Consider the following 228,950-nt stretch of genomic DNA (forward strand, 5'->3'; position numbering starts at 1 on the left):
AGCGCCACGGTGGCGAAGACCGTGGCCAGGAACGGGCCGGGCAGCAGGGCCGCGCCGGTCTCCTCCATGACCACCGCCAGCTCGGCGTAGCCCGCGCCGGCTCCGCCGTACTCCTCGGGGACGATCAGGCCGGACAGGCCGAGCTCGCCGTTGAGGCGGGCGTAGACCTCCGGCGAGTAGCCCTCGCGCGGGCGGGAGTGGGCGGCGAGGAAGCCGCGCACGGCCGCCCTGAGCTGCTGTTGTTCCTCGTTGAGCAGCAGGTTCACGTCTGGGTCCCCACCTTCAGCTCCTTGAACGGCACGGTCTTGTCCACGCGGGGCTCGGGCGGCAGGCCGAGCACGCGGTCGCCGACGATGCCGCGCATGATCTCGTTGGTGCCGCCGCCCAGCGCCATCGCGGGCGCCCAGGAGAAGGTGAAGGCCAGCGGCGTGTCGCCGAGCGCCGCCTCGGGGCCGACCAGCGAGGTGGCCAGGTCGGCCTGGAACATGGTGAGCTCGGCGAGCAGGAGCTTGGCGGCGCTGCCGCGGGCGCCGGGGAAGATCCCGGCCTTGGTCTCCTGCGCCAGGCGCTGGTTGAACAGGTGCAGCGCCTGGGTGCGCAGGTGCAGCTCGACCAGGCGGTCGCGGACGTAGGGGTCGGTGGTGTCGAGCCGCTCGCGCAGCGCCTCGACGGTGGTCGGGTTGCCCTTGGAGCCGCCCATGCCCACGCCGGCGGAGATGGACAGCCGCTCGTGCAGCAGGGTGGTGACCGCGACGCTCCAGCCGTCGTCGACCGCGCCGATGCGATCGGTGTCCGGGATGGGCACGTCGTCGAAGAAGATCTCGTTGAAGTGCGCGCGGCCGGTCATGTCGCGCAGCGGCCGGACGGTGACGCCGGGGTGGCGCATGTTGACCGCGAACATGGTCAGGCCCTTGTGCTTGGGCGCGTCCACGTTGGTGCGGGCCAGCAGCAGGCCCCAGTCGGCGTACTGCGCGTTGGTCGTCCAGACCTTCTGCCCGTTGACCACCCAGTCCTCGCCGTCGCGTACGGCCCGCGTCTGCAGGCTGGCCACGTCGCTGCCGGCGCCCGGCTCGGAGAAGAGCTGGCACCAGATCTCCTCGCCGCGCAGCAGCGGCCGGATCCAGCGCCGGCGCTGCTCGTCGTCGCCCCGGTCGACCACGGTGGGCCCGCACATGCCCAGCCCGATGGAGAAGCGTTGCAGCGGGAGCGTGTAGTCGCGGGCCACCTCGGCGAAGGCGGCCTCCTCCGCCTGGGTCAGTCCCTGGCCGCCCCACGCGGCCGGCCAGGTGATCCCGGAGTAGCCCGCGTCGTACAGCTTGGCCATGAACTCGTGCGGATCCTCGATCGCGACGTTCGCGTCCAGCCACTCGCGGGCGGCACGGCGATATTCGGCAAGGTCCAACTCTGCCTCCTCCGAAACAAGTGCTCACTTACTCTAATCAGGGAAAACGTCGGAGTATAGAGCGCTATTCGGTTGGGTTTTTTGTCAGGTTTTACTACCGAATCTCCCTTAATTAGGCCGAACTCCACCTAGTGTGATCACCTGATTACCAGGGGGAGAGGCGTGATCACACGGTTCGCGGGGTCCGTGCGCACAAAACTGACACTGATCGCCAGCGTCGTCATGGCGCTGATCTGCCTTGTCCTCAACAGCCTGGTCCTGTACGGCGTGCACGCCGCCGCCGACGACTACCGCACCAACGAGGTGCTGAGCGCGGCGCTGCGCGTGGTGCACCTGGCCAAGCGCGGGACACTGCCCGCCGAGCTGACCACGGACGTCGACGCGGTACAGGTGATCAACGCCGCGGGCCGGGTCGTCGCCGCCTCCCCCAACCTGGTGGGCAAGCCGCCCATCACCGACCTGCAGCCCGACGCGGACAATTCCAATCGCACGGACATCCTTTGCGGAATGCCGGCTTTCGGCGGCGCGTGCATGGTGGTCTCCACTTTCCGCATCTATCAGGACGACGGGGACTGGATCGTCTACGCCGCCTCGGCCTCGGTCCCCTGGTACGTGCACCCCGGCGTGCTCGCCTTCCTGATCGGCGTCTCCGTCGGCCTGGTCGCGCTGACCTGGTGGGGCACCTCCCGCACGATCGCCAGGACGCTCGCGCCGGTGGACGCCATCCGGGTCAAGCTGGCCGACATCACCGCCAGCGACCTGGGCCAGCGGGTCCCCGTCCCCGCCACCGACGACGAGATCCACGCCCTGGCCGAGACCGCCAACGCCACCCTCGACCGCCTCGAACAGGCCGTCGAGCAGCAGCGCCGCTTCGCCTCCGACGCCTCGCACGACCTGCGCAGCCCGATCACCGCGATGCGCACCCAGGTGGAGGAGGCGCTGATGCACCCCACCGACACCGACTGGCCCCGCACCGGCGCGAGCGTGCTGGAGAGCATCGACCGGCTCCAGGCCATCGTCACCGATCTGCTCATCCTGGCCAAGCTGGACGCCGGGGCGCCCGGCCAGGACGAGCGACTCGACCTCGGCGACCTGGTCTGCGCCGAACTCGACCGGCGGGTGGCCGGAAAGGAGATCGAGCGGGACATGGCCTCGGGAGTGATCGTCAAGGGCGACCGGCTGCGGCTGCTGCGGCTGCTGACCAACATCCTGGACAACGCCGAGCGGCACGCCGACACCCGGGTGGCGGTCTCGGTCAAGGGCTCGGACGGCTGGGCCGTACTCAAGGTCGTCGACGACGGCGCCGGCATCGCGCCCGAGCAGCGGGAGGTGGTCTTCCGGCGCTTCGCGCGGCTCGACGCCTCCCGCGCCCGCGACGCCGGCGGCACCGGGCTGGGCCTGCCCATCGCCCGCGAGATCGCCCACGCCCACGGCGGGACGCTGGGCATCGAGGACTCCGACCGCGGCGCCTGCTTCGTGCTGCGACTGCCGCTGGACAGGGGGTGAGGCCGATGCTGCGCGACTGGTCCGTGCGAGGGCGGCTGACCGCGTCTTCCGCGTGCACGGCGCTGATCATCAATCTGGTGGTCGCGCTGCTGATCACGCCGCTGGTGCACCTGCTGCTCACCGACTACCTGACCGAGCAGGTGGCCAAGGCGGCGCGCCGGGTGACCTACAACGTCGAGCGGTACGCCGCCGCCGGCGAGCTCAAGACCCTGACCCCGACCGAGGGCATCGACCTGATCCAGGTGGTCGACCAGCGCGGCGTCATCCGGCAGGCCAGCGCGACCCTGGCCGGGCAGCCGCCGCTGACCCGCGTGCTGCCCGACGACGAGGACGGCCGGGTCGACGCCGAGACCTGCACCGACCGGCTGCCGGACCGGCCGTGCCTGATCACGGTGGGCTTCCGCGTCCTGGTCGCCGGCCAGGACTGGATGATCTACGCCTACACGCATCCGGTCCCGTGGTACATCGGGCCGGCCTACCTGCTCTTCATGGGCCTGGCCATCCTGGTGCTGGCCCTGCTGACCGCGGCGGTCGCCTCCTTCAGCGTGCGCAAGGCACTGCGGCCGGTGAACGTGATCAAGAACGAGCTGGCCGAGATCACCGCGACCGATCTGGGCCGCCGGGTGCCGCGCACCGAGCGGCAGGACGAGTTCGACGACCTGGCCCGGACCATCAACGAGACCCTCGACCGGCTGGAGACCGCCGTGGTGCAGCAGCGCCGCTTCGCCTCCGACGCCTCGCACGACCTGCGCAGCCCGGTCACCGCGATGCGCGCCCAGGTGGAGGAGGCGATGCTGCACCCGGAGGAGACCGACTGGGCGCACACCAGCCGGGCGCTGCTGGAGAGCATCGACCGGCTGCAGGCGATCGTCACCGACCTGCTGACGCTGGCCAAGCTCGACTCCGGCGCGCCGGGCAAGGAGGAACCGGTGGACCTGGCGGCGCTGGTGGAGTCCGAGCTCGACCGGCGGCCCGAGCGCAAGCGCATCGACCGGCACCTGCAGCCGGGCGTCATGGTCGCGGGCGACCGGCTGCGGCTGGCGCGGCTGCTGACCAACCTCCTGGACAACGCCGAGCGGCACGCCGAGGAGGAGATCACCGTCGAGGTCTCGCGGTCGGGCGGCTGCGCGGTCCTGGAGGTGCTGGACGACGGCGCCGGCATCGACCCGGCCCAGCGGGAGGTGGTCTTCCGGCGATTCACCCGGCTGGACGCCTCGCGCAACCGGGACGCCGGCGGCACCGGCCTGGGGCTCCCGATCGCCCGGGAGATCGCGCGCTCGCACGGCGGCGAGCTGGTCATCGCCGACTCCTGGCGCGGCGCGCGGTTCGTGTTGCGGCTCCCACTTCTTCCCTGAACCCGCTTCTCGGGCTATTGGATGCTTCGTACAGTAGGGGCGACGAGAGGAGCCCCCTGTGCCGGCGTCCGCCCCCCGCTCCTACGAGGCCGTCATCGAGCGCCTGTCGCAGGCCTCGGTCGACAAGCACTGCGAGCCCTACCGCGACATCCCGTGGGACGATCCCGCCTTCGAGATCAGGCAGGACGACCCGCGCTGGGAACTGCCGCCGGTCGAGCAGCTCGGCGCGCACCCATGGTACCTGTCGCGGCCGCCGGAGCTGCGGGCCAGGATCGGGCTGTGGCGGGTGGCGACCGCGATGAAGATCGGGCTGCAGTTCGAGAACCTGCTCAAGCGCGGCCTGCTCAACTACGCCTACCGGCTGCCGAACGGCGCTCCTGAGTTCCGGTACGTCTACCACGAGACCATCGAGGAGGGGCAGCACGGGCTGATGTTCCAGGAGTTCGTCAACCGCACCAAGCTGCCCGTGCGCGGGCTGCCCGGCCCGCTGTCGGCCCTCGTCCAGGCGGTGCCGTGGATCCCGCTGATCTCGACCGAGCTCTTCTTCGTCTTCGTGCTCGGCGGCGAGGACCCAATCGACCACGTGCAGCGCAAGATGCTCAAGGACGGGCGCGAGCACCATCCGCTGGAAGAGCTGATCATCCGCATCCACGTCGCCGAAGAGGCCCGGCACATGTCCTTCGCGCGGCTCTACCTGCGTGAGCGGGTGCCGCGGCTGCCGCGGGGGCGGCGGTTCGCGCTCAGCCTGCTCGCGCCGCTCGTGCTCGGCGTCATGGCGCGCATCATGCTGGCGCCGCCCGGCGCGATGGTGGCCCACTTCCGCATCCCGCGCAGCGTGGTCGACCAGTGCTGGAAGCACAACACCGCGGCCCGGCGGCAGCTCAGCGACTCGGTCGGCCGCACCCGCGAGCTGTGCACCGAGCTCGGGCTGATGAACCCGGCCAGCCGGCGGCTCTGGGCGCTGATGGGCCTGGCCGTTTGAGAAACGGTCATACCGGACATTAAGCCTGTATGAGTTCTAAATCCCGACAGAGTAGAGAGCAGCACGAACAGCGGGCCGCCTCGGGCGAGACGGAGCGGGTCACGCCGAAACCCTCGGGGAAGGTCAAGGGGGCCGCGCCGCCCCGGACCGAGCTCACCACCGAGAAGCGCTCGCGCTCGCACCGCATCGCCAAGGACTCGCTCCCGCTGCGCCGGGGCCAGCGCGGCGGACGGCAGTCGTAGACCTTCCTGGCGACGGCCCCCGGCTCAGGCGAAATAACCCTGCTGCGGCAGGATCCGCGAGGCCGGTCCCGTGCCCCGTCTCGCCGCGGCACGGGACCGGTACACCGGTGTTCAGGGCCTCTTACGGCACACCCCGGATCTTCCACACCAGGCTCGCGCCCAGCAGCGCCAGCAGCGCCGAGGTCAGGAAGAGCACCGGGTAGCCGCCCAGCCCGGCCACGATCGGCCCGGCGATGACCGGCGCGACCACCTGCGGCCCCGAACTCGCGATGTTGATCACGCCCAGGTCCTTGGCCCGCCCGTCCGCGGCCGGCAGCACCTGCGTCACCAGGGCGTTGTCCACCGACATGTAGACGCCGAAGCCGACCCCCAGCACGCCCGCGCCGATCATGACGACCGTCCACTCCGGCCAGAACGCCAACGCCAGCGCCGGGAGCGCGCTGATGACGCCCGAGACGGTCACCAGGGTCTTGCGCCGCCCCAGCCGGTCGGAGACGATCCCCGCGGTCACCGTGGTCAGCACGGCGAACGCGGTGTAGATCAGGATCAGCAGCAACAGCCCGTCGGCCACCTGCTCGCCCGGGAACAGCCGCTCGTAGCCGACCGCGTCCTGCAGGAAGTAGAGCAGGTAGAGCAGCACGACCGAGTTGCCGAGGTTCATCAGGAAGCGCGTGATCCAGGCCCAGAAGAAGTCCGGGTGCTCGCGCGGGCTGATCCAGAAGCTGGCCAAGGTGAACTTCGGCTTGTACGGCAGGCGCGGGTCGGGCGCGGTCAGCACGAACGGCAGCACGAGCAGCGGGATGATCGCGGCGATGAGCAGGTAGCCCGAGGTCGTGGTCGTGACGACCACCGTGACCAGCACCACGCCCAGCACGACGCCGAGCGTCTGCGGGATGCCGATCCAGCCCGACACCTCGCCGCGCTGCCGTACCGGCACGTGGTCGGGGACGGCCGCGGTGGCGGCGGCCTGGAGCGAGTTGAGCGCGGCCTGGGCCAGGCACCAGCCGGCCGCGATCCACACCACCGAGGTCTGGAAGGCCAGGAAGGCCAGCGCCGCCCCGCCCAGCAGGCCGCCGGCCAGCATCCACGGGCGGCGCCTGCCGTACCTGGAGGTGGTGCGGTCGGAGAGCGCGCCGGCGATCGGGTTGCCGACCATGGCGACCAGGGCGCCGATGCCGGCGACCCAGGCGAGCGCCTCCTCCTTGCTCTGCGGGGCGACCTCGGCCACCTGTTGCGGGAGCAGCACCTGGAGCGGGGCCAGGTAGCCCATGAAGAGGCCGAGGTTCGCCAGGGCGAGCGCGGCGATCCACCACGGGCGCACTCTGGTGACGGGCTCGGCCAGCGCGGGAGGGACGTCCAGGCTCATATGAACCCGCCTCATGATCGGGGTTGAGCGGATGTTACTCCTCGGTCGGGCGCTCGGCCACCAGCACCTCGGTGCGGGGATGCTCGACCCAGACGCCCGCCGGGTTCTCGGCGAGCAGCTCGGCCTCCAGCTCCGCGACGAAGGCGGGCAGCCGGTCGCCGAGCCGGGCGGGCGTGGACACCGACAACGACAACTGCAGGCCGACGACGTGCGCCAGATCGAAGCGGACCGTGCGGGGGAAGACCCGGGTGCTCACCCGGGAGAAGGGCGAGCGGGCCAGGACCGCGGGGTGGTGCAGGCCGGAGTCCTGGAACGAGCCCCGCATGTGCGGCCAGGCCAGGCCGAAGCGGTCGCAGACCCGGGCGGCGGCGGCGTTCCAGGCCGGTTCGGGCTCGTCCGGCGGATGCGCCAGCAGGGCGACCGACCCGCCGGGCGGCAGCAACTCGTCCAGCTCGGCCAGGACGGCGTCGCGGTCCATCCAGTGGAAGGAGCGGCCCATCGTCACGTGGTCGAACGGCGCGAACTCCCGCAGGCCGCTCGAATCGCCCTGCACCCATCGGATGGTGGGCACGTCCTTCGCGCGCTCGCGGCCCTCGGCCAGCATGCCCGCGTCCGGATCCACCGCGACCACCTCACGGACGTGCTCCGCCAGCGGGATCGCGATCGTCCCCGGGCCGCAGCCCAGGTCCAGCACGCGGGCGTCCGGGCCGAAGCGGCCGGCGAGCAGTTCGATCGCCTCAGGGCCGTGGTCCAGGCGGAATCGGGCGTAGTAGGAGGCGGCGCCGCCGAAAAGGTCTGTCACGGGTGGGACCATAGACGAGTTCTGGTTCGTTCTACGGAAGGTCAAAGAACTGTGAGGCGGTTGCTCACGGTCCTGCTGGTCGCCTTCGCCGCCGGGTGGCTCCTGCCCGGGACGGCTTGGGCGCACGACGTGCTCGTCGGCAGCGATCCCACCGACGGCGCGCGGCTCTCCCAGGGGCCCCGGGCGGTCACGCTCGTGTTCAACACGACGGTGCGGCAGGGGTACGCGCACGTCATCGTCACCGGTCCCGGCGGCACCGCCTGGGCCGAGGGCGCGCCCACCGTGCGGGCCGAACGCGTGAGCGTCAAGCTCCGGGAGTTGGGGGCGGCTGGGGAGTACGTGGTGGGGTACCGGATCCTTTCGTCGGACGGGCACCCGGTTTCGGGGAAGATCTCCTTCACCCTCACCGAGCCCGGACCCGCCGCCACCACCCCGGCCCCGGCCTCCACCTCGGCTTCGGCGGCCACCCCCTCCCCCACCGCTGACCCGGCTGCCTCCGGTACGGCGGTGCCCGGCTCCTCCGGTGGGTCCTCGGACGGTTCGCCCGGTTCTTCTGGTGCGCCCGTGGCGGGCGGCTCGGGGCCGGGGACGGTGGATCTGGGCGCCCAGGCCGCCGAGGCCGCGGCCAACGGCGGCGCGGGCATGGCCGTCATCTGGATCGGCGCCGCCCTCGTCATCCTCGCCGCCGGCACCGTGGTGGCCCTCCGCCGCTCCGGCCGCCCCTCCGACCCGGCCAGTCCGACCGGCCCGACCGGCCCGACCGGCCCGGTCGCCGGGGAGTCCACTCCATGACCGCTCCCCCCGACACCCACTCGGCCTCCGCCACCGACGACCGGGCACCCGCAGCGGGCGGCCGGGTGCCCAAGAGCCTGGTGCTTCCGGGCGTGTTCCTCCTGACGTCGCTGGTCGCGGTGGTGGCCGCCAGCTCGTTCACCGCCGAGGAGGTGGTGCCCGGCCTGCCCATGCCGGGCCCGGTGGTGGCCTACGGCCTCCCCGTCGTCCGCGTCCTGCTCGACGTGGCGGCCGTCGCGGTGGTCGGCCTGAGCGTGCTGCCCAAGCTGCTGGGTTTCGACGACCCCGACGCCACCGAGCCGGTGATGCGCAGGGTCCGCCCCCTGGCGGTCACCGCCGCCTGGGCGTGGGCGATCTGCGCCCTGCTGACGATCGTGTTCGCCACCGCCGAGCTCAACCCCGGCGGCGTCCCCACCCTGGACATGATCGTCGCGTACGTGGACACCGTGGGCGCGGGCCAGGGCATGCTGTTCAGCGCCGCCTGCGCCCTGGCCGCCGCGGGCATCGGCCTGATGGCGGTGCGGTTCGGCGAGAAGGTCCCGGCCGAGCTGCGCGTCATCGTCGCGCTGTTCGGCCTGCTGCCGATCCCGGTGACCGGCCACGCGGTCGACTCGGTCTGGCACGACCCGCTGATGATCTCGATGGAGCTGCACGTCATGGGCGCGGCCCTGTGGACCGGCGGGCTGATCGCGGTGATCGTCTTCGCCCGGCCCCTGCTGGACCGGGTGCTGCCGAAGTTCTCCCGGCTGGCCACCGTCTGCCTGCTGCTGGTGTCGGCCTCCGGCCTGGTCAGCGGGCTGGGCACCCTGGCCCTCACCCCCGGCGGCGAACTGCCCGGCTCGCTGCTGGGCACCGACTACGGCGTGCTGTTCCTGGCCAAGGTGGCGCTGACCGCCCTGCTGCTGCCGCTGGCCGCGGTGATCCGGTTCCGGCTGATGCGCCGCGACCCCACCCCCGTCGCCCGGTGGGCCGTGGGTGAGGTCGCGATCATGGGTCTGGCCTACGGGGTCGCGGTGGCGATCACCCGGGCGTCGATCGGCTGAGGCTGGTCGTCGGCCCGCAGGTCGAACCGCCCCGCCAGCCACTCGCAGGCCAGCCAGACCACCAGGAGCCCGGCCCCGGCGTAGAGCGCCGAGCCGGGCACCAGGGGCGGGGCGCCCTGCAGCCCGTTCTGGCCCATCAGCGTGCCGTACAGGCTGCCGAAGAGGCTGTGCTGGAGCGAGAGTGCCAGGTAGACGGCGCCGGTGACCAGCGCGGATCCGAGGACGGCCCGCAGGGCCGGGTGCCGCAGCAGGAACGCCACGTCCACCGCGAGACCGCCGACGACCAGGAAGAACGGCACGGCGGACGGCGGGAAGTCGCTCACCGTGAGCAGCGGCCACGCCAGCGCGCGGAAGGCGACGTAGGAGCCCGCGACCAGGGTGGCCGCGCCGAACCGGCCGATCATCAGCCGCGCCACCGCCAGCACCGCGATCGTGACGATCACCGCATAGCTCGGGTAGAGCCATTCCGGCACCGGCAGCGAGAAGTTGACCAGCGTCTCCCGGTCGACCGGCCGGCCCATCTGCTCGGCGGCGAACTGCAGCAGGATCGGCTCGGCGTAGGTCGCGCCGTTGTCCCACGCGCCGACCGACAGGATGCCGTACTCCTGGTGCTGCTCGGGGAAGTGCACGTTCTCCAGGAAGAAGGCGAAGAAGGCGCCCAGCACGAGCTTGCCGCCGCCGCCCATGAACCAGCCGCGGATCACTCCGGCGATCATGAAGAACGTGCCGATGTACAGCAGCATGTGCGACGGGCTCCACGAGGTGATGTCGAGCCCGTTGATCTGGTGGTTGATCAGGTCGAGCGGCACCGCCACGAGGAAGGTGCCGGTCCCCCACTGGATCAGCCGCAGCGCCGTGCGGTCGACGCCGTAGCCGGTGTAGCCGTGGATCACGGTCAGCACCACGACCAGCGCCGTCCCGGCCGAGTTGAGCAGATGCGGGGGCGCGAGGTCGTCGCGCAGCCACTTGAAGTGCCACGAGACGTCCCACGCCGAGCCGAGCACCTTCAGGCTCAGCGCGACCAGCCAGGCCGCGTAAAGGGCCATGAAGACCTCGCGCGGCGTCTCACGGCCCGCCGGACCCCGGGTCCAGTACGGCAGGGCACGCCTGATCAGTGCTTTCACGAGGAGGTACTTTACCGTCGTATGACTTCCACAGTTCGTCCTGGCGTCCCGGCCGACGCCGAAGCCGTCGAGACCGTGCGCATCACGTCCTGGAAGACCGCCTACCGCGGGATCCTGGCCTCAGATCTCCTCGACGGGCTGACCGTGACCGAGGAGCGGGTGCGGTGGTGGACCGAGGCGATCGGCACGGGCGAGGTCAGTGTCCGGGTCGCGGAGACCTCGGGTGAGGTGCACGGTTTCTGCTCCTACGGGGCCTCCCGGGACGCGGACATCCCGGGAGCCGAGATCTACGCGATCTACCTGCTTCCGGCGCGGTTCTCGACCGGGATGGGCGGCAGGCTGATGGCCGAGGCCCTCGACGATCTGAGGGACCGGGGTGAGCGCGAAGTGGGGCTCTGGGTGCTGGAGGACAACGCGCGGGCCCGGCGGTTCTACGAGCGCTGCGGCTTCGAGCCGACCGGGCGGCGGAACCTGTGGCGCGACGAGGTGCCCGAGGTGCACTACCGGCTGGCGTTGACCAAGGTCTCGCCCGCCGGGGCGCGGTAGTAGAGGACCGAGCGGCCGGCCCGGCGGCGTTCCACCAGGCCGGCGTCGCGCAGGACCTTGAGGTGGCCGCCGACGGAGCCGAGGCTCTGGCCGGTGAGGGCGACGAGCTGGGTGGTGCTCTTGGGCGAGTCCAGGAGCATCAGGACCGCGGCGCGGGCCGTACCGACCAGCCGGGCCAGGGCGCGCGGGACCGGGGTGGCGGCCGGGGCGGCGAGCAGTCCCGAACACGGGTAGATCACCGCGAAGCGGCGCTGGGCGGCGTCCCAGGAGACCCAGGCCTGCCTGGGGGTGACCGGCACGAAGAGGAGCTGCGCGCCCTTCACGTCGCGTGGCGGGTAGTCGTGGGTGTTGATCTGCAGGCGGCTGCCGCCCAGCCAGCGCATGCCCGGCCGCAGGTCGTCGAGGGCGGCGGCCCAGCCGCCCTGGGTGAGGTGCCCGGTGCGCGCCACCACGTCCGCTTCGAGCACCCGGCGGCGCTTCGGCCAGTACGGCAGGGCGGACTCGGCCCACACCCAGGCCAGCAGGTCGGCGAGCCGGTCGCCCAGGTCGCTCCGGCGGAGCCCGGCCGGGATCGGTCCCCGGGCGGCCACCTCCAGATCGGCCCAGGCGGTCTCCGGCGGCGTCGCCCGGATGCGGTCGAGCTCCTCGTCGAGGTGGGCGTCGAGCGGCGGGGTGGGGGTGACGAAGTCGGCGATCCAGGCCCGGCCCAGCGCGGTCCGCACCAGCAGGGCGGTCACCGGGTCGGCGGCCAGCCGGGCGCGGTAGGCGGGCAGGTGGGCGTCCAGCCACTCGCGGTCGCCGGGGCGGGCGGCCGAGGGGCGGTGCAGGGCGAACAGGCAGGCGGTGGCTTCGGCGGCCTCGGAGATCACGAAGCGGCTGGACGCGAGCGTGTCGGCGTCCACCTGCCACCACCCCACCGCCCGCCCTCCTTCCTGCCACCCCAAAACCCCAGAACCCCAGTGAACCGGGGAACCGGGGAACCCGCGGGGAGCCCGGAATCCCCCGGGTCTCCTCGTTCTGACCTTTCGCCGTGACACGAAACTGTACCGATGCCGATCCACCCGCTCGGAGACTGACCGTCATGCGCACCTACCGGGAACTGCTGGCCGTCAAGGAGTTCGCCCCCCTCTTCGCCGTCTCGTCCGCCCAGGTGGCGGGCTCGACGGTGAGCGGGCTGGCGCTGGGCGTGCTGGTGTACTCGGCCACCGGCTCCCCGCTGCTGTCCGCCCTGAGCATGTTCGGCCCGTCGCTGGCCCAGTTGGTGGGCGCGACCACCCTGATGTCCGCCGCCGACCGCCTGGCGCCACGCGCCGCCCTCACCGGGGTGGCGGTGTGGTTCGCCCTGGGCACGCTGGTGCTGGCGGTGCCCGGCCTGCCGGTGTGGGCGCTGTTCGCGGTGGTCCTGGGCCAGGGCCTCGCGGCCTCGCTGGGCGGCGGCGTCCGGCTGGGCCTGCTGAACGAGATCCTCCCCGAGGACGGCTACCTCCTGGGACGCTCGGTGCTGAACATGTCGACAGGCGTGCTCCAGATCTGCGGGTACGCCGTGGGCGGGCTCCTGGTCAGCCTGCTGTCGCCACGCGGCGCCCTGCTGGCCGGAGCGGTGTTGTACCTGGTCGCGGCCCTCACCTCCCGGTTCGGCCTGTCGGCCAGGCCGCCACGGGCCAAGGGCCGCCCGTCGGTGGCCGAGACCTGGCGCGCCAACCGGGCGCTGTGGTCGGCTCCGCCGCGCCGCGTGCTCCTGGTGGCGTTGTGGGTGCCGAACGGCCTGATCGTGGGGGCGGAGTCGCTGTTCGTCGCCTACGACCCGGTCCGGGCGGGCGCGTTGTTCGCCTTCGCGGCGCTCGGCATGCTGGCCGGCGACCTGCTCGCCGGGCGCTTCATCCCCCGCTCCTGGCGTGGACGGCTCGGCGCTCCGCTGCGGTTGCTGCTGGCCGTGCCGTACCTCGGCTTCTTCCTGCACCCGCCGCTGCCGGTCGCGGTGGCGCTGGTGACGCTGGCCTCGGCCGGGTTCGCGGCCGGGCTGCTGCTGCAGGAGCAGTTGCTCGCGCTGACGCCGGCCCAGCTCAGCGGGCAGGCGCTGGGGCTGCAGTCGTCCGGGACGATGGCCATGCAGGGGGTGGGGGCGGCGCTGGCCGGCGGGGTGGCCCAGCTCTCCTCGCCGGCGCTGGCGATGGGCACGATGGCCGTGCTCTCGGCCGCGGTCACCCTGGCCCTGGCGCCCCGGTTGCGACGCTCCGCCGTACTCGCCGGGGTGTGAGCCGGACCGGGAGGTGCTTGAGGCCGTTCTGGAAGTTGGAGGTCAGCCGGACCGGCGGCCCGTCGAGCTCGACCCGCCAGCGCAGCAGCTCGCGGAAGACCGCGCGCATCTGCACCCGCGCCAGGTGTGCGCCCAGGCAGACGTGCGGGCCGTCGCCGAAGCTCAGGTGCTCGTTGGGAGCGCGCCCGACGTCGAAGACGTCCGGGCGGTCGAACACCGCCGGGTCGCGGTTGGCCGAGGCGTGGTAGACCACCACCTTCTCCCCCGCCCGGATGCGCTGCCCGCCGAGCTCCAGGTCGCGGGTGGCCGTGCGGCGGAAGTGCAGGACGGGCGGCCAGTACCGCAGCATCTCCTCGACCGCGCCGCCCAGCAGGTCAGGATCGTCCCGGAGCCGGGCGAACTGCCCGGGATGCTCCAGCAGGGTGAGCAGCCCGCCGGGGATGCCGTTGCCCAGGGTCTCGTTCCCGGCGACGGCGAAGAGGAAGAACATGTTCTCGAACTCCGCCTCGGTCAGCCCGCCGCGCAACATCGCGGCCAGCACCGACTCGCCCTCCCCGCCGCGCACCTGCCCGGCCAGCGCGTGGGCGTAGGCGAACATGTCCCGCAGCGCCGCCCGCGAGCGCGGGTTGGCGCCGGGTTCCAGCACGGGCCTGAGCCGCGCGGCCTGCCGTCCGATCTCGGTCAGGCCGGTCGCCGTCGCCGTCCCGGCGTACTCCTCGTCCTGGTAGCCGATCACCCGCGACGCCCAGTCGTACAGCAGCGCGCGGTCCTGCTCGGGCACGCCCATCACGTGCGCGAGCGTCCAGACCGGCAGGTCCGCCGCGACCGTCACGAAGTCGATCCGCCCGGCGCGGAACAGCCCGGCGGCCCGCGCGGCGACGGTCTCCTCCAGCGCCCGTACGGCACGCGGCGTGAACGCCCCCGAGACGATGCGCCGCAGCCTGGAGTGCTCGGGCGGGTCGGTGTTGAGCATCATCGCCTGGACGAAGGCCAGGTCGCCCGGGGTGTCAGGGTCGCGGATCTGGGTCGCGCCGGTGTGCGAGGAGAAGTCGGCGGGCGTGCGCAGCACGTGCCGGACGTCGCGATGCCGGAACACCGCCCAGTACCCCGGCCCGGCCCGCCACGGCCCCACCGCCGGTTCGGGCACCCGGCAGACCGGGCTCCGCTCCCGCAACCGGGCGAACAGCTCGTACGGCACGCCCCGGGCATAGGTGGCGGGCAGGAAGACCTCAGCGAGGTTATCCACAGGACGGCTCCGCGTCTCCTCGGCCATGTGCTCCAGCGTGCATGATGGGCGCGTGACACCTGAAGAGGGAGACAAGATTCTCCGCGACTGCTTCGCCCCCTGGATCCAGGAGCTCGGGCTCAGCGTGGTCGAGACCGGCGAGCGCCACGCCGTCCTCCGGCTCCCCTGGTCCGACCGGCTGGCCCGCGAGGGCGGCGGGTTGTGCGGCCAGGCCATGATGGCCGCGGCCGACACCGCCACCGTCATCGCCCTGTCGTCGGCGCGCGGCGGTTTCGTGCCGATGACCACCGTCCAGCAGTCCACCACCTTCCAGCGCCCGGTCACCGGCCGTGACCTGCTGGTGAACGTGCGGATCACCAAGCTGGGCCGCAGTCTGGCCTTCTGCGAGGCGACCCTCACCGCCGAGGGCGCCGAGGAGCCGTCGGCCCAGGCCAGCACGGTCTACGCCATCCTCGGCTGAGCGGCGTCGGTCCCGTGCCGCGTCTCAGCGTTTTCTCAGGAGCCGCCCCTAGGCTCTGGCCCATGAGACGTGTGGCCACGCTGGTCGTGGTGCTTGCCGTGCTCGGGTTGGCGGCGTGGCTGGTGTGGCCGTCCGGGCCCGGGGTCCGGGCGCAGGAGCAGGTGATCCCCGTCATGGACGGGCCCGACGACGACCAGCGGGTGGAGCTCGACACCACCTTCTTCCCCCCGGCCGGCGGCGGCAAGGCGCCCGCGGTGCTGCTCGCGCACGGGTTCGGCGCGGCCAAGGAGAGCGTGCGCGACCAGGCCGAGCGCCTGGCCGAGGAGGGCTACGCGGTGCTGACCTGGTCGGCGCGCGGCTTCGGGCGCTCCACCGGCCAGATCGCGCTCAACTCCCCCGACTACGAGGTCAAGGACGTCAAGCAGCTCATCGACTGGCTCGCCAAGCGGCCCGAGGTGCTGCTCGACGCGGGCGGCGACCCCCGGGTGGGCATCGTCGGGGCCTCCTACGGCGGGGCCATCGCGCTGATGACCGCCGCGCACGACCGGCGCGTCGACACCATCGTCCCGCAGGTGACCTGGCACGACCTGGCCGACGCGCTGTTCCCCAACGCGGGCGGCGACGGCGAGGGCGTCTTCAAGCGCGCCTGGGCGGGCTACTTCTTCGGCCGCGGCGGGGTGACGCAGCAGGGTTTGCGCGCGCTCGTCGAGCCGCAGCGCCCGCTGTCGGCGGAGGAGGCGCGCTGCGGCCGCTTCCTGCCGGAGATCTGCGAGGTCTACCAGGCCATCGCGGCCACCGGCCGGCCGACCACCGACGCGGTCGAACTGCTGCGCCGGTCGAGCCCGGTCTCCGTGCAGGGCAAAATCACCGCACCGACCCTGCTGATCCAGGGGCAGCGCGACTCGCTGTTCACCCTGGCGCAGGCCGACGCCAACGCGCGGGCGGTGGCCGGACCGGTGAAGGTGGTCTGGTTCGACGGCGGCCACGACGGCGGCAACGGCGAGGCCGACTACCTCACCGACCTGACGCTCGGCTGGCTGGCCGACTGGCTGAAGGACAAGCCGCAGGTGGCCGGAGGCCGCCACGACGAGGGCTTCACGATCACCCGCGACGGCGGCCGTGACCCCGGCACCCGCCAGCGCATCCGGCTCCACCCCGAGACCGCCGCCTACCCCGGCCTGGCCGGCACCACGCTGACCCAGGTGCCGCTCACCGGCGGCGTGCAGAACGTGGTCAACCCGCCCGGCGGCTCCCCGGCCTCGATCTCCACTCTGCCCGGCACCGGCGGCCTGCTGGGCGGCGCGGGCGGGCAGAGCGCGCTCGGCGGCCTCTCGCTGGACATGCCCGGCCAGAGCGCGAGCTTCGAGTCGGCGCCGCTGGCCAAGCCGCTGCAGCTCACCGGCTCGCCGAGCGTCTCGGTGCGGGTGACCGGCCAGCCCGGCGAGGTGACGCTCTTCGCCAAGCTCTACGACGTCTCCGACTCCATCCAGCCGCCCACGCTGCCGGCCAGCCTGGTCTCGCCGGTGAAACTGATCATCCCGGACGACCAGCCGGCCGCCCAGGCCACGATCACGCTCCCGGCCGTCGACCACCTCTTCCCGGCCGGGCACCGGCTGCGGCTGACGCTGACCACGACCGACATGGGTTTCGCCACCCCCGCCGACCCGGCCTCCTACCAGGTCGAACTCGCCGGGGCGACGGTGAGCGTGCCGTCGGTGGCCGGTCTCGCCGAGCCGCCGCCGGGCCTGCCCTGGTGGGTCTGGGCGATGCCGCTGGCCGCCGTGGCCCTGGCCGGCGCGCTCCTGGCCACGGGCCGGGTACGGCGCGGCCGCGTCGAGGAGATCGACCCCGACGCGCCCCCGCTGCAGATCAGCGGCCTGACCAAGGCCTACCGCAACGGCGAGAAGGCCGTGGACGGCCTGTCCTTCCGCGTCGAGCGGGGCCAGGTGCTGGGCCTGCTCGGCCCCAACGGCGCCGGCAAGACCACGACCATGCGGATGATGATGGGCCTGATCCATCCCGACGACGGCGAGATCCGCATCTACGGCCAGCGCGTGACGCCGGGCGCACCGGTGCTGTCGCGGCTGGGCAGCTTCGTCGAGGGCCCCGGCTTCCTGCCGCACCTGTCCGGGCGCGACAACCTGGAGCTCTACTGGGCCGCCACCGGCCGCCCGCCGGAGGAGGCGCACTTCGCCGAGGCGCTGGAGATCGCCGGGCTCGGCAAGGCGGTCGAGCGCGCCACCCGCACCTACTCCCAGGGCATGCGCCAGCGCCTGGCCATCGCCCAGGCGATGCTGGGCCTGCCCGACCTGCTGGTGCTGGACGAGCCGACCAACGGTCTCGACCCGCCCCAGATCCGGGAGATGCGCGAGGTGCTCAAGCGCTACGCCGCCGACGGCCGCACGGTGATCGTCTCCAGCCACCTGCTGGCGGAGGTCGAGCAGACGTGCAGCCACGTGGTCGTGATGCACCGCGGCCGGCTCGTGTCGGAGGGCCCGGTGGCCAAGCTGCTGGCCCACTCCACCGCGAGCACCAACGGGCACGGCCCGCGCCTGGAGGACGTGTTCCTGGACCTGATCGGGGAGAAATGAGCACCACGTACAGCCCCGGCCGGACGCTTCCGCTCCGGGTGGAGATCGTGCGGCAGTTCAAGCGCCGCCGCACCCTGGTGATGTTCGGCCTGCTGCTGGCCCTGCCGTGGATCCTCGTGATCGCGTTCAAGGTGGGGCCGCAGCCGAGCGGGCAGGGCGGCGGCCTGCGGATGTCCGACCTGGCCACCGCGGGCGGCCTCAACTTCGCCGCCTTCGCCCTGTCGGTGTCGGTCTTCCTGCTGGTGGTGGCGGTCGCGTTGTTCTGCGGCGACACGGTGGCCAGCGAGGCGAGCTGGTCGTCGCTGCGCTACCTGCTGGCCGCCCCGGTGCCACGCGACCGGCTGCTGCGGCAGAAGCTGATCGTGGCGGTGGGCTTCGCCGCGGCGGCGGTGGTCTGCATGCCGCTGATGGCGATGCTGGCCGGCACACTGGCCTTCGGCTGGAACGACATCCAGGTGCCCGGCACCGGCGAGACCATCCCGGCGTTCGACGTGCTGCCGCGCTTCGGGCTGGTGGTCGGTTACGCGCTGGTCAGCCAGCTCGTCACCGCGGCGCTGGCGTTCCTGCTGTCCACGCTGACCGACTCGCCGCTGGGCGCGGTCGGCGGCGCGGTCGGGCTGTGGATCGTCTGCACGATCCTGCAGGCGGTCGAGGGGCTCGGCGTGGTGCGGGAGTTCCTTCCCACCTTCTGGAACAACGCCTGGCTCGACGCCATCGCGCCGGAACCCGACCTGAGCGGGATGGCCAAGGGCGCGGCGATCTCGGTGACCTACGCCGCGCTCCTCATCGCCCTAGCCTTCCGGCGTTTCCGCAGGAAGGACGTGGTGTCCTAGCCCCAGTGCGGGGGGCGGTTCTCCAGGTAGAAGGCGTCGGCGTCGTGCTCACGCCACTCGCCCCAGCCGAGGTCGGTGTCGTCGGCGGTCTGTTCGGGGAGGAATTCACTCACCCCGACATGCTATCCGGTGGAACAAAACACCACCCGTGCCGCACGCAACCTCAAGGGACAGCGAAAGCGCACAGGGGTACGATGCATGGGTCAGGTGTCCTCTACCCCCGTGAGGCTGCCCATGATGGCCACCGCGTCCGGCTGGCGGCGAGAGGGCAATCTGCCCGCGGAGCTGACCAGCTTCGTGGGTCGAACGCGCCTGCTCGCCAACCTGAAACGCCACCTGGCCACGTCCAGGCTGGTCACCGTGACCGGGATCGGCGGTGTGGGCAAGTCCCGCACCGTGCTGCGGCTGGCGCACCAGGTGCGCGGGCAGTACGCCGACGGCGTCTGGTTCGCCGACCTGGCGCGCCTGCAGGACGCCGGGATGGTCAGGCAGACCATCGCCTCGGCGCTCGGCATCGCCGACCAGTCCTCCCGCACCGCCTCCGAGTCGCTGTCGGAGTGGGTGGGCGAGCGGCACATGCTGCTCATCCTCGACACCTGCGAGCACCTCATCCAGGGCTGCGCCGAGCTGGTCGAGGAGCTGCTGGAGGCCAACCAGAAGCTCACCATCCTGGCCACCAGCCGCCAGTCGCTGCACCTGGCCTACGAGCAGGTCGTGCCGGTGCCGCCGCTCCAGGTGCCCGGCGACGACCCGGCCGAGAGCCTGTTCACCAACGAGTCGGTGCAGCTGTTCGCCGCCCGGGCCGGTGGCGTGGTGCCCGACTTCGTGCTCGACGAGTCCAACATCGGCTCGGTGGCCGAGCTGTGCCGTCGGCTCGACGGCATCCCGCTGGCCATCGAACTGGCCGCGGTACGGCTGCGCGCGCTCTCGGTGGACCAGATCCTCGGGCTGCTCGCCGACCGGTTCAGCCTGCTGGCCGGTGCCAGCCGTACGGCCCTGCCGCGGCACCAGACGTTGCGCGCGGCGATCGGCTGGAGCCACGAGCTGTGCGCGCCCGAGGAGCGGCTGCTCTGGGCCCGCCTGTCGGTCTTCGCCGGTGACTTCGAGCTCGACGCGGCACGGGCGGTCTGCGCCGACTCGCGGCTGCGCGAGGAGGACATCACCGACCTGGTGATCGGGCTGGTGGAGAAGTCCATCCTGCTCATCCGCAGCAACCACGCCGGCGTGCGGTACAAACTGATCGACACCCTGGCCGAGTACGGCGAGGAGTGGCTGGCCAAGCTCGGCGAGACCGAGGAGATGCGCCACAAGCACCTGATGTACTACCTCAGCCTGGCCGAACGCAGCGAGGATGCCTGGTCCGGGCCGAGGCAGATCTACTGGTTCGTCCGCATGCGCCAGGAGCACGACAACGTCCGCATCGCGCTGGAGCACGCCCTGCGCACGCCCGGCGAGACGGTGCTGGCGCTCAAGCTGCTCGGCTCGTTGTGGTTCATGTGGATCTGCTGCGGCTTCGTCCGCGAGGGCCGTACCTACCTGGAGCGGGCCCTCCAGGCCAACCCGACGCCCAGCAAGGAGCGCTGCAAGGCGTTGTGGGTGCTGTCCTACGTGCGCAGTGCCCAGGGCGACAGCGTCGGCGCCCAGCAGGCCGCCGAACAGTGCTCCACCGAGGCCGTGCGTGTCGGCGACTCCAAGGCCGTCATCCTGGCGTCCAAGATGCAGGGCACCTCCGCGCTGCTCCAGGGCGACCTGCAGAAGGCCAGCGCGCTGCTGGGTGTGGCGATCGAGTTCAACACCGACAACAAGGAACTCAACCCCGGCCTGCTGCCTGCGATCGTCGAACTGTCCATCGTGCTCACCAGCCAGGGCGAGCTGTACGAGGCCGAGTCCCTGCTGATCGACTGCCTCCAGGTCTGCCGCGAACGCGGCGAACTGTGGCTCAGCTCCTACGCCCACTGGGCCCTCTCCCTGCCCCGCCTCGCCATGGGCCGCGCCGCCGAAGCCCTGACCACGGCCCAGGAGGGCCTGCGCATCAAGCGCCACTTCCACGACACCACCGGTTCCCTGATGGTGCTGGAGACCGTGGCCAAGATCTTCTCCTCGCTCGGTCAGGCGGACCGCTCGGCGCGGTTGCTGGGCGCGCTGAACCAGAACTGGCGGGCCTCCGGCATGCCGATGCTGGGCGCGCCGTTCTTGACTGCCGACCACGAGAAGTGCGTCAAGGAATGTAAGAAGGCGCTGGGCGAGGACGTCTACAAGGAGGCCTTCGAGGCTGGTGCCAGGCTCGATCTGGACGAGGCGGCCACGCTCGCGCTCGGCGAGCTGGATGGGGAGTCAAGCCTCTAGAAATTCGCCCAGACCGCAACGTCTCGCACGTATTCGCCGGAAGTTCGCAAAAGATTGAATTAGTGAACCCACGGGTAAGCCGGAGAGATCGGAAAATCGTCCCGAACGTTGGGACAAACGCTCAAGGTTTCTCGTGGAGAGGCTGCGCACTCATGCACGAAATTCCGGCCGGGGTCTCCATCCCGATCCCCACCCCTCACATTCCCTTCCCTTCCAGGCTCAACCCCTTCGAAACGGTCGCGGCTGAACACACCATCGGCTGGGCCAGGAGGCTCCGTCTCATCGAAGGGGAGAGCGCTACCTCTCGGTTCGCGGGCGAGTCCTACTCGCGGCTGGTCGCGCGGCTCTATCCGGAGGCCTCCGTTCCCGTCCTGGCCCTCGCGGCCGACCTCAACAGCTGGTTCCACGTCTACGACGACCAGTTCGAGCTGGCCGAGGTGGGCTCCGACCCCCACCTGGCCCGCCGGATGGCCGACAAGTTCCGTGCCGTGCTGCAGGGCGAGCCCCTGGAGCGGAGCGCGGGGCCGATCCTGCACGGCCTGGCCGACATCCGCGACCGGATGCGGCTGCACGCCTCGCCCACCTGGTGGGAGCGCTTCGCCACGCACCTGCAGGACTGCTTCGAGACCGCCCAGTGGGAGGTGGACAACCGCACCCGGGGCCGCATCCCCGATCCGGACAGCTATATCGAGCACAAGCTCAACATCGCCTACGTGCCGCCCTCCTTCGACCTGGTCGAACTGGCCGAGCAGTTCGAGGTGCCGGACGAGGTGCGGTCCTGCGAGCCGTACCGGCAACTGGTGCACGAGGCCGGGCACGTGGTCGTCTGCACCAACGATCTCATCGGGCTGCGGCGCGAGCTGGCGCAGGGCGAGTTCCACAATCTCGTCATCGTCTTCTGGAACGCTCTAGGGTGCTCGCTGCCCGAGGCGGTGGAACTGGTCAACGAGAAGATCTCCGAGCGGCTCGGCGTCTTCATGGCGGCCAAGCAGGACCTGCAGACCGCCTTCGACGAGCTCGGCGTCGACGAGCACCGGCGGGAGGGCACCATGCGCTGCGTGGGCGGCCTGGAGAACTGGATGCGCGGATACCTCGACTGGGCGCTGGAGACCCGGCGCTTCGCCGACCCCATCCTCCGGGGCGAGGTCACCAGCTTCCACCGCGAGCTCGTCGACTGATCCGGAGCGCCAGGATGCGGGCAGGCGAGCGCTCGCATCCTGGTGTGCGGAATGATGCGCCTTCATCGTAGGTTCGTGTTGAGTAACGATGAAAGGCTGACATGGATCTCTACACCCTCGCCGAGGACGCGCCCGAGCACGACGGTCACGGGGAAGACGGGCCCGTGCTGCTCTATCACTTCGAGGGTTTCGTGGATGCCGGTGGGGCCGGCCGGCTGGCTGTGGGGCATCTGCTGGCGGAGCTGGAGCACCGCACGGTGGCGACCTTCGACGTGGACCGGCTGCTGGACTACCGTTCGCGGCGGCCGGTCATGACGTTCGACACCGATCGCTGGGTGTCGGTGGATACGCCGGAGCTGGCGGTGTACGCCGCGGAGGATGCGACGGGCACGCCGTTCCTGGTGCTGAGCGGGCCTGAGCCGGACCGGGAGTGGGAGCGGTTCACCGAGGCGGTGGGCGAGCTGGCCGACCGGTTCGGGGTGAGCAGGATGATCACCGTGCACGGGATCCCGATGGCGGTGCCGCACACGCGGCCGCTGGGGGTGACGGCGCACGCGAGCCGTCCGGAGCTGATCAATTCGCAGGTGAGCGCGTTCGGCCGGGTGCAGGTGCCGGGGAGCGTGGCGGCGCTGATCGAGTTCCGGCTGGGCGCCAAGGGTCACGACGCGCTCGGGTACGCGGTGCACGTGCCGCACTACCTGTCGCAGGCCGAGTACCCGCAGGCGGCGGTGGCCGCGCTGGAGGCGGTGACGAAGAGCACCGGGCTGGTCTTCCCGATGGAGTCGCTGCGCACCGCGGCGGAGCGCACGAACGAGGAGATCGAGGAGCAGATCCAGGCCTCCACCGAGCTGTCCACCGCGATCAGCGGGCTGGAGCAGCAGTACGACGCGTTCGCCGAGGGCGCGGAGCGGGAAAGCCTGCTGGCGGAGAGTACGCCGATGCCGACGGGCGACGAGCTGGCCGCCCAGTTCGAGCGCTTCCTGGCCGAGAGGGACGATCGTGAGTGATGAGCTGCGGGTGGGTCTGGCGGGTTACGGGCCGGCGGGGGCGTTCTTCCACGCACCGCTGATCGCCGCCACGCCCGGTCTGCGGCTGGCCGCGGTGGTGACCCGCTCCGAGGAGCGGGCCGCCGAGGTCGGGGAGCGGTACGGCGCGGCCGTCGTTCCCGAGGCGGAGGCGCTGTTCGATCGGTGCGACCTGATCGTGGTGGCCACGCCGAACGACACCCACGTGCCGCTGGCGAAGGCGGCTCTGGAGGCGGGGCTGCCGGTGGTGGTGGACAAGCCGCTGGCCATGACCGCCGCCGAGGCCGAGGAGCTGGTACGGCTGGCCGAGGCGCGAGGGGTGGCGCTGACGCCGTTCCAGAACCGCCGCTGGGACGGGGACTTCCGCACGGTGGCCAAGGTGCTGCCCTCGCTCGGCACGGTGACGCGGTTCGAGAGCCGGTTCGAGCGCTGGCGTCCGGTGCCCAAGGGCGGCTGGCGCGAGTCCTCGCCGACCGGCGGGCTGCTGTACGACCTGGGGCCGCATCTGGTGGACCAGGCGTTGCGGCTCTTCGGGCCGGTGAGTGACGTCTACGCGGAGAGTGACGTGCGGCGGGCGGGGGTGGCCTCCGACGACGACACCTTCATCGCGCTCGCCCATGCCGGCGGGACGCGGTCGCATCTGTGGGTGAGTTCGGTCGCCGCTGATCTGGGGCCGCGTTTCCGGGTACTGGGGTCCGCGGGGGCCTACGTGAAGTTCGGGCTGGACGTGCAGGAGGAGCGGCTGCGGGCGGGGTGGTCGCCGGACGCGCCGGGGTTCGGGGACGAGCCCGAGGAGCGCTGGGGCACGCTCACCGCCGAGGACGGCAAGACCGAGCCGCTGGCCGCCGAGACCGGGGACTACCTGGCGTTCTACCAGGCCGTCGCCCGGGGGGAGCAGCCGGTGGACCCCAGGGACGCGGTCGAGATGTTGCGGGTGCTGGAGGCGGCCAAACGGTCAGCGACCGAGCGGCGCGTCGTCCGGCTCACCACCAACTGACCGGCGCGTCGTCCGGCTCACCACCAACTGACCGGAGCGGAGGGTCGTCCGGCTCCCAGCATGAGACTCAGTACTGGCTGACGCTGTAGTCGTAGCGGCACGGTAGCCGCACGCCCGAGCGGTCGCGGGGTTCGCCGTCCGGGTTGTGGTAGTCCCACCAGAGCTCGTCCAGGGAGTCCTCGCCCTCGCGCAGGTCGTCCACGACCAGGCCGGTGTCCAGGATGTGCCGCGCCCGAACCCGGTCGCCGGCGTCGAGCGCCGCCCGGCACTCCAGCAGCCGCACCCGGCCGTGCCAGCGGTCGGCCGCGCCCAGCCGGTCGATCAGCGCGAGCGCCTCCACCGGCCGCCCGGCCGTCACCAGGGCCTTCACCGTCTCGATGGTCAGCGGCCGCAGCCGCGGGGCCAGGGCGTGCGCCCGCAGGTAGAGCTCGGCGGCCCGGCCCGGCTCGGGTTCGAGGACGGCCAGGCTGCGCAGCGCCCAGGCGTTCTCGGCCAGTTCCAGCGACTCCTCCCACGCCTTGCGCGCCCCGTCGTGGTCGCCCACGTAGTAGCGGTTGATGCCGAGGTGGAAGAGGGTGAACCAGGTCGGCCCGTGCTGTTGGACGCAGGCTTCGAGGGCGCGGGTCCAGGCCGGGCCGACGGCGTAGGACGAGGGCGGCAGCGCGGGCGCGGGCGTGGGCATGGTGCCCTTGCGGACCAGCGCCAGCCACGACTGCTGGTCGCGGCCGATGGTCGAGTCGGGGAAGGGGGTGGCGGGCAGGGTCAGCGCGCGGATCCGGCCCAGCGCCTTGCGTTCGAGCGCGCCCCAGCCGCTGCCGGCGTGCAGGCTCTCCTCCGGCGGCAGGACGGCCGTCGCGACGGCCAGTTCGTGTTCGGCGGCCAGCCGGTCGGCGGGGATGAGCCGCTCGACGGCCCGGCTCGCGTGGCCGGTCGCCGCCGCCCACTCCTCGTGCGCGCCCTCGACCTCGACCAGGCCGTAGGCCTCGGTCCAGGAGAACGACGAGCGCGGCGCCAGCCGTACGTGCTCGAGCTGGGTGCGAGCCAGCCCCGCCTGGATCTCCAGGTACTCGCGGCCCGGACCGGACAGCCAGTCCTGCCAGTTGCGGCCCGCGGTGTTGGTGCCCCAGCGGAAGGTCTTGCGGCCGCGCAGCAGGTCGGTGGTGACCTGTGCCAGGCCCGCGCCGGCCTCGTCGACCACGGCGCTCCAGCGGCGCTCGCCGTCCGGCAGCTCGTAGAAGAAGTCGGCGGCCTGCCCGTTGCGTCCCGGATAGGACTGGTCGGTGTCCTGCCAGTGCGGCACCGGCACGCGGCGCAGCCGGCCGTCGTAGGAGAAGTGGTAGGCGCTGGTGGCCGGGGCCAGCACGCGGGTACCGGGCGTCTGGGGCACCGCGGCGTTGGACCACCAGTAGACCGGCGCGTCCTCGCCGAACGGGTTGAGGATCTTGACGTGCACGAGCAGCACCGGCGAGCCGGGCGGCAGGCAGGCGTCGATCTGGTAGACCAGCCGCCGCATCCGCTCCCATTCGTACATCCGCAGCACGGCCACCCCGTCCGGCCGCCGCACCCGGGCGGCGTGCAACGGCGCGCAGGCCAGCGCGGTGTGCCCGAAGGTGCCGAGGTTCCACTCCACTCCCCCGGCGAACCACGCGTTGCGCAGGCCGAGGTTGGCCAGTTGCAGGTGCGGCGGCTTGTGCAGCAGCTCGCGGCCGGTCGGCAGGTGCACCAGCGAGCGCAGCCGCCCGCCGTACTCCAGCAGGAACTCCGCGCGCAGCACCCCGTTGTCCAGCACCGCCGTCTTCAGCTCGCGCTCGCTGCGCTCGCGCCCGTAGCCGTCCTGGAAGGTGTACGGCAGCAGCGATCCGGCGTGCCCGTAGGCGAGCTGGGCGGCCATCTCGGCGTCGGCGGCCTCGGTGTCGAGCCCTCCGCGCGGATCGGGCAGGGTCCGCAGGGGCGGCAGCGGGTTCTCCGGTCCGAGCGGGGAGACCGGGAGGCTGATGGAGGAGATGCTCAGCATTTGTGACACATTTTTGCACAGTGCACGCAATGACTGCATGATTGGGCCCGTGAACCGGTACGAACGCTGGAACGTGCTCCTGGAGCTGCTCGCCGAGAGCGGCCAGCTCGACGTGGTCGAGACGGCCGAGCGCCTGGGGGTCTCGACGGCGACGATCCGGCGCGACTTCGACGAGCTGGCCACCCGGCAGATGCTCACCCGCACCCGTGGCGGGGTGGTGGCGCACAGCGTCTCCTACGACCTGCCGCTGCTGTACAAAGTCGCCCAGCACGCGCCGGAGAAGCAGCGCATCGGGGCCGCGGCCGCCGCGCTGGTGCCGGAGGGCTCGACCGTGGGGCTGAACGGCGGCACGACGACGACCGAGGTGGCACGGGCGCTGGCCACCCGCGACGTGCGGCCCGACCAGCGCGGCCCCGCGCTCACCGTGGTCACCAACGCGCTCAACATCGCCCACGAGCTGGTCGTCCGTCCCCATCTGCACGTGGTGACGACCGGCGGCTCGGCCCGCACGCAGTCCTACGAGCTGGTGGGGCCGGTCGCGATGCGGATGCTGGAGGAGGTCGCGCTGGACGTGGCGGTGCTCGGCGTCGACGCGCTGGACGTGGAGCACGGAGCCAGCGCGCACAACGAGGCCGAGGCGGCGATCAACCAGCTCATGGCGCTGAAGGCCCGGCAGGTGATCGTCGTGACGGACGGTTCCAAGCTGGGCCGGCGGGCCTTCGCCCGGATCTGCCCGCTGGGCCGGATCGACGTCCTGGTGACCGACTCCACGGCGCCGGACGACCTGCTGCGCAGGCTGGCCGACGCCGGGGTGAAGGTGGTCACGGTCTGAGGATGGCGCGGAAGCTCGCTCCCCCGTCCGTCGACTCGTGGACGGAGCCGTCCATCGCGGCGGCCAGCAGGTGGGTGGCGCTGACCGCGGTGAAGGCGACCGCCTGCTGGTCGAGCCGTCCGCCCGCGCGCCAGGTCCTGCCGTCATCGGTGCTGGCGTGGATGCGCCCGTCGGGGGCGATCGCGGTGAGCGCGTCCCTGCCGGTCACATCCACGAACGACAGCAGCGGCGCGCCGGCCAGCGGCTCGAAGCGCTCGCCGCCGTCCGTGCTGACCTTGACCCCGTCGGGGGTGGTGGCCAGCAGCCGGTCGGGGTCGTCGGCGCCCGCGGCCAGGTCGAGCAGGTCGAGGCGACCGGCCGCGACCAGCTTGCCGCCCTCGCCGCGCCACACCTTGCCGGTCTGGCTGTCGTAGCCGTAGACCCGCTCCCCCGCCACCTGGAGCGCGTGGAAGTCGGCCGTGCCGGCCAGCGCGACCTGCGTCCAGCTCCGTCCGGCGTCGGTGGAGCGGATCAGGCCGAGGTGCGGGGCGCTCCCGGCGGCGATCCGGTCGGCGGGCGGGTGCCCGCTGGCGTAGAAGGTGCCCGGGCCGGCGACGGTGAAGCCCATGTGGTCGGCGGTGCCGTCGCCCACCCGCTGCGGCCGGCCGCCCTCCAGGGTGAACAGGCCGAAGTGCCCGGCGACGTAGATCTTGCCGGTGGCCGGGTCGGCGCCGAGGCCGTGGATGTGCCCGGGATCGGCCGCCGCGGGCGCGGTGGCCGGTGGGGTCTCGGCGGCGCAGCCGGCCAGCAGGGTCAAGGCCAGGGCCAGGGCCAGGGAAAGGGTCGCGCGGCGGCTCATCGGCGGTATCCGATCAGGCTCATCATCCCCGCCTCGGCGTGGTAGAGGTTGTGGCAGTGGATCATCCAGATCCCCGGGTTGTCGGTGTCGAAGTCCACGTCGAGCCGCTTGCCGGGCAGCACGATCGCGGTGTCCTTGCGGGCGCCGCCGGGCAGGGCGAAGGTGTGGCCGTGCAGGTGCATCGGGTGCCACATCAGGCTGTCGTTGACGAACGACAACCGCACCCGCTCGCCCGCCGAGATCGGCTCGACGACCTCGGGGTCGTACGTTCTGCCGTTGATCGCCCAGTCGTAGCGGGCCATGGTGCCGGTCAGCCGCAGGGTCAGCGTGCGGTCAGGCTTCCGCGGCGCCAGCCGTACGGCAGGCAGCGGTTCGAGCTGGTCGTAGGTGAGCAGGCGGGCGGCGCTCTCGCCGGGCCGGGCCTCCGGGTCGGGCGGCGCGGCCGACGGCGAGCTGCGCAGGATCGCCCGGGCCAGGCCGCGCTTGCCCTCGGCCTCGGCGACCAGGGGGAAGGCCCCGTCCCTGACGGTGACCAGGACGTCGTAGCGCTCGCCCATGCCCAATAGCAGCGCGTCGGTCTCGACCGGCGTGACCGGGAAGCCGTCGGCGTGCGTGACGGTCAGCGGGTGGTCGCCCAGGGCCAGCCGGAAGGCGGTGTCGGCCCCGGCGTTGACGACGCGCAGCCGCACGCGGGCGCCCGGCGTGACGGTGAGGGTCTCCGGCGCGGCCGGGACGCGGCCGTTGAGCAGGAAGTGCGGGTAGCGCACGTCACCGGCGTCGCCGCCGAGCAGGTCGCTCTCGGCGTTCATCATCATGTGCGGCCATTTCGGGCTCGCCGAAGGGCCTGGCGCGGGCATGCTGTGGCCGCCGTGCCCGCCCTCGCCGCCGGACATCGCGCTCAGCTCGGCGAGCACCTCGTCAGGGGTGCCGGTGACGCCGTCCATCCAGTCGTCGAGGACGATCGTCCACTCGTGGTCGTAGCCGAGCGGCTCGGCCGGGTCGGCCACGATCAGCGGCGCGTACAGGCCGCGGTCGAGCTGCGTGCCGTGGTGGGGATGGAACCAGTAGGTGCCGGGGTGCGGGGCGGTGAACTCGTACAGGTGCTCGGCGCCCGCGGCCACCGGCGGCTGGGTGACGCCGGGGACGCCGTCGGCGTCGTTGCGCAGGGCCAGGCCGTGCCAGTGGACGGTGGTCTCGGCGGGCAGCTCGTTGCGCAGCCGGGCCCGCACCCGCTCGCCGGCGGTGACCTGGACCGGCGTGCCGGGCAGGCGCTCGCCGTACAGCCAGGTGTCCACCACCGGGCCGCCGAGGTCGACGCGGCCCTGCCGGGCGGTGATCACGAACTCGCGGGCCCGGCCGGGGCGGCGGGCCTGCTCGGCGGCCCGCACCTCGGGGCCGGCCGGTTGGACGAGGGTGGTGCCGGGGGCGCACGCGCCCAGCAGGGCTCCTCCCACGGCGGCCAGGGCGCCGCGCAGGAGGAACCGTCGATCGATTCTGGTCATGGATCGCTCACGGTTCGTCGAAAGTCTGGAAGATCGTCGTTGGCGGCGAGCTTCTAGATCCGCAGAACCGTGGTGCGCCGGAGGGTCAGGGCGAAGGCGGGCGAACCCCGCGACGGCGGCAGCCGTACCGGCCGGTCGGGCGTTGAGGCCCTGGTCGGAGCCATGGCCGGGCCCAGGAGCAGCAGCACGGCCGCGGCGGCCAGCGCTCCGAGCGCGGCCAGGCAGACCACGACGAGCTCGTCGCCGCCGGGTGAGGTTCCTGACGCGATCGAGGGTGCTTGTTGGGCCGGATGTGGGCCGATCTTGCCTTCCGCGGCGTTTACCGCGCTTCCGGAAGGTACGGCATGCGCGCAGGCCACAGCCTCGGCGGCGGCCGGAGCGGCGCAGAAATGCGCGGTCGCCTGGCTCAAACCCAGGCCCAGCAGGACCGCGGCGAGCAGCAGCCACCTCGGCAGCACGTGCCCGCCGCTCCGGAGGTGGTCCCGATCCCGCACGCAGCCACCATACTCCCCGGCGGTACCTGGGATTACCTGGGACTACCGTCACCACCCTTAACGCATAGTTACCACGGGAGCGGGCAGTCCAGGTGAATACCCCGTTCGATTACGATTGAGGAGGATTCTCAGCCATGAATCCCGATGATTGGCGGAGGGGCCTAACCGACGCGTGGTCGTCGATCGCCACCTTCGTCCCGAAGTTCATCGCCTTCCTGGTGATCCTGCTGGTGGGCTGGCTGATCGCGAAGCTGCTGGCCAAAGGCGTGAACGCGCTCCTGGGCCGGGTCGGGTTCGACCGCTGGGTCGAGCGCGGCGGCATCGGGCGGATGCTCTCGCGCAGCAAGTACGACGCATCAGGCCTGGTCGCCAAGCTCGTCTACTATGCCGTCCTCCTGATCACGCTGCAGATCTCGTTCTCGGTGTTCGGGCCGAATCCGATCAGCACGCTGCTGGGCAACGTCGTGGCCTGGCTGCCGAAGCTGGCCGTGGCCCTGGTCATCGTCGTCGTGGCGGCGGCCATCGCCAAGGCGGTGAAGGACCTGGTCGGCTCCGCGCTCGGCGGGCTGTCCTACGGCAACACGCTGGCCACGCTGGCCTCGGTGTTCATCCTCGCCCTCGGCGTGATCGCCGCGCTGAACCAGATCGAGGTGGCCACCACGGTGACCACGCCGATCCTGATCGCCTTCCTGGCCGCGGTGGCCGGAATCCTGATCGTCGGCGTCGGCGGCGGCCTGGTCAAGCCCATGCAGCAGCGCTGGGAGGGCTGGCTGAACCGCGCCGAGGAGGAGACCAGCGCGCTGAAGACCCAGGCGGCGACCTACGACCGTGGACGCCGTGACGCGATGGCCGAGACCGAGCCGGCCGCGCCGCGTCCCGCCCCGGCCTCGGCGCCCGCGGGTCCCGGCTCGGGGGCGAGCCCGTCCTCGACCGCCGGCCCGGCCCCGGGCGACACGCAGGAAGTGCCGCGCTACCCGTCGGAGCGGCGGCCCGGCGAGTTGTGACCGGCACACGGGGATGCCCGGCCGATCACGGCCGGGCATCTCTCATGTCACCCGTCAGTGCGTGGGCGCGGGTTCGAGCATCAGGCAGACCGCGCTCATCCGCAACGTCGCGAAGTCCAGCGGCTCGCCCTGGTCGGGGACCCGCCAGCCCTTCTCGTGGGCGCCGTCCCAGAACCCGATCAGGTAGCCGATCAGCGCGGGCGGGCTGAGCTGCTCCCCCAGCGAGGTGATCGCCTGCCGGACCGCGGCCATGTGCTGGTCGAGGAGGGCGGTGACGCCCGGATGATCCGCCTGCAGATCCAGCACCCACTGGGCGAACTCCGCCCGGACTCGCCCCACCCACAGAAGATCCGACACCACGCGCCTCGAAACACTCGCACCCGACCGATACGACCGCCACGATAAGCGACTCGTAAGCATACGGAGGCCGGTCCGGGAAAGAGGGGTACGGACCACGATCCACTTCGAGGAAGGCTTGATCATGGCAGCGCGCTACGTGCTGAAGAAGACCTCCGCCGGGTTCCGGTTCAATCTCGTCGCCGGGAACGGGGAGATTATCGCCACGAGCGAGTCCTACAAGACCAAGGCAGGGGCGTTGAAGGGTATCGATTCGGTCCGCTCGAACGCCTCCGCTCCGCTCGACGACCAGACCGACGGGTGACCTATCTCACTCTCGCACCCGTGATTCGCCGGCCCCCGGCGAGCTCCACGATCGTGATCACGTGGGGGTCGCCGGGCGCCGGCACTTCTTCCGGACCGTGAGGGGCTGGGGGCCTGAGGGGCTAGAAGCCTGAGCAGTTGAGGGTCTGGGGCCTGGGGGCGGTCAGCCGCGTCCGGAGTTGCCGCGGCCCCGGTTGCCCTTGCCCTTCTTGTCCTTGCCGGGCTTGTCGTTGCCGCCCGGGCCCGACCAGCCTGGGTCGCGGCCGGAGTCGCTGGTCATGGTCACCGTGGTGCCGCCCGAGTCGGGCGCCACGAAGCCGTTCCCGTGCCGCCGCGGCCGGGTGGTGTCCCTGGAACCGCCCTTGCCCGGGGTGGGCCGTTCCTCCACCCGTTCGGTCCGCTTGATCGGAACGGCCAGCCGGGGTTCCTCCTCCGGCTCGGCCCCGTGCTCCTGCACGGGCTGCTCCACGGGCTGCTCAACGGACGGCACGGCCGCCTTGGCGATCTCGGTCTGCCGTGGCACGGCCGGCCGCTCCAGGGCCAAAGCCGCCGCCGCCCCCACCGCCAGCACCGCGCCCGCCACCACCGCCTGCCTGGTCCGGAGCCGCAGCCCGTCGAGCCAGCGCGGCACCGGCGCCACCCCGACCGCGCCCGCCAGCGCCCCGGTCGACACCCGGGCCAGCGAATCCTCGTCCACGACCGCCGCAACCCCGGTCGCCACCGAGACCCCCGCCAGGGCCGGCGCGGCACCGGTCGCCACCGAGACCCCCGCCAGGGCCGGCGCGGCACCGGTGGGCGCCGAAGCCCCGGCCAGGGCCGGCCCGCCGCTCCCGGCTTCGGCCGCGGTGGCCCCGCTGTCGCCGGTACGGGCCAGGGCCAGCACCGCGCCCAGCAGGACCCGGGCCTGGCCGATGCCCAGCCGGGCCCCGGGGTCCTTGCGCAGCAGCCCGCTGATCACCGGCGCCAGGACGCCGGCCCGCTGGAACGGCTCCGGCTCCTCGGTCACCACCGCCAGCAGGGTCGCCATCCCGTTCCGCTTGGCGAACGGCGGCCGCCCCTCGACCGCCGTGTACAGGGTCGCCCCGAGCGACCACAGGTCGGACGCCGGATCGGCCCCCTCCCCCGTCGCCCGCTCGGGGGCGATGAACGCCGGGGTGCCGAACACCGCGCCGGTGCGGGTGAGCGCCCAGTCGTCGTCACCGGACGCCGCGATGCCGAAGTCGGTCAGGACGGCTCCGCCGTACTCGGGGATGAGGATGTTGTCCGGTTTCACGTCCCGGTGCACGATCCCCGCCGCGTGCGCCGCCTCCAGCGCGGCCAGGATGTCCAGCGCCACCCGGGCGGCGACCGCGTGCGGCAGCGGGCCGTCCTCGGCGATCACCTGGCCCAGGGAGCGGGACGGCACCAGCCGCATGATGATCCAGGGCCGGGCGTCCTCCTCGATCACGTCGTAGACGTCGGCGATGTTCGGATGGCTCAGCCTGGCGGCGATGCGCGCCTCGCGCAGGCTGCGCCGGACCATCAGCTCGTCGTCGGTGGCGTTCTGCCCCCGGTTGATCTCCTTGATCGCGACTTCCCGGTCGAGCAGCTCGTCACGTCCGCGCCAGACCGTGCCCATGCCGCCGTGTCCCAGCTTGGTGAGGAGCCGGTAGCGGCCGGCGAGGAGCTTGGACATGAAAGCCTGGCTACCCGCGATCTCCTTCTTCACGCACCGATGTGGCGAAATACCCGAACGCGGGTTCCCCGGGCGCGGCGGGATTCTGTCGGAGGCGTAGCGCATCATGGCCCCATGACCACCGCAGGACGTCTCGAACTCGTCGCCTTCGACGCCGCCGACATCGAGCGGGTCGCCGCCTTCTACCGCGAGCTCACCGGCTGGCAGGTGGTCCGCCGGATCACCGACTGGATCACCCTCCAGGCCCCCGACGGCCAGGAGATCGCCTTCCAGCTCGTGCCCGAGCACCGGCCGCCGAGCTGGCCCGGTCAGGAGCGGCCCCAGCAGGTCCACCTCGACCTCCTCGTCGACGACCACCAGGCCGCCGCCGCCCGGGCCCTCGCCCTCGGCGCCACCCACCTGGCCGACGGTCCCACCTGGATCACCCTCGCCGACCCCGCCGGGCACCCCATCGACCTCTGCCAGAAGGACGGCCACGGCCCCGGCGTCTCCCTCTTCGCCGTCACCTTCGACACGCCGTCGGCCGCCGGCTCCGCCCGGTTCTACTCGGCGCTGCTGGGCATGGAGGTCACCTACGACGGGCCCGAGGGCCTGCTCATCTCCGGGTACGGCAAGCGCCTCATGTTCCAGGAGGTCGCCGGCTACACCGCGCCCCGCTGGCCCGATCCCGCCCACCCGCAGCAGGCGCACCTCGACATCCTCGTGGACGACCTCGAGGCCGGGCACGCGCTGGCCCTCGAGCTGGGCGCCACCCTGCTCGACGGCGACTCCGACCAGTTCCGCACCTTCGCCGACCCGGTGGGCCACCCCTTCGACCTCACCCTCTGAGCCTGGCCGGCAAACCGGTTGCCGTCGGACCCGGACGCTGTGATCATTCCCGCATGATCACCCCTGGACCCGTGGTGCCCGGTGGCGGCGGGTACGTCCACTCGTACGAGATCACCTCCCCTGCCCGCGTGGTGCACCTCAGCGGGCAGATCCCCGTGGCTCCCGACGGCAGCGTGCCCGAGGGCTTCGCGGCCCAGTGCCGTCAGGTCTGGGCCAACGTGGCCGACGTCCTGGCGCAGCACGACATGACGCTGGCCGACCTGGTCAAGGTCACCACGTTCCTCGGCGACCGGGCGTACCGGGCGGAGAACTCGGCCCTGCGCCGGGAGATCCTCGGCGACCACGCCCCCGCCCTCACGGTCGTCATCACCGGGATCTACGAGGAGGCTTGGCTCCTGGAGATCGAGGCCATCGCCGCCCGCTAGCCCCCGTCCGTGGCCTGGGGGCGCCGCGCGGCGACCCCGGTGCCGCGCGGGTGGGCGGCACCTGGGTTAGGACAGGAGGCGGGCGCGGAGGGCGGTGGCGTCGTCCGGGGTCCAGCCGTGGGCGTCGAGCCAGCCCAGCGGCCCCCCGAAGCGGGTGTCGAGGATGTCGAGGAAGTGCTCCATGTAGGACGGCCGGGGCAGGTGGTCGTCGGCGGGGCGGGAGTCGAGGTCGCGGCGGTAGGTGTCACTGGCGCGCAGCCGCACCAGGATCCGCTCCAGCCGGTCCCCGGTGGCCACGTAGTCGGCCAGGATCGCCTCACGGGTGGCGCCGGCGACGGTGAGGGCCAGGGCGCACAGCACGCCGGTGCGGTCCTTGCCGGCGGCGCAGTGCACGATGACCGCGCCGTCGTCGTGCGCCATGACGCGCAGGGCACGCACGACGGAGTCGGGCCGGTCGCGCAGGTAGCCGTAGTAGAACCCGGTGACCCGCAGTTCGTCGTCGGCGGCGCGGTCCTGCCAGGGCAGGACGCGGTCGGCCTCGACGTCGGTGTAGCGGCCGCCCTCGGCGAAGAGGGTGTGGTGGTGGATGGTGACCTCTGGCACCGTGGTGAGCGGGCCGGGCCCTTCGAGGGTGACCTCGGCGGTTGAGCGGAGATCGACGACGTGCCGTACCTTGTGGGTCTCGACCAGAGTGGCGATGTCGGCGGGGGTGAGGCCTTGGAGGTTGTCCGATCGGAGGATGCGGCCGTGGACGGTGGCGGAGCCGTCGGTGGTCTCCAGGCCGCCCAGGTCGCGGACGTTGACGGCGCCTTCGAGCTCGATCCATCTCTGCAAGTTCTTCATCGCTCTCCACCCTAACCAGACGATTCATAACGCAGTATGAAGAAACAGAGGCGAAGGGAGGTCAGGTGGATCCGCGTAGGTTGCCGCCGCGGCTGGTGGTTGATCCGTCCCTGGAGCCGCAGGTGTCCGTCCTTCTTCGCGAGAGTCCGCACTTCCTGTACCAGGCCCGGCAGGGCCGGGACGCCGGTTCGGAGAAGAGCCTGGCGCTGCTGTTCATCCTGCCGGGGTTCCTGCTGCTGATCTGGATGATGACGGATCTGGGCGGCGCGATGGTGGCGGGGGTGGGCATGTCGCTGATCCTGCTGCTGCGGTGGATGGCGACCGACCTGAACGGGCGCAGCGCGCGGCGCAGGCTGAAGCTGGCCTACGAGAACGCCGACCGGTTCGTGTTGCCGTCGGACCTCGACTATCCGTGCCAGCAGTTGCTCAAGCGCGCGCAGGACGCCGCGGACGCCGTACTCGCCTCCGATGTCAACCGGGCGGGGTACATCGACACGATCGACAACCGGGTGACGTTGCCCGAGGAGGTGTGGCAGATCGCCACGCGGCTGGCCCGGCTGAGCGCGATGCACCACGAGCACGGCAAGCTGGTGCCCAAGGAGTTGCCGCCGGGCATGGACGAGGCGTTCAAGCCGTACTCCAGCGCGCTGGACGCGGCGTGGACGTCGCTGTCCAAGCGGGTGAAGAACCTGGAACGGTACGCGGTGCAGGTGCGCAAGGCCGACGAGGTCTTCCGGGTGCACCGGCGGCTGGAGGCGCTGGCCGCGCGCACGCCCGACTACCAGGCGCTGGTGGCCGACACGGTGCAGGACGACATGGCCCGGGCGCACATCAGGGAGCTAGCCGAGCAGGCGGCCAGCGCGCGGCGGATGTTCGAGGAGAGCATCGACCAGGCCAAGCTCGCCGCCGGCCACCTGATGCGCCAGCCGCTGGACAAGTGACCGCCGGGCACGACCCCGGCCGGACGGTTCAGCCGGCGGTCTGGGTCTCGGCGCGGCGCAGGAGTTCGAGGGTGCGGCGCATGCCCGCCTCGTTCCCCAGCGTCCGGTAGAGCTCCCGGGCCTCCTCCAGGTCCGGTACGGCAAGCGCCCCGCCCCCCGAGTCGAGTCGTGCCTCACCCAGGTAGGTGAGGCTCCGCGCCTTCCACCACCGGTCGTCGAGCGCCTCGAAGGCCTCGACCGCCCGCCGCAGCGCGGTGAAGGCCTCCTCCCATCGCTGGAGCCGGGCCAGCGCGCGGCCGGTGGACAGGGTGGTCCTGGCGACTCCCCAGGAGTCGCCGAGCGCGGTGAGCATCGCCTCGGCCTCCTGGACGAAGGCGAGCTCCTGGAGCCGGTTGTCCGGGTTGCCCACGCCGCCGGCGGCGCGCAGGCAGCGGGCCTCCTCCCAGTCCTCGCCCCGGCGGCGGAACATCTCGGCGGCCCGGTCGAGGTTGAACCCGGCCAGGGCGAACAGCTCGCGCGCGGCGTGCCCGGCGCCTTCCCGGTTGAGGGCGCGGGCCTGGGCGCCGAGCACCTCGCCGTAGGCGCGCAGGGTCTGCGCCTCGGAGTAGCGGTTGCCCTCGCTCTCGAACACCCGCAGCGCGTCCTCCAGCAGTTCGCGCGCCTCGTCGTAGCGCCGCTGCGCCAGCCGCAGTTCGGCGAGGTTGCGCCGGGTGCGGGCGGTCCACCAGGGGTCCTCGGCGGTCTGGAAGGAGGCGATGGCGTCCAGCAGGTGGACCTGGGCCCGGTCGAGGTGCCCGTCGTTGAACAGCGCCATCCCGACGGTCCGCATCGCGCGGGCGGCCCACCAGCGTTCGCCGAGCTCCTCGAAGATCTCCAGGGCCTCCTCGGCGCAGGCGCGGGCCCGGTCGTGCGCGCCGAAGCCGCCGAGCGCGGCGGACTGGTCGAGCAGGGAGATGGCCAGGGCGCGCCGGTCGCCGGTCTTCTCGGCGGCCTCGCAGGCGATCTCGGCGACCTCGCGCCAGTCGACCCAGTAGGCCCGCATCGAGTGGCACAGCGAGTTGAAGGCGCGGGCCAGCCCCCAGGCGTGGTCCCAGAGCTTGAGGTCGCGGGCCAGGGTGACCATCGCGACCACGCTGAGCCGTTCGGCGTTGAGCCAGGCGGCGGCGCGGGCCTGGCCGAGGCCGTCGGAGCGGCGGCCGGTGCGGCCCCAGTCCTGCGGCCAGCGGTCCTGGGCGGCCTCCTCGGCGCGGCGGCGGTAGCCGTACACGACCCGTTCGACGGCGGGGCGCAGCCGGTCGTCGTCGGTGGCGAGCTCCTGGGCGAAGACGCGGACGAGGTCGTGCAGCCGGTAGCGGAGCGCGCCGGTCTGGTCGGTGCCGGAGGACTCGGCGAGCTGGGTGTCGATGAGGGCTTCGAGCTGGTCGGCGCCGTCGAGCTCGGAGACGTCGAGGAGCTCGCCGGCGACCCAGCCGGGCACGTCGGGGGCGGTGAGCCCGGACAGCAGGCGCAGCAGGCGGCGCTGGATGCCGGTGCAGTCGTCGTAGCTGAGCTGGACCGAGGCGCGCACGCTCTTGTCGATGGAGCCGGGCAGTTCGAGCTGGTCGAGGCGGCGGCGGGCGTCGCGCAGCCGGTCGGCGAGCTGGCGCAGGCTCCAGGCGGGCCGGGTGGCCAGGCGGGCGCCGCAGATGCCGATGGCCAGCGGCAGGTGGTCGCAGAGCTGGACGATCTCCTTGGCCGCGGGCAGGTCGTCGGCGACGCGGGCGCCGCCGGCCAGCCGGGCCAGGAGCTCGACGCCCTGGGCCTCGCTGAAGACCGAGAGCTGGGTGTCGAAGGCGTTCATCAGGAAGAGCGGCTGGCGCGAGGTGACGATGACCGCGCAGCCAGCCTCGGCGGGGATGAGCGTGCGGACCTGGTCGCCGTCGCGGGCGTTGTCGAGGCCGATGAGGATGCGCTTGCCCTTGGTCCAGGTGCGCCAGAGCTTGCGCAGGTCCTCCGTGCCGCCGGGGTCGGTGGTGAGGCGGACGCCGAGGGCGCGCAGGAAGCCGGTCAGCACCTCCTCGGGCCGGATCGGCGAGTCGGCGGCGCCGCGCAGGTCGGCGTAGAGGCGGCCGTCGGGGAACCAGTCGGCGATCTCCTGGCCGAAGCGCGCCATCAGCGCGGACTTGCCGACGCCGCCCCTGCCGTACACCGAGACGACCAGCGGGGTGACCCGGCGGCCGTGCTCGTCGAAGACGCGGTGCAGCTCGGCGAGGGCCTCGCGGCGGCCGGTGAAGTGTTCGGGGCCGGGCGGCCACTGCTCGGGGGCGGGCAGCGCGGCGGGCTCCCCGGCGTCGCTCTCGACGGCCCGCTGGCCGGTGGTCGCCCAGGTGGTGAGGCCGACCAGGAGGGCGGCGGCGAGGGTCACGCCGATCTTGGCGCCGACCGGGATGTCCCATTCGAGGGAGGCGGCCAGGATGCTCGCCGCGCCGGCGGCCGCCCCCGCGGCCAGTGGTGCGGCCAGCCGTACGCGCCGGCGGGCCGGCTTCCGTTTCCCCGTGGCGGCCGGTAAGGGTCCCGTCATCGCTCCTTTTCCCGGCGGCTCCCCCGCGGGACCGCCTGAGTGAGTCCGACTCCATTCTGCCCCGAGGGCCCGGAGAAGAGGGCCCGGAGAACGCCCGCGTTACTTGGCCTCCACGGCGTAGCGGACGGCCTGCTCGATGGAGAGCGCGAAGCCGTCCATGTAGGCGGTGGCGAAGGCGCTGCCGCCCATGACCGCGCGGACTTCGCGTTCGGTCCGCTTGCGCATGACTTCGAGCTGCGCCACCGAGGTGCGCAGGCCGTAGGTGTGCTCGGCGAGCGCCACGATGCCCAGCAGCCGGGCCGCCCGTTCGGCCTGGCCGAGCTGGGCGGCGCAGCCGGCGAGGGTGCCGAGGGTGAAGGTCATCCCGAGGGTGTCGAACAGGTGGTGCTTGACCCACAGGGTGCCTCGCGCGCACTCGTCGGCCCCGGCCGGGTTGCCCCGGTCGAGTTCGATGAGGGCGCGGATCCAGTCGCCGTAGGAGTCGAGCCAGATCTCGCCGTGCTCGGCGCTGATCCGCCGCTGCCGGGCCAGGACGGCCAGGGCCTCCTCGGGCCGGCCCAGCTCGTGGTGGAGGTAGGCCTGGCCGATCAGCGCGTAGGCCAGGCCCGCGCCGCGGTCGCCGCCGTCGGTGTGCAGGGCCTCGGCCCGCTCGTAGAGGGCGAAGGCCTCTTGGATGCGGCCGAGGTAGATGGCGGTGATCGCGCAGCAGGCGGTGGACCAGCCGGCCGCGGCGCGGTCGCCGGAGGCCAGCGCGCGGGTGAGGCACTCGGTGGCCAGGTCGTCGGCCTCGTCGAGGTCGCCCTGGAAGTTGGCCAGCCAGGCGCCGGCCCACAGCGCGCGGTGCAGCGAGGGCGCGGGCCCGCCGTGGCCGGCGGCGCTCAGGGCGCGGGCCAGGTGGTGGCGGCCCTCGGCGGCGTAGCCGCAGGCCTGCCAGAGGTAGCCGAGCCGGGCCACCAGGTCGAGGCCGAGGTCCTGCTCGGCGGTCTGGGTCAGGCACAGGTCGATGGCGCTGCGCAGGTTGGGCAGGTCGCGGCGCATGCGCCGGCACCAGGCGAGCTGGTTGGGCCCGAACCACTCGTCGTCGAACTGCCGGGCCAGGCCGAGGTAGAAGTCGCGGTGGTTGAGCCGCATCAGCCCGTCCTCGCCCAGCCGGCGCGACCACTCGGCGCCGTAGTCGCGCAGGGTGTCGAGCATGCCGAAGCGGCCTTCGGGCAGCCGGGTCAGGATCGACTTGTCGGCCAGGCTGTTGAGCAGCCCGGCGATGCCCGCGGCGGGCAGGCTGGCGTCGCCGCAGACGGTCTGGGCGGCCTCCACGTCGAACTCGCCGGCGAAGACCGACAGCCGGGCCCACAGCAGCCGTTCGAGCGGCTCGCACAGCTCGTGGCTCCAGCCGATCGCGGTGAGCAGGGTCTGGTGCCTGGCGGGCTCGCCGGCGCCGCCGAGCAGCACGTGGAAGCGGTCGTCGAGGCGCTCGACGATCTCGGTGGGCGACAGGGTGCGCAGCCGTACCGCGGCCAGTTCGATGGCCAGCGGGATGCCTTCGAGGCGGGTCACCAGCAGGGCGGCGTCGGCGGAGTCGCCGTGGCCGGGTGCGCGGGCGTCCAGCAGGGCCAGGGCGTCGGCGGCGGGCAGCGGGTCGACCGGGTAGCGGCGCTCGCCGGGCACGCCGAGCGGGACGCGGCTGGTGGCCAGGACCGACAGGCCGGGAGCGGCCCGCAGCAGCTCGGCGATCAGGTCGGCGCACGCCTGGGCGAGGTGCTCGCAGGTGTCGAGGACGAGCAGGAGGGTGCGCTCGCGCAGGTGCTCGGCCAGGAGCTCGCGCTGGTCGCGGACGCGCGGCTCGCTGACCCTGAGCGCGGCGACGACGGTGTGCGCGATCAGGTGCGGGTCGGTGAGCGCGGACAGCTCGACCAGCCAGGCCCCGTCGGGGAAGCGCGCGTGCATGAGCCGGGCGACGCGTAAGGCCAGCCGGGTCTTGCCCACGCCGCCGACGCCGGTCAGCGTGACCAGCCGCGACTCGCGCAGCAGGCGGACGAGCTGGAGGCTCTCCCGATGCCTGCCGACGAAGCTCGTCGGTTCGGCAGGGAGCGTGCCGGGGTGCCTGCCGGGGATGGTCACACCTCATGCTAGGGGGTGGAAATGGGGTACGGCTGGCGCCAGCCGTACCCCATCTTGTACTGGTTACAGACCTATTGCGGTACAGGTCGCGGTCATCGTCTTGGTCGGGTCGCTCTCCGAGGTGGCGGTCAGCGTGACCTTGGCCAGCCGGCTGCCGCCGTCGGCGCGGACGGCGTTGACGGTGACCAGTTCGTGGGCCCGGTTGTCCACGGCGGCCAGGGCGTTGGGGAGCTGGACCGTCCAGCCGCGCCCGTCGACCTTGGCCGAGAGCCGGTAGACGTCGCCGCCCAGGTAGGCGGTCACGTCCTCGGGGTGGGCCGCCTGGGTGGCGGCGCTCCGGCCGGTGTTGAACAGCGGGAAGGTGCAGCGCGAGACGCCCTTGCCGGCGGGGATGCCGGCGGCCGGGAGCAGCCGCAGGCCGCGCCGGTGCGGCCCCGCGCCGTCCAGGGAGCGGACGGCGACGGTGTAGCTGAGCACGCCCTGGCGGTCGCGGTGCACGTCGGTGATGTAGAAGTGCAGGCGGTTGGCCTCGTCCACGTACTCGTACTCGCTGCCCGAGTCGGTGCCGGCGTGGAAGAGCGCGTCGGAGAGCTGCCGGTAGTCGCCGATGGTGATCGGCACGGCGGTGCCGTCCGGCAGGACGTAGTCGGTCATCTGGATGTCCTGCGGGTTGGCGTCGATCACCCACTCGAACGGCGCGGAGTCGCGGTTCTTGGTCTTGGCCAGGAGCACGCCGGCGTCGGGGGTGAAGGAGTCGGTGCCCATCCGGTCGACGACCTCGACGGTGTAGTTCTCGTAGCCGCCGCCGTCGCACATCGGGTCCTCCTGCCAGCGGCAGGACGGCGACTTGTCGAGGCCGTCGAAGGCGACGTTGATGCCGGCCAGCCCGTTCTCCCCCGGCTGTACGGCTCGCGCCGTCACCCGGGCGGTGACCAGGCCGGACTCGTCCAGGGCCTCACGGGAGAGCCGCAACACGTGCTTCTCGTCCACCAGGCCGAGCTTGATCTTGTTGCGGAGCATGTGCTGGGCGCCCATGGAGCCGCCGCCGGTGGGCGGGATGAGCCACCGGCTGTGCGGGCCGCCGGGCCCGTTGAAGCTGCCGCGGCTGAGCATCTCCCAGATGCCGGTGTAGGCCCGCCGCACCGGGTTGGCGTAGGGATTGTTGTAGTTGTCGAGCACGCCGAGGATGTGGCTGAGCTCGTGCGCGTAGACGCCCATGCCGGAGGACTCGGCCTGGACGGAGTCGACGCCGATCTGGGCGTTGGGCCAGAAGGTGGAGCCGGCCTGCCAGGAGGTCCAGGGCACGTACCGGGTGCGGACCCAGTTCGGCAGCGCCGGGTCGGGCGGTCCCCACTCGTCCGGGACGTCGTCCTGGGTCGGGAACTTCATCATCCCGAACTCCTGCCAGGTGGACGACTCGTCCTGGCCGGCGCTGAGGTAGAAGATGAAGTCGTACTTGGCCGCCTCCTCGGCGCCGATCGCGCCGACCCACAGCGCGTTGCCCTCGGTGCGGAGGTTCTTGGTGCAGGTGTCGCCGGCCGGGCAGCCGGTGCCGCCCTGCATCTCCATGGCGTACTCGTGGTCCTTGCCGGACATCTGGTAGGGGCCGAACCCGGTCAGCTCGACGCCGATGCGCCCGCCGGAGTCCTCCATCCAGTACTCGTGGATGGTGTGCCCGCGGTTGAGCGCGCTGGGGGTGTTGAGGAAGTCCTGGTAGAACTTCGCCACCTGCTCACGCGGGACGTCGTGCGCTTCGGCGCTCGGGTTGCGGAAGATCGTCGAGCCCTTGGGCTGGGTCACGACGAACGGCTGGTTGGGGTAGTCGAGAAGGACGAGCGCGCCCTTGAAGGTGCGCACCGAGCCCTTCACGGCGGGGTCGGCCCAGTTCGTGCCCGGGATCTTCTTGTAGTCCGCCCACGTCATGTGGTCGGGGTTCTCCCAGTTCTGCGGGTCGATGGGCTCGAGGTCGGCAGTGGGACGCCCGCGTTTGGCGGTGTCGCCGTCCTGCTGCCAGGGCTGGGTCTGGGGCCAGTGGTTCTGGCGCCACGGATGCTCCGGGTCCGGATCTGCGGAAGCGGGGGTGGCTGTCAGGCATAACGGGATCGCGACCAATCCCGCCAGGAGCGCCGTCAGCGGCTTCTTCGGCCTTGTCACGACTTCTGACGCTATAGAGCGGATTGTCGGAGATCAACGGGCGAAATCCGCCCGTTCTTTCTCGCCTGTCACCGGTCTTCCCCGGTTTAATGCCCAGAAGGGAAGAAGCACGGGAGATCGAATGCCGACCGGACAGGCCCTGAGCACGCGCTTACCCGTCGTGCTGCACTCCGCCCCCCTGGTCGCGCCGATGGAGTCGGAGCCCGTGCGCGGCGGCGCGGTGGCGGTGCGCGGCGACCGGGTGCTGCGGGTCGGCCCGCGCCGGGAGCTGCTGAGCCGCTACGAGGTCGCCGAGGAGATCCACTGGCGGGGCCTGATCGTGCCGGGCCTGGTCGACGCCTTCGCGACGGCCCCGGTCACCGGGGTCACCACCCGGGCCGGCCTCTCCGGGCCGGACCTGCGTTACCTGGACGTACGGTGCCCGTCCGAGCAGGCGTGGGAGGAGCACGAGCGCGACGCCCTGATCACCGCGATCCGCGAGGCCGAGCAGCCGGTCGGCGTGGCCGCCCACTCCCCCGACCCGGCCGTGCAGGAGGACCTGGCGATCCTGGCCCGCACCTTCGGCCTGCGGCTGCTGGCCGACCTGGAGCGCCACCCGCTGGAGACGCTCGACGACGCCGGCATCCTCGGCCCGCACTGCCACGTGGCCTGCTCCGGGCGACTCGGGCCGGGCGAGCGCAAGCTCCTGCGGCTGCGCCGCGTGGTGCCCGCCTTCCACGGCGGCGGCGACCCGCTCCCGTTGTTCGACGACGGCGAGCCCGTCGCCCTGTCCCTGCCGCTGGCCGGCACGCTGCGCCGGGCCCGGCCGACCCAGACCGGGCGCCTGGTCGAGGCGCTCACCCTGGTGCCGGCGCGGGCGCTCGGGCTCGGCCACGGGCCGGGCCGCGTCGGCTCACTCGGCCCCGGCAGCCGGGCGGATCTGGCCGTCTTCGACGCCCGCGGCCGCCACCCGTACTCCGCGCTGCTCGACCAAGCGCCCTGTCTGGGCACCGTGCGCGGCGGACTGGCCGGAGCCGGAACGTTGCCTGGGGACCTGGTACCGGGGAAGCGGCGCCGCGGACCCCGGGACGTGCGCGGGCCCGACGGGATGCACCGCGAAGCGGAAGCGGGCGGGGCGGATCCGCGCCGGTAGCGGGTCGCCCAGGTGCTGGTCGAGCAGTTCCCAGCCGCGCCGGCGCAACAGCTCCGCCAGCGCCACCTCGCCGAGTTCGAGCAGCTCGTCGTCGTAGAAGGCCGGTGCGCCGGGCAGGCTCAGCCCCTCCAGCAGGCATTGCCGGACGAACGGGGTCTCTCCGCCGGCCGCGATCTCGCGGGCGGCGCGCACGCTGTCATGCGGCCGGCAGGCCAGCAGAGCCAGCGCCCGCACCACGGCTCCGCCCAGCTCCGAGCCGAGGGCACCGGCGAACTGCCGCGCGGTGATCAGTCCCTCGGACGGGAAGGCACGCAGCGTCTCGCGCACCTGCTCAGGTCGTGGTCTAACCGTCACGTCTCCCATATACGTCATATCCACATCTCCCCCATCCGTCCGGCCCCCTACCCACACCACGGGAGCCACACGCTTGGGGTAAGAGCAGTCTGCCCCTAGGCTCAGCTTCGTGCTCAACACCCGGTATGCCCGCTACGGCATGGTTTGCAGCGTGGACCACCTCGCCTCCGCGGCGGGCGTGCGCGCGCTGGACCTCGGTGGCAGCGCCGCCGACGCCGCCATCGCCACCAACGCCGTGCTCTCCGTCACCGCGCCGCACATGTGCGGGATGGGCGGCGACCTGTTCGCCCTCGTCCACCCGGGCGCTCCAGGCGGCACGGTCACCGCGCTCAACGCCTCCGGCCGCGCCGGCTCCGGCGCCGACCCCGAACGGCTGCGCGCCGAGGGCCACGAGCGGATGCCGCACCTGCGCGACATCCGCTCGGTCCCGGTGCCCGGATGCGTGGACGGCTGGCTGGCCCTGCACGCCCGCTACGGCCGCGTGCCCTTCGCCGACCTGATCGAGCCCGCCGTACGGCTGGCCGCCGAGGGCTTTCCCGCCTCGCCCCTGCTGGCCCCCTCCGGCCAGCTCGTCGGCGGCGACTTCGCCCAGATGAAGGCGGCCGGCGACCTGGTCCGGCGGCCCGGCGTGGCCCGCACCCTGGAGGCGATCGCCCGCGAGGGCCGCGACGGCTTCTACGGCGGCGAGTTCGGCGAGGGCCTGCTGGAGCTCGGCGCCGGCGAGTACGCCCCGGAGGACCTGGGCAAGCCGCTGGCCGACTGGGTGGAGCCGTGGTCGGTGCGGGCCTTCGGGCACGACGTCTGGTCGATGCCGCCCAACTCCCAGGGCTACCTGCTGCTGCTCGCGCTCGGCGTGGTCGACGGCCTGGAACTGCCCGGCTCGCCGGACGACACGCTCTTCGCCCACCTGCTGGCCGAGGCCTCCCGCGTCGCCGGGTACGACCGGCCCGCGCTGCTGCACGAGCACGCCACGAACCTGGTCACCGAGGCCGAGATCGCCCGCCGCCGCGCCCTGGTCGACCCGGCCGCCCGCGGCGCGCTGCCCGGCCTGACCGCGGCGGGCGACACCACCTACCTGTGCGCGGTGGACGGCGACGGCATGGGCGTCTCGCTCATCCAGTCCAACGCCTCCGGCTTCGGCAGCCACCTGTGGGAGCCGCGCACCGGGATCAACCTGCACAACCGCGGCATCGGCTTCTCCCTGCTGCCCGGCCACGCGGCCGAGTACGCGCCGGGCCGCCGCCCGCCGCACACGCTCACCCCGGCGCTGATCACCCGGCCGGACGGCTCGATGCGCTCGGTCGTGGGCACCATGGGCGGCGACGCGCAGCCGCAGATCCTGCTGCAGATCATCACCAGGCTGCTGAAGTACGGCCAGGACCCGGGCACGGCCGTGGCCGCGCCGCGCTGGCGGCTGGGCTCGACGACCGGCTTCGACACCTGGAACTCCCCCGAGTCGACCGTGGTCGAACTGGAGGCGGGCGCGCCGTGGGCGGACGGGCTGAGCTCGCTCGGCCATCCCGTCTCGGCTCTGCCGTACGGGTCCTCCTTCGGGCACGCGCATCTCATCGACGTGCTGGGGAGCGGCGCCCAGGCGGGTGCGGCCGACCCTCGTTCGCTGGTGGGAGCGGCTCTGGGACGGTAGGCCCACGCTTGGAGGCGGACCTCGTGGGTAGCGCTGCCCCCATGGCAACCGACGTCATCACCCTGATCACCAGTGACCACCGCAAAGTCGAGGCGCTCTTCGAGCGGCTCAAGACCAACAAGGGCGACCGCGCGGCCGACGTGGCCGAACTGGCCGCGCTGTTGACCGCGCACGCCCGCGCCGAGGAGGACCGGGTCTACGACTCGGTCTCCGACAAGAAGGCCCACCACGGCGTGGAGGAGCACAAGGAGGCCGAGGTCCTGCTCGACACGCTCAAGAAGACCGACCCGGCGAGCCCCGAGTTCGACGGACGGCTGGCCGAGCTGATCGAGGCCGTGACGCACCACGTCGAGGAGGAGGAGAGCGAGATCCTCCCCGCGCTGGCCAAGAGCATGAGCAAGGAAGGTCTGGAGCGGCTCGGCAAGGCGTTCAAGGAGCGCGAGGAGGAGGAACTGCTCGCGCTGCGCGGGCACGCGGCGGCGCCGACCAAGGAGGAGCTCTACGAGCAGGCCAAGGAGCAGGACCTGCCCGGCCGCTCGCAGATGACCAAGGAAGAGTTGGCCAAGGCTCTCGGCGAGTCCAAGTAGCGGGAGACCAGCCGATCTCTGGGTACGGAGCGCGTATGACCAAGAATCCGGACGACCCGTTCGACACCGACGACGATCAGGAGCTGGAGTACGCCGAGTGGAACACCGACCTCGGCCGCGACCACACGATCGAGCAGGTGGACGACGGGCAGCGTGACTCGCTCGCCGAGCGGCTCGACCAGGAGCTGCCCGACGGACCCTCCAGGGTGCCGCGCGAGGGGCACCGGCTCACCGACCCCGACGAGGGGCTCGGGCCCGACGTGGAGCCGGAGCTGGTGGGCGAGGACTGGGGGGCCGAGGCCGGGGATGACCTGTCCGCCGAGGAACGGGCCATCCACATCGAGAAGGAACGCTGAGGGCGGGGCCTCGACCGAGCGCGAGCCCTCCACTGAGCGCGAGCCCTCGACCGAGCGCGAGCTCTCAGCCGAGCGCGCCCCGTCAGCCGAGCTCGCGAGCCAGGCCCGGGAGGCCGGCCAGTCCGTCCAGGACCAGGTCGGCCTCGGCCGCCTCCGGCCGCTCGGCGTGCAGGAAGCCCCACGGCCCGCGCCGCAGGAGCGCCGTGCGCATCCCGGCCGCGCGCGCGGGCCGTACGTCGTTGTCGAGCCGGTCGCCCACGTAGAGGATCTCGCCGGGCGTCACCCCCGCGACCGCCGCCACCTTGGCGAAGAACTCCGGCGCCGGCTTGGCCACGCCCCAGCCGTCGGAGGTGTGCACCGAGTCCACCGGCAGCTCCATGAGCCGCAGCGCCTCGAACGCCTCCACCGGCTGGTTGCCGGCGATGATCACCTGGAAGCCGGCCGCGCGCAGGGCGGCCAGGCCCTCCCGCACGTCCGGGTAGAGGTCGTCGGCGTCGAAGTTGTTGCGCAGCCCCTCCGGGTCGTCGGCCTTCCACGCCTCGATCTCGGCCTCGACGTCGAGCCCCGGCCGCACCACCTCGAAGGCGTCGCGGTGCGAGCGCCCCAGGGCCGCCATGCCGCCGAGCACGCCCTGGAAGGTGAGCCTGGTGACGCCGAGCCGGTCGGCCCAGCGGGACCAGATGCGCGTCTCGTCGATCAGGGTCTCGCCGACGTCGAACACCACAGCTTTGATCATTCTGGCCGTCCTCGGATCCTCAGGGCTTGAGCTTCTCCATCGCCTTGGCGATGCGCTTCTCGGAGATGGGCGTTGGGGTGCCGAGGGTCTGGGCGAAGAAGCTGACCCGCAGTTCCTCGATCATCCAGCGGATCTCCCGCACGTCGGGGTCGCCGCGGCGGGCGGGCGGCAGCGAGTCGAGCAGGTCCTGGTAGTCGTCCTCGACCTTGTGCACCCGGTCCATCCACTCCAGGTCGCGCCGGGGCTCGTCGGGCAGCTTGACCAGGCGGCGTTCGATCGCGCGGATGTAGCGGGAGACGTCCGGCAGCCGCCGGGCGCCGGTGGCGGTGACGAAGCCGGGGTAGATGAGCGTGGAGAGCTGGTGGCGCACGTCGGCCGCGGCCTCGGTGGCGCGGGCGCCGTCGAGCAGGCCGCCGACGGTGTGCCAGACCGACAGGATCTGCTCGACCTTGGCCAGCACCTCGCGCGCGGTGTCGTAGAGCTCGGCGCGCACGTGCTGGTAGAGCCGGTCGAAGCCGACCGGGTCCCAGGCGGGGCCGCCGAGGTCGTGCACGAGGGTGTCGACCGCGGCGTTGACGATGTCGTCGAACAACGCCACCGCGCCGCCGTGCGGTGAGCGCGACAGGGCGAGCTTGGCCTGGTTGGACAGGGTGCCGAGGAGCTGGCGGGCCGGGTTGACCACGTTGAGCAGGAGCAGCCGCCGGGTGCCGGTCCACATGGCGCGGCGCTGCTCGGCCTCGGTGTCGAAGATCTTGATCGACACCGAGTCGCCCGCGTCCACCAGGGCGGGGAAGCCCTTCATCCGGCCCTGCTCGAAGACCTTGGGCAGGGTGCCGAAGGTCCAGGCGGTCAGGCCGGTGCGCTCCAGGTCGTCGGCGGCGGCCGACAGGCGCTGGCGCAGCTTGGGCGCGAGGCGCTTCTTGAGCGTGTCGAGGTCCTTGTCCTCGGCGAGCTTGCGCTTGCGCTCGTCCACGACCCGGTAGGTGACGCGCAGGTGGTCGGGGATCTGGTCGAGCTGCCAGGCGTCGCGCGGCACCTGGACGCCGGTCAGCCGGCGCAGCTCGCGCTCCAGCGCCTCCAGCAGCGGCTCCTGGCCGGGCTTGGCGGCGGCCAGCACCTGCTTGGCGTAGTTGGGCGCGGGCACGAAGTTGCGCCGCAGGTGCTTGGGCAGCGAGCGGATGAGCGCGGTGACCAGCTCCTCGCGCAGGCCCGGGATCTGCCAGTCGAAGCCGTCGGAGTCGAACTGGTTGAGCATCTGCAGCGGCACGTGCACGGTGACGCCGTCGGCGTCGGCGCCCGGCTCGAACTGGTAGGTCAGCTTCATCCGCTGGTTGAGATGCCGCCAGGTGTCCGGGTAGTCCTGGACGCTGACGTCGGCGTTCTCGTTGACCAGCATCTCCGGCGTGTAGGTCAGGGACGTCTTGTCCTCGACCTTCTTCCACCAGGCGTCGAAGTGCCGCGCCGAGACCACGTCGGCCGGGACCCGGCGGTCGTAGAAGTCGAACAGCGCCTCGTCGTCGACCATGATGTCGCGGCGGCGGGCGCGGTTCTCCAGCTCCTCGACCTCCTCCAGGAGGCGGCGGTTCTCCTTGAGGAAGGCGTGGTGGCTGTCCCACTCGCCCTGCACCAGCGCGTGCCGGATGAACAGCTCGCGGGAGGTCTCCGGATCGATGCGGCCGTAGTTGACCTTGCGGCCGACCACGAGCGGCATGCCGTACAGGGTGACCTTCTCCAGGGCGATCACCGCGCCCTGGTCCTTCTCCCAGTGCGGCTCGGAGTAGGTGCGCTTGAGCAGGTGCTGGGCCAGCGGCTCGACCCAGTCGGGCTCGATCTTGGCGTTGACCCGCGCCCAGAGCCGGGAGGTCTCGACGAGCTCGGCCGACATCACCCAGGCGGGCTGCTTCTTGGCCAGCGCGGAGCCGGGCCAGATGGCGAAGCGGGCGTTGCGCGCGCCGATGTACTCGGTCAGCGGCCGGCGCCCGCGCTCGGCGGGCTGCTGCTTGTCCACGACGTCCTTGACGCCCAGGTGCGACAGCAGCCCGGCCAGCAGCGAGGCGTGGATGGTGTACGGCTCGGCGTCGGTGGTGTTGGGCTGCGCGCCGAGGGAGTGGCGGAGCTGGCTGAAGATGTCCTGCCACTCGCGCACGCGCAGGTAGTTGAGGAACTCGGCCTTGCACATCCGGCGGAAGGCGCTGGAGGACAGCTCCTTCTGCTTGTCCTTCAGGTAGGTCCAGAGGTTGAGGTAGCTGAGGAAGTCCGACTCGGGGTCGGCGAAGCGGCGGTGCTTCTCGTCGGCCTGCTGCTGCTTGTCGGCCGGGCGCTCGCGCGGGTCCTGGATGGACAGCGCCGAGACGATGACCATGACCTCGCGCAGGCAGCCGTTCTTCTCCGCCTCCAGCACCATGCGGGCCAGCCGCGGGTCCACCGGGAGCTGGGCGAGCTTGCGGCCGATCGGGGTGATCTGCCCCTTGTCGTCGAAGGCGTTGAGCTCGTGCAGCAGGTTGACGCCGTCCTTGACCTGGCGCTTGTCCGGCGGCTCGACGAAGGGGAAGGCCTCGATGTCGCCCAGGCCGATGGAGGTCATCTGCAGGATGACGCTGGCCAGGTTGGTGCGCAGGATCTCGGGGTCGGTGAACTCCGGCCGGGCGAGGAAGTCCTCCTCCTCGTACAGCCGGATGCAGACGCCGTCGCTGGTGCGGCCGCAGCGGCCCTTGCGCTGGTTGGCGCTGGCCTGGGAGATCGCCTCGATGGGCAGGCGCTGCACCTTGGTGCGGTGGCTGTAGCGGCTGATCCGGGCGAAGCCGGGGTCGACCACGTACTTGATGCCGGGCACGGTCAGCGAGGTCTCGGCGACGTTGGTGGCCAGCACGATGCGCCGGCCGGTGTGCCGCTGGAAGACCTTGTGCTGCTCGGCCGCCGACAGCCGGGCGTAGAGCGGCAGGATCTCGGTGTTGCGGAAGTCGGCCTTGGTCAGCGCGTCGGCGGTGTCGCGGATCTCGCGCTCGCCGGACAGGAAGACCAGGATGTCGCCGGGACCCTCCGAGGTCAGCTCGCGGCAGGCCTCGACGATGCCCTGCGCCTGGTCGTCGTCCTCGTCGAGCGGCCGGTAGCGCACCTCGACCGGGTAGGTCCGGCCGGAGACCTCGATGATCGGGGCGTCGCCGAAGTGACGGGAGAAGCGGTCGGGGTCGATCGTCGCCGAGGTGATGATGACCTTGAGGTCGGGGCGCTTGGGCAGGAGCTGCTTGAGGTAGCCGAGGATGAAGTCGATGTTGAGGCTGCGTTCGTGCGCCTCGTCCACGATGATCGTGTCGTACTGCTCCAGCATCCGGTCGTGCTGCAGCTCGGCCAGCAGGATGCCGTCGGTCATCAGCTTGACCAGGGTGCGGTCGCTGCCCTGGTCGGTGAAGCGGACCTTGTAGCCGACCACCTCGCCGAGGTCGGTGCCGAGCTCCTCGGCCACGCGCTCGGCGACCGTGCGGGCGGCGATGCGGCGCGGCTGGGTGTGCCCGATCAGGCCGCGGACGCCGCGGCCGAGCTCCAGGCAGATCTTGGGGATCTGGGTGGTCTTGCCGGAGCCGGTCTCCCCCGCGATGATCACGACCTGGTGGTCGCGGATCGCCGCGAGGATGTCGTCCTTGCGCTGCGATACCGGCAGGTTCTCCGGGTAGCTGACCGCCGGGACGGCCTCGCGGCGGCGGGCGACGCGCTGCTCGGCCCGTTCGACGTCGGCGGTGATCTCAGCGGTGATCTTCTCTCGCGCCTCGCGGCCGCGAACCCGGCGGATGCCGTCCAACCTGCGCGAAATCCGCCGCTGGTCGCGCGGCATCAGCTCGGACAGGCGTGAGTGAAGGTCGGATGTTCCCATGTTGCTTTCAAGGATATTCGTGGCGGCAGGACCAACCGCTCATGGTGCACCGGCGGCGGGGGTGACCGCATCCCAATATCGCGGCCGAGTCCCGACGCCTACCTCAACGCGCGCCGGGCGCCGCCGCTTCCCGCCACCACGACCAGCGCCGCCACGGCCACCTGGAAGACGAGCCCCCAGACCAGCCGGCTCCACACCCCGCCGCACCCGTTGACCGCGTCGTAGGCCGCCAGCGCGAGCACGGCCAGCGGGTAGGCCCCGATCAGCGCCGCTCCCGCCCAGGCCGCCCCGCGCGCCGCCCGCACCCGTCCGCGCCGGCGCAGCAGCCACCACGCGGCCAGCGCGGCGAGCACCACCAGCGGCGCCGGGAGCGCCGTCAGCGGCCGGAGCACCTCGGTCGAGCGCAGGTAGGCCCCGAACCCGCGGCACTCGCCGTAGGCGAACCAGCCGAAGCTCTCCTCCTGCCCCGGCAGCAGGTACGGCAGGCAGGACGACACCAGGGCCGCAGCCCACCATGGCCAGCGCATGAGACGACATCCGAAGGGAGGGGATAAGTGCACGTCAGGTGTATCACACGCCCCGTCACCCGGCCGAACGCCACAGTGGAGCCCCGGCCGAACGCCACAGTGGAGCCCCGGCCGGACGCGACAGTGAAGCCGGCCCGGCCCCTGGCGAGCGGTCCGCGTCGCCGGTCCCGCGTGTTTAGCTGAGCGGAGGAGGTGGAGCCCGATGGCGCGCATCCGGCTGCTCGGCCCCCCGGCGATCGAGCGGGACGGCGCCCCGGCCAGGCCGCCGCGGGGCCGCAAGTCCTGGGCGCTGCTCGCCTACCTGGTGCTGACCGACCGCCCGCCGGGCCGCAGGCACCTGGCGGAGCTGCTGTTCGGCGACGCCGACGACCCGCTGGCGGCGTTGCGCTGGACGCTGGCCGAGCTGCGCCGGGCTCTCGGGCCGGCGGCGTCGCTGGGCGGGGATCCGCTGGTGGCCTCCTTCCCGGCGGACATCGAGGTGGACGTGCTCCTGCTGGGCCGCGACCCGGCCGACCCGGCCGCGCTGCTGGAGCTGGGCGGCGAGCTGCTGGAGGGGGTGCAGCTCGCCTCCAGCCCGGCGTTCGACTCCTGGCTGCTGGTGGAGCGCCATCGCGTGTCGGCGGTCGTCGAGGCGCGGCTGCGCCAGGCGGCCTACGCGTTGCTCGCGGCGGGCCGGGCGCGGGAGGCCGTGCCGTACGCCTCGCGCGCGGTGGCCCGCAACCCGCTGGAGGAGGGCAACCACGAGCTGCTGGTGCGCAGCCTGGCCCTGGCCGGGGACCGGGCGGCGGCGGCCCGGCAGGTCGCGGTCTGCGAGGACCTCCTGCGCAACGAGCTGGGCCTGACCGTCTCGCCCGCGCTGCGGGAGGCGGCCTCGGCCGGTCCGGGGCGCGCGACCGTGCTGCCGCTGGGCGGGCGGGCCGCAGCGGCGGGACAACTGGAGGCGGGCCGGGCGGCCCTTCTCGCCGGGGCGGTGGACGCCGGCCTGGAGTGCCTGCGCCAGGCGGTCGCCGAGGCGGCCCGCTGCCAGGACGAGAGGCTACGCGCCACCGCGCTGCTGGAGCTGGGCAAGGCGCTGGTGCACTCGGCCCGGGGCCGCGACGAGGAGGGCGTCGTGGTCCTGCACGAGGCGATCCAGCTCGCCGGGCAGGAGGGCGAGCGGGCCACCGCGGTGACCGCCTACCGGGTGCTGGGCTTCGCCGAGGTGCAGGCCGGGCGGCGCGGCACCGCGGAGAGCTGGCTGGGCCGGGCGCAGGCGCTGGCCGAGACCGACGACGAGCTCGCCCCGATCCTCGGCGTGCGCGGCATGAACGCCTCCGACCGCGGCGACTACCCGGCCGCCTTCGAGTTGCTCGGCGAGTCCGCCGAACGGGCCCACCGGTGCGGCGACCAGCGCCAGCAGGCCTGGTCGCTGTCGATCGCCGCCCGGGCCCACCTGCTGCGCGCCGAGCGCAGCCAGGCGTCGGTGGCGTTGTCGCGCTCGCTGGAATTGGTGCGGCAGCAGCGCTGGATGGCCTTCCTGCCCTGGCCGCAGACCCTGCGCGCCGAGGCGGACCTGCTCGGCGGCGACCTGGAGGGCGCCGGTGAGCGGCTGGAGCACGCCTGGGTGCTGGCCTGCCGGCTCGACGACCCCTGCTGGGAGGGCATGGCCGCGCGCGGGCTCGGGCTGCTGCACGCCGCCAAGGGCGAGCACCGGGCGGCGGCGCGCTGGCTGGACGAGGCGCTGGCCCGCTCCACCCGGGTGCCCGACCGCTACCAGTGGATCCACGCCCACGTGCTGGACACGGCGATCACCGCCGCGCTCGGCCGGGACGAGCACGAGCGGGCCCGCCCGCTGGCGAGGGCCCTGGCGGCGCTGGCCGCCCGGTGCGACATGCGCGAGCTCGTGGTCCGGGCCCACCTGCACCACTGGCGGCTGGGCGAGGGCCGGGCGCTGGCCTCGGCGCGGCTGTTCGCCGCCGGGGTGGACAATCCGGCGCTCCTGAAGGACGTGCCGGCCTGACCCGCCGTACCAGCCGGTCGGGGTTCAACCGTGGTAGGCGGCCTCCAGCTCCTTGATGTCCAGCTTGGACATCCTCATCATGGCCTGCATGACGCGGGTGGCCTTCTCCTTGTCCGGGTCGGTGCCCATGCGGGTGAGCGCGTTCGGCACGATCTGCCAGGACAGGCCGTAGCGGTCCTTGAGCCAGCCGCACGGGCCGGGCTCGCCGCCGCCTTCGAGCAGCCGGTCCCAGTAGGTGTCGACCTCCTCCTGCGTCTCGCAGTGCACGTACAGCGAGATGGCCTCGTTGAACTTGAACTCCGGCCCGGCGTTGAGCCCGTAGTAGAGCTGGCCCTCGAGCTCGAAGACGACGACCGAGATCTCGCCGCCGTCCGGCGTGCCGCCCGGGAAGCGCTGCACCTCGACGATCCGCGAGTTCGGGAAGATCGAGGTGTAGAACTCCGCGGCCTCGACGGCCTGGGTGTCGAACCAGAGATGCGTGGCGATCTTCTGCATGGTGGTCTCCTCGGTGAGCGTCGGTTCCTGCCTGTACAGACCGGCGCCCGGCGCCGGACTCATCGCGGCGGCGGCAGCTTTTTCGCCGCGGCCATCGCCGCCCCGACGATCCCCGCCTGGTTCTGCAGGCCGGCGGGGACGATCGGGACGTCCAGCCGGATGTGCGGCAGGAACTTCTCGGCCTTCTTGGAGACCCCGCCGCCGATGATGATCAGCGACGGCGAGAAGAGCATGGCCACGTGGCGCAGGTACTCCTCGACCCGGCCGGCCCACTTCTCCCAGCTCAGGTCCTCCTCCTCGCGGACGCGGTCGGAGGCGCGGTGCTCGGCGTCCTTTCCGTGCAGCTCCAGGTGGCCGAGCTCGGTGTTGGGCACCAGGAGGCCGTCCACGAACAACGCGCTGCCGATGCCGGTGCCGAAGGTCAGCATCAGCACGGTGCCGGTCCGGCCCCGGCCCTCGCCGAAGGTCAGCTCCGCGACGCCGGCCGCGTCCGCGTCGTTGAGCACCACCGCCCCGCCGAACAGGGTCCCGGCGTCCACGCCGATCCAGCTGTGGTGCACGTTGGCGGCGCTCTTCACCACGTTGTCGATCACGATGCCGGGGAAGGTGACGCCGACCGGCCCGGTGTAGCCGAAGTGCGCCACGATCTGGCCGACTACCTCCGCGACCGCGTCGGGCTTGGCCGGGTGGGGGGTGGGGATGCGGAGCCGGTCGGCGGCCAGTTCGCCGGTGGCGAGGTCGACCGGCGCCCCCTTGATGCCGGATCCGCCGATGTCGATGCCCAGAACGTTCATGAGGCCCCTATACCCCGAAATGAACCCACCGTCAGCCCCTGGCGTATCTCGCGGCACAAGCGCACATCGAGGAGGCACGGATGCAGCACCGCATCATGACACTCTGCGCCGGGACACTCGTCCTGTTCACCGCCGCCGCTCCCGTCGAGGCCGCGCAGACCCGGCCCAGGTTCGAGGTGGTCGGCCTCGTCTCCGACGTCAAGGGCCGCGCCGCGGTCCACGATCCACGCGTGGTCAACCCCTGGGGGCTGGCCCTGGGCAAGACGCTCTGGGTGGCCAACACCGGCACCGGCTCGGCCACCGTCTACTCCGGCGTCCCGGGCGCGATCAGGAAGGAGGCCACCGAGGTGGCCGTCCCGGGCGGCGCCCCGACCGGGCAGGTGCTCAATCCCGGCGACGGCTTCACCGTCAAGGGCAAGCCGGCGACCTTCCTGTTCGCCAGCCCGAGCGGCGCGATCACCGGCTGGAACGCCGAGGCCGACCCGGCCGGCGCGGTCATCGGCGCCTTCACCCGCGGCGCCGACTACAAGGGCCTGGCCATGGTCGGCGACTCGCTCCTGCTGGCCGCCGACTTCGCCGGCGGCCGGGTGCACGCCTTCGACGCCGACTTCCGGCGGCTGCGGCTGGGCCGCTGGCAGTTCAGGGACCCGTTCGTGCCGCGCGGCTACGCGCCGTTCAACGTCTCGGCCGTGGCGGGCGCGGTCTGGGTCTCCTACGCGCTGCGGGACTCGGCCACCGGCAAGGCGGTCGCCACCCGGGGCAAGGGCTTCGTCTCCCGCTTCAGCCCGGACGGCCGGCTGACCGGGCGGTTGTCGCGCGGGGCGCTCAACGCGCCCTGGGCGGTCACCGTCGCGCCGCGCGGCTTCGGCGCCTACGCGGGCGCGCTGCTGGTCGGCAACTTCGGCGACGGCACCGTGCAGGTCTTCAAGCGCGGGCGGCACCTCGGCCCGCTGCGGGACTCGGCCGGCCGGCCGATCGTGCTGCCCGGCCTGTGGGACCTCGAACCGGGCACCGCGGCGACCGGCGGGGAGAACGCGCTGTGGTTCTCCGCCGGGATCGACGGCGCCCGGCACGGCCTGGTCGGGCTGATCCGGCCCGCGGGCGCGCGCGCCCCGGCGACCGGCCAACCGGCTACGCCGACCTCACCGGCCGCCCCGGCCGCGCCGGTCACCTCGCCGCCGGTTTCCGGCGGCTACTGACCGTCCGGTACGGCAAGCGCCGCCGCCAGCGCCGAGGGACCGGTGTAGTGCAGGCCGATCATGCCCAGCCGTACCGCGGCCTCGACGTTCTCGGCCCGGTCGTCCACGAACAGGCAGCGGCCGGCGGGCACCCCGGCCCGCTCGGCGGCGATCTCGTAGATGCGCGGGTCGGGCTTGGCCACGCCGACCCGCGCGCTGCTGACCACCTCGTCGGCGAAGTAGGCGAGCCCGAGCCCGGCGAGCGCCTCCTCCAGCGCGGTCGTCGCGTTGGTCACCAGCACGACCGGGACGTGCGCCTGGATCCCGGCCAGCAGCGCCCGCACCTCCTCGTCCACCGAGGTGGGCACGGCGGCGAACTCGGCGACGATGGCACGGGCCCGCTCGTCGCCGCCGAGGGCCTCGGCGACCGACTCCAGCCACTGCTCGTCGCTCACCCGGCCGAGCAGCGCCGGGCCGATCGTCTCCGGGGCGAGGGCGAGTTTCAGCAGCTCACCGGGGGCCAGGCCGTACCGCTCGTCGAGGGCCGCCTGGGCGGCCGGGTCGTGGTGCCGGAGCACGCCGTCGAGGTCGCAGAGCACAGCGTCAAAGGCAAGCACGAGTCGATTCCGTCCCTGGGTGCGGCAAAGTCGAGGCCACTACGATAAGCCCCGAGATGACGGATCATCAGCTTCCCCAGGAGCTGCGCCGGCTGTTCGCCGACGGCGGCAGGGGTCGCACGCTCTCCGTCGGGCTGCCTTCCGGCGAGCTCCTGTGCGCGGAGGACGGCCGTCCCGCGTTCTGGATGAGTCTCGACCCGGCGACCGCCACGCAGTGGTCGGCGTTACGGGCCGAGCATCCGCGCTCGGGGCTGTGGCCGATGTTGCTGGAGGAGACCGCGCAGCCGTGGGCCGCCGCCCGCGTCGAACCGGACAACCCCGTGCTGATCGGGCACTTCACCGCCGAAGGCTTCATGGCCGAGGTGTGGCAGGAGTGGGTGATGCAGGCGCCGCCCGAGGCGCTGGCGGAGATCGAGCCGTTCGGCGTGCTCTGCCCCGGCCTGGCCGACCCCGGCGTGCCCGCGGGCGACCCCGACGAGGTGGCCGAGTGGTTCGCCAAGCAACTGGAGGAGCGCGGCATGTGCCTCGGCCTCGCACCCGCGGCCCGGGGCGCCGACGCGCTGGTGGCGATGGGCTGGCAGGGCGCCATCCACCACAACGAGTGGGCGGTGCCGATGGCGGCGGTCGTGCGGAGCTGGGAGGAGCGGTTCGGGGCTCGGGTGGTGTGCGTGGGCTTCAACACCCTCGACCTGAGCATCGCCGCGCCGCCGACCGACCTGGAGCACGCGCTGCACGTGGCCGCCGAGCACTGGGCGTTCTGCCCGGACAACATCGTGCAGGGCGCCGGTGACCTGCGCGGCTACGCCGAGGAGCTCGTCTCGGCGTATTCGTGGTCTTTCTGGTGGGACTGATCGTTCTCCATTAACGTGTCCTTGGCATGATTCGGGGCGATCTCACACCAGAGTTACTGAACACCCCTGTCTGGGGGGACGGGCTGCCGGAGCGGGCGGGCATCCCGGTGTTCGACGTGCCGCTCGTCTCCGTCGGCGGCGGCATCGGCTCGTTCACGCTGCTCGACGTCCTGCGCATCCGCGGCGTCCCGGCCGAGTGGATGCGCGTGCTGTCGGTCAACGACACCCCCTGGCAGACCTGGGACTACCTGTGCCGGGCCTCCCAGCTCCCGGCCACCGAGCGCATCCGTTCCGACGCCGGGGCCAGGCCGGACAACATCTGGGGCTTCCCGTCCTACGCCGTCGCCGAGTCGTGGCGCGAGGTCAGCCTCAAGCCGCTGCTGCAGGTGCTGGTCGAGCCGGTGCTCAGCGACTTCTACAGCCCGCCGGCCGGCCTGGTGAGCGCCTCGATCGCCAAGGAGGCGCACCGCATCGGCTACTGGAGCATGCTGGCCAAGGGCCAGGTCCGCATGGTCAGGAAGCGGCACGGCGGCGGCTACTTCACCGTCCTGACCCCGCCGCCGGGGGCCGCGCCGACCAAGCGGGTGATCCTGCGCTCCAGCCACGTGCACCTGGCGGTCGGCTACCCCGGGCTGAAGTTCCTCGACGACCTGCAGCGCTTCCGCGAGGAGCACGGCGGCGGCCACCAGGTCGTCAACGCCTACGAGCCGCACGAGCACGTCTACGACACCCTGCGCCGCCGGCCTGGAACGGTCATCGTGCGCGGCGCGGGCATCGTCGCCTCGCGGGTGCTGCAGCGCCTCATGGACGACGTGGAACGGTACGGCCTGCAGACCCAGATCGTGCACCTGTTCCGCACCTACGTCACCGGCTCGCACGGCCCCAACGCCCGGATGCGCCGCAAGGGCGGCGACGGCTGGGCCTACCAGGCCTTCACCATGCCCAAGTCGGCCTTCGGCGGCCAGCTCAAGGCCGACTTCGCCGCGGCCACGCCCGAGCGCCGGGCCGAGCTCGCCAAGCTGGTGGCCGGGACCACCACCCCCAAGCTGCGCCGCTGGCAGGACCAGATGGCGCGGGCCCGCTCCGGCGGCTGGTACCACCCGGTCCAGGCCACCGTCGACAAGATCGAGCGCGCCCCGGACGGCCGCCTGGTCACCCACTACGGCCACCTCACCTACCTGTCGGACTTCATCATCGACTGCACCGGCCTGGAGGCGGACATGTCCGAGCACCGGGTCCTGGACGACCTGCTGCGCTTCGGCGGAGCCACCCGCAACCGCGCCGGCCGCCTGGCGGTGAGCCCCAGCTTCGAGGTGCTCGGCGCCGGAAGCGGCGACGGGGCGCTGTACGCCTCCGGCGCGGCGGTCGCGGGCAACCACTTCCTGGCCGTCGACAGCTTCCTCGGCCTGCAGACCGCGGCGCACGAGATCGCCGACGACCTCGCGCGGCGCGGCTTCGGCCGGCGCCTCGGGCCGCTGCGGTCGGTGGCGCAGTGGCTGCGCTGGGCCGGCGGGCGGCCGGTGTGATCCCCACCCTCGGCGGGCGGCTGCAGACCCGCCTGTTCCTCGCCTTCGCGGTCGGCGCACCACTGACCGCGCTGCTGGCGCTCGTCCTGCCCATGGGCCTGGCCGACGCCTTCGTGATCCTCCTGGCCGCCACCGTGCTCGGCGCCGGCTGGGAGCTGCTGTACCACCTGTTGATGCAGTTCCGCTGGGACAAGGACTGGCCGACGCTGTTCGGCCTGCTCACCGGCCTCCCCGAGGGACTGCTGCTGTGGGGCCTGCTCCAGGCGGAGCTGGTCCCGCTCGTCACCGGCCCGGTTCGCGGGGGCGCCTTCACGATCATGTTCTTGGTCGTCTGGCTGGGCCAGTGGTTGTTCGCGAACGGCCCCATGAGGGTGCTGTCCGTCCGCTGGCGCTTGCGAGGCGGGCGCCTGATCTGATCGAAAGGGCAAGACGCGCATGCGTAGAGCCGGGGGAATCCACTTCGCCCACCCGCTGGCCTTCTGGGCGGGTGTGGTGTTATGCGTCGCGGGGGTGGCACTCCACCTGCCGATGTACCTGCACGCCTCGCACATGGGCTACCGGATGGCCGGGATGCCGATGGACCTGCCGATGACGATCGGCATGGTGCTGATCGTCGCGGGCATCGCGGCGACGGCCTACGGGCTCGTGCCGCGCGGCTGGCTCACCGCCAAGCCGGCCGCGGACGTCAAGATCAAGGCGCTCGACGGCGCGAAGCTGCGGCCGGCGCACATCGGCCTCATCGTGGTCATGTCCACGGCGGTGATCATCGACGCGATGAAGCCGATCACGCTGGGCTTCGTGGCGCCGGAGATGGCCAAGGAGTACGCGTTGCGGCCTGCCGTACCGACCGGGGAGCTGCCGGTGGCGCTGCTGCCGCTGTTCGGGCTCACCGGGACCGTGCTCGGCTCGCTGATCTGGGGCTGGATGGGCGACCGGATCGGGCGCAAGCCGTCCATCCTGTTCGCCGGAGTGATCTTCGTGGCCACCGCGATCTGCGGCGCGATGCCGTCGTTCGAGTGGAACCTGATCATGTGCCTGGTCATGGGCCTGGGCGCGGGCGGCATGCTGCCCATCGCCTTCTCCCTGCTGGCCGAGACCATCCCGGCGCGGCACAAGGGCTGGGTCATGGTGCTGATCGGCGGCAACCTGGCCATCGCCTACCTCGCCGCGAGCTGGCTGTCGGCCTCGCTCGCGCCCACCTACTCCTGGCGGGTGCTGTGGCTGGTCGGGCTGCCCACCGGGGTCTTCCTCATCCTGCTCAACCGCTGGATCCCCGAGTCGCCGCGCTTCCTGCTGGCCCACGGGCGGCACGAGGAGGCCTCGGAGATCCTCCAGCGGTACGGCGCCGCCGCGGTACGCGGCGAGGAGGTGGAGACGGTCGCCGACCCCACCTCCGGCGGTTACTCCCGGCTGTTCCGCGCGCCGTACACCGGGCTCACCTCCGCGGTGGTCATCCTGGGGCTGGCGATCGGCCTGGTCACCTTCGGCTTCCAGCTCTGGATCCCGTCCAACCTGCGCACCCTCGGGCTCGACCAGGTCACCGCCGACCGGGCGCTGCGCGACTCGACGCTGCTGGGGCTGCCGCTCATCTTCGTCTCGGCGGCGATGTACGGGCTGTGGAGCGCGAAGAAGACCATCGTGGTGCTGTCCACGCTGGTCGGGGTCGCCCTGGTGGCGCTGTCGTTCGCCGGTGAGACGCTGGCGCAGGACAGCACCTGGCTGTACCTGCTGCTGGCCGGGCCCATCGTGGGCACCGCGGCCATCTCCGCCGTGCTGGCCGCCTACGCCTCGGAGATCTACCCGACCCGGATCCGCTCGCGCGGCTCGGGGCTGTCGGCCGGGATGGGCAAGTTCGGCGGCGTCGCGGTCACCGCGGTGCTGGTGGCCGGGGCCGCCGTGCCGTCCATCGGGACGACCGCGCTGCTCGGGGCGGTGCCGTTGCTGCTGGCGGTGGTGATCGTGCTGGTGTTCGGGGTGGAGACCACCGCGACGGCCGACTCCCCGGAACCGGCCACCGCCACCTGACCCGCGTTGTTGCGGGGCCCGCGGATCAGGCGTAGCCGCCCAGTCCGCGGGCCTCCTCGGCCCAGCCCGCCAGGAACATCAGCGCCGCCCCGCGCTCGCGATATCGCCGCGCCACATCCACCGGCCGGCCGCCGCCGTAGTCGAGCTGCACCGCCTCACCCGCCCGCCGGAGCAGCGCCGGCACGAGCCAGTCGTACTTCACCGCCGACGCGCACACCGCCAGCCGTACCTGCCGGGGATCCCCGCGCCACCCCGCCTCCCGCAGCCCGTCGAGGTAGGCCCCGAACAGCCGCCCGTCCAGCTCCGGCAGCCGCGCCGCCGGAAGGAACAGGTCGAAGACGCTGTCGGGCAGGTGGTTGCCCAGATCCTCGCCGAGCGCGCCCTCCCCGGTGAACGCCCAGTCGAGCAGGACCGACCCGCTCCCGTCGGCGATCACGTTGTTGGGCCACAGGTCCAGGTGGCACCACACCCGGGGCAGGCCCTCCAGCGTGGCCAGGAACCACTCCCGGTCACGATGCAGCCGGACCGTCTCGGCCCGCAGGCCGGGCGGGAAGTGCTCCCTGACCATCGGCTGCGCCCACGCCTCGTCGTCGTCCAGCAGCGACCAGTCGACGCTCTTCGCTCCCGTGTAGCCGCGCAGGAAGCCCCGGCTCAGCCACGGCCGCTCCACCGGCCCGGTGCCGCCCTGCGCCCGGCCCAGTTGCCCGGCCAGCCGTACGTGCCGCTCGGCGGACCAGGCCGCGCCGGGCTGCCCCGCCACGTCCTCGGTCCACAGCGCCAGCTCCCCGCCGTGGCGCTCCACCACCTCCAGCAGCCGTGGCGCCCGGACCCCGGCCTTCTCCCACAGGTACGGCAGGCCGTCCGCGTACACCTCGGCCTCACGGCGCCAGTAGTTCCAGTGCCTCGGGTCTCTGGACGCCTGCCAGTCCGGGTGCCCGCCCGGCTCCGGCGACAACACCTTGACCACCGCCGACCGACTACCCCTCACGACCCGCCAGATCCCGGCGGTGACCGCGTTCAGCGGGTTGTGCGTCAGGGGGTGCAGGGACCAGGGGGCGGTGCCGGGCAGGAGCCGCTCGACCTCATCGGCCAACTCATCCATCCGAGCGATGCTAGGCCGTGCCGCCGCACGTCCCAGTCCGCTGAAGCGGCGGACGCGGGGCCGTGAGGCTGTGGCGTGGTGGCTGCCGTGGGGTGGTGGCTGCCGTGGGGTGGTGGCTGCTGTGGGTCTGGGGCTGGTGTCGGTTAGGACCGGTGTGCGGCGAACTGGAAGCAGCCGAACTCCACCGCCCGTACGTGCACCACAGCCACCTCCGGCTCAGCGAACAGCTCCTCCAGCCCCGCCTCCGGATCCGCCCCGGCGGGAAGGAGCCGCCCCGAGTGAATAGTCCCCTTAGCGGTGTACGCCCGCAGCACCCGCTGCGCGGTGTGAGCCACCGGCCACCCGTCCCCCTCCTGCCCCGGGCACTCCCCGGCGTGCACGAACACCGGCCCCACCTCGTCGTACGCCCCCGGCTCCACCCCGTTCTCCACCGCCCACCGCCGCAGCGGCGCGTACGACACCAGGGCGATCTCCGCCCCCGCCTCAGCCTTGGTCAGACAGCACCGCAACGGGCTGCCACCCTCGTCATCGATCAGCAGCCGCGGCGGGTTACCCGCATCGTCCCGCCGAAGCAGCTCCGTCACGATCTCCCGGGGAATCGCAGCAATCGTAAATGTCATACCCCCAGCGTGACGCCCCAGCTCACCCCCCGCTGGCGCCCTTCGGACATCGCACGCCCTCCCCGGTCGGCGGCGCACCACCCTCCAAGGTCCTGGCGCCCCCACCCTTCCGCCTCGGCGGCGCGCCCACCCTCCCCCTGCCCAACGGCCAGGCTCACCCATCCGGCCGTCGAACCCCGCCGCCTCCGCCTCCTGCCCCAACCGGCGCGAACGTTCCGGCGGCACGTCGAAGCCGTGGCAGGCCCCAGCCCGCCACCCACACCCGGCCCCGTCCAACCCGCGCCTACGCGTGCGCGCGCAGCTCCTGGATCGCCGCCATGATCCCCTTCCTGTCGTACGCGCCGGTGGGCATGGTCGCGCCATGCACATGCCGGACGACGCCTTGGGCGTCGACCAGCACATCGCCCGACTGCTGCATCGACCCGAAGATCTTCCTGCTCAGCCCGACCATCTCGTGCGGCGTCCCCCGGCGTCCGGTCAGGACCGGGAACGGCACCTGCCGCCTGGCCTTCCAAGCCGCCGCCTCCGCCCGCTCCTCGGGCACCGCGACGAACACCTGGACGTTCGCCGCCGCGAACTCGCCCCGGCTGCGGACGAGGTCCTGCACGTGGCGGTTGCAGATCGGGCAGGACGTCGACCGCATGAAGTACACGAGTACGGCCTGCCGTCCCCGATGGTCGGACAGGCGTACGGCCTGCCCGTCGGTGTCCTCCAGGACGAGGTCGGGCGCGGTCGATCCGATGGTGAGCATGGTGGAACTCCTCTTCGCGAAAACGGGTGATGGAAGGCGACCGGCCCGGGCTCAGCGGCCGGCGGATCCGGTCAGGCTCAGCCGGAGCCGGGCACGGGCCCGGTGCAGGTGGGACTTCATCGCGGCGTTGCTCAGCCCGAGCGACTCCGCGACCCGCCGGCCGGGATGGCCCAGGACGTCACGCATGATCAGCACGCGCCGCTGGACGTCCGGCAGTTCCCTGATCGCCTGGGCGACCAGTTCGGCCTCCATCCGCCGGATGACCTCGTCCTCGGCCGAGGTCGCCGCCCCCGCACCGAAGTCGGCGTCCCGCTCGAACAGCAGCCGCGCCCGGCGCAGGCACTCGTTGCGCACGATGCGGAACATCCACGACGCCAGCGCCCCGGTCGCCCGGAGCGTGCCGATCTTCCGGTACAGCGTGATCAGCGCTTCCTGCGCCGCGTCCTCGGCGTCCTGCGGGGTGGCGCACAGGTGCTCGGCGAAGCGCCGCACGTGGGAGTGGGCGCCGTGGATCACCGCGGTGATCGACTCCCGGTCGCCCGCCTGCGCGGCCTCGATGAGCTGCTCGCTCGCCCAGGCGCGGTCACTCACGCCCGTCCTCCAGCCGCTCGGCCCAGGCCCGTGCCGTGGCTTCTGCCATGCCTGTGTCCCCTTCCGTGTGACTATCACCCCATAAGAGGGCACCGCCGTACAAAAGGATTCACCTTCGCGGCAACCAATTTCGCCGGGCCCCCGTCATACGGGTTTCGGACCCGTGCAACCCGCTCCCGGGCTGGACGCATCCCCTGAGTGTGAAGCCATCCATCTGGGAGATCCATGAACGCTGACGAGGAGTACACCGCCTACGTGCGGGGCCGGTTGTCCTGGTTGCGGCGGATCGCCTACCCGTTGTGCCACGACTGGCACCGCGCCGACGACCTGGTCCAGACGACGATCACCCGGCTGTACGTCAAGTGGCGTCAGGCCCGGGCCGCCGACGACCTCGACGCCTATGTGCGCGTGATGCTGATCCGCGTCTTCCTCGCCGAGCAGCGCGGGGGCTGGTTCTCCCGGGTACGGCTGGCATCCGGCACCCCTCCCGACCCGGCGCTCCCTCGCTCGCCCGGCGCTTCCGGGGTGTCCGACTCCGGCGACCGGGACCTGGCCATGGACCTCACCCGAGCCCTCGCCGCCGTCCCACCCCGCCAGCGCGCCACCCTCGTCCTCCGCTTCCACTGCGACCTGAGCGTCGAGCAGACCGCCGCGGCGCTCGGCTGCTCCGCCGGAACCGTCAAGAGCCAGACCGCCCGCGGTCTCGCCACCCTGCGCTCGATGCTCGACGCCCCGCAGTCCCCTCTCGCCTGGACGGAGAAGCCGTGACGGATGTCAAGGAGCTGTTCGACTCGCTGGCCACCCGCGAGCAGCCGCCCACCTCGATCGACGTCGACCGCGCCATGGCGGAGGGACGTGCCGTGCGCCGCCGCCGTCGCGCCGCCCTGGCCGCCACCACCGCCGTCACCGCAGCCGCCGCTGTCCTCGCGACCCTCACCATCACTCCCGACCGCCCCACCCCTCGACCCGACGTCGCCGTCGCCGTCCCCTCCCCCTCCGCCACCCCCACCTACCGGGGCTTCGCGGAACTGAAGAAGAAGTACCCGCCCAAGGGCCGGATCGCCTCCGTGCCGCCCCTGCTCATGTGGGTGAGCCACAGCCCCCGCCCCGACCACCTCTTCCTCTGCAGCAGCGGCCCCACCGGAAGCTCCTGCTCCTCCTTCCCGCCCTTCACTGCCGAGGAGTACGCCAGGCGGCAGGGCAAGCTCCGTGTCGTGAACCTCTGGTTCGGCATCGCCAAGTCCGCCGTCCACGGCGTCACCGCCCACGCCAAGGACGGCCGCAAGTTCCCCGGCTCCCTCACCCGCGAGGTCAGCCCTGGCCTGGGATTGTGGGCGGTCGAGTATCCCCGGGACGTCGCCATGCGCAGCCTGGTCTTCACCGACGCCAAGGGCAAGGTCCTGCAGCGGATCCCGCTCTGACATTGGCCGCCAGTTGAGGAACTTGGACAATCACCTCCCGTGATGGGAATTCCCGGCTTCGAGCCGACGTTCCTGGTCGGCCTGGAAGCCGTCCGCGCCGACCATGGACCCGCTCCGGCGGCGCTCCTTGGCAGGCGTCTGACCGGCTTCGCCCTGGTCCGTTTCGTCGAGGACGGGGTCCGGCCGCTTCCGCATCGTCAACGCCTTGGACGAGAACGACATCGAGCTCGGCGACGCCGATCCCGAGTTCGCGCGGTACCCACTGGGCACGACCTGACCGGTCGGCCTCTCGGCTCAGAGACAGGCCCGCGCCTACCGATGGGGTCAGCAAGCGCCCCCGCCGCTGCCCAACGGTCCAGCCGCCTTCTATGGCAGAGCCCGGCGAACGCACAAATCGACTCGACCTCCGGCGACCGCCCCAGACTCGGGGAGCGCGAGGGGCCGGGAGGACCCTCGTAGAGGGGGGTGTGGGGGGACGCCGGAGGCGGCCCCCCACCAAGCGCTGCCCGAGCCCGAAGGGCGAGGACCTCGCTAGTAGAACTCGGACTGCGGTTCGGGGAGGGTGAGTTCGGCCGGGCCGGTCCAGGTGGAGCGGGCGGCGGCCGGAAGGTCGTTCTCGGTGGGCGGCGCGGTCAGGACCAGCGGGACGACGATCTTGCTACGAGCAAGGTCAACCGTGACAAGCGTCCCGGTGGGGTTCTCGGCCCGGGTGTAGGTGTTGTCGGTCCCCGCAAGGACCAGCCCGATCCGGTTGCCCTTCCGGAAGACGTACTCCTGCGGCAACGTCTCCCACCGCACCCGCACGGAGGTGCCGGGCGTCACCGGTGTGGAGACGGACAGGGAGTCCCGGTTGGAGGTGTCGATCCAGCCCCGCGCCACGATCTCCAGCGGCCGGGTGGCGACAGCCGTACCGAAGGTCTTGTAGCACCCGTCGTCGAGGGCCGAGGCGTCGCCGTGGCAGGACTCGGTGGCCTGCTGGACGATGCCCTGACCGGTGCGCCAGTCCACGCGCGGGGTCTCGCCGAAGTCGACGAGCAGGGCGGTCAGGTTGGCGGCGGGCTTGTCGAGGGTGACCCGCAGGTCGACCACGGGGGTGCCGGACAGGCGCAGGTCGAGGGGAAGCGGCCCGGTCGTGTAGGCGAGGCGGCCGGGCGCCGGGGTGCCGACGTCGGCGACCATGGCGGTCTCGCTGAGTCGCAGGTCGGTGAAGCTGCCGGTGGCGCCGGGGCGGGCGGGCAGCAGGCCGAGGGAGCCGTCGGCGGAGGGCCGCAGGGCGACGGGCAGGGCGTTGGGCGCGGGCCAGTCGCGCTGGGTGATCCAGCGGCCGGGGGCGAGCTGGACGTCGGCGCGCGGCTCGCGCAGGATGCCGTTGCGCACCCCGTGCAGCCAATAGTCGAACCAGCGGTGCAGCGTGTCCACCCAGATGTCGCGGCGGCCTTCGAAGTCGAACGGGTCGACGTGCTCGTACTGGCCGACCCAGACCTTGCGCGGGATGCCGCGCTGGGCGAGCGCGTCCCACCATTCCGACCAGGTGTCGGGCTTGACGTTGAGGTCGTTGACGGTGTGCACGGCGAAGACCGAGGCCCGCATCTTCGACAGGTCCGCGCGGTGGTCGCGAAGGGCCCAGAAGGGCGTGTAGTTGCCCGTCTCGTCGGCGTCCTCGGCGTTCATCCGGTCCCGCACGGCGGCGCATTTCACCGCCCCGTCGGTGTCCACCGCATTGGCCAGCCATCCGGCGTAGTTCAGGCTGTTGTAGAGCATGCCGTTGGAGCGCTGGTACTCGTACCACGAGCTGATCGCCGAGATGGGCACGATGGTCTCCAGCCCGCGCACGCCGGTGGCGGCGACCGCGTTGGCGAGGGTGCCGTCGTACGACTTGCCGATCATGGCGGCCTTGCCGGTGGTCCAGTCGGCGGCGACCGGGGTGCCGTCGGCGCGGAAGCCGGGGGCGCGGCCGTTGAGCCAGTCGATGACGGCCTTGCCGCCCAGCACGTCGGCCCGGCCGCCGGTGTCGGGGCAGCCGTCGGACTTGGTGGTGCCGAGCATGTCCACGTTGAGCACGGCGTAGCCGCGCGGCACGAAGTAGTTGTCGTAGAACAGCGGGAACTTCACCGGGTTCCCGGCCGCGTCGTACTCCTTGCGCTCCCGCTCGGGGCCGCGTCCGGAGTTGTCGTAGTAGGGGCTCTCGTCGATGATCACCGGGACCTTGAGCCCGGGCCCGGACTCCTTGGGCCGGATGATGTCGACGCGCACGCGGTCGAGGGCGCCGTCGGCGTCGCTGTCGATCGGCGCCTGCACGTAGACGTGCTCGCGGACGGCGTCGGCGTAGGAGAAGACGGGCTGGGTGCGGCCGTCGGCGACGGTGACGGCCGGGGTGGTGGCGGACGCCTGGGCGGGGGTGGTGATCGTCAGGGTGAGGACGACCGCGGCGAGGGCCGGGCGTAACTGTGGCACGCGTGACCTCCGGAAAGGGAGTGAAATACCACTCGCAATGTCTCAGAGATCACCCTTTGACGGAACCCCGCAGCACGCCGGAGATGACCCAGCGCTGGGCGAAGAGGTAGACGAGCAGGACCGGGGCCAGCGCCATCAGGTAGGAGGCGAAGGCGAGGGTGTGGTCGGTGTTGAACTGCGCCTGGAAGACGTACTGGACCAGCGGCAACGTCTGGGCGTCCGGGCTGGAGAGCACGACCAGCGGCAGCAGGAAGTCGTTCCAGGCCCACAGGAAGGTGAGGATGCCGACGGTGGCGTTCATCGGCGCGAGCAGCGGGAAGATCACGCGCCAGAACACCGTCCAGGTTCCGGCGCCGTCGACGCGGGCGGCCTCCTCCAGCGAGACCGGGATGGACCGGATGTAGCCGACGTAGAGGAAGATGTTGAAGGCCAGGCCGTACACCACGTAGAGCAGGATCAGTCCCGCCTGGTTGTCCATCCCGAGCAGCGAGGTCTGCTTGATCACCGGCAGCATGATGATCGGGAAGGGCACGAACAGCGCGGAGACGAAGTAGTAGTACAGCCCCTTGAACAGCCGACGCCGGAAGTTGCGCGCGATGGCGTAGGCGACCATCGAGTTGGTGAGCAGGGTGAGCGCCACCGCGCCGACGGTGATCAGCGCGCTGTTGAGCGCGGCCTTGGGGTAGTTCGTGAGTTCCCAGGCCTGCGCGAAGTTGCCCCAGGCGGGGCTGTCCGGCAGGTCGAATCCGGCGCCGGCGAGCTCGGCGGGGGTCTTGAGCGCGGTGACCACGGTGAAGTAGAGCGGCACGAGCACGGTCAGCGAGCCCGCGGCCATCAGGGCGGTCAGCCACCAGCGCGGCTTCACAGCGTCGCCTCCCTGCGTTGCAGGATCCTGAGCTGGACCAGCGAGACCAGCACGATCACCACGAAGTAGACGATCGCGTTGGCCGTCTGGTAGGCGTACTCCCCGCCCTGGAAGCCGCCGGTGTAGATGAGCAGCGACACCGAGGTGGTCGAGGTGCCGGGCCCGCCGTTGGTGAGGGCGACGATGTGGTCGAAGACCTGCAGGAAGTTCTTGAGCGAGAGCACCATGTTGATGGTGAAGAACGGCGCGATCAGGGGGAAGACCACCGACAGGAAGCGCCGCCAGGTGCCCGCGCCGTCGATCATCGCGGCTTCGTGCAGGTCGGCCGGGATGGTCTGCAGGCCCGCCAGGTAGATCACGATGTTGAAGGCGACCGCCTGCCACACCGCGACCAGGACGATGCCGATCCACGCCAGCGCGGGGTCGGCCAGGATGTTCGTGCCGCCGAAGACGGCCGGGACCGAGTTGGCGAACAGGTAGTTGAAGATGTAGCCGACGATCAGGATGGCCAGGACGTTCGGGATGAAGTAGATCCCGCGCAGCGCCGTCCTGAACCGGATGCGCGCGTTCAGCCCGACCGCCACCGCCAGCGCGAGCACGTTGGTCAGCACGGTCGCGACCAGCGCGAACTTGAAGGTGAACAGGTAGGCGTCGAGGATGCGGTCGTCCTTGACCAGGTTGAGGTAGTTGCGCAGGCCGACGAAGGCGTGCTCGCCGTACCCCGGGTAGTCGGTGAAGGAGTAGTAGAGCCCCTGCAGCACCGGCACGGTGTGGAAGAGCAGGAAGAGCACGAGCGCGGGTAAGACCATCCAGTAGTACGTCCTCATGAGCGGCGCTCCATGACCTTGTCGTACTCGCTGTCCAGTTCGGCCAGGAAGGCGCGCCGGTCGCCGTCGATCAGGAACTGCTGGATGATCCGCTCCAGCCCGACCGCCAGCGGGATCTGGTGGTCGGGGTAGCCGGTCAGCCGGCCCTCGGCGAAGAAGGGCATCACGCCCTGCAGGGCCGGGTCGTCGGGCGTGGCCTCGCGCAGCGGCGGCACGGCGACCTGTTCGCGGGCGTAGGCGCGCAGCACCTCGGGGCGCATCAGGTAGTCCACGAAGAGCGCGGCCTCCTTCGGCCGGCGCGGCTCGCGCGGCATGGTGATCGCCACGTCCACGCCCGCGACCAGCTTGTCGTGGGGGTTGAAGGTGCCGATCTCGAAGCGCGGCCCGGCCTTCCTGATCGCCGGGATGGCGTAGCTGCCCTGCAGGTACATGGCCGACCGGCCCTGGGCGAACTCGCGGTTGCCCTCGTCGTAGCCGCGCGAGAAGCGGTCGGGCTGGCCGTACCGGTAGAGCTCGGCCAGGCGCGCGGTCACCTCGCCGTAGGCCGCGCCGAAGCTGGTACGGCCGGCCGCCCGCCGCGCGAAGAAGTCGCCGGGCGCGAGGTTGGCGGCCAGCGCGTTGAAGGTGGGCAGCGCCGTCCAGGCGTCCTTGAGCGTGAGGTAGAACGGCGTGACCCCGGCGGCCTCGAACCGGCGGGCCGCCGCGAGCAGATCCGGCCACGAGGTGGGCGGGCGCACGCCGTGCGCGTCGAACAGGGACTTGTTGTAGATGATCCCGTTGGCGTTGCTGGCGAAGGGCAGCCCGTTGACCTCGCCGGGCCGGTGGGTGCCGAGGTCGTCGAGGATGCGCTGCACCGCCGGGTTGATCGCCTCGCGGGCCGGGTGGCGGGAGAAGTCGTGGAAGACCCCGGCCCGTGCCAGTTCCCCGAACACGCTCGACCCGTTGAGCGCCAGGACATCCGGCACATCCCCGCGCACCAGCCGGGCCCGCACCGCCGTCTCGGCGTTCGGCACGTGGTTCTGCACGACCCGGATGCCCGGGTGCTCCCGCTCGAACCCGGCGATGATCCGGTCGAAGACCTCGGTCCCCTCGGGCTTGAACTGGAAGAAGTCCAGGGTCACCCGGCCGTCCGCACCGCAGCCGGTCAGCAGGAGGGAGAGGGCGACCAGGGCTGCGGTACGGCGGGGCATGCCACCCCGCTGCCCAGCGATTCGCCGGCTATGACGAGGGCTCAGCTGACCTCGCGAAACGAGGCCGGGAACAGCTCCGCACCCGGCCGCCGGAGGTGGTCACGCTCGGAGTAGGCGGCCTTCATCCGGTCGAAGTAGTCCTGGGCCCGCTCCCGCATCGCGCTTTCGTCCACGCCCGGGATCACCCGGTCGCGCATGACGACGCGCCCGTCGATGACCACGGTGGTGACGTCGGCGCCGCCGCAGTTCATCAGCAGGGTGCGGATCGGGTCGTCCACCGGCCCGACGCGGGGCCCGGACAGGTCCACCACCGTCAGGTCCGCCTTGGCGCCCGGCGCCAGCCGGCCGAGGTCGTCGCGGCCCAGCGCCCGCGCGCCGCCCAGGGTGGCCGCCCGGTAGTAGTCGGCCGCCGAGCCGGCGTCGAGCCGCCCGGTGACCAGCTTGGCCAGGTTGTTGCCGTAGTCCATGTTGCGGATCATGTCCGGCGGGAAGGAGTCGGTGCCCAGCGCCACGTTGACCCCCGCCGCGCGGTAGGCGTCGAAGTCGTGCAGCGCGTCGCCGTAGCGCACCGAGGTCAGCGGGCAGTGCGCGATCCCGGCCAGCGCGGCGAGCCGGCCGACCTGGCCGGGGTCGAGGTAGCGGGCGTGCGGGACGATCAGCCTCGGGCCGAGCAGTCCGGCCTCCTCCAGCACCTCCAGCGGGTGCTTGCCGTACCAGCGGGACAGCAGGGCCAGCTCGGTCTCGCCCTGCATGCAGTGCAGGCGCACCAGGCAGTCGAGCTCGGCGGCGGCCTCGGCGGTGGCGCGCAGCAGGCCGGGGGTGAGCGTCTCGATGCGGCAGGGCAGCAGGACGCCGCGCAGCCGCCCGTCGTGGGCGCCGTCGAAGTCGCGGGCGAAGCGGATCGCGTCGGCCAGGCCGCGCTCGCCGAGCTCGGGTTCCCAGAGCACGTCGCGGCTGCCGTCCGCGCGCAGCACGGGCACGCCGGAGCGGTAGGAGGGGCCGAGGTACATGCGCAGGCCGAGCCGCCCGGCGATCTCGGCGACGCCGGCGAACTCCTCGTAGGACTCGGCCCAGGCGCTGTGCGTCTCGGCGGCGATGGGCATCGCGGTGGTGATGCCGTTGCGGATGAGCTGGGTGAGCGCGTACTCGCGCATGAAGAGCGTGTCGTGCGGCGGGAAGACCGCGTGCCGCCGCGCGAAGTAGTCCTCCGACCAGGCCAGGCCGCCGGCGGTGCCGGGGCCGTGCCAGGTGTCGAGGATGGCGTGGTCGATGTCGGCCAGCGCGTCGAGGTCGATGAAGCCCGGCCCCACCAGGGCCAGGCCGGCGTCGATCACCTCGTCGACTGGCCCGTCGTACGGCCCGCCGGCGTGGACGACGGTGTCGCCGGAGTAGACGACGCAGCCGTCGCGGTGGATGACGTGGTCGGTGCCGTCGAAGCCGACGACATGGGAGGCTTTGATGAGGGTGCTCACGGTATACCACTATCGCAGGTCGGCCACCCGGTAGGTTCCGGCGTGCTCGCCGTACACGATGAGGTTGTCCTCGTAGGAGTGCCTGGCGTGGTCGTACCGGCCGCCGCAGGTCACCAGCCGGATGGCGGGCGCGGCCGAGCCGGCGAAGACCTTGTGCACCGGGAAGGCGGCCTTGCCGATCTGCTCGGTGCCGGTGGCGCGGAAGACCGCGACCCGGTCGTCGGAGCGCAGGACGGCCAGGGTGTCGCCGGGTTTGACCTGGCGCAGCCTGGCGAAGACGGCCGGTCCTGTCTTGGTGTCCAGGTGGCCGACCAGCACGCTCGCGCCCGGCTGGCCGGGCACCGGGCTCTGCCGGTCCCAGCCGGCCAGATTGGCCTCGCCCAGCGGCGGGGCCTGGAGCCGGCCCTTGTCGCCGCTGTTCACGGCGAGCACCGGGGCGTCCACCTTGACCGCGGGCACCAGCACCCGCAGCGGCCGGACCAGCCGCGACCCGCCCGGAGCCGGCGACGGCCAGCCACGCGCCTGCACCGTGGCCGGCAGCGTCAGCGCCGGTGCCCGCCCGGCCGGCTTGCACCCACCCAGCCCGAGCACCAGCACCGCGACACCCGCCGTCGCCAGCACCACCCGCTCAGCCAGAATCCCCGGGACCGTTCGCTCAGCCACGTCCGCGGGCGCGGCGGCGGACCACGATCACCGACCCGGCGGCGGCTCCGGCCAGCAGGAGCAGGGCCCCGCCGCCGGCCAGCAGCGCGCCGGGCACGCCGGCGGGCTCGGCGCTGGTCGCGGCATTGGTCGCGGTGGCGGTGTCCCGCGCGGTGAGCGCCAGGCCGCCGCCTCCGGTGTCCGGCCCCCAGCCGCCGACCACGATCAGCGTCCCGGAGTCGACGTAGGAGCCGCCGTCGCAGGAGACCTCCACGTCGTACCGGCCGGGCTCGGCGTCCCAGTCGATGTCGGCGCGCCCGACCGCCACGTCACCGCGGTCCCGCAGCACCACGCCCTCCTCCTCGAACGCCTCGGACTCGGCGATCAGCTCGGCGACGCCGCACTCGTCGTCGCCGCATCCGCTGTCGCCGCACTCGTCATCGCCGCACTCGGAGTCGCCGCAGTCGGGGCCGAAGTCGTAGTCGACGGTGATGCGCACGCTGTCGCCCGGTTCGACCTTGTAAGGAGAGATGTCCACGTCCGCCGCCGCCGGTCCCGCCACGCCGGCGACCAGGACCGCCGCGGTGACCACCGCACGGTAGAGAAAGCCCATGCCGGGCTTCTACCCGGCCCCACCGGTCACTCCCGTCCCGCCAACGGCAAATCTTCACCGAGAGTGATCAAGCATTCACCCCTCGTCCAGCGCATCGGCTCGCACCAGTCCGCCGGCCAGGTGGTCGAGCTCCCCCGCCGCCAGCCGGACCACCGCGGTGGCCGCCGCCTCCGGGCCGGCCCGCCGCGCGGTCACCGAGGCGACCAGGCCGGGCAGCCAGAGCTTGGCCTCCTCCGACTCGGCGAAGCGGCGCCCGAGCCGGGTGTCGACCGTGCCGGGGAACAGCTCGAAGACCCGCACGCCGCTCTTGCCGACCTCCTCGTCGACGCTGCGCGCCAGGAAGCTCAGCCCCTGCTTGGCCACGCCGTAGGCGGTGAGGTACGGCCCGCCGCCGCCGGCCAGGTAGACCACCCGGCCCTGCCCGCGCTCGGTCATGTACGGCAGCGCCTCGCGGGTGAACTGCATGGCCGAGCGCAGGTTGACCTCCACGTCGCGCCACCACTGCGCCGGGTCGGTGAGGCTCAGCGGCCCGACCGCGCCCAGCCGCCCGGCGGCGCAGACCAGCAGGTCGAGCCGCCCGTGCAGCCGGATGGCGCGTCCCACCGCGGCGCGGGCGTGCCCGGGGTCGGCCGCGTCGCCGACCAGGGCGACGCCGCGGGCGAACTCGGCGGTCTCCTCCACCTCGTCCCGGGTGCGGGCGGTGACCAGCACCTTGGCTCCGGCCCCGGCCAGCGCCAGGGCCATCGCGCGGCCGATCCCCCGGCCCGCGCCGACGACGAGGGCGACCTGTTCCGCGAGCCGACGATCCGTCACCGACCTACCTCCATGAGGGCAAGATAGCGCCAGATATCACCATCAGGGCTGAAAACGGTGGTTCAGGCGGCATCGTGGCGGAAGCCGGGGAGCCCCTGCTCGGCGAGGGTTCTGGTGAGGACGCGCAGGGCCCGGTGCAACGCCATGTCGTCCAGGTGCCCGTAGCCGAGCACGAGCCCGTTGCGCGGCCGGGCGTCGCAGTAGCGGTCCAGCGTCGCGACCTGGACGTTGCGCTCGCGCAGCAGCCCGGCGAAGCGCTCGGCCGGGAGGTCCTCGGGCAGCAGGAGGGTCACGGAGGAGCCGCCGTCGGCCCCGGCCAGCCGTACGCCGGGCCGGCCGGCCAGCGCGTGCCGTACCAGCGTGCGCTTGGCCGCGTACAGCGCCGACAGCCGGTCGATGCGCCGGGCGACGCAGCCGGTGGCCAGCAGGTCGGCCAGCGCGCGCTGGGCGAGGAAGGCGGGCTGTTCGCCGGCCGCCGCGATCTGCGCACGGATGAGCGGGGCCAGCCGGCGCGGGACGAGCAGGTAGGCCATCGGCAGGGCGTTGGTGAGCAGGGCGCCGAAGGTCCCGATCATCGCGGTGCGGCCGGGGTCGCCGAGGCTGAGGATGCTCGGCTCGGGGCCGAGCGAGGCGTCGGCGTGCCCGTCGAAGCCGGGTTCGAGGACCAGGCAGCCGTGCTCGGCCAGCGCCCGGCGGCGCTCGCGCGACATCCGCACGCCCAGCGGATCGTTGCGCTCGGGCATGACGACGGCCACGTCGCAGTCCTCCGGGATCAGGCCGACCTGGGCGCCGTCGCGGTCCACCGGCAGCGGCAGCACGCGGGCGTGCCGGCGGGCGGCGGCCCGGACCGGCGGCGGGGCCGGGTCCTCGACCGCGACCAGGCGGGCGCCGGCCGCGCTGAGCAGGAGCTGGAGCGCGTGGCCGTAGCCGAGGGTGATGATCACCTCGTGCCCGTCCGTGACCAGGCCGCGCGAGTCGCGCAGGTGGCCGGCCACGGCGGCGCGCAGCTCGGGCAGGCCTGCGGCGGGCAGGTCCTCGACCGGCGGCGCGTGGTGGCTGGCCCGTCGCCAGGCCGCGCGCCAGGCGGCCAGCGGGAAGCCCTCCGGGCTCGGCCGGTCGGGTTCGAGGCTGATGAGCGGCAGTTCGTCCGGCTCGTGGACCGCGCCCGGACCGGTGCTCGCCGCGCGCCGGGCGACGTAGGTCCCCGAGCCCGTTCTGCCGGTCACGTACCCGGCGGCGTGGAGCCGCTCGTAAGCCGTCACCACGACGCCGCGCGAGACCCGCAGGATCCCGGCCAGCGTCCGCGTGGACGGCATGCGGGTCCCCTGTCCCAGCCGTCCGGCGTCGATGGCCTCGCGAAGCTGTGCGGCGAGCTGGTCCTGCAGCGGCCGATCCCCCTCGCGGTCCAGATGGATCGGTACCAGAAGCCTCCTTGGGCTGCGCATGTCGTCTTCCCCCCGTCGCCGGCCGAGCTTTCCACCAAGGGGCGTGACATCCCGTTCCATCGCCCGGCACGCGAGGACAACCTGGCCGGTGAACGCACCAGGGCCACCGGCCGGGCGGCGTGCCCGGGCGAGTGGCCCATGAGTGGTGGGGTTACGAGCGGACGAGCCGCGCGATGGCGTCGCTGGCTTCCTTGACCTTGGCGTCGGCCTCGGGGCCGCCCTTGGCCGCCGCCTCGGCGACGCAGTGCGCCAGGTGCTCCTCCAGGAGGGAGAGGGCGAAGGACTGGAGCGCGCTGCTGGCCGCGGAGACCTGGGTCAGGATGTCGATACAGTACTTGTCGTCCTCGACCATGCGCTGCAGGCCGCGGACCTGGCCTTCGATCCGGCGCAGCCGCCGGTTGTGGTCCTGCTTGTTGGTGGTGTATCCCGCCATCGCCCCGTCCTCTCCCCGGTTGTGCAGCATAACACCGTACCCCCCTACCGTATTCCGGAGGCGGACTGCCGCGCCCGCCTCCGGAACGGTCTCACACACGCGCGGGCTCCGCCTCCGCCCCCACCGGTCGCGGCCGGCGCATGAACACCATCGAGAGCACCGCGCCGGCCAGCGCGGTCACGGCCGCCCCGGTGAAGGCGCCGGAGAAGCCGGCCGAGGAGGTGGCGATCGCGGTCATGACCGCCAGGCCGAGCGCCGAACCCACGTTGTAGGTGGTGTTCACGATGCCCGAGGCCAGACCGGCCTCCTCCGGCTTCGCGCCGGACATCGCCGACATCATCGCCGGGATGTAGGCCAGCGACATGCCGATCGCCGCCACCAGGCTGGCCGGGAGCACGTCCACCACGAACGAGCCGCCGGGCCGGGCGAAGGACAGCCACGCCACACCGGCCGCGAGCACCAGCAGGCCGAGCACGATGAGCGGCTTGGCGCCGAAGCGGGCCAGCAGGCGGGAGGTGATGCCGATCATGAAGATCATGATGGCCACGGTCATCGGCAGCAGCGCCGCGCCGCTCGGGAAGGCGCCGAAGCCGAGCCCCTGCTGCAGGTAGAGGTTGAGGAAGTACCACATCGGGATCCACGCCGCGCCCAGCAGCGTCATCGCCAGGTTGGCCGGGGCCAGGCCCGGGGCGCGCCAGATCGACAGCGGCATCAGCGGGGTGCGGATGCTGCGCTGCAGCAGCAGGAACAGGGCCAGCAGCACCACGCCGCCGCCGACGGCCGCCCAGTTCTCGCCCACGATGCCGAAGACCAGCAGCGCGATGCCGGCCGTCGCGGCCAGGCCGCCGAGCAGGTCGACCGAGCCGCGCCCGCCCTTGGTCGCCGGGAGCAGCGCCGGGACCGCGGCCAGGGTGGCCAGGCCGATCGGCACGTAGATGATGAAGACCCAGGGCCAGCTCAGGTACTCGGTGATCACGCCGCCCAGGAAGACGCCGGCCGTGCCGCCCGCGGGGGCCGCCGCGCCGTACAGGGCCATGGCCCGGCCCAGCTCGCGGGGCTGGCCGCCGAAGAGCATCATGAGCAGGGTCATCGAGGCGGGCGCGATGAGCGCGCCGCCGACGCCCTGGATGCCGCGGCCGAGGATCTCCACCCACGCCGTCCCGGCCGCCGCGGCGACCACCGAGCCGGCGACGAGCACGAGCCAGCCGATGGAGAAGATCTTGCGGGCGCCGAACAGGTCGGACAGGCGCCCGCCCAGCAGGAGCAGCCCGCCGAAGGCCACTACGTAGGCGTTGAACACCCACTGCAGGCCGCTGTCGGTGAACCCGAGGTCACGCTGCATGTCCGGCAGCGCGACGCCGATGATCGACGTGTCCATGATGACCATGAACTGCGCGGCGGCGAGCACCAGCAGGGCCCACCAGCGACGCGGATCGGGTGACATGGCCGTCTCCTTTCCTCATACCCCACGGGGGTACCTCGATTCGATGACGGGGAACGTAACATACCCCCCTAGGGTTTGCAACGCCGGACCGCTCCGCCGCGCTTCTCCCGGCCGAGTGGTCCTGGTACGGCAGGCGTCCCGGCGGCTTTGCTGGAGCCATGAGCGTGAGACTCGCGGAGGCGCCGGTCCTGCACCGGCACGGCGACGGAGCCTTGGAACGCGCCCGGCACGCGGTCGGCGCGGCACGGACCGCGTCACGGCTGCACCTGGCCTCCGCCTTGCTGGTCGAGGGCCTGCTGACGACCGAGACGCCGCGCCCCGACCACGCCCTGCCCCGGCTGGAGGAGGCCCTCGGGCTGCTGGCCGGCGAGTGCGGCCCGGAGGCGACGCGGCTGTGGGCGCAGGTGCGGATCGCCCTCGGCCGCGTCCACCGGCGCTCAGGCCGGCACCGCGAGGCCGAGCGCGAGCTGCGCCAGGCGCTGGACGCGGTCGAGCCCGAGTCGCTCGACGCGGTGCTGGTCCTGAACGAGCTGGGCGCGACCCGGCGCGGCGCGGGCGAGCACGATCAGGCCGAGGCGTGGTACCGGCGGGCGCTCGCGCTGGCGGAGTCGGCGTCGGGGCTCGGCAGCCCGCAGGCGGTGGCGATCCTGATCGAGGTGGAGGCCCCGCCCGCGGCGTAGCGTGAATGCGCACCGACTAAAGGTGAGCCATTCCCATGTATGTCTTTTTCGCCATTCAAATCGCCGCTTTCATGACATCATCGTCCTTTCCCCTCCGATCATGGGAGACGTTGATGGCCGATGATCAGCAACTGCTCGATGAATGGTTCCGCGGCAATCCCGGCGATTGGCATGAATCGCGGTCAAAAGTAACTTTTCCTGCACGTGCTCAGGTTCTCGAACTCGCCGTCCAGCTCTCGCGCTCGGTCCCGGGGCACATCGCCGAATTCGGCGTCTGGAAGGGCTATTCGACGCGGGTGATCCGCGATGAGCTGTGGCGCGCCCGGTTATGGGACCTGCGTCAGCGCCGCAAGCGCATCTACGCCTTCGACTCCTTCCAGGGCCTGCCCGAGGGCTACGAGCACCTTCCCGCCGGCACCTTCGCCACCCCGATCCCCCGGCTGAAGGGGGTGCGCGTGGTCGACGGCTTCTTCGAGGACACCCTGACGCCGGCCCTGGCCGCCGAGATCGGCACCGTCAGCCTCGCCCACCTCGACGCCGACCTGGAGTCGGCCACCACCTGCGTGCTCGACTGGCTGACCCCGATGCTCACCGGCGGCAGCCTGCTGCTGTTCGACGAGTTCCTGGGCGAGGACCCGGCCGAGTTCCGCGCCTTCCGCGACTGGCAGGAGCGCACCGGCACCAGAACCGCGCTGCTGGCGCTGTTCGGCCGCGAGCCGAGCGGCAAGGGCGCGATGACCGACCGCCGCGCCCTGTTCCAGGTGATCGGCAGCCGGACGCTCAAGAAGTCGCCGCCCCTGCTCCCGACCCGGTGGCGCCGCCGGCTGGCGTCGAAGTGGTGAGCCAGCCCGCGTAACGCGTGGCGAACAGCCCCGGCAGCCCGCCGGTGTGCAGGAAGACCACCCGGTCGCCGCGCGCGATGCGCCCCTCGCGGGCCGCCGCGACCAGCCCGGCCATCGCCTTGGCCGTGTAGACCGGGTCGAGCAGCAGCCCGTCGGTGCGGGCCGCCAGCAGCAGGGCCTCCAGTGCCGGGCCGGTGGGCTCGCCGTAACCCGCGCCGATCCGGCCGGTGTCCAGGGCGCACCGGCCGGTCGGCTCGGGCCGGCCGGTGCGCGCGGCCACCTGCGCCGCCAGCTCCTCGACCGCCCGCGCCAGATCGGGGCGAGCGCCGACGTCCACCCCGAGCACGCGGGCGTGCTCACCCAGTCCCGCCACGAGCCCGGCGTGCGTGCCGCCCGAGCCGCTGGCCACGACCACCAGGTCCGGGCGCAGCGCCTCGTCCAGCTCGCGGGCCACCTCGGCGTAGCAGGCGACGCCCTCGGGGCTGGAGCCGCCGATCGGCAGCGCGTACGGCTTGCGCCCCTGCTCCGCCAGCTCCCGGGCCCGCGCCCGGATCGCCTCCTCCAGCTCCTCGTACGGCAGAGCCGCCCCCACCAGCCACCGCACCCGAGCCCCGAGCACCTCGTCGAGCAGCACGTTCCCGCTCGCGACCGGCTCCGCGGCCAGCCGGGTCAGGACCAGGTCGCAGCCCAGCCCGGCGACGTTGGCCGCGGCCGCGGTCATCCGGGCGTGGTTGCTCTGCGCCCCGCCCCCGGTGACCAGGTGGTCGCACCCCTGCCGCCGGGCCTCGGCCACCAGCGCGGCCAGCTTGCGCGCCTTGTTGCCGCCGCCGGCCAGCCCGGTCAGGTCCTCGCGTTTGACCCACAGGTCGCTCAGGCCGAGCTCACCGGCCAGGCCGGGCAGCCGGTGGAGCGGCGTGCCGGCGATGGGGAGCAGGGCGTCGTCGCTGTCTCGCATGCCGCCACTCTGCCAGCCCGGCGGCCTCAGCGGAGGAAGGCGGCGGCCACGCCCGCGTCCACCGGGATGTGCAGCCCGGTGGTGTGGGAGAGCTGGGTGAGCAGGAAGACCGCCTGGGCGATGTGCTCGGGCAGCACCTCCCGCTTGAGCAGCGTCCGCTGCGCGTAGAAGGCGCCCAGCTCGGCCTCCGGCACGCCGTAGACGGCCGCGCGGTTGGCGCCCCAGCCGGAGGCGAAGATGCCCGAGCCGCGCACCACCCCGTCGGGGTTGACGCCGTTGACCCGGATGCCGTGCTCGCCCAGCTCGGCGGCGAGCAGCCGGACCTGGTGGGCCTGGTCGGCCTTGGCCGCGCCGTAGGCCAGGTTGCTGGGCCCGGCGAAGACGGCGTTCTTGGAGGAGATGTAGACGAGGTCGCCGCCCAGCCCCTGGGCGATCATCACACGGGCGCTCTCGCGGGAGACGAGGAAGGAGCCGCGGGCCATCACGTCGTGCTGGAGGTCCCAGTCGGCGACGGTCGTCTCCAGCAGCGGGCGCGACAGCGACAGGCCGGCGTTGTTGACGACCAGGTCGAGGCCGCCGAAGGCGAGGACCGCCTGCCGTACGCCCTCGACGACCTCGGACTCGGCGGTGACGTCCATGCGGACGGCCAGCGCGTCGCCGAGCTCGGCGGCGACCTTCTCGGCGGCGGCCGGGTCGCGGTCGGCGACCACCACGCAGGCCCCCTCGGCGGCCAGCCGCCGGCAGGTAGCCGCGCCGATGCCCGAGCCGCCGCCGGTGACCAGGGCGACCCGCCCGGCCAGCGGCTTCGGCGGCGGCATGCGGCGCAGCTTGGCCTCCTCCAGCTCCCAGTATTCGATGCGGAACTTCTCCGCCTCCTCGATCGGCCGGTAGCGGGAGACCGACTCCGCGCCGCGCATCACGTTGATCGCGTTGACGTAGAACTCACCGGCCACCCGGGCGGTCTGCGCGTCCTTGCCGAAGGAGAACATGCCGACGCCGGGCACCAGCACGATCGCCGGGTCCGCGCCGCGCATGGGCGGCGAGCCGGGCACGGCGTGGCGCTCGTAGTAGGCGGTGTAGGCCGCGCGGTAGGCCTCGAACTGGGGCTCGATCGCGGCTTCCGGGTCGAGGACGAGCGGCGCGACCTTGGTGCGCAGGAAGTGGTCGGGGCAGGAGGTGCCCAGCGCGGCCAGCCGCTCCAGCTCGGCGCGGGAGACGAAGTCGAGCACCTCGGCGCTGTCGGTGAACCGCCCGACGACCGGGTGGGCGCTCGAAGCCAGGCCGCGCAGCACCGGGAAGAGCTCGGCGGCGCGGACCCGGCGCTCGGCCTCGGGCAGCGTCTGGCGCACCACCGGGCCGAACGGGTCGGGCCGGCCGTGCTCGGCGAGGTAGGACTCGGCGGTGCGGATGATCTCCAGGGAGTGCGCCTCGCACTCGGCGGAGCTCTCGCCCCACGCGGTGATGCCGTGGCCGCCCAGGACGCAGCCGATGGCCGCCGGGTTGGCCGCCTTGATCGCGGCGATGTCGACGCCGAGCTGGAAGCCGGGCCGCCGCCACGGGACCCACGCCACCCGCTCGCCGAAGATCCGCCGGGTCAGCTCCTCGCCGTCGGCGGCGCAGGCCAGCGCGATACCGGAGTCGGGGTGCAGGTGGTCGACGTGCGGGGCGTCCACCAGGCCGTGCATCGCGGTGTCGATGGAGGGCGCGGCGCCGCCCCGGCCGTGCAGGCAGAAGTCGAAGGCGGCGACCATCTCGTCCTCGTGCTCGACGCCGGGATAGCGGCCGGCCAGCGCCCGCAGCCGGTCGAGCCGCAGCACGGCCAGACCGGCCTCGGTCAGCGTGCCGAGGTCGCCGCCGGAGCCCTTGACCCACATCAGCGGGATCGGCTCGCCGCTGACCGGATCGGGCGCCTCGCCCTTGGCCGAGGCGTTGCCGCCGGCGTAGTTGGTGTTGCGCGGGTCGGCGCCCAGCCGGTGCGCCCGCTCCAGCAGCTCGTCCTGCGGTCGCGTCATGCTCCCCACCCTGCCTGCGCGCCGCCCACCCGCTCGGCGCAGATCTTCGCGAAATATCCGGACCTGGCGTAGGCGGCCATCGGGTCCGGGTCGAGGCCTTTGGCCGCACGGAACTCGGCCAGTGCGGGCCGTACGTCGGTGTTGAAGGCGTCCATGAGAACGGCGTTGGCCGCCAGCACGTCGCCCTCACGCTGCGCGGCCGACAGGGCAGCGCGGTCGATGCGCAGCACCTTGGCCGCCGCCTCCTGCACGTTGAGCACCGAGCGGATCTGACCGGGGATCTTGGGCTCGATGTTGTGGCACTGGTCGAGCATGAAGGCGATGCCGCCGGACGGCTCGCGCAGCACCTCGGCCAGGATTCGGAAGAGCTGGAAGGGGTCGGCCGCGCCGACCATCAGGTCGTCGTCGGCGTAGAAGCGCGAGTTGAAGTCGAACCCGCCCAGCCGGCCCTCGCGCAGCAGGAAGGCCACGATGAACTCGATGTTCACCCCCGGCGCGTGGTGGCCGGTGTCCACCACGACCTGCGCCTTCGGCCCGAGCTTGAGGCAGTGCGCGTAGGCGGTGCCCCAGTCCGGCACGTCGGTGGTGTAGAAGCTGGGCTCGAACAGCTTGTACTCCAGCAACAGGCGCTGGCCCTCGCCGAGCCTTGCGTAGACCTCGGCCAGCGCCTCGGCCAGGCGGTCCTGGCGGGCGCGGATGTCGTCCTGGCCGGGGTAGTTGGTGCCGTCGGCGAACCAGAGCTTGAGCTCAGGCGAGCCGGTGGCGTCCATGATGTCCACGCACTCCAGCAGGTGGTCGACGGCCTGGCGGCGGATCGCCGGGTCCGGGTGGCAGACGCTGCCCAGGCGGTAGCCGTCGTCCTGGAAGGTGTTGGAGTTGATCGCGCCGATGCGCAGGCCGAGCTCCCCGGCGTACCGCGCCAGGTGGGCGTAGTCGTCGACCCGGTCCCACGGGATGTGCAGGGCGACGCTGGGGGCGGCGCCGGTGTAGGCGTGCACCTGGGCGGCGTCGGCCAGCTTCTCGTACGGATCCCTCGGCACGCCCGGCTGGGCGAAGACCTTGAAGCGGGTGCCGGAGTTGCCGAACGCCCACGAACAGGTCTCGACGGCGAGCTCGTCCAGGCTCATCGCATCACCTCGTGTAAAACGTTTTAACAGATGTGCCGAGGCTAGAGCGGCTGACTGGCGGGTGTCAATCGGGGCCGCTATCCTGCCTCCCACTGCTCGATTCCTTAACACGTTTCAAGAGGCCCGATGAAGGACGTCTCCATCAAGGACGTGGCCGCCCGCGCGGGCGTCTCCGCCGGCACGGTCTCCAACGTGCTCAACCGGCCCGGCAAGGTCGCCGAGGAGACCCGGCTGCGCGTGGAACGCGCCGTGCAGGAGCTCGGCTTCGTCCGGCACGGCTCGGCCTCCTCGCTGCGCGCCGGGCGCAGCCGCTCGCTCGGGCTGGCCGTGATCGACATCGCCAACCCGTTCTTCACCGAGGTCGCCGCCGGGGCGGAGGACGTCGCCAGCGCCGAGGGGTACGCGGTGCTGCTGGCCAACTCGGCCGCCGACCCGGCCAAGCAGGAACGCGTGCTGCGCGTGCTGGCCGAACAGCGGGTGGGCGGCGTGCTCATCACCCCGGTCGGCGACGAGCTGCACCAGCTCGACCTGCTGCGCGAACGCGGCATCAACGTCGTGCTCGTCGACCATCCCGCGCACCGGCCCGACCAGTGCGCGGTCGCGGTCAACGACGTCGCCGGCGGCACCCTGGCCGCCACCCACCTGCTCGCCTCCGGCGCCCGCGCGCTCACCTACGTCAGCGGCCCGCTCGGCATCCGGCAGTGCCGCGACCGCCTCGACGGCGCGCGCCGGGCCGGAGCACCGGTGACCGAGCTGATCGTCCCCGCCATGAACGCGCGCGGCGGCGAGCGGGCGGCGGCCGACCTGCTCGCCGCGGGACCGCTGCCCGAGGCGGTCTTCTGCGCCAACGACCTGCTCGCCCTGGGCCTGCTGCGCGGCCTGCTCCAAGCCGGCGTCCGCGTCCCCGAGCAGGTCCGGGTGGTCGGCTACGACGACATCGACCTGGCCGGGGCCTCCGTCGTCGCGCTCACCTCCGTCCGCCAGCCCATCCGCCGCCTCGGGCAGGTCGCCGCCGAGCTCCTGCTCGACGAGTGCGACCACCCCGAGACGCACGCGCACCGGCAGATCATGTTCCAGCCCGAACTCGTCGTCAGGGAGTCGGCCCCATGACCACCTTCGCCGCCGTCGACCTGGGCGCCTCCAGCGGGCGCGTGATCGTCGCCGACGAACGGCTGCGGCCGGTCGAGATGCGCCGCTTCCCCAACGGCCCGCTGCGGCGGGGCGGAGCGCTCCGCTGGGACCTGCCCCGGCTGCTGGCCGAGATCGAGGCCGGGCTGGCCGCCGCGGGGCCGCTGACCTCGCTGGGCATCGACTCCTGGGCGGTCGACTACGGGCTGCTCGACGCCGCCGGCAGGCTGCTGGCCGACCCGGTGTCCTACCGCGACAGCCGTACCGACGGGGTGCGGGAGCAGGTGGCCGCCGAACTCGGCGACGCCGAGCTCTACGCCCGCTCCGGCCTGCAGTTCCTGCCCTTCAACACGCTCTACCAGCTCCGGGCCGACCCTCTGGTACGGCAGGCCGCGACGATGCTGCTCGTCCCCGACCTGATCGCGCACCACCTGACCGGCGAGAGCGGCGCGGAGGTGACCAACGCCTCCACCACCGGCCTGCTCGACGCCCGCACCCGCCGGTGGTCGGCCGAGCTGATCGGCCGGCTCGGCCTCGACGCCGGGCTCTTCCCTGCGCTCCGGCACCCGGGCGACACCATCGGCACGACCGCCTCGGGCACGCCGGTGGTCGCGGTCGCCTCGCACGACACCGCCTCCGCGGTCGTCGCCGTCCCCGCCGAGGGGCCGCGTTTCGCCTACCTGTCGTGCGGCACGTGGTCGCTGGCCGGGGTCGAGCTGGCGGCGCCGGTGCTGACCGAGGAGAGCCGGCTGGCCGACTTCACCAACGAGGCCGGTCTCGACGGCACCGTCCGCTACCTGCGCAACGTCATGGGCCTGTGGATCCTGCAAGAGTGCCTGCGCGAGTGGGGCGATCCCGAGCTGGGCCCCCTGCTGGCCGCCGCGGCCGAGCTGCCCACCCGGGCAGTCGTCGATCCGGGGCTCTTCCTGGCCCCCGGCGACATGCCCGCGCGCATCGCCGCCGAATGCCGCCGCACCGGGCGGCCCGAGCCGCGCACCCCCGCGGAGACCGTGCGCTGCGTCCTGGCCAGCCTCGCCCTGGCCCACCGCGACGCGCTGCGCGACGCCCAGCGGCTGTCCGGTCAGGAAGTGGACGTGATCCACCTGGTCGGTGGCGGGGCGCGCAACGCGCTGCTGTGCCAGCTCACCGCGGACGCCTGCGGCCTGCCGGTCCTGGCCGGCCCCGCCGAGGCCACCGCGCTGGGCAACCTGCTGGTGCAACTGCGGGCCACCGGAAAGGTCGGCGGGCTGGCCGAGATGCGCGCGCTGGTCCGCGAGACGCAGGAGATCGTCGCCTACGAACCCCGGAGTTTTTTCCCGACGGTGTAGAAAAGCGGTCCGGCCCCTTCGTCATGCTGGTGAAACGACACCTCGAAGGAGTCAGCATGAAGTTCATGATGTTCGTCTGCACCGACCTCGCGCCCGACACCGACCAGAGCGCCTACCCCGACATCGAGCAGTGGGTGGGCGAGAACGACAAGCTCGGCCGCCGCCTCGACGGCGACGTCCTGGCCGCCCCCGCCGAGGCCAGGACGGTCCGGGTGCGCGAGGGCAGTCTGCTCGTCTCCGACGGGCCGTTCACCGAGACCCGTGAGGTCATCGTGGGCTACGACATCCTCGAATGCGCCTCGATCGACGAAGCCGTCGAGGTCGCCGCCGCCCACCCGATGGCACGCGGCGGCCGAATCGAGGTACGAGCTTTCGGAACGCTGTAATCCGCGGGCCCCTCCAGGGACTTATGGGTGTGGACCAACCCCAACAACGCTTCACCGAGCTCTACGACCGGCACTACCGCGGCGTCCTCGGCTACGCGCTGCTGCGCGCCGAACGGCAGGCCGCCGAGGACGTGGCGGGCGAGACCTTCCTGATCGCCTGGCGACGGCTGCGCGAGGTCCCCGACCCCGCGCTGCCGTGGCTGCTCGGCGTGGCCCGGAACCTGCTGCGCAAGCAGCGCGACTCCGGGCTGCGCGGGCAGGCCCTCGCCACCCGGCTGGCCGACCTGGCCCCTCCGCCCGAGGACGACGTCGCAGAACGCGTCGCCCAGCGCGAGGCCGCCCTGGCCGCCCTCGCCGAACTCGGCGACCAGGACGTCGAAGCCCTGGTCCTGGCGAGCTGGTACGGGCTGACCCCGGCCGAGGCGGCCCGCGTGGCGGGCTGCTCGGCCAAGGCCTTCGCCGTCCGCCTGCACCGTGCCCGCCGCCGCCTGTCGCACGCGCTCGACCGAGCCGCACTCACCCTGGAGGAACGACGATGACCCCCGACGACCTGATGCTCAGCCTGCGCCCCGACGCCCTCACCGAGGACAGCCACCGGCTGCGCCGCGAGCGCGACCTGTCGGCCGCCTTCGCCGCCGCCCGGCGGCCCCGGTCCCCGCTGCCCGCGCGGCTGCTCAAGGCCGGGCTCGGCCTGGCCGCCGCCGCGGCGGTCGGCGTGCCGTACGTGGTCAGCAGCTCCCCCGCGACCGCTCCCCCATCGGTGGCGAGCCCTGGCGGATCGGCCGGCGTGGCGGCCGTCCCGGCTCCGGCCGAGACCGTCGACGCCCGCTCCTTCCTGCTGGCCGGCGCCGAGACCCTCGCCAAGACGCCCGCGGCCTCGGCTCGTTACTGGTTCTCCAGCACCCGCACCTACGACCCGGTCAAGGGCGGCGGGGTGCTCGCCGTCACCGACGAGGTCTGGAGCAGCCCGCGTGGCGGCCGCCTGGTCACCGGCAAGGACGCCGAGTACCTGCCCGCCCGGCCCGGCGCCGCCCTGCCCGAGGAGAAGAGCCTCGACCATGGGCCCATGCTGCTGAAGACCGCGATCGGCGGCGCGCTCGTCAGCGACGCCGACGTCGCCGCCCTGCCCAGCGGCCAGGCGGCCCTCGACCGCTGGCTCCGCGACGCCTACCAGGGCCGGGGCAAGGACCTCCCCTCCGAGGCCGCCGCCGAGGCGCGCGCGGAGACCTACCCCGCCTTCGTCCTGGGCGCCGCGCGCTTCCTGCTCGACTCCCCCGCCACCCCGGCCACGCGTGCCGCCGTTCTGCGCCTGCTCGCCGCCCAGCCCGGCCTCACCATGCAGCAGGGCGTCACCGACCCGGCCGGCCGCTCCGGCGTCCAGATCGGCCTGGCCGGCAGCCCGGTCCAGCTCACCGTCGACCCCACCGGCGCCAAGCTGCTCGCCTTCACCTACACCGGCCCGGACGTCCCCGAGAAGCGCGCCGGCACCTCGGTGCGCGCGGCCCAGGTCAGCGGCCGCAAGGTCGCCATCCTCTCCTCCGGCTGGGTGGACACCCTGGGCGCCCGTCCCTGATCCCTCGGGCTGATCGAGGTCACTCCTGCTCGTGAGCCAGGCGCCAGCGTTCGTGGTGGGCGTGGCGCAGGGTCGCGGCTTGCCGTACGGACTCGGGGGGCAGGGGTTCGGCCAGCCAGGGGTGGATGCGGCGGGCGATGCCCCGGGCGAACTGTTCGCCGGCCGGGGTGAGGCCGGGGCCCTCGGCCAGGGCCTCGGCGGTGGCGTGGGTGGCCTCGCGCCAGCGGGCGTACTCGGTCTCGGCCTCCTGCCGGCGGCCGGGCGGGGGGCCGGTGCGCACGATCCGGCGCCAGAACGCGGTGACGGCCAGGAAGGCATAGCAGCCCTGGAGCACGCCGGCGACGGGGCGGGGGTCGGCGCGCCACGGCACGTACCGGCGGGAGGTGTCGGCCGGGCTGGTGAGCGGGGCCAGGTCGTCCACCGCGCCGAGCACGAGGTGCTGGAACTCGTGCAGGAGGGCTTCGGCCAGCCGTACCGGGTCGGGTGGGATGTAGAGGGCGACGGTGCCCCAGGCCCAGCCGGAGCTCGCACCCGCTCCCGGTTCGCGCAGGGGCACGAGGGTGCGGACGCCGGCGGCCAGGGCGGCGGCGGCCCTGCGGTCGAGGCGGACGAGGAGGTGCCAGGCTTCGGCGAGTCTCGCCCGGAGGGTCTCCAGCTCCGCGGGGCCGGGCGTGAGGCGGTCGCCGAAGACGGCGAAGCGGGGGTCGAGGGCGTCGACGGCGAGGCGGAGTTCGAGGCCGTCGCCGGCCAGGGTCAGGCGGGGCACGGGGGTCCAGCGGCCGTCGGCCCACCGGCCCAGGCCGGGCAGGAGCAGGGGGTCTCCGGGGAGGTCGCAGGGGCGGTGCGCGCGGATCGCGGCCACCGCGGCGAGCGCGTTCAGGTAGCCGGGGTCGGGGGTCTCGCCCCGGCGTAATCGGGCCAGGCCGTCAACCGCCCACAGGCCCAGTTGCGGGAGGTCCAGCAGCTTGGCCACCAGGCGGGGTTCGGTGTGTTCCACCTCGGCCAGGAGGGTGAAGGCGGGCTCGGCCGCCGGGCAGCCCCGGCGGACGGCCTCCAGCAGCAGGCGTTGTTTGCTGCGCTGGGCTTGGGTGAGCTTGCGTACGGTCGCCACGGAGGGGCGGCCGGTGGCGAGCTCGGTCACCTCGGTCTCGTCGAGCCGGTGGATCACCGGCCGCCGGGCGGGGCGAAGTCGGCTTCCTGGGGGCGGTCGCCGGGCGGGGTGGGGTCGGCTTGCCAGAGGCGGTCGCCGGTGTCGCAGCGGCCGACCAGCCGGTCCACCGCTCGGGCCACGACGTCGTCGTCCAGCTCGGCGAGCTCGGACAGGGACATCCGGGTGAGATCGACCAGCCCCTCGCCGGGATCAAGACTCGCAGCCGCCATCCAGGCCCTCCTAGAACCCCGTTAACCGGGATGATACGCCGCCCACTCGCCCCGAAGATACGCCCGCCCGGTGATCCGGTACGGCTACCGCCCCCAGAGCTCCCGCACCCCGCCGAGCGCATCGGGACGGACCTGAGGCTCGACGTCCCAGATCATGGTGGCCCGCTCCTCCACGGTGTAGCGCGGCCACGAACGCCCCGGGTCGAGGTCGCGGATGAACGACACCCAGGCCCCGTGCATGGCATCGGCCAGCGCCTGCGGCGGATTGCCCCCCGCGACCGCGGCCACACCGGGCGCGCCGAGCAGGTCGAAGGCGAACGGCAGGTCCAGGCAGTGCAACGCCAGGTCCCCCGGCAGGAACCCGCCCGCCTCCCCCGAGCTCCAGTCGAACTCGTACAGCCAGGTCGGCAACCCCTGCTCGGCCCGCCCGTCGGCGAGGTCCACGCCGAAGGACCGGAACAGCCCGTCGGTCAGCGCCTGCCCCAGCAGCCGCCCCGGCCCGTAGTGCGCGGCGAAGGCCTCGGCCCGCTCGCCGACCAGCCCGAACCCGGCCAGGACGGGCAGCGCGTGCTCGTCCGGCATCGGGATCATGCTGAACTCGTCCCTGGTGAAGCCGAGCACCAGCGGGACCCGCCCGGCCGCCCCGGATCGCAGGGCGTCACGGACCGGGACCGGCACGACCTGCCCGTCGGCGAACGGCGCGACGGTCAGCGGGAGGACGTTGTCGGGTCCGGGCGCGGTCAGCTTGTCCTGCAGCGTGAGCAGTTCGTCGTCGGTCAGGCCGCGCAGTGCCTCGACGGTGGCGGGCACGCCGGTGCGTCTGGTGAACAGCTCGGCCACCCGCAGCCCGGCGGCGCGGTCCTGCTCGTGCATGACCGCGCCGGAGACCGAGATCGCCGCCCGGAACAACCCCTGCGCGGCGGGCGTGGCCAGCAGGGTGAGCACCGCACCGCCCCCGGCGGACTGCCCGGCGATGGTGACCTGCGCCGGGTCGCCGCCGAAGGCGGCGATGTTGTCGCGCACCCACTCCAGGGCCGCGACCCAGTCGAGCACGCCCCGGTTGTCCGGCGCGCCCTCCAGGTGCAGGAAGCCCTCGACGCCCAGCCGGTAGCCCACCGAGACCAGCACGACGCCGTCCCGGTTGAACGACGCGCCGTCGTACCACGGGCTCGCGGCCGAGCCGCCGATGAAGCCGCCGCCGTGGATCCACACCAGGACCGGGCGCTTGCCGGTGACGTCCGGGGTGAAGACGTTGAGGTTGAGGATGCCTTCGCCCGGGATGCTGGGCTCGGGGATGATCGTCATCTCCGACAGCGGCTTGCGCTGGGCGGTCGGACCGTAGTCGTACGCCTCCAGCGGCTCCTGCCAGGGCTCCGGCGGCTGGGGAGCCGCGAAGCGGAGCTCGCCCACCGGGGGCTTCGCGTAGGGGATGCCGAGGAAGCGCGCGCCCTGGGCGGTCTTCTTCCCTTTGACCAGGCCGGAGGCGGTGGGGACCACGACTGCGTCATCGTTGCTCATACGTATAACCATAGCGCTTTAGAGCATAATTCTGCTCGCTCTGGAGGGTCATCTCGGCGGCAACGCACAGGCCGGCGTCCCGCCCGGCAGCCGATGCCGGTTCCGCGCCACCAGCCGGTACACGGCGTGCGCCACCCACCGCAGCGGCGGCACCCGCAGCGCCCAGCCCGCCAGGCTCCACGGCAGCCCGGCGTCGATCAGCAGCTTCGCCACCGCCTGGGCTCCGCCGTACACCCTTGGGCCGTCGATCCACAGCAGCTCGTAGGTGGCCCGCTCGGCGGTGACGCCCAACTCACCCAGGTCGGCGAACTGCCAGGCGGTGATCCGCGCCGAGGTCCGCAACCGCCGCTCGACGAAGCGGACACAGGTGGCACAGAAGCCGCAATCACCGTCGAACACCAGCACAGGGGCCATGTACCGGAGTCTACGCAGACTCCTCCCAGGGCCGCCCGGCAGGTTCGTCAGGCTCGGTCCTTGAGACGGAGTGCTTCCTTGCGGGCCTCGGCCTGGATGGTCCGCTCGCGCTCCAGCCACTCCGGGTTCTCCGCCTTGAGCGCGTCGATCTCGGCGGTGGTGAGCGGCTCGGTGATGCCCGCCCGGGCCAGGCCGGAGATGGAGACCCCGAGCTTGGCGGCCACGACCTGCCGGGGGTGGGGGCCGTTGCGGCGCAGGTCGGTGAGCCAGGCGGGCGGGGTGGCCTGCATGGCGTTGAGCTCGTCCCGGGAGACCACGCCCTCCTGGAACTCGGCCGGCGTGGCCGACAGGAGGACACCCAGCTTCTTGGCCGCGGTCGCGGGCTTCATCGTCTGGGTCGTCTTGGGCTTGAGCGAGGTCATGGGTCAAGGGTAATCAGTCGGAGGCGGTCCCCTTGACATCGATACCCTGGTGAGGTGACTGATGGGGAGAGCGGCAGGACGTTCCGGCTGGCGTACGTGCCCGGCGTGACGCCGGCCAAATGGGTGAACATCTGGACGGAGCGGCTGCCCGACGTGCCGCTCACGCTGGTCGCGGCCACCGTCGGCGAGGTGGCCGACCTGCTGCGGAACGGCGGGGCCGACGCGGGATTCGTCCGGTTGCCGGTGGACCGGGAGGGGCTCAGCGTGATCCCCCTGTACGTCGAGACCACGGTGGTCGTCGTGCCCAAGGACCACGCGGTGGCCGCGGCCGACGAGGTGGAGGTCGCCGACCTGGCCGACGACGACGTCTTCCACCCGCTGGACGACACCATCGAGTGGCCGTCCCGTCCGGGCCAGCCCGCCTTCACCCGGCCCGAGACCACGGCCGAGGCGGTCGAGCTGGTGGCGTCCGGGGCTGGGCTGCTGCTGGTGCCGCAGTCGCTGGCCCGGCTGTACCACCGGCGCGACCTCACCTACCGGCCGGTCCTGGACTGCCCGCAGTCGCAGGTCGCGCTCGCCTGGCCGGCCGAGGCGACGACCGACCTGGTGGAGGACTTCATCGGGATCGTCCGCGGCCGTACGGCCAACAGCTCGCGCGGCCGTACCCCGCCGGCCGCCGCCGGGAAGAAGCCGGCTCAGCGCAAGCCCGCGCCCAACCGCCGGTCCGTGCCGCCCGGCCGACAGAGCAACCAGGGCAAGAAGAAGGGCCCCCGACCCCGCTAACCCAGCGATCGCGCCCTACTCGCCGGAGCCGCCGCCCGTTGCGCTTCGCCGTACCTCTGTCTCCTGCCCGTACGGCGGAGCCAGCGCGGCGATCTCCGCAGCGAGCACGTCGGGCGCGTCGAGCTGGACGAAGGTCCGCGCACCGGGCACCTCGACCAGCGTGGCGTCGCGGAAAGCCGCCCGCAGCCGCCGGCCGAGCGCGGGCTTGAACGCCGGGTCGGCCATCCCCCAGACGATCTTCACCGGCCCGGCGAACTCCTTGAGCCGGGTGGACACGTCGAGCAGTTCCTTCGGATCGATGGCCCGCAGGAAGCGGGTGGCGTCGCGCCGGATCTCCCGGTTGCTCAGGCTCGGCTCCATCCAGCTCCTGCTCTGGACCGGGTCCAGCTTGTTGGCGAGCAGCCCCAGGCCGAGCGGCGAGTGCCGGAAGGCGCGCCAGCGCATGGGCTGCAGGTTGAACCACATCCGGCCTTCCCCGCCGAGCAGCCGGAAGATCACGTTGAACGGGAAGGGCGGGAAGGTGTCGAACGCGTCGCAGTTGGTGAGCACGACCCGCCCGATCCGCCGGGCGTCGAGGTCGAGCACGTACTGGCAGAGCGCTCCCCCGGTGTCGTTGCCGACGAGGGTGACGTCGTGCAGGTCGAGCGCCTCCAGAAAGGCGAGGATCTGGCCCGCCACGCCGCGCGGCGACTGGTCGGCGTCGTTCTTGAGCGGGGTGCGGTGGGCCCCGAGGGGCCAGTCGGGGGCGTAGGAGCGGATCCCCTGCTCGGCCAGCCGTTCGGCGACGGCGGACCAGACCGAGCCGTCCACTAAGAACGCGTGCACGAACACCACCGGCGGCGCGGCCACCTCACCCTTTTCCGGCCCGGCGATTCGGTAACTGACAGGTCCTTGCGGAAGCTCGATGATCGGCATGCGAGAATCCTCAGAAAGATACAACCTGCATGTAACTTACGGACAGACTGTATGCAAATATCCCGCCGCACGCAAGCGGACCGCACCGCCGCCACCCGTACCGCCCTCATCGCCGCAGGCAGGAGGCTCTTCGCCGAGCACGGATTCGCCGGCGTCGGCACCGAGGCCATCGTCCGCGACGCCGCCGTCAGCCGTGGCGCGCTCTACCACCACTTCGGCGACAAGACCGAACTCTTCGCCGCCGTCCTCGCGGACGTGGAAGGCGAGGTCACCACCCAGCTCGCCGCCGCCGTCGACGCCGAGGCCGAGGCCGACTTCGTCACGCTGATGATGGCCAGCCTCCAGGCCTGGCTCGACGCCTGCCAGCGTGCCGAGGTACGCCGCATCGTCCTGATCGACGGCCCCTCCGTACTGGGCTGGGCCCGCTGGCGCGACATCTGCCAGCCGCACATCCTCGGCCTCATCGAACACGTCCTCGCCCAGGGCATGCGCGACGGAACCCTCTCCCCGCTCCCCGCCCGGCCCCTGGCCCACCTCCTCCTCGCCGTCGCCGACGAGGCCGCCCTCTACATCAGCGCCGCCCCCGACCCGACCGCCGCCCGCCAGGACATGGAAACCACCATCCGCCCCCTCGTCGAGGCCCTGATCCACCACTGACACGCCAAAGGCGACCTCCCACCCAGGGAGATCGCCTTTCCACCGGTTCGCAGGTCAGCCCTGAGCCGACTCCCACAACCCCATGATGTTGCCCTCCGAGTCGGTGAAGTAGCCGGCGAAGCCCATGTCCCCGACCGCCATCTTGGGCGAGATGACCTGGCCGCCGAGGGACTCGACCTTCTCCAGCGCCTCATCGACGCTTGTCACGTCGATCACGATCACCGGCGTCTTGAACTTGCCCCCCTCGCCGCTCCGATCGAACATCCCGCCGTTGATCCCCCCGGCCTCGGTCGGCATGCCCTGCTCGTCGATGGGCGTGGTCATGACCATGGTGTAGTCCATCTCGGGCACCGGCTGAAGCTGCCACCCGAAGGCCTCCCGATAGAACGCACTGGCCCGGTCGACGTTGTCAGCAGGAATCTCAAAGTGCACGACTCTTCCGCTCATGCGGTGATGGTATCGCTACGTTCCGTGATTTTCCGGGAGCTCCACGCCCTCGTCTGCACCACAGAAGAGCTTCCGCAGGTGGCGAGCAGCACCACGCCCGCCTGGAACCGTAATCGACCAGCGCTCGGACTCTCGGCCGGGAACTCCTCACTTACCGCTTGAGGTCTCTCTATGGCTGCAGAAGAGCGGTGACCTTGTCGTGACCACTGGTCACCCCACCAACGGCGAACCCTGTCGTCCCAGATCCTCCAGCCCGGAAACGCCCCTCGCGACGTAGCGCCTTCAGCCCACGGTCCTTGCACTAACCGCCATCCAAGGTCAATCCGATTCCCGGCTGGATAACCCATCATCCCTGAAGCTCGTGCACGAACCTGTTGCTCTTCCATCTGTACGGCAAGCGACTCAAGCCACACGGACCACCCTTGGAGCTTGCAGGAGCCCGACAGGGTGACCGTTCCACCCCTGTTCACCGGCTTCAGAAACCGACCGCTTGGCCCCTACCTGGCCTTCGGAAGCTTCCAAATGAGAACGGCCCACTTGGCCTTGTCCGGCACCTCCACCGTGACCTCACGAAGAGCAACCGTGTCAGGGGATGCGCTGATCCGTATACCGCGGGGTCCCTTTGAAGAGCACCGATGAGGAACCTGAGACCCTCCAATGCGGACGATCATCGTTCCAGTCACCCCGACGCAATCAAGTTGGACCCAAAACGATGTCCCCATCCTGAGTCTTTTCGTCCAGCCCTGGCTTATGCCTTGATCGTCGATGTGATGAAGCAGCACCTTGCCCTTGACCCCCTGCGTGAGATCCGCAAGAGCCCGTGTGCTCGGAGGTAAATCGAAAACACTCTGACGCCGCTCCACGACCCCACCCAATGGCACACAACCCGCCAGAGGCAAGACGATGGCGATGGCTGCAGCGACTTTACGCACCTGGCACCTTCCGAAGATCAAGACCAGCAGCCTATGAGTGTGGGGACTCCCGCACCACCCCCGCAGGCACGTTCCGACAAGGGCCTCGGTGCACCGGAGACCGTCAAGTCGCATTGATTCTGAGAGCTGCCCCGGTCCCATGACGACAGCCGACGTCCAGTTCATCCCCGTGCCGGATCTGGAACGCCAACGAAGAGCCCTCGACGGAACTCCCGGGACACCCTGTAGCAGCTCGCCGCGCCGCCATAAAGCGCTATTGCCGGATACCGCCCGATACCAGGGACTAGGGCGGCGGGGGTCGGCACGGTCTTGTCCCTTGCCGGCGATTCCGAAAGGATCACACGCACCATGAGCGATGAGATCACCCGCAGCTTGACCGATACCTACGGCGCTGCCTACCTTTTGGCCTTCGCAGCGATTGGCTGGGTCGTGCTGGCTGCGCTGATCCAGCATGCGAGCAAGAACACGAAGGAGTCCAAACCGGTCAGCACCCTTGGCGCGATGGCCGTTGCCGGTGTCGCCGTCGGCGTTGTCCTGCTCTTCATGGCCGCCAACGCCACGAGCTGAGCTGCGTGGGAAGCCGGCCAGAAACCCACCAGCCCCGTGCGAGCCGATGACGCGAAAGCCCAGTAGCAGTCAAGCTACTGGGCTTCGATGCGCTGGTGGACGGTACTGGGTTCGAACCAGTGACCCTCCGCTTGTAAGGCGGATGCTCTACCGCTGAGCTAACCGTCCCCTGATCGGCACTACACCTTACGACACGACAGGCCCCGATCGCACATCCAAACTCCAGCCCTCGCCGATGGCGGGGTGGCCGGCGGCGCGCCAGCCGAGGAGGGCGGCGCCGAGCATGCCGGCGTCGACGCCTAGGGCGGCCGGGACGAGGGGCGGGGCGTCACGGAAGGCGAGGCGCTTGACGAGGCGGGTACGGACCGGGTCGAAGAGGGCCGGGCCGGCCTCGGCCAGGCCACCGCCGAGGACGATGACCGAGGGGTCGAGGAGGAGGGTGTAGGTGGCCAGGGCGAGGGAGAGGGCCTCGACGGCCTCGTCCCAGACCTCGATGGCCAGGGGGTCGTCCGAGGCGACGACCTGCTCGGCGCGGACGTCGGGGAGGCCGGAGCGCTGGGAGTAGCGGCGGCCGACGGCAGAGGCGGAGGCGTACTGCTCCAGGCAGCCGAACTGGCCGCAGGCGCACTGCTCGCCGTCGGGGAAGACGGGGATGTGGCCGATCTCGCCGCCCCAGCCGGAGGCTCCGCCGTACGGTGCCCCGCGAAGGATCATGGCGCCGGCGATGCCGGTGCCGATGGGGAGGAAGAGGAAGTCGGAGACGCCGCGTCCGGCGCCCAGGACGCTCTCGGCGAGGCCGCCGGTCTGGACGTCGTGGCCGAGGATGACCGGCAGGTCGAGCGCGGTGAAGGCGGTGGCGGGGACGTCACGCCAGCCGATGTTGGCCGAGTAGTGGGCGGTGCCGGGCGAGACGAGTCCGGGTACGGCGACGCCGACGCCGGAGGGGGTGCCGTCGCCGGAGGCGGCGAGGTCGCTCACGAAGGTGCGGATCGCTTCGACGGCCGCGTGGCCGCCCTCGCCCCGGGGGGTGGGCCGGCGCTCGGTCAGCAACACGACGCCGGTCTCGTCGACCAGGCCGCCCTTCATGGACGTACCACCGACATCGAGGGCGACAACGAACGAACTCACGTGCTCTCCTTCAGGCGCGCGAGGGACCCAGGCAGGAGTCCGCTCACGACACCAGAAGATAGCGCATGTCACGAAATGGGGCTGAGCACCCGTTTCACCAGGGTCTTACACAGGAGCCCAGCCCGCGAAGCCGAAGGCGGGAGACGGGAGACGGGAAGCCCGGCACACGAAGGCCGCGGCACGCAGGAAGCCGGGAAATCGAAGTCGGCACACGAAGGCCGCGGCACACGAGTAGCGTCAGCGGCGGCCGAGGACGCGCTCGAGGGCCGCCTCGACCTCGGCCGACAACCCAGGCACCGTGGTGACCAGTTCGCGCCGCTCCCCCGCGCCCCCCGACGCCTGCCGTACCGCACCGCACCCCCGGCACTCCACCTCGCCGAGCCGGCAGATGAGCGCCGTGGAGGCACAGGTGGAGCAGGTGTCGAGGGCAAGGTCGTGCAGCCGTTGGCAGTCGGGGCAGATCAGCACCTGCACCTCGTTGCTCACCCCCCGCCGCCAGGGCGAGGCGCCGCGCACGGGGTCCGTCTGCCGGGCCCCGCAGCGATAGCAGGGCATGGGAACCTCCTACGACAAGGCCTTGAGATATGCGCCGACGTCACGTGGCTCGGTGATCGGGGTGACGATCGACCAGAGAATCACGCCGTCGCCGTCGATGACGAAGGTCCCCCGCCGGGCGACCCCCTTGTCATCGTCGAACACACCGTACGCCCGCGCGACCTGTCCGTGTGGCCAGAAATCGGAGAGAAGCGGGAAGGGAAAGCCCTTCTGGTCCGCCCAGGCACGCAAGGTGAACAGCGAGTCGACCGAGACGGCCAGGATCTCGACGTCGGCCGGGAACTCGTCGCGTCGTTCGGCGAGTTCGGTGAGCTCGCCCTGGCACACCCCGGTGAAGGCCAGAGGGAAGAAGACCAGCACGACACGGCGGCCGCGCAGCCCGGAGAGCCGGACGGGCGCGCCGTGCTGGTCCTTCAGCTCGAAGTCGGGCGCGACGGTCAGCGTCGCCCCTTGGGCGTGGCCAGCCTCGTGCCGGACCAGTCGGGCGCAGCGGAGATGCTGCTGGTCTGCGAGAGACCCGCGGTGGCGGCGTCCTCGCCGATGTCGCTCGGCTCCACGTGGCCGTCCCGTCCGGCCTTCGGAGTCAGCAGCCAGATCTGGCCGCCTTCGGCGAGACCTCGCATGGCGTCGCTCAACACGTCGAACAGGTCGCCGTCACCGTCACGCCACCACAGCAGCACGACGTCCACGACGTCGTCGGTGTCCTCGTCGAGCAGTTCGTTGCCGGTCAGGTTCTCGATGGACTCGCGAAGCTCGTCGTCGACGTCCTCGTCCCAACCGATCTCCTGCACCACCTGACCCGGCTTGAGTCCGAGTCGTTCGGCCAGGCCGCGCTCGCCCTGCGCCTGACCCGCGGTCGCGCTCACTTGTATCCCTCCTGGTATGCGGTTATCGCTTCGGGACAGTCCACACGCTGTGACCCTCAGTCGTCAACGGTCAACCGCCGATGAACGACAACCTGACCTCACGCTCAGGGTTGTCCACGTTCAGATCGACGACGGCGATGGACTGCCAGGTGCCAAGCGCGAGCCGTCCGCCGAGAACGGGAACGGTCGCGTATGGGGGGATAAAGGCGGGCATCACGTGAGATCGGCCGTGCCCGGGCGACCCGTGGCTGTGCTGCCACCGGGAGTCGGCCGGCAGCAGGTCGCGCAGCGCGGAGAGCAGGTCGTCGTCGCTGCCCGCGCCGAGTTCGATCAGGGCCACGCCCGCGGTGGCGTGCGGCACGAAGACGTGCAGCAGCCCGTCGCCGGCACCGCGCACGAACTCGGCGCACCGGCCGGTGATGTCGTGCACCGTCTCGTGCGACCCCGTGGTCAGCCTGACGACCTCTGATCTCACGAAGACGATTCTACCTGGGCTGCAGCACGGCATCCGGTCCGGGATAGATCAGCCCGGTATGCCCGTCGTCGAAGCGCACCAGGTACGGGGGGCCGCCGTCCGGCCCGCGGATCTCCACGATCTCCCCGGCTCGGTCCTTCCGCCCGACGACGTTGCCGTGCATCAGGAGCCGGTCTCCTACCGTCGCGTTCATCTCTTCAATCTGGTACGGCAGGCGGCCGAAGGAAAGGCCCTAAATGCGACAGCTACCATGATCCGCCGAACCATACGGAACGTTGAGAATTTTCGTAGGTTTTGCGGTCTTGTTAAACGGGTGGCTACGTGTAACCTTTGCGGGGATTCGTCCTACCATCGGTGGTCTAGGCCACCTTACTGGTCCTGCCAGCAGGGACGTTCTGGTTACCGGTGAGTAGAGTCGCACTTTCCGCAGCCAGAGACCAGGATGGAAGACGACCCACGACAAGCAGACATCCGTCCACCTCGGAAGGCGAGACCCAGTGGCTTCCGGACGCCAGCGTTTCTCGATCATCAGCGACGGCCTACCCAGCCAGCTACCTGATGTCGACCCCAGCGAGACCAACGAGTGGCTCGAGTCGCTCGACAACGTCGTCAAGACGGAGGGCCGAACCCGGGCCCGCTACCTGATGCTCCGCCTCCTGGAGAGGGCGCGTGAGCACCAGGTCGGCGTGCCCGGCCTGCGCAGCACCGACTACATCAACACGATCCCGCCGGAGCGCGAGCCCTGGTTCCCCGGCGACGAGCACGTGGAGCGGCGCATCCGCGCCTATGTCCGGTGGAACGCCGCCGTCATGGTCTCCCGCGCGAACGCCCGCACGAACGTCGGCGGGCACATCGCCACGTACGCGAGCGCCGCCTCGCTCTACGAGGTCGGCTTCAACCACTTCTTCCGCGGCAAGGACCACGGCGAGTCGGGCGACCAGGTCTTCTTCCAGGGCCACGCCGCGCCGGGCATCTACGCCCGCGCCTTCCTGGAGGGCCGCCTCAACGAGGCGCAGCTCGACGCCTTCCGGCAGGAGCTGTCGCACGGCTTCCACGGCCTGCCCAGCTACCCGCACCCGCGGCTCATGCCCGACTTCTGGGAGTTCCCGACCGTCTCCATGGGCCTCGGCCCGATCGGCGCGATCTACCAGGCGCGGTTCAACCGCTACCTGCTGAACCGCAAGATCAAGGACACCAGCCGCAGCCACGTCTGGGCCTTCCTGGGCGACGGCGAGATGGACGAGCCCGAGTCGCTCGGCCCCATCGGCATCGCCGCGCGTGAGGAGCTCGACAACCTCACCTTCGTCATCAACTGCAACCTGCAGCGGCTCGACGGCCCGGTGCGCGGCAACGGCAAGATCATCCAGGAGCTCGAGTCGTTCTTCCGCGGCGCGGGCTGGAACGTCATCAAGGTCGTCTGGGGCCGCGACTGGGACCCGCTCCTGGCCGCCGACGTCGACGGCGTGCTGGTCAACCAGATGAACACCACGCCCGACGGCCAGTTCCAGACCTACTCCGTCGAGTCCGGCGAGTACATCCGCGAGAACTTCTTCAGCGGCGACCCGCGCCTGCGCAAGATGGTCGAGCACCTCACCGACGACGACATCCGCAAGCTGTCGCGCGGCGGCCACGACTACCGCAAGGTCTACGCGGCCTTCAAGGCGGCCCGCGAGCACGTCGGCCAGCCGACCGTCATCCTCGCCCAGACCATCAAGGGCTGGACGCTGGGCAAGGACTTCGAGGCGCGCAACGCCACCCACCAGATGAAGAAGCTCAGCAAGACCGAGCTCAAGGAGTTCCGCGACCGGCTCTACCTGCCGATCCCCGACTCCGCGCTGGAAGGCGACCTGCCGCCCTACTTCCACCCGGGCGAGAACGACGAAGAGATCGCCTACATGAAGGAGCGCCGCGCGGCGCTCGGCGGCGTGCTGCCCAAGCGCGTCGTGCGGGCCAAGGCGCTCAAGCTCCCCGGCGACGAGGTCTACAAGCAGTTCGCCAAGGGCTCGGGCAAGCAGTCGGTCGCCACCACGATGGCCTTCGCGCGCCTGCTCAAGGACCTCATGCGGGACAAGGAGATCGGCCACCGCATCGTGCCGATCATCCCCGACGAGGCCCGCACCTTCGGCCTCGACGCGATGTTCCCGACCGCGAAGATCTACAACCCGCACGGCCAGACCTACGAGGCCGTCGACCGGGAGCTGCTGCTCAGCTACAAGGAGTCCGAGCAGGGCCAGATCCTGCACGAGGGCATCAACGAGGCCGGCTCGATGGCCAGCTTCACCGCCGTCGGCTCCAGCTACGCCACGCACGGCGAGCACATGATCCCGTTCTACATCTTCTACTCGATGTTCGGCTGGCAGCGGACCGGCGACCAGATGTGGCAGGCCGCCGACCAGATGACGCGCGGCTTCCTGCTGGGCGCCACCGCCGGCCGTACGACGCTGAACGGCGAGGGCCTGCAGCACGAGGACGGGCACACGCCGCTGATCGCCTCGACCAACCCGGCCGCGCTCTCCTACGACCCGAGCTGGGCCTTCGAGACGTCCTACATCATCAAGGACGGCCTGCGGCGGATGTACGGCGAGCAGCCGGAGAACGTGTTCTACTACCTCACCGTCTACAACGAGCCGTACGTGCAGCCCGCCGAGCCGGCCAACCTGGACGTGGAGGGCCTGCTCAAGGGCCTCTACCTCTACGCGCCCAGCGACAAGGAGGGCCTGAAGGCCAACATCCTGGCCTCCGGCGTCGCCGGACCGTGGGCGGTCGAGGCGCAGCGCATGCTGGCCGAGGACTGGAACGTCTCCGCGGACGTCTGGTCGGCGACCTCCTGGTCGGAGCTGCGCCGGGACGCGCTGGCCGCCGAGGAGCACAACCTGCTCAACCCCGAGTCCGAGCCGCGCGTGCCGTACGTCACGCAGAAGCTCAGCGGGGCGAGCGGGCCGTTCGTCGGCGTCAGCGACTACATGCGCGCCGTGCAGGACCAGATCGCGCAGTGGGTTCCGGGCGACTGGAGCTCGCTGGGCACCGACGGGTTCGGCCTGTCCGACACCCGCTCGGCGCTGCGCCGCCACTTCCACGTGGACGCCGCCTCGATCACGCTCGCGGTCCTCACGCAGCTCGTCAAGCGTGGCGAGCTGCAGGCCGAGGTGCTGCGCGAGGCGATCGCGAAGTACCACCTGAAGAACGGTGTCACCGAGGCCGGTGGCGCCGAGAGCAACGACGCCGAGTCGATGGGCGTCTGACCTGCGCTGACCTGGACGGCCCTTGGATCCAAGGGCCGTCCAAGCCTCTCACAAGCGAGCGCCAAGTCGTCTTCGCGAGGGTTGGAGGCTGTGAACCGTTATGTCAGCATTCTCCTGGCGGCTTCCCTGACCGTCGGACTCTCCGCCGGACCCGCGATGGCCGACGATCCGCCCCCGGTCCCGACCGGCACCAGGATCGCCGCGCAGACGCACCCCGCCATCATGCTCACCAGCCTCACCTACACGGCCAAGGTGAGCGTCCCCACGCCGCAGTTCAACCAGGCGGCCCTCGAGGAGATCGGCACCCAGGCCGGGCAGCAGGCCCTCGCCGGGAAGATCCCCTCCGACGAGCAGAGCATCATGCGCTGGGCCTTCCAGCAGATCGCCAAGAATCCGGACCAGTACCTCACCGCCATCGAGCCGTACCGCACCGTGGACGGCGAGGTGGGCGGCATGTGCACCGGCTGGTGGGTCACCCCGGACGGGTACATGGTCACCGGCGCCCACTGCGTGCAGCTCAGCGAGCGCGCCCTGGCCACCCAGTTCTCCACCCAGGCGCTGAAGAAGTTCAACGACGAGGACGCCAAGGCGCTCGTCGCCGACCTCGGCAAGAGCGCCGACCCCGAGCTGCTCAACCTCGCCGCGCAGATCTTCGCCACCTTCAACGCCACCAACCTGCAGATCACCGGCCTGCAGCAGAGCCTGGACGTGGTCCAGACGCTCCCCGGCGGCGGCGTGGACAAGAGCGCCAAGTTCGTGCCCGCCGAGCTGGTCTCGGTCGGTGAGGACTACCCGGGCAAGGACTTCGCCCTGCTGAAGATCAACGGGCAGAAGAACCTGCCGACGGTCTCCCTCGGCGAGGACTCCGACGTGCGCACCGGCGACACGCTCTACATCAGCGGCTTCCCCGGCCTGGTCACCAACACCGACTTCTTCAGCCTGGAGTCGCGCCTGGAGCCCGCGCTCACGGAGGGCCCGTTCAACGCCATGCGGGCCACCAAGTCCGGCGTGCCGTACATCCAGACTCAGGCCCCCTCCTACCACGGCAACTCCGGCGGACCGGTCTTCGCGGCCAACGGCAAGGTGATCGGCATGCTGATCGCCGGCACCGTGGACGCCAACGGCACCAGCTCGGAGTCGGAGAGCTTCGTGCTGCCGGTCAGCGTGGTCAAGGAGAAGCTGAACGAGAAGAACATCCAGCCCTCGGTCTCGGCGACGACCACGAAGTACAACGAGGCGCTGGACGACTTCTTCCGCCACCACTACGAGGCGGCGCTGCCGAAGTTCCGTGAGGTCCAGGCGCTGCAGCCGAACCACTCCTACGTGGCCAAGTACATCACCGACACCCAGCTCGCGATCACCTCGGGCAAGGACCAGACGCCGCAGCCGATGTGGTTCTGGATCGTGCTCGGCGGCGGCATCCTGCTGCTGGTCGTGCTCGGGCTGCTCTTCCTGATGATCCTCAAGCGCCGCGGCCGGCGTTCGGCGGCCCGGCCGCCGGTCGTGCAGGGACCGCCGCCCGGCTGGCAGCCCGGCACGTGGTCGCCGCCGCAGGTGCCGGGCGGGCCGGGCCAGCACGCGCCGCTGCAGCAGCAGCCCGCGCGGCAGCTTCCGCCGGCGCCCTACCAGCAGCAGCCGCACTCCCAGCCGCAGCCGCCGCAGTACCCGCAGCAGTACCCGCCGCAGCCGGGCCACCCGCAGTCCGGGCAGCAGCCGGTGCAGACCCAGTACGTGCGGCGCCAGCCGTCCCCCTATGATCCGAGTCAGCAGGAGATCGCCGAGCTTGAGCGTAAGCTTGCCGATCTGCGCCGCCAGCAAAATTCCGGTGGCTGAATCGCGTCATAGACAACCGGGGGCTCCGTCTTTGAGGAATGAGGCGGCGAGTTCTGGAGGGGTGCTCGCCGCCTCACTCGTATTGTGGGTAGAACTTCCCCCCTGAGAGAGGGGAAGACCATGCGCAGACTCCTGACCGCCACCGCGGTGCTCGTCACCGTGGCCGCCTGCGGCAGCAGCGCCGGAACCAGCGGCACACCCACGCCGTCGGCGGCCGGGACCCAACCGCCCGCCACGTCCGCCCAGGGCGGCCAGATCGAGTGGGGCGCGTGCACCGACCTCACGCGCCCCGACGGCGGCACCCCCGCCAAGCCCGACCCCAGCCTGCAGTGCGGCAAGCTGGCGGTGCCGCTCGACTACGCCAAGCCGGACGGCGAGCAGCTCGACCTGGCCCTCATCCGCGTCGCGGCCACCGACAAGAGCAAGCGCATCGGCTCGCTCGTCTTCAACTTCGGCGGCCCGGGCGGCTCCGGCGTCGACACCCTCGCCCAGGCCGCCAAGGCCTTCGGCCCGCTCAACGCCCGCTACGACCTGGTCAGCTTCGACCCGCGGGGCGTCGAGCGCAGCGACGGGGTGCGGTGCGGCGACGGCAAGCAGATGGATTCCTTCATGGCGCTCAACACGCTGCCCGCCAACGCCGAGACCCGCACCCGCAACGAGGCCGCCAACAAGACCTTTGCCGGGCTCTGCCAGCAGGACTCCGGCAAGGTCCTGCCCTACGTCGGCACGGTGAACGCCGCCAAGGACATGGACCGCCTGCGCGCCGCCCTCGGCGACGCCAAGCTCAACTACTTCGGCATGTCGTACGGCACGCAGCTCGGCGGCGTCTACGCGACGCTCTTCCCGGCCCAGGTCGGGCGGACCGTGCTCGACGCGCCGCTCGACCCGACGGTCAGCTTCGAGGAGCGCACCCTCGCCCAGACCAAGGGCTTCCAGCAGGCCTACGAGAGCTTCCTCAAGGCGTGCGTGGCCGAGGGCTGCCAGCTCGGCAAGACCGTGGACGCCGCCGACGACAAGATCGCGGCGTTGATGACCAAGCTGGTCGGCCAGCCGCTGGCCGTGCGCGGGCGGCAGCTCACCCAGGGTCTGGCCTCCACCGGAATCGCCGCGGCGCTGTACTCCGAGTACAGCTGGCCGTTGCTGGAGGAGGCGCTCGCGCAGGCCACACAGGGCGACGGAGGTGGCCTGATGTACCTGGCCGACTCCTACACCGGGCGGACCGCCGACGGGCAGTACAACACCCAGATGAGCGCCTTCCCGGCGATCACCTGCGTGGACAGCGCCGAGCGGCCGGACCGGGAGACGCTGCTCCGGACCGAGGAGGCGGCGCTCAAGATCTCGCCGCTGTTCGGCAGTGCGGGGGCGGGCTCGCTGTGCAGTGTCTGGCCGGTGCCGGGGAGCGACGAGGCCAAGCGGGTGGACGCCACCGGGTCGGGGCCCATCCTCGTCGTCGGCGGCAAGGGGGACCCGGCGACGCCGTACGAGTGGGCGCCCAAGCTCACCGAGCAGCTCAAGACCGCTGTGCTGGTCACCTTCGAGGGTGAGGGGCACGGGGCCTACCTGAGCGGGAACCCGTGCGTGATGAAGACGGTCAACTCCTATCTGCTGGAGGGCAAGGTCCCCGCCGCCGACACCACCTGCGCCGCCTGACGGCTTCCCCAGGCCGCTCGCCCGGGAGCCGGGGGATGAGGTGAGCCCGGGTGATGGGGTGGACCCCGGGCTGGGCAGGCGTGGTCCCGGGGCCGGGCACGTGTGGTTCCAGGGCTGGGGCCTGGGACCACGGCCTGGGGCTGAGGCTGGGGCACGGCCTGGGGTGAACCGGGGGACCCGGGTACGGCGGTGCACCGGGCGCTGGGGTGCACCGGAGACCTGGGTACGGCGGTGCACCGGGCGCTGGCGTGGATCGGGGCGAGGGGGTTAACCCGGGCGCGCCGCCGCTCGGCGGGGGGCGGCGAGCCCGGGTCAGGACGCGACGAACGGGTCCGGGGGAAGGCCGGGCGGGGGAACGCCGGCCGGCGGACATCCACGTCGCGGGTCAGAAAGCTCCGATAGCGGAGGGAACCAGGGGGCCTGAGGGGTCAGGAGCGCTGGTGGAAGATGCCGAAGAGGTTGCCCGAGGTGTCGCTGACGTAGGCGAAGTCGGTGCCCGGCCCCTCGCCCCCGATCTCCTGGAACACGACCTTCCCGCCGAGTGACTCCGAGCGGGCGCAGGCGGCGGCGACGTCGGGGACCTGCACGTGGAAGAGGGCGTGGTTGGGGAAGCGGCCCTCGGTGTTGTAAAGGCCTCCGGCCGGCTGCCCACCGCCGGGGTAGCTGATCGTCCGGTAGTCGATCGGCCCGTCGGCGGGCGCGAACGTCCAGCCGAACAGGTCGCCGTAGAACCGCTCGACCCCGGCCGGGTCATCGGTGGCGACCTCGAACCACGTGACGGTGTTGTCCATGACCGTCCCTCCCTCTTGAACGAACGACTTTCCTCGAACAAGAGAACGATATGGCGGCCAAGCGACAGCACTATGTCGGTGTTTTCGATTGACTTATCGAGAATCTAGTCGAGCACCGCGCCCTGGACGAGCATCTCCGGGACGTCCGAGACGTAGCCCTCCAACGGCCGGTCCGGCGCCCGCTCGGGGGTGACCAGCGCGGACATGATCCGGTCGAGCCGGAAGACCCGCACGTCGTCCCGGAGCCGGCACCACGCCACGAGGTACCAGAACCCGCCCCGGCCGCCCAGGAACACGCCGGGCTCGACGTCGCGGACGGTCAGCATGCCCTTGCGGTCGGCGTATTCGAGTTTGAGGACGCGCCGGTGGAGTAAAGCGTCCTCGATCGAGCGGGACACCCCGGCCGGCCCCAGGGGGCGGACCTCCTCGACCGGCTCGGCGGGCGCCATCACCTGCACGCGGCGGGCCAGTTCCCTGGCCAGCTCGCCCTCCCGTCCCGGCATCGCCGCCACGACCTTGCGCAACGCCGAGCGGGCCTGCTGCCCGAAGGGCTGGTCGCCGGCCCGCGACAGGGCGAGGGCGATGGCCACGGCCTCGGCCGGGGTGAAGTTGAGCGGCGGCAGCGACATCGCCTTGTCCAGCGCGTAGCCGCCCCGCCGGCCCGCCTCGGCGTAGATGGGGACGCCGGATCCCTGCAGGGCGATGATGTCGCGCTCGATGGTCCGCACGCTCACGCCGTAACGTTCGGCCAGCTCTCGTGCCGAGCGTGGCCTGGGGGAGATCGCGCGCAGGTCCTCGACGAGCGCGTAGAGCCGGTCGGTACGGTTCACATGCGCGACGCTACGCCGCGCCACCGACAGTTGCCCGGTTCAGGAGCCGTGGCCAGGCACTTCTCCCCCACCGGATACCCCGCCGCGCGGCCCCACCGTACAAACCCGCCGAACCCCGGACACCCCGCCGGGCCGCCCCGCCGTACAAACCCGCCGGGCCGCCCCGCCGTACAAACCTGCCGGGCGTACAGCCCGCCAGAGCTCCGGCGAGAGGTTCAGGAGGTGGTCCAGGCCAGCAGGTCGGCCACCGCCCAGGTGTTCACCACCCGGTCGGCCCCCACCCCGCACAGCGCCGCCCGCTCGCACCCGAACCGCTGCCAGGCGAGCTGCCCGGGCGCGTGCGCGTCGGAGTCGATCGAGAACAGGCACCCCCACTCGTACGCCTGCCGCAGCAGCCGCTTGGGCGGGTCCAGCCGGTCCGGCCGCGAGTTGATCTCGACCGCCACCCCGAACCGCCGGCAGGCCTCGAAGACCAGCTCGGGGTCGAAGTCGGACTCCGGCCGCAGCCCGCCCCGCCGGCTCCCGGCCTTGACGATCCGCCCGGTGCAGTGGCCGAGCACGTCCACGTGCGGGTTGGCGATGGCGGTGACCATGCGCCGGGTCATCGACTCGCGGTCCATCCGGAGCTGGGAGTGCACGCTGGCCACCACCACGTCGAGCCGCGCCAGCAGCTCCGGCTCCTGGTCGAGCCGCCCGTCGGCGAGGATGTCCACCTCGATCCCGGTCAGGATGCGGAACGGCGCCAGCCGCTCGTTCAGCTCGGCCACCACGCGGAGCTGCTCGCGCAGCCGCTCGGGCGACAGGCCGTTGGCGACGGTCAGCCGGGGCGAGTGGTCGGTGAGCGCGAGGTAGGCGTGCCCCTGGTCCTGCGCGGCGGCGGCCATCTCGGCGATCGGCGAGCCGCCGTCCGACCACTCGGAGTGACTGTGCAGGTCGCCCTTGAGCGCCGCGCGCAGTTCGCCCGCGGCGGAGCCCAGGTCGACCTCGGCCGTGGCGCGCAGGCGGCGCAGGTAGGTGGGAACCTGGCCGTCGAGTGCCTCGTTTATAGCCAATGAGGTGACTTTGCCGATGCCCGCCAGCCCCGTCAGTTCGCCGCTGTGCGCCAGCCGTACCAGCTCGTCGTCGGGCAGGTCGGCGATGGCGGCGGCCGCGCGCCGGAAGGCGCGGACCCGGTGAGCCGCCTCACCTGCTTCTTCCAGCAGGAGGGCGATCTCCTCAAGGGCCGCAAGTGGTCTCATAGCACCATGCAAGCAGGAGCCGTACCTTCATTGAAGCAGGCGTAGGCTTGAGGCACAGAGTGTCGGGAGCACGATGACAAATCAGACCGTTCAGCAGCCGCCGCCGCCCAAGTCCGGCAAGTCCTCCAAGGTCGTGAAGCTGACCATCGTGGGGGCCGTGGGCGTGCTGCTCATCGGCTTCTGCGCCGCGCAGATGGACGACGACGAAGAGGTCACGGCCGACTGCGTGGACACCAGCACCATGCAGCCCGACGGGTCCTACGCCGTGGTCGACGACGACTTCTGCGACACCACCCACTACCGCGGCGGGGCCGGCAGCGCCTTCCTGTGGTACTACGCCGGCACGCGCATCGGCGCGCGGGTGGCCAGGGGCACGACCATCCGCCCGTCCGGCGTGACGATCAACACCCGGCAGGGCACCACGATCCAGCGCGGCGGCTTCGGCGGACGCGGGGGCAGCGGCAGTTGAGAAGAGCCCGCTCGGCCCCCCGCGAGGGCTGGGAGCAGATCGTCGAGAGCCAGGGCCTGGCCTTCCACCGCGTCGCCCACCCCACCGGGTCGCCCCGGCCGTACTGGGACGAGTCGGTCCACTACGTCTTCAGCCTGGCCGAGGTCGAGGCGCTGGAGGAGCAGGTCGAGGAGCTCCACCGGATGTGCCTGGCCGCGGTCGAGCACGTCATCGAGCGTGACCGGTTCAAGGACTTCGCCATCCCGGCGTGGGCGGCCCCGGAGATCGCCCAGTCGTGGCAGCGGCGCGACCCGCACGTCTACGGCCGCTTCGACCTGCGTTACGACGGCGACGGCCCGGCCAAGCTGCTGGAGTACAACGCCGACACCCCGACCTCGCTGCTGGAGGCCTCGGTCGTCCAGTGGTTCTGGAAGCAGGACGTCTTCCCCGACGACGACCAGTGGAACTCCATCCACGAGCGGCTGATCGAGCGCTGGGGCGAGCTGGTGCTGCCCACCGGCCCCACCCACTTCGCCTGGACCAACCGCGACGAGACCGGCGAGGAGGCCATGACCGTGGCCTACCTCCAGGACACCGCCACGCAGGCGGGCCTGTACGCGCTGGAGATCGCGATGGAGGACGTGGGCTGGGACCCCGCCAACCGCCGCTTCGTCGATCTGGAGGGCCGGGTGATCCGCTCGGCGTTCAAGCTCTACCCGTGGGAGTGGATGCTGGGCGACGGGTTCGGCCAGCATGCCGTACGGCACGCGGCCTCGACCACGTGGATCGAGCCGCTGTGGAAGACGCTGCTGTCGAACAAGGCGCTGCTGGCGATCCTGTGGGAGCTGTACCCCGGCCACCCCAACCTGCTGCCCGCCTACCTCGACGGCCCGCGCGAGCTGTCGTCGTACATCGCCAAGCCGCTGCTCGGCCGCGAGGGCGCGTCGATGCGCGTGGTCACCCCGCGGGGCACGATCGAGACGCCGGGCTCCTACGGCGTCGAGGGCTACGTCCACCAGGCCTTCGAGCCGCTGCCCGACTTCGAGGGCCAGCACCCGGTGCTGGGCGCCTGGATGGTCGCCGACGAGTCCGCAGGCTTGGGAATCCGTGAGACCAGTGGTTTGATCACCGATGACACCTCGTCGTTCGTACCCCATCGAATAGAGCAACCATGACCATCTTCGAGACCCTCGCCCGGGGTGCGGGCGCGATCGCCGCGTACGCCGCCGTCGGCCTGATCCTGCTCATCATCGGCTTCTACGTCATCGACTGGGCGATCCCCGGCAAGCTCAGCCAGATCATCAAGGTCGAGCGCAACCCCAACGCCACCCTGCTCACCTCCAGCGGCCTGGCCGCGGTCGGGCTGATCGTGGCCGCCTCGATCTTCGCCTCCGGCGGCCGGCTGGCCGAGGGCCTGGCCGCGACGGCGGTCTTCGGCCTGGTGGGCATCGCCGTCCAGACCATCTCCATGGTGGTCTTCGACAAGCTGATCGGCATCTCGATCCGCGAGCTGGCCGCGGAGGCCGAGCTGCAGCCGGGCGCGAAGCTGCTGGCCACCACCCACCTGGCGATCGGCCTGATCACCGCGGTCGCGGTCATCTGAGCCGCCCCGGCGGCGTGACCGTAACCGCTGTTCCGGTCATCGCGAACAGGCTGGCACTCTTAGTAGCGTGAAGGACCAAGAACAGACCCGCCTGGACACCACCCGGCGCCTGGAGCGCAACATGGGCGCCCTGGGCACCGCGGCCATGGGCCGCATGGAGGAGCGCCTGGCCTGGTTCCGCGCCCTGAGCGCGGAGGACAGGTCCTGGGTGGGCCTGGTGGCCCAGGCGGGCATCGCGGCCTTCGTGGAGTGGTTCCAGCACGCCGGGGAGGGCCGCCCGACGCCGAGCATCGCCTTCTTCGGCACGGCCCCGCGCGAGCTGAAGCGCTCGATCTCGCTCCAGCAGACCGTCGACATCATCCGCATGATCGTCGAGGTGGTCGAGGCGCAGGTGGACGACCTGGCCGCGCCCGACGGCCGCGACCAGCTCGAGCAGGCCATGCTCCGCTACACCCGCGACGTCGCCTTCGCCGCGGCCCAGGTCTACGCCCGCGAGGCCGAGGTGCGCGGCGCGTGGGACGCCCGGCTGGAGGCGCTGATCGTGGACGCGCTGGTGCGCGGCGAGGTCGACGACGGCCTGCACTCGTGGGCGGCGGCGCTCGGCTGGACCTCCTCCCCCGTGGTGGTGATCGCCGGAGAGGCGCCCGACGACGACCCGCGCGCCGTGATCGACGGGCTGCGCGAGCGCGGCCGGCGCATCGGGCTCGACCTGCTGGCCGGCGTCCAGGCCGACCGGCTGATCGTGATCGTGGGCGGCGCGGGCAGCGTGGACGAGGCGGCCAAGCACGTGGTGCGGCAGTTCGGGCCGGGACCCATCGTCATCGGCCCGGAGGTGCCCGACCTGCACGCCGCCACCCGCAGCGCGCGGGCGGCCATCGCGGGGCTGCGCGCCTCCAGCGGCTGGCCGGACGCGCCGCGCCCGGTGCACGCCGAGGACCTGCTGGCCGAGCGTGCGCTGGACGGCGACCTCGACGCCCGCGAGCAGCTCGTGGAGAACGTCTACCTGCCGCTGGCCGGCACCCCGCTGCTCGACACGCTGGCCACCTACCTGGAGCAGGGCACCTCGCTGGAGGCCACCGCCCGGCTGCTGTTCGTGCATCCGAACACCGTCAGGTACCGGCTCAAGAAGATCACCGAACTGACCGGCTACCAGCCGACCGAGGGCCGCTCGGCCTTCACCCTCCAGGTGGGTCTCATTCTCGGGCGACTCGCCGAGAACGCCCCGACCGAGGCGCAACGGAGCATGGGCGCCAAACCCATAACATGGCGGTCACTAACCTAGCCCCCGAGCAAGCCCCACTGTAGGTTCCCTACAAAATCGACGGGACAAAGTTCGTACGGATCGTGATCCTCGTGTCGGACTTCCACAGTGCATGGTGGATTTTGTGCTCGTCATCGTCGCGCCTGGCCAAGGCGCCCAAACTCCAGGCTTCCTGACCCCGTGGCTCGACCTGCCGGGGGTCGCCGACCGGCTGTCCGCCTGGTCGGAGATCGTCCGGCTGGACCTGATCGCCTACGGCACCACCGCCGACGCCGACGAGATCCGTGACACCGCCGTCGCCCAGCCGCTGCTGGTCGCCGCCGCGCTGGCCGCCGCCGAGACGCTCGGGCTGAGCCTGTCGGCCGACGGCAAGGGCGCGACCCCTGACCTGCTGGCCGGGCACAGCGTCGGCGAGCTGGCCGCGGGCGCGCTGGCCGGCGTCCTGACCCCGGAGGAGGCCCTCGGCCTCGTCCGCGAGCGCGGCCAGGCCATGGCCCGCGCCGCCGCCGTCACCCGGACCGGCATGACCGCCGTCCTGGGCGGCACCGACGTGCTCGAGTCGATCGACAAGCACGGCCTGACCCCCGCCAACATCAACGGCGCCGGCCAGATCGTCGCCGGCGGCACGCTGGAGCAGCTCGCCGCCTTCAAGGAGGAGCCGCCCGCCCGGGCCCGGCTCATCCCGCTCCAGGTGGCGGGAGCGTTCCACACCAGCCACATGGCCCCCGCCGTGGACGACCTCCGCGCCGCCGCGGCCGAGCTCACCCCGCGCGACCCGCGGATCAAGGTCCTGTCCAACCGCGACGGCACGGTCGTGGAGAGCGGCGCCGACTTCGTCGCCCGCCTCATCGACCAGGTCAGCAACCCGGTCCGCTGGGACCTCTGCATGGAGACCATGGCCTCGCTCGGCGTCACCAGGATGATCGAGCTGCTGCCCGGCGGTACGTTGACCGGTCTGGCCAAGCGCGGGCTGCGCGGGGTCGAGACCGTGGCACTGAAGACACCCGACGATCTCGAAGCGGCTAAGGAGCTGGTCAAGTGAGGATTCCCGACGTCGCGGCAGGGGCACGGATCCTGGCGTTCGGCGGCTACCAGCCGGCCGGCATCGTCACCAACGACGACCTCGCCAAGACCATGGAGACCAACGACGAGTGGATCCAGTCCCGCGTCGGGATCAAGGAACGCCGCGTCGCCGGTCCCGAGGAGTCCCTCGCCGACATGGCCACCCAGGCCGCCGCCAAGGCGCTGGCCGCCAGCGGCCTGTCGGCGGCCGACATCGACCTGGTCATCGTCGCCACCTGCACGGGCGAGACCCAGATCCCCAACGTCTCGGCCACGGTCGCCCACCGCCTCGGCATCGACTCCCCCGGCGCCTTCGACGTCAACGCCGCCTGCGCCGGCTTCTGCTACGCGCTGGCCACCGCCTCGGCGGCGGTGCGCGGCGGCGCCGCCCGGCACGTGCTGGTCATCGGCGCGGAGAAGCTGTCGCAGTGGGTCGACTGGACCGACCGCGCCACCGCGGTGATCTTCGCCGACGGCGCCGGCGCCGCGGTCGTCGGCCCTTCCGACACTCCGCGCATCGGCCCGGTCGTCTGGGGCAGCTCAGGCGACAAGGCCGAGGTCATCAGCGTCGCGGACCGCAACTCCTTCCTCTACCAGGAAGGGCAGACGGTCTTCCGGTGGGCGACCACCTCGCTCCACCCGGTGGCCAAGGAGGCGTGCGAGCGAGCCGGGGTCGACCCGTCGGAGCTGGCCGCCTTCGTCCCTCACCAGGCCAACCTGCGCATCATCGAGGCGATCGCCCGCAAGATCGGCGCCGATGACGCGGTGATCGCCCGAGACATCGTGCTCGCGGGCAACACCTCGGCCGCCTCCATCCCGCTGGCCATCTCCAGGATGATCGAGCGGGGTGAGGTCCAGTCCGGAGGTCTGGCATTGTTGCTCGGGTTCGGCGCGGGTCTGACCTACGCCGGGCAAGTGATCGAGATTCCCTAGGCTTCGTACGGCGACGCATGCCGTACGGACCGAATATTCAACCAAAGGAGAACCACCGACATGGCAGTCAGCGAGCAGGAGATCCTCGAGGGCCTCGGCAAGATCGTCAACGAGATCACCGGGATCCCGGCGTCCGAGGTCACCCCGGAGAAGAGCTTCGTGGACGACCTCGACATCGACTCCCTGTCCATGGTCGAGATCGCCGTGGCCGCTCAGGACGAGTTCGGCGTCGAGATCCCCGACGACCAGCTCAAGAACCTGAAGACGGTCAAGGACGTCATCAACTTCATCAACGCCTGATCAACCCCATTTCTGACCAGCAAGGAGCGTAACCACGTGAGTGCGAACCGGGCACGAGTCGTCGTCACCGGGCTTGGCGCGACGACGCCATTGGGCGGAGACGTCACCTCGACCTGGTCGGCGCTCCTCGCCGGTCGGTCCGGGGTGGAGAGCATCACCGAGGACTGGGTCGACAGCGTCCCCGTGAAGTTCGCGGGCATGGCCGCCGTCGACCCGGCCGAGGTGCTCCCCCGGCCGGAGGCCCGCCGGCTCGACCGGAGCGAGCAGTTCGCCCTGGTCGCGGCCCGTGAGGCCTGGGCCGACGCGGGCAAGCCCGAGGTCGCCCCCGAGCGGCTCGGCGTCGTGGTGTCCAGCGGCATCGGCGGCATAGGCACCACGCTCTCGGCCTACGACGTCTTCAAGGAGAAGGGCTGGAACCGCCTTTCGCCCTTCACCGTCCCGATGCTCATGCCGAACGGCCCGGCCGCCTGGATCGGGCTCGACCTGGGCGCCATGGCGGGCGTGCACGCGACCGTGTCGGCCTGCGCCTCCGGCGCCGAGGCCATCGGCTACGCGATGGACATGATCCGCTCCGGCCGCGCCGACGTCGTCGTCGCCGGCGGCACCGAGGCGGCCATTCACCCGCTCAACATCGCGGCCTTCGCCGCGGCGCGCGCGATGTCCACCCGCAACGACGACCCGCAGGGCGCCTCCCGCCCGTGGGACCGCGAGCGGGACGGCTTCGTCCTGGGCGAGGGCGCGGGCATCGTCGTCCTGGAGTCCGAGGAGCACGCCCGCGCCCGCGGCGCGCGCATCCACGCCTACGCCTCCGGCGTCGGCTACTCCTCCGACGGCCACCACATCACCCAGCCCGAGCCCGAGGGCCGCGGCATCAGCATGGCGATGACGATGGCCCTGAAGGACGCCGGGCTGAGCGGCCAGGACATCAAGCACCTCAACGCGCACGGCACCTCCACGCCGGCCGGTGACGTGATCGAGGTGCAGGCGGTGGCCAAGGCCATCGGCACCCACCCGCTGGTCACCTCGACCAAGTCGATGACCGGCCACCTGCTGGGCGGCGCCGGCGGCATCGAGTCGGTCTTCACCGTCCTGGCCCTGCGTGAGCGCATCGTCCCGGCGACCATCAACCTGAACAACCCCGACGACGGCATCGAGGTCGACCTGGTCCACGGCCAGAGCCGCGCGCTGCCGGACGGCGACCTCGCCGCGATCAACAACTCCTTCGGGTTCGGCGGCCACAACGTCACCGTCGTCTTCCAGGGCGCCTGACGTGACGGTCGCGGGCAGCCGGGTGCTCCCGGCGGGCTCCGACGAGGAGCCCGCCGATCCCCGCGACCCGCTCGTCCGGTTGACCGCCCTCCTCGACGAGGGCTCGGTCCGCCTGCTCACGCCCGAGGACCGCAGTGGCGTCTACGCCGCGGCGGGCCGCGTCGAGGGCGTGCCCGTCGTCGCCTTCTGCAGCGACGCCCGCATCCAGGGCGGCGCGATGGGCGCCGAGGGCTGCGAGCACATCGTCCACGCCTACGACGTCGCCGTCCGCGAGCGGGTGCCGGTCATCGGCATCTGGCACTCGGGCGGCGCCCGGCTGGCCGAAGGGGTCGACTCCCTGCACGCGGTGGGCCGCGTCTTCGCCGCGATGACGAAGGCCTCCGGCGTCGTGCCGCAGCTCTCCGTCGTCGTCGGCCCGGCCGCCGGCGGCGCCGCCTACGGGCCGGCGCTCACCGACGTGGTCATCCTGGCCGAGTCCGGCCGCATCTTCGTGACCGGGCCCGACGTGGTCCGCAGCGTCACCGGCGAGGACGTGGACGCCGCCTCGCTCGGCGGTCCCGTGCCGCACAGCAAGCTCAGCGGCGTCGTGCACCTGGTCGCCCCCACCGAGCCGGAGGCCTATCTCAAGGCCCGGCGGCTGGCCGTCCTCCTGGGACACCAGGGCCGCGTCCGCACCGCCGAGGTGGCCGAGGTGGACTTCTCCTCGCTGCTGCCCGACTCGCCGCGCCGCGCCTACGACGTCAAGCCGCTGGTCAACGGGCTGCTGGACGAGCCCGGCCTGGAGCTGCACCCCAAGTGGGCGCCGAACGTCGTCACCTCGCTGGGCCGGCTCGGCGGCCGTACGGTCGGCGTCGTGGCCAACAACCCGCTGCGGCTCGGCGGCTGCCTCGACGCCACCTCGGCGGAGAAGGCCGCCCGGTTCGTGCGCATGTGCGATGCGTTCGGGGTGCCGCTGGTCGTCCTGGTGGACGTGCCCGGCTACCTGCCCGGCGTCTCGCAGGAGCACGAGGGCGTGGTGCGCCGGGGCGCCAAGCTGCTGCACGCCTTCGCGGAGGCTTCCGTGCCGCGCGTCACCCTGGTGACCCGCAAGGCGTACGGCGGGGCCTACATCGCGATGAACTCGCGGGCGCTGGGCGCGACCAAGGTCTTCGCCTGGCCGACCACCGAGGTCGCCGTGATGGGCGCCGTGGCCGCCGTACGCGTCCTGAAACGGCGCGAGCTGGCCGCGGCTCCCGAGCAGGAGCGGGCCGAACTGGAGCGGCGGCTGGCGGAGGAGCACGCCGAGCAGGCCGGCGGCCTGGAACGTGCCCAGGAGCTCGGCGTCATCGACGAGGTCGTCAAGCCCGAGGAGACCCGGGGCGCCATCGCCCGGGTGCTGGCCCAGGCCACTCCGGCCCGCGGGTCGCACGGCAACATCCCGCTCTAGACCGCCGCGAAAGAATCCGGGCGCGCAGGGGAAAGCCCGCGCTGGACCGCCGCCGGGCAGACCCGGCGCGGATCACACCGCGGCGTGGAGCCAGCGGACCGGGGCGCCGTCGCCGGCGTAGCGGAACGGCTCCAGCTCCTCGTCCCACGCGCGCCCGAGCAGCTTGTCCAGCTCCTCCTCCAGCACGCACCGGCCCTGCGCGGCCAGCATCATGGCCGTCCGCAGCCGGTCCTCCGGCACGAGGATGTCGCCGGTCGCCCCCACCACGGCGTGGAAGGCCCCCAAGGTCGGGGTGTAGGCGTAACGGGTGCCGTCCACGCCAGGTGTGGCGTCCTCGGTCACCTCGAAGCGGATGCGCTGCCAGCCCATCAACGAGGAGGCGATCGCGGCGGCGATGCCGGGGCGCCCCTCCCACTCGGCCTGGGCCCGCACGACATTGGGCGCGGCAGGCTGGGGAGTCCAGGTCAGGTCGACAGGCACGCCAAGAACACCCGCGACCGCCCATTCGATATGAGGGCACAGCGCGGGCTGAGCCGAGTGGACGTACAGCACGCCACGAGCAGACACCGGACCTCCCGTTTCGGTACGAGGTGCGCCTTCCCCAACGGCCTCGTCCTGGGATGATCACAAGTGACTAGGGAGAGACTACCGTCCGTCGTTTCTCGGCACCAGAGGGGGGCCATACCAAGTTGTTGCGGATGTGGCACGTGACACGTCTCCTGAGACGGAAAGATACGTCCACATGGACGTCCAAGCTGTTGGTCACTCGCTCATCCGGCCGGGCCAGATCCTGATCGAACGGGGCACGGTCTCGGCCGTCTCCCGCTGGACCCAGGCCATCGCGGAGGCCGACGGCGTCTGCGTCGTACGCCTCTCACCAGGGGTGGACCCCTGCGAGCTCGTCGCCGAGCTGCGCGATCAGGGCCATCGGGCCTCGCCCAACCACGTGTTCGCCGGCCAGCCGCTGTTCTTCGGCGGGCCCGCCTCGCGCCCGTTCCCCGCCGATCCGGTCAAGGCCAAGATCGGCCGGGAACGCTCCGGGGTCACCGTCGCCCTGCTCGACACCGGCGTCGCCGCCCACCCCTGGTGGGCCGGCAGCACGTGGTACGGCGGGCTGCCCGAGGCCGCCGCCGACGCGGTCCAGGGCGCCCAGGCCGGCCACGGCACCTTCATCGCCGGCCTGCTGCTGCGCCAGGCCCCGGAGAGCTCGCTGCGCGTGGCCCGCGTCCTCGACGGCGACGGCCTCGGGGACGAGGCCGGGGTGGTCCGCGCCCTGCGCCGGCTGCGGCAGCGGGAGCAGGAGGGCGCCCGGCCCGGCGACCTGGCCGGAGGCCCGCACGTGCTCAACCTCTCCTTCGGCGGCCACACCCACAACGACCAGCCCTCGCCGCTACTGGCCGACGCGGTCTCCGCGCTCACCGAGACCGTCGTGGTGGCCTGCGCCGGCAACACCGGCTCCGACCGGCCCTTCTGGCCCGCGGCCCTGCCCGGCGTCATCGGGGTCGGCGCGCTCGACGCCGCCGAGGAACGCCGGGCGCCGTTCTCCGCGCACGGGAGCTGGATCGACGCCTGGGCCCGCGGGGAGTGGCTGACCTCGGCCTACCTGCGCACCGGCGAGTTCGCCGGCTACGCCTCCTGGAGCGGCACCTCCTTCGCCGCCGCGCTGGTCAGCGGGGCCATCGCCCGCGCCGCCGCCGACCTGCCGCCGCACGAGGCGGCCCAAGCGGTGCTCAAGGAAAGGCAAATTCCCGATCTGGGGGCTGTCGTCCCGGCGACTCGGTAGAGTTTACGCTCAGTCCTCGTCCAACCACGGGGAGGCAACATGAGCGATGCGGCGCTCCTGCTCAAGGCCGCGGCAGAAGGGGACGAGTCGGCCTGGGCCGGGCTCGAAGCCCTCTTCGGGCCGCGGATGTGGGCCGTCGCACGCGCTTGCGGGCTGGGTGAGGCCGACGCCGCCGACGCGGTGCAGGGCGCCTGGCTCCGCCTGCTGGAGAGTCTCGACCGGATCAGGGAACCTTCCTGCGTCGGGGCCTGGCTGGTCACCACCGCCAGGCGCGAGGCGATCCAGTTGCTCAGGCGGGGACCGACGACGTTCCCCGCGTTCACCCCGCCGGCTCATCCCAGCCCCGAGTCCACGCTCCTCGAGGCGGACTCGGTCCGGCTGCTCTGGCAGCAGGTCACCGACCTGCCGGAGCCGTGCCGCACGCTGCTCAAGCTCCTGGCCACCCAGGCGGGACCGCGGCAGGTGGCCGTCCGCATGGGCATCCCACCCGGCAGCGTGGGTCCGACCCGAGCTCGCTGCCTGCAGAAACTGCGCACCCGGATCTCCCTCGAGGAAAAGGTGCAATGACCGACGACGAATACCTTCTAGCCGCCCTCCGTCTCGGATCGGGCCACGACCCGATCCCGGCTCACGTGTCCGCGGCGGCACGTGAGGCGTACAACCTGCGGGTGCCAGACGCGGTCACCGCCACCCCCGTCGAGTCCGCCGCCGCCCGCGGCGTCCGAGGGGAGGACGGCCCGCGGCTGGTCCGCTTCGCCACGCCCGAGCTCGCGTTCGACGTGGAGGTCACGATCGGGGACGGGCTGATCAACCTGGCCGGGCGGGTCTTCCCCTGCCCGCCCGACGGCTGCCGCATCGAGATCCGGACCCTGCAACTGACCGTCCGCCGCGAGGTGGCCGCGTCAGGGCAGTTCGCCGCCACCGGACTGCCCCCCGGGTGGTTCAGCCTGGTCTGCCACCGGACCGGGCACGCCCCGATCGTCACCCGATGGTTGCGGATCCGCTCCTGAGCGAGCCGGGGCCGGGCGCCGCCGCGCCCGGCCCTCGCGACGAGCTCCTCGCCAGGGCCGAGGGTGCGGTGATCCGTTCGGTGGTCGATCCCGCGGCCGCCCTGGCCACGGGCCGTGGCCTGCTCGCCCTGGCCGAACGGCTCGGCGCGGGGCAGCCGCGCAGCTCGTTCGCCAGCCATCGGCCGGCGCCCGAACCCGCAGCGCACGAGGACCCTCCTGACGACCCCGAGCTGCGTGCGGCGGCTCCCGAGATGGCCGCGGTGTCGTTGCGGGCCATGGCGCTGGCCGCGCGGGAGCTGGGCGATCTGCGGATGGCCGAGCACTGCCTGCGCCGGGCCATCGCCCTGCCCGGCGTGCCCGCCCACCGGGTGGCGCAGGCCCGGTTGTCGCTGGTGACCGTACGGACCGAGCGGGGGCATCCGCTTCAGGCCCTGCGCATCGCCGCCCTGGCCTACGCCCATCTGCCCCGCCTCGACCGCGCCAAGCTGGAGACCCAGCGCGCGGTCGCGCTGGCCCACCTCGGCCGCTGCCAGGAGGCCGTGGCCGCCTGCGACCGCGCGGTGGCCGAGCTGTCCCGCGCCGACGACAGCCTCGACAACCAGCGCTTCCTGGCCGGTGGCCTGCTCAACCGGGGCCTGGTCCACGCCTACCGCGCCGAATGGCCCGAGGCCGTGCGCGACATCACCGCCTGCCGGGAGCTGTCCACGCGGCACCGCCTCGACCACCTCGCCCGGCTGGCCACCGCCAACCTGCCCTTCGTGGCGGTACGGCAGGGCGACATCGCCGCCGCCTTCGCCCACTACCGCGCCTCCGAGGACACGCTGTTCGGCTTCACCGAGCGCCTGGCCACGATGCGCACCGACTTCGCCGGGGCCCTGCTGGCCGCCCACCTGCCCGGCGAGGCGCGGGTGATGCTCAGCCTGGCGCTCCCCGAGCTGGAGGCGGCCGGAGCCGGGGCGGCCCTGGCCGAGGCGCGGCTGAAGCTCGCCCAGGTCGAGCTGCTCACCGGCGACGCCCGCCGGGCCGCCGAGCTGGCCGGGCGGGCCCGCGACGAGCTGTCCGGGCAGGACCGGCACGTCTGGGCGCCGGTGGCCACCGACACCCTGCTGCGGGCCAGGCTCGCCCTCGAACCGCCCACCCCCGAGCTGGTCGACGAGCTGCTGGCCTGCGCCGACGAGCTCGACCGCGGTCCGGCCTCGGCGACCTGCGGGGCCGGGACGCGGCTGCTGGCGGCCGAGACCGCGTTGAAGCTGGGGGCGACCGAGACGGCCGCGGCCCAGCTCACCCGGCTCACCGCCGCGCCCGGCCGGAGCGTGCCGCCGGTCATCCACCAGCACGCGCTCGCGCTGGAGGCGGCGCTGGACGGCGATCCCGCGACGGCCTTCGGCGCGGTCCTCGACGGATTGGCCGGCATCGGGCACCAGGTGCGACGGGTGGACGATCCGGCCATCCGCGCCCACACCGCCCGGGCCGGGGAGCGGCTGGCCGCCTTCGGGCTGCGGCTGGCGCTGGGCGACGGCCGGCCCGAGCAGGTCTTCGCCTGGGCCGAGCGCTGGCGGGCGGTGACCGCCACCGGCCGCCCCCAGACGGTACGGCTGGCCGCCGTCCGGACCGCACTGGGCGGCCGGGCGCTGGTGGAGTTCCTGATCGACGACGGCGAGCTCGTCGCCCTCCTGGCCGGTCCCGGACGGCCCGTCCTGCGGCGGCTCGGACCGGTCCAGCAGATCGGCGAGGCCGTCGTGCGGGTGCGGTACGCGTTGCGCCGGGTGCACCTCGCCGACGGCGGGCTCGGGGTGGAGGCGGCCCAGGACCTCGACGCGCTGGCGGCCGCGGCCGGGGAGCTGGAGGAGCTGCTGTTCGCGCCGCTCGCCGCCGGGATCGGGGAGTCGCCGCTGGTCATCGTGCCCGCGGGGCCGCTGCACACGGTGCCGTGGGCGGCTTTGCCGTACCTGCGGGGGCGGCCGGTGAGCGTGGCGGCCAGCGCCCGGGCCTGGTACGCGGCGCGGGTGGGGCCGCGGCGGACCGGGAAGGGCGAGGTCGCGGTCTGCGCGGGTCCTGGGCTGCGGCACGCCGAGCGCGAGGCGGAGACGGTCGCGCGGCACCACGCCGGCGCGACGCGGGTCCCGGCCACCGTGGCGGAGGTGCTGGCGGCGCTCGACCGGGCCGAGGTGGTGCACCTGGCCGCGCACGGCACCTTCCACGCGCGCAGCCCGCTGCTGTCGAGCCTGACGCTGGAGGATCGGCCGCTGATGGCCTACGACCTGCTGCGGGTGGCCGGCCCGCCGCGGCTGGTGGTGCTGTCGGCGTGCGACTCGGGGATGGCGCACGTCCCGGCGGAGGGGGCGGCGCTGGGGCTGGCCGGGGCGTTCCTGGCGCAGGGGACGAGCTGCGTGGTGGCCGGGATGGTGCCCGTGCCGGACGAGGAGACCGCCGCGTTGATGGACGCCTTCCACCGGCGGCTGGCCGGGCGGGAGACGCCCGAGCGGGCCCTGGCCGCGGCGGCGGCCGAGACCGGGGCCCGCGGGTTCGTCTGCTTCGGCGCGGGCGACCGCCCCCTCGGCCGCCAGATCACCGGCTGAGCGAGACCAGGCCGGCCGGCCAGGCTGAGCAGGTCGGCCTGGCCGGGTCAGGCTGGGGCGGGGGTCAGGCGGTCTCGATCGGGCGGGACGGGTCGGCCGACCAGTTGGACCACGAGCCCACGTACAGGGCCGCACCGGGGTAGCCGGCGAGTTCGAGGGCGATCAGCTCGTGCGCGGCGGTCACGCCGGACCCGCAGTAGGCCCCCAGCGGGATCCCGTCCCGCACTCCCACGGCGTCGAAACGGGCCCGGAGCTGTTCTGCGGGCAGGAACCGCCCGTCGGGGCCGACGTTCCCGGTGGTCGGCACGTTGACCGCCCCCGGGACGTGCCCGGCCGCCGGGTCGATGGGCTCGGTCTCACCGCGGTAGCGCTCGGCGGACCGGGCGTCCACGAGGATCCCGGAACGGGCCAGGGCGGCGGCCTCGTCGGCGTCGAGGACGGGCAGCGCGCCCGGCTTGGCGACGAAGTCACCCGGCTCGACCTGCGGCTCGTCGGTGGTGGCCGGCCGCCCGTCGGCGGTCCAGGCGGCCAGGCCGCCGTCGAGCACGCGCACGTCCTGGTGGCCGAAGTACCGCAGCGTCCACCAGATGCGGGCGGCGATGGTGGAGCCGGCGTCGTCGTAGGCCACCACGGGGCGGTCGTTCGAGACGCCGAGCCGCCGCATCGCCGCCTGGAACGCCTCGGTCTCGGGCAGCGGGTGCCGGCCGCCCGCGCCGGCCGGACCGGCGAGGTCGGCGTCGAGGTCGCAGTAGGCGGCGCCGGGGATGTGGCCTTCGCGGTAGAAGGTGACGCCGGGCGGGCCGCCCAACCGCGACCGCACGTCGAGCAGGGTCACCTCGCCCAGCGCGTCGAGCTCGGCCAGGGTGATCAACGGACTCATCGGGTGCTCACTTCCAGAAGCGGGACGTGCTGCTCCAGCGCGGTCAGCGAGCCGTGGTACCCGGTGAAGGTGGCCTCCAGCGAACCGGTCCGCGAGGCGACGATGGCCAGCTCACCGTAGGGAACCGCGACCACGTCGCCGATGCGCCCGAGCCATTCGGATCTTACTCGGGGGCCGAACCAGCCGGCCTCGACCGCCTCGCCGCGCGAGAGCACCCACGCCTGCCCGGCCAGCCGCTCGCGCCACGAGTCGAGCACGGCCCCGGCCGCGCCGGACTCGGCGTAGACGTGCCGGGCGCGGGAGTCGCCGCCGAGCATGGCCACGCCGGCGGTGAGCGCCGGGTCGGTGTCGGCGTCGGCCTTGGCGGTGGCGTTGACCATGCCGTGGTCGGCGGTGACGTAGAGCGCCGAGCCGGGCGGCAGCGCCTCGGCCAGCCGCCGGGCCAACTCGTCGACGACGGCGAGCTGGTCGAGCCATTCGGGGCTGCCCCAGCCGCACAGGTGCCCGTAGGCGTCGAGGTCGCCGTAGTAGACGGTCACGTGCGCGCGTGGTTCGGCCAGGGCGCGGCGGGTGGCCTCGACCCGCTCGTCCACGGTGTTGGCGGCCAGGTAGCGGGCGCCGCGGTAGACCGCGCGGGTCAGGCCGGTGCCCTCGAACTCGGCGGGGCCGACGTAACTGGTCGCGATCCCGGCCCCGGCCGCGCGCTGGAAGACGGTGGGGGCGGGCTGCCACTCCAGCGGGTCCATGTCGAGGCCGCCGGGCAGCGTCCAGCGCAGGCAGTTGAACAGGTGGCCGGTGCCGGGCACCGCCAGGACCATGCCGAGCATGCCGTGCTCGCCCGGCGCGAGCCCGGTGCCGAGCGTGCACAGGCTGGTCACCGTGGTCGCGGGGAAACCCGAGGTGAGCGTACGGCCGGCCGCGGCGGACAGGAAGGGCGCGCGTTCGGGATGGGCGCGCAGGAGATCGGCGCCCAGCCCGTCGACGAGCAGGACGACCACGCGCCGGACGGGTTCGAGGCCGAGCGGGTTGGGGCCGGGCAACCCGAGCGCGGCCAGCACCGAACCGGGCAGCTCGGCCAGCGTGGACCCGCCGTAGGCGGGCAGGAGCGGCTCATGCCGCATGGGCACCTCTGGAGGGTCAGGAGGCGGCTGGGTTCGCTGCCTCGGCGTCGGAGGCGGCTCGGTTCAGGAGGCGGCGCGGGCGGTGGCCTCGGAGAGGGACTTGGCGAAGGCCAGCACGTGCGAGACGGCTTCCGGCCCGTCGGCGGCCTCGCTGACCCGCAGCGACAGGTCGTCGGCGGTGATCGCGCCGGTATAGCCGTGGTCGGCCTCGCAGTTCTCGTCGCCGCAGGTGGCCGGTTCGAGATCCACGTGGGAGATGGCGCCCCAGCCGATGGTCAGCGTGACCTCGGTGGGGGCGACGCCCGGCGCGTAGGCGGCGGGGTCGGGCACCACGCGGGTCACCGCGACCGACTGGATGCGGCTCAGGCGGACCGCCTCGGTGGTCGTGGAGGCGTGGGAGGCGGAGACGCCCTCGACCGCCGGATGCTCGTCGGTGTGGCAGACCAGCAGCCGCCCGGCGGTGAGCACCAGGACGGTGACGTGCCGGCGGACCTCCATGGCGGGGTCGAAGGTGGCCTCGTGGTGCACCACGAAGGCGGTCACGGCTTCCTTGCCCAGCGCGGATTCGACCGCATCGGTGACGAGGTCGGGGTAGTAGCCGCTGCGCTCGATCGCTTCACGCAGGCCCGCGGCTGAGACTCGGGTTTCCCTCATGGGTCCATCCTGCCAGGAGCGGGGCCTCGTCTCACACTGCCGCGGGATCACAACAGGCGGCGTGGCCCCCCGTCGAGGCGCGGGGCGTCGGGGGTGGCCAGGACCGCCCGCGCGCCGAGCACGATCGTCTCGGACTCGCCGACGAGCACCTGGTCGAGGTCGAGGCGGGCCAGTTCGGGCAGGTCGTGCGCCAGGCGGGCGACGCGGACGAGCAGGTCCTCCAGCGCCCCGACCGCGACCGGGGGGTAACCGTACTCGCCCAGGAGCAGCGGCGCGGCGCGCACGGAGCGGACCAGTTCTGCGGCGTCCTGGCGGGTCAGGGGGGCCAGGCGGAAGCTCTCGTCGCCGAGCAGCCGGGCGGTGACCTCGCCGAGGCCGAAGGAGACGACCGGGCCGAAGGCGGGGTCCTCCACCACGCTGACCACGGTCGGTACGGCCGGCTGCGGGGCCATGCGCTGGACGGCGAGCGGGGCGTCGGGGCCGAAGCGGGCGACGAACTCCTCGTAGGCGTGGCGCACGCTCTCCGGGCCGGACAGGCCGAGCCGTACGGTGCCGGCCTGGCGGGAGGCGCCGGGGCCGGTCAGCTTGAGCACGACCGGCCAGCCCATGCGCTCGGCCTCGAAGGCGGCCTCCTCGGGCGAGGAGACCGGCTCGGACGGCCAGACCGACAGGCCGTAGCAGGCGAGCAGGTCGGTGGGGTCGAGCTCCACCCGGCGTTCGGGCGCGTCGGCCCGCCCGGAGCGGTCCCCCGGATCGCCAGAAGCGGAGCCGCCGGGAGCAGCGTGGCCGGGAGCAGAGTCGCCGGGAGCAGGGTCTTCGAGGGCGGCCTCGACGAGGGCGCGGGCGCGCTCGGGGTCGAGGTCGTCCAGCTCGGGCGGGTAGTCGGCGGGCCGGTCGCGCCAGGCGGCGTAGGCGGTCGCGCGGGCCAGCGCGCGCACGGCCTCCTCGGGCGCGGCGTAGGAGGGGATGGGCGCGAGCGCGGGATGCATGCCGAGGTAGCCCTCGAAGGTGGCCACGACCGGCTTGCCGCTGTCGGCCGCGACCCGGGCCAGCTCGGCGGCGACCGCGTCGCTGCCGCCGGGCACGGGCGGCATGTAGATCACCACCGCGGAGTCGACCTCGCCGGAGCCGAGCAGGCCGGCCAGGGCGCTGCCGTACTCCTGTGCCCCGGCGGCGGCCCCCAGGTTGACCGGGCGGCCCGGCTCCAGCCCGGCGCCCAGGCAGGAGTCCACCGCGAGGTGGCCCATGGCGTCCGAGTTGGTCACCAGGCCCACGCGCGGCCCGCGCGGCAGCGGCTGGTGCGCCAGGAGCTGACCGACGTCGAAGAGCTGGATGAGGTCGTCCACCCGGATCACGCCGGACTGCTCGAACAGCGAGCTGATCGCCGAGTCGGGCAGGCCCAGCTCGGTGCCGGAGTGGGACTTGGGCGCGCCGAGGCTCTTGACCACCACGATCGGTTTGCTCTGCGAGATGCGCCTGGCCAGCCGGGTGAACTTGCGCGGATTACCGAGCGACTCCAGGTAGAGGAGGATGACCTCGGTGGCCGGGTCCTCCTCCCAGTACTGCAGCAGGTCGTTGCCGGAGACGTCGGCCCGGTTGCCGGCGCTGACGAAGGACGAGATGCCCATGCCGCGCTGCGCCACCCGCTGGAGCAACGCGGTGCCGAGCGCGCCGGACTGGCTGAAGAAGCCGACCCGGCCACGGCCGGGAACGGTGGCGGCCAGGGTGGCGTTGAGCCGGACCGCCGGGTCGGTGTTGGCGATGCCCAGGCAGTTGGGGCCGACCACGCGCAGGCCGTACGCGCGGGCGAGGCTGGCCAGCTCGTCCTGGCGGGCCTTGCCGGCCGCACCGGTCTCGCCGAAGCCGGAGGAGACCACGACCAGGCCGTGCACCCCCTTCTCGGCGCACTCCTTGACCACGTCGATGACGCTGTCGGCGGGGACGGCCACGACGGCGAGGTCCACCTCGTCGTCGATCGCGGTGACGCTCGGGTAGGCCCGCACCCCGGCGACCGCGCGCACCTCGCGGTGGACCGGGTAGACCGGGCCCGTGAAGTCGGCTGCCAGCAGGTTGCGCAGCACGGTCTGGCCGACCCCACGGGGCTCGCGCGAGGCGCCGATGACCGCGACCGAGCCGGGCGACAGCAGCCGGGCGATGGACCGGGCCTCGGCGCGGTGCTCGCGGGCGGCGGTCACCTCGGCGGAGGTCTCGGTGGGCGTGAGGTCGAGCGTCATGCGGACCACGCCGTCGGCGAACCGGCTCTGCGCGGTGTAACCGGCCTGGCGCAGCACGGCCATCATCTTCATGTTGGCCGGCAGCACGTCGGCGACGAAGTGCTCGATGCCGTTCTCCCTGGCGGTGGCGGCGAGGTGCTCCAGGAGCACGCTGGCCACGCCCCGGCCCTGATGGGCGTCCTCGACCAGGAAGGCGACCTCCGCCTCCCCCGGATCGATCCGGTCGTAGCGGATGACCGCCACCATCTCGGTGCCGATCGTGGCGATCAGCGCGACGCGGCCGGTGTAGTCCACGTTGGTGAACCACTCCACCTCGCGGTCGCTCAGCTTGGGGCGGGGACCGAAGAAACGGAAATAGATCGACTCGTCCGACAGCCGGGAGTAGAAGGCGCGCAAGAGGCCGGCGTCCTCCGGGCGGATCGGGCGGACATGCGCGGTCCCGCCGTCGGTCAGGACGACGTCCGCCTCCCAGTGGGCGGGGTAAGGGCTGTGCGGTGCCTCCACAGTCTCGAGCGTAGTCCCGTGCCTCACGTGCGCCTCCGCTGGGCAACGCTTGTGCATCGACTGCATCGCCGAACTGGCTCTCTCCCCCACGAGCCGCCGGGAAGCTGTTACTTTTTGCCTTGGCGACGATAGGTTCTTCGCCAAGGCCGGGCTCGTTCTGAAGGCAGCAAGGTGGTGGCATCATGACGCGGGTCGTCGTGGTGGGCGATCTCATGACCGACGCGCTGGCGCGCGCCCGTTATGCCCTCGCCCGCGCCAGTGACACTCCCGCCACGGTCACGATGCACGGCGGCGGCTCCGGCGCCAACGTCGCCTCGTGGCTCGCGGTCGAGGGCGCGGAGGTGGCCTTCATCGGCCGTCGTGGCGCCGACATCACCGGGCGTAACCGCGACATGGAACTGATGGGCTACGGCGTCGACGCCCGGCTCGTCATGGACCCCGAACGCCCCACCGGCACCTGCGTGGTGCTGGTGACGCACAAGGGCGAGCGCACGCAGCTGTCCGACCCCGGGGCCAACGCGGCGCTCTCCCCCGAGGACCTGCCGCGTGACCTGTTCACCCAGGGCAGTCATCTGCACTTGTCCGGCTACACGCTGATGAACGAGGGCTCACGTGAGGCCGGGTTCGCGGCGCTGGACATGGCTCGGCGGGGTGGGATGTCCATCTCGGTCGACTGCGCCTCCACCGCGCCGCTGGAGCGCATCGGCGCCGAGCCGTACCTCGAGTGGACCAACGGCGCCAAGCTGCTCTTCGCCAACGCCGACCAGGCCAAGCTGCTCACCGGCCGGGACGACCCGGCTGCGGCGGCCAAGGTGCTGACCGCCTGGTTCCCGCAGGTTGTGATCAAGCTCAACAAGGACGGGGCGCTCTGGTTCACCAACGGGCGTAGCGAGCCGGTGAAGGTTCCGGCCGTGCCCGTGGACCGGGTGGTCGACGGCACCGGTGCGGGTGACGCCTTCGTGGCCGGGATGCTGCCGCCTTGGCTGGCCGGCAAGCCGCCGGCGGAGTCGCTGGCCGCCGGCTGCCACCTCGCCGCCCAGGCCATCAGCCACCTCGGCGCCCGCCCCCGCCTCTAACCGCCCCGACCTCTAACCGGACCGGCCAGTAACCGGACCAGCCTCTAACCGGCGCGCCTCTAACCGGCCCAGCCTCTTTCCGGTTGGCCGGGTTGGCCCGGTCGGTGCGGCCGGTGCGGCTTGGTTGGGTGAACCGGCCCTCGGCTGCCGCTGTCCGTCTGCTGGCGGCCTTGACCACTCCACCCACTCCCCCACCTGCCCGGCGCGCTCGGGCGGCCCGCCCAGACCCGGCCCCCTGTACGGCCCGCGTCCCGCTCGGGCGCGCGCCCCCGATGCGGTCGTCTGTACGGCCCGCAGCCCCGGTGGCCGGGGCGGCTAGCCGTACATCTTGGGTGGGTCCCAAGGAGCGGCCCCCGCCCAGGTAGGGCTGCGGTTAGGAGGTGGCGGCCAAAGCCAGGGGGAGGACGGCGGGGGCGCCGGCGTGGCGGACGAGGGCGGTGGCCAGGGTCATGGTCCAGCCGGTGTCGATCCGGTCGTCCACCAGCAGCACCGGCCCGCCGCAAGCCGCGATCCGCCCCCCGAGCTCGCGCGGCATGGCCAGGGTGGCGCGGATGGCCTGCACCCGCTTGGCGCTGTTGAACTGGCTCCCCGGCGACCCGGCGCGGTAGCCCAGCTCGCCGAGGTAGTCGAGCCGCCCGATCTGGGCCAGCCGCTCGGCCAGGCTGCGGACGAGCTGCGGCCGGGAGCCGGAGGGCAGCGAGACCACCGCGACCGGCCGCTCGGCCCACCCCCAGGTCTTGAGCACCTGCACCACGCCCTGGAAGACCTCGTCGGGCAGCGGCCCGTCGGGCTGGCTGAAGAGGTCGCGCAGCCGGTTGCCCCAGCCGATGTCGGTCAGCCGCCCGAGCGCCCGCCCGGGCTGGGCGCCGAGCTCGGGCTTGATCCGTCCGGACAGGTCGGCCAGCCCGGTGGGCCACTGCCGGCGGGCCTCGATCTCGATGCCGGGCCTGGACAGCCGCTCGCGGGCGTCGTCGAGCGCCTCGGCCCGCACGTCGGCGCTGCGGTGGGCGCCGGTGCAGTTGTCGCAGCGCCCGCAGGCGGTGGCGGCGTCGTCGTCGAGGCAGCGGCGGAGGTACTCCTCCCGGCAGCCGGTGGTGGTGAGGTAGCCGAGCATGGCCTCCTGCTCGCTCCGCCGGGCCTCGGCCACGCGGGCGTAGCGGTCGGCGTCGTAGGACCACGGTTCGCCGGTGGACTCCCAGCCGCCCTTGACCCGGCGGACCGCGCCGTCCACGTCGAGGACCTTGAGCATCATCTCCAGGCGGGTGCGGCTCAGGTCGACGCGGCTCTCGAGGGCCTGGGTGGACAGCACACCTCCTTCGAGCGCGGCCAGCGTGGCGCGGACCTGGGGTTCGGGCGGGAAGGCGAGGGAGCCGAAGTAGGCCCAGATCTCCTTGTCCTCCGCGCCGGGCAGCAGGATGACCTCGGCCCGCTCGACGCCGCGGCCGGCCCGGCCGACCTGCTGGTAGTAGGCGACCGGGGACTGCGGGGCGCCGACGTGGATGACGAAGCCCAGGTCGGGCTTGTCGAAGCCCATGCCGAGCGCGCTGGTGGCCACCAGCGCCTTGATCTTGTTGGCGAGCAGCGCCTCCTCGGCCTCCAGCCGTTCGGCGGGGTCGGTCTGCCCGGAGTAGGCGCGCACCTCGTGGCCCTTGTCGCGCAGGTAGGCGGCGATCTCCTGGGCGGCGGCCACGGTCAGGGTGTAGACGATGCCGGAGCCCGGCAGCTCGTCGAGGGTCTGGGCGAGCCAGGCCAGCCGCTGCTCGGCGCTGGCGGGCCGTACGACGCTGAGGTGGAGACTGTCGCGCTCCAGCGGCCCGCGCAGGACCAGGGTGTCCTCGCCCATCTGCTCGGCGACGTCGTGGGTGACGCGGGCGTTGGCGGTCGCGGTCGTGGCCAGCACCGGGATGCCCGGCGGCAGCTCCTCGAACAGCCGCGCCAGCCGGCGGTAGTCGGGCCGGAAGTCGTGGCCCCAGTCGGAGATGCAGTGCGCCTCGTCGACCACGACGAGGCCGGCGCTCTCGGCCAGTTCGGGCAGGACGTTGTCGCGGAAGTCGGGGTTGTTGAGCCGTTCGGGGCTGACCAGCAGCACGTCGACCAGGCCCTCGGCGACCTGCTCGTAGACGCGGGCCCAGTCCTCGGGGTTGGCCGAGTTGATGGTCACCGCGCGGATGCCGGCCCGCTCGGCGGCGGCGATCTGGTTGCGCATCAGCGCCAGCAGGGGCGAGACGATGACCGTGGGCCCCTCGCCGAGGTCGCGCAGCAGGCCGGTGGCCACGAAGTAGACCGCCGACTTGCCCCAGCCGGTGCGCTGCACCACGAGCACCCGGCGGCGCTCCATGACCAGGGCCGCGATGGCGTTCCACTGGTCGTCCCGGAGCCGGGCGTGCTCGCCCGCCAGGGCCCTCAGCCGCTCCTCGGCCTCCTCGCGCATCAGCGCCGCTTCGTCCATGGCTCCTTTGTTACCAGGTCTGACCGACGCTTCGCCCCGGCCAAGGCTGGGAAAAGCTGTCGCCTGCCCCTGTGTCGTTCCATCGTCGCAGGTCAGGCGGGTCGGAGAGTCGGTTCATGACTGTCGCGATCCTGGTGGTGCTGGCCCTGTCGGTCCTGCCGTTCGGCGGGGGCGCGCGGGCGGCCCAGCTCCAGGTCACCAAGACCGTGTCGCCCGACCCGATGATCATCGGAGCGGAGTCGGTCTACACCCTGACCGTGCGCAACACCGGCGACACGCCGGCCACGGACGTGGTCGTCACCGACACCCTCGACCCGAACCTGACACCGGGCGCGCTGCCCGCCGGCTGTACGGCGAGCGGGCAGACGGTGACCTGCGGCGGCCCAGGCACGGCCATCCCGCCCGGCGGCGAGCTGACGCTGAGCATCCCGGTCACCGTGGACTCCGCCCTCGCCGACGGCACCAACCTGCGCAACGGCTTCACCGCGGACGGCTCGAACACCGCCCCCGCCACGGGGCAGCTCATCTCGCAGACCCGGACGGTCACCGACGTGGAGATCACCAAGTCGGGCCCGGCCACGGTCGAGCAGGACGGCACGATCACCTACACCGTGGTCGTGGTCAACCACGGCCCCTCGGACGCGGTGGACGTGACGGTCCAGGACCCGACCGACGGCAACCTCACCGAGATCGTCGACCTGCCGGCCGAGTGCCCCGCGAGCGGCCTGACGGTGTCGTGCCCGCTGGGCAGGCTCAAGCCCGGCGAGCGGCGGGAGTTCACCTTCACCGTCCGGGTGCGGGCGCCCGGGGGGACGCAGATCGACAACTGCGCCACGGTCTACACCGGCAGCCGCGAGAACGAGACCGGCAACAACGTCTCCTGCGTGTCGACCGTCGTGCAGCCGCCACCCCCGATCACGGGCGGCGAGCCCGACCTCGACCTGGACAAGAGCGGTCCGGCGGTCGCCCGGCCCGGTGACACCTACGAGTACACGGTCGTCATCGCCAACGACGGTGACGCCACGGCGGAGAACGTGGTGGTCACCGACCTGGTCGACGGCAAGCTCACCGTGGCGGACCTGCCGCCGGGGTGCGCGCTGGCCGGGGGGACGGTCCGGTGTTCGGTGGGCGATCTGGCGCCGGGCGAGAGCAGGACGCTCACCTTCGGCGTGCGGGTGAGTTCGGGAGGCGACGGGGACGTGATCCGCAACTGCGCGGTGGGCACGACGACCACCGCGAACCGGGGCGGCCGGGGGGCGGAGTGCGTGAGCACCGAGATCGACGGGCCGGCTCCCAGCCCGTCGCCGACGCCCTCGCCTTCCGGTTCGCCGACGCCGCGGCCCACGTCCAGCGAGCCCGGCCCGTCAACCGACGGGCCGGGAAAGCGCGGGCATGCGGGTGACGGACCCAGGCACCGGCCGCACGGGGACGTGCTGCCCATGACCGGTGCGCCGGTGGCGCTGGGCGTGGCCGGGGCCGTGGGGCTGATCGCCGCCGGGGTGGGGCTGCGCCTGGTCGCCCGCCGCCGAGGCCGCGCGGCCTGACGCCGGGCGCGGCGCCCGGCCAGGCCGGCGGGCCTGGGGGCGACCCTGCGCCCGGAGGTCAGCGGGCTCGGAGCGTGGCGAAGGGCAGGAGGTCGAGCAGTTCGCCCTCGGCCGGCCGCCGGCCGTACGGGGCGAGCTGGAAGGTCTCCGGCCCGATGTGCTCGGCCCAGTGCTCGCTGACGAAGGTACGGCAGGCCGCCACGTCGGCGGCGTCGGGCACCTTGGCCAGCAGCCCGCGCTGGAACGGCGCGTACTCCAGGAACTGCGAGGCGTGCGCCAGGCAGGCGTCGAGCTTGGCCTCCAGCACCGGGGCGACGTCCACCACGACGTCGTCCCGGTGGACGGGCCGCGAGACGTAGTCGGTCATCAGCAGGCAGACCGGCTGCCGGTCCAGGGCCGGCTTGCCGCACTCGACGTTGCGGGTGGTGGAGAACTCCACCGCCTGTCCGGCGAGCTTGCCGGCCGCGCGGTTGTCGGGGTGGCCGCCGCCGTCGGCGTGCAGCGCGACCACCAGGTCGGGCCGCCAGCCGCGGATCTCCCGCAGGACGCGCAGCCGCAGGTCCACCGTGGGTTCGAGGAAGCCGTCGTGCACGTCGTCGAAGATCTCGTAGGTGGTCACGCCGAGCGCGTCGGCCGCCCGCCAGGCCTCCTCGGCGCGGCGGCGGGCCAGGGGGGCTCGTTCCATCTCGTGGTGCCCGGCGTCACCGTTGGTGAGAGTCAGGAACTTCACCGCGTGTCCGGCCCGGGCCAGCAGGGCGGCGGTGCCGCCGGCGTAGATCTCGGGCTCGTCGGGATGGGCGGCGATCACCAGGGTGCGCAACATGTCTCAGCTTTCGTCAGGGGATTTGCTCGCCGGTACGGCCTGCCGTACCGGCTTGGAAGACCCGCTCGCGGGCCAGATCGAGGGCGTAGCGGACGGCGCCTTCGAGCACGCTGCCGCCGCCGGCGCGGCCCACGGTCACGGTGACCGGGGCCAGGCCGGTGGGGGCGAGCAGTGCGGCGACGCGGGCGCGCAGGGGTTCGCCGCCGGCCACGCAGAGGGGGCCGCTCAGCACGACGCAGCCCGGGTCGAGCACGCCGACGGCGGCGGTCACGGCGACCGCGACCCGCGCCGCGACATCGTCAAGGAAGGATTCCGTGGAGTCCTCGCGCAGGAGGGCGGCCACCTCGGCCAGGGAGGCGGCCGGTGTGGCGGAGAGGCCGTGGGCGGCGGCGAGGGCGGCCAGCGGGGCGGCGCCGAGCAGGGCGCCGAGCGGCCCGCCCTCGGGTCCGTAGAGCCGCCCGCGGCCGACCGGGTCCGGCACGATCACCGAGCCGACCTCGCCGCCACGCCCGGTGACGCCCCGCCAGAGCGAGCCGTCGAGCACGGCGCCCGCGCCGACGCCGCCGCCGATCCAGAGCAGGACGAAGCTCTGGCCCTCGCGGTCGGCCAGCTCGCGGATGGCCACGAGGTTGACGTCGTTCTCCAGCCGGAAACGTTCGGCGCCGAGCGCGTCGCGCAGGTCGGCCAGGTCGTCGAGGTGGGACCAGCCGGAGAGCTGGACCGCCTGGCTGAGCCGCTGCCCGCCGGACTCGACGATGCCCGGCACGCCGAGCACGATCTGGTCGAGGTCGTCGAACCCGAGTCCGGCCTCGGCGGCGGCCGCGGCGACGGCGGCGGTCAGGAACTCCACGGCGTCGGCCCCGGGCCCGGGGGCCTGGGCGCGGTGCCGGCCGAGGACCGTGCCGGTCAGGTCGGCGACCGCGACCTCCACGGCGTCGGCGGTCAGGTCGGCTCCGGCGACGAGCGCGGCGCCGCCCTCCAGCTCCCACATCTGCGCGGCCGGACCGGCGTTGCCCGGCTTGGTGCCGGCCTTGCGGGCCAGCCCGCCGTTCTCCAGGCGGCGCAGCACCTCGGCGGCCGACGCCTTGGACAGGCCGGTGTGCAGCTCCAGCTCGGCGCGGGTGAGGGTGCCGTGGCGCAGCAGCAGTTCGAGGGCGGCGCGCTCGTTGAGGGTGCGGAAGACCGTGGGATTCCCGGTGGACATGCTTACTTCACGGCTCCTGAGGTCAGCCCGGACTGGATGTGTCGCTGGAAGACGATATAGGCGACCACGACCGGCAGGACCGTCATGCTCAGGGCGGCGAACAGGGCGGGCCAGTCGGCCTCGTAGCCCGCGATGGTGGAGATGTCGGCGATGCCCTGGGTGATGACCCACTTGCTCTTGTCGCCGGGCAGGAGCACCAGCGGCAGGAGGTACTGGTTCCACTGGCCGAGCACGTTGAAGATCGTCAGGCTGACCAGTCCGGGCTTGGCCATGGGCAGCATGATCTGGAAGAACGTGCGGGTGTGCGAGGCGCCGTCCATCATCGCCGCCTCCGCGACCGCGTCCGGCAGGCCGCGGAAGAAGGAGGTCAGGAAGAAGACGGTGAACGGCAGCGAGTAGGCGATGTAGACCAGCACCAGCCCCACGTGCGAGTCGAGCAGCCCGAGCCCGTCGACCACGAAGAAGAGCGGGACCAGCGCCAGGAAGACCGGGAAGGCCATGCCGGAGACGAACAGGAAGTAGATCGCCCGGTTGCCGGGGAAGCGGTAGCGCGCCAGCACGTAGGCGGCCATCGAGCTGAGCAGCATCGTGCCGAGCACCCCGAAGAACACCACGACCACCGTGTTCAGCAGGTAGGTGCCGACGTTCGCCTTCTCCCAGGCGCGCAGCCAGTTGTCCCAGCGCAGCTCGCCCGGCAGTTGCAGGGCGTCGCCGAAGATCTCGGCGTTGCTCTTGAAGGAGGCCAGCAGCGTCCAGATCAGCGGGCCGATGATCAGCAGCGCCCACACCACCAGCACGGCCTGGGACAGGCCGCCGAAGAGCCTGCGGCGCATCAGTACACGATCCTCTCTCGCCTGGTGACCCGCATCGTCACCGCGGCGAAGGTGAGGGTCAGGAAGAACAGCGCCACGCCCATCGCCGAGGCGTAGCCGAAGCGCGAGTAGCCGAAGGCGTTCTTGTAGATCTCGGTGGCCAGCACCGTGGTCGCGCCGTCGGGGCCGCCCTGCTCGATGGAGAGCACGTTGACCAGGGCGAAGGCGTCGAAGGCGGCGATGCCGAGGTAGATCCAGCCGACCTGGACGGTGTCCCGGATCAGCGGCAGCGTGATCCGGAAGAACAGGGTCAGCCGGCCCGCGCCGTCGAGCGACGCCGCCTCGAAGACGTCCTTCGGGATGGCCGCCATGCCCGCGGAGAAGAGCACCATGTAGAAGCCGACGGCCTGCCACACCATCACCGCGATGATCGACCAGAGCGCCAGCCGCTGGTCGGTCAGCCACCCGACCGGCTCCAGCCCGACCTTCATCAGCGCGCCGTTGAGCACGCCGCTGGAGTCGGGCCGGTAGACGGCCTTGAACAGCACGCCCACCACCGCGACCGCGAGCACCTGCGGCAGGAAGAAGACGACCCGGTAGAAGCCCGAGCCCCTGACCCCGCCCTGCGCGTTGAGCAGGTAGGCGAAGACCAGGGCCAGGGCGATGGTGGCCAGCGGCATGGCGACGAGCAGGACCACGTGGTTGCGGATCGCCTGCCAGAAGGCGTCGTTGCCGAACAGCCGCTGGAAGTTGTCGAGCCCGACGTAGTGGAGCCCGGCCGACACGCCCCGCCAGTCGGTCAGCGCGATCTGGAACGCCTGCGCGTACGGGCTGATCACGAAGACGAGGTAGAGCGCGACGGGGAGGATCAGGAACCCCGCGACGAAGCCGTGCCGCCGCATCGGTCAGACGCTCCGGGTCTGCTTGGCGATCGCCGGGTCGTTCTTGAGCTCGTCGGCCTTCTTCTGCATGTTCGCGCAGAACTGCTCGGGGGTGCTGCGTCCGGCCATGACCGAGTTGGTCTGGGTCTGGGCGTGGTCGAACAGCTCCTTGTACCAGGTCTCGAAGCGGGCGTCGGTGATCGTGTCGCGGCCGGCCGCCTCCTGGGCCTTGGCGGCGCTGTTGACCGCCGAGGTGAGCTGGAGGCCGTCGACCACGCCGTTGACCACGGTGAGGTTCTTGGTGAGCTCGGTGTAGCCGCGTGCGCCCTCCCGGGAGAGCATCATCCGCAGGTACTCCAGGCCGCCCTGCGGGTTCTTGCCCTTGGCGCCGACGAAGAAGGCCTCGGACACGCCGACGAAGATCGCTTCGTACGGCAGGGCGTCGGCGGCGGTGATGCTGGGGACCGGGGCGATGGCGTACTCGAAGGTGTCCGGCCGGTCCTTGGCCATCTCGTTCTCCAGCCAGGAGCCGCACGGGTAGAACAGGACCTTGTCCTGCAGGTGCTTGATCTGGGTCTGGGTGTGGTCGAGGCCGAAGTAGGCCTTGTCGCCGAAGTCCTTCTGGATCTGCGCCCAGGCGGCCACGGCCTGCCGTACCGGGTCGGCGGTCCAGGCGCCGTCGGCCAGGTTGTCGATGTCGAGGATGACCTGGTTGCCACCGATCTTGGCGGCGCTGTAGACGAGGTTCCAGAGCTGGTAGAAGGGGCCGACCTGGCCGGGGTAGGCGAACAGGGCGATGCCCGCCTTCTTCGCCTCCTCGCCGAGGGCGTTGAACTCGGCCCAGGTCTTGGGCGCCGTCCAGCCCTTGGCCTCGAACAGCTTGGCGTTGTACCAGAGGGCGCGGTGGGCGACGGTGTACTGCAGCACCCGGGGGACGCCGTCGATCAGGGAGTTCTCGTAGACGCCGCCGACGAGGGTGTCCTTGACCTTCTTGTCGGGGAAGGCGAGCGAGGGGGCCTCGAACAGCGGGGTGAGGTCGGCGAGGTGGCCTTCCTGGACGAGGGCCTGCAGGTCGAGGGCCTCGGGGCCGGAGTTGTTGACCACGTCGGGGACGTCGCCGGCGATGAAGCGCGGGCGGAGCTGCGTGCCGACCTTCTGGGTGGCGACGTGCTTGATCCTGGCGTTCGGGTAGGCCTTGCTGTAGGCGGCCTCGTGCAGGTCCACGGCGTACTTGTCGCCGTTGCCGCCGCTGAAGATGACCACTTCGAGCGGGGCGGCGGCCTGGACGCCGAGCGGGTTGGCCGCCGACGTCGCGGCGGCCGTGGCGGTGGCGGCAGGAGTCGCGGTACGGCTGGCGGTCGCGCAGGCGGCGAGGGGGGCGGCCAGCGCGGCGAGACCGAGCCCGCGCAGGACGTCGCGGCGGTTGGGGGACATGGCTCCTCCTGAGCGCTAACCGTCTGGATACTTTCCAGACGGTTAGCGGCTGACTCTAGGAGGGCAGGTCGAGCGGCGTCAAGAGCTCCCCACGGAAAGGGAGAAAGGGCGGGCGGGCCCGGGTCCCCTCCTTGGCCCGGGCGCCGGCCTCACCTGGTCGTGCGGCTCAGAACTGGGCGCGGAGGCGGGCCTTGGCCTGCTCCGTCGCCCCGATCCGGTCGAGCGCCGCCAGGGCGGCCCCGGCGATCGGCGGCAGTTCGGCCACGACCTGCCGGGCCAGCGGCGCGGCCTCGGCGAAGCGCTCGTCGAGCAGCGAGGTGAGCAACGGGTCACGAGCCCGCAGCACCCCTCCCCCGAGCACCACCTCGACCGGCTCACCGAGCAGGCCGAGCCGCCGCAGGCAGACCCCGGCCATGGCGACGACCTCGTCGGCCATCCGCCGCACCAGCCCGAGGGCGATCGGGTCGCCCCCGGCGGCCACCTTGAACAGCCCCGGGGTCAGCTCCAGGAGCCGGTCCCGGTCGAGCCGGCCGAAGTGCACGTCCAGCACGACCTCCTCGACGCTGGCCGCGCCGAAGTGGGTCTTGACCAGCTCGGCCAGCTCGGTCGGCTCGCCGCGGCCGTCCTCGGCGCGGATGGCGTGCCAGAGGGTCTCCCCCGACAGGCCCTGCCCGCCGCCCCAGTCGCCGCTGATCGGCCCGAGGGACAGGAACCGCGCCGTCTCGCCGCCGGGTGCGACGCCGACCGCGTTGATGCCCGCGCCGCACACCACGGCCACACCCCACGGGCCGGACGCGCCGGCCCGCAGCAGGGCGAAGGTGTCGTTGCGCACGACAACCTCGCCGGCCAGGCCGCGCGAGCCGATCTCGGCGGCCAGGGCCTCCTCCTCTTCCGGCAGGTCGGCCCCGGCGAGGAAGGCGACGAGCTGCTCCACCGGCTCGGTCAGGCCCATCACCTGCCGCACGACGCCGTCGATGACGTCGGCGGCGGCCTGGACGCCCTCGCTCTGCGGGACGAACGGGCCGCCCCGGCCGCGCGCGAGGATCTCGCCGGAGGAGTCCAGGAGCAGCACGTCGGTCTTGCTGTTGCCGCCGTCGACGGCCAGCAGCCTCACCACTTCAGGTACTTCCCGTTCGCCTCCAGCAGCAGGCCGGTCAGCTCGGCGGCGATCGCCTCCTGCCCGACGAGGGGGTGGGCCAGCAGGGCGTTGCGCACCCGGTCGGCTCCGCCGTACCGCGCGGCTTCCAGGGCCAGCTCCTCGTAGGCGGAGACGGCCGCGATGAGGCCCGCGTACAGCGGCTCGACCGGCTCGACCGGCAGCGGGACGGCGCCGGTCGCGGTGATCTTCGCGGGCACCTCGATGACCGCGTCGTCGGCGAGGAAGGGCAGCGTGCCGTTGTTGCGGGTGTTGACCACCTGCACGTCGCCGCGGTCGCCGAGCAGCGAGGCGATCAGCGCCACGGCGGCCTCGGAGTAGAAGGCGCCGCCGCGCTTGCCGAGCAGCTCGGGCTTGGTGTCGACGGCCGGGTCGGCGTAGAGCTTGAGCAGCTCCTCCTCCATCGCGGCCACCTCGGCGGCGCGCGAGGGAGCCGACTTCTGCTCCTCGACCACGAGGTCGTGGGCGTAGAAGTAGCGCAGGTAGTAGGAGGGCACGACCTGGAGCCGGGTGATCAGCTCGACCGGCAGCTTGAGGTCGTCGGCGATCTCCTGGGCGCTGTCGGCCAGGAGCTTGGGCAGCACGTTCTCGCCGTCGACGTAGACGGCCCGCTCCCAGGTGAGGTGGTTCAGCCCGACGTGGCCGAGCTGGACCTGCTCGGGGGTGAGGCCGAGGCGGGCGGCGAAGCGGCGCTGGAAGCCGATGGCGACGTTGCACAGGCCGATGGCGCGGTGGCCGGCGTCGAGCAGGGCGCGGGTGACGATGCCGACCGGGTTGGTGAAGTCGACGATCCAGGCGTCGGGGGCGTGCGTGCGCACCTGCTCGGCCAGCTCCAGCACGAGCGGGACGGTGCGCAGGGCCTTGGCCAGGCCGCCGGCGCCGGTGGTCTCCTGCCCGACGCAGCCGCACTGCAGCGGGAGGGTCTCGTCGACGTTGCGGGCGGCCTGGCCGCCGACGCGGAGCTGGAACAGCACGGCCTGGGCGTCCTTGACGCCGGCCGCGACGTCGGCGGTGGCGACGACCTTCGCCGGATGCCCGGCCTTGGCCAGCATCCGGCGGGCGACGCCGGCGACCAGGTCGAGGCGCTCGGCGTCGGGGTCGATGAGGGCGATCTCGGTGAGGGGCAGGTCGTCGCGCAGGCGCGCGAACCCGTCGATCAGCTCGGGGGTGTAGGTCGAGCCGCCTCCGACAACGGCGAGTTTCACAGTGGCACTCCAAGATTCCAGACGTTAGGAAACTTTCCTAATTCGGGAATCTAGCAGGGGCTCACCGATCCTGATGCTCCGGGAAGGCGTTGACCGTCACCCGGTGCATGCGCCGCCGCTCGGTGTAGTCGGCCACCGCGTAGTGCTGGGTGGGCCGGTTGTCCCAGAACGCCAGCGTGCCGGGCCGCCACTGCAGCCGGCACTGGAACTCCGGCGAGCGGATGTGGTCGATGAGCATCGGCAGCAGCGCCTCGTTCTCCCGGTCGCTCAGCCCCACCAGCCGGGTGGTCGAGGCCCGGTTGACGAACAAGGCCTTGCGCCCGGTCTCGGCGTGCACACGCACCACGGGCCGCTCGATCGGCGGCCACCTGGCCTGGATCTCCTCCAGGACGAAGGGGTGTCCCTTGGAGATCGCCTTCTTCATCGAGGCGGTGATGTCGTGGACCGCGGTCAGCTCGTCGCACAGCCGCTGGAGCGGCTTGGAGAGCGACTCGTAGGCCAGGTAGGTGTTGGCCCAGCAGGTGTCGCCGCCCACGCTCGGCAACTGCACGCACCTCAGCAGCGACCCCATGGGCGGGGTGGGCTCGAAGGTGTTGTCGCTGTGCCACTCGTCGCCGCCCTCGCCCTTGGGGTCGGTCTGGTCGAGCACGTGGATGGGACTGGCGGAGTCCTTCTTGAAGGCCGGGTGGTTGAGGGTGCCGAAGTTGAGCGCGAACTGCAGGTGCTGCTCGTCGTCGATGTGCTGGTCGCGGAAGAACAGCACCAGGTGCCGGAGCCACCCCGCACGCAGGGTCGCCACTTCCTCGGCCGACAGCGGTTTGCGCAGGTCGACGCCGGTGACCTCGGCGCCGATGTGCTTGGTCACGGGATGGAACTCAATCATGCACCGACGCTATTACCAAGCAATTGCTTGGTCAAGATTAGGATGAGGGCCATGGACGTCACCACCTGGTACCTGGAGCAGACCTCCCCCGGCGACCTGGTCGCGGCCAAGCCGCCCCGCCTGGAGATCGAGGTGGTGCGGGCCGAGATCCCGAACCCCGAGTTCAGCCGCTTCCTCTACACCGCCGTCGGCGGCGACTGGCACTGGACCGACCGGCTGGCCTGGAGCTACGGCCGCTGGACCGCCCTGCTGGAGCGGCCCGGCTTCGAGACCTGGGTGGCCTGGCACCGCGGCACCCCCGCCGGTTTCGCCGAGTTGGAGGCGCACCCGGAGGGCGAGGTGGAGATCACCAGCTTCGGCCTGCTCCCCTGGGCCATCGGCCAGGGGCTCGGCGGCCACCTGCTGCACACCGGTACGGCACGCGCCTGGGACCTGGCCTCGCGCTGGCCCGGCCTGCCCGGAACACGCCGCGTCTGGCTGCACACCTGCACGCTGGACGGGCCGCACGCGCTGGCGAACTACCGGGCCCGTGGCTTCCGCGTCTACCAGGAGAAGCTCAACGAACCGGGCGACCGTCCCGAGGGCCCCACGCCCGGCCCGTGGCCCGGCGCGCGGGGGTGAGCCGGGGGTGACAGGCGGCGCAAGCCGTACATAATGCTCCGGCGGTCGCGGGCACCGCCAATTCTTCGGCACAATGTTCGACATGGCCCGACGCACCACCACACCCCCGCCCGAGGATTTCGAGGAGCGGATCGTCGACATCGACGTCTCCTCCGAGATGCGCACCAGCTTCCTCGAGTACGCCTACTCGGTGATCTACCAGCGGGCCCTGCCCGACGCGCGCGACGGTCTCAAGCCGGTGCAGCGCCGCATCCTCTACTCGATGAGCGAGATGGGCCTGCGCCCCGACCGGGGCCACGTCAAGTCCTCGCGCGTGGTGGGCGACGTGATGGGCAAACTCCATCCACACGGCGACAGCGCGATCTACGACGCGCTCGTCCGGATGGCCCAGCCGTTCTCCATGCGGCTGCCCATGGTCGACGGGCACGGCAACTTCGGCTCGCCCGACGACCTGCCCGCCGCGATGCGGTACACCGAGGCGCGGCTGGCCCAGGCGGCCATGCTGATGACCGAGTCCATCCACGAGGACACGGTCGACTTCAAGCCCAACTACGACGGCCAGGAGACCGAGCCCACGGTCCTGCCGTCCGCCTTCCCCAACCTGCTGGTCAACGGCACGACCGGCATCGCGGTGGGCATGGCGACCAACATGGCGCCGCACAACCTCGTCGAGGTCGTCGCGGCCGCCCGCCACCTGATCAAGAAGCCCGACGCCACGCTCGACGAGCTGATGCGTTACGTCCCGGGCCCCGATCTGCCGACCGGCGGCACGATCATCGGCCTCGAAGGCGTCCGCGACGCCTACGAGACCGGGCGCGGCACCTTCCGCATGCGTGCCAAGTGCGCGATCGAGCAGATCACCCCGCGCCGGCGCGGCATCGTGGTGACCGAGCTGCCCTACAACGTGGGCCCCGAGCGCGTCGTCACGAAGATCAAGGAGCTGGTCAACGCCAAGAAGCTCCAGGGCATCGCCGATCTGAAGGACCTCACCGACCGGCACAAGGGCCTGCGCCTGGTCATCGAGATCAAGAACGGCTTCGTGCCCGAGGCGGTGCTGGAGGAGCTCTACCGGCTGACGCCGATGGAGGAGACCTTCGGCATCAACAACGTCGCCCTCGTCGACGGCGAGCCCCGCACGCTGGGCCTGCGCGAGCTGCTCCAGGTCTACGTCCAGCACCGGCTGGAGGTCGTCCGGCGGCGCAGCGAGTTCCGGCGCCGCAAGCGCGAGGAGCGCCTCCACCTGGTCGACGGCCTCATCGTCGCGCTGCTCAACATCGACGAGGTCATCCAGGTCATCCGCTCCAGCGACGACTCCGCGCAGGCGCGCACGCGCCTCATGGAGGTCTTCGACCTGTCGGAGATCCAGGCCGCCTACATCCTCGACACCCCGCTGCGCCGGCTCACCAAGTACGACAAGCTGGAGCTCGACAGCGAGAAGGCGCAGCTCAGCGAGGAGATCGCGGCGCTCACCGCGATCCTGTCCTCCGACGCCAAGCTGCGCGAGGTCGTCTCCGGCGAGCTGGCCGAGGTGGGCAAGAAGTACGGCACGCCGCGCCGCACGGTCCTGCTGGAGGCCTCCGGCGTGACGCGCTCGGCCACGGTCACCCTGGAGGTGGCCGACGACCCGTGCCTGGTGCTGCTGTCCTCGACCGGTCTGCTGGCCCGCACCTCCGACGCCTCGCCGCTGGCCGGGGAGGGCGAGCGGTCGGCCCACGACGTGCTGGTCGCCGCGGTGCGCACCACCGCGCGGGCCGAGGTCGGCGTGGTCACCTCGCTGGGCCGGGTGATCCGGGTCTCGGTGCTCGACCTGCCCATCCTGCCGCCGTCGGCCAACCCGCCGTCGTTGTCGGGCGGGCATCCGGTCTCGGAGTACGTGGTGCTCGCCCCGGAGGAGAAGGTCGTCGGGCTCGGCTCGCTCGACCCGGCCGGGCCGGGCCTCGCCCTCGGCACCGCCCAAGGCGTGATCAAGCGGGTGGTGCCCGAGTATCCGGTCAACCGGGACGACTTCGAGGTGATCACCCTCAAGGACGGCGACACCGTCGTCGGCGCGGTCGAGCTGGAGTCGGAGGAGCACGACCTGGTGTTCATCTCCTCCGACGCGCAACTGCTGCGGTACCCCGCCTCCGTCGTGCGCCCCCAGGGGCGGCCGGCGGGCGGCATGGCCGGCATCCGGCTCGACGGGGACGCCCGGGTGGTCTGGTTCGGTGTCGTCGATCCGGCCCGGCCGGCCCAGGTCGTCACGGTCGCCGGGTCCTCCACCGCGCTGCCGGGCACGCAGGTCGGCGGCGGCAAGGTCTCCGACTACGCCGAGTTCCCGCCCAAGGGCCGGGCGACCGGCGGGGTGCGGGCGCAGCGGTTCCTGAAGGGCGAGGACGTGTTGTTGCTGGCCTGGGCGGGTCCCGCGCCGGCCAAGGCGGTCTCGGCGACCGGCAAGCCGATCCCGCTGCCGGAGGAGATCGGGCGGCGCGACGGGTCGGGCATGCGCCTGACGCACACCATCGGCGCGGTGGGCGGCTCCCTGGCCGCCGGCGCCCCGGCCGCCGAGCCCGCGGCCCCCGATCAGCTCGGCGAACCGGCCGAGCAGGGCTGACGAACGGACGGCCGGGTCTCCTGCGGGGAGGAGACCCGGCCGGCACGGGGGTCAGGTCAGGTGGAACAGGTCGGCGGGGTGGCCTGCGGTGCGGGTGTCCCTCCCGTAGGTCACGCTGGCCTCGACCGCTGAGCCGAGGAAGGCGTTGGTCCCCTTGACCAGCACGTCGTCCAGCCGTCCCCCGGCGAGCCGGATGATCGCCGCCCCGCCCCGGCAGGTGACCAGCGAGACCGTCCCGTCGGGGGTCTCGACCTCGACCACCCCCTCGTGCGAGTCGGCGGCCAGCACGGTCAGGTAGCGCACGTCCAGCTTCGGATGCACCCGCAGGTAGGCGTCGGCGACCCCGCGCACCACCCGCACCGGCGACTCCCCCGACGAGGAACCGGCCGAGCTCCCGGCCAAGGCGTCGGCGAGCAGCGTGCACGGCCGGAAGTGCTCGTCCAGCACCGGCACCTCCCCCTCCACCACGACCACGCCGCCCTGGCCGAGGTAGCCGGCCAGGGCCTCCTGCGCGGCCCGCCCCAGGAACGTCCCGCCCGGCAGCGTGATCGAGGCGTGCCCGGCCAGCTCGGCGGCGTCGGCGTGCTCCAGGTCGACCAGCACGTAGTCGAGCCCCGCGGCCCGCATCCGCGCGTGGTAGGCGAGCAACGACCGCCCGCACGAGTGCCCGGCCACGCCCGCCGCCGCGACGGGGGCCTGCGGCGCGTAGAGCCCGAAGGCCCCGCCGGTCACCGGCTTCGCCGCCAGGAACTCGCCGCCGTGCCGGGCCAGGAAGCCGGCCATCGCCCGCACCACCGGCGCCTTTCCGGTCGCGCTCCCGTCGGCCGCGATCGGCGCACAGTCCGGGTACGGCGCAGCATGCACCGAGTCCAGCGCTCGGCTCCACCCCGACGTGGCCGCCGCCGTGTAGACGTTCACCCCGGTCGCCCCGGCCGCCAGCGCCAGCAGCGACTGGTGGAAGCTGGTGGCGGCGTCGGCGTAGGCCCGGTCGTACAGCTCGGAGAAGCCCCAGTTCTCCTCCAGGTTCGGCCCAGGGAAGAGCTTGGCGGCGATCACGTAGCGGGCGTGCGCCTCGGGGTCGGCCGAGACGACGCCCATCCAGTTGGTGAAGCCGTAGTGGATGCCCGTCCAGTCGCGGGGCCGCACCCGGGCGAGCCAGTCGTCGAGGTGGGCGACGGTGGGCGGGTTGAGGTTGACCACGATCGGCAGGGTGGTGCCGGTCGCCTCGCTCCAGCGGCGGTAGACCTCGGCGAGGTAGGCGGCGTGGAAGCGCCCCCAGTCGGCGGCCGCCGCGAGTCCCTCGGCGGAGGGCGGCTGGTCCCAGGAGTGGCCGTGCACGCGGGCGTACTCCTGCGGCGTGCCGTACCACTCGCGCAGCCGCTCCCGGTAGAAGGCCAGGCCGGACGGGCTGTAGTCGTAGGCGGTCAGCGGCAGCGCGCCGTTGGTGTAGAGGCCCTCGTTGGCGATCTGCACCAGGACGACCGGCCCGCCGGGGTCGAGCACCTCCTTGCCGACGGCGGCCAGCCACTGCTCGGCGTGCGCGGCGAAGGCGGGGCCGAGCGGCGCGGGCAGCACCCGCCCGCCCCAGGTGGAGGGCCTGCCGTCGGCGTCCAGCAGGGCTTCGATGCGCGGGTCGGCCGTGGGGCAGACCCAGTCGGGCAGGCCGCCGTAGTCGACCTCGGCGTGGATGAACGGGCCGGGTTTGGCCACGACCTTGAGCCCGAGTTCCGCACACAGGCGCAGGAAGCCCAGCACATCGGTGGCCGGGTCGGTGCGGCCGGTGAAGTCGGGCTCGCGGCCGGGAGCGGGCTGGTGGTGGCGCCACGGCAGGTAGCAGGTGATGATCTCGATCCCCAGCTCGTCGCGGATCGCCCGCAGCCGGTCGGCCCAGACCGAGGGATGGTCCCGGTAGTAGGGGTAGTCGGCGGTGACGAGCGCCGTGGGCACTCCGTCGATGACGGTGACTCCGTCGCGGACCTCGATGGCCACGCTCACGCTCCCGAGAGTTATTTTACGACGTGTACTAATGAGGCTGGCACAGCGATCGCCCTCGGCTCAAGCCCTCTCCCTGCCTTATTTCGCGTTCTGTCCTAAGATGCTCGCCATGATGCAGGCACGACGGCGAACGGTACGAGACCTGCGCCGGGGCAACCGCGAGACCCTCCTTCGCGCGCTGTTCTTCGGCGGCCCGGCCAGCCGGCACGAGCTGACCGCCCAGACCGGGCTGAGCGCGGCGACGGTCAGCAACGTCACCGCCGACCTGCTGGCCGACGGGGTGATCGCCGAGGCCGGCCAGGTCGAGTCGGACGGCGGGCGCCCGCGCGTGCTGCTGCGCGTCAACCCCGACTACGGCTACGCCATCGGCGTGGACGTCGGCGAGACGCACGTCCGGGTCGAGCTGCTCGACCTGGGCATGAACGAGCTGGCCCGCACCGACTACGCGTTGCGCCCGGCCCGGCACGACGTCGAGCTGGTGGTGCGGCACATCCTGGCCGGGGCCGACTTGGTGCTGTCGGAGGCCGGCGTGCCGCGCGAGCGGGTGCTGGGGCTCGGCGTCGGGGTGCCCGGCCTGGTCGAGCCCGGCCCGGAGGCGGTGATCCACGCCCCGACCTACGGCTGGCAGGGCGTCGCGCTCGGCACACTGCTGCGCGCCGGCACCGAGCTGCCGCTCTTCGTGGACAACGGCGCCAAGACGATGGGCCAGGCCGAGCTGTGGTTCGGCGCGGGCCGCGGGGCGAGCACCGCGGCGGTCGCGCTGGTCGGCTCGGGGGTGGGCCTGTGCCTGGTGACCGACGGCGGCATCTACCGTGGCGCGTCGGGCAGCGCGGGCGAGTGGGGGCACATGACGGTGGCGGCCGGCGGCCGGGCCTGCCGCTGCGGCAACCGCGGCTGCCTGGAGGCGTACGCGGGGGCCGAGGCGGTCCTGGACCGTTACCGCGAGCTGGTGCCGGGCGAGGCGGGCGAGGAGGAGCCGGCCTTCGCCGCGTTGCTGGCCGATCGTTCGCCGGAGGCCGAGCGGGTGCTGGCCGAGACCGTGCACTACCTGGGCGCGGGGCTGGGCACGCTGATCAACCTGCTCAACCCGGAGCGGATCGTGCTGGGCGGCTGGGCCGGGCTGCTGCTGGGGCGGCGGTTCCTGCCGGAGATCCGGGAGGCCGCGCGGGCGCATTCGCTGGCCCTGCCGTACGAGCGGACCGGGATCGAGCTCGGCCTGCTGGGGCCGGACGCGGTGGCGCGGGGGGCGGCGACGCTGGTGGTCGACGGCTTCCTGCTGGACAGCCAGCGAGCCCTGCAGAGCGTGTGACGCCGGGATGAGCACGGCGTTGCCGAGCTGTTGCCACTTTTTTTAAGGCTTATATTGAAGTCCGTCAGAAGCCGCCGTAGGGTCTGGGCAATTCCAGGACCTACGGAGGTGCGGTTCTATGCGTTTGCAGCGCGGGCTGCTCGTGCCCTTACTCCTTCTCGCCGTGACGGCCTGCGGCGGCGGCACGTCGGGCAGCGGCGGCACCACCCCGGCGGCCTCCGGCGCGGCCGGCGGCGGCGCCAAGACCAAGATCGTCATCGGCACCTTCAACGACTTCGGCTACCAGTCGCTCTACCAGGAGTACGAGAAGGCCCATCCGGAGATCGACATCGTCGAGCGGGTGGCCGCCGCCGAGGAGCACCACCGGCGGGTGGCCACCAACCTGGCCACCGGCAAGGGCGCGGCCGACATCGAAGCCATCGAGGAAGGCTGGATCGGCCAGTTCAAGGCCAACCCCGACAAGTTCCACAACCTCACCGAGCTCGGCGCGGACAAGCTGGCGAGCCAGTGGCCGGAATGGAAGTGGAAGACCTCCCAGTCCAAGGACGGCCGCCAGCTCGGCCTCGGCACCGACGTCGGCGGCCTGGCCATGTGCTACCGGACCGACCTGTTCGCCAAGGCCGGGCTCCCCACCGACCGCGAGCAGGTCTCCCAACTCTGGTCCACCTGGGACGGCTACATCGAGACCGGCAAGAAGTTCGCCGCGGCCAAGCTGCCCAAGACCGCCTTCTTCGACGGCCCGATCGTGATGTACCGCGCCATCCTGGGCCAGGCGCCGACCGGGCTCTACGCCACCGACGACACCGTGGTCGTCGAGACCAACCCCGAGGTGCGCGCCGCCTTCGACAAGACCATCGAGGCGATCGGCGCCGGGCTCTCCGCGAAGATCACCGCCTGGTCGGCCGACTGGAACGCGGGCTTCCAGCGCGGCTCCTTCGCCACCATCGCCTGCCCCGCCTGGATGATGGCCTACATCCAGGAGCAGGCCAAGAACGCGGCCGGCAAGTGGGACATCGCCGCCATCCCCGGCGGCACCGGCAACTGGGGCGGCTCCTTCCTCACCCTGCCCAAGCAGGGCAAGAACCCCGAGGCCGCCTTCGCGCTCGCCTCCTGGCTGACCGCGCCGGAACAGCAGGCGAAGGTCTTCCGCGCCAAGGGCAACTTCCCCTCCACCAACAAGCTCTACAGCGACCCGGTGATCACCGACTTCGTCAACCCGTTCTTCAACGACGCGCCGGTCGGGAAAATCTTCTCCCAGTCGGTGGCGACCATGAACGCGCAGTACCTCGGGCCGAAGGCCGGGGACATCAACACCGCGATCAACAACGCGCTCACCCGGGTGGAGCAGGGCAAGCAGACGCCCGACGAGGCCTGGAACCAGGCCATGGCCGAGGTCAAGAAGATCCTCTGACCCCCTCGTCCGGACCCAGGCCGCCCGGTCGCGGCACCCGCGCCGGGCGGCCTGCCGTACCCGAAGCCCCCCACCACAGGAGGAACCCCAGGTGTTGCGATCCTGGCTCTACCGCCTGGACACCAAGGCGTCCCCGTACCTCTACATCCTGCCGTTCTTCGCCCTGTTCGCCGCCCTGTCGGCCTTCCCGCTGCTCTACACCGGCTGGGTGTCGTTGCACGACTGGAGCCTGCTGGAGGACGAGCACGCCTTCCTCGGCGCGGCGAACTACCTGACCCTCCTGGCCGACCCGGCCTTCTGGAACGCGCTGTTCAACACGGTGTCGATCCTCGTGCTGTCCACCGTGCCGCAGTTGCTGCTGGCCCTGCTGCTGGCGCACCTGCTGAGCGGCCGGCTGCGCGGCCAGACGTTCTGGCGGCTGAGCCTGCTGCTGCCCAACCTGACCAGCGTCGCCGCCGTCGCGATCATCTTCGGCCAGCTCTTCGGCCGGGACTACGGCCTGGTCAACTGGGTGCTGGGGGTGTTCGGGGCGGGCCAGATCGACTGGGCGGCCGGCACGGCCAGCTCGCACGCGGCCATCTCGGCGATGGTCATCTGGCGCTGGACCGGCTACAACGCGCTGATCTACCTGGCGGCGATGCAGGCGGTGCCGCAGTCGCTGCACGAGGCGGCGATCATCGACGGCGCGAGCAGCCTGCAGCGGCTGCGGAAGATCACCATCCCGGCGATCCGGCCGACGATCATCTTCACCGTCATCGTCTCGACCATCGGCGGGATGCAGATGTTCGCCGAGCCGCTGCTGTTCGGCGGCGGGCAGCCGGGCGGCGGCAACGACCACCAGTTCCAGACGCTGACGCTCTACCTGTTCGAGGCCGGGTTCGGCCGCTTCGACCTCGGCTTCGCCAGCGCGACCGCCTGGGTGATGTTCGCCCTGGTGCTCGTCGCCGCGGCGGTCAACTACCTGCTCATCCGCCGCATCAGGAGCACATGATGGACCTCACGCTCGCCCGGGTACGGCACGCCCGGCGCCGGGTGCGCCGGCCCGGCCGGCTGGCCTACCTGACGCTCGCCGCGGTCGCCTTCTTCTCGGCCTTCCCGCTCTACTACAGCGTGGTGGTCGGCTCGCTGGACAACTCGGCGCTCGGCCAGGTGCCCCCGCCGGTGCTGCCGGGCCCCAACCTGCTGAGCAACATCCAGCGCGTCTTCGCCACCGTCCCGTTCGACCTGGCGCTGCTCAACACCGCGGTGGTCGCGGGGGCGATCACGTTCAGCCAGATCCTCTCCTCCACGCTGGCCGGCTTCGCCTTCGCCAAGCTGCGCTTCCGCGGGCGCAACGGGCTCTACCTGGGCGTGGTGGCGACGATGATGGTGCCGACGCAGCTCGGGATCATCCCGCTGTACATGATGATGGCCGAGATCGGGTGGATCGACACCCTCTACGCGGTCATCGCGCCCAGCCTGGTCAGCGCCTTCGGCGTCTTCTTCATGGCGCAGTACCTCAGCGGCGCGATCCCCGGCGAGCTGATCGAGGCGGCGCGGGTGGACGGCTGCACCACCTTCGGGCTCTTCTGGCGGGTCATCCTGCCGCTGGCCCGCCCGGCCGCCGCGGTGCTCGGCATGCTCACCTTCATGAACGCCTGGAACGACTTCTTCTGGCCGCTGGTGGTGCTCAGCCCGGAGAACCCGACGGTTCAGGTAGCGCTCTCCACGGTGTCCAGCGGCTACTCCGTGGACTACTCGTTCGTGCTGGCCGCGACGACGGTCGGGACGCTTCCGCTGCTGGTCGTGGCGGCCGTGTTCGGGCGGCAGATCATTCAGGGCATCATGCACGGCGCGCTGAAGGGTTGACAGAGAGCGCTCTCTGGCAGATAACCGCTCCAAAGGAGGTCCCGTGAAGATCCTCACTACTGTCCTCGTGTTAGCCACGGCGCTCGTCGCCACCCCCGCACAGGCGGCAGCGCCGCTCACCATCACCGACTTCGAGAGCGACACCGTTCCCGCCGGGGTCGTCGGCTGGGGCAACGACGCCGCCTCGACCCCCGCGCTCAGCGTCGAGGCCGACGCCGAACGGCAGGGCCGGGTGCTCAAGACGACCTACTCCGTCGGCCAGTGGGGCGGCTGGTCGCACGACCTGAGCGCCACCCAGGACTGGTCACCGTACGAAGGCTTCTCCTTCTGGGTGAAGGGCACCGCCTCGGGCCAGCGCATCTTCTTCGAGGTCAAGGACGGCGGCGGCGGAGCGGGCAGCTCGGAGCTGTTCGAGTCCTCCTTCGTCGACGACACCGCCGGATGGAAGCAGGTCCAGACCCGGTTCACCGACTTCGTCCGCCGCGGCGACTACCAGCCCGGCGGCGCGCCCACCGACGGCCAGCTCGATCTGGTCGCGATGTGGGGCTACTCGATGCGCCTGCCCGCCGGGGCCAGCGGCGTGCTGCTCTGGGACGACGTCCAGGCCTTCGGCACCGCGCCGCCGCGCCCGGCCCGGCTGGCCACCGACCGGCCGGTCTACCAGGTGGACGAGGCGGGTACGGTCACCGTCCGGGTCAGCGTCTCGACCGCCACGGGCGCGCCGCTGCCCGCCGACGCCACCGTCCGCTACCGCACCGGAGCCGGTACGGCTACCGCCGGCCAGGACTACGAGCCGGCCGAGGGCACGCTCGCCTTCCCCGCCGGGACCGCCTCCGGCACGGCCAAGACCTTCACCGTCCGCACCCTGCGCGACGGCGACGCCGAGACCGCCGAGACGATCCCGATCCTGCTCGACGGCGAAGGCGTCAGCCCGCCCGCCGACGAACCGGCGATCGTGATCGACGCGCACGGCCTGCCGTACCTCGACCGGAAGCGGCCGGTCAAGCAGCGGGTGGCCGACCTGCTGAGCCGCATGACGCTCGCCGAGAAGGTCGGGCAGATGACCCAGGCCGAACGCGGCGCCCTGGCCAAGCAGGACGACATCGCCACCTACCTGCTCGGCTCGCTGCTATCCGGCGGCGGCTCCACCCCCGCCACCAACACGCCCGAGGCGTGGGCGGACATGGTCGACGCCTTCCAGCTCCGTGCCATGCAGACCCGGCTGCAGATCCCGATCATCTACGGTGTGGACGCCGTGCACGGGCACAACAACGTGGTCGGCGCGACGATCTTCCCGCACAACGTCGGCCTCGGCGCGACCCGCGACCCCGAGCTGGTCGAGCGGACCGGCGCGATCACCGCCAAGGAGGTCAAGGCCACCGGCATCCCGTGGGACTTCGCGCCCTGCCTGTGCGTCTCCCGTGACGACCGCTGGGGCCGCGCCTACGAGTCCTTCTCCGAGGACCCGCACCTGGTCAGCCGCATGACGACGATCATCGGCGGACTGGAGAAGAACGGCGTGCTGGCCTCCGCCAAGCACTACGTCGCCGACGGCGGCACCGCCTACGGCTCCTCCACGACCGGCGACTACACCATCGACCAGGGCGTCTTCACCGGCAGCCGGGACGAGCTGGAGAAGATCCACCTCGCGCCCTTCGCCGAGGCGGTCAAGCGCGGCGTCGGCACCGTGATGCCCAGCTTCTCCAGCGTCGGCGACACCAAGATGCACGCCCACCGCGAACTGATCACCGACACCCTCAAGGGCCGGCTCGGCTTCAAGGGCTTCGTGATCAGCGACTGGCAGGCCATCGACCAGATCCCCGGCGACTACGCCTCCGACGTGCGCACCTCGATCAACGCCGGACTCGACATGATCATGGTGCCGCACGCGTACGTGCAGTTCACCCAGACCCTCACCGACGAGGCCACCGCCGGACGGGTGAGCGCCGCGCGCATCGACGACGCCGTCTCGCGCATCCTCACCAAGAAGTTCGAGCTCGGCCTGTTCGAGCGGCCCTACGCCGACCGCTCGGGCCTGGCCGCCGTCGGCTCGGCCGCCCACCGCTCGGTCGCCCGTACGGCTGCCGCCAAGTCGCAGGTGCTGCTCAAGAACGACGGCGGGCTGCTGCCGCTCAAGCCCGGCGGCAAGCTGTACGTCGCCGGATCCAACGCCGACGACCTCGGCAACCAGGCCGGCGGCTGGACCATCACCTGGCAGGGCAGCTCCGGCCCGATCACCGAGGGCACGACCATCCTGCAAGCGATCAAGAAGCGGGCGCCGGACGTCACCCACTCCCCCGACGCCTCCGCCCCCATCGACCCCGCCGCCACCGGCGTCGTCGTGGTCGGCGAGCGGCCCTACGCCGAGGGCTTCGGCGACGTCGGCCGCCAGGGCCGCACCCTCGACCTGTCCCCCGCCGACCGGGCGGCGATCGACAAGGTGTGCGGGGCGGTCAAGTGCGTGGTCGTCGTGGTGTCCGGGCGTCCGCTGCTGCTCGGCGAGCTGTCCGGGATCGAGGCCGTCGTGGCGGCGTGGCTGCCGGGCAGCGAGGGTGACGGGGTGGCCGACCCGCTGTTCGGGGCCGTGCCGTACACCGGGCGGTTGCCGTTCACCTGGTTCAGCTCGGTCGAGCAGCTGCCCATCAACGTGGGGGACGCGACCTACGCGCCGCTCTTCCCCTACGGCTGGGGACTGCGGACCGACCGGGCGCGTGACCGGCTGGTGGCGGCGCGGGACTCCCTCGCCCGGGGCGACGGACCGGCCAAGGCCGCCGCCGCCGCGCTCGCCGTGGCGTTGCACCGGTCGTGGTGGACCGCCGACGGGGCCGTACGGGACTCCCGCAAGGTCGTCCTCGGCCTTCGCACCGCCGCCGCCCTCCTGGAGCGGTCGCGGACCGGCACCTTCGCCCAGGGGAACGCGATCGTCTCCGTCGCCCGCGACCTCGCCCAGGCCGGCTCCGTGCCCTACCCGCGCCAGGCCCTGGCCGACCAGGCTCTGGCCCAGGGCGACCTCACCCGAGCCCTCACCCTCCTGACCTGACCCTCTCTGCTCTCTCAACCGAGGGCGGCGGCGCCCCACCCGGGGCCGGGACGCCGCCGCCCTCCCTCACCGACCCGGCCTGGGCCGAGGCTCAGAGGACGGGCCGGACCAGGTCGGCGAACTCCTCCGGGCTGACGATCCGGACGCCCAAAGACTCCGCCTTGGCCCGCTTGGACCCCGCCTTCTCCCCCGCCACCAGCAACGACGTCTTGGCCGACACCCCGGACGACGCCTTCCCCCCGGCCCGCTCGATGAGCTCGTTCATCTCGTTGCGCGACAACGCCTCCAGCTCCCCGGACATCGCCCCGGTCACCACCACCGACATCCCGGCCAGCGGCAACTCCAGCTCCCCCGCCTCCACGTCCGCACCGGCCGCGGCAGCGACGGCCAGCCCACCCTCAGGCACCCCGGGCTCGGTCATGTTGACCCCCGCCGCCACCAGCTTGTCGATCAGCGGCGCCAGCTCGGCCAGCTCCGCGACCACGACCGGCGCCTTCTCCGGCCCGATCCCCTCGACCTCCTGGATGGCCGCGGCGTCGGCGGCCCGGATGGCCGCCATGGTCCCGAAGTGCCGCGCGATCCGCCGGCTCATCGACCGCCCGGTCCCCCGGACGCCCAGCGCGCAGAAGACCCGGCTGAGCGGCTGCGCCTTGGCCCGCTCGAAGGCGGCCAGCAGGTTGTCGGTGCTGACCGCGCCCATCCGCTCCAGCCCAAGCAACTGCTCCCGCGTGAGGTAGAACAGGTCCGCGAAGTCGGCGATCAGCCCGGTGTCGAGCATCTGCTTGATCCGGTTGTCGGCCAGCCCCTCGATGTCGAGCTGGTCGCGCCCGGCGGCGTAGCTGATCGAGGCGATGGCCCGGCAGCCCCGGCCGCGCACGCACCGCCAGCGCTCCTGGCTGGTGTCGATGGCGTCGCCGCAGGACGGGCAGACCTCGGGGATGGGGATCGGCCGCTCGTCGCCGGTGCGCAGGTGCACCACGGGCGCCTCGACCCGCGGGATGACGTCGCCCGCCTTGTAGACGGTCACGGAGTCGCCCAGCATGAGCCCGCGCCGCCCGATGTCGGCGACGTTGTGCAGGGTGGCGTAGGTGACGATCGAACCGTCGAGCTCGACCGGCTCCAGGACGGCCCGCGGGGCGATGACGCCGGTGCGGCCGGTGTTCCACTCCACGCCGACCAGCTTGGTGATCTTCTCGGTGGCGGGCAGCTTGTAGGCCACCGCCCAGCGCGGCGCCCGCGAGCTGAACCCGGCGGCGGCCTGGTCGGCGGCCAGGTCGCACTTGACGACGATGCCGTCGATGCCGAACTCCAGGTCGGGCCGCGCGGCGGCGATCTGCTCGACCCGGACCTGCGCCTCCGCGATCGTGGCCACCACGGTGCCGGCGACCGGGGTGACGGCCGTGGTCTGCACGCCCTGCCCGGCGACCCAGGCCATGACCTCGCTGTGCGGCCACTCCCGCAGGCCGGCCGCCAGCTCGGACGTGTCGTCGGGGTAGGGCAGCGCGCCGTACCCGAAGAAGGTCTGCTCGCAGACGTAGGGCCGCTCGCGGGTGCGCAGCGAGCCGGCGGCGGCGCTGCGCGGGTTGGCGAAGGTGGTGCCGTCGTGCGCCTGGCGTTTGGCGCAGGCCTCCTCGAACTGGGCGGTGGTCATCATGACCTCGCCACGCAGCTCGATCGTCACCGGGTCGGTGAGGCGGCCGGGCAGGCCGAGGATGGTGCCGATGGCGTGGCTGACGTCCTCACCCGCGACGCCGTCGCCGCGGGTGACGAGCTGGACCAGGCGGCCCCGCCGGTAACGGGCCGAGATCGCCAGGCCGTCGAGCTTGGGCTCCACCGCCCACGCGGTCACCGGTCGGCCGATGCGCCGCTCGACCGAGGCGGCCCAGTCGGCGAGCTGTTCGGCGCCGAAGACGTTGTCGAGGCTGAGCATCGGGGTCAGGTGGGGCACGTCGCCCACCACCGCGCCGCCGGCCACCTTGCCCGTCGGCGACTGCGGCAGCACCTGCTCGGGGTGGTCGCGCTCGTACGCCTCGATGCCGCGCACCAGGCGGTCGTAGGAGTCGTCGTCGAGGGTGGAGGTGCCGTCGGCGTAGTAGGCCGCCGACGAGTCGAGGGCGAGCTGGACCGCCTCGGCGTAGGCGGTCTCGTCGGCGATCACGGTGATGGGAGGCGCGTCCTTCATGACCCCTATCCTGCCTGGTGGCACCGACAATTCCAGGCCCGCGGACTAGTCGGAGGCGGCGTCCTGCGGGAGCCGGCCGGCCAGGTCCAGCAGGAGCTCGGCGGGCTCGCCGCCGGTCCATTCGGCGATCCGGCGGCGGGCCTGCTCGTCGGGCTCGAAGTCGTCGAGGCCGTGCGGTCCGAAGTGGCCCGCCTCCCGCAGCAGCAGGAGGAGCGAGTCGTCCTCCGGCAGGCTCTCGGCGTAACAGGCGGCGTCGAGCAACGCCAGGGCGCGGCGGGCGTTGCGCCCGTCGTCACGGGGCTCGACCCGGTCGAGGCTGCGCCGCGCGTGCGCCCGCAGGCAGGCGGCCAGCGATTGAGTCCTACTCACGGCAACATATCTTCACGCATCGTCATGCTCCCAGGTGAGAGCTTTCCAAACCTGGGAGCCCCGGCAACCGTCAGGAAACGTGCATGGGGGATCATCTCTCCATGAGCGCATTCGACGACGTGCTGTCCGCCAACGCCGACTACGCCCGCTTCTTCGGGGAATCCGGGCTGACCGGCCGGGCCGCGCGAGGCCTGGCCGTGGTGACCTGCATGGACTCCCGCATCGACCCCCTCGGCCTGCTGGGGCTGAAGCCGGGCGACGCCAAGATCCTGCGCAACGCCGGCGCGCGGGTCACCGACGACGTCCTCCGCACCCTGGTCCTGGCCGTCTACCTGCTCGGCGTGGAACGGGTGCTGGTGATGCCGCACACCGACTGCGGCATGTCCAAGGTGACCGACGAGGACGTGCACGCCCTCACCCAGGCGCGGGGGGTGGACACGCGCAGCCTGGAGTTCCACACCGTCCCGGACCAGGACGCCGCGCTGCGACACGACCTGACCCGCATCCGCACCAGCCCCTTCCTGCCCGAGGATCTGCCGGTCGGCGGCGCGATCTACGACGTCCGCACCGGGCGGCTACAGTCTGTAGATATATAGTCACTTTGTGCTAGCTGTCGTATCACTCCTGGTCACGCTCGATCTCCTCGTCGTGGCGCACCGCGGCGCCTCCGCGGTGGCGCCGGAGAACACGCTCGCCGCTTTCAAGGCAGCCGGTACGGCAGGCGCCGACATGTACGAGCTCGACGTCCGCACCACCAAGGACGGCGAGCTCGTCGTGCTCCACGACTCCACCCTGGAACGCACCACCGACGCCGAGGAGCTCTACCCCGACCGCGCCCCGTGGCGGGTCAGCGACTTCACCCTCGCCGAGATCCGCCGCCTGGACGCCGGCAAGTGGTTCGGACCGAGGTTCGCCGGCCAGCGCGTCCCGACGCTGGCCGAGGCGATCGAGGCCATGCGCACCGGCCCGGCCGCCGTGGTCGTCGAGGTCAAGAAGCCCACGCCCGAGATCGAGCCCCGCCTGGCGGACGTCCTGGCCGAGGCGCCCTCCGACACGATCGTGCAGAGCTTCGACTGGGAGTTCGTCCGCCGCCTCCAGACGCACGCGCTGCGGGCGGTGCTCGGCACGGTGCCGGCGGCACGCCTGCCGTACGTGGCGGGTTTCGCCGACTACGTGAACGTCCCGCACCAGACGGTCACGCCCGCCTACGTGAAGACCGCCCACCGGCTCGGCCTGAAGGTGATGGCCTACACGGTCAACCGGCCGAGGGTGATGCGCCGGATGCTGGCCGCGGGCGTGGACGGATTGCTGACCAACAAACCGCGCGCGGCGCGCCGGGTCGCGGACATGACGCCGATCTTCGACGAGTTGCGCAACGTCCTGGGCGAGATGAAGCGCAAGGCATAAGTCTTTCCCATAACACCAAACTATGCCCCGGGCCATTGTCACGGCTTTCACCTGGCTGGAACGGTGCATCGGTTATTCACTTTTCCCGCGACCGAACATAATCCTGGTTGCAGCGCTTCCGATCGGCTGCTTTCTTGAAAGCCTGCCGATCACAAACGGGGGTGACCTGCAATGTTACTCAGTCGATTTCGGCGTGCCCGAATAACGGGCGCAGTATTATCCGTCGCACTTCTGGCCTCGGTCCTGGGGCCCGTCCGTCCCCTGCCCGCGAAGGCGGAAACCCCGGCCGCGGCGCAGACCCAGCAGACCGGCGCACCCGAGCAGCGGCCCATGCCGCCCGGAGTCCGCCCCGACAAGGCCGTCGATCCGGCCCACCGGCCGCCCGTCCTTCCCCCGGGCGCCGCCGCGGACGGCGAACCGGCCGAGGTGGCCGAGGCCCGCTGGAGCGCCCTCACCTCGAAGAAGGCCGCCACGGCGGCCGACGACGCCTTCACCGGGCTGTCGCTCCGGCCCGGGTTCGTGATCGGCGACACCTCGCTGGTCCTGTACTTCTCCTCCGGCCAGGTGGACCCGTCCTGGACCGGAGCCCGCGTGCGGCTCTACGACGCGGCCTCGCAGACCGAGCAGGCCTCGACGCTGATCCCGCGCGCCGACCTTCCCCCCTCCCCCACCTGCGGCGGAGCGGGCGAGTTCTGCCGCTCCTTCGGCACGGCCGACGGCTGGACGCTGGAGGTGGGCAAGGAGTACTTCGTCACCGTCTCGGCGGTCTACGGCGACGGGCGCGAGGTCGCCTCCCCGCCCTCCGGCCAGGCCGGTCCCCGGCTGACCGAGGACCCGCCGCCGGTGCCGAACGAGCAGGCCGCCGGCTGCGGCTGCGGCAACGCGCTCGCGCTCACCGCCGCCGGGCAGGCCGGACGCGCCCAGGGCGTCAACACCGGCACCGGCGCCTACGTGCGGACCGAGCAGGACCTGGCCATGGACTCCTTCGGCCCGGTCTTCGCCTCCAGCCGCACCTACTCCTCGATGAACCGCGGGCCCGGGCCGTTCGGCCCCGGCTGGGCGTGGTCCTACGACATGCGCGTGACCCCCGGCGAGGACGGCGTGGTCACCGTACGGGCGGAGGACGGCGCGCAGGCGAAGTACACGCCCGACGGCAACGGCTACAAGCGGCCGCCGGGCGTGCGCAGCACGCTGGCCAAGTCCGGCGACGGCTGGGTGCTGACCACGCCCCGGCAGGTGCGCTTCGGCTTCGACGCCCAGGGCCGGCTGACCTCGGTCACCAACGCGCGCGGCGTCGGCGTCAAGCTCGCCTACGAAGGACTGGGCGTCAACATCACCGACGCCTCCGGCCGCGTCGTCGAGGTGCGCGTCGAGGGCGGGCTGATCCGCCAGATCAGCCTGCCCGACGGCCGGCACGTCTCCTACTTCTACGCCGGCGGCCTGCTCAGCTCGGTGATCGACCCCCGCGGCTTCACGTGGAAGTACACCTACCACGCCAACAGCCTGCTGGCCTCGGTGATCGACCCGCACAACGTGGCGATCGTCAGCAACGTCTACGGCGCCGACGGCCGCGTCACCGAGCAGAAGGACGGCCTGGGCAAGCCCACCCGCTTCGAGTGGAACGCCGGCCGCCAGGAGGCCAAGACCACCGACGCCGACGGCGTGGTGGTCTGGGACGGCTACCGCGGCAACACCCTGGTCTACTCCCAGCGCGGCACCGGCGACTCCGACAACCACCGCTACGACCGCTCGCTCAACCGCAACCTGGTCGTCAACGCCGGCCAGCACCAGCACGAGGCCACCTTCGACGCCAACGGCAACCGGACCGCCTCGACCGCGCCGCAGGGCTTCTCCGAGAAGACCAGGTTCGACGAGCGCAACAACCCGACCGAGCACACCGACGCCAACGGCGAGGTGTGGAAGGACACCTACAACGAGTACAACGAGCTCGTCCGCAGCGTGGACCCCGAGGGCAACGAGGTCCGGCACGAGTACGACTCGCGCGGGCTGCGCGTGTCGACGACCGACCCGCGCGGCAAGGTCACGCGCTACGAGTACACCGCCCAGGGCCAGCTCAAGTCCACGATCCTGCCCACCGGGCGGCGCGACGAGCGCGTCTACGACACCACGGGCCGCCAGATCGCCGCGATCGACGGCCGGGGCACCGCGCCGGGCGGCAACCGCAACGCCTACACCACGCGCTACGGCTACGACGCGCAGGACAACCTGGTCAGCACCCTCGACCCCGGCAAGGCCGGCGCCTGGCGCACCGGGTTCGACGAGACCGGCCGGGTCGTGCGCAAGCAGACCCCGACCGGGCAGACGACCAACTACTTCTACCTGGCCAACGGCCTGCTGCAGAAGGTCGACAACGAGCGCCGCACCAGCGTCATCACCTACAGCGAGGCCGGGCGCCGCCTGACCACCCAGGTGCTGCTGCGGACCCGCGCCCCGATCGTCACCAGCTACGGCTACGACGCCAAGGGCCTGCTCAAGACGGTCGTCTCCCCGCGCGGCAACGAGCCGGGCGCGAACAAGGCCGACTTCACCACGACCTACTTCTACGACTACAACGACAACCTCGTCCGGATGCGCCGGCCGTACCCCGGCGGGGGCTTCGTCGACCAGGACGTCAAGGTCGACCCGCTCGACCGCACCACCGGCAAGGTCGACGAGCTCGGCAACGAGCAGTCCTTCACCAGGGACGACGCCGGGCAGCTCACCCAGGTCACCGACTCGCTGGGCCGTACCACCAAGGCGGGCTACGACAAGGCGGGCCGGCAGACCTCGACCACGGACGCCGGCGGCGAGACCACGCGCACCGAGTACGACGCGGCCGGCAACCGGATCAAGGAGATCAGCGCCACCGGCGGCGTCACCACCTGGAAGTACGACGACGACGGCCGGCCGATCGCGATGACCGAGCCGCGCGGCAACGTCGAGGGCGCCGACCCGGACCGCTACACCGTCCGCTACGAGTACGACGCGGCCGGCAACCACGTCAAGACGATCGACCCGCTCGGCGGCGCGACGACGCTGACCTACGACGCGAGCAACCGCGTCGTCGCGGTCACCGACGCCAAGGGCCGCACCACGCACCAGACCTACCGCGAGGACAACCTCCCGGCGACCCTGCACACCCCGGACAGCCCGTACAACCCGGCCGACCCGGCGGCCCGCTCGACGGTGTACTCCTACGGGGTGGACGGCTTGCTCGAAGCCGTCCGCGACCCGATGGGGCGCTACGTCCGGATGGCCTACGACGACGCCGGCCGCCTGATCACCAGGGCCGACGCGCTCAGCCGCCGCATCGAGATCAGCTACGACGCGGAGAGCAACCCGGTCTCCGCGATCGCGATCAACGGCCCCGAGTGGCTCTCGCCGGAGGAGCGCGCCAAGCGGACCGTCACCAGCACCTACGACATCCTGAACCGGCGGGTGAAGTCCACCCTCGGCTCCGAGGGACCGGTCTACACCTTCGCCTACGACGCCAAAGACCGGACCGTCGGGTACGGCGACCCGGCCGGCGTGCGCGAAGTCGCCTACGACGACGAGGACCAGATCACCTCGGTCCTGCGCAAGACCGCCGGCCTGGCCGACGAGCGCTTCGCCTACACCTACGACGAGCGCGGCAACATCGCGACCCGCGAGTACCCCGACGGCACCAAGGTCACCGCGACCTACGACGCCGACAACCGGGTCACCTCGCACACCGTGGCCGGCGGCGTCGCCGGCTCGGCCGCCAAGTGGGAGTTCGGCTACGACCCGGCCGGGCGCCGGACCAGGACCACGCTGCCGAACGGCCTGGCCGCCGAGGCCGCCTACGACCCGGCGGGCCGGCTGACCAGCCTGGTCACCGGCCGCGAGGGCCAGCCGCCGGTCTCGGCCTTCCAGCTCACCCTCGACCCGCTCGGCAACCCCACGCGCGTCGTCACCACCCGCGGCGAGCGCAACGAGTCGGTCGCCTACACCTACGACAACGTCAACCGGATCACCTCGGCGTGCTACTCGGCCACCAGTTGCGCCACCGGCAGCCCGATGGCCGGGCGCATCGACTACGCCTACGACCTGATGGGCAACCGCCTCAGCCAGAAGCGGTCCGGTACGGCGGGCAACGACACCACCACCTACACCTACGACGCCGCCAACCAGCTCACGAAGGAGACGGTCAGCAAGCCCGGCAGCGTCGTCAGCCGCGACTTCGCCTACGACGTCAACGGCAACCAGGTCCGGGCGGGCGCCGACCGCTTCACCTACACGCTGGACAACAAGCTCGCCTCGGCGACGGTCAACGGCAAGAGCACCACCTTCACCTACGACGCGCAGGGCCTGCGGCTCAGCGCCACCGGGGCCACCGGCACCCAGCGCTGGAGCTGGGACACCAACGGCTCGATCCCGCAGATCGCCCTGGACACCACCTACGACCAGGCCGGTTCGGTCATGTCGCGGCAGGGCTTCACCTACGGTCCCGGCGACGAGCCGCTGGCGCTGCTGACCGGGGGCGCCGCGCACGCCTACACCCACGACTGGCTCGGCGGCGTGGCCAACCTGCTCTCGCCGTCCGGCGAGGTCGAGGCCGGCTACGACTACGACCCCTTCGGCAACCCGCGCACCGGAACCACTCTGTCCGGTACGGCAGGCGGCCCCGCCAACCCGATGAAGTTCCACGGCGCCTACCAGGACGACAGCAGCGGGACCGGCAACTACTACCTGCGCGAGCGCACCTACAACCCGGGCACCGGCCGGTTCACCTCGACCGACCCGCAGCCCAGCGGCCTGGCGGCCACCTCGCCCTACACCTACGCCGCCAACAACCCGATGGTCTACACCGACCCCACCGGCGCCGTGCCCGACGCGGGCGCGACCGGCGGCGGCGACCCGGCGACCATCGAGACCGGGCCCAGCCCCGAGGAGGTGGCCAAGGCCCAGCAGCTCCAGAGCAAGTCGATCCTCGACGTGATCCTGGAGGCGGGCGGCCAGATCCTCATGGAGGTCCTGGGGATCAACGACATCATCAACTGCCTCCAGGGCGACCTCGGCGCCTGCGTCTCGGCCGTCGTCGGCTCGCTCCCGTGGGGCAAGATCTTCAAAGCACCGAAGATCATCGGGGCGATCTGGCGGGCCGGCAAGGCGGTCGTCTCCTTCCTCCAGGAACTCAAGTGGGCCCGCGCCATCCTCGCCAAGGCCGAGAAGGCGGCCGAAGCCGCCAAGGCCGCCGCGGCCAGGGCGGCACGGGAGGCCGCGGAGAAGGAGGCCGCGCTCAGGGCGGCGGCCGAGGCCGAGGCCAAACGCCTGGCCGCCGAGGCCGCCGAACGCGCCAGAGCCCAGGCCGCCCGGGCCAAGGCCAGCACCAAGACGCAGAACCCGTCCTCCCGGCCGTCCATCGGCGACTCCTGCAAGACCGGCAACAGCTTCACCCCGGGCACGCTGGTCCTGCTCAGCGACGGCACCGCCAAGCCGATCGAGTCGGTACGGCTCGGCGACACCGTCCTGGCCACCGACCCGGCGACCGGGGAGACCGTCGCCAAGCCGGTCGTCGGCCAGATCACCGGAGACGGCGACAAGCGCCTGGTCCGGCTGGTGGTGAGCTCAGGGGAGCTGGTGGCCACCGACGGGCACCCCTTCTGGGTCGCCGACAAGGACCGCAAGGACGCTCGCGGCAGCGGCAAGGGCCGCTGGGTCAAGGCCGGCGACCTCCGGCCCGGCATGTGGCTGCGCACCAGCGCGGGCACCTACGTCCAGCTCGCCGCCGTCGAACGCCGCGACGCCCGGCAGCGGGTGCACAACCTCACCGTCGCCGACCTGCACACCTACTACGTCGTCACCCGCGGCACGCCCCTCCTCGTCCACAACTGCCAGGTCGACTACGGCGGCAACGACCTCAGCCGGGCCGTCCTGCAGGAACGGCTCCGGACCGGCAACCGCGGCAACAACGCCGCCGCCGTCCGGGTCCGCAACGCCGACGGGACCGACCGGATCGAGGTCGCCTTCTCCTCCAAGGGCCGGGGCAACCACGCCGAACTCAAGCTGATGCGGCAGTTCGGCGACGCCATCCAGGAGGCCTACTCCGAGTTCCGCCCGTGCACCGGGACCAACCAGTGCCGAAAAGCCCTGGCCGACGCGGGCATCCCGACCTCCTACACCTGGGACTGGTCAACCTCCGCCGCCGGGGCCACGGCCCGGGCGGACAAGAAGAAGGCCATCGCCTCCCTCTTCGCCGACGCGATAGCCGGGCGCTGGTAAAGTCCCCGCTTGACCCCGGCCTCCCCGCCATTCCGGCGGGGAGGCCGGCCCGTTCTCCACCCAGCGGCCCCTTTTCCCCGGACACGCCACGGAGTTCCCCTTGAACCACCGTTATCCAAGCGCCTATCTCGCGCCGGTTCAGCACGACGAGGCTCGCCGATTTCTGCTCGACACCGGGCTTCCCCAGGACCACCTCCTTTTCGCCGCCGCCACCGAACCGCAGCCTTCCGGAGAATTGCTCAAGATTGGCGACGGAGGGGATTTCGACGAATTCTGCGTGAATTGCCGCACCGGCGCCGTCGTCTCGCGCAGCACCATCGACGCGGCCGTCCTGCCGGTCAACAGCTCGCCGCAGACCTTCGCCGCCTGCCTGGCCGAGTTCACCCGCCAGCTCCGCCTCGCCCCCGCCTCCTCCAGCGACGAGGACGAATCGGAGACCCAGGCCCGCCTCCTCGGCGAGGCCCTCACCGCCCTCGACCCCACCGCCCTCACCGACGAGAACAGCTTCTGGAACTCCGTCCTCTGGGACGTCGCCATCGGCGACTACGCCCCGGACGACGACACCTGACCGAGCCGGCCGGACTTCGGGCTGCTCCCCCATCAGAAGTGGCGTGCTCAAGCCCGTCTGGGGCAGTTGGTCGGACAACTCCCGCCTGAGAGGTGTCCGTGACCGATTCATCCACCCCCCGGCCGTCGCCCGCGCCGGCCTCGAGCAAGGCCGTCGAGCTGCCCCTCGACCCGAGCGCGCCCACCGCCACGCCCGAAGGCCGCAGGGAGCTGGCGTACGGCAAGCCGGGACGGGCCCTGGCCAACCACCCGTTCGTCTTCGGCTTCACCGCCGCCCTGGGCGTGCTCAGCGCCTGGATGCTGGTCCAGGCGCTCACCTCCGCCGCCTCGGTGCTCATCCTGATCGTGGTCTCGCTCTTCCTGGCCGTCGGGCTCAACCCGGCGGTCGTCTGGCTCGGCAAGCGCGGCCTGCCGCGCCCCGCGGCCATCACCGTCGTGTTCCTGCTGGTGATCGCCTTCTTCGTCGGGTTCGGGCTGGCCATAGTCCCGCCCCTGACCACCCAGACGGCCGACTTCGCCGCGCAGCTCCCGGCCTACGTCAACGAGCTGCAGAACCATCCTCAGGTGCGGGCGCTCGATCAGCAGTTCCAGCTTCTCGACCGGCTGCAGCAGTACCTCGCCAGCGGCGACCTGGGCAAGCAGGTCTTCGGCGGGCTGCTCGGGGCCGCCGGGATGGTCGCGGGGGCGCTGTTCAACGCGCTGACGGTGTTGATCCTCTCGCTCTACTTCCTGGCCTCGCTGCCGTCCATCACCAGCTTCGGCTACCGCCTCGTCCCGGCCAGCCGCCGCGACCGCGTCCGGGCCCTGGGCGACGAGATCATCAAGCGCATCGGCGGTTACGTGGCGGGGAACCTGCTCATCTCGCTCATCGCCGGGGTGACCACGTTCCTGTTCCTGTCGATCGCGGGCGTGCCGTACGCTCTGGCCCTTTCGCTGATCGTCGCCATCACCGACCTCATCCCCCTGGTCGGCGCCACCATCGGCGCCGCCGTCGTCACCCTGGTCGGCCTCTTCGTGTCCTTCCCGGTGGGGATCGCCTGCCTGATCTTCTTCATCGTCTACCAGCAGGTCGAGAACTACGTCATCGCTCCGCGGGTGATGTTGTCCTCCGTCGACGTCCCCGCCGCCGTCACCATCATCGCCGCCCTCATCGGCGGGGCCCTCCTCGGCGTCGTCGGCGCCCTCCTGGCCATCCCGGTGGCCGCCGCCGTCCAACTGGTCCTCCACGAGGTAACCCTCCCCCGCCAGGAACAACACTGACACCTGGACACCTTGCGCTCTCCGCGTCGGTGGAGGGGGCCGCCGGGCGACGGGCGAACCCCGGTGCCCCGAAGGCCGGCGGCTGCCGCAGTGCCGCGACGAACCCGCCATAAAGGGCGTCGGGAGACTTGCGCACCCTCAGCGGCGAAAGGCCCGAAACGGGTCCAGCACCCCAACGGCGAAAGACCGCAGCAGTGGGGACCGGTGACGGAGGGTGGTGGCGGTGGGGGCTCGTAGCAGAGGACGGTGAGAGGCCGTAGCGGAGGGCCGGGGCGGCAAGAGGCCGTGACGGAGAGCCGTGGAGACGGCCGGTGGCGGCGGAGGCTTGTGTGGCGGGTGAGGAGCCACGGCCGGCGGAGCTTCGTGACCTAGGGCCGTGGCGGCGCGAATGGGCCGTGCCGGTGAAGGGCCGTGCCGGTGAAAGGCCGTAACGGTGAAGGGCCGTAACGGTGAAAGGCCGTAACGGCGAAGGGCCGTAACGGCGAAGGGCCGGGGCGGCGAAGGGCCGGGGCGGAAGGCCCGGTCTCAGCCGGCCTGGCCAGACCGGCCACCCCACCGCCGCCGCCAGCCCCCACCCGTGCCCCACCTATGCGGCGAGCACCCGTACGGCGGGAAATGCTCCTGTCCGAGCCCCACCCAACAATCCAGCCCGAAACGGAAAGACGTCAGGCGTCGATGTGGTCCCGATCAACCTCAGCCGCGCTGTTGACGATGAACTCCCGCCGAGGAGCAACATCACTCCCCATGAGCAAACTGAAGATCCGCTCAGCCGACTCAGCGTCCTCGATCCGAACCCGCCGAAGGATCCGGTGCCGCGGATCCATGGTCGTCTCCGCAAGCTGATCCGCGTCCATCTCCCCAAGACCCTTGTACCGCTGCACAGGGTCCTTCCACCGCTTCCCGCGCCGCTCAAGGTCACGCAGCACCTTGTGCAACTCGGCATCGGAATAGCAGTAGACGTACTTGTCCTGCCCCCGCCCCGGGTTGGTGAGCTCGATCCGGTGCAACGGCGGAACGGCGGCGAAAACCCGCCCAGCCTCGATCATGGGCCGCATGTACCGATGGAAGAGCGTGAGCAACAGGCACCGGATGTGCGCACCGTCGACATCCGCGTCCGCCATCAAAATGATCTTGCCGTACCGAGCCGACTCCAGCTCGAACGACCGCCCCGACCCAGCCCCGACGACCTGGATGATCGACGCACACTCGGTGTTCTTCAACATGTCGGCGACAGACGCCTTCTGCACGTTGAGGATCTTGCCGCGGATGGGCAGCAACGCCTGGAACTCCGAGTCACGCGCCAGCTTGGCCGTGCCCAGCGCCGAGTCACCCTCGACGATGAACAGCTCGCTCCGGTCGACGTCGTCACTCCGGCAGTCGACCAGCTTGGCCGGGAGCGAGGAGTTCTCCAGGGCGCTCTTGCGCCGCTGGTTGTCGCGGTGCTCACGGGCCGCGATCCGCGCCTTGGCGGCTGCGACGATCTTCTCCAGCACGGCCCGCAGCGGCTGCTTGAACCCGCGCGGCGGGTTGGCGTAGAGCGCCTTGAGCTCGCGCGAGACGACATGGGAGACGATCCGGGTGGCCGCGGAGGTGCCGAGCACCTCCTTGGTCTGTCCCTCGAACTGCGGCTCGGGCACGCGGACGGTGACCACGGCGGTGAGGCCTTCGAGGATGTCCTCCTTGGTCACCGCGTCGTCGCCGTTCTTGAGCAGCCGGGTCTCGCGCAGCAGCTCGTTGACCGTGCGGACCAGGCCGCGCTCCAGGCCGGTGATGTGGGTGCCGCCCTTGGGGGTGGCGATCACGTTGACGAAGGAGCGGACGGTGGAGTCGTAGCCCTTGCCCCAGCGCAGCGCGACGTCGACGGTCAGCTCGCGCTCGACCTCGGTGGGCGTCATGTGGCCCTGGTCGTCCAGGACGGGCACGGTCTCGTGGAAGTGCCCCAGGCCCTGGAGGCGGAGCACGTCGCAGACGGCCTCGTCGCGGGCCAGGAACTCGGTGAACTCGGAGATGCCGCCGTCGAAGCGGAACTCCTCGACCGTCTCGCCCTGGATCAGCACGAGGGTCAGGCCGGGCACCAGGAAGGCGGTCTGGCGGAGCCGTACGTGGATCTCGTCCACGGCGACCTCGGCGTCGGGCAGGAAGATCTGCTTGTCGGCCCAGAAGCGCACCCGGGTGCCGGTGACGCCGCGCTTGGCCTTGCCGCCGTCGCGCAGGCCGGACTTCTTCTTGAACTTGGCGGTCGGGCCGTCGCCGTCGAAGAGGCCGGGCACGCCCCGGCGGAAGCTGATCAGGTGGACCTGGCCGTCGCGGTCGACCTCGACGTCGAGCCGGGAGGACAGCGCGTTGACCACCGAGGCGCCGACGCCGTGGAGGCCGCCTGAGGCGGTGTAGGAGCCGCTGCCGAACTTCCCGCCGGCGTGGAGCTTGGTGTAGACGAGCTCGACGCCCGGCAGCCCGCTCTTGGGCTCGATGTCGACGGGGATGCCGCGGCCGTCGTCGCGCACCTCGATCGAGCCGTCGGCGTGCAGCTCGACCTCGATCCGGGTGCAGTGACCGGCCAGCGCCTCGTCCACGCCGTTGTCGACGATCTCCCAGAGGCAGTGCATCAGCCCGCGGCTGTCGGTGGACCCGATGTACATGCCGGGTCGCTTGCGGACGGCCTCGAGGCCCTCAAGCACCGACAGGTGACGAGCTGTGTAACCCGCCTCCACTACCGTCACTCTGACTCCTCTGGGACAGCATCGAACACGTGTGCGTTAGCCTACCGTTCTTCCCGGTGGGGCGGGGACAACCTTGCCTCCAGGACACGTTTCGCATGACTGTGAGCTGGCTGTCCATTACTTTTGGCCACATTCCGCTCTCGGCGTAGCCGGGGAGTGATTGGGAACGTTCGCATCCGGTTAGATGTTGTCCCAAGTGACTGACGCCAGATCCCCGCTCCGGTGGGGGTGACCCGAAAGGCGATACGTGACTGGAGCACTCGCCCCCGTTAAGCCGCTGACGGCCCTCGACCGTTGTGACCGTTGTGGCGCCCAGGCCTACATCCGTGCGACCTTGCCCGTTGGCGGGGAGCTTCTGTTCTGCGCCCACCACGGTCGCCAGCACATAGCAGCCCTGAGGGACAAAGGCGCGGAAATCCTTGATGAATCCGCCAAGTTGAGCAAGACGAAGGCTACAGCGGTCGAAGACGAGCGCTGATCGATATTGCGAGAGCGGCGTCCCGGCAGGCCCGGGCCGCCGCTCTCGCACGTCTCCACCCGAGACGGGATGCCGGGTTCGCCCGGCCATCGCTCCCGCTTGGTCCCGATCCGGGCCCCACCGGCACCCGCCACGGACCCGTCCTGAGCTTCCGGCCGAAGGTCCGGGTCTGTCCTGAGTCCTCCCCGAACCGGGGCCGGGCTGGGGGCAGGGGCGGGACCGAGGAGAGGCCCGGCCCCGATAAGCTGCGGAATCGTGCTCATCCTGTTGCCGCCCTCCGAGGGCAAGGCGTCCGTGGGGGACGGCCCGAGCCTCGGCGAGCTGTCCTTCCCCAAGCTCGACCGCCCCCGCAAGCGGGTGCTGAGCGCGCTCCTGAAGGCCTCGAAGCGGCGTGACGCCCTCGACGTCCTGGGCCTGAGCCCGGGCCAGCGGGGCGAACTGGACAAGAACCTCGCCCTGCGCGAGGCCCCCACCCTGCCGGCCGCCGAGCTGTACACCGGCGTCCTGTACGACAACCTCGGTCTCGCCACGCTGAGCCCGGAGGCCCGGGCGCGGGCCGAGGAGCAGGTGCTGATCTTCTCCGGGCTGTGGGGCGTCGTCCGCATCACGGACCGGATCCCGCCCTATCGGTTGTCGATGGGGGTCACCCTGCCTCCGCTCGGCGGCCTGGCCGCGTTCTGGCGGCCTTCGGTCACCGCCGAGCTCGACCGGCTGCCGGGGCTGGTGGTGGACATGCGGTCGGCCACCTACGCCGGGGCCTGGAAGCCGGGTGCGCGGTCGGTGGCCGTGCGGGTGTTCAACCAGGGCAAGGTGGTCAGCCACATGGCCAAGGCCACCCGCGGGGAGATCGCCCGGGTCCTGCTGGAGAGCGGCCAGGACCCGTCCTCCCCGGACGAGCTGGCCAAGATCCTCCAAACCCTGGGCTACGCCGTACGGCAGGCCCCGGGCAAGCTCGACGTCGAACTGGTCCCCTGACCCGGGGGACGGTCAGCGGTAGACCGCGGTGGCCAGGTCCCCCATGTAGTCCTCCACGTCCCGCATGACGGCTCGCAGCGGCGCAGGAGCCGCCGCCGCCAGCACGGCCAGCCGGGGCCGGATCTGCCCGGGGCTCTCGGAGAGGTACAGGGTCTCCTCCAGCCCCAGCATGGGCACCAGGGCGCACAACACCAGGTCCCCCGCCTCCGGCACCTTCCCGCCGGTCAGCGGCAGCCGGATGCGCGAGCGCGCCCGCACGAGAGGCGTGGTCCCGACCGGAGGATAGCTCCGCTGGTTGCGGAAGAGCCCTCGCCGCTCCTCGGCCACCACCCGCTGGGCGACGAGCTGGGCGGCGGTCTCCTCGTACAGGTCGGCGGCCACGAGCGGCAGCCACTCCCGCACCCGCATCCGCCGCACCCCCACCGCCCCGGCGAGCTTGGCCGCCGAGGGGTCGGTGTGCCGCACCTCCCGCCCCGCGGCGAGGCTGTCGCCCACCAGGGTGACCGCCCCGTCGATGAGGAGCTGGGAGACCAGCGCCCCGGCCAGTCCGGCGCAGAGCGCGGGTTTGTGGGGCAGCCTGATGCCGGCCTCGCTGTGCGCGAGCAGGAACAGGTCGTACGGCAGGGCCAGGTCGTTCATCTCAGTCATCTCCGCCGGAGAGCCGGCGCCCGGCCACCGGGGATGCCGGTGGCCGGGCGGCCGTCGTTCGGATCGTCTAGTCCATGCCCACGAGGCTGACATTGCGCTTGAGCGCCAGCAGGACAAGCATGATAACGAACCCGACGCCGAGCCAGATCAGGCCGACGATCTGGGCGGCCAGGTTGGCGTTCCAGACCACGAAGCCCAGGATGACGAAGCCGATGATCGGCGAGACCAGGTGCAGCAGCAGGTCGGACGAGCGCCGCTTGATGACGAAGTGCCACACCACCGAGACGTGCAGCGTCATGAAGGCGATCATCGCGCCGAAGTTGATCAGCGTGCCCACCACGGCCACGCCGTCGCCGGGGTTCTCCAGGAAGATCAGGAGGCTGCCGGGCAGCACGATCGCCAGGACCGAGCCGAGCAGGATGGCGTTGTAGGGCACCGAGTAGCTGCGCGAGACCTTGGCCAGGAAGCGCGGCAGGGCGCCGTCGCGGCCCATGGCGTACAGGAGCCGGGAGGTGGCCACCTGGGCCACCATGGCGTCGGCGAAGCCCCAGGCGAGCGCGGTGGCTCCGGCGCAGAGGTAGAACATCCACTTCCCGCCGGCCAGGGCGGCGGCGTCGTAGAAGGCGGTTCCGGTGCCGTCGCCCTCGGCGATCAGCTTGCCCGGGTTCTCCACCAGCAGGGCGGCGACCCAGGTCTGAGCGACGAAGAGCAGGCCGGCCAGGGCCAGCGCGGCCATCATCGACTTGCCGACCGTGTTGGCGCTCTCCTTGTTCTCCTCCGAGAGCATCGCGATGCCGTCGAAGCCGAGGAAGCTGAGCACGGCCACCGAGGTCGCGCCGAAGATCAGGGACCAGCTGAAGGTCTCGGAGTTGAACAGCGGCTCCAAGCCCCAGCCGTTGCCCTTGCCTCCGATGATCGCGGTGATGCCGATGATCAGGAAGATCGCCAGCACGATCAGCTCGCCGACGATGAAGATCTTGGTGACCCGGGCGGTGATCCGGATGCCGGTCAGGTTGATCACGGTGTTGACCGCGATGAACAGCAGCAGCCAGCCCCAGACCGGGACCACGGTGATGATGCCGTTCATCGCCATCGCGGCCACCAGGTAGAGCAGACTGGGCACCAGCAGGTAGTCCAGGAGGATCGCCCAGCCGGCCAGGAAGCCCACCGAGGGGTGGATGGCCCGGCTGGCGAAGTTGTAGACGCTGCCCGCGATCGGGAAGGCCTTGGTCATCTGCGAGAAGGAGGCGGCGGTGAAGGACAGCGCGACCACGCCGACGATGTAGGCCAGGACGATCATGCCGCCCGAGGCCTGGAAGACCCCGCCGAAGATGGCCATGGGCGCGATCGGCACCATGAAGATCAGGCCGTAGAAGAGCAGGTCGGTGAAGCTGAGCGTGCGCTTCAGTTCCTGGGTGTACCCGAACTGCGCGAGATCGGGTGCCGCATGGCGGGGGGAAGTCATCGGCGGTCCTTCCGAACCAAAACTTTTCAGTGTGAAATGTTCGGAAACGGTAGGACAGACCACCCCAGTCCCGCTAGCCCCAACCGATCAGTAGCGCCAAACCGCAACAAACGAGCGCAACAAAAAGAGGTACGGCTCCGCGGAGCCGTACCTCTTCTCGGTGACTGGAAGATCAGTCGAGATAGTCGCGCAGCACCTGCGAGCGCGACGGGTGACGCAGCTTCGACATCGTCTTCGACTCGATCTGCCGGATCCGCTCACGCGTGACCCCGTAGACCTTGCCGATCTCGTCGAGCGTCTTGGGCTGGCCGTCGGTGAGGCCGAACCGCATGGACACGACGCCCGCCTCGCGCTCCGACAGCGTGTCGAGAACGGAGTGCAACTGCTCCTGCAACAGCGTGAAGGAGACGGCGTCGGCCGGGACGATGGCCTCGGAGTCCTCGATCAGGTCGCCGAACTCGGAGTCGCCCTCCTCACCCAGCGGGGTGTGCAGGGAGATCGGCTCGCGGCCGTACTTCTGGACCTCGACCACCTTCTCGGGGGTCATGTCCAGCTCGCGGGCCAGTTCCTCCGGCGTGGGTTCGCGGCCGAGGTCCTGCAGCATCTGCCGCTGGACCCGGGCCAGCTTGTTGATCACTTCGACCATGTGGACCGGGATGCGGATGGTCCGCGCCTGGTCGGCCATGGCGCGGGTGATCGCCTGCCGGATCCACCACGTGGCGTAGGTGGAGAACTTGTAGCCCTTGGTGTAGTCGAACTTCTCGACCGCGCGAATCAGGCCCAGGTTGCCCTCCTGGATCAGGTCCAGGAAGAGCATGCCGCGGCCGGTGTAGCGCTTGGCCAGCGAGACCACGAGCCGGAGGTTGGCCTCCAGCAGGTGGTTCTTGGCCCGGCGGCCGTCCTCGGCGATCCACTCCAGCTCGGCGCGGACGTCGACCGGCAGCGCGTCGTTGTCGCTGCCGAGCTGCTCCTCGGCGAACAGGCCCGCCTCGATGCGCTTGGCCAGCTCGACCTCCTGCTCGGCGTTGAGCAGGGGGACCTTGCCGATCTGCTTGAGGTAGTCCTTCACCGGGTCGGCGGTGGCGCCGGCGGCGGCGACCTGGGCCACCGGGGCGTCATCGTCGTCGTCGGACAGGATCAGGACCTCGTCGTCGGACTTGACCTCCACGGCGGCGACCTCCGCCACCTTGGGCTCCTCGTCCGGCTCGGCCTCCTCCTCGACCTCTTCCTCGACGACCACCTCGTCCTCGATCTCGAGGTCTTCGAGGTCGTCGAGTTCGACGTCACCGTCGAGTTCGATCTCCTCGCCGTCGGCCTCGTCGGAGACCTTGGCCTTGGCGACGGGCGCCGCGGCGGGCACCTCGTCCTTCACGACCGCCTTCTTGGCAGGAGCAGCCTTCTTGGGCTTCTTGGCAGCCTCTGCTTCGGGCCGGACCTCGTCGGGGACGACGGCGGTCACGGTCTCCGGCTGCTGCTCCTTGGCGGCCGCTGCGCTCTTCGTCTTGACGGGGGCAGCGGTGCGGCGCTTTGCTGGACCACGAGACTTCTTCGGCGGCGCCGAGTCAGCGGCGGTCAACCGGACGATGACGCCCTCCTTGCTGAGAGTCCGGAGGACTCCAGCGGCTTGCGACATCGGGATGTCGGCCTCCTCGAAGGCCTTACGGACATCCTCAGACTCGAGGTAACCCTGCGAGCGCCCACGCTCGAGCAGTCGCTGAATGACGGGCTCGTTCAGCTCAGATGGCTTCGAGCGAGTCGAACTTGCAGGCGACACGAACACCTCTCGAACGATCGCGTGGCGACAATGGACCCATGTGCCCGCTGGGGGGCTGTTGCCTCTCTTGGAGAATGCGGGGGCCGCGCTGGAATGCGACGGGCCATCCAGCATTCTGACACGACCCAGCACTCCACACGGCCACCTCCCGGCGGTTGACCTCCACCCTAGGCCGACCGGAACAGTAGTGCGTACGGAAGCGAGGCACTGATACCCGAAAGCAACCCTTATGACTGTTTCATTCAGTCACTCTTCGTGGCAGGAGGGACGTGAATCGCGAGCGCGGTCACGTCGTCGTCCTGCTCATAGCCCGACAGCATCCGATCTACGAGGAAATCCAGCAGCATGTGCGGAGATGTCACGACTTCCTGGGGCGCTTCCCGAACAACGGAGCAGAGCTCCGCGAGTCCGGCATCGAGCCCGCGCTTGCGGTTCTCGACCAGGCCGTCGGAGTAGAGCACCGCGGTGTGCCCGGGCGGCACCACGAACCGGAACTGCCGCCGCGAGGTCGGCCAGCCGAGCGGGGTGCCCGGCTCCGCCTCGCACAGCACGGCGGTGCCCTGCGGCGAGACCAGCACGGGCGGCGGGTGACCGGCCAGCGCCAGGGTGCCCTCGCCGGTGCCCGGCTCGACCACCATGTACGCCAGCGTGGTGACCTGCTCCTCCTCCTCGGTCGCCTCGAAGACCCGGTCGAGACCGGTGAGTACCGAGGCGGGCGGCGGGTTGGTCAGGGCCAGCGCGCGCATGGCGTTGCGGATGCGGCCCATCCCGGCGGCCGCCTTCACGCCCTTGCCCATGACGTCGCCGACCACGGCCGCGACCCGGCCGTCCTGCAGCACGAAGGCGTCGTACCAGTCGCCGCCGACCTGCACGTGCCGGCTGCCGGACCGGAAGCGCTGCGCCAGCAGCAGCCCCTTGACCACCGGCAGGCGGTCGGGCAGCAGCGAGCGCTGGAGCGTCTCGGCGGTCTTGTGCTCGCGCTCGAACAGCGTGGCCCGCTCGACCGCCAGGGCGCACTGCCCGGCCAGCGCCTCCAGGAAGACGCCGTCCTCCTGGGAGATCTTCTGCGGCCTGGTGAACGAGAAGCGCAACGCGCCCAGCGCCCGCCCCGCGGCCAGCAGCGGCAGGCCCACCCAGGCCCGCTCGTCGCTGTGCGCCAGGTAGGTGCCGACCACCTCCTCGTCGCCGCCGGCCTCCAGCAGCAACGACTTGAGGATCTCCGCGGACTCGGCGAAGACCGGGCGGCGGCTGTTGACCGCCATGGTCATCACGCTCGAGTGCGACAGCGGGATCTCCTCGCCGGAGGCGCCGGGAATCTCCGGGATGCCCTCGCCGTTGATGAGCTTCAGCGACGCGCGCTCCACGTCCAGCAGCGCCACCGCCGAGCGGTCGGCGGCCAGCGCGGTGCGGCCCACGTCGATGATGACCTGGACCACCTGCTCGACGGTGAGCGCCTCGGCCAGCATGGCCGTGGCGCCCTGCAGCCGCGCGGTGCGCAGGGCGGCGGCGCCGAGCTGGTCGGTCAGCCGGCCGCGCATCTCCTCGGCTTCCTTCTGCGGGGTGACGTCGGTGTTGGCGCCGACCCACTCCACCACGCGCCCGTGCCGGATGATCGGCACCGCGCGCACCTCGAAGTGCCGGTAGCCGCTGGCGCGGGTGCGCACGCGGTAGTTCCACTCGAACATGGTCCGGCCGCGCAGGGCCTCCCGCCACGCCTCGTCGGTCTGGCGGCGCTCGTCCGGGTGGACCGCGTCGAGCCAGCCGTGCGCGAGGTACTCCTCCAGGCCCTGGCCGGTGATCGCGCGCCACTGCGGCGCGTCCTCGATCACCGCCCCGGCCGGCGAGGTGATCCAGACGAGCTGGGACTGCGCCTCGACCAGCGAGCGGTAGCGCTCCTCGCTGCGGCGCAGCTCCTCCTCGGTCTGGCGGCTCTCGGTCACGTCCGCCCCGACCAGGGCGACGGCCTTGAGCACGCCCTCCTCGTCGTGGACCGGCGAGAACGACAACGACCAGTGCCGGGTGTCGCCCTCGGCCGAGCGCACCCGCACGCGGCCCTCCTGGGTCGGCGCGTCACTCTCGATCACCGCCTGGACGGCATGCGTGATGAGCTGGCTGAGGTCGGCGGGCAGCACCTCGCCGGGCAGCTTGCCCGGCAGCTCGTCCGCGGGCACGCCGACGACGTCGGTGAAGACGTCGTTCGCGCGCCGGATGCGGCCGTCGGCGTCGAAGAAGGCGAAGGCGAACTCCGCTTCGGACAACAGGCCCTTGAACAGGGCGGAGTCTGAGATGTCCACACCCGACTCCCGGGGACGTGGGACGGAGGTCTCGGCGCTCATGCTCGGCACCTCCGTCGCGTGCCAGGGTCTCCCACGCGGCACATCTCCAAAACTGTGTATCGGTGTAGCGCAGCTCCGGGCGACCGGATTCTGCTGTACATCATCGGCGATGGGCACGTGCGGACGGAAGCCCCCGCAGCAAGCACGTCGTCATTGGCGTCAACGCATCCTGTCAAATCAGCCTACTCAGCGGCTTTCTTGGCAGCCTGCTTGGTTTCCCGGACCTTGACCAGGCTCTCCGGATCGACCACGTCGGCCACCGAGCGGAAGGATCCCTCTTCACCGTACGGCCCGGCCGCCTCGCGCCACCCGGCGGGCTGGACGCCCAGTTGCTTGCCGAGCAGCGCCAGGAAGATCTGGGCCTTCTGCTTGCCGTACCCCGGCAGTGCCTGGAGCCGCCTGAGCAGCTCCTTGCCGCTGTCCACGTCCGCCCACAACCTGGTCGGGTCACCCTGGTAGTGCTCAACCAAATAGACGGCCAGTTGCTGGACACGCGTCGCCATGGACTTCGGGTACCGATGCACGGCGGGCTTGTCGGCCAGCAACGCGGCGAAGGCCTCGGGGTCGTAGGCGGCGATCTCCTCGGCCGTCAGGTCGTGCCCGAGCCGCTCCGAGATGGTGTGCGGGCCGGTGAACGCCCACTCCATCGGGATTTGCTGATCGAGCAGCATGCCGACGAGCAGGGCGAGCGGGCTGCGGCCGAGCAGCTCGTCGGCCTCGGCCCGCTGGGCGAGCTGGATTCGCATGAGGCCAGCTTCCCACGAAAGGGCGTTCGGAGGTCGGCGGTGAAGGGAAGACAGACGGCCGGGAGGGTTGACACCCGGCCGATAACCGGTGGAATTGGAGCGCAAGTCACCCTCGCACCGGTTTACCCCTAGGTCTGCAGAGGAATCTGACTCCTATGCTCGCACTGGCAACCCGCTTCCTGCGGGAGCCGGTCAGCCTCCGGCTGGCCGAAGAGTTCCTGACGGTGCCCGTCGACACCATCGACCGCTGCGTCGCCGACGTCTGCGCCTGCGCCGACCACCTCGGGATCGAGGCGACGGCCGACGTCATCGAGCGCATAGCCCGGGAGCATCTCCTGGCGATCGTGAACTCCGCTCCACCTCCGCGGCTGGGACGTTAGCATCTACCCCGTTAGCACCATCAGGGCAACGCTTCCGCCGAAATGCGAGAGAGTGAGGGCGTGCGCCGACAACGAACCAATCCCGACGACGTGTTCAAGGAGTTGCTCCAGGCGGCGCGCGAACTGCTCGCCGTACGCAGCCCGCTGGACGCCGAACTCATGGTCTCCGACATGGTCGGGGCCTGGTGGGGGCGGCGGGTCAAGGGCGGTGACGTGGAGCAGGTCCTGGGCGAGGGGCTGGTCGACTACGCCGCGAAGGCCGGCACGCCCGCCGCGCTGACGTTGCTGATCTGCCTGGCCTACCTCGGCACGGCCCGCCAGGGCGCCAAGGCCGAGGGCGCGGCGCTGGCGATGATGGAGTCGGGCGTGGCCCGGCCGGGCTGGGCCGACCGCGTGGGCGCGGTCAAGCCGACCGGCTGCTTCGTCTCCCGTGACGCCTACGGCGACCAGGACACCGTGGTGTGCACCTTCGCCTACTCCGGTCTCGACCGGCACGCCCTGGTGCTCGTGGTCGACTACAACATGCGCGGCATGGCCCGCGACGCCTGGGTCTCCTCCGAGGTGGACAAGCTGCTGGAGCAGGCCCGCGCCGAGGCCGAGGCCAACCCGATGCTGCTGTTCGAGGAGATCGAGCCCCAGCAGGCCAGGGCGCTGCTCGACTCGGCGATGAAGGCCGCCCGCGAGCCCCGCACCCGGCCGCCGGTCAGCGACAGCTACAGCGCCTACCACGCCTTCGCCCGCTCCCGGCTCAAGGCGTTGCCGCCGGGCCGCACGCGCCCCGCCCCGCTGCACAGCGAGGCCCCCTACAGCCGCGAGCGCCGCGCGATGCTGGCCGCCGAGTTCCTGGCCTCCGACGAGGCCGAGCACCTGTCGGACCGCTCGGCCGCCTCGCGCTGCGCCGACCACATCATCGACTACGGCTGCGCCCAGGACTTCAACCGGCCGCTGCGGGTGAGCCCGGCCAAGTGCGAGACCTTCCTGCTGACCTGGCTGCCGAGCAAGGTCATGCTGAGCGAGGCCGAGCAGGAGGCCATGCCGCACGTGCTGTCGGCCTGGGCGCGCTTCTCCGCGCGCAAGACCGCGCTGCCCCAGCAGGGGCTGACCGCCACGCTCGACGCGGTCTGGGAGGCGATGGCCAAGTTCCCCGACGCCTACCGCGACCCGACCTCCTTCGGCCTCGACCGCTCGCTGCTGGAGCGGCTGCTGCCGGACGGCGACCTGTCCGCGCTGGCCCGGCGGATCTTCGCCTTCCCGCTGCTGCAGGGCCGGCACGGCGACGTCAACCTCGACCGGCTCAACCCGGCCGACCCGGCCGACCGCCGCACCCTGCTGGAGCTCGACCACTCCGGCGGCCTGGACGAGCAGCACCTGGCCTGGCACGAGGAGGTCGCCACCCGGCTGTGGGAGGGCGACCCGCCGCAGATGTGGGAGGCCGCGCAGCGCCTGCTCGACCTGGGGCACGACCGCGAGGAGGTGCTCCACGTGCTGATCGAGATCGTCGAGCGGATCGGCGGCGACCCCGAGGAGCTGGCCGCCGCCCTGGACGACATCGCGGAGATCCCGGATGAGATCTGACCCGTCCATGTTCATGTACCGGCCGCTCGGCGGGGGCCGCTACCTGGCCACCGAGCACACCCAGAGCCCCTGGGACCCGGCGATGCAGCACCTCGGGCCGGTCACCGCGCTGATCGTGCACGAGCTGGGCACCTCGGAGCTGCCGCTGGCCCGGCTCGTGGTGGAGATCTTCGGCCCGGTGCCGCTGGCCGAGGTCGAGGTCGCCACCTCGGTCCTGCGCGACGGCAAGCGGGTGCAGTGCCTGGGCGCCTCGGTCTCCTCCGGCGGGCGCGAGTACGTGCGGGCCACCGCCTGGCGCATCCGCGAGGCGGACACCCCGCCGACCGCGGTCGCCGGCCCGCCCCCGCTGCCGGCCGGGCCCACGCCGCCGCCCGGCGAGTCGTGGCTGACCTCCGGTTTCGGGTACGGCAGGGCGATGGACTGGCGGTTCGCCGCGGGCTCGCCCGACGAGACCGGCCCGGCGACGGTCTGGGGCCGCTCGCGCGCGGTGCTCGTGGAGGGCGAGGAGCCCACCCCGCTGGAGCGCCTGGCGGTCCTGGCCGACAGCGGCAACGGCGTCAGCCACGCCCTCGACTTCGCCACCCACGTCTTCGTCAACGTCGACCTGACGATCTCGCTCTTCCGCGCCCCCGAGGGCGAGTGGATGTGCCTCGGCGCCGAGACCGTCATCGGTCCCGCCGGGCGCGGCCTGGTGCGCACCAGGCTGTTCGACCGGGCCGGCGAGGTCGGCGTGGCGACCCAGACGCTCTTCGTCGCGCCCCGGTAGCGGATGCGGTGGAGGATGGGGCCATGGTGATCGACCTGAACGCGGACCTCGGCGAGGGCTTCGGCATCTGGCGGCTGGGCGACGACACGGCGCTGCTGGACATCGTCACGAGCGCCAACGTCGCCTGCGGCTTCCACGCCGGCGACCCCGTCACCATCCGGCGCACCTGCGCCGCGGCGATCGACCGGGGCGTGACCATCGGCGCCCAGGTGTCCTACCGCGACCTGGCCCACTTCGGCCGGCGCGAGATGGAGGTGGAGCCCGAGGAGCTGTGCGCCGAGGTGCTCTACCAGCTCGCCGCGGTCGACGGCATCGCCCGGGCGATGGGCGGGCGGGTCTCCTACGTCAAGCCGCACGGCGCGCTCTACAACCGGGTGGTGCGCGACCCGGTGCAGGCCGCAGCGCTGATCGACGCGGTGGCCGACTACGACGCCTCGCTGCCGGTCCTGACCCTGCCCGGCTCGGCCGTGCACCAGGCCGCCACGGCCGAGGGGGTGCCGACGGTCTGCGAGGCGTTCGCCGACCGCGCCTACACCGCCGAGGGCACGCTGGTGCCGCGCCGCGAGCCCGGCTCGGTCCTGCACACCGCAGAGGAGGTGGCCGCCCGCGCGGTGCGGATGGCCGTGGAGCAGCGGGTGCGCGCCGCCGACGGCAGCGACGTGGCCGTGCCGGCGCGCTCGATCTGCGTGCACGGGGACACACCCGACGCGGTGGGGCTGGCGCGGGCCGTACGTGATCGGCTGCTGGAGGCCGGTGTGGTGCTCCAGCCGTTCACATGATCCGCCGGGTGGGTGAGCGCGGGCTGCTGGTCGAGACCGGGGAACTGGCCCTGTCGCACCGGCTCGACGCCCGGTTGCGGGCCGAGCCGCCGGCCGGGGTGGTGGAGATCGTGCCGGGACCGGAGACGGTGCTCGTGGTGTCGGAGGCGGCCGACCTGGCCCCGCTGCGCGCGCACCTGGCCGGACTGCTGGCCGCCGCGGAGGCCGAGCCGGAGGCCGCGGGCGCGGACGGGTCCGGCGAGGTGCTCGTCATCCCGGTCGTCTACGACGGGGAGGACCTGCCCCGGGTGGCCGCCGAGACCGGGCTGAGCACCGACGAGGTGATCGCCCGGCACACCGGCAGCGACCTGGTCGTGGGCTGGCTGGGGTTCGCGCCGGGCTTCGCCTACCTCACCGGGCTGGACCCCAGGCTGCACCTGCCGCGCCTGGCCACGCCGCGGACCGGCGTCCCGGCCGGGTCGGTGGCCGTCGCCGGGCCCTACTCGGCCGTCTACCCCACCGCCTCGCCCGGCGGCTGGCGGCTGCTGGGGCGGACCGCCACGACCGTCTGGGACGTGCGCGCCGACCCGCCCACCCGGTTCCGGCCGGGCCTGCGGGTGCGCTTCGAGGCCGCATGATCGAGGTGGTGGCGCCGGGGCCGTACGCGACGGTCCAGGACCTCGGCCGGCCCGGTTACGCCCACCTGGGGGTGCCGCGCTCGGGCGCGGCCGATCCGGACGCGCTGCGGCTGGCCAACCGGCTGGTGGGCAACGCCGAGGGTGCCGCCGGGCTGGAGCTGACCTTCGGCGGGGCACGGCTGCGCTTCCCCGCCGGGGCGTGGCTGGCGCTCACCGGCGCGCCCTGCCCGCTCGCGCTGCCCGGCGGGCGGCCCGGCCGGTGCGCGCCGTTCTGGGCGCCGCCCGGGGCCGAGCTGCGCGTGGGTCTCCCCTGGTACGGCCTGCGGACCTACCTGGCGGTGCGGGGCGGCGTCGCGGCCGAACCCGTTTTGGGCAGCCGCTCGACCGACTCGTTGTCCGGCCTGGGCCCGGCGCCGTTGCGGGCCGGGACGTGCCTGCCGGTGGGGCGGCCGGACGGGGAGATCACCGTGGACCTCGCCCCGGAGCCGGCGCGGCGCGAGCCGGTGGTGCGGGTGCTGCCGGGGCCGAGGGCGGACTGGTTCGTGCCCGCGGCGCTGGAGGAGCTGGCGGCCGAGCCGTACGAGGTGAGCCAGGACAGCAACCGGGTCGGGGTGCGGCTGCGCGGGCGGGAGCTCAAGCGGGCGCGGGCGGGTGAGCTGCCGAGCGAGGGCATGGTGCTGGGCGCGGTGCAGGTGCCGCCGAGCGGGCAGCCGATCGTCTTCCTGGCCGACCACCCGCCGACCGGCGGGTACCCGGTGATCGGGGTGGTGGCGGCACGGGACCTCCCGATGGCCGCGCAGGCCCGCCCGGGCGACCGGCTCCGTTTCGTAGTCAGCCGGGACTGACCCCAGGGCCACCCTCGGACGGCCTGCGGCTTTCGGGGGGCGGTGGCCTTTCGGAGGGTGCGGGACTCTCGGAGGGTGGGGGCCGCTCGGGCAGTCCGGTGCTCTCGGGGAGGTTGAGGCGGAAGATGGCGCCGCCGCCGGGGCGGGGTCCGGCGGTGGCGTGGCCGCCGTGTGCCTCGGCCACCGCGGCCACGATCGACAGCCCCAGCCCCGCTCCCCCACCCGCGCGGTGGTGGAAGCGCTCGAAGACCCGCGCCCCCGGCTCCAGCCCCGGCCCCCGGTCGGCCACCTCGACCACGGCCCGCCCGTCCACGGCCGCGACGCGGACGCTCGCCTCGGTCCCGGGCGGGGTGTGCCGCAGCAGGTTGGCCAGCAGGTTGCCGACCGCCTGCCGGAGCTGGGCGGCGTCGCCGTCCACCCGGACCGGCCCGTCGCCGAGCAGGTCCAGGGGCCGGTCCGGCTCGACGGCCAGGGTGTCGGCGACCGCCTCGGCCACCAGCACGTCCAGCTCGACCACCCGGCGTTCGGCCACCCGCCCCTGGTCCAGCCGGGCGAGCAGCAGGAGCTCCTCGACCAGCGCCCCCATCCGGGCCGCCTCCGACTCGATCCGGCTCATCGCCTTGGCCAGGTCGTCCTGCCGCACGCGCGCCCCCCGGCGGAACAGCTCGGCGTAGCCCCGGATGGTCGCGATCGGCGTGCGCAGCTCGTGCGAGGCGTCGGCGACGAACCGCTCCAGCCGCGCACGCGACTCGGCCCGCTCGCGGAAGGCCCCTTCGAGCTGGCCGAGCATCGCGTTCAGCGCCCGCGCCAGCCGGCCGACCTCGGTCTCCGGCGGTGCGGGCTCGACGCGGCGGCCGAGGTCACCGGCCCCGATCGCCCCGGCGGCGGCCACCATGCGGTCGAGCGGGCGCAGCCCCCGCCGGACCAGCCAGGCGGCCAGCAACGTGAGGCCGGACAGCGCGAACCCGGAGGTGCCGATCAGCACCATGGCCACCCGGTGGGTGAGCTCGTCGGCGGCGGCCAGCAGCTCCGGGCCGCCGCCCAGGGCGCGGAGCCGCGCGTCGTCCGGACCGCGCCAGTCCTGGAGGGCGCCGAAGGTCGCACCGCCGACCAGGACGAGCGCCAGGGCCAGCAGGCCGACGACGGTGGCGGTCAGGCGGCTGCGCAGCGACATCAGGCGTCCCTGGGCAGGCGCATGACGTAGCCGACGCGCGGCACGGTGTGGATGAGCTGCGGGCCGGTGTGGTCGACCTTGCGGCGCAGGTAGCTGATGTAGGTCTGGACGACGCCGTCGTTGCCGTAGTCCCAGACGTGCTGCACGATCTGCCGCTTGGTCACCACCTTGCCGGCGTTGACCAGCAGGTAGCGCAGCAGCTTGAACTCGGTCGGGGTGAGCTCGACCAGCCGGCCGCCGCGCCGTACCTCGTAGGCCGCCTCGTCGACCGTCAGGTCGGCGAGGACCAGCTCGCGGCGGCCGGGCAGGCTGCGGCGGAGCACGGCCTGCACCCGGGCGACCAGTTCCTCCAGGCTGAACGGCTTGGTCACGTAGTCGTCGCCGCCGGAGCGCAGCGCGGCGATCTTGTCGGGGGTGTCGTCCACCGCGGTCAGGAAGATGATCGGGGTGGTCGAGCCTGAGGCGCGGATGCGCCGGCAGACCTCGGTGCCGCGCAGGTCGGGCAGCAGGACGTCCAGGACGATCAGGTCCGGCCGCAGGCTCGCCGCCGCGGCGATCGCGGCCGCGCCCGAGCCGGCGACGGAGGTCTCGTAGCCCTCGTAGCCCAGGGCGGTGGAGACCAGATCGGCGAGGAAGGGTTCGTCGTCGACGACCAGGATGCGGGTCACGGCTCAAGTCTGCCCTGCGGGTTCTTGGAGAGCTCTGTGAAGCCTCACCGAGTATCTGAAGATCATTTTGGTCGACTTGGCGGACATGGAGAGATTTTCGGCTTTCGTACTGCGCCGCCGGCGGTTGGTCGCCCTGCTGGCGCTGGTGGGGTTCTTCGCCGGGCTCGGGGCCACCCCGGTGGCCGTCCAGCGGCTGTCGGAGGACTACACGGTCTTCGAGGTCAACAAGGAGATCACCGGGATCTACGGGAACGGCGGCTACCAGCGGCCCTTCGTCCCGGTCGTCGTGCTGCCCGAGGGCAGCTCGCCGGAGGCCGTGGGCGCGGCCTTCGCCGCCGTGGCCGCGCGGCTGCCGGAGGCCCGCGTGGTCTCCTACGCCGACACCCGCGAGCCCCGCCTGGTCGGCTCCGACGGGCGGACCACTTTCGGCCTGGTCTTCCCCGGCACCTACTCCGACGGCAGCCCGCCCGGCGGCGGGCTGGGCGAGACGCCGGACGACGGGCCGCTGATCGCCGAGACGATGCGGCCGCACCTGCCGCCGGGCAGCGTGGTCCACGTGACCGGGCTCGACCGCCTGGTGCCCAGCGCGGACGCCGGCGGGGTGAACGTGCCGAGCAAGATCCTGATCGGGCTGCTGGCCACCGTGGTGGTGTTGCTGCTGGTCTTCCGCTCGGCGCTGGCCTTCGTGCCGGTCCTGGTCTCGGTGCTGGCCGTCTTCCTGTCCTTCCTGGTGATCCTGCTGCTCACGCTGGTGATGACGGTGCACGACGTGGCGCTGACCACGATGCCGCTGCTGGGTCTGGGCATCGCCGTCGACTACTCTCTGCTGCTGGTCGCGCGCTGGCGGGAGGAGCGGGCCCGCGGGTTCGCCGGGGACGAGGCGGTCCATCGGGCGATGGCCGCGGCCGGGCGGTCGATCCTGTTCAGCGGGGTCGCGGTGGCGATCGGGCTGCTGACGATGATCGTGCTGCCGGTGCCGTTCCTGCGCAGCCTGGGGCTGGCGGGCATGATCATCGCGGCGGTCAGCGTGGTCACGACGCTGACCGTGCTGCCGGTGCTGCTGGCCCGGAGCCGGTCGCGGGTGAGCCACCACGAGCCGCGCGCGTGGGCGGCCTGGGCTCGCTGGGTGGTACGGCGCCGCATCCCGGCCGCCGTGCTGACCGGCGGGCTGCTGCTGGCGTTGGCCTGGGCCGGGCTCGGCGTCGACCTCGGCCTGCCGGAGAGCCGCGACCTGCGCGGACCCGGGACGCCCGGCGTGGCGGCCCTGGAGCGGGCCGGCATCCCGACCGGGGTGATCACACCGATCGAGGTGCTGGTGACCGGGCAGCCGAAGCCGGAGAGCCTCGCGAAGGTCGCGGGCGTGCATGCCGTCCTGGCGCCGGACACCCCGAAGTGGCGCCGGGACGGCACGGCGATCCTGTCGGTCCTGCCGGTCGCGGAGAACGGCAGCGCCGAGGGCGAGGCCACCGTCGCCCGCCTCGGCGCCGCCGTACCCGAGGGCACGCAGGTCGGCGGGAACGTGGCCCAGAGCATGGACTTCCGCGACCGGGCCTACGGCGCCTTCCCCTGGATGCTGGGGCTCATCGCCCTGGTCACCTTCGTCCTGCTGGCCCGCGCCTTCCGCTCGCTGCTGCTGCCGATCAAGGCGATCGTGCTCAACCTGCTGTCACTGGGCGCCGTGATCGGCGCGATGGTGCTGATCTGGCAGAGCGGCGGCATGAGCATCGGCGAGTTCGTGCCGCTGACGATCTTCGCCTTCCTGTACGGCCTGAGCATGGACTACGAGGTGTTCATCCTGGCCAGGATGCGCGAGGAGTACGACCGCAGCGGCGACAGCCGGCGGGCGGTGGTCGAGGGCGTGTCCAGGACCGGCCGGCTGGTGACCTCGGCGGCGCTGATCCTGATCGTCTCCTTCGCCGCACTGGCCATGACACCCGAGATGGACGTGCGGATCTTCGCCGGCGGCCTGGCCCTCGGCATTTTGATCGACGCCACGCTGATCCGCGGCGTCCTGCTGCCCGCGCTGGTGGCGATGATGGGCCGCTGGAACTGGTGGCTGCCGGGCTGGGCCGCGACCCTCCTGCGGGTGCCGCCCAGCCCCCTGGTTAGCCCTTGATCGCCCCCTCCTCCACGCCGCGGAAGAAGAAGCGCTGGAGGGTGGCGAAGACGATCACGACCGGGATGAAGGCGATCATCGTCCCGGCGGTGATCAGGCGCGGGTTGGCGCTGAAGGTGCCGTTGAGGTAGTTCAGGCCGACGGTGAGGGTCAGGTTCTCCGGGTCGGTCAGCACGATGAGCGGCCACAGGAAGTTGTCCCACGCGCCGATGAAGGCGAAGATCGTGATCACGCTGAGCATGCCGCGCACGTTGGGCAGCCCGATCCGCAGGAAGCGCTGCCAGGCGTTGGCGCCGTCCACGATCGCGGCCTCGTCCATCTCCTTGGGGATGGCCGCGAAGGCGGTGCGCATCAGCAGCACGTTGAGCATGCCGATGATGTCGGGCAGGGCGACGCCGAGCAGGGTGTCGGACAGCCCCATGCTCTGGATGGTGACCAGCTTGGAGATGATCGTCACCTCCTCCGGCAGCACCAGGGTGGCCACGAAGGCGCCGAGCACCAGCTTGCCGCCGCGGAAGCGCAACCGGGCCAGCGCGTAGCCGGCCAGCGTCGCGCCGATGGCGTTGCCGGTCACCACCAGGAAGGCGACGATCAGCGAGTTCCTGGCGTACTTCAGGACCGGCAGCGTCTCCATCACGGTGACGTAGTTGTCCAGCGTCGGCTTGCTCGGCAGGAACTGCGGGGTGGCGGTGAAGATGTCCTCGTCGGCGCTCTTGAGCGAGGTGGAGAGCTGGAGCAGGAAGGGTCCCACGGTGATCAGCAGGACCAGCAGGAGGAGTCCGTACCGCAGGATCTTCTCGCGCGCCGGCATCAGGTCCCCTTCCGATCGTCGCGGCCGAGGCGGGTGAGCAGGAGCATCGGCCCGATGGTGATCACCAGCAGGAGCAGGCTCAGCGCCGAGGCGTAGCCCAGGTGGCCGGTGAAGCCGCGGCTGTAGAGCTGGATCAGCATGACCACCGACATGTCGCGCCCGCCGGGCCCGCCGGTGCCGTTGGACAGCACGTACAGCTCGGAGAAGACGCGCAGCGCGTTGACCGAGATGAGCACGGAGACCAGCAGCATCGTGTTGCGCACCCCCGGCACGGTGATGTGGAAGAAGCGCCGGATCGGCCCGGCCCCGTCCACGGCCGCCGCCTCGTGCAGGTCACGGCGGACGTTCCCGAGCGCCGACAAGTAGATGATCATGTAGTAGCCGAGGCCCTTCCACACCGTCAGGCTGATCGCGCTGAACAGCAGCAACCACCGGTCGGTCAGGAAGGGCAGCGGTTCCTGGATCACCCTGAACTGCTGGAGCAGGCCGTTGAGCATGCCCTGCTCGTTGAGCATCCAGCTCCAGATGATCGCCACCACCACCGCGGAGGCGATCACCGGGGTGTAGAAGGCGGTGCGGAAGAAGGTGATGCCCGGCAGCCGCTTCTCCACCAGTACGGCCAGCAGCAGCGGCAGGAAGGTCAGCAGCGGCACGCAGACCACCATGTAGACGACGCTGTTGAGCAGGGCGTCGGCGAGCTGGTCGTCGTTGAGCGCGCGCTCGAAGTTCTGCAGCCCGGTGAAGCGGCCCCCGCTGAGCGGCTTGGCGTTGGTGAACGACAGGATGATCGTGTTGATCACGGGCCAGATGGAGAAGATCAGCAGCCAGGCCGCCGCGGGCGCGATCAGCACCCACGGCGTGAACCAGCGCTGGTGGACGATCCCGCCGCGGCGGGCGGCCGGGACCGCCCGGTCAGCGGGGCGGCTGATCACTGGTTGAGAAGGTCGTTTCACTGGTTGAGAAGTTCGTTGCATTTCGCCACGGCGGTGTCGAGGGCTTCCTTGGCAGTGGCGTCGCCACTGATGGCCAGGGCGAACTGCTGGTTCACGATCTTGTCCATGGCGCTGTTGAACTGCACGGGCTGCAGCATCTTGGCGCTGGCCAGGGAGGTGAAGGCGGTCACCTTGGCGTCGCCGGCGTTGGTGCCGTCGCTCTTGCTGAAGAACGGGTCGCTGGCGGAGGCCTTGGTGCTGGGGAAGATCGCGACCAGGTGGGCGAAGGCCGCCTGGTTCTCCGCGTTGGTCACCCAGCGGGCCAGCGCGACCGCGGCCGGCAGGTTCTTGCTCTTGGCCGAGACCGACAGGCCCTGCACGTACAGCGGCGGGGTGCCCATCGCCGCCGAGGAGACCACCTTCGGCGCCAGCGAGGGGTTGTCGGTCTGCAGGCTGGTGATGTGGTTGCCGCCGCCGGTGGTCCAGGCGGCCTTGCCCTCGGAGAAGAGCTTGGCGTTGCCCTGGAAGGTGTCGGTCAGGATGTCCTTGGGCAGCAGGCCGTCCTTGTAGGCCTGGGCGTACTTGTCCAGCAGCGCGGCGGCCTCGGGGGTGTTGAAGGTGAAGGCCGAGCCGTCGTCGGACATCAGCTTGACCCCGGCGTTGGCCAGGTCGCTCAGGCCGGGCTTGCGGCTCATCAGGTAGACCTTGCCGCCCGACTTCTCCTTCACCGTCCTGGCCTGTTCGATCAGCGCGTCGAGGTCGGCCGGCGGCTGCTTCGGGTCGAGGCCGTACTTGGTGAGCAGCTCGGAGTTCCAGTAGTTGACGTCGGTGTTGAGGTACCACGGGTAGCCGAAGGTGCCGTCGAGTCCGGCGAACCGGTAGGCCTCCAGGCCGCCGGGCACGTACTCCTCCATCGCCTTGGCGTCGGTCTTGGCGATGTCGAGCAGCAGGCCCTGCTTGGCCAGCGGGAGGGCGAAGTCGGGCGGCAGGTTGGACACGTCCGGCAGGGTGCCGCTGGCGGCCTGGGTGAGCACCTTCTCGGAGTAGCCGTCGCCGGGCTGGTCGAGCCACTCGACCTCGACGCCGGGGTGCTGCTTCTCGAAGCCGTCGATGACACCCTGGACGTAGTCGGTGAACTTCGGCTTCAACGCCCACGTCTGGAGCGATACCTTGCCGGTGACCTGTCCGGAGGTGGTGGTGGGGGCGGCCTGCTGCTGCGGCGGGGTCTCGGTGCCGCCGAGGCCGCAGCCCGACATCGCCAGCGCCACGGCCACGGTTAAGGCCGGCGCCGTCCAGTGCCTTCGCATGTTCTGTCTCCTGCCGCTTGCTAAACCGCTCTAGTTGTCGGGACTATCTACCCATCAAACTTCTGGTGTCAAGGGGGATCCGTGGCGCGACCGACGATCGCCGACATTGCCCGGCGGGCCGGTGTCTCGAAGGGGGCCGTCTCCTTCGCGCTCAACGGCCGGCCCGGCGTGAGCGAGGCCACGCGGGCGTTGATCCTGCAGGTGGCCGAGGAGATGAACTGGCGTCCGCACAGCGCGGCCCGCGCCCTGGTCGGCGCGAAGGCCGAGGCCGTGGGGCTGGTCATCGCCCGGCCCGCGCGGACCATCGGCGTCGAGCCGTTCTTCGCCCAGTTGCTGTCCGGACTGCAGGCGGGCCTGTCGGCGCGGGCGGTGGCGCTGCACCTGCTGGTGGTGGAGGACACCGCGGCCGAGATCGAGGTCTACCGGCGCTGGGCCTCCGAGCACCGGGTGGACGGCTTCATCCTGGTCGACCTGCAGGTCCGCGATCCCCGGGTGGCCGTGCTGGAGGAGCTCGGCCTGCCCTCGGTCGTGCTGGGCGGGCCGGGCAGGCACGGCTCGCTGTCGAGCGTGTGGGCCGACGACCGCGAGGCCATGCTCTCCATCGTGGAGTACCTGTCCGCGCTCGGGCACACCCGCATCGCGCACGTCTCCGGCCTGCCCTCCTTCCGGCACACCCAGCGGCGCATCCGGGCGCTGAAGGACTCCGCCCGCCGGCTGGGCCTGGTCGAACTGCTCTCGGTGCCGACCGACTTCAGCGACGCCGAGGGCGCCGCGGCCACGCGTACGCTGCTGTCGCGGCCCGACCGGCCGACCGCGATCATCTACGACAGCGACGTCATGGCGGTCGCCGGGCTCGGCGTCGCCGGCGAGATGGGCGTGGGGGTCCCGCGCGAGGTCTCCATCGTCGCCTTCGACGACTCCGTGCTGGCCCGCATCGTCCACCCCGCGCTGACCGCGCTCTCGCGCGACACCTTCGCGCTCGGCCAGCAGGTCGCGGCCACGTTGCTGGAGACCATCGCCGAGCCGGGCCGGCCGCGCGAGGTCCAGACGCAGACGCCCCGGCTGACCGTGCGGGAGAGCACCGCACCCTTGGCAGACGGCACTAAATCGGTTTAGGCTCGCGCCGATCCATGCCGGACCGAGTGGAACGAGAGCATCATCAGACACGACACTCAGGACGGCGGGCGCATCCGCTTCGGCGCGAACTACGTCCCCTCCGCCAACTGGTTCTACAGCTGGCTCGACTTCTCCGCCGACGCCGCCCGCCGCGACCTCGCCGACCTGGCCGGGCTGGGCCTCGACCATGTCCGGATCTTTCCGATCTGGCCGTGGATCCAGCCCAACCGTACGCTCATCCGGCCCCGCGCGGTCGAGGACGTGCTCACCCTGATCGACGTCGCCGCCGAGTTCGGGCTCGGCGTCGCCGTCGACCTGCTCCAGGGGCACCTGTCGAGCTTCGACTTCCTGCCCTCGTGGGTGCTCACCCACCACAGCCGCAGCCTGTTCACCGACCCGAAGGTGCGCGAGGGCCTGGCCGCCTACGTGGACACCCTCGGCCGGGCCGTGGCGGCCAAGGACAACGTCTTCGCGCTCACCCTGGGCAACGAGGTCAACAACCTCTGGCCGAGCAACCCCACCACGCCCGAGGACTCGCACGCCTGGGCGGCCGAGTTGCTCGGCGTGGCCCGGGCCGCCGCCCCCGGGCTGACGGTCCTGCATTCGCTCTACGACGACACCTGGTACGCCCCCGGCCATCCCTTCCACCCGGCCGACAACGTGGATCTGGGCGATCTGACCACCGTGCACTCGTGGGTGTTCAACGGCGTCTCCGCGCTCGACGGGCCGCTGGGGCCGGCCACCGTGACGCACGCCGACTACCTGGTCGAGCTGGCCGCGGCCGCCTCCGCCGACCCGGGGCGGCCGGTCTGGCTGCAGGAGGTGGGGGCGCCCCGGCCGGACATCGGGGCCGAGGATGCCGCGCCGTACACGCGGGGGTTGCTGGAGAGCGTCGGCGCCAACCCCGCGCTCTGGGGGGTGACCTGGTGGTGCTCGCACGACCTCGACCGGGCGCTGGCCGACTTCCCCGAGCGGGAGTACGACCTCGGGCTGTTCACCGTGGACCACGTCGCCAAGCCGGCCGCCAAGGAGCTGGCCGCCTACCTGGCCGCGCCCCGGCCCCGGCCGGGCCTGCGGCCCGCCCTCCGCTGCCCCGCCGACCTGCGGGCGGAGCCGCACCGGCGCGCGGAGGTGGCCCCCGGCAGCCCCTTCCACACCGAGTGGGTACGGCGGCGCGGCACCGGCCCGGTGGCGATCGTGGACCCGGCCCGCGCGGCCGACCCCGCCCACCTGGCGGCCCGCGGGATCTCGCACGTCCTGTGACCCGGCGGCCCTCGATACCCTGACCTTCTCCGAGAGGGAGGCTTCCGCGAGGGGGGCTTCTACGAGGGGAGGCTTCGGCGAAGGGGAGGGACGTGTCGGCGATCCGGCTGCTGGTGCTCGGCGCGGTGCGCGCCCGTGGCCGTGCGCACGGCTACCAGGTGCGGAGCGACCTGGAGAGCTGGGGCGCGCACGAATGGTCGACCGCCAAGCCCGGTTCGATCTACCACGCGCTGAAGCAGTCGGCCAGGCAGGGCCTGCTGCTGGCGCACGACGTCGCGCCGAGCGACGCCGGGGGGCCGCCGCGGGTGGAGTACGAGCTCACCGGGCCTGGTGAGGAGGAGTTCCTGGCGTTGCTGCGGGAGGCGCTCTCGCGGGCCGACCAGCGGATCGACCTGCTCACCGCGGGCGTCGGCTTCCTCACCGCGCTGCCGCGCGCCGAGGCCGTCGGGCTGCTCCGGACCCGGCTCGCGGCGCTGGAGGCGTGGCGGGCCGAGGTGGACCGGCACTGGTCCGCCGAGCGTTCCGACGCGCGGGAGTGGGGCACGGTCGGGGAGATCATGGGCCTGTGGGTGCACTACTCCACGGGCAGTGCGGAGTGGACGCGGGGGCTGATCGAGCGGCTGGAGTCCGGGCGCTACGAGATGGCCGACTAGTCAACGTCGACTACTGGGCGGGCTATGCTCTCTTCCAGTAGTCAAATTTGATTAGCTGGAGGTGCCGTCTTGGCCAACGAGGTGACCATTCCCCTGCTGCCGTGCGTCTCGATCGACGAGATCGCCGCCTTCTACGGGGTGCTCGGCTTCACCACCACCTACCGGCAGCTCCGCCCCAACCCCTACCTCGCCGTCCGGCGCGAGGACCTCGAACTGCACTTCGCCGGTATCCCGGGCTTCGACCCCGAGCAGTCGTACGGCAGTTGTGTCGTGCGGGTGCCGGACACCGGCGTGCTGCACCGGGCCTTCGCCGACGGCATGCGCGCCGCCTACGGGAAGGTGCTCGTGTCCGGGATCCCGCGGATGACCACGCCGCGGCGGCGCAAGAACGTCGACGGCCTGGCCGGGTTCAGCGTCGTGGATCCCGGGGGGAACTGGATCCGCTTCTTCCCCGCCCAGGACGACGCCGCCGCCCCGCCGTCGTCGGCGACCAAGCTCGGGATCGCCCTGCAGAACGCCGTCGTCCAGGGCGACTCCCGGGGAGACGAGCGACAGGCGGCGCTGATCCTCGACGGCGTCCTGCGCCGCACCGACGAGGCCGATGCGCCGGCTGGTGACCTGGTGGAGGTCCTCCTCTACCGGGCCGAGCTCGCCGGCCGCCTCGGCTCTCCGGACGAGGCCCGCACCTTCCTCGCCCGCGCCCTGGCCGTCCCCCTCGACCCCACCACCCGCACCCGCCTCGCCGCCCCCCTAGCCGCCGCAGCCGACCTCACCACCACCCTCTCCCCCGACGAGCCCTAGACCCCCGCCTCCCCGCCCTCATCCACCGCCGCCCGCCCTCCCAGCTCCCCATCCCCGGCAGCCCCGTCCTCGACGCCCCACCTCCCTCAGCACCCCGTGTCCCCAGCACCTCCCCCTCTTGGGCAGTCTCGCCTCCCGGACAGCCCCGCCTTCCGGGCACCCCCGCCTCCCGAGCACCCCCGCCTCCCGGACAGCCCCGCCTCCCGGACAGCCCCGCCTCCCGAGCACCCCCGCCTCCCGAACACCCCCGCCTCCCGAACACCCCCGCCTCCCGAACACCCCCGCCTCCCGAACACCCCCGTCTTTCGGCGGCCCAGTCCCCGACACCCTGCCCCCCGTCTCCCAGCACCCCCGGTCTCCCGGGAGCCAGGCGGCGGGGTGCCGACCGGGGGCCGGTTCGTGGTGGGAGCGGGGTGGTGGCGGGTAAGCGGGGTGACGGGTGGGGGCGGCGGTCGCGGGGTGACGGGCTGCGGCCGGAGCTCAGGTGGCCGGGGGCGGGTGGCAGCCGGGGGCCGGGGCCGGTTGGTGGCCGGGGTCGGTTGGTGGCCGGGGTCGGTTGGTGGCGGGTCAGGGAGCGGGGGCAGGCGGTGGTCGGGGTCGGTTGGTGGCGGGGCAGGGAGCGGGGCCAGGCGGTGGTCGTGGGCCGAGGGACGGCGGCCGGGGCCAGGTAGTAAGTGGCCGGTGGTGGGGGGCAGGTGGTGGGGTGTGAGGCGGTGGGGTGGTGGGGGGTGGTCGGGCTGAGCGTTAGAGGTTGACCTCGCCGTTCACGCAGGTGACGACCTCGCCGCCGACCCAGATGGTGCCCTGCTCGTCGGTCGAGACACGGACCCGCCCGGCTCGCCCCATCACGGTGCCCTGGCTGGCGGTGTACGGCGTAGCGGCCCGGCCCCTGCCGAGGAGCCACTGGGCGACGGAGGCGTTGAGGCTGCCGGTCACGGGGTCCTCGCGCATCACCCCGTCCACCGGGAAGAACGCCCGCACCTCGTAGTCGGTCTCCGACCCCGGCGGCCAGGCCCCCACCACGCCGATCTTCTGCTCCAGGTAGCCGGGCCGCAACGCCAGCACCGCCTCGGCGTCGGCCAGCTCGACCGCGACCCAGCCGGGCCCGTTGTCGGCCCAGGCCGCCGCGACGATGTCCTCCTGCCCGAGCCCCAGCGCCCGCGCGACCTCGTCGAGCAGCTCCGGCGGCAGCTCCCCCGAGCGGATCAGCGGCGGCGCGGCGAACGCCAGGCTCGCCCCCTCACGCCGGATCCGCACCAGCCCGGCCCCGCACTCCTGGACCACGACGCCCTCGGTCTTGGGCCGCCCGCCGGCCTCCAGCCAGACCTGGCAGCTGCCCAGCGTCGGGTGTCCGGCGAAGGGCAGTTCCTGGGCCGGGGTGAAGATCCGCACCAGGTAGTCCGCCTCGGGGTCGGCCGGCGGGAGCAGGAAGGTGGTCTCGGAGAGGTTCGTCCACCGGGCGAACCGCTGCATCTCCTCCTGGCTCAGCCCCTCCCCGTCGACCACCACGGCCAGCGGGTTGCCGTAGTACGGCACAGCGGTGAAGACATCGACTTGCCGGAATGCACGCTTCATGGTTTCGAGTCTGGCAGAACTCCCCGCCAGCGCCTCACAGGGCGCGGAGGCGCGCCACCGCCCGCTCCAGGGAGTCCGCCGGCACGTCCTCGAAGAGGTCGGTCACGATCTCGCCGTCCTTGCCTTCCCAGACGCCGGCCACCCGGCCCCGGTAGACCACCACGGGCGAGATCCACCCCGCCTGCCGGCTGACCTTGGCCTTGGCCCCGGCCGGGATGAGCGGCTCCAGGTCGCGCGGCGCGCCGAGGATGTACTGGTCGAAGCCCGGCAGCAGGTGCACCGCCTCGGAGACCGGCGTGGCCGCCAGCGAGTCGAGGTCGGCGGTGAGCGCGAGCAACGGCCGCCCGCCGGCCTCGACCTCGGTGAGCTCGGGGGCGAGCGCGCGGAACCACGACTTGACGGCGGGCTTGGCCACCCCGGCGCCGAACAGCCAGGAGCCGAACATCTCGGCGCTCGCCGGGCCGTGCGCCCCGAGGAAGGCGCGCGCCAGCCGTACCCCCGCCTCGGTGCAGTCGGGCAGCTCGGCGGGCCAGCCGGGGACCCAGTCGCGGGGCGAGGCGAAGGTGACCTTGCCGTCGCGGGGCGGGCCGTAGCAGAGCTCGCCGAGCCGGCTGAGCGGTTTGAGCAGCGCGCCCCAGCCGGAGGAGAGCGCCTCGCGCAGGTGGGCGTCGGCGGTGACCTCGACGACGGCCTCGACGAGCTCCTCGCGGGTCAGGACCCGGCCGGACAACGCCCGGGGCACGGCCTCGATGATCTTGTCGATCTCGGCGGCGGTGACGCCGTGGCCGCGTTGCCAGGCCCCCTTCTCCCAGGCCCGGTAGGCGCACAGGGCCGAGCAGTAGTCGGCCAGCGTGTCGGCGGGCACGAGGTGCAGCGTGCCGCGCATGACCCAGGTCTTGACCAGCTCGCGCCGCTCCCACAGGGCCTCCTCCACGCCGGAGGCGCCGCGCACGGCCACGGCCAGCCGGGCGGCCGAGGCGACCTGGGCCTGCACGCCGCACAGCCGGCGGGCGACGGCGACCGCGTCGGGAGCGTCGGCGGCGCTCACGAACTGCCGGTCGAGTCGCCACGAGAGGATCTGGGGCCAGGTCAGCTCAATCGTCACGGCACCACTTCTACACCCTGCCACCGACAGGCGAAGACCCCCGGGCAGGCGTCCCGGGGGTCTTCGGCGTGCGGGCGGAGATCAGGCGGTGAAGCCGATGTCCTCGTACTTCAGGTCGTAGAAGCCGCGCGCGCCCAGGTTGGCCAGGGTGGACTTGGCCGCGACGTTCTGCGGCCGCTGGTAGAGCGTGACCAGGTTGACCGCCTGCCAGATGAGCTTGTCGGCGGCGTTGGTGTCGGCCCGCGCGGTGGCCGGGTCGAGCGCGGCGGTGGCCTTGTTCATCGCCGCGTCGATCTCGGCCGAGCCGATGCGCCCGAGGTTGTTGCCCCACTGCAGCTCGCCGCCGGCGCCCTTGGCGGCGTTGGCGTACAGGGAGTAGCTGCTGGAGACCGGGAACGGGGTGCCGGTGTAGGCGAAGGCGGTGAAGTCGTAGTTGCCGGGGATGATGTACTTCGTGAAGAAGTCCTCGCTAGGCACCGCCTGGAGCGTGACCTTCACCCCGATCTGGCCGAGCATGCTCTGCAGCAGCTCGCCCTCGGACTTGGTGAGCTGCAGCCCGGACGGCATGACGAAGCGCAGGTTGAGCTCCTTGCCGTCCTTCATCCTGGTCTGACCGGACAGCTTCCAGCCGGCCGCGTCGAGCTGCTGCTTGGCCTGCTCGGCGTTGTAGACGCCGAGGTCGCCGGCGTTGTCCTGGTAGCCCTCCTGGGTGTTCATGAAGAAGTGGTTGTTCAGCAGGGTGGTCGGCCAGTCGAGGCCCTGCAGGTCGGACTGGGCGATGGCCTGGCGGTTGATGCCCTTGAGCAGCGCCTGCCGTACCTTCACGTCCTTGAGCAGCGCGCTCTCGCCGTTGAAGAGCACGTGCCGGAAGTCGGGCGCGGCGGCCTGGCGGACGACCGCGCCGGAGGTGCCCTTGGCGCGGGCGTAGTCGGGCGCGGAGGGGCCGATGTCGAAGGTGTCGAGCTCGCCGTTGGCGAAGGCCGAGATCAGCGCGTCGCTCTCCATGGAGCGGAAGATGATCTGGTCGAGCTTGGCCTTCTCCCCCCACCAGGCGTCGTCGCGCAGCAGCGTGGTGGTCTTGGCCGTCTTGTCGATGCTGCCGAACTTGAACGGCCCGGCGGTGACCGGGATCTTGTTCACCCAGCCGGTGTTGAACTGCTCGGCCGTACCGGTGGCGGACTTGGGGTAGAGCGGGGCGAACAGGCTCTGCCAGTCGGTGAAGTTGCGGGTGAAGGTGATGACGACCTCGTAGTCGTCCTTGCCCTTCTTGACGCTCTCGATGTCCTGGTAGCCGGTGACGCTGCCGCCGCGGAAGGCGGGGTCCTTGCCGTTGAGCGCCTTCCACTGGGCCTCGTAGTCGGCCCAGGTGATCGGCTTGCCGTCGGACCACTTGGCCTTGGGGTTGAGCGTGAGGGTGACGACCTGCTTGGGGTTCTTCGCGGTGATCTTGCCGTCCACCAGGTAGTCGGGGTTGGGGGTGATCACCGCCTTCTCGTCCGAGCGGAAGGGGGCGGGCATCAGCGCGTCGATGACCTTCTTGGTGATCGCGTTGCTGCCGTCGGTGTGGCCCATGTTCCACTGGGTCGGGAAGTCGTTGATGCCCCAGCGCAGCGTGCCGCCGTCCTTGACCTGGTCCCGGGCGACCGGGTTGATGTCGTAGGCCTTCATCGCCTGGGGTGAGCCCCCGCCGCCGCTCCCGCCGCCGCTGCCGCCCGAGCTGCCGCCTCCCCCGCCGCACCCGGACAGGGCCAGCGCCCCGGCCGCCGCCAGGATCAGGAGCTTCTTCACAATCCCTCCGTTTTCTCGGCGTAGTGGCATGCCACGCCATGATCGGTGTCTAGCTGCCGGACGGCGGGGTCGTCCTGGACGCACCGCGACTGCTCCGGCTCGGAAAGGGTCTTGAACAGCGGGCAGCGGGTGCGGAAGCGGCAACCCGAGGGCGGGTCGGCCGGGCTGGGCAGGTCGCCGTCCAGCAGGATCCGCTTCCTGGTCCGCTCCTTGTCCGGGTCGGGCAACGGGATGGCCGACAGCAGGGCCCGCGTGTAGGGGTGCAGGGGCCGGTCGTAGACCTGCCCGACCTCGCCGATCTCGACGATCCGCCCGAGGTACATCACCGCCACCCGATCGGCCAGGTGCCGCACCACGGCCAGGTCGTGCGCGACGAACAGGTAGCTCAGCGCCAGCCGCTTCTTCAGGTCGTCGAGCAGGTTGATCACGCCCGCCTGGATGGACACGTCGAGCGCGGAGACCGGCTCGTCGAGCAGCACGAGGCGCGGTTCGAGGGCCAGCGCGCGGGCGATGCCGATGCGCTGGCGCTGGCCTCCGGAGAAGTCCTGCGGGTAGCGGGCGGCGTGGGACCGGTCGAGCCCGACCAGGTCGAGCAGCTCGTGGATGCGCGGCCCCGGCTTCCTGACGCCCTGGGCGCGCAGCGGCTCGGCGAGCAGGTCGTAGACGGTCATCCGGGGGTCGAGCGAGGCCAGCGGGTCCTGGAAGACCACCGACATGTCGCGCCGCAGGCCCGCCCGGTCCTTGGCGGTCAGCCGGGCGACGTCCTTGCCGAGCACGCTGATCGAGCCGCCCTGGGGGCGGCTGAGCTCCAGCACCTCCATGAGCGCCGTCGTCTTGCCGCATCCTGACTCGCCGACCAGGCCGAGCGTCTCGCTCTCGCGGATGGCGAAGCTGATGCCGTCCACGGCGTGGACCGTGCCGACCCGGCGCTTGAAGATCGCGCCCTTCATCAGCGGGTAGTGCTTGATCAGATCCTCGACTGCCAGCACCGCCGGGCCGGAGGGCTCCGGTTCGGGAAGCGCGTCGCCCGGTTCGGGCCGCGCGTGCCGGCCGGCCGGCGCGCTCTCGACGTCGTAGACCTCGACCGGCGACAGGTCGCGGTCGGCGATCTCGCCGGCGCGGATGCAGGCCGCGCGGTGGCCGAGCCCGTCGACCACCTCCAGCAGCGGCTCCGCGGTACGGCAGGCGTCGATCGCCATCGGGCAGCGCGGATGGAACGGGCAGCCCGGCGGCAGCGCCGCCAGCGAGGGCGGGCTGCCCTCGATCGGCACCAGCGGCTGCCCCGCCCCCTGGTCGAGCCGCGGGATCGAGCCCAGCAACCCCAGCGTGTACGGCATGCGGGGCCGGTAGTAGATGTCGTCCACCGTCCCCACCTCGACCGGCCGGCCGGCGTACATGACCAGCACCCGGTCGGCCATCCCCGCCACCACCCCGAGGTCGTGCGTGATCATCACGATCGCCGCCCCGGTCTCCTCCCGCGCCTTCTTGAGCACGTCGAGGACCTGCGCCTGGATGGTCACGTCGAGCGCGGTCGTCGGCTCGTCGCAGATGATCACGTCGGGGTCGTTCGCGACGGCCATCGCGATGACCGCCCGCTGCCGCATGCCGCCGGAGAACTCGTGCGGGAACTGCCGCGCCCGCACCCCCGGGTTGGGGATGCCGACCAGGTCGAGCAGCTCGACCGCGCGCACCGCCGCCCGCTCCTTCGACACCTTCTGGTGCAGCCGGACCGCCTCGGCGATCTGGTCGCCGACCCGGTAGACCGGGGTGAGCGCGGAGAGCGGGTCCTGGAAGACCATGGAGATCGTCTTGCCGCGGAAGGCGGTGAGCGTCCGCTCCTTGCCTCCGAGGATCTCGGTGCCGTGCAGCCGGACCGAGCCCTCGGCCCTGGCGTGCGGCGGCAGCAGGCCCATCACCGCGAGCGAGGTGACCGACTTGCCGGAGCCGGACTCGCCCACGATGCCCAGGACCTCGCCCCGCCGTACCGCGTAGGAGACCCCGCGGACCGCGTGCACCTCGCCGAACCGGACGTGGAGGTCGGTGACCTGGAGCACCGGTTCGTTCATTTTCCCCTCTTCGAGGTCGGGTCGAAGGCGTCGCGCAGGGAGTCGCCGATCAGGTTGACCGCCAGCACGGTGACGACCAGCACGCCGGCGGCGAACCAGAAGGTCCAGGGGGCGTAGGTCGCGGTCTTGGAGCCGTCGGCGATGAGGCTGCCGAGGGAGACGTCGGGCGGCTGGATGCCGAAGCCGAAGTAGGACAGCACGGTCTCGGTGAGGATGGCGGCGCTGACGTTGAGCGTGGCGTCCACGATGAGCAGCGAGGACATGTTGGGGATGATGTGCTGGAAGATGATCTTCCAGGCGGGCACGCCCATGAACCGGGCGGCGGCCACGAACTCCCGTTCCTTGATAGAGATGGTCAGCCCGCGCACCACCCGAGAGGTGATCATCCACATGAACAGCGCCAGCATGATCACGAAGAGCACCCACGCGCCGCCCGAGAACAGCGGCGACATGATCGCCAGGATCAGGAAGCTGGGCAGCACGAGCAGCAGGCTGACCACCCACTGCAGCACCCGGTCGGTCCAGCCGAGGAAGTAGCCGCCGAAGGCGCCGACGACGGCCGCGATGGCGGTGCTGATCACGCCGACCAGGAGGCCGACGAGCAACGACTTCTGCATGCCGCGCAGGGTGAGCGCGTAGACGTCGGCCCCGGTCTGGAGCGTTCCCCACCAGTGCGAGGCCGACGGCGGGGCCAGGAAGGCGGTGAAGTCCTTGTCGGTGTAGCTCCAGTGGCCCAGCAGCGGCCCGAAGAAGGCCAGCACGAACATCAGCGCCAGCAGCACGAAGCCGATCAGGCCCTGCCGCATGCCGAAGAAGCGCCGGGCGACCACCCGGAAGCGGGACGGGACCTGGACCGCCTCCAGCTCTTCCGCCATCTCCTCCTCGGCGAGCGTCACGAGACCCGCACCCTCGGGTCGAGCGCCGCGGTCAGCAGGTCGGCCAGCAGCGAGGCGAAGAGCACGGCGATGGCGGTCAGGAAGGCGATGGCGGCCACGGTGTTGACGTCGTTGGTGGTGATGGAGTTCACCAGTTGCTGGCCCAGGCCGGGCCAGTTGAAGACCTTCTCGGTGATCGTCGCGCCGACCAGCAGCGAGCCGAAGGTGAAGGCGAAGTAGGTGACCGCCGGGATCAGCGCGGTGCGCAGCGCGTGCTTGGTCAGCGCCGCCCGCCTGGACATGCCCTTGGCCATCGCGGTGCGGATGAAGTCGGCGCCGAGCACGTCGAGCATCATGTTGCGCTGGTAGCGGCTGAAGGTGGCGATCAGCCCGATGGACAGCGAGATGGTCGGCAGGATGAGGTGCTGCACCCGGTCGAGCAGGTGCGCGAAGAAGCCGCCGGTCAGGCCGGGCGTGGCCTCGCCGCTGACGTAGACGACCGGGATGCCGAGCAGGTTGTTGAACTGCGTGCCGAGGATGACCAGGATCGTGGCCAGCACGACCGTGGGGACGGCCAGCACGAAGAAGGAGGCCACGGTGGTCAGCCGGTCGAACCAGCCGTACTGCTTGACCGCGGCGTAGGCGCCGATGGCGACGCCGAGGAAGCTGCCGAAGAAGACGCCGATGATGATCAGGCGGAAGGTCACCCCGGCGCGGCGCTTGAGGTCCTCGTTGACCGAGTCGCCCTGGACGGTCAGGCCGAAGTCACCGTGCGCGACCCCGCTCACCCAGGTGCCGTAGCGCTCCAGGAGCGGGGTCTTGTCGTTGAGGTTCAGCTCGTCCAGCCGGGCGTCGATCGCCGCCGCGGGGAGCGGCGGGTTGCGGCCGAGGTAGTTGGCCCTCGGACTGAGGGCGCTGGCGGCCAGCATGTACGCCAGGCTCGTGGCGACGAAGGTCAGCACCACGTAGTTGACCAGCCGCCGGAACAGGAACCCCGCCATCGCACCTCCGCTCAGTAGTCATAGTGCTACACCATGTAACCACTGCGGAGGGGTCTGAATTCAAAGAGGGGTGTTATTAGCGTCCGGATAGTTCGTCGACGGCCTCGCGGACGTCGTCACGAGTGATGGTGGTGAGCTCCTCGGCGGAGCTGGCGGAACCGGCGGTCGCGGCCAGCCGGACGTCGCGCCGCATGGCCGCGCGCTCGAACAGCGAGCGGGCGAAGCGGCCGTTGCCCAGCCCGTCGATCAGCCGCTCGGCGCACACCACCCGGAAGACCTCGTCCAGGTCGGCCCGGGCGGCCTCGTCGAAGCGGTCGCCGGAGCGCTCGGCGAGCAGCACCGCGATCTGCGACAGCTCGGCGGGCGAGTAGCTCGGGAAGCGCACCCACTGGTTGAACCGGCTGGACAGGCCCGGATTGGTGCCCAGGAAGGTGGTCATCTCGCGCTCGTAGCCGGCCAGGATGATCACCAGCCGGTCGCGGTCGTCCTCGGCCCGCTTGAGCAACGTCTGGACCGCCTCCGCGCCGAAGGCGTCGCCGCCCGAGTAGCCCGGGTTGACCAGCGAGTAGGCCTCGTCGATGAAGAGCACCCCGCCGAGCGCCCGGTCCACCAGCTCGTTGGTCTTGATCGCGGTCGCGCCCAGGTGCTGGCCGACCAGGTCGGCCCGGTGCGCCTCGACCACGTCGGGGCGGGCCAGCAGGCCGAGCGCGGCGAAGATGCGGCCGAGGATGCGGGCCACGGTGGTCTTGCCGGTGCCCGGCGGGCCGACGAACAGGAAGTGCCGCATCGGCGCGGGCGCGGGCAGCCCGCGCTCCTGGCGCATCCTGGCCACCTTGAGCTGGGCGGCGATGGCGTGGACCCGTTCCTTGACCGGTTCGAGGCCGCCCATGCGGTCGAGGTCGGCCAGCGCCTCCTCCAGCGACGGTGTGGTCTGGTAGCCGCGGAAGCGCGAGGTCAGCTCGTTGAAGGCCTTCGTCACGTCGGCGACCGTGGTGGTCACCAGGTCCTCGGTGGCGGGGGTGCCGCCCGCGCCGACCACCCGCACGTCGCGGGCCTGCGCGGCGGCCTCGACCAGGCTGCGCACGAAGCGCGCGTTGCCCAGCTCGTCCACCAGGCCGCGGCGCTGCACGTCCTCGTACAGCCCGAGCAGCGCCGGGCGCGCGTCGGCGGTGAGCCGGTCGCCGCGGCGGCGCTGCAGCAGATCGGTGATCTCCAGCAGCTCGGCGGGCGAGTAGCCGGGGAAGCGCACCCGGGTGGCGAAGCGGCTGGACAGGCCCGGGTTGGAGGCCAGGAAGGTGGTCATCTCCTGCTCGTAGCCGGCCAGGATGATGATCAGCCGGTCGCGGTCGTCCTCAGCCCGCTTGAGCAGCGTCTGCACCGCCTCGGCGCCGAACCGGTCCGGCTGGCCGTCGCCGGCGTTGAGCAGGGAGTAGGCCTCGTCGATGAAGAGAACCCCGCCGAGCGCCCGGTCCACCAGCTCGTTGGTCTTGATCGCGGTCGCGCCCAGGAACTCGCCGACCAGGTCGGCACGCTGCGCCTCGACCACGTACGGCGTCTCCAGCAGGCCGAAGGCGTAGAAGATCTTGGCGAGGGTGCGGGCCACGCTGGTCTTGCCGGTGCCCGGCGGGCCGACGAAGACGAAGTGCCGCATCGGCCGGTCGGTGGTGTAGCCCGCCTCGGCGCGCATCCGGGTCGCCTCGATGGAGGCGGCGATCGAGCGCACCTGTTCCTTGACCGGCTGCAGCCCGATCATCGTGTCGAGCTCGCTCAGCGCCTCGGCGGCCGACAGCGGCGGGGGCGGCAGCGAGGGGTCGTGCTGCTGCTCGGGCCGCCCCTCCCGCACCCGCACGCGGACCTGCTCCTCGGCGTTGAGCTCCTGGCGGACCTTGCGGGCCACCACGAAGCGGTAGATCAGCACCGCGACCGCCGCGCCGTAGGCGACCGAGACGGCGGCCAGCCCGAGCACGGGGGTGAGCAGCGTGGCCAGCACCCCCGCAGGGACCAGGGCCAGCAACGTGGTCAGCCAGGGCGGCACCCAGCGGATGAGGTGCGCGCCGACCGCGGTGAGCACGCCCAGCAGCGCCATCAGCGTCAGCGCGGTGGCGTCCTGCACCATCACCCCGAGCAGAGCCCCCCAGCCCACCACCACCAGCACGGTCGCCGCGGCGCGCGGGAAGCTCAGCGTCAGCCCGATGAAGCCCAGCGCGACCAGGGTGAGGAAGAAGGTGCGCGGCAGGTCCCAGTCGAGGGCCACGCCCAGGCCGACCATCCCGACGAGCACCACGCCGAACATCACCCGGCGCAACGCCGGCGGAAGCCGGAAGTAGCGCTCGCGGACCTGCTCGAACCGGTCTCGTGCGACCGCGCGCCCCGCGGTCGCGTTCATCGCCGCGCCGCCTCGGGCCGGCGTGGCACGCGCCGGGTGCGACCCGCGCGTCTCGCAAGATCTGGCCTCACGTCCTCGGTCCCCCTCGCGTCCGCCGCCCCCGGTTATACCGTACGGCGGAGCCACGGCCCAGAGACACGCCCAAGCGGCACGGTCAATCCGTTTCGGCCAGGAATCCGGCGATACGCCACCCTAGTTCGGCCCCGGCGTCCTCCTGGAGCGAGCGCGGGGCCTCGGGCACGGGACTGTCACCGGCCGGCAAGCCCGAGGCGCCGCGATTCAGCGGCGCTGGTGGCGTCCGGGGAACTCGGTCACGAGCACCTGCTTGGGGGTGACGCGCACCAGGTCGCCCTCGGCCCAGGCCACGCCGCGCACCTCGACCCAGTACCTCCGGCGCAACGCGTCGGCGGCGAAGACGGCCACCCGGGGGTCGGTCCCGATCGCCGCCCACACCTCCTCGCCGGCGATCAGGCGCAGCTCGCCGAGGGCGCTGACGGTGCCGATCACGCCCGCCACGCGGGGGCCGCGCTCGTCGCCGAAGGCCACGACGACGCCGCGGGCGTAGGCGAGTGCCTGCCGTACCTCGGGGTCCAGGGCCACCGGCGGGCGCGTCTCGGCGTCCAGGAGGTCCTCGGCCATCAGCAGCGAGGCCCGGCCCGGCCCGGGGGCGCCGCGCCACCAGGCGCGCACCGCCCGCAGGGCGAAGACCAGCACCACGGCGAGCTTGGCGCCCAGGCCCGCCCGCCAGGCCCACACCCAGCCGGTCAGCCCGCCGGTCGCGCAGGCCACCGCCCCCGCCAGCACCAGGGCGAAGGCCACCCCCAGCCACCGGTCCCCCGTCACCGGCCCGCCGCGCCGGCTCGCCCGGTGCAGCAGGTACGGCACGGCCAGCCCGAGCACCGCGCCCCGCGGATCCACCGCCAGGGCGACCACGGCCAGCGCCAGTTGCGCCGACCACGCCCGGCCCACCAGCAGCCAGCGCGCGACCACGACGTCCCGCCGGGCGACCCGCTCCCCCGCGGCGGCGGCGAACTGCTCCAGCGCCAGGACCGGACGGCCCCGCCACACCTCGGCGAACAGCCGCACCCCCGCCAGCGCCGGCCAGCCGAGCACCACGACCCCGGCCAGGCCCGCCCACAGCGGGTCCAGCACCGGGGCCAGGCCGGGCGTCGCGGGGACGACCGGCAGCACCAGCCAGAGCGTGAAGGCGGCCACCGACAGCACGGCCGAGGCCACCGCCGTGCCGAGCCACGGGTCGCGGGCCAGCATCGCCGGGACGTGCGACCACAGGCGGACGCGGCGGGCCTGCCGGACCGTGATCGGGACCACCGCGAGCAGCACCGCCACCCCGGCCAGGCGGGCCTCCCCGCCCCGGTCGAGGGCGAGCGCGGCGCCGGCCACCGCCAGCGTGGTGACCGCGAGCAGCAGCCGCACCTGGCGGGACCACACCTCCAGGGCCCGCCTGGCCCGGCCGGTCTCCCTCGGGTCGACCGGCCAGGCCGGGTCGTGGTGCGCCCTGGGGCGGTCCCACCGCAACAGCGCCAGCCCCAGGTTGATCCGCGCCTGCCCTCTAGCTCCCCGCTCCTGCCCGCCCGCATCGGGCTCCCGGGCGGGCGGGCTCGTGGACAGGGCGGTGCGGTAGTGGGTGGCCGCCTCCCGGTGGGCGCCGCGCAGCAGGGCCAGGTCGCCCAGCACCACCTGGGGCTCGGGTTCCTCGGGCGCGAACCGTGCCGCCAGTCCGGCCTGCTCGCGCGCCTCGCCCCACCTCCCCGGAGTCCGGCGGAGCACCTCGGCCAGCCGTACCCGGGAGGGCCACGAGCCGGGCGCCAGCCGTACCGCCTCCCGGGCGGGCGCGAGGGCCTCGCGGTCGTCGCCGATCCGGGAGTGGCCGAGGCTGACCAGGCGGTGGGCCCACTCGCTCAGCGGGTCGAGCTCGGCGGCGGCGGTGGCGGCGCGCAGGGCGGCCTCGGGACGGCCGGCGGCGAGGTGGGCGACGGCGAGCTCGCACCAGGCACGAGGGTTTTCCGGTTCGTCGTCCTCCTCGCCCATGAGTTCCATGATCGCCGCCCGCCCCCGGCATTGATAGATCCGGACATATGCCTGTATCTCTCTAGAGAGGTGGATCACCGGATCCGGCTGTGCCGGGGCAGGGCCATCGCCTAAGCTGCCAGCCATGCCCGGGGCGTCTCCGTGACCATCGCCGCCGCCGCCCCGACCAGGCGGCGTCTCCAGAGCGCCCGGCCACCAGAGCGCTGGGCGGTTCTGGCGCTGCTCTGCACGGCCCTGCTGCTGATCACCGTGGACGCGACCGTCCTGCACATCGCCGTCCCGGCGCTCACCGCGGCGCTCACCCCGTCCGGCGTGCAACTGCTGTGGATCATCGACGTCTACTCGCTGGTCGTCGCCCCGCTGCTCATCCTCTTCGGCGCGCTTGGCGACCGGTACGGGCGGAAACCGCTGGTCCTGGCCGGGCTGGGCGTCTTCGGGGTGGCCTCCGCGGCCGCGGCGTTCGCGCCCAACGCGGCCAGCCTGATCGCCGCCCGCGCGCTGCTCGGCATCGGCGGCGCCATGATCATGCCGGCCACGCTCTCGATCATCCGCCAGGTCTTCACCGACCGCCGCGAACGGGCCTTGGCCCTGGGCGTGTGGAGCGCCGTGGCCGCCGCCGGCGCGGCGGTGGGCCCGCTGATCGGCGGCCTGCTCGTCGGGCTGTGGTGGGGCGCCGTCTTCCTGATCAACGTGCCGATCCTGCTGGTGCTGCTGCCGATGGCCGCGCGCCTGCTGCCCGACTCCGCCCGCCGCCCCGGCACCGCCTGGGACACCCTCAGCGCGGTGTTGTCGGTCGCGGGCATCATGGCGGTCGCCTTCGGCCTCAAGGAGGCCGGCTCCGGGCACCTGCTCCCGCCCGCCGCCGCGCTCGCGGTGATGGTCGCGGGCGGCCTCGCGCTGGCCTGGTTCGTGCGCCGCCAGCGCAGCCTGGCGGTCCCGCTGCTCGACCTGTCGCTCTTTCGCGGCCGGGCCTTCAGCACCGGCGTGGCCGGCGTGCTGCTCGGCGTCTTCGCCCTGGTCGGCCTGCAGCTCATGCTCGCCCAGTACCTCCAGCTCGTGCTCGGTGACAGCCCGCCCGTGGCGGCCGTGCGCATGCTGCCGCTGGTGCTGTCGGCCATCTCCGGCGGGCTGATCGCCGCGCACCTGCTGCCCCGGCTCGGCCTGCGCACCACGATGAGCGGCGGCCTGGCCCTGGTGGCGCTGTCACTCACGCCCACGCTCGGCTGGGGTGTCGAGGGCCACCCGGTCATGCTGGCCGTCTGCTTCGTCGGCATCGGCTTCGGCGTGCAGGTGGCGTTGCTGGCCGCCTCCGACACGATCATGTCCTCGGTGCCGGAGTCGCGGGCGGGCGGCGCGGCGTCGATCGAGGAGACCGCCTACGAGCTCGGCGCCGGCCTGGGCGTGGCGGTCCTCGGCACCATCACCACGCTCGCCTACGCCCCGGCGCTCAAACCCGTTCCCGGCGTACGGCAGAGCGATCTCGACCAGGCCAGGCAGTCGCTGGCCAGCGCCAAGCACGTGGCCGACCAGGTCGGCGGCACCCCCGGGCACGCCCTGTTAGAGGCCGCCCGCTGGGCCTTCGTCAACGCCCTGCACACCACGGTGGCGGTCAGCGTGGTGCTGCTGGGCGCCACGGCCGTCGCCGTGGCGATGCTCTTGCGGCGCGATTGAGATGTCCGGACAAGGGCAGGAGAATCCCCGTGAAGCAGGCCTTTTACGACTTAGCCGCGCTCGTCGCCCGATTAGGGGTCGGCGGCATCTTCTTCGCCAACGGCTGGCGCAAGCTTGAGGACGGCCTGCGGCTGACCAGCCAGAAGTTCGCCGCCCAGGGCGCGCCGCTGCCGGACGCGTGGGCGACGATCACCATGATGGCCGAGCTGCTCGGCGGGGCTCTGCTCATCGCCGGGCTGGTCGTCTCCGTCACCGGGCTGGTGCTGTTCGTCGAGGCCCTGGGCGTGTTCCTGCTGGCCCGGCCGCTCAACCCGGTGGACATCAACGAGATCATCCTGCTCGGCGCGGCCGCGATCCTGCTGGCCGTGGTCGGAGCCGGCCGGGTGTCGGTGGATCACATGGTGGTCATCCGGCGCCGGCAGTCGGAGGCCGAGGCGGAGTTCGAGGCCGACCGGGACGCCGACCGGGTGATCCACTCGCTCCGGGATCCGGACGAGCCCCGGCGGCCCGCGCTGGAGGAGGACCCCGGCGAGCTCCGCGCCGAACAGCCCTCGCTGGACGACACCGCGCCGCATCCCGTGCCCGAGCGGACGCCGGACCCGGAGCAGCCGCCGGCCGGCGACACCCTCGTCGCGGGCCGCCGCAAGCCGTCCGGCCGCCCGCGCAAGACCGAGTCGTAGCCGCGCCGGTAGGCGTCAGACGGGCTCGGCGAGTGCGGCGGCGGCGCGCTGCTTGGCCGCCGCCCGCTGGGTGATCGCGATGGCGACCAGGATGATCACGGCGCCCACCGGCTGGTTCCAGGTCAGGCTCTCCCCCAGCACCACCACGCCGGACAGCGCGGCGACCGCCGGGAAGGTGTAGGTGACCGTCGAGGTCGTGGTCACCCCGGCCCGCGCCTGGATCCAGTAGAGCAGCAGGTAGGCGACGCCGGTGCCGAGCCCGCCCAGCGCCAGCAGGTTCCACCAGGTGAGCGCGGGCACGTCGGTGTTCACCAGCGGCACCCCGGCGATCAGCGTGATCACCAGGAGCTGGACCGTGCCGCTGAGCAACTGGCCCGCCGCCAGCACCATCGTCGGCTCCGGGCGCCGGCCGACCAGGAAGCGGCCCATGTACGCGCCGCCGATGCCGTAGCTGGCCGCGGCGCCGAAGCAGGCCAGGCTGCCCTGGAGCTGGCCGCCGTCGAGCGGCTGCCAGACGCCGAGCACGACCATCACGCCGGCGAACCCGAGACCGAGGCCCAGGGCGCGGCCCGCGGTGGCCTTCTCGCTGCGCAGCAGCAGGGTGAAGGCGAGGGTGCACAGCGGGGTGGTGGCGTTCCAGATCGAGGCGACGATCGAGGAGACGTACTGCTCGCCGTACGCGAAGAGGGTGAAGGGGATGGTCGTGGCGACGACGGAGACGACCTGGAAGTGACCCCACAGCGAAGGGTCACGCGGCAGGCGCAGCCGGGCCACGGCCAGCGCGGCCAGCAGCACGGCGGCGCCGACCACCATCCGGCCGAAGGAGACCTGGAGCGGGTGCAGGACGCCGACCAGGTTCTTGATGAAGAAGAAGCTGTTGCCCCAGATGAAGGCGAGCAGGACGTAGGCGGGCAACCAGCGCGCCGCGCTTGAGATGTGCACGGGGCAGCAGGGTAGTCAGCTTGCTGGGCTCATACGTAGGGATATTTTCCTATTTTTCGAGCTACAGCTCGAAACGGGCGACCCGGCGGAGCTTGTTCATCGCGTCGAGGGCGGCGACCTTGTACGACTCGGCCAGCGTCGGGTAGTTGAACACGGCGTCGACCAGGTAGTCGATGGTGCCGCCGCAGCCCATCACGGCCTGGCCGATGTGCAGCAGCTCGGTGGCGCCGGTGCCGAAGACGTGCACGCCCAGCAGCGAGCGGTCCTCCGGCGAGACCAGCAGCTTGAGCATGCCGTAGGTGTCGCCGATGATCTGCCCGCGGGCCAGCTCTCGGTAGCGCGAGATGCCGACCTCGAACGGCACGTGCGAGCGGGTCAGCTCGTCCTCGGTCTGCCCGATGAAGGAGATCTCCGGGATGGTGTAGATGCCGATCGGCTGCAGCATCGACAGCGCGGGCAGCGGCTCGTCGCAGGCGTGGTGCGCGGCGATGCGCCCCTGCTCCATCGAGGTGGCGGCCAGCGACGGGAAGCCGATCACGTCGCCCACCGCGTAGATGTGCGGCACCGCCGTACGGTAGAAGGCGTCGACCTTAATCCGGCCGCGCTCGTCCGAGGCCAGCCCGGCGGCCTCCAGGGCCAGGTCGTCGGTCATGCCGTGGCGGCCCGCGGAGTACATGACGGTCTCGGCGGGGATCTTCTTGCCGCTCTCCAGCAAGGTGATCGCGCCGCGGGGCCGCTTCTCGACGGCGGCGACGCTCTCGCCGAAGCGGAAGGTGACCGCCAGGTCGCGCAGGTGGTACTTCAGCGCCTCGACGATCTCCAGGTCGCAGAAGTCCAGCATGCGCTCGCGGCGCTCGACCACGGTGACCTTGGTGCCCAGGGCGGCGAACATCGAGGCGTACTCGATGCCGATCACGCCCGCGCCCACCACGACCAGCGAGTCGGGCACCTCCGGCAGGTTCAGGATGCCGTCGCTGTCGATGATCGTCTCTTCGTCGAACTCCACCGAGTCCGGCCGGGCCGGCCGGGTGCCGGTGGCCAGGATGATCTTCTCGGCGGTCACCTTGGCGTCGCGGCCGGACTCGTCGAGGACGTCCATGGTGTGCTGGTCGACGAAGCGGGCCGAGCCGGTCAGCACCGCGACGTGGTTGCGCGAGAGCTGCGAGCGGATCACGTCCACCTCGCGGCCGATCACGTGCTGGGTGCGGATGCCCAGGTCGGCGACGGTGACCTCGTCCTTGACGCGGTAGCTCTGGCCGTACATCTCGCGCTGGTTGAGCCCGGTGAGATAGAGGACCGCCTCGCGCAGCGTCTTCGACGGGATGGTGCCCGTGTTGATGCAGACGCCGCCGATCATGTTCCGCCGCTCGACGAGCGCGACGCGTTTCTCCAGCTTGGCGGCGGCGATGGCCGCCTTCTGCCCACCGGGCCCCGAACCTACGACAAGGATGTCAAAATCGGCCACGTCGTCAGTGTGCTATGCCGAAGCCTGGGCGGGAACCCGGTCGACGATGGCACTTGAGCCCGCCGCCCGCGCGCAATGGGCACAGCAGTACCAGTCGAGGTCGACCTGCACCCCGTGGCCGATCACCCTCGTCCCGCAGTGCTCGCAGATCGGGGCCATCGCCTGGATCGCGCACTGGAAGGAGTCGAAGGTGTGGACCGCCCCTTGGGCGTGCACCTCGAAGCTCAGGTCGTAGTCGTTTCCGCAGGTCTCGCAGACAGCCATCAGGTCCTCCCTTTCCGGACCGAGATACCCTCGGCGAGCCAGCGAAAGCCCAGGGGCAGGGCAAACAATCCCAGCAACGCCAGCGCGTACGGCAGGCCGACCCGCAGCGAGAGCCCGGCCACCAGCAGCGGGCTGACGATGAAGCCGGTGTAGGAGATCACCGACACCGCCGAGACCAGCGCCCCCCGGGGGTCGTCGGCCGCCGCGCGGCTGAGGATGGCCGGGACGACCGGCCCGAAGGCGAGCCCGGTGAGGGTGAACCCGGCGATGGCCGGCCACGGCTGCGTCGCCAGCCCGGCCAGCACGATGCCCGTGCCGCCGCCGAGCGCCGACACCAGGTAGAGGGTGCGCAGCCGCAGCCTCGGCATGGCCTGGACGAGCAGCCGGCCCAGGGTGAGCGCGCCCATGTAGGCGGCGGGCGCGATGCTGGCCAGCAGGGCCGAGGCGCCGCGGTGGTCCTCCAGCAGCAGCACCGACCACTGCTCGACCGAGTTCTCGATGATGAGCACGCACGCGGCCAACGCGCCGAGCACGAACCCGGCCCGCCAGGGGTTGGCCGCGCCGTCGGGCCTGGGCGCGGCCGGGCCGCTCGGCATCGGCAGGAACAGCAGCGACGCGGTGGCGGCCAGCACGATCACGGCGATCACCGCGAGCACGGTGAAGGTGCTCAGCCCCAGTTCGCGGGCGAGCCCGGTGGCCGGGGCCGCGGCGATCACCGCGACCGGGAAGGCGGCGTGCACCGGCTGGAAGAGCCGCTTGCCGGTGTCTCGCTCGGCCCGGCCGGTGGCCTGGTTGAGGGTGACGTCGAGGGCGCCGCTGGTCGCGCCCACCAGCAGCAGGCAGGCGCCGAGGGCCAGCGGGCTGCGCGCGGTCGCGATGAGCAGGATGCTGAGCGCGAAGGCCGCCGACGACAGCGCCAGCCCGGTCCGCTCGCGCCCCCGGGCGAGCCGGCCGGCCAGCGCCATGGCCGGGATCGCGCCGAGCGGGACCACGGCGAGCGCCGGGCCCAGCCCCGCCGAGCCGGTCTCGATCTGCTCGCGGATCGCCGGCAGCAGCGCGCCCCACGATCCCCAGAACACTCCCCATGCGGCGCAGACCAGGATCAACGGCATGGGGTCGATCATGCCGGAAACTCAGGCGAAGCGGGCCTTGCCCTTCTTCGTCCAGGCGCCCTCCGGGCTGATGTAGCCCTTCTTGAACCAGGACTTGAACTGCCGCAACGCGGGCCTCGGGGCGTCGGCGTACTCGATCCGGTTCGGGTTCCAGAGCCCGAGGTCGCGGTAGCCGCGAAGCTGCCGCTCGGCGGCCCTGTCGGTGCGGGCCGGTGGAGTGGTGCCGTTGCGCAGGTCGAACCAGGCGGCGCCCTTGGCGGTCAGCGCGCCCCGGGCGGAGATGAGGCGGTGGAGGCAGTAGTAGGCGTGCTGCTTGCGCGCGATCCTGGCGTCGTCGGCGTACTCGACCTTGTTCGGGTCGAAGGCGCACGCCGAGGCGGCGGCCGGGGTGGCGGTCAAGGGGAGACCTCCGGCGAGCAGGACGCCGGACAGCGACAGCAGGGTGACGGTCTTCTTCATGAGGCCCAGCATCGGGGCCTCGTCCTGCGGCGAGCCGTCGGCCGTCCGGCGATCGGGTAACAACGATCCGGAGATTTGTCGGCGTAGTCGTAGAAATACGTTGAGCGATCGGCCCAGGCTTACTAGGTTGCCCATCATGAGACGCATCAGGATCGCCAAAACCCCGGTCAAGAAGCGCCCCATCCGCCCCGCCGACCTCGACCTCAGAACGCCGTCCGGCAAGAGCTTGCCGTACTGACGGGTAACCCGACCGGAAGTCACACTGGTCGCTGGTTTACGCTGAACCTACAAGTAGTCCGGTAGATAGACTCTTGTCACAAATACATCACGTCGGGGGTTCAGGATGAAGAGGCTGGTGGTGGTACCACCGCGCGTCGCGCGCCACAAGGTTCGTGACATCAGGTCCGCCGACCGCCACAAGCCTGCCGCTCCCGACCCCAAGGTCGTCGACCTGCACGCTTACAGCGGTCGCAACGTCATCCCGTTCCCCGACGGACCGGCTCCGGCCGCCTAGGCGCGGTAGAGCTTGACCTCGTAGTTCTCCGGGGCGTAGTAGCGCTCCAGGTCCTCCACCGACTCGGGGACCTTCTGGATCTCCTTGACCAGCTTGGCGTGCGAGGGCAGCGCGCCGGCGTCCCAGGTCTCGGGCTTCCAGAGCGAGGAGCGCAGGAACGCCTTGGCGCAGTGGAAGAAGATCTGCTCGATCTCCACGACCAGGGTCAGGTGCGGGCGGTGACCCTTGACGATCATCTCGTCGAAGAACGGCGCCTCGCGCACCAGCTTGGCCCGGCCGTTGATGCGCAGGGTCTCCGAGCGGCCGGGGATCAGGTAGAGCAGCCCGACGTGCGGGTTGGCCAGGACGTTGAGCCAGCCGTCCGCGCGGCGGTTGCCCGGGCGGTCGGGGATGGCGATCGTGGTGTCGTCGAGGACGTGGGTGAACCCGGCCGGGTCGCCCTTGGGCGAGGCGTCGCAGTTGCCCGCCGCGTCCGAGGTGGCGAGGATGCAGAACGGCGACAGGGCCAGCCACTCCCGGTCCCGCTCGTGCAACCGCGTCCGCTCCTTCGTCGCGGCGCGGGGCATGACCTCGCCGAGCAGCTCGCGGAGTTCGGCCTCGGACTGGATCTCCGTCCACGTCATGGAAAAACCCTCTCTGTCGGGATTGCCCATTCTTGACCATCGACGGAGGAGCGCTTGACGCCGCCCCCCTCACCAGCGGCGGGCGCCGGCCATCAGGTGCAGCAGGGCGTCACGCTCGGCGACGAACTCGGCCGGGTGCATGCCCTCCCGTTCGGCGCGTTCGTGCACCAGCACCAGTTCGGTGGCGGCCTGCTGGTAGTCGGCCATCGCCCTGCCGTACCCCGTGCGCTTGGCCCAGCGGCGCGCGTCGCGCCGCGCGGGCAGGGAGCCGAGCATGGTGATGTCCTGCGGGGTGACCAGGCCGGTGGGCAGGTAGCCGGCCAGCACCGGGCCCATCCGGGCCACCAGCCGGCGGCGCTCGCGCACGGTGATGGCGATCAGCAGGCCGATCAGGCCCATCAGGACGAGGTAGACGGCCGCCAGGCCGGGCAGCGAGCCGAGCGTGGCCATGCCGTTCCACATGCCGTGCAGCAGGACGGCGGCCAGGTAGCCGAGCGGCACGGCGGCGAACCGACCCGGCCCGCGCCGGGTGACGGCGTAGGCGACGCCCAGGCCGATCATCGAGGTGTAGACCGGGTGGCCCAGCGGGGCGATCAGCCCGCGGAAGACGAACAGGCCCGCGGCGGCGCCCGCGCCGTTCTCGGTGTAGTTCATGACGTAGTAGCCGACGTTCTCCACCGCGCCGAAGCCGAGCCCGGCCATCGAGGCGTAGATGATGCCGTCGGTCAGCCCGTGGATCTCCCGGCGCCGCCGCAGCAGGAGCGGGATCAGCACCGAGCCCTTCAGCGCCTCCTCGATCACCGGCGCGAAGACCACGGTGCCCAGCCCGTCGAGGACGGACTGGTCCACCGTGCCGGAGATGGCCGCCTCGCCCATGCTCTGGATGACCAGCGTCAGGACCACCGCCACCCCGCCGCCCCAGGTGAAGGCGTACACCAGATTCAGCCGCGGTTCCGGCTCCAGCCGGTCGAGCGCGAGCACGGCGGCCAGCAGCACCGGCAGCGGCGCGACGGCCAGCACCAGCGCAAGGCCGAACCCGAGGGTGCCGCCGCTGAACAGGAAGATGCCCAGCACCAGCAGGACGCAGACGCTCGACAGCACCAGCGCGACGATCAGCCCGCGCGCCGGGCGCGGCGGCAGGACAGGGGGGCGGTGTCCCAGAGTGGTCATCCCCTCACTATGCAGCCGGAAGCTTGCAGGTGAGTTGACGTCAGCGCACCTCGCGGTAGTAAGGGTCGGTCACCGTGCCGCCGTCGGGACCGTAGGCGTAGACCTCGCGCCCGTTGACGAAGACGCGCATCGCCCGGCTGAAGACGTCGAGCGGGTCGCCCGACCAGATGACCACGTCGCCGTCCAGGCCCGGCTTGAGCGCGCCGACCCGGTCGTCGAGCCCCATGATCCGGGCGGGGTTGACGGTGAGCGCCTTGAGCGCGGTCTCGCGGTCGAGGCCCTCCTTGACCGCCAGCGTCGCCTGGTGCACCAGGAAGTGGATCGGCACCACCGGGTGGTCGGTGGTGATCGCCAGCTCGACGCCCGCACGGGCCAGGATGCCGGGGTTGCGCAGCGAGCGGTTGCGCAGCTCGACCTTGGACCGCGAGGTGAAGAGCGGGCCGATGATCACCGGGATGTTCCGGGCGGCGAGCTCGTCGGCGAGCAGGTGACCCTCGGTGCCGTGGTTGATGATCACCTTGTAGCCGAACTCGTCGGCCAGGCGCAGCGCGGTGGCGATGTCGTCGGCCCGGTGCGCGTGCTGGCACCAGGGCAGCTCGCCGTCCAGCACCTTGACCAGGATCTCCAGCGTGGCGTCGCGTTCCTTGCGGTCGGTGTCGGCCTTGTAGTCCTGCGCGCGGCGGAAGGCGTCGCGGATCACCGTTGCCACGCCCAGCCGGGTGGAGGGCAGCTTCTTCTGGTCGCCGTAGACCCGCTTGGGGTTCTCCCCCAGCGCGCTCTTCACGCTCACCGGCTGGCGGACCAGCATCTCGTCGACCGTGCGCCCCCAGCACTTCACCGCGACGGTCTGGCCGCCGATCGGGTTGCCGGAGCCCGGCTTGATCACGGCGGTGGTCACGCCGCCGGACAGGGCGTCCTGGAAGCCGAGGTCGGCCGGGTTGATCCCGTCGAGCGCGCGCAGCCGGGCGCCGTTGGGGTCGGTCATCTCGTTGGTGTCCTGCCCCGCCCAGCCCTCGGCCTCCTCGTACACGCCGATGTGCCCGTGCGCCTCCACGAAACCGGGCAGGACCCACTGACCGCCGGCGTCGACCGTGGTCACCCCCTCGGGTACGGCGAGGCCGCTCCCCACGGCGGTGATCTTCCCGTCCTCGATCAGGACGGTGCCGCCCTCGATGGGGTCGCCGTCCATGGGCACGACATATCCGTTGACGATCGCAAGGTTCATGCCTTCGGAGATTAGTGCAGGAGTAGGCCCGGCCCCGCCGGGAAGGTGGCCCGCATGGACATCGCTCACCTCTACCGGCGCTGGCTCCTGGAGCTGTGGCAGGGCGACTTCGCCCTGGCCAAGGAGCTGGTCACGGCCGGCTTCGTCGGCCACTGGCCGCACGGTGACGTGCGCGGGCCGGACGGCCTGGCCGAGGCGCTCCGGCAGGGCCACGAGCCCTTCTCCGACGTCGTCGTCACCCTCGACGTCGGGCCGCTGGTCGACGGCGACCTGGTCGCCGCCCGGTGGACCTTCGCCGGCAAGTACCGCGGCGGCCTGCCCGGGGTGGCGGCTCCGGTGGGGACGCCGATCTCCTTCAGCGGCCACGACATCCTGCGGGCCGAGGGCGACCGGTTCGCCGAGTACTGGGTCGTCTCCGACGCCGAGGGGCTCTCCCGGCAGCTCGCCGACATCGCCTCCCAGTGAGAATCAAGCGGATGTTCAGTGCGCCGTTCTAGAACTGGCGTATGCCTTTCATCGACGTCCGAGCCGGAAGGATCCACTACGAGGACACCGGCGGCGACGGGCCCGTGCTCCTGTTCCTGCACGGCCTGGCCGTGCACGGCGCCCTGTGGCGGCACGTCGTCGCCGCGCTGCGGGACGGCTACCGCTGCGTCGTGCCCACGCTGCCGCTGGGCTCGCACCGCACGCCCATGCGGGCCGGGGCCGACCTGTCCCTGGCCGGGCAGGCGCGGATCGTCGCCGAGTTCGTGGAGCGGCTCGGCGTGGGACCGGTCACCGTGGTGCAGAACGACGGCCCGGTCGCGCTCGCCCTGGCCGCCTCGCGGCCCGACCTCGTCGAGCGGCTCGTGCTGGTGTCGTGCGAGGCCTACCGGGGTGCGCCGCGCCGGCTGCTCAACCGGGCCGCGCAGGCGCCCGGCGGGTTGTGGCTGCTCTTCCAGGCCCTGCGGCTGCGCGGGCTGCGGCGGATGCCACCCTTCGGGACGCGGTCGCGGCGGGCGCCGGCCCAGGTGACCGACGGGTGGTTCCGTCCGCTCCGGTCCTCCTGGCGGAACCGGCGTGACCTGCGGAGCTACCTGCTATCGACGACTCCGGGGGCGGTGGCCGAGGGCACCGAGCGGCTGCGGGCCTTCGACCGGCCCGCCCTGGTCGTGTGGGCCTTCGAGGACCGGGGCCGGCCGTTCTCCCACGGGGTACGGCTGGCCGCGCTGCTGCCGCAGGGGCGGCTGGTGGAGATCGGCGACAGCGCCACGCTCATCCCGGAGGACCAGCCGCGGGTGCTCAGCCTGGCCTTGCGCCGCTTCCTGGAACAGACCGCGTCCAGCCCGTCTCCTGAGCAGGCCGCCACCAGCCCGACTCCTGTGCAGGCCGCTCCTTCTTTCGCCGAACACGAAGAAGCGGCCCCGGAGTGGTGTTCCGGAGCCGCCTCGTCGTGACTCCTAGCTGCAGCCGGAGGTGGAGCCGCAGCCCTCGCAGACGTAGCAGCTACCGGCGGGGCGCATCTTCGTCCCGCAGGTCATGCAGAGCGGGGCGTCGGCCACGAACCGGGCGTGGCTCTCCAGCGTCAGCTCCTTGACCGGCGGCTGGGCCTCGGCGGGAGCGTCGGCGGCCGGCTTGGGCTTCACCTCGATCGGCGCGGACTGGGCGAGCGCCTCCTTGTCCACCACGGGGGCGGGGTCCTCACCACGCTGCTGGGCGGCGCGCTCGGCGGCGGAGAAGATGCCGAGCGCCGCCCGCTCGTCGTAGGGCAGGTGGTCGAGGGCCAGGCGGCGGAAGATGTAGTCCATCACCGAGGCCGCCATGCGCACGTCCGGGTCGTCGGTCATCCCGGCCGGCTCGAAGCGCATGTTGACGTACTTGCTGACGTAGGTCTCCAGCGGCACGCCGTACTGCAGGCCGATCGAGATCGCCACCGAGAAGGCGTCCATGATGCCGGCGAGGGTCGAGCCCTGCTTGGACATCTTGAGGAAGACCTCGCCCAGGCCGTCGTCCGGGTAGGACGAGGCGGTCATGTAGCCCTTGGCGCCGCCCACGGTGAAGCGGGTGGTCACGCTGGGCCGCGAGTTGGGCATCCGGCGGCGGGTCGGGCGGTTGATCTCGACGACCTTGACCTGCGGCTCGACGGCCACGGTCTCGACGGCCTTGTCCTCCGCCTTCTCCTCGGTCTTCTTGCCCGCCACCGACAGCGGCTGGCCGACCTTGCAGTTGTCGCGGTAGACGGCCAGGGCCTTCAGGCCGAGGCGCCATCCCTCCATGTAGACCTGCTCGATGTCCTCGATCGTCGCGCTCTCGGGGAGGTTGACGGTCTTGGAGATCGCACCGGACAGGAACGGCTGCGCGGCGGCCATCATCCGCACGTGGCCCATCGGCGCGATGGCCCGCTCGCCCATGGCGCAGTCGAACACCTCGTAGTGCTCCTGCTTCAGGCCGGGAGCGTCGACGACGTGGCCGTTCTCGGCGATGTACTCGACGATCGCCTCGATCTGCTCCTGCTGGTAGCCGAGCTGCTTGAGCGCGCGCGGGATGGTCTGGTTGACGATCTGCATGGAGCCGCCGCCGACCAGCTTCTTGAACTTGACCAGCGCCAGGTCGGGCTCGATGCCGGTGGTGTCGCAGTCCATCATCAGGCCGATGGTGCCGGTCGGGGCCAGCAGCGAGGCCTGCGCGTTGCGGTAGCCGTGCTTCTCGCCGAGCTTGAGGCACTCCGACCACTGCTTCGACGCCTCGGCGTGGATCTTCGCGTCCATGCCGCCGATGGTCAGCAGGTTGTCGTTGGCGGCGGCGTGCTTGCGCATGACCCGCTTGTGCGGCTCGGCGTTGCGGGCGTAGCCGTCGTAGGCGCCGACGACGCTCGCCAGCTCCGCGCTGCGGCGGTAGGAGACGCCGGTCATCAGGCTGGTGATCGCCCCGGCGACCGCGCGGCCGCCGTCGGAGTCGTAGGCGTGGCCGGTCGCCATCAGCAGCGCGCCGAGGTTGGCGTAGCCGATGCCGAGCTGGCGGTAGGCGCGGGTGGTCTCGCCGATCTTCTCTGTCGGGAAGTCGGCGAAAGTGATCGAGATGTCCATCGAGGTGATGATCAGCTCGGTCAGCTTCACGAAATTGGCGACATCGAAGGAGTTGTCGTCCTTCAGGAACTTCAGCAGGTTGATGCTCGCCAGGTTGCACGAGGAATTGTCCAGGTGGACATATTCCGAACACGGGTTGGACGCGGTGATCCGGCCCGTTTCCGGCGTCGTGTGCCAGTCGTTGATCGTGTCGTCGTACTGCACGCCCGGGTCCGCGCACTCCCACGCGGCCTTGGCCATCTTGGTGAAGAGGTCCTTGGCGTCGATCGTCTCGATGATCTCGCCGGTCAGGCGGGCGCGCAGGCCGAACTTCTCGCCCGCGTCCACCGCGCGCATGAACTCGTCCGAGACGCGGACCGAGTTGTTGGCGTTCTGGTACTGGACGCTGACGATGTCCTTGCCGCCGAGGTCCATGTCGAAACCGGCGTCACGCAGCGCGCGGACCTTGTCCTCCTCGCGCGCCTTGGTCTCGATGAACTCCTCGATGTCGGGGTGGTCGACGTCGAGCACGACCATCTTGGCCGCCCGGCGAGTCGCGCCGCCGGACTTGATGGTGCCCGCGCTCGCGTCCGCGCCGCGCATGAAGGACACCGGGCCGCTGGCCGTACCGCCGCTGGACAGCAGCTCCTTGGACGAGCGGATGCGGGACAGGTTGACCCCCGCGCCAGAACCGCCCTTGAAGATCACGCCCTCTTCCTTGTACCAGTCGAGGATCGACTCCATGGTGTCGTCCACCGACAGGATGAAACAGGCGCTGACCTGCTGTGGCGACTTGGTGCCGACGTTGAACCACACGGGCGAGTTGTAGGCGAAGATCTGGTGGACCAGCGCGTGCTTCAGCTCGTGGTCGAAGATCTCGGCGTCCTCGTCGGAGGCGAAGTAGCCGTTCTCGACACCGGTCCGGGTGTACATGCCGACCACGCGGTCCACGAGCTGCTTGAGCGACCACTCACGCTGCGGGGTGCCGACCGCGCCCCGGAAGTACTTGGTCGTCACGATGTTGGCCGCGTTGACCGACCAGAAGTCGGGGAACTCCACACCACGCTGCTCGAAGTTGATCGAGCCGTCGCGCCAGTTCGTCATCACGACGTCCCGGCGCTCCCAGGTGATCTCGTCATACGGGTGCACGCCCGGCTTGGTGAAGATCCTCTTCATCTTCAGGCCCTTGCTGCGCTTGCGCGATGACACCGTCTCCGTCATTGCTTGTCCCCCTTCTCCGCCTTCAACTGTTCGATCTCCGCTTCAAAGTCCGCCAGGCTCTCGAAACCCCGGTAGACCGACGCGAACCGCAAATACGCCACCTCGTCCAGCTCCCGCAGCGGGCCGAGGATCGCCAGGCCCACCTCGTTGGACGGGATCTCGGCCACGCCCTTCGCCCGGATGGCCTCCTCGACCTGCTGCCCGAGCTGCGCCAGCGAGTCCTCGCCCACCGGCCTGCCCTGGCACGCCCGCCGCACGCCCGCGACCACCTTGTCCCGCGAGAACGGTTCGGTCACGCCACTTCTCTTGCTCACCATCAGCAGGACCGTCTCCTGCGTGGTGAACCGCCGCCCGCACTCCGGACAGGTTCTGCGTCGCCGGATGGCGGCCCCGTCGTCCGTGGAGCGACTGTCGATCACCCTGGTGTCCGGGTGGCGACAGAACGGACAGTGCACGCCACGCCTCCTTGACACACGCGTTTCCCGACCTTCAAGGGTCGCCAAAGCAGGGTCACGGAAACACAATTTGTGGTGAACTACATCGGTGTAAGTACTAGATGTTGTGGTCCAACCGTAGAACTGCCGGGCCGTGATCGCAACTTGCCGGGCGGCTTCCCAGCGAAGTGGCTGATCAGTCGGCGTGTCGCCGGTGGGGGGCGTGGTGCGGGTGTTCCGAGGATGGGATTCTGCCGGGTTCCGGGGGGTGGGCGGGTCTGGTATAGGGGCTCCCGACCTGCGGAAACACTCCTGGCTACCAGGGAATTCCCGCCCTCCGCCGCCCTCTCAGCCCTGGTCCCCAGCCGGTCGGACTCTCCTCTTCAGCCCACCTGGCCCCGACTTCGCCGCGCCATACCTCAGCCCGCCTTGACCGACTTCCCCGCGCCACGCCACAGCCCGCCTTGGCGGACTCCCCGCCCCACGCCTCAGGCCGCCTTGGCTGACGCCCCGCCCCACGCCTCAGCCGCTTTCCCTGGGCTTGCCGTGCTTCCCCGCCTCGCCCCCCCGTCGGGCCGGCCCCGGGTCTCGCTCTCCCCGCCGCCCCTATCCCGCCCACCCCGTCGGGGCCCCGCGCCTTGATTCCCCTCCGGGCCCATGTGGGACGCTGCCAACCCGGCCGCGGCCCGACCCTGGATTCTGCGCCCGCCCTCCCGCCAAGCCCGAGGTCCTGCGGTCGGAGACGACGAATGGGCGCCGGTTGTAGGCGGCGCCCATTGAATGAAGTGACGGCGGCCGAGCGTCACCTTGAGGGAGGTGGCAGCGGCCGAGCGTCAGCTTGAGTGGAGTGACAGTGACCGAGCGTCAGCTTGCTAGGGTGCCCAGCCAGTAACCCGCTACAGCCAGTAGGACGATCAACGCGGCCACCACGATGCGGCCCCGGCGGGTGAGACGGAACGACGTGCGAGCCCTACGTGCCCGGCGAGCGCCGACCCCAGTACCGCCCGCACCGCCAGCCCCAGCACGGCCAGTTCCAACACGGCCTGTCCCGGCACGGCCAGTCCCAACGCGGCCGGTCCCGGCACGGCCACCGCCACCGCCACCGCTGCCAGTGCCGGTGCCGCCGCCGGTGCCGTCGTCGGACAGGCCGCCCTGGACGATGCTGCCCACGCGAGGGTGGGGCACGCTGGGGGCCGCGTCACGGCCTGCGCCCCGTCGCCGTGTCTGGCCCTTGGTCCGGCCCTTGCGTCCCGTGCCGGACGGTGTCGTCCGGGTGCCGTTGCCTTTCACCGCCACCACTACGCCCCCTTTCGGCCGCTCCCCCGAGCTCCGCCGTCTCGTCCCCGTAGTACTACCCCCGGCCACGGGACGGATTCCCGTTCCACCCCGAGCCGGAAACACTCTTGGCCTGTCCCATTCCGGACGCCCCTCGCCCCCCACGCGTGCCACCTGCTCAGCCGGCCGCCGTCCTTCCGACGATCCCGCAGCCTCGGCCCGCCCAGTTACCTGCCGGAACGCCTGGAGGTCGGTGACGCTCGCCAGACGTACGGCCTCGGCAGCCACTTCCGAGGCCGGCCCATCACCCTCGGCCGCTCCAGGAGGGTCACCTGGCCCACCGACACCGACACCGACACCGACACCGACACCGAGCGTCTCACCCCCGCCCGCGCTGCTCCTCGAGTGCGCCGTGCCGTCGCCGCTCCCCGGCCGCCCCCAGAGCCCGCTCGCTGGACGGCGTGCAGGGCGGCCTTCCCGAGCGAGTACGCCACCCTCCGACCCCGGCGCCCCTCCCCCACCGACTCCCGCGGAGCGCGGAACCCCGGGACCGGAAGGCTCCGCCGTACCCGTGTCCGAGCGGGGCGCCGGGACGAGGCGGAGGGGTGGGGTGCCCGGGCGGCGGGGACGCGGCGGGGGCGTGTTCGAATGACGGGGCTCCCGGGTGGCGTCGGCGATCAAGGTGAGATTGTCGGTGGTCTCTGCGATTGTGGTCGTCCGCATGAATGGCCTCCCGCCCCGTCACGACCGAAAATGGCCGAACAAAGATCGGCGTATCGAACACGATGTCGATCGAACTCCCGTACGATGGTCTACCACAGGGACCCGACATTTTCGAGGAACACTCGAACAATTGTTTGAGGATGATCTTCAACGGCGATATCGTCGCTGTGTGCGACACACGAACCACGGACCGGAAGGTCTGCCGGTGAGGAGGAACAGGGCATGAGCGAGCACGATGACTCCAACGGTGTCAGCGACCTCGCGTTGCGCAGGCGTGACTCACTGGGTCTGACGCCCAGGCAACGCAAGATCCTGGAGGTGATCCGCGACTCGGTGCAGCAGCGCGGGTACCCGCCCTCCATGCGCGAGATCGGCGAGGCGGTCCAGCTGACCAGCACGTCGAGCGTGTCGCACCAGCTGACGGCCTTGCAGCGAAAGGGCTACCTGCGGCGCGATCCGCACCGGCCGCGCGCGTTGGAGGTCCGGCTGCCGGGTGAGCCGGTGCTGTGGGTAGATCCGGACGGCGACGAGGTCGAGTCGCCGGTGAGCCGCCCGACGGCGGCGTACGTGCCGCTGGTCGGCCGGATCGCCGCCGGTGGGCCGATCCTGGCCGAGGAGAGCGTGGAGGACGTGTTCGCCCTGCCCAAGCAGCTCGTGGGCGAGGGCACGCTCTTCCTGCTCCAGGTCAGCGGTGACTCGATGATCGAGGCGGCGATCGCCGACGGCGACTGGGTGGTCGTACGGCAGCAGCCGGTGGCCGAGAGTGGCGACATCGTGGCCGCGATGATCGACGGTGAGGCGACCGTCAAGACGTTCAAGCGCAAGGACGGGCATGTCTGGCTCGTCCCGCACAACCCCAACTACGACCCGATCCCCGGCGATGAGGCCAGCGTCCTGGGCAAGGTCGTGGCGGTGCTTCGCCGCCTCTGAAACCCCCTCCGACCGGTCGGCCCCCGTCCGCACACGGGCGGCCGACCGGCCCCCACCTGGTTCCTCAGTCGTTTCGCCTTCTCCTCCTGAGCCTCACCCGGTGAGCGCCTCGGTACCTTCTGAGCCCCCTGAGTGCCCCGCTACTTGCCGACCCCTAAGACCCGCCCCCTGGCCTGTTCCTTGCCGCCTCATGCCCCCGCTGCTTGAGCCGCCGCGCCTTGAGCCTGGCCGCCGCTTCTGCTGAGGCGTCCGGTGCCCTGGGGCTTCTCGTCACTTCGGTGGGCCGGCCGGGTTGGATGGTCGGCCACTTGCTCGGGCCGGCCGGGCCCCGGTTCAGGCGCGCCCACGCTCCCGTACAGGCGGACCTCTTCACCGCAAAGCAGCCCCCGAGCCCCGCCAAGGCGGTGCCAGGAAGCGGGGCTGGGGCGAAAAGAGGGGGTGATCTAGACTGAAAGGGTGAACGACACTTTCCGGGCGGAAGACCTCAAAGCGCTACGCGACGGGGTTAAGTGGTCCAAAGCGGGCCCGGGGGTGATTCCCGCCTGGGTGGCGGACATGGACTTCCCGGTGGCCCCGGTGATCCGGGAGGCCCTGGAACGGCGGATCGTCACCGACCTGGGGTATCCGACCTGGGACGAGCAGTACGCCCCGGCACCGCTCATCGAGGCGTTCGCCGAGCGGTCGGAGGGCAAGTACGGCTGGCGGCCCTCGGGCCCGGACCGGGTCAGGGCGTTCAGCGACCTCAACCAGGCCCTCCAGGTCATCCTGCACACGATCACCGAGCCCGGCGATCCGGTGGCGGTGCACACGCCGACCTACAACGCGTTCGTGGCGTCGCTGACCGAGATGAACCGCCCCATCCTGCCGATCGCCGCACAAGTGGACACGGACGGGGACGGGTGGCGGTTCGAGGTACCGGATCTGGCACGGGCCAAGGTGCTGCTGCTGGTCAACCCGCACAACCCGACCGGACGGGCGTTCACGCGGGCCGAGCTGACCGAGTTGGCCGAGGCGGCGGAGCGGCACGACCTGGTGGTCATCTCCGACGAGATCCACGCCGACCTGGTGTACGAGCCGCACCGGCACATCCCGTTCGCCACGCTGCTCCCGGAGCGGACGATCACGCTGACCTCGGCGTCCAAGGCGTTCAACCTGGGCGGGGTCCGGTGCGCGGTGGCGCACTTCGGGCACGAGGCCACGCGGAAGGCCGTGTGGTCGGCGCCGAAGTTCCTGTACGGCGAGGCGAACCTGTTCGGGGTGGAGGCGACGGTCGCGGCCTGGCGGCACGGGGAGCCCTGGCTGGCCGAGATCCTCGGTCTGCTCGACCGGAACCGGCGGATGCTGGCCGAGCGGTTGCCGGCCGGGGTCGGGTATCGGGTGCCTGAGGCCACCTACCTGGCGTGGCTCGACTTCGGGCGGCCGGGGGCGGCCGAGCGGCTGGAGCGGGAGGCGGGGGTCCTGCTCAGCGGGGGTGAGCAGTTCGGGCCCGGCGGGGAGAACTTCGCGCGGCTCAACTTCGCCACCTCGTTGCCCGTGCTGGAGGAACTGGTCGGGCGGATCTCGTCCGTGGAGTTCTAGAGAACGGGCCGCGTCCGCTCAGGAGCCCAAGGCCTCCGGCCGGCGAACCGGATGGATGAACTGGGCGCGGCGGCTCCCCAAGCCGGGCTCAGGACCCGGGAAGGGGCAGGGCGGGTGCCCGTGCCCCTTCCTCTCGTCTCCGGGGTCAGGTCAGCGGGGGCAGGGGCGGGGCGGTGGCGGCGGGGGTGTCGGTGAGGGCGGCGAGGGCGAGCTCGATCGCCTTGTCCAGCTGCGGGTCACGCCCGGCGGCGCGGTCCTGCGGGGTGGTGACGACCTCGAGGTCCGGGTCGACGCCGTAGTTCTCCACCCCCCACTCCTGTCCTTCCAGCCAGTGGGAGTACCGGGGCTGGGTGACGACGGTGCCGTCCACCAGGGAGTAGCGCGAGTCGATGCCGATGACGCCGCCCCAGGTGCGGGTGCCGATGAGCGGGCCGAGCTTGCGGGCCTTGATGCCGGAGCTGACGATGTCACCGTCCGAGCCGGCGAACTCGTCGGCGATGGCCACGATGGCGCCGCGCGGCGAGTCGACGGGGTAGCGCATGGGCTCGTAGCCGCGTGAGCGGACCCAGCCGGTGACCCGGCGGGACAGCTTCTCCAGGACGAGCTCGGAGGTGTGCCCGCCCCCGTTCTCGCGGAGGTCGACGACGAGGCCCTCGCGGGCCATCTCGGTCCGGAGGTCGCGGTGGAACTGCGCCCAGCCGGAGGAGACCATGTCCGGCACGTGCAGGTAGCCGAGCCGCCCGCCGGACAGCTCGTGGACGCGGGCGCGGCGACCCTCCACCCAGGCGTGGTAGCGCAGGGCGGTCTCGTCGGCGACGGGCGTGACGACGACCCGCCGGGTCTCGCCGCCGGAGGCCGGGCGGATGGTCAGCTCGACCGGATGCTCCGCCGTACCGGACAGGAGGGCGAGGGGGCCGCGGACGGGGTCGACGGGACGGCCGGCCACGGCGACGATGGCGTCGCCCTCGCGGACGGCCACGCCGGGCTCCAGGAGCGGCGAGCGCGCCTTGTGGTCGGAGGACTCGCCGGGCAGGATGCGGGCCACCCGCCAGGTGCCGTCCTCGTCGCGGGCGAGGTCGGCGCCGAGCAGGCCCTGGCGGCGGCGCGGGTCGACGCCGACGGCGTTGGGCCGGGCGTAGGCGTGGGAGGTGGCGAGCTCGCCCTGGACCTCCCACAGCAGGTCGATCAGCTCGCTGTAGGCGCCGATCCGTTCGACGAGCGGCTCGTAGCGGTCGAGGACGGCGGCCCAGTCGACGCCGTTCATGTCCTCGCGCCAGAAGTGGTCGCGCATGAGCCGGCCGGCCTCGCGGTAGGCCTGGCGCCACTCGGCGACCGGTTCGATGGTGACGTTGACGCGGTCGAGGTCGATGGGAACGACCTCGTCGCCGTCGCCGGACGAGCGGGTCTGCAGGCCGGACTTGCCGTTCAGGACCAGCCGGGAGCCGTCGCCGCTGACCTCGAAAGCTCGGATCTCCTTGCCGATCTCGCTCTTGGCGCGCTTGGCGAGGTCGTAGCGCTCCAGCACCGGCTCGGGGCGGTCGGTGCCGTCGCCGAGCTGGCTGGGCAGCGGGTGGCGGAGCCAGAGCAGGGCGTCCTTGGCGCTGCGCAGGTTGCTGTAGGTGCCGGCGGGGACGGGCACGGCGACGACACGGGCGGACAGGCCCTCGACGTCCACCTCGGTGACCGGGGCCGCATCTCCTGATTTCTCGGACTTGTCGGCGTCTTCGCCGTTGAACCCGCGCCCCTCCAGCGAGGGCGCGAAGGGCGAGGGCGTGGTCGCCTTCAACGGCACGAGGTACGGCTTGCAGCTCTGCGGGAACGACAGGTCGAACACGTGCGAGTCGTACACCGGGTCGAAGGTCCGCTCCGACAGGAACGCCAGGTGCTTGCCGTCCTTGGTGAAGACCGGCGAGCTGTCGGTGAAGCGCAGCGGCGTCACCTCGATCACCGACGAACCGTCGGTCCGGCCCATCTTGATCTGACTGAGGTAGAAGCCGTGCTGCGGGAAGGACCAGGCAAGCCACGCCGAGTCGGGTGAGAACGTCGGGCCGCCGATGTCGCCGGAGTCGGTGCGGTCGATCTCGCGCAGGGTCCCCGACTCCACGTCGACCACCAGCAGCCGGCCATCGTGGCTGGTCACCGCGACGTGCTTGCCGTCGGGCGCGACCGCCAGGTCGAGCACCCGGCCCAGCTCGCCGGCGGCGATGGTGCGGATCTCGCCGCCGGGGGTGCCGATCTCCAGGGCGTCCTCGCCGCCGGCGTCGGAGACCCAGATCGCCTTGCCCTCGTTGTCGAGCGGGCGCGGCAGCCGTACGCGCACGCCGGGCTCGGCCCGCAGCACGCCGGCCGGGCCGTCGCGGTGGGTGACCCAGTGGGCGGTGCCGCGGATCTCGACCACGCTGGCCCGGCCGCCCTTGTCGGGGGCGAAGCCGGCCACGCGGGCGGGCGCCGGGCGCTTGGCGCGCGCCGGGCGCGGCCCGCCGAGCTTGATGTCCAGCTTGTACGGCTCGCCGTCCAGGTCGGTGAGCCACAGGTCGCCCGCGTGGCTGTAGATCACGCGCTCCCCGTCGGTGGCGGCGTGCCGCGCGTAGAACTCCGTGTGCGTGGTGTGCTGGCGCAGGTCGGAGCCGTCGGGCAGCGCGGAGTAGAGGTTGCCGACACCGTCGGTGTCTGCCAGGAAGGCGATCCGCCCGCCCACCCACATGATCGACGCGTGCTGGGCCGGGTTGTCGGCGAACAGCCGGGTGAACTCGCCCTCGCCGTCCGCGTCCACCCAGATCTTGCCTGCCGTACCGCCCCGGTAGCGCTTCCACTGCGACGCCTCGCGCCACAGCGAGGAGATCGTCGCGACCTTGCCGCCGCTGACCGCGACGTCGCTCACCCACCCGTACGGCAGGCGCTCGGCGGGTCCCCCGTCGAGCGGGACCGCGTAGGCCCACACGCGGCTGCGCCCGCCCTCCCCCGCGGCGGTGACCGCCAGGACGCGGCCGTCCTCGCTCCAGCCGCGGACGCCGGTCGTCGCGTTGCCCCAGTGGGTCAGCCGCTCGCCCTCGGCGCCGTCCAGCGCGGCGGCGAACACCTCAGGGTCGCCTTCTCGCGTGCTGGTCCACGCGATGCGCTCGCCGTCGGGCGAGAACCTCGGGTGGGAGACCTGGACGCGGTCGGCGGTGAACCGCCAGGCGCGTCCGCCGTCGAGGGGGGCCACCCAGACGTCGTCGTCGGCCACGAAGGTGACCAGGTCACCATGAAGGTGGGGGTACCTGAGATATGCGCCATTAGTCACAAAAGCACCCTATTGCGGGGGGCGGGGTGCTGCGGGGGTCGATCAGGCTCGCTTGCAGCGAACACCCCCGGCCCCACCGACCGACGACGCCCCCCGGGCCGACGCCCGCCACCGGCCAACGGCGGCCACCACCGAGCTACCCG

At 72.0% G+C, this 228,950-nt stretch carries 197 protein-coding genes and 1 tRNA gene (1 of these 198 cut by a window edge); 93 read left to right on the forward strand and 105 right to left on the reverse strand.

Annotated features, from left to right (window positions below; genetic code table 11):
* Positions 1-266 carry the start of an acyl-CoA dehydrogenase family protein gene (locus ACIBG7_RS28115; protein WP_357921491.1) on the reverse strand. 736 nt of this gene lie to the left of the window's left edge, so the window shows 266 of its 1,002 coding nt (coding positions 1-266); the start codon lies at positions 264-266; its stop codon lies beyond the left edge, outside the window.
* Positions 263-1,402, reverse strand: coding sequence for an acyl-CoA dehydrogenase family protein (locus tag ACIBG7_RS28120; protein ID WP_397338187.1), 1,140 nt, complete (start codon positions 1,400-1,402; stop codon positions 263-265). The genes ACIBG7_RS28115 and ACIBG7_RS28120 overlap by 4 nt, the downstream gene beginning before the upstream one ends.
* Positions 1,403-1,588: 186 nt before the next feature.
* Here ACIBG7_RS28120 and ACIBG7_RS28125 point away from each other — a divergent pair, with 186 nt between their 5' ends.
* From ACIBG7_RS28125 to ACIBG7_RS28140, 4 genes are read left to right on the forward strand one after another with little or no spacing between them, the layout of a single operon-like run.
* Positions 1,589-2,908 (forward strand): HAMP domain-containing sensor histidine kinase, encoded by a 1,320-nt coding sequence (locus tag ACIBG7_RS28125; protein ID WP_357921497.1) that lies wholly within the window; start codon positions 1,589-1,591, stop codon positions 2,906-2,908.
* Between the two features lie 5 nt (positions 2,909-2,913).
* The gene (locus ACIBG7_RS28130) at positions 2,914-4,263 is read left to right on the forward strand and encodes a HAMP domain-containing sensor histidine kinase (RefSeq protein ID WP_357921500.1); all 1,350 of its coding nucleotides are present in this window, start codon (positions 2,914-2,916) and stop codon (positions 4,261-4,263) included.
* A gap of 58 nt (positions 4,264-4,321) precedes the next feature.
* Positions 4,322-5,245 (forward strand): diiron oxygenase, encoded by a 924-nt coding sequence (locus ACIBG7_RS28135; protein WP_357921503.1) that lies wholly within the window; start codon positions 4,322-4,324, stop codon positions 5,243-5,245.
* 29 nt (positions 5,246-5,274) lie between these two features.
* Positions 5,275-5,487 (forward strand): hypothetical protein, encoded by a 213-nt coding sequence (locus tag ACIBG7_RS28140; RefSeq protein WP_357921506.1) that lies wholly within the window; start codon positions 5,275-5,277, stop codon positions 5,485-5,487.
* A gap of 121 nt (positions 5,488-5,608) precedes the next feature.
* On the opposite strand, the gene ACIBG7_RS28145 is transcribed toward ACIBG7_RS28140, so the two are convergent.
* The gene (locus ACIBG7_RS28145) at positions 5,609-6,853 is read right to left on the reverse strand and encodes an MFS transporter (RefSeq protein ID WP_397338188.1); all 1,245 of its coding nucleotides are present in this window, start codon (positions 6,851-6,853) and stop codon (positions 5,609-5,611) included.
* A gap of 34 nt (positions 6,854-6,887) precedes the next feature.
* Positions 6,888-7,655, reverse strand: a complete 768-nt coding sequence (locus tag ACIBG7_RS28150; RefSeq protein ID WP_397338189.1) for a class I SAM-dependent methyltransferase — start codon at positions 7,653-7,655, stop codon at positions 6,888-6,890.
* Between the two features lie 51 nt (positions 7,656-7,706).
* On the opposite strand from ACIBG7_RS28150, the gene ACIBG7_RS28155 reads away from it, so the two are divergent.
* Positions 7,707-8,447: a copper resistance CopC family protein gene (locus tag ACIBG7_RS28155; RefSeq protein ID WP_357921513.1), complete on the forward strand. Its 741-nt coding sequence runs from the start codon at positions 7,707-7,709 to the stop codon at positions 8,445-8,447.
* The gene (locus ACIBG7_RS28160) at positions 8,444-9,490 is read left to right on the forward strand and encodes a copper resistance D family protein (protein WP_397338190.1); all 1,047 of its coding nucleotides are present in this window, start codon (positions 8,444-8,446) and stop codon (positions 9,488-9,490) included. The genes ACIBG7_RS28155 and ACIBG7_RS28160 overlap by 4 nt, the downstream gene beginning before the upstream one ends.
* Here ACIBG7_RS28160 and ACIBG7_RS28165 read toward each other — a convergent pair.
* On the reverse strand, positions 9,448-10,614 hold the full coding sequence (locus ACIBG7_RS28165; RefSeq protein WP_357921519.1) for a hypothetical protein: 1,167 nt from the start codon (positions 10,612-10,614) through the stop codon (positions 9,448-9,450). The genes ACIBG7_RS28160 and ACIBG7_RS28165 overlap by 43 nt on opposite strands.
* A 21-nt stretch (positions 10,615-10,635) precedes the next feature.
* Between ACIBG7_RS28165 and ACIBG7_RS28170 the strand changes: the two genes are divergently transcribed.
* Positions 10,636-11,160: a GNAT family N-acetyltransferase gene (locus ACIBG7_RS28170; RefSeq protein ID WP_397338191.1), complete on the forward strand. Its 525-nt coding sequence runs from the start codon at positions 10,636-10,638 to the stop codon at positions 11,158-11,160.
* Here the strand turns inward: ACIBG7_RS28170 and ACIBG7_RS28175 are convergent.
* Positions 11,115-12,077, reverse strand: coding sequence for an ArsR/SmtB family transcription factor (locus ACIBG7_RS28175; RefSeq protein ID WP_397338192.1), 963 nt, complete (start codon positions 12,075-12,077; stop codon positions 11,115-11,117). The two genes, ACIBG7_RS28170 and ACIBG7_RS28175, sit on opposite strands and share 46 nt — an antisense overlap.
* Before the next feature lie 164 nt (positions 12,078-12,241).
* On the opposite strand from ACIBG7_RS28175, the gene ACIBG7_RS28180 reads away from it, so the two are divergent.
* Positions 12,242-13,417, forward strand: coding sequence for an MFS transporter (locus ACIBG7_RS28180; RefSeq protein ID WP_397338193.1), 1,176 nt, complete (start codon positions 12,242-12,244; stop codon positions 13,415-13,417).
* Here ACIBG7_RS28180 and ACIBG7_RS28185 read toward each other — a convergent pair.
* Positions 13,362-14,663: a cytochrome P450 gene (locus tag ACIBG7_RS28185; protein ID WP_397338195.1), complete on the reverse strand. Its 1,302-nt coding sequence runs from the start codon at positions 14,661-14,663 to the stop codon at positions 13,362-13,364. The genes ACIBG7_RS28180 and ACIBG7_RS28185 overlap by 56 nt on opposite strands.
* Before the next feature lie 52 nt (positions 14,664-14,715).
* Here ACIBG7_RS28185 and ACIBG7_RS28190 point away from each other — a divergent pair, with 52 nt between their 5' ends.
* From ACIBG7_RS28190 to ACIBG7_RS28220, 7 genes are all read left to right on the forward strand, one after another.
* Positions 14,716-15,123, forward strand: a complete 408-nt coding sequence (locus ACIBG7_RS28190) for a PaaI family thioesterase (RefSeq protein WP_357921531.1) — start codon at positions 14,716-14,718, stop codon at positions 15,121-15,123.
* A gap of 62 nt (positions 15,124-15,185) precedes the next feature.
* The gene (locus ACIBG7_RS28195) at positions 15,186-17,714 is read left to right on the forward strand and encodes an alpha/beta fold hydrolase (RefSeq protein WP_357921534.1); all 2,529 of its coding nucleotides are present in this window, start codon (positions 15,186-15,188) and stop codon (positions 17,712-17,714) included.
* Positions 17,711-18,547, forward strand: a complete 837-nt coding sequence (locus tag ACIBG7_RS28200) for an ABC transporter permease (protein ID WP_397338196.1) — start codon at positions 17,711-17,713, stop codon at positions 18,545-18,547. The genes ACIBG7_RS28195 and ACIBG7_RS28200 overlap by 4 nt, the downstream gene beginning before the upstream one ends.
* Positions 18,548-18,769: 222 nt before the next feature.
* Positions 18,770-20,893, forward strand: coding sequence for an AAA family ATPase (locus ACIBG7_RS28205; protein ID WP_357921540.1), 2,124 nt, complete (start codon positions 18,770-18,772; stop codon positions 20,891-20,893).
* Between the two features lie 152 nt (positions 20,894-21,045).
* A complete protein-coding gene (locus tag ACIBG7_RS28210) occupies positions 21,046-22,071 on the forward strand; it encodes a hypothetical protein (protein ID WP_397338197.1) in 1,026 nt (341 codons plus the stop codon).
* A 101-nt stretch (positions 22,072-22,172) separates the two neighbouring features.
* Positions 22,173-23,078, forward strand: a complete 906-nt coding sequence (locus tag ACIBG7_RS28215) for a PAC2 family protein (RefSeq protein WP_357921546.1) — start codon at positions 22,173-22,175, stop codon at positions 23,076-23,078.
* Positions 23,071-24,093: a Gfo/Idh/MocA family oxidoreductase gene (locus ACIBG7_RS28220; protein ID WP_397338198.1), complete on the forward strand. Its 1,023-nt coding sequence runs from the start codon at positions 23,071-23,073 to the stop codon at positions 24,091-24,093. Before ACIBG7_RS28215 ends, ACIBG7_RS28220 begins: the two co-directional genes overlap by 8 nt.
* A 67-nt stretch (positions 24,094-24,160) precedes the next feature.
* Here the strand turns inward: ACIBG7_RS28220 and ACIBG7_RS28225 are convergent, their stop codons facing one another.
* Complete coding sequence (locus ACIBG7_RS28225; protein ID WP_397338199.1) at positions 24,161-26,107, reverse strand: DUF5107 domain-containing protein; 1,947 nt, start codon at positions 26,105-26,107, stop codon at positions 24,161-24,163.
* 49 nt (positions 26,108-26,156) lie between these two features.
* Here ACIBG7_RS28225 and ACIBG7_RS28230 point away from each other — a divergent pair, with 49 nt between their 5' ends.
* Positions 26,157-26,939, forward strand: a complete 783-nt coding sequence (locus tag ACIBG7_RS28230; RefSeq protein WP_357921555.1) for a DeoR/GlpR family DNA-binding transcription regulator — start codon at positions 26,157-26,159, stop codon at positions 26,937-26,939.
* Here ACIBG7_RS28230 and ACIBG7_RS28235 read toward each other — a convergent pair.
* Genes ACIBG7_RS28235 through ACIBG7_RS28245 form a run of 3 tightly spaced genes read right to left on the reverse strand, consistent with a single transcriptional unit; the run spans position 26,929 to position 29,773 of the window.
* Positions 26,929-27,777: a F510_1955 family glycosylhydrolase gene (locus ACIBG7_RS28235; RefSeq protein WP_397338200.1), complete on the reverse strand. Its 849-nt coding sequence runs from the start codon at positions 27,775-27,777 to the stop codon at positions 26,929-26,931. The two genes, ACIBG7_RS28230 and ACIBG7_RS28235, sit on opposite strands and share 11 nt — an antisense overlap.
* Entirely contained in the window at positions 27,774-29,279 is a 1,506-nt protein-coding gene (locus tag ACIBG7_RS28240; RefSeq protein WP_397338201.1) for a multicopper oxidase family protein, read from the reverse strand. Before ACIBG7_RS28240 ends, ACIBG7_RS28235 begins: the two co-directional genes overlap by 4 nt.
* A gap of 53 nt (positions 29,280-29,332) precedes the next feature.
* Positions 29,333-29,773, reverse strand: coding sequence for a hypothetical protein (locus ACIBG7_RS28245; RefSeq protein WP_397338202.1), 441 nt, complete (start codon positions 29,771-29,773; stop codon positions 29,333-29,335).
* A gap of 134 nt (positions 29,774-29,907) precedes the next feature.
* Between ACIBG7_RS28245 and ACIBG7_RS28250 the strand changes: the two genes are divergently transcribed.
* A complete protein-coding gene (locus ACIBG7_RS28250) occupies positions 29,908-30,777 on the forward strand; it encodes a hypothetical protein (RefSeq protein WP_357921565.1) in 870 nt (289 codons plus the stop codon).
* Between the two features lie 54 nt (positions 30,778-30,831).
* Here ACIBG7_RS28250 and ACIBG7_RS28255 read toward each other — a convergent pair whose 3' ends face one another.
* Positions 30,832-31,116 carry a DUF6401 family natural product biosynthesis protein gene (locus tag ACIBG7_RS28255; RefSeq protein ID WP_357921568.1) on the reverse strand — a complete coding sequence of 95 codons (285 nt, stop codon included), beginning with the start codon at positions 31,114-31,116 and terminating at the stop codon, positions 30,832-30,834.
* A gap of 142 nt (positions 31,117-31,258) precedes the next feature.
* On the opposite strand from ACIBG7_RS28255, the gene ACIBG7_RS28260 reads away from it, so the two are divergent.
* Complete coding sequence (locus tag ACIBG7_RS28260) at positions 31,259-31,438, forward strand: DUF1508 domain-containing protein (protein ID WP_357921570.1); 180 nt, start codon at positions 31,259-31,261, stop codon at positions 31,436-31,438.
* A gap of 162 nt (positions 31,439-31,600) precedes the next feature.
* Here the strand turns inward: ACIBG7_RS28260 and ACIBG7_RS28265 are convergent, their stop codons facing one another.
* Positions 31,601-33,112: a protein kinase gene (locus ACIBG7_RS28265; protein WP_397338203.1), complete on the reverse strand. Its 1,512-nt coding sequence runs from the start codon at positions 33,110-33,112 to the stop codon at positions 31,601-31,603.
* A 114-nt stretch (positions 33,113-33,226) separates the two neighbouring features.
* Here ACIBG7_RS28265 and ACIBG7_RS28270 point away from each other — a divergent pair, with 114 nt between their 5' ends.
* A complete protein-coding gene (locus ACIBG7_RS28270) occupies positions 33,227-33,940 on the forward strand; it encodes a VOC family protein (RefSeq protein WP_357921576.1) in 714 nt (237 codons plus the stop codon).
* A gap of 53 nt (positions 33,941-33,993) precedes the next feature.
* Complete coding sequence (locus ACIBG7_RS28275; protein ID WP_357921579.1) at positions 33,994-34,365, forward strand: RidA family protein; 372 nt, start codon at positions 33,994-33,996, stop codon at positions 34,363-34,365.
* 66 nt (positions 34,366-34,431) lie between these two features.
* Here ACIBG7_RS28275 and ACIBG7_RS28280 read toward each other — a convergent pair whose 3' ends face one another.
* Positions 34,432-35,208 (reverse strand): tyrosine-protein phosphatase, encoded by a 777-nt coding sequence (locus tag ACIBG7_RS28280; RefSeq protein WP_397338204.1) that lies wholly within the window; start codon positions 35,206-35,208, stop codon positions 34,432-34,434.
* A 122-nt stretch (positions 35,209-35,330) separates the two neighbouring features.
* Here ACIBG7_RS28280 and ACIBG7_RS28285 point away from each other — a divergent pair, with 122 nt between their 5' ends.
* Positions 35,331-36,149: a hypothetical protein gene (locus ACIBG7_RS28285; protein WP_357921584.1), complete on the forward strand. Its 819-nt coding sequence runs from the start codon at positions 35,331-35,333 to the stop codon at positions 36,147-36,149.
* Between the two features lie 28 nt (positions 36,150-36,177).
* On the opposite strand, the gene ACIBG7_RS28290 is transcribed toward ACIBG7_RS28285, so the two are convergent.
* From ACIBG7_RS28290 to ACIBG7_RS28300, 3 genes are all read right to left on the reverse strand, one after another.
* Positions 36,178-38,709, reverse strand: a complete 2,532-nt coding sequence (locus ACIBG7_RS28290; protein ID WP_397338205.1) for an ATP-binding protein — start codon at positions 38,707-38,709, stop codon at positions 36,178-36,180.
* A 99-nt stretch (positions 38,710-38,808) separates the two neighbouring features.
* Complete coding sequence (locus ACIBG7_RS28295) at positions 38,809-40,827, reverse strand: ATP-binding protein (RefSeq protein ID WP_397338206.1); 2,019 nt, start codon at positions 40,825-40,827, stop codon at positions 38,809-38,811.
* A gap of 63 nt (positions 40,828-40,890) precedes the next feature.
* A complete protein-coding gene (locus ACIBG7_RS28300) occupies positions 40,891-42,981 on the reverse strand; it encodes a M6 family metalloprotease domain-containing protein (RefSeq protein WP_357921593.1) in 2,091 nt (696 codons plus the stop codon).
* A 121-nt stretch (positions 42,982-43,102) separates the two neighbouring features.
* Here ACIBG7_RS28300 and ACIBG7_RS28305 point away from each other — a divergent pair, with 121 nt between their 5' ends.
* From ACIBG7_RS28305 to ACIBG7_RS28320, 4 genes are all read left to right on the forward strand, one after another.
* On the forward strand, positions 43,103-44,113 hold the full coding sequence (locus ACIBG7_RS28305) for an imidazolonepropionase-like domain-containing protein (RefSeq protein WP_397338207.1): 1,011 nt from the start codon (positions 43,103-43,105) through the stop codon (positions 44,111-44,113).
* A 463-nt stretch (positions 44,114-44,576) separates the two neighbouring features.
* Entirely contained in the window at positions 44,577-46,112 is a 1,536-nt protein-coding gene (locus ACIBG7_RS28310) for a gamma-glutamyltransferase family protein (RefSeq protein ID WP_397338208.1), read from the forward strand.
* Positions 46,113-46,153: 41 nt separating this feature from the next.
* Positions 46,154-46,699 carry a hemerythrin domain-containing protein gene (locus ACIBG7_RS28315; RefSeq protein ID WP_357921601.1) on the forward strand — a complete coding sequence of 182 codons (546 nt, stop codon included), beginning with the start codon at positions 46,154-46,156 and terminating at the stop codon, positions 46,697-46,699.
* A 35-nt stretch (positions 46,700-46,734) separates the two neighbouring features.
* Positions 46,735-47,055 (forward strand): DUF5709 domain-containing protein, encoded by a 321-nt coding sequence (locus ACIBG7_RS28320; protein ID WP_357921603.1) that lies wholly within the window; start codon positions 46,735-46,737, stop codon positions 47,053-47,055.
* Positions 47,056-47,137: 82 nt separating this feature from the next.
* On the opposite strand, the gene ACIBG7_RS28325 is transcribed toward ACIBG7_RS28320, so the two are convergent.
* From ACIBG7_RS28325 to ACIBG7_RS28335, 3 genes are all read right to left on the reverse strand, one after another.
* On the reverse strand, positions 47,138-47,791 hold the full coding sequence (locus tag ACIBG7_RS28325; RefSeq protein WP_397338209.1) for an HAD family hydrolase: 654 nt from the start codon (positions 47,789-47,791) through the stop codon (positions 47,138-47,140).
* A gap of 19 nt (positions 47,792-47,810) precedes the next feature.
* Positions 47,811-51,659 carry an ATP-dependent RNA helicase HrpA gene (gene hrpA, locus ACIBG7_RS28330; RefSeq protein ID WP_397338210.1) on the reverse strand — a complete coding sequence of 1,283 codons (3,849 nt, stop codon included), beginning with the start codon at positions 51,657-51,659 and terminating at the stop codon, positions 47,811-47,813.
* A gap of 98 nt (positions 51,660-51,757) precedes the next feature.
* Complete coding sequence (locus tag ACIBG7_RS28335; protein WP_397338211.1) at positions 51,758-52,186, reverse strand: hypothetical protein; 429 nt, start codon at positions 52,184-52,186, stop codon at positions 51,758-51,760.
* Between the two features lie 202 nt (positions 52,187-52,388).
* On the opposite strand from ACIBG7_RS28335, the gene ACIBG7_RS28340 reads away from it, so the two are divergent.
* Complete coding sequence (locus tag ACIBG7_RS28340) at positions 52,389-54,185, forward strand: BTAD domain-containing putative transcriptional regulator (RefSeq protein WP_397338212.1); 1,797 nt, start codon at positions 52,389-52,391, stop codon at positions 54,183-54,185.
* 24 nt (positions 54,186-54,209) lie between these two features.
* On the opposite strand, the gene ACIBG7_RS28345 is transcribed toward ACIBG7_RS28340, so the two are convergent.
* On the reverse strand, positions 54,210-54,680 hold the full coding sequence (locus ACIBG7_RS28345) for a VOC family protein (RefSeq protein WP_357921618.1): 471 nt from the start codon (positions 54,678-54,680) through the stop codon (positions 54,210-54,212).
* A 59-nt stretch (positions 54,681-54,739) separates the two neighbouring features.
* Positions 54,740-55,474 carry a polyphosphate--glucose phosphotransferase gene (gene ppgK / locus ACIBG7_RS28350; protein ID WP_397338213.1) on the reverse strand — a complete coding sequence of 245 codons (735 nt, stop codon included), beginning with the start codon at positions 55,472-55,474 and terminating at the stop codon, positions 54,740-54,742.
* 80 nt (positions 55,475-55,554) lie between these two features.
* Here ppgK and ACIBG7_RS28355 point away from each other — a divergent pair, with 80 nt between their 5' ends.
* Positions 55,555-56,673 (forward strand): TIGR03118 family protein, encoded by a 1,119-nt coding sequence (locus ACIBG7_RS28355; RefSeq protein ID WP_397338214.1) that lies wholly within the window; start codon positions 55,555-55,557, stop codon positions 56,671-56,673.
* On the opposite strand, the gene ACIBG7_RS28360 is transcribed toward ACIBG7_RS28355, so the two are convergent.
* Positions 56,667-57,269, reverse strand: a complete 603-nt coding sequence (locus ACIBG7_RS28360; RefSeq protein ID WP_357921627.1) for an HAD-IA family hydrolase — start codon at positions 57,267-57,269, stop codon at positions 56,667-56,669. The genes ACIBG7_RS28355 and ACIBG7_RS28360 overlap by 7 nt on opposite strands.
* 56 nt (positions 57,270-57,325) lie before the next feature.
* Between ACIBG7_RS28360 and ACIBG7_RS28365 the strand changes: the two genes are divergently transcribed.
* From ACIBG7_RS28365 to ACIBG7_RS28380, 4 genes are read left to right on the forward strand one after another with little or no spacing between them, the layout of a single operon-like run.
* Entirely contained in the window at positions 57,326-58,120 is a 795-nt protein-coding gene (locus ACIBG7_RS28365) for a DUF4253 domain-containing protein (protein ID WP_357921630.1), read from the forward strand.
* Positions 58,121-58,146: 26 nt separating this feature from the next.
* Positions 58,147-59,646: a hypothetical protein gene (locus tag ACIBG7_RS28370; protein WP_397338215.1), complete on the forward strand. Its 1,500-nt coding sequence runs from the start codon at positions 58,147-58,149 to the stop codon at positions 59,644-59,646.
* A complete protein-coding gene (locus ACIBG7_RS28375; protein ID WP_357921636.1) occupies positions 59,613-60,062 on the forward strand; it encodes a hypothetical protein in 450 nt (149 codons plus the stop codon). The genes ACIBG7_RS28370 and ACIBG7_RS28375 overlap by 34 nt, the downstream gene beginning before the upstream one ends.
* A gap of 19 nt (positions 60,063-60,081) precedes the next feature.
* The gene (locus tag ACIBG7_RS28380; protein WP_357921639.1) at positions 60,082-61,671 is read left to right on the forward strand and encodes an MFS transporter; all 1,590 of its coding nucleotides are present in this window, start codon (positions 60,082-60,084) and stop codon (positions 61,669-61,671) included.
* Positions 61,672-61,696: 25 nt separating this feature from the next.
* On the opposite strand, the gene ACIBG7_RS28385 is transcribed toward ACIBG7_RS28380, so the two are convergent.
* From ACIBG7_RS28385 to ACIBG7_RS28400, 4 genes are all read right to left on the reverse strand, one after another.
* Positions 61,697-62,773 carry a phosphotransferase gene (locus tag ACIBG7_RS28385; RefSeq protein WP_397338216.1) on the reverse strand — a complete coding sequence of 359 codons (1,077 nt, stop codon included), beginning with the start codon at positions 62,771-62,773 and terminating at the stop codon, positions 61,697-61,699.
* A gap of 143 nt (positions 62,774-62,916) precedes the next feature.
* On the reverse strand, positions 62,917-63,357 hold the full coding sequence (locus ACIBG7_RS28390; RefSeq protein WP_397338217.1) for a DUF1203 domain-containing protein: 441 nt from the start codon (positions 63,355-63,357) through the stop codon (positions 62,917-62,919).
* A gap of 319 nt (positions 63,358-63,676) precedes the next feature.
* Complete coding sequence (locus tag ACIBG7_RS28395; protein ID WP_397338218.1) at positions 63,677-64,144, reverse strand: peroxiredoxin family protein; 468 nt, start codon at positions 64,142-64,144, stop codon at positions 63,677-63,679.
* A 51-nt stretch (positions 64,145-64,195) separates the two neighbouring features.
* Positions 64,196-64,735: an RNA polymerase sigma factor gene (locus ACIBG7_RS28400; RefSeq protein WP_357921650.1), complete on the reverse strand. Its 540-nt coding sequence runs from the start codon at positions 64,733-64,735 to the stop codon at positions 64,196-64,198.
* 225 nt (positions 64,736-64,960) lie between these two features.
* On the opposite strand from ACIBG7_RS28400, the gene ACIBG7_RS28405 reads away from it, so the two are divergent.
* Together ACIBG7_RS28405 and ACIBG7_RS28410 are read left to right on the forward strand one after the other, a co-directional pair.
* Positions 64,961-65,503 carry a SigE family RNA polymerase sigma factor gene (locus tag ACIBG7_RS28405; RefSeq protein ID WP_357921652.1) on the forward strand — a complete coding sequence of 181 codons (543 nt, stop codon included), beginning with the start codon at positions 64,961-64,963 and terminating at the stop codon, positions 65,501-65,503.
* On the forward strand, positions 65,500-66,156 hold the full coding sequence (locus ACIBG7_RS28410) for a hypothetical protein (protein WP_397338219.1): 657 nt from the start codon (positions 65,500-65,502) through the stop codon (positions 66,154-66,156). The genes ACIBG7_RS28405 and ACIBG7_RS28410 overlap by 4 nt, the downstream gene beginning before the upstream one ends.
* A 531-nt stretch (positions 66,157-66,687) precedes the next feature.
* Here ACIBG7_RS28410 and ACIBG7_RS28415 read toward each other — a convergent pair.
* From ACIBG7_RS28415 to ACIBG7_RS28465, 11 genes are all read right to left on the reverse strand, one after another.
* Positions 66,688-68,610 carry a Xaa-Pro dipeptidyl-peptidase gene (locus ACIBG7_RS28415; protein WP_357921657.1) on the reverse strand — a complete coding sequence of 641 codons (1,923 nt, stop codon included), beginning with the start codon at positions 68,608-68,610 and terminating at the stop codon, positions 66,688-66,690.
* A gap of 49 nt (positions 68,611-68,659) precedes the next feature.
* On the reverse strand, positions 68,660-69,475 hold the full coding sequence (locus ACIBG7_RS28420; RefSeq protein WP_397338220.1) for a carbohydrate ABC transporter permease: 816 nt from the start codon (positions 69,473-69,475) through the stop codon (positions 68,660-68,662).
* The gene (locus ACIBG7_RS28425) at positions 69,472-70,302 is read right to left on the reverse strand and encodes a carbohydrate ABC transporter permease (RefSeq protein ID WP_397338221.1); all 831 of its coding nucleotides are present in this window, start codon (positions 70,300-70,302) and stop codon (positions 69,472-69,474) included. The genes ACIBG7_RS28420 and ACIBG7_RS28425 overlap by 4 nt, the downstream gene beginning before the upstream one ends.
* Positions 70,299-71,492 carry an ABC transporter substrate-binding protein gene (locus ACIBG7_RS28430; RefSeq protein ID WP_397338222.1) on the reverse strand — a complete coding sequence of 398 codons (1,194 nt, stop codon included), beginning with the start codon at positions 71,490-71,492 and terminating at the stop codon, positions 70,299-70,301. Before ACIBG7_RS28430 ends, ACIBG7_RS28425 begins: the two co-directional genes overlap by 4 nt.
* A gap of 41 nt (positions 71,493-71,533) precedes the next feature.
* Positions 71,534-72,964 carry an amidohydrolase family protein gene (locus ACIBG7_RS28435; RefSeq protein WP_397338223.1) on the reverse strand — a complete coding sequence of 477 codons (1,431 nt, stop codon included), beginning with the start codon at positions 72,962-72,964 and terminating at the stop codon, positions 71,534-71,536.
* A gap of 9 nt (positions 72,965-72,973) precedes the next feature.
* Positions 72,974-73,627 (reverse strand): class F sortase, encoded by a 654-nt coding sequence (locus tag ACIBG7_RS28440; RefSeq protein WP_397338224.1) that lies wholly within the window; start codon positions 73,625-73,627, stop codon positions 72,974-72,976.
* Positions 73,620-74,219, reverse strand: coding sequence for a hypothetical protein (locus ACIBG7_RS28445; protein WP_397338225.1), 600 nt, complete (start codon positions 74,217-74,219; stop codon positions 73,620-73,622). The genes ACIBG7_RS28440 and ACIBG7_RS28445 overlap by 8 nt, the downstream gene beginning before the upstream one ends.
* A 75-nt stretch (positions 74,220-74,294) precedes the next feature.
* Positions 74,295-75,032, reverse strand: coding sequence for an SDR family oxidoreductase (locus ACIBG7_RS28450; RefSeq protein ID WP_357921678.1), 738 nt, complete (start codon positions 75,030-75,032; stop codon positions 74,295-74,297).
* A 62-nt stretch (positions 75,033-75,094) separates the two neighbouring features.
* Complete coding sequence (locus tag ACIBG7_RS28455; protein ID WP_397338226.1) at positions 75,095-76,477, reverse strand: PLP-dependent aminotransferase family protein; 1,383 nt, start codon at positions 76,475-76,477, stop codon at positions 75,095-75,097.
* Between the two features lie 151 nt (positions 76,478-76,628).
* Positions 76,629-76,910, reverse strand: a complete 282-nt coding sequence (locus ACIBG7_RS28460; protein ID WP_357921684.1) for a metal-sensitive transcriptional regulator — start codon at positions 76,908-76,910, stop codon at positions 76,629-76,631.
* A gap of 91 nt (positions 76,911-77,001) precedes the next feature.
* On the reverse strand, positions 77,002-78,354 hold the full coding sequence (locus tag ACIBG7_RS28465; protein ID WP_357921687.1) for an MFS transporter: 1,353 nt from the start codon (positions 78,352-78,354) through the stop codon (positions 77,002-77,004).
* 158 nt (positions 78,355-78,512) lie between these two features.
* Here ACIBG7_RS28465 and ACIBG7_RS28470 point away from each other — a divergent pair, with 158 nt between their 5' ends.
* Entirely contained in the window at positions 78,513-79,034 is a 522-nt protein-coding gene (locus ACIBG7_RS28470; protein WP_357921690.1) for a tetratricopeptide repeat protein, read from the forward strand.
* 113 nt (positions 79,035-79,147) lie between these two features.
* Positions 79,148-79,876, forward strand: coding sequence for a TylF/MycF/NovP-related O-methyltransferase (locus ACIBG7_RS28475; protein ID WP_397338360.1), 729 nt, complete (start codon positions 79,148-79,150; stop codon positions 79,874-79,876).
* Here the strand turns inward: ACIBG7_RS28475 and ACIBG7_RS28480 are convergent.
* From ACIBG7_RS28480 to rhaI, 3 genes are read right to left on the reverse strand one after another with little or no spacing between them, the layout of a single operon-like run.
* Positions 79,815-80,831, reverse strand: coding sequence for a pyridoxal-phosphate dependent enzyme (locus ACIBG7_RS28480; protein ID WP_397338227.1), 1,017 nt, complete (start codon positions 80,829-80,831; stop codon positions 79,815-79,817). The two genes, ACIBG7_RS28475 and ACIBG7_RS28480, sit on opposite strands and share 62 nt — an antisense overlap.
* Positions 80,832-80,857: 26 nt before the next feature.
* Positions 80,858-82,843, reverse strand: a complete 1,986-nt coding sequence (locus ACIBG7_RS28485) for a bifunctional aldolase/short-chain dehydrogenase (RefSeq protein ID WP_397338228.1) — start codon at positions 82,841-82,843, stop codon at positions 80,858-80,860.
* Complete coding sequence (gene rhaI / locus ACIBG7_RS28490) at positions 82,840-83,970, reverse strand: L-rhamnose isomerase (protein WP_397338229.1); 1,131 nt, start codon at positions 83,968-83,970, stop codon at positions 82,840-82,842. Before rhaI ends, ACIBG7_RS28485 begins: the two co-directional genes overlap by 4 nt.
* A 126-nt stretch (positions 83,971-84,096) precedes the next feature.
* On the opposite strand from rhaI, the gene ACIBG7_RS28495 reads away from it, so the two are divergent.
* Genes ACIBG7_RS28495 through ACIBG7_RS28515 form a run of 5 tightly spaced genes read left to right on the forward strand, consistent with a single transcriptional unit; the run spans position 84,097 to position 88,385 of the window.
* On the forward strand, positions 84,097-85,080 hold the full coding sequence (locus tag ACIBG7_RS28495; protein WP_357921703.1) for a LacI family DNA-binding transcriptional regulator: 984 nt from the start codon (positions 84,097-84,099) through the stop codon (positions 85,078-85,080).
* On the forward strand, positions 85,077-86,426 hold the full coding sequence (locus tag ACIBG7_RS28500; protein ID WP_397338230.1) for a rhamnulokinase family protein: 1,350 nt from the start codon (positions 85,077-85,079) through the stop codon (positions 86,424-86,426). Before ACIBG7_RS28495 ends, ACIBG7_RS28500 begins: the two co-directional genes overlap by 4 nt.
* 56 nt (positions 86,427-86,482) lie before the next feature.
* Positions 86,483-86,812, forward strand: coding sequence for a YciI family protein (locus ACIBG7_RS28505; RefSeq protein ID WP_397338231.1), 330 nt, complete (start codon positions 86,483-86,485; stop codon positions 86,810-86,812).
* A gap of 29 nt (positions 86,813-86,841) precedes the next feature.
* Positions 86,842-87,351, forward strand: coding sequence for a sigma-70 family RNA polymerase sigma factor (locus ACIBG7_RS28510; RefSeq protein ID WP_357921710.1), 510 nt, complete (start codon positions 86,842-86,844; stop codon positions 87,349-87,351).
* Positions 87,348-88,385: a hypothetical protein gene (locus ACIBG7_RS28515; RefSeq protein WP_397338232.1), complete on the forward strand. Its 1,038-nt coding sequence runs from the start codon at positions 87,348-87,350 to the stop codon at positions 88,383-88,385. Before ACIBG7_RS28510 ends, ACIBG7_RS28515 begins: the two co-directional genes overlap by 4 nt.
* Before the next feature lie 19 nt (positions 88,386-88,404).
* Here the strand turns inward: ACIBG7_RS28515 and ACIBG7_RS28520 are convergent, their stop codons facing one another.
* The 5 genes from ACIBG7_RS28520 to ACIBG7_RS28540 all read right to left on the reverse strand — a co-directional run bounded on the left by ACIBG7_RS28520 (position 88,405) and on the right by ACIBG7_RS28540 (position 92,119).
* Positions 88,405-89,553, reverse strand: coding sequence for an aKG-HExxH-type peptide beta-hydroxylase (locus ACIBG7_RS28520; protein WP_397338233.1), 1,149 nt, complete (start codon positions 89,551-89,553; stop codon positions 88,405-88,407).
* Positions 89,550-89,765 (reverse strand): hypothetical protein, encoded by a 216-nt coding sequence (locus ACIBG7_RS28525; protein ID WP_397338234.1) that lies wholly within the window; start codon positions 89,763-89,765, stop codon positions 89,550-89,552. Before ACIBG7_RS28525 ends, ACIBG7_RS28520 begins: the two co-directional genes overlap by 4 nt.
* A gap of 84 nt (positions 89,766-89,849) precedes the next feature.
* Positions 89,850-91,283, reverse strand: a complete 1,434-nt coding sequence (locus ACIBG7_RS28530) for a carboxylesterase/lipase family protein (protein WP_397338235.1) — start codon at positions 91,281-91,283, stop codon at positions 89,850-89,852.
* Positions 91,284-91,331: 48 nt separating this feature from the next.
* Positions 91,332-91,697: a DUF393 domain-containing protein gene (locus ACIBG7_RS28535; protein ID WP_357921733.1), complete on the reverse strand. Its 366-nt coding sequence runs from the start codon at positions 91,695-91,697 to the stop codon at positions 91,332-91,334.
* Positions 91,698-91,744: 47 nt separating this feature from the next.
* Positions 91,745-92,119 carry a DUF5997 family protein gene (locus ACIBG7_RS28540; protein WP_357921736.1) on the reverse strand — a complete coding sequence of 125 codons (375 nt, stop codon included), beginning with the start codon at positions 92,117-92,119 and terminating at the stop codon, positions 91,745-91,747.
* A gap of 54 nt (positions 92,120-92,173) precedes the next feature.
* Between ACIBG7_RS28540 and ACIBG7_RS28545 the strand changes: the two genes are divergently transcribed.
* Positions 92,174-92,902, forward strand: coding sequence for a LysR family substrate-binding domain-containing protein (locus ACIBG7_RS28545; RefSeq protein ID WP_397338237.1), 729 nt, complete (start codon positions 92,174-92,176; stop codon positions 92,900-92,902).
* 15 nt (positions 92,903-92,917) lie between these two features.
* On the opposite strand, the gene ACIBG7_RS28550 is transcribed toward ACIBG7_RS28545, so the two are convergent.
* On the reverse strand, positions 92,918-93,817 hold the full coding sequence (locus ACIBG7_RS28550; RefSeq protein ID WP_397338238.1) for an alpha/beta fold hydrolase: 900 nt from the start codon (positions 93,815-93,817) through the stop codon (positions 92,918-92,920).
* Positions 93,818-93,868: 51 nt separating this feature from the next.
* Between ACIBG7_RS28550 and ACIBG7_RS28555 the strand changes: the two genes are divergently transcribed.
* Entirely contained in the window at positions 93,869-94,474 is a 606-nt protein-coding gene (locus ACIBG7_RS28555) for a TetR/AcrR family transcriptional regulator (protein WP_397338239.1), read from the forward strand.
* Between the two features lie 54 nt (positions 94,475-94,528).
* Here ACIBG7_RS28555 and ACIBG7_RS28560 read toward each other — a convergent pair whose 3' ends face one another.
* Positions 94,529-94,921, reverse strand: coding sequence for a VOC family protein (locus ACIBG7_RS28560; RefSeq protein WP_397338240.1), 393 nt, complete (start codon positions 94,919-94,921; stop codon positions 94,529-94,531).
* A 1,280-nt stretch (positions 94,922-96,201) separates the two neighbouring features.
* Here ACIBG7_RS28560 and ACIBG7_RS28565 point away from each other — a divergent pair.
* Entirely contained in the window at positions 96,202-96,420 is a 219-nt protein-coding gene (locus ACIBG7_RS28565) for a hypothetical protein (RefSeq protein ID WP_397338241.1), read from the forward strand.
* Between the two features lie 93 nt (positions 96,421-96,513).
* Here ACIBG7_RS28565 and ACIBG7_RS28570 read toward each other — a convergent pair.
* The 7 genes from ACIBG7_RS28570 to ACIBG7_RS28600 form a co-directional block, all read right to left on the reverse strand.
* Positions 96,514-96,588: transfer RNA gene (locus tag ACIBG7_RS28570), tRNA-Val, on the reverse strand.
* 18 nt (positions 96,589-96,606) lie between these two features.
* Positions 96,607-97,548: an ROK family protein gene (locus ACIBG7_RS28575; RefSeq protein WP_357921754.1), complete on the reverse strand. Its 942-nt coding sequence runs from the start codon at positions 97,546-97,548 to the stop codon at positions 96,607-96,609.
* A 237-nt stretch (positions 97,549-97,785) separates the two neighbouring features.
* Positions 97,786-98,103, reverse strand: coding sequence for a hypothetical protein (locus ACIBG7_RS28580; RefSeq protein ID WP_357921757.1), 318 nt, complete (start codon positions 98,101-98,103; stop codon positions 97,786-97,788).
* Between the two features lie 9 nt (positions 98,104-98,112).
* Entirely contained in the window at positions 98,113-98,544 is a 432-nt protein-coding gene (locus ACIBG7_RS28585) for a peroxiredoxin (protein WP_357922179.1), read from the reverse strand.
* Entirely contained in the window at positions 98,541-98,969 is a 429-nt protein-coding gene (locus ACIBG7_RS28590; protein ID WP_357921760.1) for a DUF3052 domain-containing protein, read from the reverse strand. The genes ACIBG7_RS28585 and ACIBG7_RS28590 overlap by 4 nt, the downstream gene beginning before the upstream one ends.
* A gap of 70 nt (positions 98,970-99,039) precedes the next feature.
* A complete protein-coding gene (locus tag ACIBG7_RS28595; protein ID WP_397338242.1) occupies positions 99,040-99,444 on the reverse strand; it encodes a YjbQ family protein in 405 nt (134 codons plus the stop codon).
* Between the two features lie 10 nt (positions 99,445-99,454).
* Positions 99,455-99,637: a DUF1918 domain-containing protein gene (locus ACIBG7_RS28600; RefSeq protein ID WP_357921766.1), complete on the reverse strand. Its 183-nt coding sequence runs from the start codon at positions 99,635-99,637 to the stop codon at positions 99,455-99,457.
* Between the two features lie 304 nt (positions 99,638-99,941).
* Between ACIBG7_RS28600 and aceE the strand changes: the two genes are divergently transcribed.
* From aceE to ACIBG7_RS28615, 3 genes are all read left to right on the forward strand, one after another.
* The gene (gene aceE / locus ACIBG7_RS28605) at positions 99,942-102,686 is read left to right on the forward strand and encodes a pyruvate dehydrogenase (acetyl-transferring), homodimeric type (protein ID WP_357921769.1); all 2,745 of its coding nucleotides are present in this window, start codon (positions 99,942-99,944) and stop codon (positions 102,684-102,686) included.
* A 90-nt stretch (positions 102,687-102,776) separates the two neighbouring features.
* Positions 102,777-104,519 carry a serine protease gene (locus tag ACIBG7_RS28610; RefSeq protein WP_397338243.1) on the forward strand — a complete coding sequence of 581 codons (1,743 nt, stop codon included), beginning with the start codon at positions 102,777-102,779 and terminating at the stop codon, positions 104,517-104,519.
* A 120-nt stretch (positions 104,520-104,639) separates the two neighbouring features.
* Positions 104,640-106,169, forward strand: a complete 1,530-nt coding sequence (locus ACIBG7_RS28615; RefSeq protein WP_397338244.1) for an alpha/beta hydrolase — start codon at positions 104,640-104,642, stop codon at positions 106,167-106,169.
* A gap of 428 nt (positions 106,170-106,597) precedes the next feature.
* Here ACIBG7_RS28615 and ACIBG7_RS28620 read toward each other — a convergent pair whose 3' ends face one another.
* The 3 genes from ACIBG7_RS28620 to ACIBG7_RS28630 form a co-directional block, all read right to left on the reverse strand.
* Positions 106,598-106,960, reverse strand: a complete 363-nt coding sequence (locus ACIBG7_RS28620) for a VOC family protein (protein ID WP_397338245.1) — start codon at positions 106,958-106,960, stop codon at positions 106,598-106,600.
* Positions 106,961-107,064: 104 nt separating this feature from the next.
* Positions 107,065-107,790: a YafY family protein gene (locus tag ACIBG7_RS28625; RefSeq protein ID WP_357921780.1), complete on the reverse strand. Its 726-nt coding sequence runs from the start codon at positions 107,788-107,790 to the stop codon at positions 107,065-107,067.
* Between the two features lie 215 nt (positions 107,791-108,005).
* On the reverse strand, positions 108,006-109,028 hold the full coding sequence (locus ACIBG7_RS28630) for a PHP domain-containing protein (RefSeq protein ID WP_397338246.1): 1,023 nt from the start codon (positions 109,026-109,028) through the stop codon (positions 108,006-108,008).
* A 73-nt stretch (positions 109,029-109,101) separates the two neighbouring features.
* On the opposite strand from ACIBG7_RS28630, the gene ACIBG7_RS28635 reads away from it, so the two are divergent.
* From ACIBG7_RS28635 to ACIBG7_RS28675, 9 genes are all read left to right on the forward strand, one after another.
* Positions 109,102-109,497, forward strand: a complete 396-nt coding sequence (locus ACIBG7_RS28635) for a hypothetical protein (protein ID WP_357921786.1) — start codon at positions 109,102-109,104, stop codon at positions 109,495-109,497.
* Complete coding sequence (locus ACIBG7_RS28640; protein ID WP_397338248.1) at positions 109,494-110,651, forward strand: glutathionylspermidine synthase family protein; 1,158 nt, start codon at positions 109,494-109,496, stop codon at positions 110,649-110,651. The genes ACIBG7_RS28635 and ACIBG7_RS28640 overlap by 4 nt, the downstream gene beginning before the upstream one ends.
* Positions 110,648-111,079, forward strand: coding sequence for a DUF350 domain-containing protein (locus tag ACIBG7_RS28645; RefSeq protein WP_357921792.1), 432 nt, complete (start codon positions 110,648-110,650; stop codon positions 111,077-111,079). The genes ACIBG7_RS28640 and ACIBG7_RS28645 overlap by 4 nt, the downstream gene beginning before the upstream one ends.
* Before the next feature lie 121 nt (positions 111,080-111,200).
* Positions 111,201-112,361, forward strand: coding sequence for a helix-turn-helix domain-containing protein (locus ACIBG7_RS28650; protein WP_357922182.1), 1,161 nt, complete (start codon positions 111,201-111,203; stop codon positions 112,359-112,361).
* 103 nt (positions 112,362-112,464) lie between these two features.
* Positions 112,465-113,382: an ACP S-malonyltransferase gene (locus ACIBG7_RS28655; protein WP_397338250.1), complete on the forward strand. Its 918-nt coding sequence runs from the start codon at positions 112,465-112,467 to the stop codon at positions 113,380-113,382.
* Positions 113,379-114,335 carry a beta-ketoacyl-ACP synthase III gene (locus ACIBG7_RS28660; RefSeq protein WP_357921797.1) on the forward strand — a complete coding sequence of 319 codons (957 nt, stop codon included), beginning with the start codon at positions 113,379-113,381 and terminating at the stop codon, positions 114,333-114,335. Before ACIBG7_RS28655 ends, ACIBG7_RS28660 begins: the two co-directional genes overlap by 4 nt.
* Before the next feature lie 60 nt (positions 114,336-114,395).
* Positions 114,396-114,635, forward strand: a complete 240-nt coding sequence (locus ACIBG7_RS28665; protein ID WP_357921800.1) for an acyl carrier protein — start codon at positions 114,396-114,398, stop codon at positions 114,633-114,635.
* 36 nt (positions 114,636-114,671) lie between these two features.
* Positions 114,672-115,904 carry a beta-ketoacyl-ACP synthase II gene (fabF, locus tag ACIBG7_RS28670; protein WP_357921803.1) on the forward strand — a complete coding sequence of 411 codons (1,233 nt, stop codon included), beginning with the start codon at positions 114,672-114,674 and terminating at the stop codon, positions 115,902-115,904.
* A gap of 22 nt (positions 115,905-115,926) precedes the next feature.
* Positions 115,927-117,330 carry an acyl-CoA carboxylase subunit beta gene (locus ACIBG7_RS28675; protein WP_397338361.1) on the forward strand — a complete coding sequence of 468 codons (1,404 nt, stop codon included), beginning with the start codon at positions 115,927-115,929 and terminating at the stop codon, positions 117,328-117,330.
* Between the two features lie 72 nt (positions 117,331-117,402).
* Here ACIBG7_RS28675 and ACIBG7_RS28680 read toward each other — a convergent pair whose 3' ends face one another.
* Positions 117,403-117,897, reverse strand: a complete 495-nt coding sequence (locus tag ACIBG7_RS28680) for a DUF3145 domain-containing protein (RefSeq protein ID WP_357921806.1) — start codon at positions 117,895-117,897, stop codon at positions 117,403-117,405.
* A gap of 175 nt (positions 117,898-118,072) precedes the next feature.
* Between ACIBG7_RS28680 and ACIBG7_RS28685 the strand changes: the two genes are divergently transcribed.
* The 4 genes from ACIBG7_RS28685 to ACIBG7_RS28700 are packed head-to-tail and all read left to right on the forward strand — an operon-like array spanning position 118,073 to position 122,702.
* Positions 118,073-119,113: a S8 family peptidase gene (locus ACIBG7_RS28685; protein ID WP_397338251.1), complete on the forward strand. Its 1,041-nt coding sequence runs from the start codon at positions 118,073-118,075 to the stop codon at positions 119,111-119,113.
* A 39-nt stretch (positions 119,114-119,152) separates the two neighbouring features.
* Positions 119,153-119,680: a sigma-70 family RNA polymerase sigma factor gene (locus ACIBG7_RS28690; RefSeq protein WP_357921812.1), complete on the forward strand. Its 528-nt coding sequence runs from the start codon at positions 119,153-119,155 to the stop codon at positions 119,678-119,680.
* The gene (locus ACIBG7_RS28695; RefSeq protein ID WP_357921815.1) at positions 119,677-120,123 is read left to right on the forward strand and encodes a hypothetical protein; all 447 of its coding nucleotides are present in this window, start codon (positions 119,677-119,679) and stop codon (positions 120,121-120,123) included. The genes ACIBG7_RS28690 and ACIBG7_RS28695 overlap by 4 nt, the downstream gene beginning before the upstream one ends.
* Positions 120,102-122,702 carry a CHAT domain-containing protein gene (locus ACIBG7_RS28700; protein WP_397338252.1) on the forward strand — a complete coding sequence of 867 codons (2,601 nt, stop codon included), beginning with the start codon at positions 120,102-120,104 and terminating at the stop codon, positions 122,700-122,702. Before ACIBG7_RS28695 ends, ACIBG7_RS28700 begins: the two co-directional genes overlap by 22 nt.
* A gap of 64 nt (positions 122,703-122,766) precedes the next feature.
* On the opposite strand, the gene ACIBG7_RS28705 is transcribed toward ACIBG7_RS28700, so the two are convergent.
* The 4 genes from ACIBG7_RS28705 to ACIBG7_RS28720 all read right to left on the reverse strand — a co-directional run bounded on the left by ACIBG7_RS28705 (position 122,767) and on the right by ACIBG7_RS28720 (position 128,152).
* Positions 122,767-123,582, reverse strand: coding sequence for a sulfurtransferase (locus ACIBG7_RS28705; protein WP_397338253.1), 816 nt, complete (start codon positions 123,580-123,582; stop codon positions 122,767-122,769).
* A complete protein-coding gene (locus ACIBG7_RS28710) occupies positions 123,579-124,703 on the reverse strand; it encodes an alkaline phosphatase family protein (protein WP_397338254.1) in 1,125 nt (374 codons plus the stop codon). The genes ACIBG7_RS28705 and ACIBG7_RS28710 overlap by 4 nt, the downstream gene beginning before the upstream one ends.
* A gap of 63 nt (positions 124,704-124,766) precedes the next feature.
* The gene (locus ACIBG7_RS28715) at positions 124,767-125,357 is read right to left on the reverse strand and encodes a DUF5998 family protein (protein ID WP_357921826.1); all 591 of its coding nucleotides are present in this window, start codon (positions 125,355-125,357) and stop codon (positions 124,767-124,769) included.
* 47 nt (positions 125,358-125,404) lie between these two features.
* A complete protein-coding gene (locus ACIBG7_RS28720; protein WP_397338362.1) occupies positions 125,405-128,152 on the reverse strand; it encodes a GNAT family N-acetyltransferase in 2,748 nt (915 codons plus the stop codon).
* A 125-nt stretch (positions 128,153-128,277) separates the two neighbouring features.
* On the opposite strand from ACIBG7_RS28720, the gene ACIBG7_RS28725 reads away from it, so the two are divergent.
* Positions 128,278-129,171, forward strand: coding sequence for a sugar kinase (locus ACIBG7_RS28725; RefSeq protein WP_357921829.1), 894 nt, complete (start codon positions 128,278-128,280; stop codon positions 129,169-129,171).
* A gap of 373 nt (positions 129,172-129,544) precedes the next feature.
* Here ACIBG7_RS28725 and ACIBG7_RS28730 read toward each other — a convergent pair whose 3' ends face one another.
* The gene (locus ACIBG7_RS28730; RefSeq protein WP_357921832.1) at positions 129,545-131,620 is read right to left on the reverse strand and encodes a RecQ family ATP-dependent DNA helicase; all 2,076 of its coding nucleotides are present in this window, start codon (positions 131,618-131,620) and stop codon (positions 129,545-129,547) included.
* 116 nt (positions 131,621-131,736) lie between these two features.
* Between ACIBG7_RS28730 and ACIBG7_RS28735 the strand changes: the two genes are divergently transcribed.
* Positions 131,737-133,164 carry a CARDB domain-containing protein gene (locus ACIBG7_RS28735; RefSeq protein ID WP_357921834.1) on the forward strand — a complete coding sequence of 476 codons (1,428 nt, stop codon included), beginning with the start codon at positions 131,737-131,739 and terminating at the stop codon, positions 133,162-133,164.
* 58 nt (positions 133,165-133,222) lie between these two features.
* On the opposite strand, the gene ACIBG7_RS28740 is transcribed toward ACIBG7_RS28735, so the two are convergent.
* The 8 genes from ACIBG7_RS28740 to ACIBG7_RS28775 all read right to left on the reverse strand — a co-directional run bounded on the left by ACIBG7_RS28740 (position 133,223) and on the right by ACIBG7_RS28775 (position 141,562).
* Positions 133,223-133,987, reverse strand: coding sequence for a PIG-L deacetylase family protein (locus ACIBG7_RS28740; protein WP_357921836.1), 765 nt, complete (start codon positions 133,985-133,987; stop codon positions 133,223-133,225).
* Positions 133,988-134,000: 13 nt separating this feature from the next.
* Positions 134,001-135,191 (reverse strand): ROK family transcriptional regulator, encoded by a 1,191-nt coding sequence (locus tag ACIBG7_RS28745; RefSeq protein ID WP_397338255.1) that lies wholly within the window; start codon positions 135,189-135,191, stop codon positions 134,001-134,003.
* A 2-nt stretch (positions 135,192-135,193) separates the two neighbouring features.
* Entirely contained in the window at positions 135,194-136,024 is an 831-nt protein-coding gene (locus tag ACIBG7_RS28750; protein ID WP_357921842.1) for a carbohydrate ABC transporter permease, read from the reverse strand.
* Positions 136,024-136,905: a carbohydrate ABC transporter permease gene (locus ACIBG7_RS28755; RefSeq protein ID WP_397338256.1), complete on the reverse strand. Its 882-nt coding sequence runs from the start codon at positions 136,903-136,905 to the stop codon at positions 136,024-136,026. The genes ACIBG7_RS28750 and ACIBG7_RS28755 overlap by 1 nt, the downstream gene beginning before the upstream one ends.
* A gap of 3 nt (positions 136,906-136,908) precedes the next feature.
* The gene (gene ngcE, locus ACIBG7_RS28760; protein ID WP_397338257.1) at positions 136,909-138,318 is read right to left on the reverse strand and encodes an N-acetylglucosamine/diacetylchitobiose ABC transporter substrate-binding protein; all 1,410 of its coding nucleotides are present in this window, start codon (positions 138,316-138,318) and stop codon (positions 136,909-136,911) included.
* A gap of 166 nt (positions 138,319-138,484) precedes the next feature.
* On the reverse strand, positions 138,485-139,435 hold the full coding sequence (locus ACIBG7_RS28765; protein WP_357921850.1) for a BadF/BadG/BcrA/BcrD ATPase family protein: 951 nt from the start codon (positions 139,433-139,435) through the stop codon (positions 138,485-138,487).
* The gene (locus ACIBG7_RS28770) at positions 139,429-140,679 is read right to left on the reverse strand and encodes a 6-phospho-beta-glucosidase (protein WP_397338258.1); all 1,251 of its coding nucleotides are present in this window, start codon (positions 140,677-140,679) and stop codon (positions 139,429-139,431) included. The genes ACIBG7_RS28765 and ACIBG7_RS28770 overlap by 7 nt, the downstream gene beginning before the upstream one ends.
* Before the next feature lie 61 nt (positions 140,680-140,740).
* A complete protein-coding gene (locus tag ACIBG7_RS28775; RefSeq protein WP_397338259.1) occupies positions 140,741-141,562 on the reverse strand; it encodes a TauD/TfdA dioxygenase family protein in 822 nt (273 codons plus the stop codon).
* A 51-nt stretch (positions 141,563-141,613) separates the two neighbouring features.
* Between ACIBG7_RS28775 and ACIBG7_RS28780 the strand changes: the two genes are divergently transcribed.
* Positions 141,614-142,183 (forward strand): GNAT family N-acetyltransferase, encoded by a 570-nt coding sequence (locus ACIBG7_RS28780; protein WP_397338260.1) that lies wholly within the window; start codon positions 141,614-141,616, stop codon positions 142,181-142,183.
* Positions 142,184-142,256: 73 nt separating this feature from the next.
* Positions 142,257-144,773, forward strand: coding sequence for a DNA topoisomerase IV subunit A (locus tag ACIBG7_RS28785; RefSeq protein WP_357921862.1), 2,517 nt, complete (start codon positions 142,257-142,259; stop codon positions 144,771-144,773).
* A gap of 51 nt (positions 144,774-144,824) precedes the next feature.
* On the opposite strand, the gene ACIBG7_RS28790 is transcribed toward ACIBG7_RS28785, so the two are convergent.
* Entirely contained in the window at positions 144,825-146,768 is a 1,944-nt protein-coding gene (locus ACIBG7_RS28790) for a beta-galactosidase (RefSeq protein WP_397338261.1), read from the reverse strand.
* Positions 146,769-146,877: 109 nt separating this feature from the next.
* Here ACIBG7_RS28790 and ACIBG7_RS28795 point away from each other — a divergent pair, with 109 nt between their 5' ends.
* The 5 genes from ACIBG7_RS28795 (at position 146,878) to ACIBG7_RS28815 (ending at position 154,376) form a co-directional block, all read left to right on the forward strand.
* On the forward strand, positions 146,878-148,077 hold the full coding sequence (locus ACIBG7_RS28795) for an ROK family protein (RefSeq protein WP_397338262.1): 1,200 nt from the start codon (positions 146,878-146,880) through the stop codon (positions 148,075-148,077).
* A gap of 118 nt (positions 148,078-148,195) precedes the next feature.
* Positions 148,196-149,488, forward strand: coding sequence for an extracellular solute-binding protein (locus ACIBG7_RS28800; protein WP_397338263.1), 1,293 nt, complete (start codon positions 148,196-148,198; stop codon positions 149,486-149,488).
* A 91-nt stretch (positions 149,489-149,579) separates the two neighbouring features.
* On the forward strand, positions 149,580-150,479 hold the full coding sequence (locus tag ACIBG7_RS28805; protein ID WP_357921873.1) for a sugar ABC transporter permease: 900 nt from the start codon (positions 149,580-149,582) through the stop codon (positions 150,477-150,479).
* Entirely contained in the window at positions 150,476-151,336 is an 861-nt protein-coding gene (locus tag ACIBG7_RS28810) for a carbohydrate ABC transporter permease (protein ID WP_357921876.1), read from the forward strand. Before ACIBG7_RS28805 ends, ACIBG7_RS28810 begins: the two co-directional genes overlap by 4 nt.
* Positions 151,337-151,379: 43 nt before the next feature.
* Positions 151,380-154,376, forward strand: a complete 2,997-nt coding sequence (locus ACIBG7_RS28815; protein ID WP_397338264.1) for a glycoside hydrolase family 3 N-terminal domain-containing protein — start codon at positions 151,380-151,382, stop codon at positions 154,374-154,376.
* 91 nt (positions 154,377-154,467) lie between these two features.
* On the opposite strand, the gene ligA is transcribed toward ACIBG7_RS28815, so the two are convergent.
* Positions 154,468-156,558: an NAD-dependent DNA ligase LigA gene (gene ligA, locus ACIBG7_RS28820; protein ID WP_397338265.1), complete on the reverse strand. Its 2,091-nt coding sequence runs from the start codon at positions 156,556-156,558 to the stop codon at positions 154,468-154,470.
* Positions 156,559-156,603: 45 nt separating this feature from the next.
* Positions 156,604-156,927 carry a hypothetical protein gene (locus ACIBG7_RS28825; RefSeq protein WP_357921885.1) on the reverse strand — a complete coding sequence of 108 codons (324 nt, stop codon included), beginning with the start codon at positions 156,925-156,927 and terminating at the stop codon, positions 156,604-156,606.
* A 101-nt stretch (positions 156,928-157,028) separates the two neighbouring features.
* Here ACIBG7_RS28825 and ACIBG7_RS28830 point away from each other — a divergent pair, with 101 nt between their 5' ends.
* From ACIBG7_RS28830 to ACIBG7_RS28850, 5 genes are all read left to right on the forward strand, one after another.
* The gene (locus ACIBG7_RS28830; RefSeq protein WP_357921888.1) at positions 157,029-157,523 is read left to right on the forward strand and encodes a carbonic anhydrase; all 495 of its coding nucleotides are present in this window, start codon (positions 157,029-157,031) and stop codon (positions 157,521-157,523) included.
* A gap of 7 nt (positions 157,524-157,530) precedes the next feature.
* Positions 157,531-158,334, forward strand: coding sequence for a glycerophosphodiester phosphodiesterase family protein (locus ACIBG7_RS28835; RefSeq protein WP_357921891.1), 804 nt, complete (start codon positions 157,531-157,533; stop codon positions 158,332-158,334).
* A 330-nt stretch (positions 158,335-158,664) separates the two neighbouring features.
* Positions 158,665-164,577 carry an RHS repeat-associated core domain-containing protein gene (locus ACIBG7_RS28840; RefSeq protein WP_397338266.1) on the forward strand — a complete coding sequence of 1,971 codons (5,913 nt, stop codon included), beginning with the start codon at positions 158,665-158,667 and terminating at the stop codon, positions 164,575-164,577.
* A gap of 100 nt (positions 164,578-164,677) precedes the next feature.
* Positions 164,678-165,145: an SUKH-4 family immunity protein gene (locus ACIBG7_RS28845; protein WP_397338267.1), complete on the forward strand. Its 468-nt coding sequence runs from the start codon at positions 164,678-164,680 to the stop codon at positions 165,143-165,145.
* A gap of 98 nt (positions 165,146-165,243) precedes the next feature.
* Positions 165,244-166,404: an AI-2E family transporter gene (locus tag ACIBG7_RS28850; RefSeq protein WP_357921900.1), complete on the forward strand. Its 1,161-nt coding sequence runs from the start codon at positions 165,244-165,246 to the stop codon at positions 166,402-166,404.
* 665 nt (positions 166,405-167,069) lie between these two features.
* Here the strand turns inward: ACIBG7_RS28850 and ACIBG7_RS28855 are convergent.
* Positions 167,070-169,124, reverse strand: coding sequence for a DNA topoisomerase IV subunit B (locus ACIBG7_RS28855; protein WP_357921903.1), 2,055 nt, complete (start codon positions 169,122-169,124; stop codon positions 167,070-167,072).
* 247 nt (positions 169,125-169,371) lie between these two features.
* On the opposite strand from ACIBG7_RS28855, the gene ACIBG7_RS28860 reads away from it, so the two are divergent.
* Positions 169,372-169,602, forward strand: a complete 231-nt coding sequence (locus ACIBG7_RS28860) for a hypothetical protein (protein ID WP_357921905.1) — start codon at positions 169,372-169,374, stop codon at positions 169,600-169,602.
* Positions 169,603-169,857: 255 nt separating this feature from the next.
* Positions 169,858-170,577 carry a YaaA family protein gene (locus tag ACIBG7_RS28865; protein ID WP_397338268.1) on the forward strand — a complete coding sequence of 240 codons (720 nt, stop codon included), beginning with the start codon at positions 169,858-169,860 and terminating at the stop codon, positions 170,575-170,577.
* A gap of 12 nt (positions 170,578-170,589) precedes the next feature.
* On the opposite strand, the gene ACIBG7_RS28870 is transcribed toward ACIBG7_RS28865, so the two are convergent.
* The 5 genes from ACIBG7_RS28870 to ACIBG7_RS28890 all read right to left on the reverse strand — a co-directional run bounded on the left by ACIBG7_RS28870 (position 170,590) and on the right by ACIBG7_RS28890 (position 177,546).
* On the reverse strand, positions 170,590-171,216 hold the full coding sequence (locus tag ACIBG7_RS28870; protein WP_357921910.1) for a GPP34 family phosphoprotein: 627 nt from the start codon (positions 171,214-171,216) through the stop codon (positions 170,590-170,592).
* A 76-nt stretch (positions 171,217-171,292) separates the two neighbouring features.
* The gene (locus tag ACIBG7_RS28875; RefSeq protein ID WP_397338269.1) at positions 171,293-172,690 is read right to left on the reverse strand and encodes an APC family permease; all 1,398 of its coding nucleotides are present in this window, start codon (positions 172,688-172,690) and stop codon (positions 171,293-171,295) included.
* 172 nt (positions 172,691-172,862) lie between these two features.
* The gene (locus ACIBG7_RS28880) at positions 172,863-174,464 is read right to left on the reverse strand and encodes an RNA polymerase sigma factor (protein ID WP_357921915.1); all 1,602 of its coding nucleotides are present in this window, start codon (positions 174,462-174,464) and stop codon (positions 172,863-172,865) included.
* A 242-nt stretch (positions 174,465-174,706) separates the two neighbouring features.
* Positions 174,707-176,800, reverse strand: coding sequence for a SpoIIE family protein phosphatase (locus ACIBG7_RS28885; RefSeq protein WP_357921917.1), 2,094 nt, complete (start codon positions 176,798-176,800; stop codon positions 174,707-174,709).
* Positions 176,801-176,982: 182 nt separating this feature from the next.
* Positions 176,983-177,546 carry an HhH-GPD-type base excision DNA repair protein gene (locus tag ACIBG7_RS28890; protein WP_357921920.1) on the reverse strand — a complete coding sequence of 188 codons (564 nt, stop codon included), beginning with the start codon at positions 177,544-177,546 and terminating at the stop codon, positions 176,983-176,985.
* 155 nt (positions 177,547-177,701) lie between these two features.
* Between ACIBG7_RS28890 and ACIBG7_RS28895 the strand changes: the two genes are divergently transcribed.
* The 6 genes from ACIBG7_RS28895 to ACIBG7_RS28920 all read left to right on the forward strand — a co-directional run bounded on the left by ACIBG7_RS28895 (position 177,702) and on the right by ACIBG7_RS28920 (position 182,508).
* A complete protein-coding gene (locus tag ACIBG7_RS28895) occupies positions 177,702-177,926 on the forward strand; it encodes a hypothetical protein (RefSeq protein WP_357921923.1) in 225 nt (74 codons plus the stop codon).
* Positions 177,927-178,085: 159 nt separating this feature from the next.
* Positions 178,086-179,501, forward strand: coding sequence for a hypothetical protein (locus ACIBG7_RS28900; RefSeq protein ID WP_357922191.1), 1,416 nt, complete (start codon positions 178,086-178,088; stop codon positions 179,499-179,501).
* Positions 179,491-180,267, forward strand: a complete 777-nt coding sequence (locus ACIBG7_RS28905; protein ID WP_397338270.1) for a thioesterase family protein — start codon at positions 179,491-179,493, stop codon at positions 180,265-180,267. The genes ACIBG7_RS28900 and ACIBG7_RS28905 overlap by 11 nt, the downstream gene beginning before the upstream one ends.
* A 23-nt stretch (positions 180,268-180,290) precedes the next feature.
* A complete protein-coding gene (locus tag ACIBG7_RS28910) occupies positions 180,291-181,046 on the forward strand; it encodes a LamB/YcsF family protein (protein WP_397338271.1) in 756 nt (251 codons plus the stop codon).
* Positions 181,043-181,663 (forward strand): allophanate hydrolase subunit 1, encoded by a 621-nt coding sequence (locus ACIBG7_RS28915; protein WP_397338272.1) that lies wholly within the window; start codon positions 181,043-181,045, stop codon positions 181,661-181,663. Before ACIBG7_RS28910 ends, ACIBG7_RS28915 begins: the two co-directional genes overlap by 4 nt.
* Complete coding sequence (locus ACIBG7_RS28920; RefSeq protein WP_357921935.1) at positions 181,660-182,508, forward strand: biotin-dependent carboxyltransferase family protein; 849 nt, start codon at positions 181,660-181,662, stop codon at positions 182,506-182,508. Before ACIBG7_RS28915 ends, ACIBG7_RS28920 begins: the two co-directional genes overlap by 4 nt.
* Here ACIBG7_RS28920 and ACIBG7_RS28925 read toward each other — a convergent pair.
* Both ACIBG7_RS28925 and ACIBG7_RS28930 read right to left on the reverse strand, forming a co-directional pair.
* Positions 182,495-183,682, reverse strand: coding sequence for a sensor histidine kinase (locus ACIBG7_RS28925; protein WP_397338273.1), 1,188 nt, complete (start codon positions 183,680-183,682; stop codon positions 182,495-182,497). The genes ACIBG7_RS28920 and ACIBG7_RS28925 overlap by 14 nt on opposite strands.
* Entirely contained in the window at positions 183,682-184,350 is a 669-nt protein-coding gene (locus ACIBG7_RS28930) for a response regulator transcription factor (protein ID WP_357921941.1), read from the reverse strand. The genes ACIBG7_RS28925 and ACIBG7_RS28930 overlap by 1 nt, the downstream gene beginning before the upstream one ends.
* 85 nt (positions 184,351-184,435) lie before the next feature.
* On the opposite strand from ACIBG7_RS28930, the gene ACIBG7_RS28935 reads away from it, so the two are divergent.
* Complete coding sequence (locus ACIBG7_RS28935) at positions 184,436-186,466, forward strand: MMPL family transporter (RefSeq protein WP_397338274.1); 2,031 nt, start codon at positions 184,436-184,438, stop codon at positions 186,464-186,466.
* Here ACIBG7_RS28935 and ACIBG7_RS28940 read toward each other — a convergent pair.
* From ACIBG7_RS28940 to ACIBG7_RS28950, 3 genes are read right to left on the reverse strand one after another with little or no spacing between them, the layout of a single operon-like run.
* The gene (locus ACIBG7_RS28940; protein ID WP_397338275.1) at positions 186,456-187,277 is read right to left on the reverse strand and encodes a carbohydrate ABC transporter permease; all 822 of its coding nucleotides are present in this window, start codon (positions 187,275-187,277) and stop codon (positions 186,456-186,458) included. The genes ACIBG7_RS28935 and ACIBG7_RS28940 overlap by 11 nt on opposite strands.
* Positions 187,277-188,209 carry a sugar ABC transporter permease gene (locus tag ACIBG7_RS28945; protein ID WP_357921948.1) on the reverse strand — a complete coding sequence of 311 codons (933 nt, stop codon included), beginning with the start codon at positions 188,207-188,209 and terminating at the stop codon, positions 187,277-187,279. Before ACIBG7_RS28945 ends, ACIBG7_RS28940 begins: the two co-directional genes overlap by 1 nt.
* A gap of 17 nt (positions 188,210-188,226) precedes the next feature.
* Positions 188,227-189,516: an ABC transporter substrate-binding protein gene (locus ACIBG7_RS28950; RefSeq protein ID WP_397338276.1), complete on the reverse strand. Its 1,290-nt coding sequence runs from the start codon at positions 189,514-189,516 to the stop codon at positions 188,227-188,229.
* 81 nt (positions 189,517-189,597) lie between these two features.
* Here ACIBG7_RS28950 and ACIBG7_RS28955 point away from each other — a divergent pair, with 81 nt between their 5' ends.
* From ACIBG7_RS28955 to ACIBG7_RS28970, 4 genes are all read left to right on the forward strand, one after another.
* Positions 189,598-190,632 (forward strand): LacI family DNA-binding transcriptional regulator, encoded by a 1,035-nt coding sequence (locus ACIBG7_RS28955; protein ID WP_357921953.1) that lies wholly within the window; start codon positions 189,598-189,600, stop codon positions 190,630-190,632.
* A gap of 261 nt (positions 190,633-190,893) precedes the next feature.
* Positions 190,894-191,895 (forward strand): glycosyl hydrolase, encoded by a 1,002-nt coding sequence (locus ACIBG7_RS28960; RefSeq protein ID WP_397338277.1) that lies wholly within the window; start codon positions 190,894-190,896, stop codon positions 191,893-191,895.
* Between the two features lie 92 nt (positions 191,896-191,987).
* Positions 191,988-192,548: a PadR family transcriptional regulator gene (locus ACIBG7_RS28965; protein ID WP_357921959.1), complete on the forward strand. Its 561-nt coding sequence runs from the start codon at positions 191,988-191,990 to the stop codon at positions 192,546-192,548.
* Between the two features lie 69 nt (positions 192,549-192,617).
* On the forward strand, positions 192,618-193,349 hold the full coding sequence (locus ACIBG7_RS28970) for a VOC family protein (RefSeq protein WP_397338278.1): 732 nt from the start codon (positions 192,618-192,620) through the stop codon (positions 193,347-193,349).
* Positions 193,350-194,093: 744 nt separating this feature from the next.
* On the opposite strand, the gene ACIBG7_RS28975 is transcribed toward ACIBG7_RS28970, so the two are convergent.
* The 8 genes from ACIBG7_RS28975 to ACIBG7_RS29010 all read right to left on the reverse strand — a co-directional run bounded on the left by ACIBG7_RS28975 (position 194,094) and on the right by ACIBG7_RS29010 (position 206,194).
* Positions 194,094-194,924, reverse strand: a complete 831-nt coding sequence (locus ACIBG7_RS28975; RefSeq protein WP_357921965.1) for a PhzF family phenazine biosynthesis protein — start codon at positions 194,922-194,924, stop codon at positions 194,094-194,096.
* A gap of 34 nt (positions 194,925-194,958) precedes the next feature.
* Complete coding sequence (locus ACIBG7_RS28980) at positions 194,959-196,029, reverse strand: winged helix DNA-binding domain-containing protein (protein ID WP_397338279.1); 1,071 nt, start codon at positions 196,027-196,029, stop codon at positions 194,959-194,961.
* A gap of 81 nt (positions 196,030-196,110) precedes the next feature.
* Entirely contained in the window at positions 196,111-197,817 is a 1,707-nt protein-coding gene (locus tag ACIBG7_RS28985) for an ABC transporter family substrate-binding protein (protein WP_397338280.1), read from the reverse strand.
* Positions 197,814-199,883: a dipeptide ABC transporter ATP-binding protein gene (locus ACIBG7_RS28990; protein ID WP_397338282.1), complete on the reverse strand. Its 2,070-nt coding sequence runs from the start codon at positions 199,881-199,883 to the stop codon at positions 197,814-197,816. Before ACIBG7_RS28990 ends, ACIBG7_RS28985 begins: the two co-directional genes overlap by 4 nt.
* Positions 199,880-200,779, reverse strand: coding sequence for an ABC transporter permease (locus ACIBG7_RS28995; RefSeq protein WP_357921976.1), 900 nt, complete (start codon positions 200,777-200,779; stop codon positions 199,880-199,882). The genes ACIBG7_RS28990 and ACIBG7_RS28995 overlap by 4 nt, the downstream gene beginning before the upstream one ends.
* Positions 200,776-201,759, reverse strand: a complete 984-nt coding sequence (locus ACIBG7_RS29000; RefSeq protein WP_357921979.1) for an ABC transporter permease — start codon at positions 201,757-201,759, stop codon at positions 200,776-200,778. The genes ACIBG7_RS28995 and ACIBG7_RS29000 overlap by 4 nt, the downstream gene beginning before the upstream one ends.
* A 76-nt stretch (positions 201,760-201,835) precedes the next feature.
* The gene (locus tag ACIBG7_RS29005; RefSeq protein ID WP_357921981.1) at positions 201,836-204,145 is read right to left on the reverse strand and encodes an AAA family ATPase; all 2,310 of its coding nucleotides are present in this window, start codon (positions 204,143-204,145) and stop codon (positions 201,836-201,838) included.
* Positions 204,146-204,424: 279 nt separating this feature from the next.
* A complete protein-coding gene (locus tag ACIBG7_RS29010) occupies positions 204,425-206,194 on the reverse strand; it encodes a hypothetical protein (protein WP_397338283.1) in 1,770 nt (589 codons plus the stop codon).
* Positions 206,195-206,335: 141 nt separating this feature from the next.
* On the opposite strand from ACIBG7_RS29010, the gene ACIBG7_RS29015 reads away from it, so the two are divergent.
* The gene (locus ACIBG7_RS29015) at positions 206,336-207,865 is read left to right on the forward strand and encodes an MFS transporter (protein ID WP_357921987.1); all 1,530 of its coding nucleotides are present in this window, start codon (positions 206,336-206,338) and stop codon (positions 207,863-207,865) included.
* Between the two features lie 29 nt (positions 207,866-207,894).
* Entirely contained in the window at positions 207,895-208,545 is a 651-nt protein-coding gene (locus ACIBG7_RS29020) for a DoxX family protein (RefSeq protein ID WP_357921990.1), read from the forward strand.
* A 15-nt stretch (positions 208,546-208,560) separates the two neighbouring features.
* On the opposite strand, the gene ACIBG7_RS29025 is transcribed toward ACIBG7_RS29020, so the two are convergent.
* From ACIBG7_RS29025 to ACIBG7_RS29045, 5 genes are all read right to left on the reverse strand, one after another.
* Positions 208,561-209,487 (reverse strand): DMT family transporter, encoded by a 927-nt coding sequence (locus ACIBG7_RS29025; RefSeq protein WP_357921992.1) that lies wholly within the window; start codon positions 209,485-209,487, stop codon positions 208,561-208,563.
* A gap of 61 nt (positions 209,488-209,548) precedes the next feature.
* On the reverse strand, positions 209,549-210,952 hold the full coding sequence (gene sthA, locus ACIBG7_RS29030; RefSeq protein WP_357921995.1) for a Si-specific NAD(P)(+) transhydrogenase: 1,404 nt from the start codon (positions 210,950-210,952) through the stop codon (positions 209,549-209,551).
* Between the two features lie 12 nt (positions 210,953-210,964).
* Positions 210,965-211,216: a hypothetical protein gene (locus ACIBG7_RS29035; protein WP_357921998.1), complete on the reverse strand. Its 252-nt coding sequence runs from the start codon at positions 211,214-211,216 to the stop codon at positions 210,965-210,967.
* Positions 211,216-212,328 carry an MFS transporter gene (locus ACIBG7_RS29040; protein ID WP_357922001.1) on the reverse strand — a complete coding sequence of 371 codons (1,113 nt, stop codon included), beginning with the start codon at positions 212,326-212,328 and terminating at the stop codon, positions 211,216-211,218. The genes ACIBG7_RS29035 and ACIBG7_RS29040 overlap by 1 nt, the downstream gene beginning before the upstream one ends.
* Before the next feature lie 21 nt (positions 212,329-212,349).
* Entirely contained in the window at positions 212,350-212,787 is a 438-nt protein-coding gene (locus tag ACIBG7_RS29045; RefSeq protein ID WP_397338284.1) for a hypothetical protein, read from the reverse strand.
* Between the two features lie 355 nt (positions 212,788-213,142).
* Here ACIBG7_RS29045 and ACIBG7_RS29050 point away from each other — a divergent pair, with 355 nt between their 5' ends.
* On the forward strand, positions 213,143-213,301 hold the full coding sequence (locus ACIBG7_RS29050; RefSeq protein ID WP_397338285.1) for a hypothetical protein: 159 nt from the start codon (positions 213,143-213,145) through the stop codon (positions 213,299-213,301).
* On the opposite strand, the gene ACIBG7_RS29055 is transcribed toward ACIBG7_RS29050, so the two are convergent.
* From ACIBG7_RS29055 to ACIBG7_RS29065, 3 genes are all read right to left on the reverse strand, one after another.
* A complete protein-coding gene (locus ACIBG7_RS29055) occupies positions 213,298-213,924 on the reverse strand; it encodes a pyridoxamine 5'-phosphate oxidase family protein (RefSeq protein ID WP_397338286.1) in 627 nt (208 codons plus the stop codon). The genes ACIBG7_RS29050 and ACIBG7_RS29055 overlap by 4 nt on opposite strands.
* A gap of 69 nt (positions 213,925-213,993) precedes the next feature.
* A complete protein-coding gene (locus ACIBG7_RS29060) occupies positions 213,994-215,094 on the reverse strand; it encodes a PrsW family intramembrane metalloprotease (protein ID WP_397338287.1) in 1,101 nt (366 codons plus the stop codon).
* Positions 215,095-215,134: 40 nt separating this feature from the next.
* Positions 215,135-216,319 carry an amidohydrolase gene (locus ACIBG7_RS29065; RefSeq protein ID WP_397338288.1) on the reverse strand — a complete coding sequence of 395 codons (1,185 nt, stop codon included), beginning with the start codon at positions 216,317-216,319 and terminating at the stop codon, positions 215,135-215,137.
* Positions 216,320-216,373: 54 nt separating this feature from the next.
* Between ACIBG7_RS29065 and ACIBG7_RS29070 the strand changes: the two genes are divergently transcribed.
* Complete coding sequence (locus ACIBG7_RS29070) at positions 216,374-216,784, forward strand: ester cyclase (RefSeq protein WP_397338289.1); 411 nt, start codon at positions 216,374-216,376, stop codon at positions 216,782-216,784.
* Between the two features lie 41 nt (positions 216,785-216,825).
* The gene (locus ACIBG7_RS29075; protein WP_397338290.1) at positions 216,826-217,755 is read left to right on the forward strand and encodes an alpha/beta fold hydrolase; all 930 of its coding nucleotides are present in this window, start codon (positions 216,826-216,828) and stop codon (positions 217,753-217,755) included.
* A 3-nt stretch (positions 217,756-217,758) separates the two neighbouring features.
* Here ACIBG7_RS29075 and ACIBG7_RS29080 read toward each other — a convergent pair whose 3' ends face one another.
* Positions 217,759-220,584, reverse strand: coding sequence for a vitamin B12-dependent ribonucleotide reductase (locus tag ACIBG7_RS29080; protein WP_357922022.1), 2,826 nt, complete (start codon positions 220,582-220,584; stop codon positions 217,759-217,761).
* Complete coding sequence (gene nrdR / locus ACIBG7_RS29085; RefSeq protein ID WP_357922025.1) at positions 220,581-221,039, reverse strand: transcriptional regulator NrdR; 459 nt, start codon at positions 221,037-221,039, stop codon at positions 220,581-220,583. The genes ACIBG7_RS29080 and nrdR overlap by 4 nt, the downstream gene beginning before the upstream one ends.
* 2,199 nt (positions 221,040-223,238) lie before the next feature.
* Between nrdR and lexA the strand changes: the two genes are divergently transcribed.
* Together lexA and ACIBG7_RS29095 are read left to right on the forward strand one after the other, a co-directional pair.
* Positions 223,239-223,946, forward strand: coding sequence for a transcriptional repressor LexA (gene lexA / locus ACIBG7_RS29090; RefSeq protein ID WP_357922028.1), 708 nt, complete (start codon positions 223,239-223,241; stop codon positions 223,944-223,946).
* Positions 223,947-224,501: 555 nt separating this feature from the next.
* On the forward strand, positions 224,502-225,524 hold the full coding sequence (locus ACIBG7_RS29095) for a MalY/PatB family protein (RefSeq protein ID WP_397338291.1): 1,023 nt from the start codon (positions 224,502-224,504) through the stop codon (positions 225,522-225,524).
* Between the two features lie 145 nt (positions 225,525-225,669).
* Here ACIBG7_RS29095 and ACIBG7_RS29100 read toward each other — a convergent pair whose 3' ends face one another.
* On the reverse strand, positions 225,670-228,807 hold the full coding sequence (locus tag ACIBG7_RS29100) for a PDZ domain-containing protein (protein ID WP_357922033.1): 3,138 nt from the start codon (positions 228,805-228,807) through the stop codon (positions 225,670-225,672).
* Between the last annotated feature and the right edge of the window lie 143 nt (positions 228,808-228,950).

The sequence above is a fragment of the Nonomuraea sp. NPDC050328 genome, assembly GCF_044459405.1.
Lineage (GTDB): Bacteria > Actinomycetota > Actinomycetes > Streptosporangiales > Streptosporangiaceae > Nonomuraea.

Coding starts and splice junctions, on each gene's coding strand:
- ACIBG7_RS28130 (WP_357921500.1), top strand. CDS start 2,914: ATGCTGCGCGACTGGTCCGTGCGAGGGCGGCTGACCGCGTCTTCCGCG.
- ACIBG7_RS28140 (WP_357921506.1), top strand. CDS start 5,275: ATGAGTTCTAAATCCCGACAGAGTAGAGAGCAGCACGAACAGCGGGCC.
- ACIBG7_RS28145 (WP_397338188.1), bottom strand. CDS start 6,853: ATGAGCCTGGACGTCCCTCCCGCGCTGGCCGAGCCCGTCACCAGAGTG.
- ACIBG7_RS28160 (WP_397338190.1), top strand. CDS start 8,444: ATGACCGCTCCCCCCGACACCCACTCGGCCTCCGCCACCGACGACCGG.
- ACIBG7_RS28170 (WP_397338191.1), top strand. CDS start 10,636: ATGACTTCCACAGTTCGTCCTGGCGTCCCGGCCGACGCCGAAGCCGTC.
- ACIBG7_RS28180 (WP_397338193.1), top strand. CDS start 12,242: ATGCGCACCTACCGGGAACTGCTGGCCGTCAAGGAGTTCGCCCCCCTC.
- ACIBG7_RS28195 (WP_357921534.1), top strand. CDS start 15,186: ATGAGACGTGTGGCCACGCTGGTCGTGGTGCTTGCCGTGCTCGGGTTG.
- ACIBG7_RS28200 (WP_397338196.1), top strand. CDS start 17,711: ATGAGCACCACGTACAGCCCCGGCCGGACGCTTCCGCTCCGGGTGGAG.
- ACIBG7_RS28210 (WP_397338197.1), top strand. CDS start 21,046: ATGCACGAAATTCCGGCCGGGGTCTCCATCCCGATCCCCACCCCTCAC.
- ACIBG7_RS28215 (WP_357921546.1), top strand. CDS start 22,173: ATGGATCTCTACACCCTCGCCGAGGACGCGCCCGAGCACGACGGTCAC.
- ACIBG7_RS28225 (WP_397338199.1), bottom strand. CDS start 26,107: ATGCTGAGCATCTCCTCCATCAGCCTCCCGGTCTCCCCGCTCGGACCG.
- ACIBG7_RS28235 (WP_397338200.1), bottom strand. CDS start 27,777: ATGAGCCGCCGCGCGACCCTTTCCCTGGCCCTGGCCCTGGCCTTGACC.
- ACIBG7_RS28240 (WP_397338201.1), bottom strand. CDS start 29,279: ATGACCAGAATCGATCGACGGTTCCTCCTGCGCGGCGCCCTGGCCGCC.
- ACIBG7_RS28250 (WP_357921565.1), top strand. CDS start 29,908: ATGAATCCCGATGATTGGCGGAGGGGCCTAACCGACGCGTGGTCGTCG.
- ACIBG7_RS28260 (WP_357921570.1), top strand. CDS start 31,259: ATGGCAGCGCGCTACGTGCTGAAGAAGACCTCCGCCGGGTTCCGGTTC.
- ACIBG7_RS28265 (WP_397338203.1), bottom strand. CDS start 33,112: ATGTCCAAGCTCCTCGCCGGCCGCTACCGGCTCCTCACCAAGCTGGGA.
- ACIBG7_RS28270 (WP_357921576.1), top strand. CDS start 33,227: ATGACCACCGCAGGACGTCTCGAACTCGTCGCCTTCGACGCCGCCGAC.
- ACIBG7_RS28275 (WP_357921579.1), top strand. CDS start 33,994: ATGATCACCCCTGGACCCGTGGTGCCCGGTGGCGGCGGGTACGTCCAC.
- ACIBG7_RS28280 (WP_397338204.1), bottom strand. CDS start 35,208: ATGAAGAACTTGCAGAGATGGATCGAGCTCGAAGGCGCCGTCAACGTC.
- ACIBG7_RS28290 (WP_397338205.1), bottom strand. CDS start 38,709: ATGACGGGACCCTTACCGGCCGCCACGGGGAAACGGAAGCCGGCCCGC.
- ACIBG7_RS28305 (WP_397338207.1), top strand. CDS start 43,103: ATGCCGACCGGACAGGCCCTGAGCACGCGCTTACCCGTCGTGCTGCAC.
- ACIBG7_RS28315 (WP_357921601.1), top strand. CDS start 46,154: ATGGCAACCGACGTCATCACCCTGATCACCAGTGACCACCGCAAAGTC.
- ACIBG7_RS28320 (WP_357921603.1), top strand. CDS start 46,735: ATGACCAAGAATCCGGACGACCCGTTCGACACCGACGACGATCAGGAG.
- ACIBG7_RS28325 (WP_397338209.1), bottom strand. CDS start 47,791: ATGATCAAAGCTGTGGTGTTCGACGTCGGCGAGACCCTGATCGACGAG.
- hrpA (WP_397338210.1), bottom strand. CDS start 51,659: ATGGGAACATCCGACCTTCACTCACGCCTGTCCGAGCTGATGCCGCGC.
- ACIBG7_RS28335 (WP_397338211.1), bottom strand. CDS start 52,186: ATGCGCTGGCCATGGTGGGCTGCGGCCCTGGTGTCGTCCTGCCTGCCG.
- ACIBG7_RS28340 (WP_397338212.1), top strand. CDS start 52,389: ATGGCGCGCATCCGGCTGCTCGGCCCCCCGGCGATCGAGCGGGACGGC.
- ACIBG7_RS28345 (WP_357921618.1), bottom strand. CDS start 54,680: ATGCAGAAGATCGCCACGCATCTCTGGTTCGACACCCAGGCCGTCGAG.
- ppgK (WP_397338213.1), bottom strand. CDS start 55,474: ATGAACGTTCTGGGCATCGACATCGGCGGATCCGGCATCAAGGGGGCG.
- ACIBG7_RS28355 (WP_397338214.1), top strand. CDS start 55,555: ATGCAGCACCGCATCATGACACTCTGCGCCGGGACACTCGTCCTGTTC.
- ACIBG7_RS28365 (WP_357921630.1), top strand. CDS start 57,326: ATGACGGATCATCAGCTTCCCCAGGAGCTGCGCCGGCTGTTCGCCGAC.
- ACIBG7_RS28370 (WP_397338215.1), top strand. CDS start 58,147: ATGATTCGGGGCGATCTCACACCAGAGTTACTGAACACCCCTGTCTGG.
- ACIBG7_RS28380 (WP_357921639.1), top strand. CDS start 60,082: ATGCGTAGAGCCGGGGGAATCCACTTCGCCCACCCGCTGGCCTTCTGG.
- ACIBG7_RS28385 (WP_397338216.1), bottom strand. CDS start 62,773: ATGGATGAGTTGGCCGATGAGGTCGAGCGGCTCCTGCCCGGCACCGCC.
- ACIBG7_RS28395 (WP_397338218.1), bottom strand. CDS start 64,144: ATGCTCACCATCGGATCGACCGCGCCCGACCTCGTCCTGGAGGACACC.
- ACIBG7_RS28405 (WP_357921652.1), top strand. CDS start 64,961: ATGAACGCTGACGAGGAGTACACCGCCTACGTGCGGGGCCGGTTGTCC.
- ACIBG7_RS28425 (WP_397338221.1), bottom strand. CDS start 70,302: ATGAGGACGTACTACTGGATGGTCTTACCCGCGCTCGTGCTCTTCCTG.
- ACIBG7_RS28430 (WP_397338222.1), bottom strand. CDS start 71,492: ATGCCCCGCCGTACCGCAGCCCTGGTCGCCCTCTCCCTCCTGCTGACC.
- ACIBG7_RS28445 (WP_397338225.1), bottom strand. CDS start 74,219: ATGGGCTTTCTCTACCGTGCGGTGGTCACCGCGGCGGTCCTGGTCGCC.
- ACIBG7_RS28455 (WP_397338226.1), bottom strand. CDS start 76,477: ATGCGCAGCCCAAGGAGGCTTCTGGTACCGATCCATCTGGACCGCGAG.
- ACIBG7_RS28460 (WP_357921684.1), bottom strand. CDS start 76,910: ATGGCGGGATACACCACCAACAAGCAGGACCACAACCGGCGGCTGCGC.
- ACIBG7_RS28465 (WP_357921687.1), bottom strand. CDS start 78,354: ATGTCACCCGATCCGCGTCGCTGGTGGGCCCTGCTGGTGCTCGCCGCC.
- ACIBG7_RS28470 (WP_357921690.1), top strand. CDS start 78,513: ATGAGCGTGAGACTCGCGGAGGCGCCGGTCCTGCACCGGCACGGCGAC.
- ACIBG7_RS28475 (WP_397338360.1), top strand. CDS start 79,148: ATGGCCGATGATCAGCAACTGCTCGATGAATGGTTCCGCGGCAATCCC.
- ACIBG7_RS28480 (WP_397338227.1), bottom strand. CDS start 80,831: ATGCGAGACAGCGACGACGCCCTGCTCCCCATCGCCGGCACGCCGCTC.
- ACIBG7_RS28485 (WP_397338228.1), bottom strand. CDS start 82,843: ATGACGCGACCGCAGGACGAGCTGCTGGAGCGGGCGCACCGGCTGGGC.
- rhaI (WP_397338229.1), bottom strand. CDS start 83,970: ATGAGCCTGGACGAGCTCGCCGTCGAGACCTGTTCGTGGGCGTTCGGC.
- ACIBG7_RS28495 (WP_357921703.1), top strand. CDS start 84,097: ATGAAGGACGTCTCCATCAAGGACGTGGCCGCCCGCGCGGGCGTCTCC.
- ACIBG7_RS28500 (WP_397338230.1), top strand. CDS start 85,077: ATGACCACCTTCGCCGCCGTCGACCTGGGCGCCTCCAGCGGGCGCGTG.
- ACIBG7_RS28505 (WP_397338231.1), top strand. CDS start 86,483: ATGAAGTTCATGATGTTCGTCTGCACCGACCTCGCGCCCGACACCGAC.
- ACIBG7_RS28515 (WP_397338232.1), top strand. CDS start 87,348: ATGACCCCCGACGACCTGATGCTCAGCCTGCGCCCCGACGCCCTCACC.
- ACIBG7_RS28525 (WP_397338234.1), bottom strand. CDS start 89,765: ATGGCGGCTGCGAGTCTTGATCCCGGCGAGGGGCTGGTCGATCTCACC.
- ACIBG7_RS28530 (WP_397338235.1), bottom strand. CDS start 91,283: ATGAGCAACGATGACGCAGTCGTGGTCCCCACCGCCTCCGGCCTGGTC.
- ACIBG7_RS28535 (WP_357921733.1), bottom strand. CDS start 91,697: ATGGCCCCTGTGCTGGTGTTCGACGGTGATTGCGGCTTCTGTGCCACC.
- ACIBG7_RS28540 (WP_357921736.1), bottom strand. CDS start 92,119: ATGACCTCGCTCAAGCCCAAGACGACCCAGACGATGAAGCCCGCGACC.
- ACIBG7_RS28550 (WP_397338238.1), bottom strand. CDS start 93,817: ATGCCGATCATCGAGCTTCCGCAAGGACCTGTCAGTTACCGAATCGCC.
- ACIBG7_RS28555 (WP_397338239.1), top strand. CDS start 93,869: ATGCAAATATCCCGCCGCACGCAAGCGGACCGCACCGCCGCCACCCGT.
- ACIBG7_RS28560 (WP_397338240.1), bottom strand. CDS start 94,921: ATGAGCGGAAGAGTCGTGCACTTTGAGATTCCTGCTGACAACGTCGAC.
- ACIBG7_RS28565 (WP_397338241.1), top strand. CDS start 96,202: ATGAGCGATGAGATCACCCGCAGCTTGACCGATACCTACGGCGCTGCC.
- ACIBG7_RS28580 (WP_357921757.1), bottom strand. CDS start 98,103: ATGCCCTGCTATCGCTGCGGGGCCCGGCAGACGGACCCCGTGCGCGGC.
- ACIBG7_RS28600 (WP_357921766.1), bottom strand. CDS start 99,637: ATGAACGCGACGGTAGGAGACCGGCTCCTGATGCACGGCAACGTCGTC.
- ACIBG7_RS28615 (WP_397338244.1), top strand. CDS start 104,640: ATGCGCAGACTCCTGACCGCCACCGCGGTGCTCGTCACCGTGGCCGCC.
- ACIBG7_RS28620 (WP_397338245.1), bottom strand. CDS start 106,960: ATGGACAACACCGTCACGTGGTTCGAGGTCGCCACCGATGACCCGGCC.
- ACIBG7_RS28630 (WP_397338246.1), bottom strand. CDS start 109,028: ATGAGACCACTTGCGGCCCTTGAGGAGATCGCCCTCCTGCTGGAAGAA.
- ACIBG7_RS28635 (WP_357921786.1), top strand. CDS start 109,102: ATGACAAATCAGACCGTTCAGCAGCCGCCGCCGCCCAAGTCCGGCAAG.
- ACIBG7_RS28645 (WP_357921792.1), top strand. CDS start 110,648: ATGACCATCTTCGAGACCCTCGCCCGGGGTGCGGGCGCGATCGCCGCG.
- ACIBG7_RS28650 (WP_357922182.1), top strand. CDS start 111,201: ATGGGCGCCCTGGGCACCGCGGCCATGGGCCGCATGGAGGAGCGCCTG.
- ACIBG7_RS28665 (WP_357921800.1), top strand. CDS start 114,396: ATGGCAGTCAGCGAGCAGGAGATCCTCGAGGGCCTCGGCAAGATCGTC.
- ACIBG7_RS28685 (WP_397338251.1), top strand. CDS start 118,073: ATGGACGTCCAAGCTGTTGGTCACTCGCTCATCCGGCCGGGCCAGATC.
- ACIBG7_RS28690 (WP_357921812.1), top strand. CDS start 119,153: ATGAGCGATGCGGCGCTCCTGCTCAAGGCCGCGGCAGAAGGGGACGAG.
- ACIBG7_RS28695 (WP_357921815.1), top strand. CDS start 119,677: ATGACCGACGACGAATACCTTCTAGCCGCCCTCCGTCTCGGATCGGGC.
- ACIBG7_RS28700 (WP_397338252.1), top strand. CDS start 120,102: ATGGTTGCGGATCCGCTCCTGAGCGAGCCGGGGCCGGGCGCCGCCGCG.
- ACIBG7_RS28705 (WP_397338253.1), bottom strand. CDS start 123,582: ATGAGTCCGTTGATCACCCTGGCCGAGCTCGACGCGCTGGGCGAGGTG.
- ACIBG7_RS28710 (WP_397338254.1), bottom strand. CDS start 124,703: ATGCGGCATGAGCCGCTCCTGCCCGCCTACGGCGGGTCCACGCTGGCC.
- ACIBG7_RS28715 (WP_357921826.1), bottom strand. CDS start 125,357: ATGAGGGAAACCCGAGTCTCAGCCGCGGGCCTGCGTGAAGCGATCGAG.
- ACIBG7_RS28720 (WP_397338362.1), bottom strand. CDS start 128,152: ATGCACAAGCGTTGCCCAGCGGAGGCGCACGTGAGGCACGGGACTACG.
- ACIBG7_RS28725 (WP_357921829.1), top strand. CDS start 128,278: ATGACGCGGGTCGTCGTGGTGGGCGATCTCATGACCGACGCGCTGGCG.
- ACIBG7_RS28730 (WP_357921832.1), bottom strand. CDS start 131,620: ATGGACGAAGCGGCGCTGATGCGCGAGGAGGCCGAGGAGCGGCTGAGG.
- ACIBG7_RS28735 (WP_357921834.1), top strand. CDS start 131,737: ATGACTGTCGCGATCCTGGTGGTGCTGGCCCTGTCGGTCCTGCCGTTC.
- ACIBG7_RS28740 (WP_357921836.1), bottom strand. CDS start 133,987: ATGTTGCGCACCCTGGTGATCGCCGCCCATCCCGACGAGCCCGAGATC.
- ACIBG7_RS28745 (WP_397338255.1), bottom strand. CDS start 135,191: ATGTCCACCGGGAATCCCACGGTCTTCCGCACCCTCAACGAGCGCGCC.
- ACIBG7_RS28750 (WP_357921842.1), bottom strand. CDS start 136,024: ATGCGCCGCAGGCTCTTCGGCGGCCTGTCCCAGGCCGTGCTGGTGGTG.
- ACIBG7_RS28755 (WP_397338256.1), bottom strand. CDS start 136,905: ATGCGGCGGCACGGCTTCGTCGCGGGGTTCCTGATCCTCCCCGTCGCG.
- ngcE (WP_397338257.1), bottom strand. CDS start 138,318: ATGTCCCCCAACCGCCGCGACGTCCTGCGCGGGCTCGGTCTCGCCGCG.
- ACIBG7_RS28775 (WP_397338259.1), bottom strand. CDS start 141,562: ATGATTGAGTTCCATCCCGTGACCAAGCACATCGGCGCCGAGGTCACC.
- ACIBG7_RS28780 (WP_397338260.1), top strand. CDS start 141,614: ATGGACGTCACCACCTGGTACCTGGAGCAGACCTCCCCCGGCGACCTG.
- ACIBG7_RS28785 (WP_357921862.1), top strand. CDS start 142,257: ATGTTCGACATGGCCCGACGCACCACCACACCCCCGCCCGAGGATTTC.
- ACIBG7_RS28795 (WP_397338262.1), top strand. CDS start 146,878: ATGATGCAGGCACGACGGCGAACGGTACGAGACCTGCGCCGGGGCAAC.
- ACIBG7_RS28800 (WP_397338263.1), top strand. CDS start 148,196: ATGCGTTTGCAGCGCGGGCTGCTCGTGCCCTTACTCCTTCTCGCCGTG.
- ACIBG7_RS28810 (WP_357921876.1), top strand. CDS start 150,476: ATGATGGACCTCACGCTCGCCCGGGTACGGCACGCCCGGCGCCGGGTG.
- ligA (WP_397338265.1), bottom strand. CDS start 156,558: ATGAAGGACGCGCCTCCCATCACCGTGATCGCCGACGAGACCGCCTAC.
- ACIBG7_RS28830 (WP_357921888.1), top strand. CDS start 157,029: ATGAGCGCATTCGACGACGTGCTGTCCGCCAACGCCGACTACGCCCGC.
- ACIBG7_RS28840 (WP_397338266.1), top strand. CDS start 158,665: ATGCCGCCCGGAGTCCGCCCCGACAAGGCCGTCGATCCGGCCCACCGG.
- ACIBG7_RS28870 (WP_357921910.1), bottom strand. CDS start 171,216: ATGAACGACCTGGCCCTGCCGTACGACCTGTTCCTGCTCGCGCACAGC.
- ACIBG7_RS28875 (WP_397338269.1), bottom strand. CDS start 172,690: ATGACTTCCCCCCGCCATGCGGCACCCGATCTCGCGCAGTTCGGGTAC.
- ACIBG7_RS28885 (WP_357921917.1), bottom strand. CDS start 176,800: ATGAGCGCCGAGACCTCCGTCCCACGTCCCCGGGAGTCGGGTGTGGAC.
- ACIBG7_RS28890 (WP_357921920.1), bottom strand. CDS start 177,546: ATGCGAATCCAGCTCGCCCAGCGGGCCGAGGCCGACGAGCTGCTCGGC.
- ACIBG7_RS28895 (WP_357921923.1), top strand. CDS start 177,702: ATGCTCGCACTGGCAACCCGCTTCCTGCGGGAGCCGGTCAGCCTCCGG.
- ACIBG7_RS28900 (WP_357922191.1), top strand. CDS start 178,086: ATGGTCTCCGACATGGTCGGGGCCTGGTGGGGGCGGCGGGTCAAGGGC.
- ACIBG7_RS28905 (WP_397338270.1), top strand. CDS start 179,491: ATGAGATCTGACCCGTCCATGTTCATGTACCGGCCGCTCGGCGGGGGC.
- ACIBG7_RS28910 (WP_397338271.1), top strand. CDS start 180,291: ATGGTGATCGACCTGAACGCGGACCTCGGCGAGGGCTTCGGCATCTGG.
- ACIBG7_RS28915 (WP_397338272.1), top strand. CDS start 181,043: ATGATCCGCCGGGTGGGTGAGCGCGGGCTGCTGGTCGAGACCGGGGAA.
- ACIBG7_RS28920 (WP_357921935.1), top strand. CDS start 181,660: ATGATCGAGGTGGTGGCGCCGGGGCCGTACGCGACGGTCCAGGACCTC.
- ACIBG7_RS28925 (WP_397338273.1), bottom strand. CDS start 183,682: ATGTCGCTGCGCAGCCGCCTGACCGCCACCGTCGTCGGCCTGCTGGCC.
- ACIBG7_RS28935 (WP_397338274.1), top strand. CDS start 184,436: ATGGAGAGATTTTCGGCTTTCGTACTGCGCCGCCGGCGGTTGGTCGCC.
- ACIBG7_RS28940 (WP_397338275.1), bottom strand. CDS start 187,277: ATGCCGGCGCGCGAGAAGATCCTGCGGTACGGACTCCTCCTGCTGGTC.
- ACIBG7_RS28950 (WP_397338276.1), bottom strand. CDS start 189,516: ATGCGAAGGCACTGGACGGCGCCGGCCTTAACCGTGGCCGTGGCGCTG.
- ACIBG7_RS28975 (WP_357921965.1), bottom strand. CDS start 194,924: ATGAAGCGTGCATTCCGGCAAGTCGATGTCTTCACCGCTGTGCCGTAC.
- ACIBG7_RS28990 (WP_397338282.1), bottom strand. CDS start 199,883: ATGAACGAACCGGTGCTCCAGGTCACCGACCTCCACGTCCGGTTCGGC.
- ACIBG7_RS29000 (WP_357921979.1), bottom strand. CDS start 201,759: ATGGCGGGGTTCCTGTTCCGGCGGCTGGTCAACTACGTGGTGCTGACC.
- ACIBG7_RS29005 (WP_357921981.1), bottom strand. CDS start 204,145: ATGAACGCGACCGCGGGGCGCGCGGTCGCACGAGACCGGTTCGAGCAG.
- ACIBG7_RS29010 (WP_397338283.1), bottom strand. CDS start 206,194: ATGGGCGAGGAGGACGACGAACCGGAAAACCCTCGTGCCTGGTGCGAG.
- ACIBG7_RS29035 (WP_357921998.1), bottom strand. CDS start 211,216: ATGGCTGTCTGCGAGACCTGCGGAAACGACTACGACCTGAGCTTCGAG.
- ACIBG7_RS29040 (WP_357922001.1), bottom strand. CDS start 212,328: ATGCCGTTGATCCTGGTCTGCGCCGCATGGGGAGTGTTCTGGGGATCG.
- ACIBG7_RS29045 (WP_397338284.1), bottom strand. CDS start 212,787: ATGAAGAAGACCGTCACCCTGCTGTCGCTGTCCGGCGTCCTGCTCGCC.
- ACIBG7_RS29055 (WP_397338286.1), bottom strand. CDS start 213,924: ATGACGTGGACGGAGATCCAGTCCGAGGCCGAACTCCGCGAGCTGCTC.
- ACIBG7_RS29060 (WP_397338287.1), bottom strand. CDS start 215,094: ATGACCACTCTGGGACACCGCCCCCCTGTCCTGCCGCCGCGCCCGGCG.
- ACIBG7_RS29065 (WP_397338288.1), bottom strand. CDS start 216,319: ATGAACCTTGCGATCGTCAACGGATATGTCGTGCCCATGGACGGCGAC.
- ACIBG7_RS29070 (WP_397338289.1), top strand. CDS start 216,374: ATGGACATCGCTCACCTCTACCGGCGCTGGCTCCTGGAGCTGTGGCAG.
- ACIBG7_RS29075 (WP_397338290.1), top strand. CDS start 216,826: ATGCCTTTCATCGACGTCCGAGCCGGAAGGATCCACTACGAGGACACC.
- ACIBG7_RS29080 (WP_357922022.1), bottom strand. CDS start 220,584: ATGACGGAGACGGTGTCATCGCGCAAGCGCAGCAAGGGCCTGAAGATG.
- lexA (WP_357922028.1), top strand. CDS start 223,239: ATGAGCGAGCACGATGACTCCAACGGTGTCAGCGACCTCGCGTTGCGC.
- ACIBG7_RS29095 (WP_397338291.1), top strand. CDS start 224,502: ATGGACTTCCCGGTGGCCCCGGTGATCCGGGAGGCCCTGGAACGGCGG.